We start from the raw sequence: 225754 nt of genomic DNA on the forward strand, positions 1-225754 counted from the left end.
CGAACGGAGCGCGCCTCTCTCGAGCGCTCGAGCAGTTGGATTTCATGGTCGGACTCGACATCTACATGAACGAGACGACGCGGCATGCGGACGTCCTGCTACCCAGCACCGTCCAACTCGAGTTCGAGAACTACGACTATCTCTTCGAGGGCACGACGACTCGAAACATGGCTCGGTGGTCGGGCGCGGCGTTCGCGCCCGAGCCCGGGTCGATGCATCAGTGGCAGATCTTTCTCGAGCTCGCCGCTCGAATGACCGGGCGTAGCTGCGACGATCTGGACGACGCGGCCTTCGACACGTTGCTCCGCAGACGCCTCGCCACGCGTCCCGACATCGAGCCGAGCTACGTTCGAGCCCGCTTGCCGGATCGTGGTCCGATGCGCCTTTTGGACGTGATGATCCGCTCCGGGCCCTACGGGGATGGATTCGACGACGACGCGGACGGCTTGAGTCTCTCGAAGCTCCACAAGCGCGAACACGCAACGGACTTGGGCCCACTCGAGCCCCGGTTCCCGGAACTCCTACGAACTCCGGGTCGACGAATCGTGCTCGCACCGGAACACATCACCCGGGACGTGGTGCGGCTCCGAAGCCGGCTCGAGACCACGGGGTCCGATACGCGTCTGCGCCTGGTCGGGCGTCGGCAGTTGCGGAACATGAACTCGTGGCTGCACAACGTGAAGGTATTCTCCGCCGGGCGCACCCGGTGCACTCTTCTCATGAATCCGGCAGACGCAGAGCGCTGCGGCGTAGAAGACGGTGGACGAGCCGAAGTGCGCTCGCGTGTCGGCGCGGTGACGGTCGACGTGCAGGTCTCCGACGAGATGATGGCCGGCGTCGTCAGTCTTCCGCACGGATTCGGTCATGCGGACCCGAAGACGAGGCTTGCGGTTGCGGCGAGTCAGCAGCCGGGCGTCAACTCGAACGAACTCACGGACGAGCGGGAGTTGGACGTTCCGTCCGGGACCAGTGTGGCCAACGGGATCCCGGTCGAGGTGCGGTCGGCCTAGAACAGGTCGTGCCCGGAGTCATCTTGGGCCTTTCCTTTGGAGATCTTGATGGTGATCCCGAACGACTTGTCGTGGAAGACCAGGTCGTTCCCTTGGATCGTGTACGTGGCCGACTCCTTGGCCTTCATCGCGGGGATCGAAAGCTCGATGTGGTCCCCGTCGATCTTGAAGACGCCCTTCTTCGTTTCCGTCTCGCCGTCCGTGAAGCGGATCCGGGCGGTGAACTGCCCGTCTTTGCTGAAGTCGAGCTCGGCTCCGTGGACGATGAAGAAGAGCGCATCTCCATCAACGCTGACGGTGTGCCACGCACCGACCAGGCGCGGGTCGCCGGCGGGAGCGGCTTGGATCGACCGCACAGCCGTCGTCAGCGGCACCGCAAGGAGTAAGGCCGCGATCGCCCAACGTCGAAGAATCATGAGATGACTGTATCAGGCCAGCTGAGTCGACCCGAGCGGCTGTCGCTAGAAGATTCCGATCGCCAGACCGGCCGCGAGCGTCTGTCCGAGTTCCGTACACTTCTGGAGGACGGCGTCGTCGACGTCGCCCTTGTGCACGATTGCCTCCGCCACCTGTCGCAGCGGATACCCCTTCGCGATTCGATCGATGTTGAAGAGTGCACCGCTGCCGTCGTTGCCGCACTTGATGAAGACCGCGTACGGCAGCTGGTCGACCTTCCCCTGCAGGGGATAGAATGTTCGGTCGAAGAAGTCCTTCAAGGCGCCGGACATATACCCGAAGTTCTCGGGCGTCCCGAAGATGACCGCGTTGGCCCAGAGGAGGTCGTCGGGGCCGCCTTGGAAGGCATCGACCATGCGGGTCTCTACCTCGGTTTCTTCTGAAGCGCCGGCGAGGACGGCGTCCGCCATCGCGCGGGTGCCGCCTCCCTGTGAGTGGAAGACGATGAGGAGATGCTTCATCGCGCCGGCTCTATGAGGTTCTCTCTCCGCCGACGTGCGCATTTACCTCGCGTATCGGCAAGATGTTGCCCCCTCCGCGGGCGCCTTGCCCCGCTCTCACTAGGAAATCTGATCACAGCGAACGGCATATTGCTTGCTCCGCTTCTGGGGCTCGTGCATCCGCAGAGATGCCACCCGACAACCGTACGGACAACCTGGAGGAATTGTTGGCTCTCGAAGCGCAGCCGATTCTGCTGGTTCGCCTGCGGTTTCTTCTGCTTCTGCATAACCCGAACACCAACCTGAACTGCGTTTTCGAAGTTTTCTACCATGGCCTGCTTGTCGTCGGCTCTCCTGCGGGCCGCTGCAGAGTTCGCCACGTCAGCGCCGGACCGTAGGGGTCGAAACCGCCCTTGTCCGCCGGTCCAACGTTGGCCTGTCGCTGAGCCGGCCGACTGCCGGGAGGTCTGAAACGGGTCCACACCGGAATCGACTCCGCTCTGCACGGAGGCGTGTCCGGCACCAGGTTGTTTCCTGCGAAAAAGAGTAAAGCCTCGGCGCCGTCGGGTCGATTCCTGACTCAGGAGTGGCTCGAGGCGGGTCAGGTTTGGGGAGCAGAACGGAATGACGGCGAAAAAGAAGAAGGCGGAGGGGCGACCCAGCGGGTCCACGGTGAGGTGCCCGGCGTTCTGCGTCGGCCTCGCGCTCTTCGAACAACGACATGAAGGGCTAGTGCGCAGTGGTGGGCATGGACGACTAGGTGACTAAGCCCGTCGACGCATATGAGGTGAACGAAGTGATCACGCGTCACGTAGCGACGTGGGAGGATAACATGAGCAATTCGCAGATGGGTACGGCGGGCCCGCGGCCCATGGATGAGGAGGCCGCTCTCGAGTGCGCCGGTGGTGAGTACTCGTTGCTGGTCGAGTTGGCGAGCATGTGCCTCGCGGACACGCCGGACGCTCTCGACAGCATTCGCTCGGCCGTTGCGGAGCTGGACGCCAAGGGTATCCAGCGTGCGGCACACAAGCTCAAGGGGTCGTTGCTGGTCCTCGCGGCGGATCCGGCTTCCGATGCCGCCTGTCGGCTCGAGGCCCTCGGTGCGGAGGGGACTCTCGACAGCGTCGCGGTAGCTCTGGCCACCCTTGAGCAAGAGCTCGAACGCCTGAAGCCGGCCCTCACAAAGCTCGCGGAGTCGGAGCCTCTCGAAACTGACTAGCCTTTGATCTGAACCTCGGCTGGTTTTCGCGCATCAGGCCTGCCCGAGCGTACTCCCATTCGGTCGATCCGACCGAGGTCGCAGAGCACTCAGAGCCTCGGTGAACGGGTCACCCCCGGTCCGCTCGGCCTGGCCCTGACCCCCCTTCTGGGAGGGTTAACCGGACTCTCGCGCCGGGCGTCTATTACTTCCCCCTCTTGGGTGGGGTCGGAACCGGGACGGGGGATGTGAAGATCGCCTCGCAGGGCGGAGTTCCGAAGAAGCGGTCACTGTGATGGCGCAGGCTGGGAGTAGCCCAGGAATCCCGGCGCAGGTGGGAAGCCCGGTCGATGCCGCGAACTTTCGGTGGATCGGCGCGGGTAGCTAACCCGCCATCAGCTTGACGCCGTGGGCGACCGCCGATACCGCAAGTCCACCAATGGCTTCGCCTGGCACTCCGACCTCGACGACCCGCTACACCTGGGCACAGCCGGGGGATGTGAGCGCGTTCCTCGGGCTGATGTTCGACAACGTCGCTCAGCTCATCGTCTTCAGCACGATCCTGATCCAGGTGTTCGGCTACCCCGCAGACCTGGTGCTGACGCGGATGTTGCCGGGTACGGCCTTCGGCGTCCTGGTCGGTGATCTGATCTACACGTGGCTGGCGTTCCGGCTCGCGCGGCGGACGGGTCGCGACGACGTCACCGCGATGCCTCTCGGCATCGATACCGTGTCCCTCTTTGGCTTGACGTTCGGCGCCCTCGGGCCGGTCTATCAGCAGACCGGCGACGCGGTTCTCGCGTGGCAAGTCGGCATGGCCCTCATGGTGATGATGGGCCTCTTCAAGATCGCGATTGCCTGGCTCGCCGCCCGGCTGCGCGACTTCGTTCCGCCGGCCGCCATGCTCGGTACCATCGGTGCGATCGGCGTCTGCCTCATCGCCTTCATGCCGATGCTGAAGCTGTTCGCGAATCCGCTGGTCGGTCTCCTCTCGTTGTTTCTCATCATGCTCGTCCTGCTCCGGGGGATGGAGCTTCCCGGCCGGGTTCCGCCCGTGCTCGGCGTCGTCATCTTGTCCACGATCGCCTTCTACTCCCTGCAGGGCATGGGACTCTCGGTTAACGAGGAGGGTGCTCTCGCGACGGCCTCGGTTTCGATGGGCGTCACCTGGCCCATCCCGACTCTCGGGTTCCTCGCCGGCATGGACATCGCGGTCGACTATCTCCCCCTCGCGATCCCACTTGCCTTCGCGACGGTCATCGGGGGAATCGACAACACAGAGTCCGCGAATGCTGCCGGTGACGCGTACGACACGCGTTCGATCCTCCTCACCGAGGGCGTGAGCACTCTGCTCGCTGGCCTCGTCGGTGGCGTCATTCAGACGACCCCATACATCGGTCACCCCGCGTACAAGCGCATGGGTGGCCGAGCCGGCTACACGCTCGCGACCGCTCTCTTCGTCGGGATCGGCGGAATCCTGGGGTACCTCTCGTGGCTCGTACATGCGCTGCCGGAGATCGTCGTCGTTCCGATCCTGGTTTTCATCGGCTTGGAGATCGGCGGGCACGCCTTCGTAGCGGTTCCCAAGCGCTACGCCGCCGCCGTGGCCGCTTGCTTTCTGCCCGTTCTGGCGAATGTCGTGGTCATCTTGGGGAATCAGTTTCTCGGTGGTGCGGGCGTCTCGGCGGCCGATCTGACCGGGCCGGCGGCGAGTTCCTGGAAGGCCCTCGAACTCCTTGCCGCGGGCTTCGTCTTCTCGGCAATGCTGATCGGGTCGGCACTGGCCTTCGTCATCGACGGGCGCCTGGCCGCCGCCGCCGCGACATTCGCGATCGCGGCGATCGCCTCCTTCTTCGGCGTGATCCACTCTCCCTTGCCCGGAGGAGCGACGTTCCTTCCCTGGCAAATCTCGGACCCCACGCCGTACGCGACCGCCGGCGGCTACGCGGTGGTGGCCCTCTTCGTCTGGGGGGCGGGGCTCCTGCCTACGGCCTCTTCTTCCGACCCGTCTTGATTGCATCCCCGAAGTTGGGCAGCGTCGACGGGTAGCTCGCAATACGGAGGTGGATTCGATGCGTTTTGGATGGATGAAGTTCTGGGTGATGGCGGCCGTCGCGGTGCTGGTGGTGACACCGGCGTCCGGCGCGAAGGTCAGCGAAGAGGCGCGCTGTACGATCGTCAAGCTGAAGTCCTCGGTGAAGGAAGTGAAGGACAAGGCGCAGTGCTACGAGCGCTCGCTGAAGGCCGGCGTCCCTGTTTCCGGGGCGTGTCTCAAGCGCGCCGAGGACAAGCGTGAGCGTCTTTTCGAACGCGCCGAGAAGCGCGGGGGCTGCAAGACGACGAAGGAGGGTGCGACGATCGGAGTCCGGGTCGACGCCTTCCTGCAGGACATCAACCGCACGCTCCATGGCGGTGCGTCTGCGTCCGCCAAAGCGTCCGCTTCGCCGCCCAAGGAAGACGCGAAGGCAGCCGAGGGGACCCGAAAGGCCGAAGCGCCGAACGCGACACCGGCGGCGGATTCGAAGGAAGCCGCTGAAGCGAAGAAGTCGGCAGGGAACGACTAGGTGGCAACGCCTCAGGGGGGCATCCTTCCGGAGCCCGGCTCGCACGCGCTGTTCCTCGTTCTGAAGGTGAGGAGCCCGCGGCACGCGCGGGCCGTTGCGAAGATCGCCGCGCGCGTCCCGGCGCTCGCGGCGCAGGTCGCGCGGCTCGACAAACGCTCCCGGTTGGTGGCGAACGTGGCGTTTGGGACGCGGTTGTGGAGCCGGATTTCGCGGACGAGCAAACCACGGGGCTTCCGACCGTTCAAGAAAACGGGCAAGCGAACCCTCGTCGCGCCGTCAACGGGAGGCGACATTCTCCTCCACGCCATCTCGAACCGGCAGGATCTGAACTTCGAGATTGCGCAGCGCCTCCGGTCCGAGCTGGGTGATCGCGTGCGCGTCCTCGAAGAGGTCCACGGCTTCCGGTACCTCGACGCACGCGACCTCACGGGCTTCATCGACGGCACCGAGAATCCCAAAGGGAAACGGGAGCGCGCGAACGTCGCGCTCATCGGCGACGAGGATCGCGCGTTCGCGGGAGGCAGCTTCGTCTTCACCCAACGCTACGTGCATGACCTCTCGAAGTGGAGCCGCCTGTCCGACGCGGCACAGGAGAAGCAGATTGGTCGTCGGAAGAAGAACAGCGTCGAGCTTCGCGGTAAAGCCAAGCCGCCCACGGCGCACATCAGCCGCGTCGTGATCGAAGAGAAGGGGGAAGAGCTCGAGATCGTACGGCACAGCTTCCCCTACGGAGATTCGTCCGAGGCCGGCTTGTTCTTCATCGCCTATACGAACGATCTCGCGATCCCGTTCAAGATGCTGGATCGGATGCTCGGCGCGAGCGGCGACGGCAAGCACGATCACCTCATGGACTACACCAAGGCCGTTTCGGGAGCGACGTTCTTCGCGCCATCGCTTTCCGTCTTGCGCTCGATCGCTCGTTGAGACGCGGTTAGGGGGAGCTCGTCGTGCAGACAAAGCGCCGCGTGCGAGCTTTTCTGCTCGTGATGATCGGAGTCCTCTTCGTCGCCTCGGTGCCGTGGTATCGGAGCACCGGTGAGCAGGTCACGTTGATCTTCGGGCTGCCTGATTGGGTCGCCGTCGCGCTCGGGTGTTATGTCGGCGTCGCCGTACTGAACTCGGTGGCTTGGCTGCTGAGTGATGTCGAAGATCCCAAGATGCCGGGTGACGGATCGGAGCCCAAGTCGTGACGTTCGGCCAAATGGGTCTCGTCGCCCTCGGGTTCTACCTAGTCGGTCTTGTCCTGGTTGCCGAGATCGCGCGCCGCGCGAGTAAGGACTCCACGCCGAGCGATCACTTCCTGGCCGGACGCGACCTCGGCGTGTTCGTCCTCTTCCTCACGCTCTACGCGACCGCCTACAGCGGGAACTCGCTGCTCGGGTACCCGGGGAAGGCTTATCGAAGCGGCTTCTCCTTCATCATGGCGACGGGCTTCATGATGTCGATCATCGTGGTGTTCCATGCGCTCGTTCCACGTCTGCGGCCCGTCGCGGTCGCGGAGGGCTTTGTGACCCCCGGCGATTGGGTCCGCCACCGGTTCGCCGGAGAGCCGGGCGCCCGCGCCCTCTCGCTCGCCGTCGGCATTCTCATGTGCACGGCACTCGCCAATTTTCTGTTGGCGCAGCTCCAGGCAATGGGTCACATGACCGGTCGCGTCACCGACGGGATGATCTCGTACGAGTTCGGAATCGTCGGCCTGGCGTTCGTGATCCTCTTCTACGAGAGCCGCGGCGGCATGCGCGCGGTGGCGTGGACCGACGCTGCGCAGGGGATCCTGATGTTGGGGGGCCTCGCGGCGCTTCTGTGGTGGCTGGTCGGCACCGCGGGAGGGCTCAGTGCAATCACCGAGCGTGTGGCCGAGGTTCGGCCTTCTGCCGTCGTCGTGCCCGATGCGACGGTCTGCGCGAACTGGTTTAGCTCGATCACGCTTTTGGGACTCGGCAGCGTTCTCTATCCGCAAGCGATCCAGCGCGTGTTCGCCGCGCGCAGCGGCAAGGTGCTGACGCGCTCGCTCGCGATCATGACGTTCATGCCGCTCACGACGACGCTCGTCGTAACCCTGATCGGCGTCGCTGCGATCACCCGTCTGAATCTCGACCTTGGTGTTGCCAGCGACGAAGTGACGCCGCTTCTTCTCGAACAGTGGGCGGCGGATGGCGGGGGCCACACCGCCGGCGCGATCCTCGTGTTCCTCGGCGCGTTGGCTGCGATCATGTCGACCGCGGATTCGTGCCTCCTGTCTCTCGGCTCGCTCGCGGCGGGTGATCTCTTGGGACGCTCCGGTCGAGATCCGGCCACGACGAAGCTCGGAAAGCGCCTGGCGGCCGGAATCCTGCTCCTCATGGTGCCCCTGGCGATGTGGGGACAGCTCACCCTGTGGAGACTCATCGAGCTCAAGATGGAGCTCCTCGTCCAGTGCGTCCCCGCCTTCCTCCTCGCGATGCACTGGACGCGCTTGCGCGCGTGGCCGACGTTCTGGGGAATCTGCGTCGGGACCGGTTACGCGACTGTGATGGCGCTACTCGGCACGAAGGCGCTCGGGGGTGTGCACGTCGGAGTCATCGGGCTCGCGTTGAACGTGACGGTCGCTTGGTTGGGCTCGCTTGCGACGTCTCCTCGCGCATCCGCTTCTTCGTAGCGGTCCACGAGCAGATCGGGCACGTCGATAAGTCGTGCCTGCGCGCGGGGCAGTGCTCCCGTCCGAAGTAGATGATTTGGAGGTGGAGCTTGTTCCAGCTCTCGGACGGAAAGAGGTTCTTCAGATCTCGTTCCGTCTGCTCGACGTTCTTCCCGTTGGATAGCCCCCAGCGAGCCGCGAGCCGGTGGATGTGGGTATCGACCGGGAACGCGTGCTGCCCGAAGGCCTGCGAGGCGACGACGCTCGCGGTTTTGTGGCCGACCCCCGGAAGCTCTTCCATCTTATCGAGCTCGCGGGGGACTTCGCCCGCATATTTCTCGACGAGGATCTTGGAGAGCCCGGCGATGTTCTTCGCTTTCGCGGGAGCGAGTCCACAGGTTCGGATGAACCCATGGATCTTCTGCTCCCCGAGCTTCATCATGTCCGCCGGTGTGTTCGCGGCGGCGAAAAGATCTGGAGTAACCTTGTTTACGCGCTCGTCCGTCGTCTGGGCCGAGAGCAGAACGGCGACGAGCAGCGTGTACGGGTCGGCGTGGTCGAGCGGGATCGGCGGTTTCGCGTAGAGCTCTTCTAGGAGCGCCTGGACGCGTTCCGCCTTCTCGGCGCGCGTCATGAACCCTTCGTGTAGTGGGGTCGGTAGAGTTCGAGAACGAGTCCGCCGGGCGTCTTGAAGTGGATGGCTGTGCCGTAGCCCTGATCCTTGGGCTCGTCGATGAACTCGACGTGCTTTTCGCGCAGCTCTCGCACCGTTGTGTCGAGGTCGTCGCAGTCCGAGGAGATGTGGTGGCTTCCGGCGGCTTCGCCCGCCGGGTGAGTCTCGTCCGCGGTATGACGCCCCATGTCGGTCTCGGTGAAGCTAAACTTGTCTCGTAGGAAAGCCCGGAGCTCTTCCGTTTCGGAAGAGTAGAACATGGTGTGCACGCTTCGGATCATGAGAGACCTCCTGTTGCTGTGCTTCGCTCGTAGCCCGTCGGATCCTCTCGGTGCAAGACGTTCAGATAGTCGCGCTCGGGAATTGCCCTGATATAGTTCGCGCTCGTGTGTGGCATCGCTGGCATCTTCCGGACGCAGAGTTCCGGCGACGACCGGTCTACCATCGAATCGATGCTGGCCGCGTTGGAACGTCGTGGGCCTGACGCCGACGGACTTCTCGAAGAAGGCCCGATCACGCTCGGCCATCGTCGACTTTCGATTCTCGACCTGAGTGACGCCGGGCGGCAACCGATGGTGAGCGCCAGTGGGCGCTACGTCGTGAGCTACAACGGCGAGGTCTACAATTTTCGCGATCTGCGCGACGAACTCGGCGTCGACCCTGCTGACCTTCGCTCGAGCTCCGATACCGAGATTCTCCTACTCGCGTGGGAGAAGTGGGGCCCGGCGGCACTCGACCGCATGGTCGGGCAGTGGGCCTTCGCGATCTACGACCGCGAGGAGCGAAAGCTCTGGCTCGCTCGGGATCGGTTCGGCGAGAAGCCGCTGTACTATCACGAGGGCGCAGGCGCGCTCACGTTCGCGTCGAGCATCGCAGCTCTGATTCAGGCGCCGTGGGTCCCTCGGGAGCTCGATGAGGACGCCCTCGTTGAGTACTTGACGCTCCGCTATGTCGTGGCGCCGCGCACCGTCCTGCGAGACGTGAAGAAGTTGCCCGGAGGCCACCTCCTCGAAGCCGGCGAAGACGGTACGCACGTCCGTTCCTGGTACGACCCCCGCTTCAAGCCGCGGCGCGAGCAGCTACGCGGGCGGAGCAAGGAGGATCTGGCAGACGAGTTCGGTTCGTTGTTGGTCCAGGCGTCGAAGCGCTGCCTCGTGAGCGATGTACCGGTGTCGCTGCTTCTGTCCGACGGCATCGACAGCAACTCGATTCGCTACGCGATGCGCGAGGGCGGTCGAGACGTCTCCACGTTTACCTATGTGATGGCGAAGGACGAGCCAGGCCTGGTGCCCATCGACAGCAAGGGGTTCGACGCGCCGAGCTGGGATCTCCGAGTTACGCCCCGCGGTCGGCTCGAGACGATGGACGAAGCGTTCTCGCGATTCACCGAGCCGATGGGCGACGGCGCCTCTCTGGCGACGTGGCTTCTCATCCGAAACGCGCGCGAGCATGCGACCGTCTTCGTATGCGGCCATGGGTCGGACGAAGTCCTCGGCGGTTATCGTCTCAGTCAGGACCGCTTTCGCCTCCAGGGCATGCGATGGATTTCCTACCTTCCGACGGTCACGCTCCGTGCCCTCTTCGGCAACAAGACGTTTGGACCCGAATCGCCCGACAGGAGGCAGCGCCGCTTTCGCCGGACGTCGCTGCGGAAGGTGCCCGAGGCCGCGCGGTATCTGATTCACCGCCCACTCCCGCACGAGGACGTCTCGCAAATCCTGAGTCAGGACGGCGTTCCCGATACCTACCTGGATACGGTCGCTCGCCTCTACGACGAGTGCAGCGACGAGGCGAGTGCACTCGACCGCATTCAGGAAGTGATGATGCGGACGTTTTTGGCGGAGGACATCCTCTCCTTCGCGGACTCCGTGGCGATGGATTCGTCGGCCGAGCTGCGGCTTCCGTTTCTCGATCGCGACCTGGTCGAGTTCGTGTGGGCGTTGCCGGATTCCGCACGTGTCCACTTCTGGCCGGGGCGGGCGAACACCAAGCAGATCCTCCGCTTCTGGGGCGAGAACCACATCCCTCGAGAAATCGTCGAGCTGCGGAAGCGGAACTTCAACTACGGCACCATTCGGGAGCTGCTCGCCGAGGATGAGGGACGAGTCCACGACCGGATGCTCGGTTGCGCGCCGCTGCGCCGTGCCCTTCCCGGCCTCGAGACGTGGCTACAGAACCCACATGAGTATTTCCGCGGTCCATGGGAAGGTACGGTATGGGCTCTACTGAGCCTCGGCATCTGGGCCGAGGCGAGCGGGGTTAGGTGAGCATGTCTTCTACGACTCGAAACGTACTGGTGAGCCTCGGGATCGCGGCCGCGTTCCTCTTTCTGGCGTTTCGCAGCGTCTCGCTCGACGAGCTCGGCGGCGCGCTCTCCAAGTTCGACCCGTGGTACCTGATCCCAGCCGTCGTGATCAGCTTCCTGCTGCAGATCTTTCGCTCCTGGCGATGGCAGCTCGAACTAAGCCCCCTCGAGCACGTTCCGCTCGGTCGCATCTGGGTCGTGACCAGCGTCGCCTACATGGCGATCAATCTCTTTCCGGCGCGCCTGGGCGAGTTCGTTCGCCCGTGGCTGATGTCGCGGCGTTCGTCGGTGAGCTTCTCCAACGTCGTGGGCAACCTCGTCGTAGAGAAGACGTTTGATTCGCTCGTCATCGTTTTCTACATCCTCCTGGGATTGCTCACCACGAGCGATCTTCCGGAGTGGGTGCGGCGTGGGGCCGTCGTCCCCGCGACCGCGGCCGCAGTTCTCGTCGTGCTGGTCATCCTTCTGTGGACGAAGGGCGAGCCGTTCTTCGACCGCTGGGTGATTCGTTACCTGCCGGAGCGGTTCGGCGACGGTCTCAAAAAGTTTGTGCGCGCGCTTCTCGACGGCATGCAGATCCTGCCGAATCCGCGCCTTGTCACGATGGTCTTCCTCGTCTCGCTCGCGTTGTGGTTCCTGCCGATCCTATCGAGTTGGGTCGCGATCCAGGCGTTCTCGTTCGACGTTCCCTTCAATGCGGCACTGATCGTCTTCATCTTCATCGGCTTCGGAACGGCCCTGCCGCAGGCGCCGGGGATGATCGGCACCTACCAGTACGCGTGCATCCTCGCGCTCGGGCTGTTCGGGGTCGAGCAGGCGGATGCGCTCGCATACGGGATCGTGCTGAACGGCATTCAGCTCATCACACTGGTTCTTCAAGGTGTAATCGCGCTGCCGCTCGCGGGGGTGACGCTTGCAGACTTTCGGCGCGCGCGGGAGGAAATCGGAACCGAGTCGGCCTAGTCGCCGGACCGAAGCTTCGCGAGGAATCGGCGGGCGACGCTCGCGGCGGATTCGCCATTCTCATCGACGTCGAAGTTCATTGCGCGCATCGAGCCGGCGTCGATCGTTCCGACCAGCTCCTGAAGAGCCTCGAGGACCTCGGGTTGTTCCTCGCGCAGGCGCCGGCTCGCAACCATTAGTGCGTCGTAGGGTGGGATTGCTCCCTTGTCGTCCTGGAGAACGAAGAGATCGAGTGCCGCGATCCGTCCATCCGTGGAATACGCGCTGATGACGTCCACCGCATCGCCCGCCACTGCTTGGTACATCAGGGCAGAATCCATCTGCCGCTCTTTTCCGAACCGTATACCGTAGTGATCGTGGATCGACTTCCATTCGGCTCGTGAGAAGAACTCGAAGTCGGCGCCTATCGACATCCGGGGCGCGAAGGGGACGAGGTCGCTGATCGTGGTGATGGACCGCGCCTCCGCTTCTTCCCGCCGCATTGCCAGTGCGTACGTGTTCTCGAAGCCGAGCGAGCCGATAACCGTCATGCCGTGTTCGGCGCGCAGGTACTCGGTGACGACCTCGATCGCCTCTTGGCGGTTCAGCGGTGGTTCCGGGCGCTTGAGGATCGTTGCCCAGAGCGTGCCGGAGTAGTCGACGTAGAGGTCGATGTTGCCGGTCGCGACCGCATCGAAGACCACGGTCGAGCCGAGGGATGCGACCTTCTCGGTCTCGAGGCCAGTCGTCGCCGTGACCTGGTCGGCGATGATGTCGGCGAGAATGTACTGCTCAGTGAAGGCCTTCGAACCGATTCGGATCGGCACGTCGCCTCCCTGTAGGAGCGGCGCCGCTAGGGTGATCGCGACGTAACCGAAGAGCAAGGCGAAGACGGTCCCCGACGCGAGTAGGTACTCTCGTCGCCGATCGCGCACGCCGATTTCGAGAAGGTGTACGAGCCCGTCGAGAATGAGGGCCAGAATGGCGGCTGCGACGGAGCCGACGACGACGGCGGTGAAGTTGCGCGTTTGAAGACCACTGAAGATGTAGTTGCCGAGACTCGTCGCTCCGACCGGCGTCGATAGCGTTGCGATGCCGACGGTCCAGACTGTGGCCGTGCGCACGCCACCGACGATCACCGGTAGGGCAAGCGGGAGGTCGACCCGCCACAGTTGTTGCGACTCGGTCATTCCCACACCGCGCGCCGCCTCGGTCAGCGCTGGGTCGACCCCCTGGATCCCGGTCACGGTGTTGCGGAGGATAGGAAGCAGTCCGTACAGCGTGAGGCCGATGAGCGCGGGTAGGAAGCCGATGCTTTGGAGCCCGAGGAACGCGAGCGCGGGGACCATCACCGCGAGCAGAGCGAGGCTCGGAATGGTCTGGATGATGCCCGCGGTTCCGAGCAGCGGCTGCTCGAGCCACTTCACGCGCGTGGCGATGATGCCGAGAGGAATGCTCGCCGCGACCGCGAAGAGCAACGCGAGCATCGTGAGCTGAAGATGCCCCGTTAGATACTCGGGCAGTAGCGCGAGTTGGTCGCTCACGAAGCTTTCCCATCGACGGGTTCGAGCAGGGCGTCGACCGCCTGCGCTTGCCTGCGGGGCGTGTCCATCAGCCGACGAACGAGTTCGCCTTCCGGCCGCTGCATGAGCTCTTGCGGAGTTCCGATTTGTACGAGTCGTCCCGCGTCCATGACGGCGATGCGGTCGCCCAGGATCAGAGCTTCGACCATGTCGTGTGTGACGAAGATCGCAGTCAGACCCAGCTTGCGGCGGATCTGCGTGAACGATTCCTGCAGCCGGTCGCGTGTCAGGGGGTCGAGCGCGCCGAACGGCTCGTCGAGCAGCATCACGCGAGGCTCGGCGGCGAGCGCTCGCGCCACACCGACCCGTTGCTGCTGGCCGCCCGAGAGCGCGTCGGGAAAGCGATCGCGCATCTCGCCCGGATCGAGCTCGACGAGTTCGAGAAGCTCGTCGACACGTCGAGCCATCCGGTCCGGGGCCCACTCGAGCAACTGCGGTGTCACGCTGATGTTCTCGGCGATCGTCATGTGTGGGAACAGGCCGATCCGTTGGAACACGTAGCCGATGTGTCTCCGAAGCTCGTGAACGGGGACACTCGTGGCGTCTTCGCCGTCGATCCGGATCCGGCCTCGCGTGGGCTCGATGAGCCGGTTGATCATCTTGAGTGTCGTCGTTTTGCCGCAGCCGGAGCCGCCGAGGAGGACGAGGAGCTCACCGGCCTGCACCTCGAGAGACAAGTCGTCGACCGCGGTGACGCCTTCGTATTGCTTGGTCAGTCCCTCGAGTTCGATCACGTCTGCTCGGAGTACGACGAGAAGGAGCTGGTCGCAAATGGCGGCGCGACAATGCCGCGCACGACCAAGTCTGCTAGCGGACGCCTCCATGGATCGCGCCGTCATTTTTGACATGGATGGAGTTCTGGTCGACTCGTTCGCCCCGCACCGCGACAGCTGGCTCCGCGCGGCGAGAGAGGCCGGTGTGGAGATGACCCCCGAACAGTTCGCGACCACCTTCGGTCGCACGAGCCGGGAGATCATCCGCAGATTCTGGGGAGACGGTCTCGATGATGACGCGATGCGCGCCATCGACGATCACAAAGAGGCGCTCTATCGCGACATGGTGCGCGACGACTTCCCGACGATGGACGGAGCCGTCGAGTTGATCGACGCGCTCCGTGACGCGGGCTTTCGTATCGCGATCGGTTCATCAGGGCCACCGGAGAACATCGAGCTCTCGGTCGAGTGCCTCGATCGCGCGGATTGCTTCGAGGCAGTCGTGACCGGTTACGACGTGACCCACGGGAAGCCGAACCCAGAGGTCTTCCGGCTCGCGGGAGAGCGCCTCGGTGTGCCGAAGGAGCGCTGCGTCGTCATTGAAGATGCGGTGGCGGGAGTCGCCGCCGCGAACGCGGCGGGCATGGCAAGCATCGCGTTGACCGGGACGACGACGCGCGACGCACTGGCCTCGGCGAGTCTCGTCGTGGACTCGCTGCGCGAGCTGTCCCCAGCCGCGATCTCGGCATTGCTCGGCGACGGCGCGCCGGCCTAGTTCGAGGTCTGATACCACGCGGTGAACAGTTCCGCGCTGAAGGCCGTGATCTCTTCCTGCGCGAAAAGCGGGGGCAGGCAATCCGCCTGCCCCCGCGTTCGAAGACGACGGCGCTCAGGAAATCCCGACGCGCTCGGCTAGCTGTTCGCGATGCTGGAGGGGGCCGCCGAAGAGTAGGCTCGAGCTCTTGGCGCGCTTGAAGTACAGGTGCGCGGGGTGCTCCCAGGTGAAGCCCATCCCACCGTGAATCTGAATGGTGTCGCCCGCTGCCTTGAAGAAGGCCTCGGAGCAGTAGGACTTGGCCATGTGGACTGCTTCCGCGAGGCCCTCGTTGCCTTCGGCGGCGGTGAAGCCGGCGTTGTAGGCCGCAGACTTCGAGAACTCGACCGACACGAGCATGTCGGCGCAGCGATGCTTGATCGCCTGGAATGAACCGATCGGGCGGCCGAACTGGAGCCGCTCCTTTGCGTACTGCGTCGACATCTCGAGGCAGCGCGATGTACCACCCACCTGCTCGGCGGTGATCCCGACGAGGGTGATGGCCAGTGCGCGCTCGAGAGCGGCAGACACATCACCCGCGGTGCTCACCCGTAGCGCGGGTGTGCCCGAGAACGAGAGGTTGGCAAGCTTCCGGGTCTGATCGAGGGTCGGAAGAGCCGATCGCTCGAGGCCAGCCGCGCCGGCATCGACGCGGAACAGCGCAAGGCCGTCGTCGGCACGAGCCACGACCAGAATGACGTTCGCGGTGTGACCGTCGAGTACGTACGTCTTCTTGCCGGTAAGCTTGAAACCGTCGCCGTCGACGGTCGCCGTCATCTTGACGTCACCCAGTCCCCAGCCGGCGCCTTCGTCGACCAGTGCGACCGTTGCGATGGTCGACCCGTCGGCGATACCCGGGAGGATAGTCTTCTTCGCTTCGTCCGTTCCGGACTCTGCGACCGCGGATGCGGCGAGAACGGCCGTCGACAGATACGGGGCGCATAGAAGTGCGCTACCCATCTCTTCCAAGACGATCATCATTTCGACGACGCCGAGACCGGCCCCGCCGTGTTCCGCGGGAACGATCAGGCCTTGCAGACCGAGTTGCTGCGCCATCTGCTTCCAGACGTCTTCGTCGTAGCCCTGCTCCGTATCCATGGCGCGGCGGACGGCCTGCTCATCGGAGCGGTCATCCAGAAAACGCTTCACGGTACGGCGAAGCTCTTCGTGTTCTTCGTTGAACGAAATGTCCATGATTCTCTTCCTCAGCTGCGGGGGATGTCTTTCCAGGCGACCGCTTTGTCGACGCGCGGCTCACCGGGAAGGCCCAGGACACGCTCACCGAGAATGTTGCGCATGACCTCGGAGGTGCCACCTTCGATTGAGTTCGCCCGCGAACGGAGGAACTGGTACTTCGCGAGTCGCTCGGGACTGCGCGGCTCACTCGCGGGGCGACGAAGCTCGTAGCCCTCTTCGAACATCAGCGAGTCCTTGCCGAGAACGTCGAGACACGTTTCCCAGGTCCGCTTGTAGATCTCGGACTGGGCGAGTTTGCCGACGGAGCCTTCGGGCCCGGGGTTGCCGCCCGTCGTCTGGGTTGCACGTGCGCGCAGTGCCGTGACGCGAAGGAGCTCCGACTCGATGTGGAGCTGCGTCACACGGTCGCGCATGATCGCGTCTGCTGCGACCGAGGTGTTCGTCTTGTCGCGGTCGTTCCAGAGGGTTTCGAGTGTCGCTGTTGGTCCGGCTTTGCGGTGACCGGAGCCACCACCGAGTGCGGAGCGCTCGTTCATGAGCGTCGTGATCGCGACCTTCCAGCCGTCGCCCTCTGCGCCGAACATGCGATCCGCAGGGATCCGAACGTCGGTCAGGAAGATCTCGTTGAACTCGGCCTCGCCGGTGATCTGGTAGAGCGGCCGAACGTCGACACCTTCGCTTTCCATGTCGAGCAGGAAGTACGAGAGGCCCTTGTGCTTGGGCACGTCGGGGTCGGTCCGAGTGACGAGCATGCCCCACTTTGAGATGTGCGCGAGCGTGGTCCAGACCTTCTGGCCGTTCACGACCCACTCGTCGCCGTCACGAACGGCGCGGGACGAGAGTCCGGCGACGTCGGAGCCCGCGCTCGGCTCGCTGAAGAGCTGGCACCAGATCTCCTCGCAGGTGAACATCGGGCGCAGCAGGCGCTTCTTCCACTCTTCGGAGGCGTAGGTGAGGACGACCGGGCCGCCCATGCCGATGCCGATTGGGTTGAGCTCGATGTCGTTGTAGAACGTGTCCGCGTTTTTGCGGATCTCGTCGTTGACGATCGCCTGGAGGTGCGGCGTGAGGCCGAGCCCGCCGTGTCCTTCGGGGAAATGGACCCAAGCCAGGCCGTGATCGAACTGCGTTCCGCGGAAGGTCACCCGATCCACCTTGTCGGGATGCACTTCCGCAAGCAGCGTTCGTGTGCGCTGGCGAAGCTCTTCTTCGCTCATCGTCTTTGCCATGTTCTCACCTTTCCTTCGTGATCGTGGTCACCTTGCCACCGAGCCCCGCCACCGAGAGGCGAACGAGACCGGCGAGGCGCCGACCGTACTGAGCCGTCGACGGCGCATTCGCCGGGGACGGGCCTTGGAGTCCGTGTGCGCAGAGGAGAAGAAAGCCGGCGGCGCTCTCCGGCGTGTTGCCGGAGACGCTGGCGTCGAGCCCTCCTTCGTCCTGTGCGGTTTGAAGAACACGGGTGAGGAGCTTCACCGAACGGCGGCTCCACGCACCCGTGATGTCGGCACAGAGCCGGTTGCTTTCGTCTACGATCTCGAGGCCGTGTCTCGAGCTGGCCAGCTGACGGAAGATCCAGCCGACCTGCGCTTCGAGGACGGCGAGGAGCTTGGCGTCGACCGGCTGCTGGGTCGCGGCGGCTTCTTCGGCTTTTTCGGTCGCCCGGACATAGATGCCGTCACACATCGCCCGGAAGATGTCTTCCTTATTCCGGAAGTGGTGATAGAGCGCCGTTCGCGAGATACCCGCCTCGCGCGCGATCTCCTCCAACGACGCACGGCGAAAGCCGTAGTGCGCAAAGATCGTCCGCGCGGCGCCGAGGATTTCCTCGCGTCGCCCGGGTTCTTCCAGAACGGGAGCGGACATCGTGGGGTGCTGATCCGGCAGAGCCAGCCAACGATTCGACGTTTTAGGTGTGAAACGTCGAATCATCAAGGTCGACCCGGGGCCCGGTTTCCTGGTCAAATCGCCGGACCCGGCCCCCAATGATAGGAGCGGGGCCGAGGAGCCCATCATGACAACGCCAACCCGCGCGACCGGTGCCTGCCTCTGCGGTGCCGTCCAATTCTCCGTCGGCTTTCCGAGCCTCCGGTCGTCTATCCCTCCTCGGATCACGGGAAGCGGATGTTCTGCGGTCGCTGTGGCAGCTCCCTCTTCTGTGAGCTGAGCGAATATCCCGATCAGGTCGATGTCGCGCTCGCGAACATGGCGGCTCCGATCGATCTCGCACCGCAAGCAAACGTTTTCTTCGACGACCGAGCCGCATGGATAACGGCGGAAGACGGCCTGCCGCGCCTCGGCGGGGTGACCGGCATAGAGCCCGTGACCTAGGAGTGACCCCGATGCGAGTTTGACCCCTCGACGAGTGCGGTACAGCAATGGCAGGGTGGTAAGCGGTGAGATCCCGACCTCGCCCCGTCGGCGCGCGGTTGTTCGATCCATCGCGCTGCTCGTCGTGAGCGCTGCGATTGTTGCTGTTGGTGTGGTGCTTTACGCGATCTACGCTCTGCCGCTTCCGCAGAGCCTCGGTGACGCCGCTCTCCGTCCGTCCCTCATCGCCGAACATGCGATCGGAATCGCGTTGGATGCCCTGCCATGTGGCTGAGCAGCCGATGCCGAAGAGAAGGAGTGCGAGGAGAACGGTCGTGCGCTGGAGCATCTGTCGATTCTCACGTTGGAAACCGTCGGCTCTCCAGAGCCGTGGCGAACACCTGATCAGTCCCCGTAGAGCAGGCGGCGCTTCCACCAGTCGGCACTCGCGTCGCGTTCCGACGGATTGGTGAATTGGTAGTCGTACAGCTTCCACCGGACGTGCCGTGGTGGGCTCTCGCCGAACGGATCGGGGCCGAGGAGGTCCAGCACCGCGGGTGAGCCTTCCTGCAGGCGCGCGAGGAGGGAGGGGGTGACGACGTTGGTTACCCGCCCCCCGGCCTCGAGGGCGCGCTGGAAGTAGAGCCCATCGAACCACATTTGCCAGTCCAGTCGGGGCATTCCCGGTCCGACAAAGGCGGGCGCGCGGTCCACGGCCCCCGGTTTCCAGAGGAAGACGTACGGCGTCCAGGTCGTGCCGTCGTCGCTTCCCTCGAGGACCACTTCCGGCCGTGTCTTTGTCATGACGGCGAACAGGCCGTAGCGGCTGGTGAGATGAAACGGGCGCACGACGCGCGCGAGCGGATCGGCGAAGGTCGTGCGGAGTCCACTGACCTGGGCGACCGCACCCGGTACAGTGAGGAGTAGGAGGATCGACGCGACGGCGGTGTGAAGAATCGCGCGGCCTCGGCTGGGGAGAAGGCCCGACGTCACGATGCGCTCGCGGTACCGCGGCGGAATCACGGCGCGGAGTTGGGAGTCGTCAAGCAGCGGGATGCAAAGCACCGCCGTCAGCAGGTTGAAGAACCCGTAGTTCCCGGTCGCTCCGATGAACGCCTGCAAACCGAGGAAGGTAGCGGCCGCGACGGCGCGCCCTCGCCTGCCGAGGACGATGAAGAAGGGAACGATGAGCTCAATCACGAACGTCCCCGCAACGGAGAGCTTATGGAACCAGGCAGGTAATTGGTTCACGTACCAGCTCGCCCAGGTGGGGAGGGGCTGCGTTTCGTAGTGATACTGCAGCGCCGTCAGGTCCCACCACGCCGAGTCCCCACTCGCGAGCTTCACCCACCCGGAGAAGAACATCAGTCGGAAGAGGAGCCACACGAGCAGCCAGCGCACGAGGGGAGACGGCGTCGTGGCGAGCGGTGATGCGAGGCGGAGCGTCATCGGCGCCCAGAAGATCGCCAGGAAGCCCGTCTCGAGAAGAAGCGCATCCCATTGATAGTTCAGGAAGGGCGCGCCGACGTTGACCAACGACAGGTAGAGTAGCCAGCAGCCGACGAGGCTCGGCAGCGGGAGTGTTCCCGAGACGATCAGAAGAGAGAGGGCCGCTCCGACCCAGCAGGCACCGAGCAGGATCGAGTCTCCCGAGGCGAGCCAGAAGAGGGTCGGGATCCGGGTGAGGTCGGCACCCGCCAGCGCTTCGCGGGCGCGCGAGAGAAACTCCGCCGCGGGCCGGAGCCCTTCGGCCCCGAGGAGGCCCGCGATCTGCCACTCGAGCGACAGGAAAGCGATCAGATACGTGAGGCCCAGAGCGCGGAGGAAAAGGCTTCGTTGCAGCATAGGGGTTGACCCGGCGAGATGATGGCGTCGCGCCCTGGCGCGATTAGAACCTGTAGCTCAGCTCCCCGCCGAACGTCCGGGGGGCTTGGTAGTATCGAGTGATCTGTCCGATGGTGTTGGTCTGATTCGCGACGGTGTCGAAGAACGTCGAGTCCGTCAGGTTCTTGCCCCACAGCGCGACCTGCGCGCGGTCGTCGAAGAAGTCGTACGAGAGACGCGCGTGCACGAGGCTGTAACCGTCCTGGCGTAGCTCGGCGAGTTCGGGCCCGCCCACGTGCATCGAACTCTGGTAGTACCACTCGAGTCGCGGCGTGATCCAACCCTTCAGCCACTCGCTCTGTCCGGCGTCGACCGGAAACGAGTATTGCGCGGAAAGATGCAGATTCGTCTTCGGCGTGCTCGGGAAGGTCTGGCCCGAGCGATCGATGGGGTCGCTGTTGATGTCGTTGATGCCGATGAAATCGTCGTAACGCGCATCGAGCAAGCCGAGTGTTCCGGTGAGACGAAGCCCGTCGATCGGGAGTGCGAGGACCTCGAGCTCGATTCCCTTCGTCGTTGCTTGCGCCGCGTTGAGAGTGAGGGCTTCGAGTCGCACGTCCTCGTTCTCGTCGACGAAGGTTCGCGTCGTGGTGACCTGGATGTTGTCGTAGAGCCCGAGGAAGAGCGAGAGGTTCGCGGTCAGTCGGGAATCGAACGCGATGGTCTTGAACCCGACCTCGAAGCTGTCGAGCGTCTCGGGGTCGAACGACGTGAGTTCGTCGGACGCCTGGACGCTGATCAGTGCGTTGAACCCGCCGCCGCGGAAGCCGCGTGAGTAGGTGAAGTACGCGAGCTGGTGGTCGAGGGAGAGGGCGTCCAGGATCGTGTCGGGCGCGAGGAATGAGAGGCTCGCTGCCGGGGTCCACGAGGTGAAGATCTCCGAGTCGCTCGCGTCCTGTTCGACGAGCGGCTCGTCGCCGGAGAGGTCGATCACGCGAAGGCCCGCACCCTTCTTGTCCTGGGTGTACCGAAAGCCGCCGGTGAGGCTCATCCAGTCGGTGATATCGACCGTGGCCTGGCCGTAGATTGCCCACGTCCAGTTGTCGATCGAGGTTTCTGATCGGCTGAGGACGTCGAGTTCGTTGGGTAGTGCTTCGACCGTCGTCGGTGCGAGGCCCTTCTCCCACATCGCGAAGACGCCACTTACGAAGTTGATCCGCCCCTCCCACGCCGAGCCGTTGGCCTGGACCTCCTGGCTGATCTGTTGCTGGAACCACGGGTCGCCGTCGCTGGGTTCGTCTCCACCGACGAAAGCGAGCTTCACGACCTTGAGCTCGGTCATGTCGAGGTCCGCGAGGTGGCGCGGGTTCTGCTGTCGCCACGATGTGATCGACTTGAGCGAGAGGTCTTCGAAGATCCACGCATCGCCGGCCGCCCAGTTGAACGTGCCCCACAGGCCGTAGCTCTCGGCGTCGGAGATCCCGTCGAGGTTGGCTGTGTTCCGATACGGCTTGCCGCGCTTGCAGGCGTCGAAGAAGCCTGGGACGAGGCCGCCGATTCCTCCCTCTTCGTTCGTCACGGCGCACTCTCCGCCGCGGCCCTTGTTGCTGTCGCGGGTCCACGTGCCGCTCAGGTCGAGGCTGAAGTCGTCGGTGAAGATCGTGCGGATCGTTCCGAGGAAGGCGAGCGCGTTGCGGTTGTTCGCGTACTCGTCCCGGAAGGTGTTGTAGGTGTAGCCCTGCGTGTTCTGAGTCCCGATGGCGAAGCGGGCGAGGACCCGGTTCTCCCAGATCGGGAGGTTGAGCGTGGCTCTCGTGTTCACCGTGCCGAAGTTGCCAGCGCGGACGAAGGCGAAGGCCTCCAACTCCTCGGTCGGCTTTATCGTGGTGATGTTGATCGCTCCGCCCACCGTGTTTTTGCCAAACAGAGTGCCCTGCGGTCCGCGCAGCACTTCGACCTGCGCGACGTCGACGACGTCGATGAGCTGGCCGATCATGCGCGGGAGGAAGACCCCATCGATGTAAACGCCGACGCCGGGGTCGAACACGAGCTGACCGTCGCCCGTGCCGACGCCGCGAATTCGGATGAAGCCCTCCTGGTTTTCGCGGCCGGGGGCGAACTGGAGGTTTGGGACCAGCTCCTGGATCTGGTCGAGCCGGGTGACGCCGGCTTCTCTCAGCGTGGCTTCGCTGAGGGCGGTGACCGAGACCGGAGTCTCCTCGAGGAACTCGTCCCGTTTGCGGGCCTGGACGACGATCTCCTCGACGCGGTTCGATCGGCGCGTGGACGTGCCATGCGCCGGCATGCGCGTTTTCTCGATCTGCTGCGCCTGAGCCGCGCCCGCGTCGACTTCGTCTTCCGGCCCGCCGACGGCGACCGGCGTTTCGATGTCTTCGACGTAGGCGGAAGGAGCCTCGATGTGATTCTGCGCGGCGGCCGGAGCGGCCAGCAGCGGTAGGAGAACGATGGAGAAGTGGCCCAGATTCGTCCAGCGGAGATCGGGCATAGGGGCTTGCCTATCATTGCCCCCGGCTGGATCGAAAGGGGGGCGGTCGTTGCTCTCAGATCTCCGCGTCTGGGATGTGTCGGGCGATCAGTGAGTGGAATGCGGCCCGTCCGGCGCCGAATCGTGTGAGGTCTGCCTTCGCGAAGCGTGCGCCTTCGGCCGAGATTGGCTTCGCATCGCGGGCTTTCATGTGGACCTCGGCGACCCGTTCCATGTGTACGAAACTCCCGACCGCTTCGTCGACACGGTTGGCGACCGTGAGAAGTCCATGGTTGCGCAAAATGATCGCGCGGTTTTTTCCTAGCGCCGCAGCGATGCGCCCGCCGGCTTCGGTGCTTTGCACCTGCACTTCCTCGTCGTCGAAGATGGCGTGGTCTTCGAAGAAGATGCACGACTCCTGCGAGATCGGCTCAATCGGCCGCACCTCGGCTGCGAACGGTGTCCCCCAACCGGTGTGCACGTGCACCGCGCTCACCGTATCGGGGCGAGCGGCGAGAATCGGGTGGTGGATGTAGTACGCCGCGGTGTTGATGAACCCTTCGCCGCCTGCCAGCTTGCCGTCGGGGCCGACCAGGACCAGGTCCGAGATCTTCGCGGCGTGGTACGAGACGCCGTAGCGGAGCATCCAGAAGCAATCGGTGCGCTCCGGGTCTCGCGCACTGATGTGACCGTCACCGAGATCTCCCCAACGTTGTGATGCGAGGATTCGGTATCCCAGCGCGACCTGACGCTTGCGGCTGTTGCGACTCTCTTCGGGGGAACGCGTTTCCTGCTCGTTTGGGACGGACGCCATGCTCTCTCTTGTAGAAGACGGCGTCCGTCCCGGCACGTGGCGTCGGCTGCACGGCTGCAGGGGGGTATCGGGGAAGCTTTCGACCTGATTTCTAGTAAATTCCGCGCTTTTCAGCGTGTGACACGCGACCCTATGGCATCACGCTTCCGAACGGCCGGGTGCACGTGTCTTCCCCAAACGCCTCGGCGAAGCTGTCTGCGAAGCCGGTAGCCGCATTCGCCCGGTAGAACGGCGCTGCGAGAAGGCCCACGGGAAGCAGAACGGCCCCGGCGAGGAGAGCGCTTCGCCAGGCACCGTTCATGCGAACCTCAGTAGGCGCTCGCTCGCCAGGTCGAAGGGGCGCGCCGCCTCACACGGCGTGGGGCAATGGGTGCATTCACTTTCGTCTACTTGCAGCCGTGCGTACTGCTGCATCGCCTGGTGAACGGGTCCCTCGATCACATGGTGAGCGGCGGATGCTTGAGCTTTCTCGCCGAATTCGAGCTGGCACTAGAGTTGGCGCGCGACCCAGAGCTTCGCGAAAGCAGCGAGGGCGACGTGAGCCAGACGTTCCGGATGGCCGCCGACCTTCTCGAAAAGACCGGGTCAACCGAGCCTCAAGCGGACGCGATGTCGGTGAGTTCGGCGATGATGGGGTTCATCTTGGAGCGTCTGGCGCGACCCGAGGACCCAGCGGTGAAGCGTCGCGTGAAACAGGCGGTGGGACGAATGGTCGAGTTGCTCTTCCCCTGAGATCGGTTCCCGAACGCACGAGGGGCGACTCTGAAGAGCCGCCCCTCGTTTCCGATCTGGCATGAGCCGGTGCGCTTAGGCTCGGCGGGGATGGATCAGGCCCCTGTGCTGGGTCGGATCATCTCCGCCGTCCTCACTCCGGCGCGGGGCAGGCGTCCACGCAGGCAGAGGCCGCATCGCCGCAGCCGTCCGCCAGGTCCGAGGCGTCGGCGCGGCAAGTACGCACGCAGGCCTTCGCTTCGGCGCGGGCATCGTGGCACTCATCCGAGCAACGGTCGTCTTCGCACGCCGCGCTCGCGGCATCGCGCAGCCCCGAGCAGCCTTCGCGACACTCGGCCGCCGCATCACGCGCGGGGCCGCGGCACTCGCGCATGTCGGCCTTGCAGCTACGCACGCAGGCACGGTCCTTCGGCTCGGCATCGGGGCAGGCTGCGACACAGCCGCGGGCTTCCTCTTTGCAGAGGCCAGCCGCGTCCGAGAGAGGATCCTTGCACGAAGCGACGCAGGCACGCTTGTCGTCGCGAGCGCTCTGGCAATTGTCGGATTCGCGATCGGCGGTGCAAGCCTCGCAGGATGCTTGCGCCTCGTCGCCGCACAGATCGGCGGCACATGTCTTTACGTCGTCGCGGATGTCGCCCGTGCAACTCTTGAGGTCGGCGCGACACGCACGCGCGCACTCCGCGTCCTTGGCCGCGCCACCGCCGCCTCCGGGCCCGCCCGGGCCGCCACCACCTCGGCGTCCCTGTGCCTCCGCCGTCACGGCAAACGTGAGGGCCGCTGCCAACATCACCGTACAAACCAACAAGCTCTTTCGATCGAACGTCATGTGTCTTTCCTCCGCAAAGTGGGAATTCATCCCGACAAGGGGCGCCCCCCCACCTCGAAGGAGCTTCGCTCCGCCGAAGTGGCGCCTGTTCATGTTGGGCTGCGATGTTTCGCAGCAGTGATTGGACATAAATGGGAAATATTCCCATTTTAAAGCCAAGACAAGTCCCCAAGACGAAAAAAAACCCGGACCGAGTAGATCCGGGGGCTTTTAGGGACTGCGAGCTTTCGACGGAGCGTCGCTAGGATTCAGTTCGCGCAGAGCGCTTCGGCAGCCTGGAAGGCAACGCCGAAGGCCGGGGCCGCGTCGTCGCAGTTCTGAAGAGCGCGATTGAACTCGCGGGAGAATTCCCGGGGGCGGTTGGAGGCAGTGTCCACCAGACAGTCGCACTTCGAATCTCCGACGAAGCAGAGCAGTCCGGCGAAGGCGTCCAGGGCGCCGAAGGAGTGGCCGATCACCGAATCCCCATCCTCGGCGGATTCGCCTAGGGAGCGGGCGTCGCCGCAGGTCATGAAGAATGCGTCGGCGGGGGCGGAGGTGAGAAGCAAAAGGGCAGCAACGATAGCCGGGGCGATGAAGCGAATCATGGCGTGATCTCCTCGAAAGCTCGAGCTCCCGCCACACCGTGTCCGGCGTGGCGGGAGCTCAAGGTTGGTTGGTTGGGTTGGGTTGGTTGGCTCGGGCTCAGCGGCAGCAGCGAGCGAAGCCGTGGAGATCGACCGTTCCGCGGACGTTGCCGTTGCGGTACCGCACGGCCCAGTCGCGGTTGTTGCTCTGGGAGGGGAAGTCCTGCAGATCGACGTCGAAGCTATCTGCGCCACCCTGGCTGTTACGGACGTGCGTGCCTTCGCCCATCGCCGTGTAGTCCTCGTCGCATCGGACGCTGAAGCCACCGGTCTGCCCCGGATCCACATCGGCCAGGACGAACTCTTCGACGTAGCACTCGAGCTCGTACGCCTCGGCCACCGGCTCCGGCTGCTCACCCGGATCACACACGTTCTCGATGTCGCCGCAGCAGTCGCCGTAGTTCGAACACTCGGAGTCGCACCAGCAACCCGAGGCCGCCTTGCCGCCGCAGTAGCTGCCGCCGCCGTTCGCCGAGCAGCTGCCGCCGTTTCCGGCGAAGGCCGCGGGGGCCATGAGAAGAAGGGCTGCGATGGCGGTGAGAGTGATCTTGCGGAGAGTCTTCATGGGTTCGTCCTCCAAGGTTTTGAGTTTGGATCCCGTCGAGCGGGAGTTGGAGGAGAGCTATTGCAGGCACGATGCCAAATCGGCTGGCGAGGCGAAGGGACCTGTTTTCCAGGGTTTTTTCGCGCCAACAGACCGCGGCGGGCTCCGGCCGCTACCCAGGCTTGGCGGCAGGGGCGCTAAGTCGGCGCGGAGGCGCTAATTGCCGGAGGCAAGGTGGATCGGCGCTAGCTGGGGTGCCGTCGATGGTTCGGCTTGGATCAGCCGAGGACCCGGGAGCTTCGACTGATTTCTGCCGGGCGCGGGAGTCGCAGTCGGGTCTGAGCGATCCTCGGCGAAGGGGTTGGATGCTTTCACCGGAGTAAGGCTTGCCGCCTGCGGGACTCGCTCCGACCCGACTGCGACTCCCGCGCCCTACGGTCGGTCTCCTGGGCCCGCGGGCGGTTCGGCTAGTCGGGGTGGTCCTGGCGGAGCGCGCGGACCTCATGCTCGAGGCCTCGGGCACGGCGGCCGAGCGACATCAGATAGATGAAGAAGCCGATCCACACCCCGGTGTAGGCAGCCGCGAGATAGTTCAGACCCTTCATTGGTGCTCCTTCTCTGCGGCGATGACCGCCAGCTCCTGGTCGACCGTGGCGAACCGGACGCGGAGCGATACGAGCCAGGTGAACAGGAAGGCGAGGCCGACGCCGGAGATGGCGAAGGCCCATCTCATCGTGGCGTTGCGTAGCCCGGCTTCCGGATCGTCCGAGATCATGACGGCGGGGTGGATGCCGCGCCACAGGCGCACGGCGAGGACGAGCAGGGGGATGTCGAGAACGCCGACGATCCCGAGTACCGCGGCGTAACGCATGATGGTCTCGTCGCCTTCGCCGAGGCGACGCAACATCAGGTACGCGGCGTAGATGACCCACAGGACGATGGTCATCGTGAGTCGCGGATCCCAGGTCCACCAGACGCCCCAGATGGGCCGTGCCCAGAGCGGGCCGGTCCAGAGCATCAGGGTGGTGAACAGGAGGCCCACTTCCGCGTTGGCTTCCGCGTAGCGGTCGGCGACGGGGCTGCCGGTTTTCAGGTACCAGGCGCTGGCGCAGGCGACGAAGACGAAACCGCCGAAGCACATCCAGGCGAGGTGGACGTGGAAGTAGAAGATCCGCTGGACGACGCCTTGAACCTTCTCGTTGGGGACGATCCAGAAGACCATCACCACGGCCGCGAGCATCGAGATTCCGGTCAGCGCTGGAAGCGCAACGTCGCTCCAGGGCTTGAGCGGCGCCGGTGCGGCGTCACTTCGCGAGGACATACGGACAAGCCAATCAGCCTCCCGGCGGGAACTCAAGCACGAAGACGTTTGCTGCCCGCGAGGAATCGTGTCCTCGAGCGGCCCGCGGGCTCAGTCCTCGAGCACGTAGTCGAACGCCATCCATCCCGCGGTGAGGAACACCACGTCGAACCCGCCGAGCAGAAGCATCCACGACCCGATCTGTTCGAGCTCCTCACCGGCGAGGCCGGCCGCCGTCGTGCGCGCGGCCCCGATGAGCAACGGCGCGAGGATCGGGAACGACAGCAGGGGCAGGAGGATCTCTCGGGCACGGGTGCGACTTGCCATGGCGGAGAAGAGAGTTCCGATTGCCGCGATCCCGAGGACTCCGAGGAAGATCGAGACCGGCAGGAGCGGGGTGGGAGCGATGCCCTTCGTTCCGAGCAGAAGGGCGATCAGGGGCAAGAGCAGCACCGCCGCGGTGAGGAGGAAGATCAGGTTCGCCATCGTCTTCCCGAGATAGATCGACCCGCGATCGACGGGAGCGAGGGCGAGGGCCGTCCACGCGCCGAGCTCCCGCTCGAGCACGAACGAGCGATTCAAGGTGAGCGTGCCCGCGAGGAGAAGGGTCGTCCACAGCAAGCCGGAGACAAACTCGGGGCCCCGCAGGCGGGCCGGCTCCAGGCTGAACGCGAACAGGAGGATCACGAGGAGTGCCAGCAGGAACAGCGAGGTGATCATCTCGCCGGTCCGCCGTTCGATCGAGAGGTCCTTACGAACGATCGCCCACATGGGGACCTCCGTCGTCGACGAGCGTGCGGTACCGGCTGTTCAGCTCGGCGAGCGCGGGTACGGGCGAGAGCTCGGCGGCGATCTTCCCGCCGCGAAGAACGATCGCCCGGGTGGCGAGCGCGGTGACCTCCGTGAAGTCGTGGCTAATCATGCCGATCGTCGTGCCGCCCTCGTGCAGCGTGGCGAGGGACTGGGTGAAGCGTTCCCGCCCCGGTGCGTCGAGGCCCGTGAACGGTTCGTCGAGCAAAAGGAGGTCGGGCTCGTGGAGGGTGGCGCGGGCGAGGGCGAGGCGCTGGAGCGTTCCGCGAGATAGCGTTCGCACGTCGCGGTCGGCATGGCGTTCGAGGCGGACGCTCTCGATGGCCTGATCGATCCGCTCCGCGCGCGCTGCGGCGGATCCACCGACCGAGTAGAGCTGTGCGAAGAAATCGAGGTTCTGTCGGGGGGAGAGGTCTCGGTAGACGAGTGGCTCGTGGCCCACGAAGCCGATCCGCGCGAGGACGTACGCCGGGGGCCGATCGGGATGGCAGCTCTCTCCGAACAGCTCGAGCGAACCCTTCGAGGGGCGAGACACACCCGCCAGAAGCCGCAGCAGCGTGCTCTTGCCGGCGCCGTTGGCCCCGAGGAGCGCGAGGCATTCGCCACGTGGTACCTCCAGGTCGATGCCGCGCAGGACCGGCATCAGTCCGAAGGACTTGGCCAAAGCGCGCGCGCGGATCGGGGTGCTGCCGGGGTCGCGCTCCATTGGAGTCGAGTCTTGCCTAGCCCCGGCGAAGTTTCCAGTGTAGGACGCGGAGCCGCAGTCGCGGAGCCGGGGAGTTTCATGCGCAGGGTGGTCTTGGGAGTGGTGGTTTTCGTGTTGTGCTCCGGCACGACCGCGTTCGCGGCCCCGGAACCCACGCCCGACGTAGGGGGGATTCAACCCTACCGTGGCGCGATCCTCGTAGAGATGGGTACCGGCAAGGTGCTCTTCGCCGAGAACGACGACCTGGTCTGGCCGCCGGCCTCGATGGTGAAGATCATGACAGTCCTCGTCGTGATGGACGCCGTGGCCGCCGGCGAGGTTTCTCTCGACGATCCGGTCACCGCCTCCAAGCACGCCGAAGGGATGGGCGGCACGCAGGTCTGGCTCGCCGCCGGGGAACGCTTCCCGCTGCGTGCACTCCTCGAAGCCGTTCTGGTGGGCTCTGCGAACGATGCCGCCGTCGCCGTCGCCGAACACGTAGCGGGCGATGTGCCCTCGTTTGTCGGTCGGATGAACGCGAAGGCCGCCGCGCTCGGGATGAACGAAACGGAACTTCAGAGCGTCCACGGGCTGCCGCCGAGCAAGGGGCAGACGGTCGACCTCACGAGCCCGCGAGACCTGGCGAAGGCCGCCACCGCGCTGCGCGCCTATCCCGAAATCTGGAAGTGGGCCTCGACGAAGGAAGCGCCGTTTCGTGACGGCAAGTTCACGCTTCGAACGACGAACTGGCTGCTGCACTGGTACCCCGGCATCACGGGTCTGAAGACCGGTTTCATCAACCTATCGGGTTTCGGGGTAACGGCGACGGCGGAACGAGATGGCCTGGCGCTCGTGGCCGTCGTCATGGGCGCGGCGGGCAAGCGATCGAGCTTGGGAGAAGCGTCGCGCCTACTGGACTACGGCTTCGCCGCGTTTCGGATCGTGGAGCCCGTGAAGCAGGGGGCCGACGTCGGCGCCGAGATCTCGGTCTCCGGCGGGACCGAGCCGTTCTTCCGGGGACGCGCCGCTGACGGCATTCGGATGCTGATCTCGCAGGAGGAGGCGCAGGGCCTCGCGGTCGAAGTTCGGGTGCCGGGGCAGCTGCCGGCGCCGATCACGCAGGGGCAGGTCGTCGGCGCCGTCGTTCTGAAACGCGGAGAGGAGGAGGTCGGCCGAGTCGACGTTCTCGCGCCGCGGAACATCGAAAGCGTTGGCCTGCTGGGCGGATTGTGGTGATCTCTTCGGAATGAGTGAGCTCCGAGATCGTATTCGCGGCGCGTGGCAGGGGCGGGTTTCCGGTTGCCAACTCGGCAAGCCGGTCGAAGTGATGTCGATGATGCAGGGCGCGGATGCGCTCCACGACTATCTGACCCGAGCAGAGGCCTTGCCGCTGCGAGACTACGTACCGCTTCTCGAGGGCACGCTGGTCGCCCAGTTGGGGCGGGCGTGCTGCCGCGAGAATCTCCGTCGTTCCGAACCCGATGACGACATCAACTACACCGTCCTCGCGTTGGTGCTCCTGGAAAAGCACGAGCGCGATCTCGCGACGGTCGACGTTGCGCGGGCGTGGCTCACATACTTGCCGGCGGGCTCGGTCTTCACCGCGGAGCGGGCGGCGTACAAGACCCTCCTCGACCGGGCCCACGAGCACTTCACGTTCGGCGTCGAACCGGGCTTCGATCTGTCGGAGTGCTCGGACAACGAATACAACGATTGGATCGGGGCGCAGATCCGGGCCGACATGTACGGCTGGGTTTGTCCGGGAAATCCGGAACTCGCTGCGGACCTCGCGCGCCGGGACGCAGAGCTCTCCCATCGGGGCGAGGGCGTCTACGGCGCGGCCTACGTCGCTGCCCTGGGTGCGGCACTGCCCGTGGCCGATTCGGTCGACGCCGCGCTGGATACGGCGCTCGAGCAGATCCCGCAGGACTCGGGCGCGTCGGCCGCCGTGGCTCTTGGACGGAAGCACGCTGGGGATCGCGGCGCTGCGGCGGCGATCCGATCGCACTTCGAGGGCATGAGTCCCGTGCATACGCTCAACAATCTGGCGCTCGTCGTCTGGGCCCTGCGGACGCACCCCGACGACTTCGGTGCAGCGATCGGGGATGTGGTCGCGGCTGGCCTCGACACGGATTGCAACGGAGCCACGGTGGGCGGCCTCTGGGGACTACGCGGCAAGCCGATCCCGGAGCGGTGGACCGCCCCCTGGCGCGGACGCGTCGCCGTGAGCCTCGCCGGGATGAGCGAGTTGAAACTCGAAGATCTCGTCGAGCGCACCGCTGTCGTCGCCGAACGAGTTTCCCGCGCCGGCTAGCGAGTAGGCGTTCTGGCGGGCACGGGAGTCGCTGTCGGGTCCTCGGTGTCCTCGGCGGAGACGGGTTGCTTGTCACGGACTGAGGCGGCACCCCTCACTGCGGGAGATCTAGCCGGTTCTTCTCGAGAAGGCGGGCGAGGGCGATCCGCAGGCCGCGCTCTCGATCGTGGAGCTCACCGTTCAGCAGCGCGAAGAGTACAAGGCTGCTGAACGAGGGCGGTCGCTCGCGGAAGGTTTCCGAAGGGGTGCGCGTCCATCAGAGACGGGGCGCACCCCTCGGAATCGCCCTCCGAGTTGGCGTTAGCTGTTGGCTTGCTGACCGGCAGGCGGCGAAGCGGGTTTGGCTTCGGCCTTCGGACCCGGCTTGGCGGCGGCCGGCTTGGCAGCGGCCGGCTTGGCAGCCGGTTTCGCCGCCCCGGCGGCGGCGCTGGGAGGCCGAGAGGAACCCGCAGGTGCTCCCGGCGGAAGCTTGAGCTTCTTCTGTCCCGGCGCCATCACGAGGTGCATCACGCGCCCTTCGGTGCGTGGCGTGACCTCGACCCAGCCGAACTCTTCGAGTTCTGCCGAGAGCTTTGTGAGCTTCTTGCGCCCGAGATCCTGATGCGCCATCTCCCGTCCGCGGAAGCGGAGGGTGAACTTGACGCGTTGGCCGTCCTCGAGGAACACCTGCGCCTTCTTCATCTGACGCTGAAGATCGTTGACGTCGGTTCCGGGGCGAACGCGCAGCTCCTTCACTTGCGTGATGTGCTGCTTCTTCTTCGCCTCGGCGTCCTTCTTCTGCTTCGAGTAGCGGAACTTCCCGTAATCGAGCAGACGACAAACCGGAGGGCTGGCACCCGGGGCGACTTCGACGAGGTCGAGGCCCTTATCCTGCGCCATCTTGATCGCATCGTCGGTGCCTATGACTCCGACTTGCTCTCCCTCGGCTCCGATCAGGCGAACCTGTGGAACTCGAATCTGGCGGTTTGTACGGTGTGTTTCTTCGGGCCTTGCTGGCATGAAACGCGGCCCACGCGGTCTGTGCATACTTCTCCTTGAGTCGGTCCTAGCCGAGAACTCACGAATTAGCACAGCGAACGGGGTGAACAAACACCAGTTTTCCGTGGAATATCAGGCCCTAATCGCTTTTGTCGCGGGTGACGAAAAGCGAGGGTGCCTGACACGCTCATAGCTCCGCCCGGCTCCTACCTCGTCCTGGGCGCGAGCGGCCTGGTCGGCTCGCATGCCCTGACCCGGCTCGCGGGTTGCCCCGGTGTTCGGGTCGGGGCGGTGAGCCATTCGCGGGCGACCTCCGTCGAATCCGAAAATATCGAGCATCGGCGGGCGGATCTCCGCGATCCGGTCGTGACGACGGCCCTGATGGAGGGGATCGACTACGCCCTACTTGGTGCCCACGGCGCCGGTTCTGGCGCGGGATCCGGTCGGGCCGGTCCAGGACCAGATGTCGGTCACGACGACCGTCTGTGATGCGGCGTTCCGGGCCGGGATCTCGAAGGTCGTCTTTCTGAGCAGTGCGACCGGCTACCCGGCCGGGGGCGGGGAACTCGCCGAGGATCAGATGTTCGCGGGTGAGCCTCCGCCCAACTGGATGTACCTGGGCTGGGCGACCCGGTTCCTCGAGATCCAGGCGCGCTACCTCGCCGAGCGGTCGGAGGGACGTACGTCCTTCGTCGCGCTGCGGCCGACGATGCTCTACGGCGCGCACGGTAATCTTTAGTTTGATGAGAGGCAATTCCTGCCGGCGCTTCTTCGCCGCGTCGTCGCGCGGCAGGATCCAATTGAAGTCTGGGGCAACGGCGAAGACGAGCGCGACCTCGTGCACGCCGCCGACGTCGTCGACGCGAGCCTACTCGCGTTGCGCGTGGACGGGTTCGACGCCTTCAACGTGGCGGCGAGTGAGGTGCACTCGGTGAACGGAACCCTCGACCGGCTCCTTCGCTTGGACGGCTGGTCCGACGCGCGCGTGGAGCACGTGGAGGGCCGCCCGCGCGAGCCTCTGGGATTCCAGGCCCGCGTATCGCGCGACGAAGGGCTCGAAGACACTCTGGATTGGTATCGACGGAACCGGGAGCATGCGCGGGGCTGAGCCGCGCAGCTCCGTCTCGTCTCGGCGCTCGTGGGCACGTTCCTGGCGGGATGCAGAGAGCGGGTTTCTGCGATGAGTGCCCAGAACGGCGGAACGGGCCTTTTCGAACAGGCTCGGCAAGAGCGACGGGACAGATATGCCGACCTCACGGCAATTCTGGACCAGGTGGCCGTGACCCAGGACACGGCCGCGGCGATCGAGCGGCAGGTCGATTCCTACTGCTTTCGCGGGGAGCATCTCCAACTGCCGGAGCGCGTTGCGGGGCTGGCGGACGAGGCTGACTACTGCGACGCCGCACGCCTGAATGCGACCGAGTTCGCTCGTGGGGTCGATCACTATCGTCACCTGACGAGCGTGGTGAACGTCGCCGATCCTCTCGTCGCGGTTCCCGGGCTGGTGGACGTCGCCCTCGATCTGCGGCTGCTGGAACTCGCCGGAGCCTACCTGCGCTGCCCGCCACTCCTGGGGTTCGTGAAGCTGACCCGAAGCCTGGCGAACGGGCTGCGGCCGCTCGGCACCGAGGAGTTTCACGTCGACGGGAACAGCACGAGCCTCGTGAAGGCCTTCGTGCATCTGCATGACACGGACATCGGTGCGGGACCTCATCAGTTGGTACGGGCCAGTCATCGCGAACGGATCGACGAGTGGGACGTTTCGGCGCGGGCGTCGGAGGGCCTCACCGTTCTCATTCTGAACTATGTCGTTCATGGGGAATACGGCGGTGGTGGAGCGCGGACGAAGGTCCGTGCGGCCGATCTCGCTCTACTCGATGCACGTCAGCGAAGCGCGGCCGAACTGCTCGAGCCCGTTGGAGACCGTTCCTGATGCCCAGTGTCTGGATCGTCGTGCCCTCGTGGGCGTATTGGAAAGATCCGCTGAAGCTCCAGCCCTTGCGGGAAATGTACTGCGCGACGTTTCTCCAGGATCGGATTGCTGGATTGACGGTCGAGTTGGCGAATCTTCGGGTTGCGGTCGACGGGGGCGGCGCGACCGAGATCCCCGAATCCGACGTCTACTTCTACTGGGTCATGAAGTCGGCCGATGCGTTGGGGGTCTACGATGTCGTTCGCGGCCTTCGCCCAAAGTACCCGAAGGCGCTGCATTTCGGCGGTGGAAATCACGTTGGCCGTTGCACCGAAAAGGCCTTCAGGGAGTTCGACGTCTCGTTCGTGGCGACGGCGGAGGAGCTGCTCGTGCGGGCACGGACTTGGGCAGCGGGCGGCTGCAGAGCGTCTATCGTTCGGCGGAGCGCTTTCACTTTTCGGACTACGGACACGCTCGACGCGAGTTCCTGCCCGCGGCGCGGATCGTGAACGACCAGCACTTCTCGCAGGGTTGCAGCTTCGGCTGCCGGTTCTGCGTCTACAACAACGCCGAAGCCTACGGCATCCAGTGGATCGACTACGACCTCTCGAAGCGGAGGTACTGGGGGGGGACGTTGGTTAGTCTCGCCCAAATTGTTTAGTCGTCGGTCTGACGCCAACCGATGTAGAAGCGCCAGCTGGACGACTAAACAATTTAGGCGAGACTAACCAACGTCCCCCCTCACCCCAGTAGGTCGGTGAAGAGGTCTTCGTTGAAGCCGACGATGACGGTTTTTCCGCTGCGGATCGTCGGAGCGCGTAAGTTGCCAGTCGGGCCCAGCATGGCGTCGACGACGTCCTTGGGCGCGGAGCCTCCGGCGAACTCGCTCACCTTCTTTCCCTTGGCGACGACGATCTTTTTCGCCGCCTTGGCCATCGCGGCGGCGTCCTTGCGACCGAGCTTTCGGCTCGCAGGAATCGCCTCCTTGGGTTCAATGTTCTGAGCGTCCAAAAACTTGGACGCGCGGGTGCAGGACATTCAACCCTTGCGGGAATAGTACCAGTCTACTTTGCCAGCCATGGAGCCCTCCGAAGTTGCTCGGAGATACTCGGTCCACGCTATCTGTGCAACGACGGAACCTCCCCATGAACAAAATCCTCCGATTCGCGCTCGTGGCCCTCTCGGGCGCCGAGGTCCTGATCCTTCACTGGGCGATCCTTGCTTATCGAGGCTTGGGGATCGGTGCTGCGCAGGCCCTCGTCGGCTTCATTGTGGCCTTCGCCACGAACCTGGTGCTGTTCCCGATGGCGCGCAGACGAATTCGCGCAGAGGGAATCGGCCTCGTGTTCAGTCGCGGCTGGATCATCGGCAGCATTGCCGCTCTGTGGGCGGGGATTCTCCTCGCCGTAGCGTTCCTGTTCTTCGGTACGTCGGTCTGGCTGCTCGGGTGGGCGATCGAGATCCCCGATGCCGCGCGCGCGCTCGTCCTGGCCGGCGGCGGGGGCCTAGCGATCGCACTGGGATTCGGGTCGATTCTTTGGGGCTATCTGATCGGGCAGCGATGGGTGTCGGTGAAGTCGGTCGAGCTCCCTCTTCGAGGCTCATCGAGTCCGGTGCCTTCGGTGCAGATCGCTCAGATCACGGACCTCCACATCGGTCCGATGCTGCGCGCACCGAAGCTGCGTGGCTACGTCGATCGGATCAATCGGCTCGAGCCCGACCTCATCGTCATCACCGGCGACATCTTCGACTTCGATCCCCAGTACATCGACGAAGGCTGCATCGAGCTCGGTCGGCTCCGCGCGAAGCACGGCGTCCTCGCGGTGCTGGGGAATCACGACGTGTACACGGGCGTCGAGGCCGTCGTCGCCGGTCTGGGTCAGCACACGGAGATCCGCGTCCTGAGGGACGAGTGGATCCAGCTCGACATCGATGGCAAGCCGCTCTGTATCGCGGGCATCGAGGACCCTGGCGAAGGCTGGAGGGAGAAGGAGTCGGAGCACCCCGCTCTCGAACTCTTGGGGCCGGACCTGCCGCCGCACCTCCCACGACTGCTCCTCGCTCACCGCCCGAGCTACTTCGCGCATGCGGCCCGGGTCGGCTTCCCGATCGTCCTCGCGGGCCACACCCACGGAGGCCAACTGCGCCTCCCGTTCGCCCGCAACTTCAACGTCGCCCGGATCATCGCCCACTGGACCAGCGGCCGTTTCGACATCGGCGACTCGACCCTCTACGTCAGCCAGGGCCTCGGCGTCGCCGGCCTTCCTGTCCGCCTCAACTGCCCCCGCGAAATCAGCCTGATCCGTCTGGTCGGGGAGCTCAGCTGAAGGAGATCGGGGCGAACTGGCTGGTGATCCAGGCGGCGAGAAGCATGAGGGCGAAGGTGCCGGCCATCCAGGCGATGGTCTGGCCCATCGGGAGTTCGCGCATCATCATCGAGTGATCGTGGTCGCCGCCGTGGCTCTCGTCGCCACCGCGCATCGCGTCGTCGTCGGTATCGTGGGAGCCATGTCCGCCGTGCATGTTCATCGGCGCCGGGGTCTCCGCGGAGCCGTGACCCATCTTGGGAGCGGGGAGGTCGCCCTCGGGCAGCGTCATGCACCCGTGCTTCAGGTGGTTCGTTACGAGCCACCAGTTCATCGGGTAGGCCGTGAGTCCGCCAACGATGGCGGCCATGCCCATCACGAACCAGAACTCCGGGAACCACGGCTCACGTGCATGCGGGACGTATCGCATCAGCAGCATCATCGTCGGGATCATTCCGACCATCACTGCGTTCATCGACACCGTTTCGGCAAAAAAGGTCTTCCGGACGGCGAGAAAGTAGTTCCCGTCGAACATGCTGATCATCATCAGCGCTTGGAACACGAAGAGGCCGACCAGGAACGCCGACGTGTATTCCAGAACCAGATCCCACCCGTTCGGTAGACCGAAGGCCGGCACGATTGCCGCGGCGATGACGATCCCCGTCGCGTCGCCGGCAAGGCAGTGGATCTCGCTGTTCACGCTCTGCTTCCACGTCGCGCTCGTGAAGGCTTCGTGCATGCCCGGACCCGGGCTCCGGCAGGTGAGGAAGTAGACGAAGAGTCCGATCGGACCCGTGTAGATCGTCACGAGAATCCACGCGAGCTTCTGTACCCAACTCGTCCGCGTGTTCGTCACCGAGTCGTAGACGACGAAAAAAACGCTTCCGGCAGTGAGGAAAAACCACAGCAGCAGAACGCCATCGATCATTCCCTAAAGATCTCCGAAATCTTAGAATGACACAAGGCCCGCCGTAGTGCCGGAAATCCCCCGGTGCTACCGAAGGCTCATCATGCAGGTGTTCACGACCGCCCCGCTCGAAGATCCCCGCGATGCCCGTAAGATCTTTCCCCACCTGGAGGAGGTCGGGTATGACGGCGGGTTCTCGTTCGAAGCAAAGCATGACCCCTTCCTGCCGCTCGTGTCGGCGTCCGAACACACGAAGAAGCTTCGCCTCGGTACGGCGATCGCGATCGCGTTCGCTCGGAATCCGATGAACATCGCGAATCTCGGGTACGACCTGCAGGTGATCTCCGGGGGCCGCTTTCTGCTTGGGCTCGGCTCGCAGGTTCGCCCGCACATCGAGAAGCGCTTCAGTTCGGTGTGGTCGAAGCCGGCGCGACGAATGCGTGAACTCATTCTCGCGGTTCGCGCGATCTGGGATGCGTGGGAAGGCAAGGCCGAACTCGACTTCCGCGGTGAGTTCTACCGCCACACCCTAATGATCCCGGCGTTCAATCCGGGGCCGAACCCGTTCGGTCCGCCGAAGATCTTCGCCGCGGGCTTTCGGCCGAAGATGCTGGAGGTCGCGGGTGAGGCGGCGGACGGCTTCATCGCGCATCCCTTCAACTCGCGGAAGTCGTTGCTGGAGAATCAGCTTCCCGCCGTCACGCGAGGGCTCGAAGCCGGTGGGCGGGAACGCTCCGACCTCGAGGTCATCTGCGCGACCCTCGTCGTCACGGCCGACGACGAAGAGTCGCTGACGCGCTCGAAGGCCGCAGCGAGAAAGCAACTGGCGTTCTACGGGTCGACGCCCGCCTACGCGAGCACGCTCGAGTGTCACGGTTGGGGAGACCTGCACCAGGAACTGAACCGTCTCTCGAAGATCGGCAAATGGGACGACATGACGGACCTCATCGACGACGAGGTCCTGAACGCGATCGCGGTCGTCGGCCCCCGCAACGAGATCGCCGCGGCTCTCCAGAAGCGTCTCGCCGGCATCGCCGACGGCGTGAGCCTCACACACAATCGAATGCCGGATCCGGAGCAATGGGCGGATGTCGTCCGGGATCTGAAGGCGCCTAGGGGGCCTCGGAGCGCATAGGGTGGGCGACCTGGAGGTGCAAGTTCGAGCGGGATGGCGCGGCCGGTGGGTCTTGCTAGAAATTGTGGTCAGGAGGCTTCACCATGCAGACCGACCTTTGTAAGAAACTCGGAATTGATCTTCCTATTTTCGCCTTTACGCACTGTCGCGATGTCGTCGTCGCCGTCAGCAAGGCGGGAGGGTTCGGTGTTCTCGGGGCCGTAGGATTCACCGCGGAGCAGCTCGAGGTCGAGCTCAAGTGGATCGATGAGCACATCGGTGACCGTCCCTACGGCGTCGATATCGTGATCCCGGGCAAGTACGAGGGCATGGGTGAGCTCGACCCGGAGAAGCTCGAAGAGCAGCTTCGTGGACTGATCCCGGAACAGCACCGGCAGTTCGCCGCCAAGCTCCTCTCGGACGCCGGTGTGCCTGAGATGCCCCCCGAGGAGAAGCACCACGAGCTCCTCGGTTGGACCGCCGCCACCGCCGCGCCGCAGGTCGACTGCGCTCTCAAGCACGATCGCGTGAAGCTCATTGCGAATGCGCTCGGAACGCCTCCCGAGGATGTCATCAAGCAGGTGCACGACGCTGGTCGGCTGGTGGCCGCTCTCTGCGGCAGCCCCCGCCAGGCGCTCAAGCACAAGGATGCGGATATCGACATCGTGATCGCCCAGGGCACCGAGGGCGGCGGTCATACCGGTGAAGTGGGCAGCCTCGTGCTCTGGCCGCAGGTCATAGACGCCGTAGCGCCGACGCCGGTATTGGCCGCTGGAGGGATTGGGTCGGGCCGGCAGATCGCAGCGGCACTCGCGGTCGGTGCGGCGGGCGTGTGGACAGGCTCCCTGTGGCTCGCCGTCGAGGAAGCGGAAGCGCTTCCGGCGCAGCGCCAATCTTACTTCGACGCGAGCAGCCGCGACACGGTTCGCTCGCGTTCGTTTACCGGCAAGCCCTGCCGCATGCTCAAGAACGAGTGGACCGAGGCGTGGGAGTCGGGCGAAACCCCTGACCCGCTCGGAATGCCTCTACAGGGCATGGTGACGATGGACGCCGTGCAGCGCACGCATCGCTACGCCGAGGCGGCGCAGCCGGTCGCGTTCAATCCGGTAGGGCAGGTAGTGGGAATGATTGAGCGGGAAGAGTCGGTCCGACAGGTGATGCAGCGACTGTCAGAGGAGTACTTGAACGCACTCGAACGTCTGGAGAGTCTGCAGCCGGAGACCTGACAGGCTCCGGGTGCCGGACGATCCACCGAGCGACCTCTTCGAGGTTCTCGTAGGCGGCGGGGCCTCGCTTTTCCAGATTCTCGACGATGTCGCGTGCGAGTTCGTGTCTGTAATTCCTACACTGCCCTGAACCGCCGCCCGGCGGGCCCGGGAGCTTCTGCTGATCTCGGCCGAGTTGCGGGGGCCTCCTCACCGTTCTGCAACTCTCAGGCAGCGGTCTTTTGAGAGCGGGATCGTAGTCGGTTTCGGCAGGGGCATCGCCCTCAGGAATCGTCTGGGAGATCGAATCTGGAGGAGGGAACGGCGGGGCCCCTCCGGGGTCGTCGCTTGACAAGACGGCGGCCCTCCCCGACAGGTCGAAGATCATGAGAGATACTGCTCGTCGTCTCCGCCCTCTGTCGTCCCTTTGCGCGGTGCTTCTTCTGGCCCAAGTCGGTTGTACGCCGGCGGTCACGGGGATCGTTTATGGGGTGTCGGACAAGGGTCCGAACGAGGCCCAGAAGGTCCTTCTGAACGAAGAACTCGCGCCGTATCGACAACGTGGCGAGAGCGCGATCACCGGGCGTATCTTCTTGGAGACGCCCAACGGCGAGGTCCCCGGCGCGAGTCGGCCGGTGCACCTCACTCCGGCCACGTCGTATGCGAAGCAGCTCGCTCAGACCGAGGTCATCGAGAAGAACGAGATGATCGATCGGAAGGCCGAGGGGGTCTGGTGGACGACGAAGGCCGGTCGTGACGGGCGCTTCGTTTTCTCGTGGCTGCCCGCCGGTGACTACCTCGTCCTCGCGGAAATCGCGTGGTCCCCTGAGGGCGGAACCTCGGCGCAGGAAGACGTCGCATACGCCCTGGTTCGGGTCGGCGAGCGCGAACACGTCGAAGTGATCGTCAAGCGCACCGTGACCGACTGACGCTGTTCGTCGCGCGTCGCTCAGACTTCTGTCTTCGGTGGCGGCCGATAGGGCCGGCTGCGCGTTCGGTATGGCGTCTCGCAAAGTGCTCGGCGCGGACGCTGCGTCTTTCGGCGAAAAATTTACCGGAGGCGACGAAAAGGCCGCCCCAATTGCGTTGTTTCACCCGAAATTGACCGACACTTCTCAAGAGATCGCCGGAAACGGGTTCCGGCCTTTGGTTCTGAGTGAGGGTGGGAAATGCGGTCGTTTCGGTTTGGTTTGTCGTCGCTGGCGTTCGTGAGTGTCCTCTTTGCGTTATCTCTCGTCTCGGTTCCTACGCGAGCGATGGCGGACCATGATGAGTGTCGCGCCACGTGCAAGGAGGCGATCCACACGTGCGTTGGGGCGGGGAAGGCCGCGTTCCGGAGTTGTAAGGAGTCCTGCACGGGCGCCGAGGACCGCCGTGAGTGCAAGCGCGACTGCCGGCCCGAGATGCGGGCGGCCAAGGACATCTGTCGCGGTGCGCGCGAGGACTGTCGCGAGGCCTGTGAGGTCGAGCCTCCGCCACCTGCGGAATGCGACCACTGCCGCGGAGAGTTGCGCGAATGTCTCCATGAAGTCGGTAGCAATGGCCGAATCTGTTCGGCGGATTGCATTGGCTCGCGTCTGCAGGCCGTCCGCGAGTGTCGCCGCGGCCCGAACCCGCTCGCCTGTATCCTCGACGTCACGCGCGGCGCGGCGAGCTGCCTGCGCGGCTGCTCTCAGGCAATGCACGGCGGTGCGCGGGCCTGCGACGCCGGCCACGCCGATTGTCGCGAGACCTGTGAGCCGGGCAGCCCCTACGGGTCGGCTGGCCAGGCGTTCCTGATTCCTTCACCGAATCTGCTCCAGTAGCGGCCGTGATTCGGACGGCGGCTCTCCTCTTTCGGGGGGGCCGTCGTCCGCGAGTCTTCCTTGCCAGGACAGGGTTCCACCGATACGCCGCTAGGCAGGCCCGTCGGAGGGACGGGCCTTCAATTGAGAGGACCCAAGTCATGGCAATTCGTCTGGGCGATACCGCACCGGATTTCACAGCGGAAACGACCGAAGGACCGATCAACTTTCACGATTGGGTCGGTGACGACTGGTGCGTGCTCTTCTCGCACCCGAAGGACTTCACCCCCGTCTGCACCACCGAGCTCGGCTACATGGCGAAGATCAAGCCGGAGTTCGAGAAGCGAGGTGTCAAGATTCTGGGCCTCAGCGTCGATTCGGCCGATTCGCACAAGGAATGGTCGAAGGACATCGAGGAGACCCAGGGGCACGCTCCAAATTACCCGCTCATCGCCGACCCCGAGCGGAAGGTCGCGGACCTCTACGACATGATTCACCCGAACGCGCTCAACACGCTGACGGTGCGCTCGGTGTTCGTGATCGGTCCAGACAAGACGGTGAAGCTCATGCTCACCTACCCGGCTAGCACCGGTAGGAACTTCGACGAGCTTCTTCGTACGATCGACTCGCTGCAGCTCACATCGAAGCACCAAGTCGCGACGCCGGTGAACTGGAAGCACGGCGAAGACGTGATCATCGTTCCGGCGTTGTCGGACGAGGACGCGAAGAAGAAGTTCCCGGGTGGTTGGGACACCCAGAAGCCGTATCTCCGGGTCGTCAAGCAACCCGGCTGAACCACTTCCATCTAGACGAGCGCGCCCTCTGACTTCACAAGAGCGGCGCGCTCGTCGTTTCGGCTCATTGCCAACGGGGTACTCGTGGACGCTGATCAGGGCTCGCCCGCCAATCCGCTTCTTTTCACCGGGGGGCTACCGCCCTTCGAATCCATCCAATCCGAGCACGTGGTTCCGGCCATGGCTGCGCTCCTGGCCGAGCTGAACGACGAGCTCGAGCGCGTAGAGCGCAGTGCGACTACGACGTGGGAGAGCACGGTCGAGCCGATCCAGGAGATCGGCGAACGCCTGAGTCGGGCGTGGGGAGTCGTCGGGCATCTGATGGGTGTTCGCAACAGCGACGAGCTCCGGGCCGCGCACGAGCAGGTCCAGCCCGACGTCGTTTCGTTCTCGCTGCGCATGGGCCAGAGCCGTCCGATCTACGAGGGACTACTCGGCCTCCGCGAGGGGCCCGGCTTCGATGCACTCGACGCGACTCGGAAGCGGATTGTAGAGTCCATGCTGCGCGACGCGCGGCACTCCGGCGTCGGTCTCGAGGACGACGAGCGCGACGTGTTCAATGAGATCCAGCGCGCGATGGCGGAGGCGGCGACGCAGTTCTCGAACAATGTCCTCGACGCGACCAAGGCGTTCTCGCTGACCCTGCGTGCGCCAGAGGAAGTCGACGGGCTTCCGCCGAGTCTTCTGCAGCTTGCCGCGCAAGCAGCCGTTGAAGCCGGGGAAGAGGGCGCGACGCCGGAGGCGGGTCCCTGGCGGATCACGCTCGACTTCCCGAGTTTCGGTCCGTTTGTCCAGCACAGCCGGCGGCGGGATCTGCGCCAGCAGGTCTACCGCGCGAGCGTTACCCGGGCGAGTGGTGAGGCGACCGACAACACGCCGCTCATCCGGAAGATCCTGGAGCTGCGCCACGACGAGGCCGTCTTGTTGGGATTCGAGGACTTCGCGGCGCTGAGTCTCGACAGCAAGATGGCTCCTGACGTTGCGGCGGTGGAGGGGATGCTCGAGGAGCTCCGCTCCGCTTCGTTCGCCGCGGCCGAGAGTGACCTCGCGGACCTCGCGGCTCTCGCGCGGGAACAGGGTGCGCCCGAAGCGGACACGCTCGCCCCGTGGGACGTTCCCTTCTGGGCGGAGCGTCTTCGAGAGCAGCGCTATTCCTACACCGACGAGGAGTTGCGACCGTACTTCCCGCTTCCCAAGGTTCTGGACGGGCTGTTCGCGCTCGCCGAGCGCCTCTTCGGTGTGACGATCGAGGCGGCCGACGGGGACGCGCCGGTTTGGCACTCGGACGTGCGGTTCTTCCGCGTGCACGAGGGAGGGAAGCCGATCGCGGCGTTCTATCTCGACCCGTTCAGTCGGCCGGCCGAGAAGCGCGGCGGTGCCTGGATGGACGAGTGCATCGGTCGCGCGCCGGGGCGGGCTCCCGTCGCGTATCTCGTGTGCAACCAGGCGCCGGCGGTCGGCGCGAAGGCGTCTCAGATGACCTTCCGCGAAGTCGAGACGCTGTTCCACGAATTCGGTCACGGCCTCCAGCACATGCTCACGACGATCGACCAGCCGATGGCGTCGGGCATCCGAAACGTCGAGTGGGATGCGGTCGAGTTGCCGAGTCAGTTCATGGAGAACTGGTGCTACCACCGAGAGACGCTGCTCGGACTCACGGCGCACGTCGATTCAGGTGCGCAGCTTCCCGAGGAGCTCTTTTCGAAGATCCTCGCGTCCCGTACATTTCGTTCGGGCTCCGATACGCTTCGGCAGTTGTACTTCAGTTTCGTCGACATGGCGTTGCACCACGGGTACGACCCGGAAGGAACCGAGTCACCGTTCGACGTGCAGCGAAAGATTGCGAAGCGCACCACGGTGCTTCCACCGATCCCCGAGGACCGGTTCCTCTGCGCGTTCGGACACATCTTCGCCGGTGGCTACGCTGCGGGGTACTACAGCTACAAATGGGCCGAGGTGTTGTCGGCCGATGCCTTCGGCGCGTTTGAAGAAGCCGGGCTCGACGATGAGGATGCCGTTCGAGCCACGGGCAAGCGGTACCGCGAGACGGTGTTGGCGCTCGGTGGCAGCCGGCCGCCGATGGAGGTGTTCGAGGCGTTCCGCGGTCGGGCTCCCAACACGGAGGCGCTGCTGCGGCACTCGGGGCTTGCGTCCTAGTGCGTTACTAGTCGTCTCCCCCGATTGCGCCTCGCTCTCGTAGATCGGCCACGTCCTGGTCTGAAAGCTCGAGTTCCGTTCGGAGGATTTCGGAAGTGTGCTGGCCGAGGGTCGGCCAGCGCCGAGGGGGTTCGTCGGAGTGCCCCGAGAGCTTGATCGGATTCCCGACCATCAGCAGGGGGTCTGGGGCATCCGGCCGGGGCACGCGCAGCAGCATGTTGTGGCTCCGGACGTGAGGGTCGTCCATGAGATCTTCGGTGTCGAAGCAAGGCCCCGCCGCAATTCCTTGTCCGGCGAGCTCGCTCGAAGCCTCGAGCTTCGTTCGGCTCGCGGCCCAGGCCTCGACGGCGGGACGGACCAACGCATCGAGCTGGTCTCGCCACCCCTGGCGGCTCTCGAAGCGCGGATCCTTCAGCCACTCTTCATGGCCGATCGCCTTTGCCAACAGCGCGAGGTGATGATCGCGGACGGCTTGCACGACGAAATAGCCATCGGTCGCCGCGAAGCTATCGAAGATGCCCGGCACCTTCCGGCGCCCTCGAACGCCCATGGACCAGAAGCAGGGTGGGATGTCGGCCATCGCGACCATTGCGTCGAACATCGCGACGTCCACGTGCTGTCCGCGTCCGGTTTGTTCCCGCTCGCGAAGCGCTGCGAGAAGGCCGATCGTCGCGAAGAGTGAAGTACCGATGTCTCCGAGCGCTCCGGCCGGGCCGATCCGTGGTGCTTCGTCGGCGGGGCGGCTGTACTCGTAGATCCCACCCATGGCTTCGGCGATCGGCGCGTAGGCGGCCCAGGCCCCGTAGGGAGAATCGAGGAGATTGCCGAACCCTGAGACGGACACGTACACGAGGCCCGGGTGAAGCGGGGCCAGGTCATCGTACGAGAGACCGAGCCGCTTCATTACGCCGGGTTTGAAATTCTCGCCGACGACGTCGAAGCGCGGAACGAGCCGCTTCACGAGCGCCACGCCGTCGGGGTTTTTCAGGTCGATCGCCAGGCTCTTCTTGTTGAGCGCGTTGCGCAGGTAGGTCGCGCCCACCTTGCGGCCGTCGACGTCGTCGAGCGCGGGAAGCGCGCCGCGGCCGGAATCCCCGGTCACCGGGTGCTCGACCTTCACGACCTCGGCACCCATGTGCCCGAGGAGCTGGGTGGCGAACGGGAGAGCCTGCATCTGCTCGATGGCGAGAATTCGCAGGCCCGCGAGCGGGCCTTTCCCGTGGGGGCCGGTTTCGGGCGCTTCCGTTTCTTCATTCGTCATGGGTGGGACTAGCCAGGCCGCCGGGCCCTTGTCCACTGGGCCCCGAGGACTTGTTCCGGGCGGCTCCGATTGCCAAGTTTCGCCTGGGCCGCCTGGCCCGCTCAACCCATCTGGACCCACCCGTGAGACGTGACCACCGACCGTATTGGATGATGCGGGCGACCCTCGCCCTTCAGCGCTTCTACGCGCGCCACTTCCTGTACCCGCAGGTCGATGCGTTGGGTGAAGGCTGCGAGATCAAGAAGCCGTGGTACGTGCGCATCGACGGGCCCGGAATCGAGTTCGGTCGGTTCGTTCATCTCTCGGCGTCTTGGGGTCGGCCAATCGAGCTGTGCACGTTCTCGACGGAGTCGGGCACCGGCGAGATGGTCATCGGGGATCACTGCCTGTTGTCTCCGGGCGTCCGCGTTTCCGCGGCGACGCGGGTCGAGGTCGGGGACGACTGCATGCTCGCCTCCGGTGTCTACTTGACCGACGCGGATTGGCACGACGTGCACGATCGCACGCGCGCGCCCGGGCGTTCGGCCCCGATCGTTCTAGGGAACAACGTATGGATCGGCGATGGAGCGATCGTCTGTAAGGGCGTTCATGTGGGCGAGAACACGGTGGTGGGAGCGGGGTCGGTCGTCGTTTCGGACCTTCCTGCGAACTCGATCGCGGCCGGGAATCCGGCGCGGGTCGTGCGCCCACTCGGCGAGGAAGAATGCTTGGTGACGCGAGCTTCCTTGTTCCAGCATTCGGCCACCGAGGCGGATCGTAAGAATGCTTTCTTGAGCTTTTACACCCTGTGCGGGAATACGTTCGGCGGATGGCTCCGCTCGCGACTCTTCCCGTCTGCTGCGGACTGACCTGGCTTACCGTTTCGTTCGCGAGGAAGCATTATACGGCCGATGCAGAAGCTCGAAGGAAAGGTGGCACTGGTAACCGGCGCGAGTCGGGGGATTGGGCAGGCGATCGCGGAGCTCTTCGCCGCGGAAGGGGCCCGCGTGGCCTGCGTGGCTCGGACCGCCGACGAGGGCGGGCACAGACTCTTTGATGGGTCGGTCGGCCGCACGGTCGAGAACATTCAGTCAGCGGGCGGCGAAGCGTTGGCCGTTCCGTGTGATGTGTCCGAGTACGACAACTGTGCGACGGCGGTCGGTCGTGTCCGCGACGAGCTCGGCCCGATCGATGTGCTCGTGAACAACGCGGCTCTCACGTACTTCATCCCCATTGCGGACTATCCCGTCGGGAAGTGGCTTCGCTCGTTCGCCGTGAACGTTCACGCGCCCTTCTATCTTTCGCAGCTCGCGCTCGCGGACATGCTCCCGCGGGGAAGCGGCTCGATCGTCAACATCTCGAGCGGCGCTGCGATCGGCCCGGGACGAGCCCCCTATCCCACGAGCGTGAGGAAATTTCGTGGCGGCACCCTGTACGGATCGGAGAAGGCGGCACTCGAGCGCCTGACCCAGGGGCTCGCGGCCGAGGTCTATGATCAGGGAATCTCGGTGTCGTGCGTCAGCCCGTCTCAGATCGTACCGACGCCTGGGACCGTGCATCACAAGCTTCTGAAGGACGAAGATGATCCACGCGCGGAGCCCCCGTTGTTGATGGCGAGGGCTGCGTTGCTCCTTGCGACGGAGCCGCAGGACGAGGTCACGGGGCGCGTTACGTACAGCCAAGAGATCCTCAAAGAGTACGGGTGGATAGACGAGGCGAAGGGGTTGGGCGTGGATGCACCAGGCTCTGGCTTTTCGAAGATTTAGCCGGCGGCGTCCGTACCGGTGAGTGCGACTCGCATGGCAGCGACTTCATCGATCCCGCAATGCGCATCATGGCGAACTACGTGTGCGGTGATCGAAGCAGCCCGGGCGGAAGTGAGAACGTCCACCAGACCCGTGCCCAGTTCGGGAAGTTCCCCGCGAAAAAGAGGTCCGGCCAGGTGTCGTTGTCGACATCGGCGCTCGAAGATCCCCAGGTTGAGGCGGACGCGGACGATCCTTTCGACCTACTTCCAATCCTCCGGAGCCGGATGGACCTTCATGTCCTCCGCCTCCCAGTAGGTGCGGAGTGCGGTGACCTTCCCCGCGTCGTTCACGCGATAGGTGAAGACGCCGAAGAGCTGGGTCACGAGGCCGTCCTTGAACTGGATGGTGAGCGTGCCGACGTTCGCGCATTCGTTTCCGGAGCAGATCGAGCTCTGGAGATTGAAGAGCGGTCGGCCCAGCGCGATGTTCGTGTCCCAGAATTTCTCGATCGCAGCTTTGCCCTTGTGGCCCTCGCCGGTCGGATCGATCACGGACTTGCCGATCGGGTCCTGCACGATTGCATCGTCGGCGAAATTGTCGACCCACGCCTGCTTGTCACCGTGCGCGACCGCATCGATCGAGCGCCAGGCGGCGAGGCGGGCGGGGTGTTTCGAATCGGGTCCCGGGAGTTCGGCCATGCGTCTCCTTCGCCTACTCCACGATCGCGAGCAAGAGAGGCTCCTGCAGGAACGCGTAGACCGGCACGGCTTCGTCCAGGGTTGAGGGCGGGAACAGGGGCGGCCCGAGCGCTGGTTCCAGCACGCCCTCGGGGACCACAAGGATGCCCAGCTGGAGTTCCTCGCCTGCGCCGTTCTGCTCGCGGAGGACGGAGAACTGCGTCTCGACGCCGCGTTGTCCACCGGTGGTAGGGCTCCCAACGCGTCGTACCTTCTTATGGGCCCGGGGCCCGTGATGTTCCCGGAGATCAGGCGGGTCGAACGGCGGGCGATTTTAGCGGCGCTGACCGAGGCACGGTGGCGGGTGTCTGGTCCGCAGGGGCCGCGGTCCTGCTGGAGGTGAAGCCGACGACTCTCGCTTCACGCATGAAGGCGATGGGCATCGAGCGCCCGCGCTAGCCTGTCCGAGTTGCAACCCGTGCGAGACATGTGACGAACGTCTCATGCATAGCGTTGTGCTGGCGGTGTTCTTCGTAGCGTTGGCCTGTGGGGACGGGCACGGTGCCATGTCCTGGGGGGCGCAAGAGGGCGATGTCGCCTCCGGCGAAGGAGGTGGCCTCTTCCCTCGCCCAGGCGGAGGCGGCTGCCCGGGAGCGGCGATACGAGGAGGCCCTTTGGCTCGTCCACCATGCGCTCTCAATCGATCCCACCGATGCGGACGCCTTCAACCTTCGTGGGTACTGCCTGCGAAAGACGGGCGCTCTCGACGGCGCTTTCCGGGCATACGGCACTGCTCTGAAGCTCCGCCCGGACTTTCCGGAGGCCCCGGGGTATCTGGCGGAGGCCCATATCGACGCGGCTCTCCGGCTCGCAGGGAAGCTCGTGAAGGACGGGCCCACCGACGCCGAGGTGCTCGGCGAGGTCGCCCAGGCACTCCGGCGGGCCGCGGCCACGGTCGGGACCGCGGCGGGTGGCCCCGTCTCGAGCGGGGATGCCGGCTGGTAGCCGCTTGGCCGGCCTTGACCGCTCCCGCGTTCTAGCTAGGAACAAGACGTTCCACTCGGAACTCCAACACGACCCGCAACCGACCAAGAGGGAGGAATCACCATGGCAACGACGTTTGGCCCGCCGGCCCACATGGCCGCGTTCACCGATGTAGACGAGCGCTGGGGACCCCTGGCCAAGCTCGCTGGACAATGGGCCGGCGACAAGGGCCGCGACTTCTCGTTCTCCTACGGCGAGAACAAGGACACCGAGAACCTCTACCGCGAAGAGATCACGTTCGATCCCTTCGGTCCGGTCGACAACGGGAAGCAGTCGATGTTCGCGCTCGACTACCGCATGAAGGCCTGGCGCATCGGCGCCGACGACTTCTTCCACATGGAAGTCGGCTACTGGCTGTGGGAGCCGAGCACGGGCACGCTGCATCGCTGCTTCATGGTCCCGCGTTCCACGACGATCGTCGCCGAGGGTAAGGCCGCCGCGGACGCGACGAGCTTCAAGCTTTCCGCGAAGCAGGGTTCGCCGACCAACGGTATCCTGTCGAATTCGTACCTCTACGATGGTGCGGCGAAGTGCACCGGGTACAACCTCGAAGTCGATCTCTCGGGTGGCAACTACTCGTACAAAGAGGACACGATCCTCGCGATGGCATCCCACGGTGGTGCCGAGATGCATCACACCGACGAGAACTCGCTGCAGAAGATCTGAGTCGACGACTCAGCGATATTGGGGACACGGGGCGTTCACGAAAGTGGGCGCCCCGTTTTCGTTCTGCACGGGGCTCTGTGCACCCATCCTTGCGACACGACAAAGTCGCGCACGGTCCGAGCTGCGATCCGATTCGCTCTCGGTGTGGAGTGATGCCAGCGGCCACCGGGCAGAGCGGTCTTCAGCGCGTTCGGTGCCCAGCGGTCGATCCCGTCTTGAACGTCGACCCACCGGAGGCCGGCCTCAGTGAGCCATTCCCTCAGCGCGAGGTAGCGCGAGGGCTTCCCGCGCCGACGGTTCTGCAGGTCGCGGCCGTTCGGGAAGAGCACGATCACCGGTTGCGCGCCGCTCGCAGCCACCTCCTCGTAGAAGGTCTGCAGAATGGGGCAGGTGACGGCGAAGGTCTCGCTCGTCGCGCCGTAGCTCCCGTCCGGCTGCAGAATCTCGGGCCGCGTCGAGTCCGACGCTGCGTACGCGAGGTGGCGGAGCAGGCACAGGCTCGGTGGTAGGCACTGTGTGGGGTCGAACCCACCGCGGAACCGTCCGCGGCGTCACCGAAGTGGGCGGTGACTTCTATGCGAGTCGCGACCCCACCGAGCGCGCCTTCTTCGGTGGACGTGACCTCAATACTGAAACGGCGGCGCATGAGAGTTCGCCTCCTGACGCCTAATTCGTTCCGTCGCTCGCGGCGCGAACAATTTGATCGCCGACCGGTGCCTCGGTCTCGATGCCGGACACTTCCATGATCCGCGCCATGAGCATGTAGAAACCAATCGCGATCGTGAGCTCCATGACTTCGCGGTCGGGGCAGTGTGCCTTGAGCGCGGTCAGAGCGTCGTCCGTTGGGCGGACGTCCTTCAGGACCTCGTCGGTGAAAGCGAGCACCGCGCGTTCCTTGTCTTCGAAGCAGGACGCCGTCGCGTCACCAATCTCGAGGGCGGCGATCTGCTCCTTCGTGCAGCCTACCATCTCGGCGATCGGAACGTGCTGCACCCATTCGTACTCGGCGCTCGAGAGCTGAGCCACGCGCAGGATCGCGAGCTCACGGAGGTTGCCGGCGAGTTGCTGGCGACTGAGGATCGTACCTCCGAGTCGCATCATGGGCTCGAAGTTGCGTTCGGCAAGCGTCGAGATTTTGAAGATGTTGAGCGGCTTCGGGAGCCCGTCGAGTGCCGCGCGGACTTTCGGGTGGAGTTCGTCGAGGTTGGGATAGTCGATGCGTGGCATGATGGTTCCTCCTGTCGTGCGAGTGGTTAGATGTGCTCAATGGGCTCGCTGCCGTCCCAGGTCTCGGCGTCCATCGTCTCCGTCCAGTAAGCCACGTGCTACAGGCCCTCGTTCCCGGCCATGAGGAAGTCGCTCCACAGAGACGGCGCCTCGTTGCGCGGCTGGATCCGCTCGATCTGCAATGGGCCGGAGCTCGAAAGGGCGATGCTGATGTCGACGTCGGACTGCGCGCCGCGATACCGGAAGTCCTCCACCGGGACGCGCTCGATGTAGAAGAAGGGCCCGCCGCCGAGCACTTCCGCCCAGTGCTTCATCGCGGCTTCGATGTAGCGGACGACGCAGTCGTTCTGTCGGATTTGGCCGAGATGGCGGCTCATTGTGGTTTCCCTGACCGGGTCCTAGCACGCCTTGCCCAGCCGGCCAGCCACCCTTTGCGCGCTTCGCCCCCTATGCTTTGCTCCGCCCGTTACCCACCGAACCTTCACGAGGAGCCACGATGAAAGCAGCAATTCTGACGGAGCTGAACAAGGATCTTGAGATCCGCGACGACGTCGAGCTGGGTGAGCTCGGCAAGGACGATGTCCACCTAAAGCTCGTTTCGAGCGGCGTGTGTCATTCTGATCTTTCCGCCCAGAACGGAACGATCCCTTCCGGCACGCCGTGCGTTCTCGGGCATGAGGGCGCGGGCATCGTGCAGGAGGTCGGCGACGGCGTAACGGACCTGAAGGCTGGTGATCACATCATCGTCTCATTCACTCCGGCCTGCCGGAAATGCCGCGCGTGTCTGCGCGGCGAGTCGAATCTCTGCGAGATGATGGGCGTGATGGCGAGCACGCCGCACTTCATCATCGACGGAAACCCGGTAGTGGGCTTCACGGGCTGCGGCACGTTCGCCGAAGAGATGATCATCCCCGAAGCCGCCGCCGTGAAGGTGGACGACGACATTCCGCTCGACGTCGTCTCTCTCGTCGGTTGTGGCGTCATGACGGGCGTCGGTGCGGCGATCAACACCGCGGACATCCGGCCGGGAACCTCGGTCGTTGTCTTCGGCGCCGGCGGCGTCGGTATCTCGGCGATTCAGGGTGCGCGCATCGCGGGCGCCGCGGAGATCGTTGCCGTCGACATGATCGACGCAAAGCTCGAGATGGCCAAGAAGTTCGGTGCGACGCACGCGGTAAAGCCGGAGGATCTCGAGGGCGCCAAGCAGGAGATCACGCGCGGTGAGGGATTCGACTACGCTCTGGAGTGCATCGGCAACCCGGCCACGATCCGTGGTAGCTTCGATTCGGTTCGTCGCGGCGGCACGGCCGTCATTGTCGGTGTCGGCAAGCTGACCGAGATGGTGCAGTTCAGCGCGTTCGAGCTCTTCTTCAATGAGAAGAACTTGAAGGGCTCGATGTACGGCAGCGCGAACGTCCGCACCGACTTCGATCGCCTCCTGCGCCTCTGGCGTCAGGGCAAGCTCGATCTCGAGGGCATGATTAGCCGGCGCATCAAGATCGACGACGTGAACGAAGCCTTCCGCGCCATGCAGGCCGGTGAGGTGATCCGGTCCGTCATCGAATTCTGAGGATCGTTCCTTGGGTGGGGCGGGCGGGAGGCCCGCCGCCCCACCCAAGGACCTCGGCCGCCGCTTCCAGCCGGCCGCTTTTGGTCGCCCTGCTCTTCGCTGCCGCGACGCTCTCCTTCAGTGCGCCTGGGGTCGCGACCTACACCGACATCGAGCCGTTCGTTTCCGTGGGCAAGGAGAGCTTCGATCGCCCCCTGGAGTTCGACGACGACCTGAGCCACTTCAAGTGGGCGTGGGCGACGGCCGAGAGCTATCGCCGGATCGGCGCGGGCTACGAACCGTCGCGCAAGGCGCTGCGGCGATTGGCCGGGTCCGGCGCGATCGACGATCTGGACACCGGGCTTGCTGCGAAGCCCTCTCGAAACACGAGCCTCGCGGCCCGCAAGGGACGCTACGACGAAGCGATGAAGCGATGAAGCTCCTCGATCAGGCGCAGCAGGCCGCTTCCGATTACAGCCCCGTCTATCAGTACCGCTCGAACGTGGCCTTTCTGATGGGCGATAGGGCTGCCGCGATGGTGGCCGTCGAGAAGACGCTCGCCCTCGAGCCGGACAACCCTCTGTTCAAACGAAACCTAAAGCACCTGAAGGCCGCTTCCGCGCCCAAGCCCGCGGCCGCGAAGTCTTGACGGTGTCGGGGTCTGCTCCACGGGTCGGCGCGTGCTAGAATGGGCCGCCATGAGTCCCGCCCCCGCTGCGTGTGATGCACGGCGCGCGGCCCGGCGCCGCCTGGGACTGGTCGCCATGGCCGCGGTTGCCTTCGTCGGCACGACCGTTGTTCTGCGCAGCATCCAGGGGCCTCTGAAAGCCCCCACGCTGCGCGCGCAAGTCGAGGCGTTCCTCGCGGAGAAGGACGACATCGACGCGGTCTTCGTGGGATCGAGCCGGGTGCAACGTGGCGTGTCCCCGAGTGTGATCGACGAGCGTGTGTCCACGGCGAAGCACCCGTTTCGTTCGTTCAACCTCGGCATCGCCGGGATGCGGAGCTTCGAGGCGGATTGGCTGATTCGGCAGGTCCTCGATTCGAAACCCGAGCGCCTTCGCTTTCTCGTGATCGAGGTCCCGGATTGGGAGCCGGAGTTGGCACCGCGCCATGACTTCACCGAGCGCTACGTCGAATGGCACGACGCCCGTGCGACGTGGCTCGAGCTGCGGGCGATCTGGCGTCAGGGCGTGTCGATCTGGAGAAGGCTGGAGCTCTCCTGGCGAGCACTCCGCTTCTTCCTCATGCGTTCGTCCAACTACGCGACAGTCTACCGGTTCAACTTCGGCGAGGACCCGGTCTGGGAGCGCTTGGTTCTGGGTTGGGGCCAGCTCCAGGGCTACCAGCCGCTGGATGAACATGTCGCGAAGGGCGCTCGGCGGCGCGCCAAGTTCCTGTCGAATCCGCAGTTGTTCGAAGCGGCCGTGGCGCGTTTGCGGAAGCTGGCTGAGGCCGGCCCGCCGGTCGCCGCAGCGGCGCTCGAACGCTACGATCGAGGTTCTCTGGAGGACCAGGTGCGCTACGTCGACTCCCGCGGGGTCACTCCGGTGTATCTCGTACCGCCGCTCCTGTATCCGGTCGCCGATTTTTCCGCACTCGCCCGCGAAGGAGTCATTCCCCATCTCATCGATCTGAAGAACCCGTTGCTTCACCCGGAGCTCTTCGACGCCGACAACCGATTCGATCGAGAGCACATGAACGAAGAAGGCGCGCGGATGATGAGCGAGAAGATCGCCGAGCAGCTCGCACCGCTGATTCTCCAGCCGACGAAGAAGCGCAACTAGCATGGTCTTCACCGAGTTCCGCTTCGCCGCTTTTTTCTTGGCGATCTTCGCCGTCCACTGGCTCCTGCCCGGCAATCGATCGCGCAAGCTCTGGTTGCTGGCCGCGAGCTACTCCTTCTACGCGGCTTGGAATTGGCGCTTCCTGTCGCTTATCGTCGCGTCGACCCTGATCGACTATAGCGTCGGCCGCGGACTCGAACGGAGCACCGAGCTCTCGAGACGCCGCGGGCTCCTCGCCGTCAGTCTCGTGGGGAACCTCGGGATTCTCGGGTTCTTCAAGTACTACAACTTCTTCGCGACCTCTGCGGCGGAGTTCACGTCCTGGCTCGGGCTAGGACTGCCGCTTCAGGCGCTCGAGGTCGTGTTGCCGCTCGGGATCAGCTTCTACACCTTCCAGACGCTGAGCTACACGGTGGACGTCTATCGGGGGCGGCTGCAGCCGACGCGATCCCTCGCGGACTTCGCGCTGTTCGTGTCCTTCTTCCCGCAACTCGTCGCCGGCCCGATCGTTCGCGCCATCGACTTTCTGCCGCAGCTCGCAAAGACGCGACGTCTCGCCGACGTCGGGTTCCGGACGCCACTGATGCGTTTCCTTCTCGGCTACGTGAAGAAGGCGTGCATTGCCGATCAGATCGCCGCGGCGATCGATCCCGTCTTTGCCAACCCGGCCGCCTACGACACGGTGAGCCTCTGGCTGTCATCGTTGCTCTACAGCCTGCAGATCTACTGTGACTTCTCGGGCTATTCAGACATGGCGATCGCGACGGCTGCGATGGTCGGGTACCACCTCCCCGAGAACTTTGGATTCCCGTACCTGGCGAAGACCATCCAGGAATTCTGGCGCCGCTGGCACATCACGCTTACGACGTGGTTCCGCGACTATCTGTACATCCCACTGGGTGGGAACCGTACGGGCTCGGTTCGCCTCGCGATCAATCTCTGCACGGTCTTCTTGCTGTGCGGCCTCTGGCACGGAGCTGCCTGGACGTTCGTCGTGTGGGGCATCTACCACGGGGTGTTCTTGACCCTCGAGCGCTTGGTTCCCCTGAAGCGTCTCCCGCCGTTGCTCGGGCACGTGTACGTGTTGCTCGTGGTGAGCTGCGGCTTCGTGATCTTCCGGTCTGCGGATTTGCCTGCAGCGGGCGTGTTTCTGTCCGGGCTGATCCCGGGAGGGGACGCGGGGCGCTTCGCGGTCTGGTCGGGGTGGTGGGTTGTGTTGCTCTCGTTTGGGCTGGTGCACGCAGCGTTGTCGCGGTGGCCGCTCGAAACCCCGGTTGCGCGCTTGCCGGCCGGTGTGTTTGCCCTGGGCTACGGAGTCTTGGTCGCAGTCCTGCTCCCCTGGGCCGCGAACGAGTATGAGCCCTTCATCTACTTTCAGTTCTGAGGACGATTGATGGACGCTACGCAGATCGGCGGACCGATTGTCCTCTTCCTGCTGATGAGCATCGTGGGCCTCGAACTCACGGTTGCCGACTTCCGTCGCGTTGCGCAGAATCCGGGCGCGGTCGTCGGGGGCACGCTCGCGCAGTTGATCCTGCTACCGCTCATGACGTGGGCCGTGGTCTCCGTCTTCGAACTGGATCCGGTCTTCGGTGCGGGCGCCGTCCTGGTCGCGGTGGCTCCGGGCGCCGGCATCTCGAACATCTTGACGGCCGTCGCGCGAGCGAACCCCGCGCTTTCGGTCACGCTGACGGCAATCGCCTCGGTGCTGGCCGTCGTCACTCTGCCGGCGATCGCCTCCCTGGGTATGCAGGTTTTTCTCGACTCGGGGACCGAGGTCGAGATCCCTGTCGTGACCTTGGTCGTCCAGCTCTTCTTCATGCTGCTCGCGCCCATCGCGCTGGGAATGTGGATCCGCGCGCGTCGTCCCGATTGGGCGGATTGGCTCGGCCCCCGGCTGCAACGGTTCGGCATGGCGGCAATCGTCATCACCGTTGCGGTCGGATTCGCGCTAGCGGAGGAAGAGCAGGTGCAGGTCTCCGCGAGCGCGACGGCGCTGGTCGCCGCTGCGGTGTGGACCCTCAGCGCGATGGCGATCGGATGGACGACCGCCCGGCTCCTGGGCCTGAATGCCGCCGATCGCTTCACGTTTCTGATCGAGTTCTCGGCGAGGAACATCGCGGTCTCGGCGATCGTCGCGATGTCAGGGCTCGGCCGCCTGGACCTGACGTTCTTCAGCGCGGCGTATATGACTGTCGGCTACCCACTGGCCGTTGGAGCGTCGCTGCTCCGGCGACGTCGCACGCGGGGCGACACCTAGGGGAACGGGACGGGGCTGTTCAGCTGACCCGTGTGCCGGGCAGGAGCCGCTTCCCGGGTGCAAGCACCGAGAGGCCCGTCTCGTCGCGTCCTGCGAGCAGCATTCCGCAGCTCTCGACGCCGCGTAGCTTCGCCGGCTTCAGATTCGCCACGACGACGATCTGCTGACCCACCAGAGTCCGCACGTCGTACGTGTCGCGGATGCCTGCGACGAGCTGGCGCTCTTCGGGTTCTCCGATGTCGACCTTCAGCACGAGCAGGCGGTCCGCATTGGGATGCGGTTCGGCGCTGCGGATTGTGCCGATGCGAAGATCGACCTTTCCGAAATCGTCGATTGAGATCTGCTCAGATTCGGTTTTCTCTTCGGTGTCGCTCATTGGTTCCTCAATCAGGAGTTGGCGCGGCGACGTCCACGGCCGCTCCCCGCCTTGGGGAACTTCTTGCCGCAGCTCACGCAGAAGCGTGCGTCGCGTTTGAATCGGTTACCGCACGAGGGGCAGAAGCAGCCGCCGTCGACGGCATGTATCGTCGAGTCGCCCTCTTGGGCGTCGTCGAGGGCGCTCATCGCGTCGAGGGCGCGTTTCTCGAGATCGGCTCGTAGCGATGCGTGGTCTTCCTGAGAGAGTTTGCCGACCCGCAGATCGAAGTCGAGTTCTTGAATGGCTTCGAGCGCCGCTTCCTTCTGTTTCTCGAGGGCTGTCGCTTCGGGCAGCGCATCCATCACGCCGGTAGGCGCCGCTTGCGAGAGAAGGGGCCAAGCGATGTAGATCGCCGAGAGCACCGCGATCAACAATCCGATGCTCGTGATGACCATCAGACGTCCCGGTCCCGGAGCTCGCGCTCGAGGCGCTCGCGAAGCTTGCTCTCGGCGTCGGATGGGGCGGGAGTGACGGGGGGCGTCTCGGAGCGGTCGGAGCGGGTCGCACCGCGCCAGCGCCACAACACGACACCGACCGTGAGGCCTCCCAGACCGAGGACCACGAACGGCATCACCCACGCGGCGAGGTTGAATCCCCGCATGGTAGGAGCCGACAGGACCACCTCGCCGTATTTCTCTTCGAAGTGGCTCAGGATCTCAGGAAGGTCGCGGCCCTCACCGATCTGTTCCCCGATCTCTTTCTTGAGCGGGATCGCAGAGCCACAATTCACGTGATTGCAGGAATGGACGGTGAGGCCGCAGCCGCACTGACAGGTGAGGCTCGACTCGACCGCGTTCTGGGTCGGCACCCCGGCGCGTACCGGTGCAACGAAGAACGTTCCGACCATCGCGGAGAGCAGGAGCGCCAGGACCCAGATTGGTGCGCAGGTTCTCAAGAAGCCGGTCGCGATCCTGCGGGAACCCGCGAGGTCGCCTCCGCGGTACGCTCGGCGTACGAGGGCCACATGCAGACGATGGTTCCGAGGAACAGCACGAAGCCGCCGATCCACATCCACGAGATCATCGGGTTCAGGAAGATCTGGAACACGCCCACCTTGGTTTCGGCGTCGTAGGTGCCGAGGACGGTGTAGAGGTCGCCTCCCAGAGTGGACCAGATCGCGACTTCCGTGGTCGGCTGCTGGGGCTTCTTGTAGAAGCGCTTCTCGGGGAAGACGAAGCCGAGCTGCTCGCCGTCATCGAACACCGCGAGTCGCGCCTTGCGAATCTCCACGTGTTCGCTGCTCTCGTCTTCGACGCCATCGAAGCGCACTTCGTATCCGCCGACCTCGACCGACTGGCCGATCTCGAGCCCGATCTGCTTCTCGATCTTGAAGACGGACGAGGCGACGATTCCGATGAAGACCATGACCATTGCGACGTGCACGATGTAGCCGCCGTAGCGGCGGTGGTTCTTGCCGATTAATCGCGAGAGCGCCGTCCAGGGTGCCTCGCCCATCATCGCCTGGCGGACGCGCATGCCCTTCCAGAACTCGATGGACACGGTGGCGAGTGCGAACGACGCGATCGAGAAGGCGACGATCGCGTAGAAGTTTCCGGCGCCCATCACGAGCGCGATCACGCCCGTCGCGACACCGGCGAATACGGGACCCGCGAAGGCTCGCTTGAGACTCGACCAACTCGCGCTCCGCCATGCGATGGCCGGGCCGACGCCCATGAGGAATATGAGAGCGAGTCCGAGCGGCGCGTTCACCTGGTTGAAGAACGGTGGCCCGACGGTGATCTTCACACCGCGCACCCACTCGGAAAGGACCGGGAAGACGGTACCCCAGAACACCGTGAACGCAATTCCCACGAACAGGAGGTTGTTCAAGAGGAAGGCGGCCTCACGCGAGAAGACCGACTCGAGTTCGTTCTTGCTCTTGAGCATCGGCAGCCGCCACAAGAGCAGCCCGAGCGACACGACGAGGATGAAGCCGAGGAAGATCAAGAAGAAGGGGCCCAGGCCCGATTGGGTGAAGGAGTGAACCGAGGAGATGACACCGGAGCGCGTGAGGAACGTGCCGAAGATGGTCAGGGAGAAGGTGAGGATCACCAACACCATGTTCCAGACCTTCAGCATGTCCTTCTTTTCCTGGATCATGACCGAGTGCAGGTAGGCGCTCGCCGTGAGCCAGGGCATCAAGGCCGCGTTCTCGACCGGATCCCACGCCCAGTAGCCGCCCCAGCCGAGGACGACGTATGCCCACGCCGCGCCGAACAGGTTCCCGAGGCTCAGGAAGAACCAGGAGAAGAGCGCCCAGCGGCGGGTCGTGCGGATCCAGGCGGCTCCGAGCTTGCCGGTGGCCAGGGCCGCGACGGCAAACGCGAACGGCACCGTGGTGGTGACGAACCCGATGTACAGCGCCGGGGGGTGGATCGTCATCCAGTAGTTCTGCAGGAGCGGGTTCAAGTCCGAACCTTCGCTCGGCGTAAACGGCAGCCGCTCGAACGGATCGGTGACGAACACGAGCAGAGACAGGAAGAAGCCGCCGGTCACCAGCATCGTGGCGGTGACGTAGGGCATCTGGTCGCGGTTCTTCCGCCGGTTTTGAACCTGCACGACGGCGTTGCAGACCGCGAGAATGAAGGTCCACCAGAGCAGCGAGCCCTTCATCCCGCCCCACAGCGCCGCTATGGTGTACCAAAGCGGCAAGGTGCTCGAGCTGTAGGAAGCGACGTATTCGACGTTGAAGTCGCGGGTCAGGAGAAGCTGGAGGAGGGCGATCACGGCGATGCCGGTCAGAGCCGAAAAGGCGTACGCCGCGTGAGTGCCACTGGCGATCAGCTTCTGGTCGCGGCGCAGGCCGCCCAGGATGCTTGCGGCCGTGCCCCAGATGGCCACGATGAAGCCCAGCACGATGGCCAGGCGTCCAATCTCACTCATGTTCGACCCGTCCCGGAGCCGGCGTTAGCCGCTCCTGAGTTGGCCGGATGCGTCGGCCTCGTCACCGTACCCGTCCGGGGTGACTTCCGCCTCGTACTTCGACGGGCACGTCGTGAGAAGAGTTTCGGCAACGAAGACCTCGTTCGTGACCTGTCCTTCGACGATGACGTCGCGGCCTTCGGCGAACATGTCGGGGAGGATTCCGTTGTACTTCACCACGAGCGTCGGCGGGATCTCGACCGGCTCGACCACCGCCACGGGCGTGGCCTCTTCTGCGTCCGCACGAGGCGGGATCGACTGGATCTCGAAAGCGAGATCCAGAGTGCGCGGATTCCATTCCACGCTGCCATCGGTGACTCGTCCCGCAAGGCGAAGCTGATGTCCCTCGTGGTCACGCGATTGAGCAGCGTACTCGTCCATGGTGAGGAAGTACGCCGACGTTTCACGCGCCGCGGTGTAGATGAGGGTGGCGACAGCAGCCACGATCACGAACGAGCCGAGTGCGAACTTCTGCTTTCGGTTCATACGCTTTCCCTGAACGCTACCCGATGCCATATGGGGACGCAATCGAGATCTGAGGCACCATGGACCACCTGATCGAACTCTGGAAACCGGCTCTGTTGGGCATTCTCGAAGGTCTGACGGAATTCGTTCCCGTCTCTTCGACGGGCCATCTGATCATTGCAGGTCACTTCCTTCACTACGGCTCCTCTGAGTTCGAGATCATCATCCAGCTTGGGGCCATGTTGGCGCTCACCTGGTGTACGAGCGACCGTATTCTCGCCCTATCGGGCAATCTGGGCCTGCGACCGGAGGGGCGCCCCTTCCTGTTCAAGGTGGGCCTCGCGTTTGTCCCGGCGGCTGCTGTGGGCTTCCTCTTCCACGACATGATCGAGGAGTACTTGTTCCACCCGCAGTTCGTGGCGGCCATGCTGGTGACCGGAGGGGCGCTGATCCTCCTGATCGACCGCCCGGGGGACCGGGGAGGGCTCGAGGAATTGGAGAAGATGACGTTCGCTCAGGCGCTCGCCATCGGGTTCGGCCAGTGTCTGGCCCTCATGCCGGGGGTGTCGCGCTCGGGCGCGACGATCGTGACCGGGCTGGTTGCGGGACTCTCGAGGGCGGCGTCGACCGAGTTCTCGTTCTTCCTGGCCCTACCGACCATGTACGCGGCCTGCTTCTACACGATCTTCAAGGCTCGAGATCACCTCGCCGACGAGCTCGGGCTCGGGATGGCAGTGGGTCTGACCACCGCCTACATCAGCTCCGTCTTCGTCATCCGGGCGTTCTTGAAGTTCGTTCAAACGAACTCGCTGCGTCCGTTCGGTTGGTACCGGATCGTGTTTGGGGTGGTGTTACTCGTGTTCTTCGCGCTCACCGGCGCCGGCACTACCCCGGAATGAGGGTGTCGACCATCCGGTCGAGCCCGATGCCGCGCGAGGCTTTCGCGAGAACCGTAGCCGGCCCACTGTCCGCCAGAACTTCGATCACGAGCTGAGTCGCTTCTGCGGCGTCATCGACGTGCCGCGCGTCGACGCCGTGGCCCGCGGCCACTTCGGCGATGCGTTTCGATTCCGGTCCGACGGCGATCAGGACGTCGACTTCTGTCGAGCGATTGCCGATGGCCCTACCGACTTCTTCGTGGGACGCGGTGGTCGCGTCGCCCAACTCGAGCATGTCGCCGACGACCAGGATCAGCCGCCCGGACCCCGTCGCGAGTGCGGCCGCGGTGTCGATCGCGGCGATGCAGGAAGCCGGGTTCGAGTTGTAGCAGTCGTCCAGAACGAGCAGCGGCTTGGAGGCGTGGCGCAGGGGTACGAGGCGATGGTCGGCGGGATGTACGTCTTCGAGCCCGGCTTGGATCACGTCGGGCGAGATGCCGAGCTCGGTGGCGATCGCGACCGCGAAGGCGCCCGCCCAGGCGGCGGGCTCGCCGAGAAGAGGCAGATGCCACTCGCGTTGCTCGTGGCCGGGCCCCGCGAGTCGGAACCGCGATCCGCTGCGTGAGGTGCGCAGATCGCTGAGGCGCCATGTGTCCTCGGGCCGCCGACCGAGCGGGCAGATGCGCAGACCCGCACGTTCCTGCGCGGCCTTCACCAGATCCGGCTCCGCCGATCCGATGAGCGCGAGGCTGTCCGGCGCAAGCGAGTCGAGGATCTCGGTCTCCGCGGAGATCACTCCGGCGACGCTTCCGAGCCACTCGAGGTGTTCGGCGAAGGCGGCGGTGATGATCGCGTGATGCGGTCGCGCCATGCGAGCGAGGCGGCCCAGCTCTCTGGGCTCGCTGGTCCCCAACTCGAGGATCACGAACTGCGTGTCGGGAGGCGTCGCGAGGAGGGCGAGGGGTGCGCCGACCTGACTATTCGCATTGCCGGGGGTGGCCCAGGTCGTTCCGGCGCGTGCGAAGACTGCGGCGAGCGTCTCTTTCGTAGTCGTCTTGCCGTTGCTGCCCGCGACGCCGATCACGGTGCCCGTAAGGCGGTCGCGCCACAACGCACCCAGGGCCTGCAGCGCTTTTGTCGTGTCTTCGACCTGGATCTGGACGGCGTCGTCCGGCGCACCCGCCGGTCGGTTGACCAGAGCTCCGCCCGCGCCGGTTTCGAAGACGCTGGGGACGAAGTCGTGGCCGTCGACCCGGGCGCCGGGAAGGGCCGCGAACAGGGAGTCGCGCGGGACGCGGCGCGAGTCGATGGAGATCTCGTGGAACCGTCGGTCGGGGTCGCCCGAAAGGAGGCGCCCGGCACATGCTTCCGCGATCTGGGCGGCGCTGAGATCCATGGCTGGGTCACGCTCCTAGCCCATGGAGGGAGGGCGGTCGAGGTGGGACGGCCGTTGGGCCTCTACCCCTCGGGACCACCATGGATCCGATCGCGAGCGATCCCGTCCGTTCGGCCCAGGTTGGGCCGCAGGCGGGTGCTCTGGGCTCAGTGGCAATGATAGGTACGAATTCTCCACCTTACTGCCACTCATCCAAATGGCCACGACCCCCGATCAACCCAGCAGCCGCATCGGCAGCCAAGCGAAGCTCGTCTTCGGCACCGCGCTCGCGGTGGGACTCCAGCTCGGATTACTGCAGTCGTACCTGCTCGGCTCCCGCTCTGCGCTGATCGTATCGGTCACCACCAGCTTGATGTTCGGGGTCGTATCGCTGGCCCTATGGCAGACCGTTTTCCCGAAGATCCGGATGCGATCCCCAGCGGCGCGGTTCGTTATGCAGGCCGTAATTGCTCTCATCGCGATGACCGCCACGTCCTTTCTGATCGTGAACGGGTTTCTGTTCTTGTCCGAGGGGAAGTCGATGTTCTCGCCGTACCTCGGTGGAGACGTCAGTCTCGTCATCCCGGCAGCGAGCATCGCCTGGAGCCCGTACATCTACTTTGCGTTCCCGATTGTTCCGGCGGCGCTCCTGGTCGTGGTCGGCTTCAACCAGAGCTGGTGGCAGATCTTCCTGCTCGAGAAGCGCGAGCATCAGGCGCGTGAATTGGCGGCTCTGGCCCAACTCGAGGCGCTGCGAGCCCAGATCAATCCGCACTTCTTGTTCAACAGTCTGAACTCGATCTCGCAGCTGATCTCGTCTGACCCCGATCGCGCTGAAGAATGTGTCGGGCGGCTGGCGGAGATCTTCCGGTACCTGCTGCGCAGTGAGAACCGGTCGTTCGTGACCTTGTCCGACGAGTTGGCCATCGTCGACGCGTATCTAGACATCGAGCGTGCGCGCTTCGGTGCGAAGCTCGTCGTCGACTTCTCCGTCGCCGACCAGGCGCGCCATCGTTTCGTTCCGACCCTGATCCTGCAGCCGCTGGTCGAGAATGCAGTTCGACACGGCGTTTCGCAGAAAGTGGGCGGCGGTCGCGTGAGCATCGAGGCAGATCTGCAGGGCGACGATCTTCGCGTCGTCGTTCGCGACACCGGTGTCGGCATGGTCGGTAAGGTCTCCCACGATTCGGCGGGAGGCGTTGGCCTGCGCAACGTGCACAACCGCCTCGTTCAACTCTTCGGCGACGACTACGCGCCGAGGATCGATAGCGAGTCGGGGAGTGGGACGGTGGTGACCCTCCGGGTTCCGCTCGTGTCGTCCGAGATTTCGAGTTCGACTGTGGTACACTGAGCCATGGTTCGGTTGATCGTCGTCGATGACGAGAAGCTTGCGCGCGACCGCGTGAAGGGCTTTCTCTCGAAGATGTCGGATGTCGAACTCGTCGCCGAGGCGGAAGACGGCGCGACAGCCATCGAGTTGATCGAGAAGGAGAATCCCGACCTCGTTCTGCTCGACGTGCAGATGCCCGGCGGTGATGGCTTCAGCGTTCTTCGTGGTTTGAAGGATCCGCCCCACGTCATCTTTGCCACTGCCTACGACGAGTATGCGATCAAGGCCTTCGAGGTCGAGGCGATTGATTATCTCCTGAAACCGTTCTCGCAATCGCGACTCGCCGATGCGATCGAACGGGTTCGGCAGCGTATCGACGAAGGCGCGGCCCGCGCCGACGCAGCTTCACTGGCGCGCCTCGCCGAGCCCCACAAGGTGTATGCGAAGCAGATCCCGGTGCACACCGCGCGCAAGATTCTCGTGCTGCCGGTGGACGAGATTCTCTGGTTCGCCGTCGAATCACGCCTCGTCTACGCGCACGTCGACGGTCGCGCGTACATGACCAACTTCACCTTGCGTGAACTCGAAGAGCGCCTCGATCCGGAGATCTTCTTTCGTGCTCACAAGTCGCGCCTCGTAAACCTTGAGCAGGTCAAGGAGATCGCGCGGTGGTTCGGCGGTCGCTACCGTCTCGTCATGAAGGACGAGCAGTCCAGTCAGGTAGAACTCTCTCGCGTGCAAGCCCGCGAGCTGCGCGCCCGCCTGGGCTGGTAGTCGTCCCGGTTCAGTCGCTCGCCGCCGCCTTCGGGAGCGCCCTCCCGAGGATCATCAGGCCGATCGTGGCGGACACCAGGGAGCCGGCGAAGATCCCGATCTTCGAGCCGGACACCAGGATGGGATCGGTGAACGCTAGGTTCGTCACGAACAGAGCCATCGTGAAACCGATCCCGGCGAGGAACCCGGTACCCGCGAGGGCGGCCCAATTGACTCCGGTCGGCAGCACGGCAAATCCGAGCCGGACCGAGAGCCAGGCGAAGAGCGTGATGCCGATCGGCTTGCCGACTAAGAGTCCCGTCCCGACAGCGAGCGCGACCATCATGCTCATCTCGTTGCCGAAGACGTTTGAGTCGAAGACGACACCGGCGTTGGCCAGCGCGAAGACCGGCATGATCACGATCGCGACGAAGCGCTCGAGCTGATGCAGCAGGTAGTCGAGGGGCGACTGGGCGGTCGTGTACATCACCATGACGTCGTCGACGACGTGCGCCTTCTTGTGGCCGCCGTAATCTTCCTCGTCCGGCATGTTCACCAGGCCGCGGAACTTGTCGACCACCGAGTCGATGCGCTCGGAGAAGGACTCGCCCGGCTCCGTACGTGACGTTGCCGGTGTGAGCATACCGAGAAGCACGCCGGCGATCGTTGCGTGCACGCCGGACTCGTGCATGAAGAACCAGACGAAGGCGCCGACGAGCCAGTAGGCCGGGAAGGCGCGGACGCCGAGAACGTTCATGAGGAACACGAGTCCGAGAAGGCCGAACGAAATGAACAGCGCGTTCATGTAAATGGTTTCCGTGTAGAAGACGGCGATGACGGTCACGGCTCCGAGGTCGTCGGCGATCGCGAGGGCGAGCAGGAAGACCTTGAGCGGCGGAGGGACGCGTTTCCCGAGCACGGCCAGAGCAGCGACCGCAAAGGCGATGTCCGTCGCCATCGGAACGCCCCAGCCGCTCGCGGCGGCCCCCCCCAGGTGAATCGAGGCGTAGATTCCCGCGGGAACGATCATCCCACCGAGCGCGCCCATGACCGGCAACATTGCGCGCGACAGCTTGGACAATTCGCCGAGCACCATTTCTCGCTTGATCTCGAGTCCGACGGTGAAGAAGAAGATCGCCATGAGCCCGTCGTTGACCCAGGCTTCGAGGGGGAGCGAGAGGACGGCTTCTCCGAAGCCGAAGGACACCGGGGTGCTCCACAGGTGATGATATGACTCGCCCCAGGGCGAGTTCGCCCAGACGAGCGCGAGCACTGTCATGAGGAGCAACAGGATCGCGCCGGCGCTCTCTAGCTGTGCGAACCGCAGGATGGGGTCCGCGACGATGCCGATCGGGCGGTTGCTCTTCAGTTGAGGGGCGTTGGACATGGTTGGTCTCCGGCTAAACGGTCGGGCTTACGGCTCAGCGCTGGTCGGGTCGACCGTCGCCATCACCTTTCCGGTGGGCTTGTCGACGAGCTCGACTTTGACGGGGCCTTCGACGTCGAAGCGTTCCTGGGCTGCCTTCACTCCGTCGGACATCTTCCCCATGTAGCCGATCTTCATGACTTCGGGCATCTGATCCATCGGGAAGTTCGCCATGAGGACCCGTACCGTGGTCGCGTCCGGCCATTCGATGTCGACGACCTTCGGCCCGGCGATCCGGTGTCCGCGGAAGAGCTGCTCGACGGCGTCTTCGAAGGTGTCGGCGGGTGCGGCCGCAGCTTGGCCCTGCGGCGGCGCCGTGCCGGGTGCAGCACCCGGCGCGGTGCCGCCGGCCCCAGCTTGGCTCCCGAGCGCCGCGGCGGCATCGGTGAGGGATAGGTTCTGGTCCTGCGCGATCTCGAGGAGGTCACCGATGCGCTGTTTCACGGCATCGTCGGTCGACCGATCGCGCGCATTCTCGAGCGCGGCGTGGGATGCCGCGCGGTCTCCGTTCGCGTCGTAGACGACCGCGAGGTTGAAGTGGGCCTGGTAGAACGTCGGGCTCGTTGCGATGACGCGCTCGTACTCGGCGATCGCGCGGTCGGGTTGCTCGCTCTGGTAGTAAATCGTCCCGAGGTCGGTCCGCACTTCGGAGTCCGCCGGGGAGGCGGCGAGATAGCGCTCGTAGTACTTGATGGCGCTTTCTCGGTCCTGGCGATCGTAGGCCAGGTTTCCGAGCCCGCGGAGGCCATCGAGGTCCTTCTCGTCGACGGAAATGAGGTGTTCGAACGCGTCGTTTGCCTTTGCGGTGTAGCTCTTGTCCAGGCGCGAGGCGCGGTAGTAGACGCCGGCCAGCGTCGTCCACTTCTCCTTGTCGTCGGGGGTCTTGTCGGCCTCACGCTGTAGGTCGGCCATGTAGGTCTTGATGTCGTCCGGGAGCTCGAGCGGTGGGTGATTCTGGCCGGGCACCCCGCCAGGTGCCCCGGCGGGAGCGTTCGCCATCACGCCGGGAGCCCGCTCGCCCGGCTTCAGGGGGCGGGCCTGTTCCGGTGCCAAACGGAAGTACAGCCAGAAGCCACCACCAAGCGCGAGCAGGGCCACCAAGGTGATGATCCCGGCGAGGGGGAGGGGATTCGAGCCGCCCGACGATTTTCCGACGGGCTGGCCGCACGAGCCGCAGAAGCCGGCGCCGGGTTCGACGGCGGTTCCGCATTCCGGACAGAACTTGATGGACATCTGCGCGAAAGTAGCAGGTTTGTCGCTTCGATCGAGAAGACGTAGGGGTCTTCCATGGCTCGCGGAGTCAGCGCCCCGGGCGCGCCCCGGTGCCCCGGAGACGGGTTCGATTCCCGGTCGGTTCTGCCCGACCTGCTGACCGGGTCGCGACTGGTGCTCGGGCCGCTGTTTGCGGTGCTCCTGTTCTGGGCACCCACGGGAGCCTTCGTGGTGTCCGGCCTCGCCGCCGCGACGGACTTCCTGGATGGGCGGCTCGCTCGGCGCCTCGGCCAGGGGTCGGACCGGGGCGCGGTCCTCGACGTCGTCTGCGACGCGGTTTTCGTCCTCACGGGGCTCACGGCGCTCGCGTGGGCCGGCGTGCTGTCTGTGGCGCTGCCGATTGCCGCGGCTCTCTCGCTCCTCGCATTGGCGCGCGTCTGGGGTGGGCGCCGGAGCTCCGGGGAGGCGCCGACCTCGTCGCGCGGTTGGGCCGATGCGACGGGGCACGTCGCGGGCGTGCTGAACTACGGCGCCGTCTTCGTCGGCGCGGGGTTCGTTGCGCTCGAAATCCCCCTCTCGTTGATTCGGGCGAGCGAGTTGGTCGCGCTGATCAACGTCGCCCCGATCGGCTTACGCTGGTTCGCTGGGCGCAACTAGCCTAGCGACGAACCAGTAGGAGGCGGGCGCGGCCGCGCGCGCCGGTGCCTTCGCTTCGCAACACGACCTGGCCGTCGGGTACCCGGCCATCGCGCCGCTCGAACGTGAGCAGATACGTCGCGTCTGCCCGGGACGCATCGTCGCGCGGGATTCGACGTTCGGCGTAGAACAGCGCTCCGTAGTCGAAGCTCCCTTGGTCGAAGGCGAGCAGCTCGTCTCCGACGATCTCGTTTACCCGGGGCAGAAACGGGGAGAGGGTCCGCACGTTCGCGATCGCGCGTTCGACGGGCGCGACGAGACCGCCGAATGTAAGAGCCAGCGCGACGACGAGCGGTACACTCGCGCGAAGCCAGTGCGCGCCGGGTGCGTTGGCCGCGGCCAACGCGCTCGTGATCAGGACCGTCCCGCTGACGATTGCGGTGAGGAGCGCCTGAGACCGGAGGACCGAGAAGGATGCGGCGACTTCGACGGCTTCGTGCGGTCGGAGCCGTGGCAGTACGAGGGAATCGATGGGTAGTCCGCTCGCAACGACGAGGCCCGTCACCCCGACGATGCCGAGCACGAGGCAGCCGATGAGCCAGCCCCACGACGCGAGTCTCCGTTGGGCATCACCCTCCGGCCCGGGGCCCAGCACCAGGCCGAACAGCAACGCGGCCGCAGGGTAGGCCGGGAGCAGATAAACCCCGCGCTTGGAATCCGGAAGGAGGAAAAACGCGAAGACGACGAGAAACCAGACGACGAGAAAGCGCTGCGTGTCGTCGAGCGGTTTTCCGCGCCAAAGCCACCAGGCGACGGCGGGCAGGCTAAGGCTCCACGGAAACGCGCCCAGGAAGAACTGGCCGAACAGGTAGAACGGCCCGTGCGAATGGCCTGAGCCGAACCGGTCTGCATCGAGGACCCGGAAGACGTTCTCGCGCAGCGCGTGCGTCTCGATGAACGCGTCGCCCCCGGTCGTCCATGCGGCGGCGTACCAGAGGCCTGTGACGACGAAGACGGCGCCGACACCAGGGATCATGTGCAGGTCACGCACCGTCTGCCGGACGTTGCCCACTCGCGTCGTCGTCTGTTCGGGATCGACCGACGTGGCCGACGTGGGGGACGTGGCAGCGTAAACGAGGATGATGAGGATGGGGAGAAGCAGGCCGATTGGTCCTTTGGTAAGCGTTGCGGCGGCAAGTGCCGCGTAGAACGCGACCGATCTCGTGCGTGTCACCCCGGATCGATCCATGACCGCGTAGAGGAGTAGCGCGCCGGCGAAGAAGACGGAGAACGTCATGTCGACGCGTGCCGTACGCGCGGCGCGGAGCCACTCGAAGCTGAACGTGAGCGCGATCGCGGCGAGCCATCCACAGCGAATACGGCTCGCGTTCGCGGCGAAGGCGAACACGGCGAGCGTCATCGCGACCGCGAGAACCACCGACGGGAGCCGGGTCGAGAGCTCGTTCACCTGGCCGAGTGCGCTCGAACTCGCGAGTCCGAGCCAGTGGAAGAGGGGCGGCTTCGAAGGCACTTCGTCGCCGTTGCGCATCGGGAGGACGAGCCCGCCGTCGTGCGCCATCTCCCAGACCACCACGGCCTCGCGGGGTTCACCCTTGGTGTAGAACGGGAGCTCGGCGATGCCGAGAAGATTCGTGAGGCCGGCGAGTACGAGGACCGCAGCCCCGCCCGCCAGCACGACCAGGGTGCGCTTCATTCAGGCGGCCTCAGCTCCGGCGATCTCGAATGCGAAAGCGTGCGCGGAGGCGCTCGTCCTGGTCCTGCACGGACCCGGGACGCCGGGTCTCGGAGAGGAACTGGAAGAGCTGATGCAGCGACACGTCGTCTTGTTCTTCCGCCGCGACGCTCCGAGGATCTCGCGCACGAGACGTTCGATCTCGTGTTCGGGGATGACGAGGTCTCCGCGCCCGAGCGAACCGCTGAAGCTCGCCCCGAACGGTTCGAGTACCTTCCGCAGTCGCTCTCCGAACCTGGGCTCGTCCAGGACCATCGCGGCGACGCTATCACGACCGCCACGCCAAGGGGAGAATCCGATGCGTCGGGGTGCCGCTCTGGATCAGCCGAACATGCCCCGGTCTCGCTGCGGCGCGCCGGCTAGCTCGGACCCGCCGCCGCCGCGCATCTCGGCTTTCAGCCCATCGAGCCCGGTCCGAAGCTTCTCTTCGAAGAGGTCTAGCTCGTCTTGGCGGCGCTTCCGGATCTTGCCGAGCTCGGCGGTCCACGCGTCGTAGAAGCGCGTCACGCGACCCGTGATTGCCTGATACATCGTCGTGTTCGGTACGAACGAACCGCCGCAATGTGGGCAGTGGAGAACGGTGCCGGGCTTGATGAACTGGAATGGAACCTCGAACTGCCCGCTGCAGCGAAAGCAGTCGAGCGGCACTTCCCAGTCCTGGAGTGCGGGGACGCTGGCGACGAGGGCATCCTCGGGGCTCATCGCGGCGAATACCGCACCCGCGGCCGGCGCGGTTGCTCCGGCTGCTGCTGCGCCCGGCGCATCCCCCGCGGGCTCCGCACCCTCGGGGGCCGGCGGGGCCTCCTTGAAGCGCGACGGGAAATCCTCGGGGAAGGTCTCCTCGGGATGGATCTGCTTGGCGCGCTCCAACAGGACGGCCTCGGTCTCGGGGATCTTCGGGTCGGGCACGCAGCAATCGACCGGGCAGACGGCCGCGCAGGCCTCCGCGGCGAAGAAGCCCACGCATTCCGTGCACTTGTCCGGGACGATGTAGAAAAAGTCGTCCGAAATCGCGCCGTATTTGGCCCCGTCCAGCCCGTCGAACTCGACGCCCCCCTGGTAGATCGCGGTGTTGGGGCACTCCGGCTCGCAGGCGCCGCAGTTGATGCATTCGTCGGTGATGAAGGTGGCCATTTGCGCGAGGTTACCGACGGGCCCGGGAGCATTCAATCGAGCATCTTCCCGGGGCCCTGGCCTCGAACCTGGTCCCCAAATCTGCAATTGAGGCCCACCCGCGGCCGGGAAGGCCGCCCTTGGAGGAGAATATGGAAGACTACACCAAGTATTTGAACGACGGCGCAGACACTCTGGTCACGCTCGTCACGAATTGGGGCGTCCAGGTGGTCGGCGCGATCGCCGTTCTCATCGTGGGCCGTTGGGTTGCCGGGCGTCTGCGAAAAGGGGTGGTGCGTGGCCTCGAGCGGGCCGCGATCGACGCAGCGCTCCAGCCGTTCCTCTCGGGTGTCGTCTACTACCTGGTCATCATCGTCACGCTGGTCGCGGTGCTCGGGTTGTTTGGCATCGAGACGACGTCTCTCATCGCAGTCCTCGGCGGCGCGAGCGTCGGTATCAGTCTCGCATGGCAGGGAACGCTCTCGAACTTCGCAGCCGGGATGATGCTGCTGATCTTCCGGCCGTTCCGGCCCGGGCACTACGTGGAGGTCGCCGGTACCGCGGGGTCGGTCCGGGAGATCGGGATATTCTCGACGGTCCTCGCGACGCCCGACAACGTGCAGATCACCGTTCCCAATTCGTCGATCTTCGGAACGATCATCAAGAACTACTCCGCCAACTCGACGCGTCGAAACGACATCGTGATGGGCATCGCGTACACGGACGACATCGGCGTTGCGATGAAGACCATTCAGACGGTGGTCGAGGCGGACCCGCGCGTTCTCAAGGAGCCGGCTCCCGTGATCGCCGTGAGCGAGCTCGCGGATTCTTCGGTAAACATCGTCGTCCGACCGTGGTGCAACGCGACGGACTACGCGGCGCTGCGATCCGATCTCTTGCGCAACCTGAAGGAGCAGCTCGAGGCGGCGGGTTGTTCGATCCCGTTCCCGCAGACCGACGTCCACCTCTTCCAGGAGAAGGGCGCCGCTGCGAGCTGACGCCCGTTCTTCAGCGCACGTATCCGAGCGAGCGAAGCTCCTCGATGATTTCACCGTCGAGGTCGCTTCGCGCGACCGGTTTCTTTTCGTCGTCGTTGGTCGCGTAGGTTTCGATCGTCTGCTTCGTGCGGCCGGCTGCGTACTCTTCGGTGAACAGCTCGGTGAGCGGCCGGCCCCGGTGGTCGCGGGCCTGCGGCAGGTCGAGCGCGTAGAGCAGGGTGGGGAGGATGTCGAAGTGGGTGATCTCCCGCTTGGGTTGGGCACCCTTGTCGACCTGCGGGCCGGACAGGATGAGCGTGGCATTCTTGCGGTGTCCACCCGAGAGAAAACGCGCCTCGACCGAGTAGTCGTCGGCGCTTCGCTTCTTCGCGGAGGCGCGGAACCCGTGGTCTGAGAGCAGGATTACGAGGGCGTCTTCATCGATCAGCGGGAGCAGCCGGCCCGCGATCTCATCGACGTGCCGGTAATACGCCGGGATTACGTCGCCGAGCGCCTCGATCTGTTCGGCGGGGATCTCCCAGCGGTTCTTCTGGAACGGTTCGGGTTCGAACCACTGCCAGAAGCCGTGCCCGACGTAATCGGTGCCCTGCAGATAGACGGCCAGGACGTCGAGGTCTCGCTTGCGCGCGATCTCGAGCGCGCTGCCCGAATAGATCGAGTCTCGCCGGAAGATGTTCAGCAGGCGGTTCTGGAGCAGGTAGTGAACGGAGTAGCGCGGGTCGTCCTCGTCCAGGCTCTTCCATTCCCTGTCGAACTCATAGGTGGTGAACTTGTCGAGGATCTCGTCCCGGCGGATGTGCGGCACGTGGCGGAGCGGCTTCAAGAGGCCCGGGGGCGTCACATCGTTCTTGAACTGCCCACGCCAGGCGCGGTCGGAGACCATGAGCCCCACGTCGTTCTCCGCGGGCCAGGTCACCATCCAGCCGACGGTCGCGAGGTCGATGTCTCGTTCGCTCAAGATGTTCCAGAACGTCGGTCGCTTCCGGTGGCTCGAGTTGACCGGGTCGTCGCCGATCCTGAAGCCGGTGATGCCGTGCACCGTGGGCGGGACGCCGGTTGCGACGGTGGTCCAGACGACCGGAGACGACGTGCCGACGACGCATTCGATCTCGGTCAAGGTGCCGCGGTCGATCAGCTTCGCCAGGTTCGGCATCGAGCCGTCGGCGGTCCACCTGCGGACGAGCTCGGGGTCGAGGCCGTCGATGCCGAGAAGCAGAACCTTGGCCTTGCGGGGTCCGTCTTCGCCGTCCGGTGTGGGCTCGGCGGCGATCGCTCGGGGAGCGACGGTGGCGAGCGCGGCGAGGACCAGGAATGTGAGAAGGGAGTGGAATCGTCGGTGCATCATTGCAGCGAACGAATGTACGCGACGATGTTGATGATCTCACCCTTCGTGAGTTTCTTGCCGTACTTCAGCATGATCTCGGACTTGCCCACGCCCTCGCCGCCTTTTTCAGTGATTTCGATCATGAACTCGTCGGTGACCCCGTCCATGGCGCCGGGCGCGGTCCAATCCCGGATCTCGGGCTTCTCTTTCAACATGGGCAGGAGGTAGCCGTCGCCCTTGCCCTGTATGCCGTGGCACTGCGCACAGCCGTGCTTGTTGTAGAGCGTCTTTCCGGCGGCGGCGTCGCCGGCGGCGTAGGCCGCCTGCGCGAGGAGGAGAGACGTCGCGCCGGCCACCAGGGCCTTGAACACGCTCTTGGATCCGAGGCGCTCTCGATTCTCAGCTTGTCGTTGGTTCATCACACTCTCCACGTTCACTCGTAGGTTGGGAAGGTAGGCGTAGAGCGTCGTGAAGTCGGCTCGCGCCATCACGATCGCATCGAGGTCGGTGCGGGCGCGGACGGTGGCGGTGCGCGGGGCGTCGCTCAGAAGCGCCATCTCTCCGAAGTACTCACCGGCGCCCATGGTTGCGAGAACCTGGTCTTCCCCGTCGGGATCTTCGCGGATGGCTTCGACCTCGCCGGTCACGATCACGTAAACGAGATCGCCCGTGTCCCCCTGGCGGAAGACGGTCTCCCCGGCGTCGAAGTGAACCTCCGAAGTGCCGCGCGTGCGCAGGAAGTCGGTCGCCGCCACGAAGAGGGCGAGCGAGGCGCCCGCGACGATCGCGGCCTGCCCGATGATGAGGAACAGCGAGAGGGTGAGAGCGGTACAGATGTTCACCGCGACCAGCGTCAGGATCGCAGCCAGCACGATCAGCACCTTGGAAAGGAGGAGCACGCGTCCGCGCAGGCGCTGGCCGGGGAGGCGTACGAGATCGGGCGCGTTCATCCCTCGCCCTTTTCGGGGACGACCTCGACGACGATGTCGGCGAGCTTCGGGTGCGCGGGGCCGTGGCAGACGAGGCACGAGGTCACGGGTGCGCCGGTGTCCTCGTCGAGCTGCAGGAGGTTGTCGGAAATGGTCCGGTGAACACCTTGGCCGGATTCCAGGAAGCTCTTTGCGCCCGAATGACACTCCAGGCACGGGCCGTTGGTGTACGGCTGGTAGGTCTCGATCTGCTCGAGTCCGAGCGCCGTCGGGGAGGCCAGGAGCCAGTGGTAGAGGTGGGCGAATCCGCGGAACTTCGCTTCCGCCTCGCCCCAGACTCCGTAATCGGCGTGGCAGCGGTAGCAGGGATCGCGAGGGATGTAGCGCTCCGACGAGTGGACCGCCGCCAGGGTCGTGCTGGAGGAATCCAACATGTCCGCGACGTAAGGGTTCATCGCCGTGTGGCAGGAGTGGCAGAACTCCACGGACTTGGCCTGCTCGATGCTCGCGAAGGCTCCGAAGAGCATCATGAAGATCGGCAGGATCGTGAGGCCCAGGAAAAGCATGGTGCTCGCGGTCGCAGAGACGCGTCTCGTACTTTCGAGAATGGAGCCGACGAGGACCAGGACGAGAACGGCGATCGCCAGCGCCGTCGCGACCCAAACGCCGAGGTCGGCGAACCCGCTGGCGCTCTGGAGCGGGACTTCGATCGTCAGGTCCATGGTCGTGAGTTCCTACCATGTGCGGTCGCCGGGCTGAACGGGCTTGGTCGCCATGCCCGTTGCGTGGTAGGCCGCGCCCATGAAGCTCCTGCGAGCGGCATCGATCGTCTTCGGGCTTTCTCTGATCGCGCCTTTCCCCTGCCAGGCGGAAGGCGGACCGCATGAGAGCCAGGCGATGTTCCTGCGCTACTGCGGCAACTGCCATGGACCCGAGGGGACCGGGAATGGTGTCATGTCCGGCTTCTTGAAGAAGAAGCCGGCCGACCTGACCCAGCTCGCGAAGGCGAACGGCGGTGAGTTCCCGTTCCACAAGACGATGCGCTTCATCGACGGCACGCAGGACGTGAGCGCCCACGGGGATCCGGCCATGCCGGTCTGGGGCGAGGTCTTCAAAGCGGAGACCCGAGGCTCTCCCACCCAGCAGGCCGAGATCCGCGGCAAGATCCTCCTGATCACCGAGTACGTTCGCTCGATCCAGGAGGACTAGCCTCGCGGGCCGCAGTGGCACCGCGCTCGGTCGGCTCTTAGAATGCCCCTCTGTGAGGCCTGGGGTCGACGTCGTTGTGCCCGTGTTCGAGGCGCGGGAACACGTGGGGCGCTGCATCGCGAGTGTTCTGCGGCACGCGGGAGGCGACTTTCGTCTCGTGATCGTAGACGACGCGAGCCCCACGCCGGAGCTGCGCGCCGACCTCGACCGGATTGCGAGCGAGCAGGACCGGGTCGTCCTGCTCCGCAATGACGTCAATCAAGGTTTCGTCGTCAGCGCGAACCGCGGCCTGCGCCACGCGGATGGCCGCGACGTCGTGCTGCTCAACAGCGACACCATCGTGACCCGCGGCTTTCTTTCGAAGCTGACCGCCTGCGCCTACGAGGACGACGTCACGGGCATCGTTTCCCCTCTCACGAACAACGGAACCGTTTGTAGTGTTCCGCGGTTCATGGAGGACAACGAGATCCCGGCTTCGCTCACCGTGGACCAGTTCGGAATCTTGATCGAGCGTGCGAGCCGCCGCCGCCGCCCCGACCTCGTGACCGCAGTTGGGTTCTGCATGTTCGTTCGTCACGACTTGATTGCGCGCATCGGATTTCTCGACGAGGAGAACTTTCCGCGTGGCTACGGTGAAGAGAACGACTACAGCGAGCGCGCGCGCGAGGCGGGGTATCGGATTCGACTCTGCGACGACCTGTTCGTCGCGCATAGCGGAAGCGCCTCCTTCGGCGGCGAGACGAGCGAGCGTCAGAAGGCGCACAACGACGTGATCGGCCAGATGTACCCCACGTATCATCAGCGGGTGCAGGAGTTCATCCGCGAAAACCCGCTCGCCGATCTGCATCGCGACATTCACTCCGAGTTGGACGGGTGGGAGCGAGCGGGCTTCTTCGGTCGGAAATTGCGCCTCCTCGGCCTCTGAGCGACCGATGCGAATCCTTCAGGTCTCCAACGGCTATCCGCATCGTGCCTACGGCGGGGTCGAGCTCCATACCTATCGCGTCGTGGGGGCGTTGCGTCAGCGCGGGCACGACGTGTCGGTCTTTACGCGCCTCAGTGACCTCGCGCAGGTGGACGGCTCGATCGTCGACGAAGAGGTGGACGGCACCCCGGTTCGAAGCGTGGTCAACGACTTCAAGGCCGGAGCGTTTCGCGATCACTACCTGAGTGCGGGCGTGGCGGAGCGGTTTGGGGAGTACCTGAAGGAAGTCGATCCGGAGATCGTCCACTTCCAGCATTTGATCGGGCTGTCGGCGGATCTGCCAGCGATCGCGCGAGCGCACGGGGCTCGGGTCGTCGCGAGCGTGTTGGACTACTGGTACGTCTGCCAGCGCGTCATGTTCCAGCATCGAGACGGGACGCGGTGCGGCGGGCCGGCGCACCAGAGCTGTGTCGACTGTGTCCTCGGCGGATCCGCTCCGGCGCGAGGGTGGTTCGAACGCACCCGCGACCGCCTCCGTACGACGTCGGCGGACGTCGCGGCGATGGGTCCCGAATCAAATCGTCATCGGTTTCGCGCGTTGCGCGACGCACTCGCGACGTTTGAGCGGATGGATACGTGTGCGGACTTCGTCGTCGAGGAGTTCGCGCGCCAGGGCATGCCGTTCCCGATCAATCGGACGCGGGTGATCGCCCTGTCGGTCGACCGGGAGGGTTTCCCGCCGCCGACGCCCCCCGCGGATCTGCCGGTTCGTGAGGAGCGTCCTCTCCGCGTGGGCTTCGTGGGTCACTCCCTTCATCACAAGGGCCCGCACGTTCTCCTCGAAGCGCTTCGCCTGCTGCCCGGGCGGCCGATCGAGGTGCAGTTTTGGGGGAAGCGCTGGCCGGATCATTCTTACGACGCGGGCTTTTCCGGGCTCCTAGAAAACGAGCCCCGCGCCGCCCATCGTGGCCGCTTCGCTGATGGTGAGCTTTCCCGGGTGCTGGGCGACGTCGACGTCCTGTGCGTGCCGTCGACTTGTCTGGAGACGTACGGTCTGGCGACGCGGGAGGCATTCGTTGCGGGGCGTCCCGTCGTCACCAGCGACCGCGGGGCCCTGCCCGAATCGGTGCGCGACGGTGTAGATGGTCTGATCTTCCCCGGGGAAGATCCATCCGCACTCGCCGCGGCCCTCGCGCGCCTGATCGACGAACCGGCGCTCCTTCCCGCCTTGGCGGCGGGCGCCACCGAGGCGTCGCAACGTGTGAAGTCCATGGACCAGTACGCCGCGGAGATCGAGGAGTTCCTCTACCGCTGACACAGGTCTTGCTGGACTTCTTGTCTTCGGCGGTGGCAGATTCCGACGATGCGTCGGATAGTCCTTCTCGTCGTGCTCGCTCTCGCGCCGGCGTGTTCTCGCACGACCGTGACGAGCGAGCCGTCGATTCTCGATTCCGTTGCGTGTGTGCGCAACGAAGTCGCAGATGAGCGAGCGGGCTTGGATGTGTGGAACGAGACGATGGATCGTTTCGAGCGGGGCGACGCGGAGAACCCAACGGCCTCGACCCCCGTTGTCTTCGTCGGCAGCTCGAGCATCGTCTTCTGGCAGACGGTGAAGGACGACATGGCACCGCTGCCGGTGCTGAACCGAGGCTTTGGTGGCTCGGCGACGCGCCAGGCGACGCACAACGTCGAACGGATCGTGCTTCCTTATGATCCCCGTGCGGTCGTTCTGTACGAGGGAGACAATGACCTCGCCTTTGGGATGAGCGCCGACTGCGTGCTGCTCGACATGCAAGCCTTCGTCGAGAAGGTCCATGCCGGGAAGCCCGGTGTGCCGATTTACATCCTCGCGGTGAAGCCCTCGATTGCGCGCGCGCATCTCTGGGAAGAGTCGGTCCGAGCCAACGCCCTCATCGCTGCGTTGGCGGAAGAGGATCCGGAGGTCACGTTTATCGACGTGGCAACGCCGATGTTCGATGAGGACGGGAAGTTGAACAAAGATCTCTTCGTTGCTGACGGGTTGCACATGAATGCCAAGGGCTACGCGATTTGGACCGAGGCGGTTCGACCGGTGCTTCTCGCCGATCTGAATTAGGAGCGAGCTGTGTCGGAATCGAAAGCGGGAGTCTGTGTCGTTACGGGTGTCGGGCCGGGGACGGGAGCGGCGTTGTGTCGTCGTTTCGCCAAAGGAGGGTACGCCGTTGCGATGCTCGCGCGGTCGGAGGAGCGGCTCCGGGAGCTCGAGTCCGAGGTCGCGGGCAGCCGGGCGTACCCTACCGACGTGACGGATCCCGATGCGATCCGCGCGACGTTCGAGAAGATCCGCAAGGAGATGGGACCGATCCAGGTTCTCCTCCACAACGCGGGCAACGCGAGCTTCGGTGACTTCTCGACGATCAGCGAGGACCAGTTCGAGGCGGCGTGGCGGATCAACAGCCTCGCTCTGCTCGTGTGTGGCCAAGAAGCGGCCCGGGACATGGTCGAGCAAGGAAGTGGTGCGATCCTAGTCACGGGTGCCACCGCGTCACTGCGCGGGGGTGAGATGTTCGCGGCCTTCGCGCCCGCCAAGGCCGCGCAGCGTTCTCTCGCACAGTCGATGGCGCGTCACCTCGGCGCGAAGGGAGTGCACGTCGCGTACGTGGTGGTCGACGGCGTCATCGACATGCCGACGACGCGCCAGTTCATGCCGGATCGTCCCGACGAGAAATTCCTCGCACCCGCCTCGATCGCCGAGACGTTCTTTCAGGTCGCTCACCAGGAGAAGTCGGCCTGGACGTTCGAGCTCGACGTCCGACCGTACGGCGAGAGCTGGTAAGCTGGGGGCTGCTAGCTCCCGATGCGCCGGAGCTGGTAGATGTTTTTCGTGATCGCCACGACCTCGCCGGTTTCGTCCTTGAGTTCGCACTCCCACTCGTAGTCGGCCTTGCCGTCGCGCTCGGCTCGTTCGGCAATTTCGGCGGCGTCCTTCGGATCGAGCCGGACCTCGACCGTAATGTCGGTCTTGGCTGGGCGACGGAAGCGGATGCTCATGTCCCTCACGATCGGGTAGAAGCGCGTTGCGTCGAAGGACGTCGCGAAGATCGCGCCCCCGGGCAGCTCGGCCAACGTGAACAGGGAGCCCGCGTACATGATCTGGACGTGGTTGATGTTCGGTTCGAAGGGCATCTTCATTTTCACGTAGCCCTTGTCGATCTCCACGACCTCGATGCCGGTGCGGGCGACGGCGGGGATGCCGGTGGCGAGGGACTTCTTGAGCTTGCCCTTCAATTCTTCGGTGAGTTCCATGGATGGATCTTCGCTTCTGGGAGGTTCGCTTTCCAGGGGTCGACGGGACGGGTACCCGCGTAGTACCTAGCTCTTCCTAAACCGCTCCCGTTCGGGACAGCCCATCGGATGGTTCTCATGAAGATCACGCACCACGCCCTGCTCGTTTCCCTCGCCGTACTGCTCGCTCCGCCCGCTCTGGCGCAAGAGGAGAAGGCGCCCGAGCCGATTGCCGGGGTTGCCGAGGCACTGCAGGAGGGCGAGGACGGCGCCGAGCCCGAGGCGGAACCGACGCCGGCCGTGAAGAGCTTCGATTGTGCCGTGGACATCGCCGGGGAGCGGTGCACGGTCCCTCTCAGCGAAGGGGATACGGTCGACGGGGCAGTCGCCTACAAGGCGCACACCGGCAAATGGGTAGATTTCGGCTGGGGCCCGTTCAACACGGAGGGGCAGGCCCACGGGTGTGACTGGGTTCTTTCCTTCCCCGATCGTCTCGTCGAAGAGCGTGGTTGCTTCGAAGCCGGCAAGCGGCACGGTCCGTGGGAGACGTGTCGACTTCGTTTGGATCCGAACGGCGGGGGTGTCGGCCCGGCGCCCGCGAAGTGCCCGACTACCGAGTACGAGATGGGTGTCATCGTCGTGAAGGCGAAGGAGCCCGACCCCGAGCTCGCCGAAGAGGATGCGGACGGCGACGAGGCGGTTGCGCCCCAGAAGGGTGTGAAGCCCGAGACCGACAAGCCCTCCGATTCGTAGTTCCTCATCCGTGTTCGCGAGGCGGTTGTGGGCGGCGGTGCTTCCCGCTTAGGCTCGCGCGATGGAAGCGTCCGAGCGGCCCGGGCGCGCGTCTCGCCGCCGAGGAAGTCCTGGAGCGCGCGCGAACGTTCTTCGCCGGCCACGCCGGGGCTGCACTGTCGTGCTGCGAGCCCACGCGGACGACGACCTCGCGGCAGCGGCTCGCACCTCGGATCTGAGCGAGCACGCTTCTGAGGGGACGTTGGTTAGTCTCGCGAATTTCGTTTAGTCGCGAGCGCCGAACCTCCCAAACCAAGCCGAAGTTCCACCGCGACTCACCAACCTCCCCTCGAGAGGAGCTAACGTCCCCTCGAGAGGAGCTCTGAAATGCAAAAGGTTTACGGGGCCCTGACCGGGCTCGTCTGTGTCTCCTGGGGTGCTTCGGGCATCATGGGTCTGACGGGAGCCGAGCAGATCATGGAGGGCCTGGCCGCCCTCGGATATCCGGCCTACGTCGCGACGATTCTGGGTGTCTGGAAGCTCCGGGCGGCGGTGGTGCTGCTCGCGCCCGGTCTCCCCCTGATCAAAGAATGGTGCTATTCTGGGCTGTTTTTCGACCTCACGGGGGCTCTCGCCTCCCACCTATCTGAACGGGGACGCGCCAGCGGATCTGCTGCCGCGGCTGATCGTTCTGGCGCTCGTGACCGGGTCCTATGCCCTCCGGCCGGCGGACCGCTGGCTGGTCTGGCGAGGGGCGGACTACCCGGTTGCTGAAGGTCGGGAGCCCGGGTAGGTTGCCTGGATCGGTGGCCTGCCGCTCGGCGGGCCGACTTCTGCCCAGCACCAGCATCAGGATTGGTGCCCGGGGCCCTGTTTGAGAGGAAAAAAGCACATGAAGCTCACGTTTCGTTCGACGGCTATCGCCGCGTGCGCTGGCCTGATGGTCGCTGCGCTGTCGTTTACTCCGGCTGCTGCCCAGGGGGATCGCAACGCGAAGATCCTCGGAAATCTGAAACTCAACATGCCTCAGCTGGGGGACATGACCCCGGAGATGGGCGCCATCACCCCGAGTGGGATCGAAGGCCTCGACCAGGGTTCGTTCACCGTGCGTGGCCGCCCGTACACCTTCCTCGTCACCTCCGACGACAAGAAGCTGTGGCTCCTCCAAGGCGACGCCATGGACGTGAGTAAGGGTGAGGCAGAGATCAAGGTCGCGCTCGCAAAGCGCGAGGAGGAGAAGAAGAAGGAAGCCGCCGAGCGCACCCAGAAGCTCGCTGCTTCGCTCGAGGGCCGTCCGTTCCGGGGCAAGGCCGACGCGGAGGTCACGATCGTCGAGTTCTCCGACTTCCAATGCCCGTACTGTACGCGCGGTGCCAACACGGTCGACCAGATCCTCGAGAAGTACCCGGACGACGTGAAGTTCGTCTTCCAGCACTTCCCGCTGAACTTCCACCCGTGGGCCAAGCCCGCCGCAATCGCTGCGAACTGCGCGGGCAACCAGGACCAGGAAGCGTTCTGGGTTCTGCACGACGCCTACTTCAAGAACCAGAAGGCGCTCAAGCCCGAGAACGTCGTGGCCAACAGCAAGGATTACTTGAAGGGCAGCAAGGTCGACGTTGCTGTCTGGGAGAAGTGCGCGGGCGACACGAACTCGGCCGAGTACAAAGCCGAGGCCGCCAAGGTCGATGCGGACATGAAGTTCGGCCAGTCCATGGGCGTCTCCGGGACGCCGGGCTTCTTTGTGAACGGCGAGTTCCTGAACGGGGCGCAGCCGATCACCGCGTTCGTTCCGCTGATCGAGAAGGCGAAGCAGTCCGGCTCCTGATCGGACGCATCTGAAGAAAATGGGGGACGCACTTCGGTGCGTCCCCCATTTTTGTTTCTGGATCCCGCGGCTCGTGACGCTAGCGGTTCGACCGTAGTCCGCGGGTCACCGTGGAGAGCACGCGCAGCCACACGTCGATGGCTTCTTCGCGCTCGACCTCGCCGGCGCGCACGCGCGCGTGGAGGGTGTTGAGGAGATACAGACCGGCTTCCATTGCCACGTCCGCCTCGAGTTTCGTCATGCCGATGGCTCGCAGGGGCTGGTGCCAGCGCACGTCGTACTCCTGACGAAACGTCTTTGCGTGGTCTTTGATCTCGCGGCCGAGGTTCGGAGTCGACCGAAGGATGAGGCCCGCTGGACCCATCAGGTCGAGGCCCTCCCAGATCAAAGCCGTCAGCGCCCGCGAGGCAGGCGGGATCTTGCCTTCCGGAGTTTCGACGAACCCTCGTATGCCCTCGTCGATCAGCTCAGCCGAGAGGGCTCCCATCTGCCGGTAGTACTCGGTGAGAACCGCCATGAGGAGATCCTCGCGACGCGGGAAGTACCGGTAGAAGAGCGTCCGTCCGCAGCCCGCCATCTCGGCGACGCGGGGGACACGGACCGCCTCGACACCTCCCTCGACGATCAGTTGTTGCGCGATCTCGATGAATTGCCTCCGTCGGCGTTCGCCGGCGGTCCCAGTTGCGCTTGTCGCTGCGGTGGATTCGTCGGTCATGGCGCGTCTCTTCCGATGCTTGACGAATTGTAAGTCGTCCCCATTCTCTGTCTCGAGGAAAAAGGTTCGATGTCTGGTCTATACCTCCGCGGCCTCCGCGAATAGGCAATCAGCGTCGAGCCAGCCCTGCCAGGTCCAGGGGCGCGTCCGGATCACCCTCTCACAGGTCTGTAGAACGTCCGCCAAGAGAGCTTCCGGTTCCGAGCCGCGAGCGCGGGCATGGAATTCCAGTACGCGCCGATCGTCTTCGATCCGGCCGTCGTACGGAATCACCGGCGCGTCGTGCTTCGCCGCGAGCCGTAGAAGGCCTACCGGAAGCTGAAGAGGCCGGCCGAGGAGCGTGGCCGACGTGTGATCGCGAAGCTCGAACGCGGCGGGAGAGACATCGAGGAGGGCTACGACGACTCCACCGTCGCCCAGATGGCGGTCGAGCGCACCGCGAGTGCGCGGGCCGGGCTTGATGAACGGTGGGCTCAGGTGCCGCTCGAGGTAGCGCATTCGCATGTTCTGCATCGCCGCGTCGTAACCCTTCAAACGCTCGCGCGGAGGAACGTGAAGGAACGTCGGCGTGAACCCCCGCGCGCGAAGGACGTCGAAGACGCGGAAGCCGCCGGAGAAATGGAAGGACGTCACCACTGCCGGCCCTGAGGCCGGGAGGTTCTCGGCTCCGACGACCCGCGTCGAAGCCAGGCGGCGGGAGTCGCTCCAGGCCACCGAAGTCACTGCGTCGAGATCGTCGCAGGCCATCTCGGCCACGAAGGCGTCGCCGGCCGCTGCGGCGAGGTGTTCGTCGCCGAGGAGGTCGCGGGCCTTCTGCGTGACGACGCTGCCGAGCCATCGCCGACGGTCCCCGCCGAGCACGGGAGTCAGGCGCCGGGTGAGCGCGTACCCGGCCTGACTTGGGAGTATGGCCGCCGCGCGCCGTAGGAGCAGGTCGGACGATTCAAACATCAGGACACCGGTGTGACGACGGTATCGCCGGAGGGCACACGGATTTCGAACACGGTACCGGACTGAGAGAAGCCGCTTCGAGCGAGAGGTTCGCCGTCTGCCCGAGGTCGCAGCGCGGTGAGGAGGTGGACCGCCGCACCCGAGGCGGACACGCGGAGGGGCGCAAGCGTATCTTCGGTCCCCCAGGCTACGTCGACCGCGAGGTGAGCCGTCGAGGTTGCCGCGTCCGGGTTCTGATGCCGTGCGAGCGACGTATCGTTCTGGCGCCAACCGTCGTCGCCGCCGCCGCGCGGTCCCGCGGGAATGGAGAAGCGGCCGTGTGCCTCGCCCCGTTCGATGTCGACCGTGGCCGAGATCTCGCCGAGGTCGATCCCGCTCCCCTTCGTGACTTCGGCCCCCCTGGCGACGAGGGCGACCTTGTCCTTCCCGCCCAGATCACCGTCGAGAATCACGAGCTTCCGGCCCGCGACCCTGAGATCTGCCGCGCGGGCCGGGGGCGAGAAGAAAAGGAGGGCGGCTGCGACGTCGACGCGGAGAAACGACATTCCACACAGACTGTAGAACGATCGCCACGGCCGACGGAAGCCATCGCTGCCGCACCGAAATTTCTATGGCATCCAGGCCGGCTCCTGCGGGCCCCAGAATTAGGGATGGATATGGTGGGCTCGAAACGCAATCGTCTGGAGCGTGAAGACGATATTTGTCTGGACGCTCCAGGTGCTTCTTTCTCTCGTTTTCGCGTCTTCGGCCGAAGCGGATCCCGAGGGTTGTCGTCGCGGTGTCGCGAAAGCCGCGGCCGTTCATGCGCAGGCGCGGCTGTATGCTCTCGCCCGCTACCCGCGCGGCCGCCTCGCGGAGCTGCTGCGTCACCCAGGCGCTTGAGGGCGAGCGGGTCATCGACGTGAACGACTCGCCGCGAGCCGAGTTCGATCAAGGAGACGACAAAGCTCGGTCCGAAGAGCACGTCGTGCGCTCGGTCGCAGGGGCGACCGAGACCCCCTGCGGAGTGAAGTGAAACCTGGCGCCGCAGGCTCTGTCGGACAACTCTCCTCGGTCACCTGGGCCTGTTCGCAAAACGGTTCTGACACACGACCCGACGAGCCAGAGGAGCGCATCCGATCGGGTCTCCGCGGCCGGAGGGCGATCCCCGACGGCTGATATCCGGGGCATCTCTCGAAAGGCGCCCCGCCATGCGCCACTCTCCAAAAACGAGGACCGAGCTCCAGCCGGAGACGAGGCGCCCCGCCCCCGCAGCCTGTCCCGGCCCTTTTGCCCCTCTGGGACCACGCAGAACACTTACAAGCGGAGTTGTCATCGGAACTGCCCGACCTCTACAAGGTCTGCCATGAGTCATTCTGGTGAAACCAAGTTCAAGGGAGCCGACTTCGCGGACGCGCTCCAGAGCTCTGGCTTCGATTTCTTCACCGGCGTTCCCTGCTCGCTCATCGGTTCGGTCCTGATCGCGTTGGAAGATCAGGGCTACGTTCCGGAGACGCGCGAAGACGCGGCCCTCGGCCTCGCGGCGGGTGCTTTCATGGCAGGACGGCGTCCGGTCGTCCTGATGCAGAACTCGGGCCTCGGCGTCTCGTTGAACGCGATCGGTTCGTTGCAGCAGATATACGAGTTGCCGTGCCTGCTCGTCGTGACGTGGCGCGGGCTCGGAGGGAAGGACGCTCCGGAGCATCTGGTGATGGGCAAGGTGATGCCGAATCTCCTCGACGCCTACGAGATCGAATGGCGTTCTCTCGGCGAGCGTTCCCTCGCACAAGACGCGACCTGGGCGCGCGAGCGCTTCGATGCGAATCAGAAGCCGGTCGCGCTGGTGGTTCCGCCGGGAGTTCTGGGATGACCATTCTCACCACGAAAGACGCAGTCGAGGCCGCCATGCCGGCTCTGGACGGGTATGCCGTCGTTTGCGCGAACGGGTTCATCTCGCGCTGGGCGTGTTCGGTGAAAGATCGGCCCTCTCACTTCTACATGATCGGGTCGATGGGCCTCGCGTCTTCGATCGGTCTCGGAATCGCCCTGGCGCAGCCGGAGCAGCCGGTGGCTGTGTTGGATGGCGACGGGAACGTCCTGATGAATCTCGGCCAGCTTCCGATGATCGCTGCGTCGAAGCCGAAGCGGTTCTTCCACTTCGTCATCGACAACGGAGTCTACGCGAGCACCGGAAACCAGCCGACGATCTCCCGGAGCGTCGCCCTCGAGAAGATCGCGGCCGCGTCCGGCTACGCCCGTGCGGCCCGCGTGAGCGACCGCGCTTCACTTGATCAGAAGGTGGCGGAGTTCGTCGGCGCCGACGGGCCGAGTTTGCTCCTGGTCGAGACGGTCCCCGAGTCCGGTCCGCCCGCCCCGCGAATCCCGTACACGCCCGAGGAGATGACGGCTCGGATGCGCGGCGCCCTCGGAGGGGGCGCGTGATCCTTCTCAACCCCGGGCCGGTGAACGTGAGCCCGCGGGTCACGCAGGCCATGTCGCGGGGCGATCTGTGCCACCGCGAGCCCGAATTCAGCGATCTGCTCGAGGCCGTTCGCTCGAAGCTCATTCGGGCCTTCGCTCCGAAGGGAGACTGGGTGGCCGTGCCGCTCACCGGCTCGGGAACGCTGGCGCTGGAGGCGGCCGTGAGTTCCTCGGTGGCGGTCGGGCGGAAGATGCTCGTCGTGGTGAACGGCGTCTACGGCGCCCGAATTCGCGAAATGGCGGAGACGCACGGCGTGGAAACGGTGGTCTTGGAGTCGGCCTGGACCGAGCGGCCGGACCCCGCGGCCGTCGCGGAAGCGCTTCGGGCCGACTCGGCGATCGAGGTCGTAGCCGTCGTGCATCATGAGACGACGACTGGCCTGCGGAATCCGATCGAGGAGATGGGTCGTGTCGTGCGCGACGCCGGGCGCGTTTTCCTGGTCGATTCGATCAGCGGGCTCGCCGGGGATCCGATCGACGTGGACGCGTGGGGCGTCGACATCTGTGTCGGGGTTGCGAACAAGTGCATCCAAGGCGTCCCCGGCATTGGTTTCGTTCTGGCTCGACGCCCGGAGTTGCTCCGGATGGACACGATTCCGCAGCGAACGGTCTACCTCCATTTGCCGAGGCACTACGCGGCCCACGAGAAGCGAACGGTTCCTTTCACCGCGGCCGTGCAGGCGCTCTACGCGCTCGATGAGGCTCTCGATGAGCTGCTCGAAGAGACGGTCGCCGGTCGCATCGAACGGTACGAAGCGGCTGCGCGCCAGCTGCGCGCCGGGTTCACCGGGCTCGGATTGGAGATTCTGCTTCCTGAGGAGTGGCGGTCGAACTCGATCACAACCTTGGGGCTCCCTCCCGGGGTCACCTACGCCGCCCTCCATCGCAGTCTCAAGAACGATGGCTTCGTGATCTACGAAGGGCAGGGGCATCTGGGCGCGACCGCGTTTCGCGTGGCGAACATGGGCGCCCTCACTCGTGACGATTTCGCGCGGTTTCTCACCGCGCTCGAGAGGGCGGTCGCGTGAAGCCTGCGGCGATCATATTGGCGGCCGGTGTCGGGAAGCGGTTCGGTGGTGCTCTGGCAGATCAACCGAAGGGTCTGCTGGACGTGGGTGGTGAAACACTTCTGGGGCGCCTCGTTCGCCAACTTCGCGCCGCCGGGGTCCGGGAGATCGTGATCGTGGTCGGGTTCGGCGGCGAGCATGTGGTGGCCGCCTTCGGCGACCAGCCCGGCGTGCGTATTCTGCAGAACCCCGATTTTCGCCGGGGGGCGATCTTGTCGCTCTACACGGCGCGGGATTGGTTGGAACGCTCGGTCCTCGTCATGGACGCCGACGTCTTCGGGCCCGACGCACTCGTCGCTCGCCTCGTCGATTCCCGTCACGAAAGCTGCTTTCTGCTCGATTCGCGTTCGGAAGCCAGCGGGGAAGAGCAGATGCTGATGGTGAAGGGCGACCGGGTTCAAGACATCGCCCGGATTCCGCGCGGCGCGTTCGATCGCATGGGAGAGTCGGTTGGCTTCTTGAAGCTCGGCCCCGCGGCCGCGGCGCGGCTGCGCGAACTGCTGGCCGAGCGGATCGACCGGGGCGAAATCGATCTCGAGCACGAAGAGGTCTATCCGACGCTCCTCGTGGAGGTGGAGGTGGGGTTCGAACTGGTCGACGACCTGTCGTGGACCGAGGTCGATTTCCCCGATGACCTGGAACGGGCTCGGAAGATCGCAGCCGACATCGAGTCCTGAGGCTTCAGGCCGTCCAGGCGACGGAGCGTCCGTCGAGCCATTTTCGTGGCACGAGGTACGGCCCCTTCAGCGCGCCTCGGTCCCACGTGCCGAATCCGAGCTGGGTTCCGGGCAGGCCCAGCGCGGCCGGCAAGGCCTTCACTTGCTCGAGGCCGTCCCGCAGGCCGCGTCGTGAGAGCTCGGGCGCGTGCGCGAGCCCTTCGACGACGAGTGTTGCCAAGTCTGCGTAGAGGACGCCCGTCGGGCCGGCGTCGTCGGCCAGGCCGAGTGCCCTGCGGGCGTCGCGGAACCCCGGGTTCTCCTCGCTGAAGACGTCGATGTAACACCAGCCCTCGACGGCGGCGTCGTAGGGTGGGCCCGCCCATCCGAACATCCCGCACGAGTTGCAGGCGCGCGTGCCCGCAAAATTCCCGGAGCCGAGCGCCGCGGAAACTGCGGGGAGGTCGAGTCCGAGTCCGAGGTAGACGAGGGCATCCGGGGAAGCCCGGAGCGCGGTGTGCACTGCGTCGGCGGGGTCGCTGCCCGGATCGAGACCGACGGAGTTGGCGACGGGCAGGCCCACCGCCGAACACGCGGATTCGAAGAAGGTGGCGTAGCGCAAGCCGATCGTCGCTCGTTCGAAGAGCACCGAGACGCGCGCGTGGCCGCCGCGCGAGAGCTGGCGCGCGAGGAGGACGGGCTCCTCTTCGTGCGATCCGATCTGCAGGTGGAACATGTGCTCGCCGCGCGCCCGTTCGGTTCCGGCGAAGTTCACGGTGGGAAGCGCGTGCGTTTCGGCGAGGGGGGTCGCGATCAGAGCGTTGTCGCCGATGGCGGGGCCGAGCACTCCGAGGACGTCGCGAGCGGCGAGCTCCGCGAAGGCGTCTTCCACGTCGCGCGCGGTCCCGCGGGGGAGCCCATCCGCGGTCGCGATGTGAAGCTGGATCGGCTCGTGGAACCGGCCGGTCCGCTTGGTGCGCGACCCGGCGAGTTCGAGCGCACGTTCCAGGAGTGGCCGATCGACCCCGTGCGGGGTGTCGTCGAGAACGCCGAGATGAATCACGGCGCAAGCCTATCAGATTGGGCCCGCGCCTCGCGGCCCAGGGCAGGGTGACGGCGGCTGAGACGCAGAGATTCGCGATCTTCTTCGTCTGCAGCTCGTGGAAATTGATCGAGTCGAAGCTCGAGAGGATCCGGCTCCTGAAGCAGGTGTAGTCGTTGGCTCCGCAGGTGAGAGTGCCGTCACCGGTTTCGCACGCACCGCTCTCGTACTGGTCGCCAGCCGTGCAGATCTCGCCGTCTTCGCATGCGGTACCGTCCGCGAGGGCGGGATGGGCGCAGGTGCCCTCGGAGCAGACGTCGTCTGTGCAGTCATCCGCGTCGTCGGGACACGAGCCTCCTTCGTTGGCGAGCTGAGGGATCTCGACCTCCCCACTCGTTCCTAACGTCGAGTCGAGGACGCCGGCCGTGTCGAGTCGCTGGAGGTTGGCCGGACCGCTGCCGAACGCGGCGCCGGCGATGACGATGAAGCCGTCGGGCTGAAGCGAGACGGTCTTGAAGTCGTCCGTGGTAAAGTCCGTTCGGCCGCCGATCCCGAACGTTGTGTCCAGCGCGCCCACTGAGTCGTGACGACACCCGTCCCGCCCCACATGGTGTCGAGAACCCCGCTGGGACTGAAGCCCCCCCTGATGGCTCGCCCTCCACGCTCCTTTCTGTCAATCTCAAAGCGGGTGCCGCTGCGTGGATGCACGGCACGGATCGCGATCTCGAGGGAGTAAATGGCGTTCACCGGACTCACGGTCATCGACATCGCCACACTCGCTGCTGCGCCGCAGATCGCGGCGTTTTTCGGGGACTTCGGAGCGCACGTCATCAAGGTGGAGTCCCCGCGCGGGGACCCGCTTCGTCGCCTCGTCGACGAGGACGGCGTTGCCCTGCAATGGAAGCTTGTCAATCGAAACAAGGAGTGCGTCAGCCTCGATCTGACCAAGCCGGGTGGGCGCGTACTGCTCGATCGAATGCTCGCTCGCGCCGACGTTCTGGTCTGCGCACATACGGCGCAGCGGCTAAAGCGCTTCGGCCTCGAAGCGGAAGCGTTGCGCGTGCGCTTCCCACAACTCGTGATGGTGAATCTCACCGCGTACGGGACGACCGGCCCGTGGGCCACGCGGCCGGGTTCCGGAACCCTTGCAGAAGCGACGGCTGGGTTGGCGGCGCTCACAGGTCCGGAAGGCGCACCGCCCGGCCTCTCGCCGGTCGGCCTCGGCGATACGCTCGGCGTGATGCAGGGAATCATCGCCGCCCTACTGGGGCTCTACGCGCGGGGGACGACGAGCACCGGGGAGGTGTTCGACGTTGCGATGTACGAGCCTATTCTCGCACTGCTCGGCGGCCGGATCTCGGCGGCGCAGCGAGCCGGGGCGGACCCGGGTCGGCACGGGAACCGGTTTCCGACCATGGCGCCCCGGAACACCTACGCGACGGGCGACGAGCGATGGGTCGCGCTGACGGCTGGCACGGATGAGTTGGTGCGACGCGTCTTCACGGTCATCGGGCGGGACGAGTTGATGGAGGATGCACGATTCGCGACGAACCGTGCTCGCGTCGAGAACGTCGACGCGTTGGACGAAATCATCGGCGCCTGGATCGGCGCCCGGCCGTGTCGCGAAGTCGTCGAGGCGTTCGCCGAGACGAACGTGTCCCTTGCGGCGGTGGACGGTCCTCTGGGCGTGATCGAGAACCCGCACTTCCAGGCGCGAGAGAGCCTCGCGTCCGTCGAGGATCCCGAGATCGGTAGGGTCGTGACGCCCGCGCCGTTGCCGCGCCGTATCGAGTCGCCGGGCCAGGTGCGTCATCTCGGCCGCGCCATCGGCGAAGACAACGATGCCGTTTACGGCGACTGGCTCGGACTTTCGCGAGACGAGCGGGCCGCCCTCGCAGCCGCCGAACTCATCTAGTAGGAAAAGAGTCTCATGCTCGTCCTGCGAGGCGGTCCCGCCCAATCCGAGTCGAGACTCGAGAGGACCCTCGCCCGGGTTCAGCGCGACGTCCCCGATTTACAGCGCTTCGACGCCGAGTTCGTGCACTTCGCGGACACCGACGGGCCCTTGGACGAACGCGAAACCGAGGTTCTTGAGCAGCTCCTGCGGTACGGGCCCGCCGTCGCGGCGCAACGGCCGGAAGCACCCGGGGGACTGCTCGTCGTGGTCCCGCGCATCGGCACGATCTCTCCCTGGTCGTCCAAAGCGACCGACATCGCTCGGTCGTGCGGCCTCGCGAAGGTGCGCCGGCTCGAGCGTGGGATCTCCTACCGGCTCGTCGGCTCCGGTTCGGAGAGCGCCTTGCGAGACATGGTTTCTCCGGCCCTTCACGACCGGATGACCCAATCCGTTCTTCCTTCCCACGCCGAGGCTGAACGGCTCTTCGACGTGGCCGAGCCGCGGACGTTCGAGAGCGTTCCGCTGCTGACGGTAGGACGAGATGCACTGGTGGCGGCGAACGCCGAACTCGGCCTCGCGCTCGTCGAAGACGAGATCGACTACCTCGAGAAGAGCTTCCGCGCGCTGGGCCGCGATCCTCACGACGTCGAGCTGATGATGTTCGCACAGGCGAACTCCGAGCACTGCCGACACAAGATCTTCAATGCGAACTGGGTAATCGATGGAAGGGTCGAGGAGGGTTCCCTCTTCGCGATGATCCGGAACACGACGGAGAGATCGCCCGACGGCGTACTCTCGGCCTACGTCGACAACTCCTCGGTCGCGGAGGGTAGTACCGCGCGTCGCTTCTTCCCCGATCCGCAAACCGGCGAATACGGTGCGCACGAAGAGCCGGTGCACTACCTCATGAAGGTCGAGACGCACAATCACCCGACGGCGATCTCGCCCTTTCCTGGTGCGGCCACAGGTTCCGGCGGCGAGATTCGCGACGAGGGTGCGACCGGGCGCGGTGCGAAACCGAAAGCCGGCCTGACCGGGTTCTCGGTTTCGAACCTTCGTATCCCGGGCGCGGAGCAGCCCTGGGAGCAGGACTTCGGCCGACCGGCCCGCATCTCGTCGGCGCTCGACATCATGCTCGAGGGGCCGATCGGTGGTGCGGCGTTCAACAACGAGTTCGGGCGTCCGAACATCTGCGGCTACTTCCGCACGTTCGAAGAGCGGGTCCCCGGTCCGAACGGCGAGGAAGTTCGCGGATATCACAAACCCATCATGCTCGCGGGGGGGCTTGGCAACATTCGCGAGGGGGACGTGCACAAGCAGCAGATCCCCGCCGGCTCGCCGCTGGTCGTCCTGGGCGGTCCGGCGCTTCGCATCGGCCTCGGCGGCGGCGCCGCGTCGTCGATGGCCTCGGGTTCCAGTCGTCAGGATCTCGATTTCGCCTCGGTGCAGCGTGAGAACCCGGAGATGGAGCGGCGTTGTCAGGAAGTGATCGACCGTTGCTGGGAACTGGGTGAGGAAAACCCGATCCTCTCGGTGCACGACGTCGGGGCGGGAGGCCTCTCGAACGCGCTGCCGGAGTTGGTGCACGGCAGCGACCGTGGGGGCGTCTTCGAGTTGCGTTACATTCCGAACGACGAACCCGGGATGTCGCCGCTGGAGATCTGGTGCAACGAAGCGCAGGAGCGATACACCATCGCGCTGTCACGCGACCGGCTCGACGTGTTCGTCAACCTCTGCCGGCGCGAACGGGCGCCGTTCGCGGTGCTCGGCGAGGCCGTCGACGACGATCTTCTTCGCGTCACCGACCGTCAGTTCGAGAATGCACCGATTGATTTGCCGCTCTCGGTGATTCTCGGGAAGCCGCCGAAGATGCAGCGCCGGGCGGATCACGTTCCGTTCGACGCGGCTCGATTTACGACCGAAGGGGTCGACGTCCGAGACGCGGCGTTCCGAGTGCTGCGGCTCCCGACGGTCGGGGACAAGACGTTCTTGATCAGCATCGGCGACCGCACCGTGTCGGGGCAGATCGTGCGCGATCAGATGGTCGGCCCCTGGCAGGTTCCCGTGGCGGATTCTGCTGTGACAGTGAGTGACTTCGACGGCTATCGCGGCGAGGCGATGGCGGTGGGCGAGCGCACGCCGGTCGCGCTGCTCGCACCGGCGGCGTCGGCGCGGCTGGCTGTCGGCGAGGCCATCACGAACCTCGTCTCCGCGGGAATCGAGCGGCTGATCGACGTGAACCTCTCGGCGAACTGGATGGCCCCCGCGGGTCACCCCGGCGAGGACGCGGGACTCTACGACGCCGTGCAGAGCGTGGGACTCGATCTCTGCCCGAAGCTGGGAATTGCGATCCCGGTCGGGAAGGACTCGATGTCGATGCGCACGGTTTGGCGCGATGGCGATGAAGAGCGAAGCGTCACGGCGCCGCTCTCGTTGATCGTCACCGCCTTCTCGCGTGTGCCCGATGTCCGCCGCGCGGTCACCCCGGAACTCCGGACCGATTTGGGAGAGACCGATCTTCTCCTGATCGATCTGGGTGCGACCCAGAACCGGCTTGGGGGATCGGCGCTCGCGCAGGTCTTCGGGACGGTCGGGGCGGACTCTCCGGATGTGGACGATCCGCTGACCTTGAAGTCGTTCGCCGCTGCGGTCCTCAATTTGATCGCCGCACGAGACGTGCTCGCGTACCACGACCGCTCCGACGGGGGGCTCCTTGCGACCGTCGTCGAAATGGCATTCGCGGCGCGCACTGGGCTGGATGTCGATCTCGCCGGCCTCGGGTCCGATCCGGTCGCCGTGCTCTTTGCAGAAGAACTCGGCGCCGTCCTGCAGGTGAAGAGCGGCGACGCGCCGCGGGTCCTCGCCACGTTGGAAGCTCGCGGGCTCGCAGGCTTGTGTCATCGAATCGGGACGCTTCGCAGCGACGATCGGGTGATCTTCCACGCGGGCTCCCGTGTCTTGTTGGATGAGAAGCGCACGGATCTGCGCGACGCGTGGTCCGAGACGACGCGCCGCATGCAGGCGCTCCGCGACGATCCCGACTGCGCCGAGGAGGAGCACGCGTCGAGGCTGGACGTGGACGATCCGGGCCTCAACGTGCGCGTTCCGTTCGACCCTGCAGACGCGCCGGCCAACCTGATGAGTACTCGTCCGAAGGTGGCGATTCTCCGCGAGCAGGGCGTGAACGGTCACCTGGAAATGGCGGCTGCGTTCGACCGGGCCGGCTTCGCAGCGATCGACGTTCACATGAGCGATCTCGTCGCCGGACGCACGACGCTGAACGACTTCCGTGGGCTGGTCGCGTGCGGTGGGTTCTCGTACGGCGACGTTCTCGGCGCTGGCGAGGGTTGGGCGAAGTCGATTCTCTTCCGCGAAGAGCTTCGCGCGCAGTTCGCATCCTTCTTCGAACGGCCGGACACCTTCTCGCTCGGAGTCTGTAACGGCTGTCAGGCGCTGTCGGCGCTACGCGAGCTGATCCCCGGGGCGGAACTCTGGCCGCGCTTCGTGCGCAATCGCTCCGAACAGTTCGAAGCGCGACTCGCCCTCGTCCGAGTGGAGGAGAGCCCCTCGATCTTGTTGCGGGACATGGCCGGCGCACGGCTTCCGATCGCAGTGGCTCACGGCGAGGGGCGCGTCGAGTTCGCTTCCGCGGCGGCACAGTCGAACGTGGCAGACGGTGGGTTGGTCGCCGCCCGGTTCGTCGACAATCGCGGGATGATCGCCGAGAGCTATCCCGCGAACCCCAACGGCTCTGTCGACGGGATCACCGGCCTCACCACCCACGACGGACGCGCGACGATCCTCATGCCGCACCCCGAGCGCGTCTTCCGTACGGTCCAACATTCCTGGCACCCTGCGGAGTGGGGCGAGGACGGGCCGTGGATGAAGCTCTTTCGCAACGCCCGGACCTGGGTGGGCTAGCGCCGCGCCTGTCGTTCGCTCTACGCTTCGGCGGGCTGCATTGCTTCGGTGCCGACCAGCTTTCGGGATTCGTCCCTGTCGCGCGCGCGGGAAGACCGACAGAAGTCGAGCCGCCGAGAGCGTTTGGATGCACGGAGCCGAGAGCCTCCTGAGGGCCTCCTTCATCCCCGGCATCGAGGCGACGAGGGATGACCCACTCGCCCCTCATGATGAGAGCGAGCACGAATCGAGCGCGGGACGGGGCCTGTTCGTCGCGTTCAATGACATTGGGACGCCGAGCAAGTGGGGAAGCTGGGGGGCGCGTGAGTATCTCTCACAGCCGCTCGCCGAAGCTCCCAAGGAACGTGCTCTGGTCGAGAAAGCAGGTGACTCTAGCGCATCGTCCGGAAGCCGTGTCGGGGTTCGCTGACGCGTCAGAGTTGGGATGAGTTGGACGTTCTCCGCGGCTTTGCCGCGCTCCTGATGATCTTCAATCACGCCGGAGTCGACTGGTACGGCGACAAGCCGTCACGAACGACGATCGAGGGCCTTCTCACGTACCTCGGCAGCTTTGCTCCGGGCGCCTTCTTCCTGCTCACCGGTCTCGGCGTCACCATCGCCTGCGCGCGCTCCTGGTGGTTCGGAAGCCGGCGCCGATCCAGGCTCTCCGTCCGGCGGCTCGGACCTGACCCGGCGATGCAGAAACAGGTGGGCTCGCGGCCCCACGGGGCCTTGAGCTAAAAGGAAGGCATGGACCTTTCTTCGCTCACGGCGATCTCGCCGATCGACGGTCGCTACGCCCAGAAGGTGGCTCCTTTGCGGGCGGTGGCGAGCGAGTACGGCCTCATTCGGCAGCGTGTGCTGGTGGAGGTGCGGTGGCTCCAGCGCCTCGCAGCCGAGCCCGGTCTCACCGAAGTCGGACCCTTTTCGGCCGAGGCGGAGGCTCTTCTCGACGGGATCGTGAGCGGCTTCGGCGTGGCGGATGCCCGTCGCGTGAAGGAGATCGAGTCCGAGATCAATCACGACGTGAAGGCGGTTGAATACTACCTGAAGGAGCGCATCCAGGGATCCGCGGAGCTCGAGAGGGTCTCGGAGTTCCTTCACTTTGCGTGTACCTCCGAAGACGTGAACAACCTGGCCTACGGCCTGATCCTCCTCGAAGCACGTCGGGACTGTTTGTTGCCTTCCGCCGACGGCGTCCTCGATGCGATCCAGGGGCTGGCGCTCGAGCACGCCGATCGCCCGATGCTCGCGCGCACGCACGGCCAGCCGGCGTCACCGACCACCCTCGGCAAGGAGATGGCAAACGTCGCTGCGCGACTTCTCCGTCAGCGCCGGAGCATCGCTTCGGTCGAGATTCTCGGGAAGATGAACGGTGCGGTAGGCAACTACAACGCGCACTACTCGGCGTACCCCGAGGTCGATTGGGAAGCGACGGCAAAGGGCTTCGTGGAATCCCTCGGCCTCGCGTGGAACTCGTACACCACGCAGATCGAGCCACACGACTACATCGCCGAGCTCTTTGATGCGCTCCGGCGATTCAACACTGTGCTTCTCGATTTTGATCGCGACATGTGGGGCTATGTGTCGCTCGGGTACTTTCGCCAGAAGGTCGTCGCCGGCGAGGTCGGATCGTCGACCATGCCTCACAAGGTGAATCCGATCGACTTCGAAAACTCCGAGGGCAACCTCGGCGTCGCGAACGCATTGCTCGGACATCTCGCCGAGAAGCTGCCGGTCTCGCGTTGGCAGCGTGACCTCACCGATTCGACCGTCTTGCGCAACGTCGGTGTGGCCGCGGCGCATTGCCTCGTGGCCTACGAGTCGACGAAGAAGGGGATCGGACGTCTCGCGCTCGACGCAGAGCGCCTTGCTGCCGACGTGGAGAACGCTTGGGAAGTGCTCGCAGAGCCGATTCAGACAGTCATGCGTCGGTACGGTGTCGACCGCCCGTACGAGCGTCTGAAGGAACTCACGCGTGGCAAGCGCATCGACGCCGAAGCGCTCCGCACGTTTGTCGAAGCGTTGCCCATCCCTGAGGAGGCCAAGGCCGGTCTCCTCGCTCTGCGGCCCGAGACCTACATCGGGAACGCGACCGCCCAGGCGCGCCGCATCGGCGACCTGTAGAGGCCTGACCCACGATGGCTCATGACGACCTGACGCCGACCCAACTTGGGACAGGCTCCCAGCCGGACGACGTCTGAGCCGGTCCCGTTGGCGTATCTCTCCCCTCTGACGGCGGACCAGCGCACCACGTTTCTGGTGGTGTCGCTGCCGCAGCGCACTCTCAAGCGACTCGTCGGTGCCCTCGGGACCGCCCCGAAAGGGACACGGTTGGAGAAGCTGTCGGCGTGGGAGCTCGCCTGGACGCTGACAGACTTCTACGAGGCGGATGCCGAGGTGGCGGCAGAAGTGGATCGCTCGCTTCTGCGCACCGTTGGGCCGTCCCCTCTCGCGTCGGCAGTGGCGACGCAGGGGGGAGGAGTCGCTCTCGCGGATCTCGTGCTTCGAGCCGAGGATCCGTTGCGGGATCTCGCGTGGGCCGTCTTGTCGTCCGCCCCGGAAAGCGCGGCGTCACTTGCGAACGAGCTCGTTGCGATGATCGTGGCAGAGTTCGACGACGCGGAGGAGCGGGCCAAGAAGGACGAAGAAGCGAGCACCGCGCCCCAAGAGGAAGCCGCAACACCCGACCCCGAAGGCGTGGCGCGTGAGATCGACAAGCAGACCAAGAGCGCGAAGCGAGGGCGTCAACGCGCGCTGAAGCGGGCCGACGGCATGAAGGGCCGCGTGGCGGAAATCGAGACATCGCTCGCCGACGCGAATCGCGCGCTGAAGGCCGAACGATCTGCTCGGGGCGTGGCCGAGTCCGACCGAAGACGGGCGGAGAGCGAGCGGGACGAGGCGCGATCTCGCGCCGAGAAGGGAACCGCCGGCGAAGTAGAGCGATTGGCCGCGGAGCTCGCGGGCGGGGCGCGGCGGCAACGAAGCCTCGAAGAGGATCTTGCTGCCGCCCGTGCGGAAACCGAGGCCTTGTCCGCACGCATTCGCGACTTAGGGGAGCGGAAGCCGGTCGCCGCCTCGAGCGATGTCGTCTCGTCCCGGCCGGATCCGGCGAATTGGAGCCTGCCAATCTTCACGGGGGAGTTCTACGACTCGATCAAGGCGTGGGACCGCAGGGTGTTGCGGATTGCGTTCGAGAAGATCGTGAGACTTGCCGAGGACTGGCGCCATCCGAGTCTGCGGGCGATCCCCCTGGAAGGCCTTCCAGGCCACTACCGGATCCGCATCGCGTCCGACGTCCGGCTGATCTACCGACGGCCCGACGGCGGGCGGCTCGAAATTCTCTCCCTGATCGATCGAGAAGATCTCACGCGGTACATCCGGACGGCGAAGAGGTAGAGGAACGCATGGCCGATCGGATCGTCGTGCGCGGCGCGCGCGAGCACAACCTCGACAACATCGACGTCGAGATCCCGCGCGACGAGCTCGTCGTGATCACGGGACTCTCGGGGTCGGGAAAGTCGTCGCTTGCGTTCGACACGATCTACGCGGAGGGGCAGCGCCGCTACGTCGAGTCGCTCTCGGCCTACGCGCGGCAGTTTCTCGAGCAGATGCAGAAGCCGGATGTCGACTCGATCGACGGGCTCTCGCCGTCGATCTCGATCGAGCAAAAGACGACCTCTCGAAACCCACGTTCGACGGTCGGGACCGTCACGGAGACTTACGACTACCTGCGACTCCTCTACGCTCGAGTCGGGACGCCGCACTGCCATCAATGTGGGAACCCGATCACGTCGCAGACCGTCCAGCAGATCGTCGATCGCGTGCTGTCCTGGGACGAAGGCACGCGCCTGCACATCCTGGCGCCCCTCGTTCGCGATAGGAAGGGGGAGTATAAGAAGGAGCTCCTCGATCTGCGAAAAGCCGGGTTCGCGCGCGTCCGCGTGGATGGGGAAATGCGCGACCTTGGAGAGGACATCGTCCTCAAGAAGACTCTGAAGCACACGATCGACGTCGTCGTGGATCGGTTGATCGTCAAGGCGGGCATTGCGAAGCGCCTTGCCGATTCCCTCGAGACCGCCTTCCGGTACGGCGGCGACCTGGTGAAGGTCGAGCATCAAGCGGACAAGTCGGTGCCGCTCGCGGAGCAGCTCTTCTCGCAGAAGCTCGCGTGCGCGGACTGCGGGGTCTCCTACCCGGAGATCGCGCCACGTTCGTTCTCGTTCAATAGTCCACACGGGGCCTGCGAGCGCTGTAGTGGGCTCGGTGTTCGGCGGGTGTTCGATTCGGACAAGGTGATCGCGGACGATACGAAGTCCCTCGAGGGTGGTGCGATCGCACCGTGGGGGCGCCGCCTCGACACGTATCGTCCTCTCTTGCGCGCGCTCGCAAAGCACTTCGCGATCGATCTCGACACCCCGTGGAAGGATCTTCCGGCCAAGGTACAGGACCAGCTGCTGCACGGAACCGGCAAGACGAAGATCGAGATCGCGGCGGCGCGCGGGCGAAAGGTCTCGAGAGCCTTCGACGGGATCCTGAAGGTTCTCGACAAGCGCTATCGCGAGACGGAGTCGAACCTGCGCCGCGAAGAGCTCGAGTCCTACCAGAGCGCGCTCGCTTGCGAGGCGTGCAACGGGCGTCGACTACGGCCGCAGGCGGAGTACGTTCGACTCGGGGGTAAGTCGATCACCGAACTCACCGCGCTCTCGATCGCGGAGGCACACGATTTCGTCCTCGGTCTCGAGCTGGCACCGCAGCAGGAAGTCGTCGCGCGGCTGATCCTGAAAGAGATCGTCGAGCGCCTCGGCTTCCTGCGAGACGTCGGCCTCACGTACCTCAGCCTCGATCGTAGTGCGGGGACACTTTCTGGAGGCGAGGGGCAGCGGATCCGCCTGGCGACGCAGATCGGGTCGTCGCTCGTCGGCGTGGTCTACGTGCTGGACGAGCCGTCCATTGGCCTCCACCAGCGCGACAACGAGCGCCTCCTGACCACGCTTGCTCGCCTTCGCGATCTCGGAAACTCGGTTCTCGTCGTCGAGCACGACCGCGACACGATGGTCGCGGCCGACCATCTAATCGACATGGGGCCCGGCGCGGGGAGACTCGGGGGGCGCATCGTGGCCCAGGGGACGCCCGCGGAGGTTCGGGCGACGGAAGGGTCCCTCACGGGGAGCTACCTCGCGGGTCGTCTCGAGATTCCGCTTCCGGCGCAGCGCTTGCAAGGAAACGGCTGGAACCTCGAGGTGCGCGGTGCGCGGCACAACAACCTGAAGAATCTCGACGTCGACTTCCCGCTCGGCACGATGACGTGCGTGACGGGCGTCTCGGGATCGGGCAAGTCGTCACTCGTCGTCGACACGCTGTGGAAGGGTCTCGCGAAGCAGCTCTACCGCGCGAAGGACGCACCCGGAGACTGTGATGGCATCGAGGGGTGGCAGTTGCTCGACAAGGTCGTCGACATCGATCAGGCACCCATCGGCCGGACCCCCCGCTCGAATCCCGCTACGTACACGGGACTGTTCCAGCCGATTCGGGATCTCTTCGCACAGCTGCCGGAGTCGCGGGTCCGTGGCTACGAAGCGGGGCGGTTCTCGTTCAACGTGAAAGGCGGACGGTGCGAAGCCTGCACCGGGGATGGACTCCTCAAGATCGAGATGCACTTCCTCCCCGACGTCTACGTGACGTGCGAAGTGTGCGGCGGCCGACGCTACAACCGTGAGACGCTCGAAGTTCTCTACAAGGGAAAGTCGATAGCCGACGTGCTCGAGATGACCGTGGTCGAAGCATTGGAGTTTCTTTCTGCGGTTCCCGCCTGTCGCACGCGGCTCGAGACGCTGCGTGACGTCGGCTTGGACTACGTTCACCTGGGACAATCCGCGACGACGTTGTCGGGGGGCGAAGCGCAGCGGATCAAGCTCTCGAAGGAGCTGAGCCGCCGCGCGACGGGGAAGACTCTGTACATCCTCGACGAGCCGACGACCGGAATGCACTTCGAGGACGTACGTCGCCTCCTCGAGGTCCTCCGCCGCCTGGTCGACGGCGGGAACACCGTGCTCGTGATCGAGCACAACCTCGACGTGATCAAGGTTGCCGATCACGTGCTCGACCTGGGGCCGGAAGGGGGACAGGCGGGAGGCGAAATCGTCGTGCAGGGCACCCCCGAAACGGTGGCGGCGTGTGAACGCTCTTATACCGGCCGCTTTTTGCGGAAAGCGCTTGCAGAACGGTCGTCCGATCTTCGCCGCGGGGCGGGCGCTCCCTGATTTCCTTCCGTTTCGAGGACCTGTTAGATCAGAGGTCGTGGGGAGCAACGGACTGCAGACTTGGGCGGGCCGAATCATCGTTGCTGCGATGATCATCGCAGGCGCGTGTTCGCAGAATCGGTCCGACGACCCGTTCTCGAACTACGACCCGAGCGATCCGTTCAGCGATCCTTTCTTCGACTCGAGCTTTAAGTCGCCCGGTTCTCTCGACGAGATTTGGGACGAGCCGTCGCCGAGCGTCGGCTGGCTCTACGACGGCGATGGCGGCCCCGAGCAAGCGTTGGGAGACCACTCGGATCCGTTCTGGGACGACGAGCCTGGTTCGGGCGACTTCGCCTCGCCCGGCGAGAAGACGTTCTCTGAGAAAGCCCAGGAAGCGAGCATGGCAACGCTCAGCATTCTGGTCGGCGCGGGGATGACCGCGCTCCCGTTCCTTCTCGGAACGTGAGCGCCCGTCCGACGCTGCTGCACTAGATCCGCGCGACGTAGGCGTCGGTTTCTGCTCGCACGTGGCGAGCGAGGAACAGCATTCCGATCACGTTCGGGAAGGCCATCGACAGCAGCATGATGTCGGAGAAGTCGAGCACATCGTCCACCCGCAGGACTGGCCCCAGCGCGACGAAGAACACATAGACGATTCGGTACGGTAGGATCCCCGCGCGCCCGAAGAGGAACTCCGTCGCGCGCTCTCCGTAGTAGCTCCACGAGATCATCGTCGAATAGGCGAACACGAGGACCACGACGACCAGGAGGTACTGCGCGGACGCGTGGAGAGTCCCGAACGCGCGCGCCGTGAGGATCGCGCCTTCGGCCCAGCTCATTTGCGTACCGGGGTCGTGCACGCCCGTAATCAGAATCGCGAGTGCCGTCATCGTGCAGACGACGATCGTGTCGATGAAGGGGCCGAGCATCGCGACGGATCCTTCGCGAATGGGCTCGTCGGTCCGAGCCGCGGCGTGGGCGATCGCGGCGGAGCCGAGGCCGGCCTCGTTCGAAAACGCGGCGCGCCGCGTTCCCTGAACGAGGACGCCGAGGAATCCACCAGAGGCCGCTTCGGGCGCGAAGGCTTGCCTGAAGATGTCCAAGAACAGCGCGGGTACACGATCTACGTTCACGAGGATGATCACGAGGCAGATCGTCAAGTAGAAAGCACACATGGTTGGAACCATGCGGCCGGTGACTTCGCCGATGCGACGGATGCCGCCGAGGATGACGGCCCCGACCAGGACGGCGAAAGTCAAGCCGACGATCCACGCGGCACCGGGAATCGTATCGAGGACCGGCACGACGGACCGCGTGATTTCGAACGACATCTTGCCCTGGAACATGTTTCCGGCGCCGAACGACGCAAGCAAGGTGAGCACGGCGAAGAGGATCCCGAGGAAGCTCCCAAGCCAGGCGAGTTCGGGCCGCTGCTCTCGGATCCCGTCGCGGAGGTACACCATCGGTCCTCCGAGTACGTGCCCGTCGGGTCCGATCTGGCGGTACATCTGCGCAAGAGAACAGGAGGAAAACTTCAGGCTCATCCCGAAGAACGCGACGAGCCACATCCAGAAGATGGCACCGGGCCCACCTGCGGCGATTGCGACTGCGACGCCGGCGATGTTGCCGAGTCCTACGGTCGCCGAGAGCGCGGAGGTGAGAGCGCGGAAGTGGGAGATCTCTCCGGGGTCATCGGGATTGTCGAACTTACCGCGCACGCAATCGATCCCGTGTCGGAAGAGCCGAAGATTGACGAAGCCGAAACGGAACGTGAAGAAGATGCCGCCCGTCACGAGGAGGATGATGATGAAGGGCACTCCGATTCCAAAATCGAAGAAGAGGATCGGAGTGATCCATGCCACGATGACGCCGAAAAGGTCGTCGATGGTGTCCTGCAAAGTTTTCACCGAGCGTGAGCTAGGGCTATTTCAGCGCGGCTGCAACCCGTCGGCGGAACGCGCGTTGCAAAAGAGTCGTCACCGGCCCGGGGGCCCCCGTTCCGACGGGGGAATCATCGAGGCGCACGACGGGCATGACTTCGATCACGCTGCCGGTCAGAACGATCTCGTCCGCATCCTCGAGAGGTCCGGCTTGGAGGACTTGTTCGCGGGTCGGGAGGCCCTCTTTCTCCGCGATCTGCAGCACGACTTCTCGCGTGATGCCGGGGAGGCATCCGGCCGTGACCGGGGGCGTGAGCAAGCGGCCGCGTTTGACGACAAAGACGTTGCTCGTCGTCGCTTCGCTCAGCGAGCCGTCTTCTTCCACGTACAGTGCTTCGAAGGCGTCGGCGCGTGCCGCGAGGATTCGGCCCTGAACGGCCGCTGCGTAGTCGGTGGTCTTGTGCCCGGTCGTGAACCCGTGGCGTCCCTGGCCGAACGGGAGACGGATTACGGAGACACCGTTGATTCGGGCGTCCTCGAGGCCGGCGGGAACCGGCCGCGGGATGAGAAGGAGTGTAGGGTCGAGCTTGGCGCTCGGTGCGAGTCCTTCGCCTACGCCGCGAGTGATCGTGAGTCGTACGGCAGCCTCCGTCAGTCGTGCGGCTTCCAGGACCTCGTCGATGGCGCGCCGGAGATCGGTGCGCGGGAACGGGATCGCCAGTCGCTTGAGCGTCGTCGCGAGGCGTTTCCGATGTTCCCGCCAGCGGAACGGTTTGCCGCGGTAGACCCGAACGGTCTCGAATGCGGCGTCGCCGTAGAGCAGGCCCCGGTCGAAGACCGACACCCGGGCACGGGACGCCGGGAGCACCCGGCCGTCCAGCCACACGACCCGTCTTGGGCGCGGGCGACTCACTCCGACGCCTCAGCCGGCGCGGCGGGAGGTGCTTCTTCTTCGGACCGGCATCGAGCCTGCGCCTCGAAGAGAGCGGCCGCGACGCCGTGGCCGAGCAGTGCGGTCAGGAACGCGTGCGCCTTCAACCAGCACTCGTCGTACTCACGCTGCGCGTCCGAGTCGGCGACGATCCCGCCGCCCGCGTGATAGGAATACGTCCCGTCTCGCGCGATCGCGGTGCGAATGGCGATCGAGGAGTCGAAGTCGTCTTCCGCCCGAAACCACACGAGGGCGCCGGTGTAGAGTCCACGTCCGTGCGGTTCGAGTTCGTGGATGACCTCGCTCGCGCGGATCTTCGGCGCTCCTGTGATGGAACCGCCGGGAAACGTGGCTCGCAGAATCGCGGAAAGATCCGTTCCCGCGCGGAGTCGACCTTCTACGGTCGACACGAGGTGATGGAGCGTCTTGAAGGGCTCGAGCCGTAGGAGCGACGTCACGTGGACACTGGCGCGCTCGCAAAGCCGGCCGAGGTCGTTACGCTCGAGATCGACGATCATGACGTGCTCGGCTCGCTCCTTCGGATCGGCGCGGAGCTCGGCGCGCAGCGTGTGATCGACGTCGGCCTTCGGGTCGCGACGGCACGTTCCCTTGATTGGTTCCGTTGCGATGCTGTCGCCGTGTACACGGAGAAAGCGCTCAGGCGAGTTCGAGAGGACGGAGAACCCCTCGCATTCGAGAAACGCGCCGAACGGAACCGGCTGGGCGGCGCGCAGCGCCAGGTACGCGTCCGCGGCCGGAGCGGAGCTCTCGACCTGGAAGCGTCGCGCCAGATTGACCTGATAGACATCCCCGGCGGCGATGTAATCGAGCGCCGTGGCGACCGCACGCTGGTATTCCGGCCAATCTGGGGACTCGATCAGCCGTGCGTTCGCATGGGTCGGCGTTCGGATGGGCTGTCGGGTGCCTTCGGTGACGGCGGAGAGGAGAGCTTGCCCGGCGGCTTCACTCGCGGCTTCGATGTGAAGCCGGCAAGGGGCGTCGGGCTCCTCATGCTGCGGGACGCACGCGAGAACGGCGTCGTATCGGGCCAGGTAAGCGCGCGGGACGTCGTCATCACTCGGTCGCGCTGCGAAATGTGGTTCGAGCTCGGGGCCGAGCTCGTAGCCGAGGAAGCCCACGGTGCGCGGCGCGCCCGATCCACCGCCGAAGGGGGCAGCTTCCCGCACGAAGTCCGTGAGCGCTTGGATGGGGTCTCCATCGACCACCGACGCGCCGTTCGCGTCGGTGCGGTAGGCGCGCCCATCGGCGCCGATCCGTAGTTGCGCCACCGGAGCGTAGCTCATAAAGGAGGCGCGCTCGCCGAACGCACAATCCAACCAGAAGGATCCTGCCCGTTGGCAGAGGCTTCGGAAGACCTCCGAGGCCGGGGCCGAATTCTTGAGCTCGACTGACCACATGCGGAGCGCCCCGCTCGTGCCGGAGTATGGCACCTCCGTGGGAGACTAGCTCCTTGAACGCTTCTGTTCACCTCTTAAACAAGGCTGTCCGGACGACGATGCGCGTCCGCTCGGAGATCCCCTCGGGCCACTCGTCCGCGGGCATTCTCGGCACGGAGCGCATGGGGGCCGGGACCGTGGTCGAGCCCTCCGGCCTGGTCCTGACCGCACACTACCTGGTGATCGGGGCCCAGTCGGTCGAAGTCACCCCGCCCGACGGACAGAGCCTCCCGGGGCGCGTCGTGGGCGTTGACCATTCCAGTGGCCTCGCGGCGGTCGAGGTCGTGGGGGGACGGCTTCCGGGGCTTCCGGTCCGCCAGACGACCGAGTCCGTGGTCGGGGAGGAAGCATTCCTGGTCGCGGCGCACGAAGAAGGCCGGCGGGTGAGCAACGGTGTCGTCACGTCGTACGCACCCTTCGAGGCATTCTGGGAGTACATGGTCGATCGCGCCCTCACGTGTAGCGCTGCAAGCCCGGGACTCGGCGGCGGTCCGCTGGTCGATGCGCGCGGCGAGATGCTCGGGGTAGTTTCGCTCTCCCTTGCCGAGGTCGGCAAGTTCACTCTGGCCGTACCGGCATGCAGCGCGATGCAGATGATCGAGAGCATCGAGAAGAGCGGCGGCTACACGAATGCGACGCCCCATGCGTGGATCGGCGTGACGAGTTACCCGGTAGGCGGCAATGTGATCGTTGCGGGCGTCCTGCCCGATAGTCCTGCGGAAGCCGGCGGTGTCGCGCCCGGCGACATCGTCGTCGCGGTGAGCGGTGACGCGGTCAAAGATCGCCGCACTTTGTATCAGGCGATCTGGAAGACGTCACCGGGTGGGACCGTGCACGTCTCGGTTCGTCGCGGAGACGAATTCCTCGAACTCGATATCGAGTCGAGCAGCATCGAGAAGTACTTCGGCCCCTAGCGCGTCGTCGTTACCCGTGGATCAGGAGACGTTGCCCGAGCCGCAAGTGCGCGGAGCGGGAAAGCATGTTGGCGCGCCGGATCGCTTCAATCGAGACGCCGTAGCGTCGCGCGAGGTCCCATAGGGTATCACCCTTGCACACGACGTGCTCGATGCCGTCGTCGTGGACGAGCTCGGGGAAGTACAGGCCCGCGTTCTCCGCGACGTGCGCGGCCGCGAGGAACTGCGCGTAGAAGTTCCGCACCGCGAATCCGAAATTCCCGCCTTCATGTCGATCGATGATGTCTGGGAGATGACGCGAACCGACCGCTTCGACGGCACGCATCGTTCCGGAGAGGCCGTAGTTGTAGGCGGTGATCGCGAGCGGCCAGTTTCCGAGCTTCTCGTGTGCGTGGCGCAGGTACTCCCCGGCGACCTTCGTGGCCTTGTAGGGGTGGGTGCGTTCATCGACGCGGCGGTCGACTCTCAGCGCCGGTCGGGCCGTCGCCGGCATGAGCTGCCACAGCCCGACGGCCCCGGCGCGTGAACGCGCGCGGGAGTTGAACGAGGACTCGACGTGGGGCAGGTACGCGAGCCTCTCGGGAAGGTCCAGGCGCTGCAGCTCTTGGCGAATCCGCTTCATGTAGCGGCGCGAGCGCACGATGCTCTTGCCCATGACCTCGCGTTGGCCTCGTTGGACGCGAACGCGGTCCGTCGCTGCGGCGATGCGTCGCGGATCGATCGGGACCTGGAACAAATGCAGGAACGGGCTGATCCCCCACGCCGGGTTCCCGGCGACTTGCTGAATCAGTTCCTGGTAGCGCTCTTTGATCTGCGCGAGCTCGGTGCCGCGGCCGTTCTTGAGAGGAACGACGGCGAGCACGTACTCGGGGTGAAGACGGTCGTGCACGACCGCTTCGGTCAGCGAGTACCGCGAGAAGATGTCGACCCAATGCTGCACGCGGGCTTCGAGGCCCGTGGGGGAGTCGAATTCTGTGTCGTTCTCGAACCGCGCAATCTCACGCGCCCCAGCCGGGCACGCCACCACCAACCACAGTCCCACCCACAACCAGCTGAGAGAGCGCCGGCTCCGGGGGCCAAAGGACATGGTGTGTCACTCCTCCGAAGGTCGGTGTCTCGCATGCAGGATTGCCACAGTCCGAGCCGGGGCTCAACACGGGCCTCCCGCCGTCAGAAAAAGACGTGTAGTTCCAGCACCAGTCGGTTCTGGTTCGTATCGGCGACGTCCTTCGGGCCGTTCGCGATCGAGTAAAAGAGCCTCGCTTGGAGGAAGCGGCCGAGGAAGGGCTCGATGCCGAAGCCGAAACGGTTCTGCGCGGTGCCCGTGCGTTTGACGTCGTCAGTGCTCAGCATGCCGTCGTTGTCCGCGTACTCGCCGAAGGCCTTGGTGTTGATCCAGTCCAGCAGCAAGTAGTTGATCTCGCCGTAGGCCAGGAAGGTTCCGACGGATTCGCGGCCATCGAAACTCTGATGGATGAAGTCGATCTCGGCCTGGTACTCCAAGGGGCCGAGGTTTGAGCCGCCGTAGAACCCGTAGATGTACTGGTCGGATCCGGTGGGTGAATTGTGCAGGAACGACGCCCCCAGCATCGCGTTGTCGATCACCGGCAGGTCGCGCCACATGCCGTAGCCGTTCGAGGTTACCCGCACGCCGGTGTCCCCAGACGAGGGGTCGGTCACCGAGGCCGTGATGTGCCAGGGGCCGGGCTGGAAGCCGACTTCCAGGCCCGAATCGAAGCCGGTGAACCCGGTTCCCGTGCGGCCGCGCACGAACAGGTCCTGGGAGGGGGCATTTGTGCTGAAGAGGTTGTCGGTCTCCATTTTCAGGCCGTAATCCAGGTAGAATCGGCCCGCTTTGACGTATCCCCGTCCGGGCAGGACCCCTCGGAGGAGCCCGAAGACCTCGCGTGCGACCGGGCTACCGGGGGCCAGGTTCAGGTCGGTGTAGATGGACAGGAAGTCTTCGACCAGCTGGACGTCGAAGTACAGCGCCCCTTCCCGAACGTCGAGGACGTTCTCGTCCACGTTCCCGCGCAGAAACTTGTGCGGAACCAGCCCGTTTTGGTCCGGGTCGTCCTGGAAGACGATCGAATCGGTCACCCGGAGGTCGCCGCCGATCGAGAAGAAGCTCGTGATCTGGCCGTTGAAGACCTCGGCCGCCTCATCCAGTTCCGGGAAGATGTCCCGGTAGTGGGTGATCTCCTTCATGTGGGTGTTCGCGAGGAGCGTTCGCATGCCTCCGCCGGTCTGGTTCACGTGGCAGGTTCCGCACTTACGCCCTTCGCGGAGCGCCATGTACGGTTCTGCCCCGGCACTTATCGGCCAAAGGACCGTCAGTGCGGCCAAAACCAAGCCCCAGCGGTCCATGGTCTGAGATCGTCGCGATTGCGCCCCCATCATTCCAAGCTCCTCTCAATCAGGGGGCTACACTCTGGGGCGCTCCATAGTCAAAACCCGCGTTCGAAACGGTCGGATGACGGGCCAAGTCCCCTGGAAATAGGTCGGAATCGTTGACAGGCCCGAGGTGCAAAGCGTAGAACCGCGCCAACTCCACGGCAGATGGCGCTGCATCTGCGCGTGGGTGGCACATGCCGGCTGCAACGGTCGGCCTGAGGAGGGGGTCTCATGTTTCCTGTACGGGCAAGGTGGCTGCTCGCAGTCGTGATTGCTGGCTCGATGATCGCCGGACTCGCCGGCCGGGCCGATGCGGTTCCGCTGAACGAAGAAGGCACGATTAACGTCAGCGTGCGCGCTTACGTGAACGCTCGTATCGGCACCAACTCGAAGCAGTCGACCCGGACGGGATGCTCCGGGGCTGAGTGCGCTACGCCCCTCGCGTCGCCGCCGTCCTCGTTCGGTGGCACGTTCGTCTACTCGGGCGCCGGCCACCTCATGCAAAATCGCTACTTTCTCGACGTCGAGTGGGATCACGACATCCTCCCTATGTTCGACGACATTCTGCCCGATTGGGTGAGCTCTCTAGAGTACACCCTCGGGTACCGGGGTGAGTACGAGGGCATCTACGACTTCGGTCCCAGCGAGTTCAGCAAGTCGGAGGAAACCTACAACGAGTTGCAGAGCTTCCTGCGGCAGGGCCCCACCTTCCAGCCCGGCCAGATCGATCAGCTGGGCGACATGACCTACTTCGTGCGGCATCGCCTCCGCCAGGTCGCGACGTACCGCAACCGGCTCTTCCAGGCCTTCGTCGATGTCGAGTTGGGTGACCTCTTCATCCGCGCCGGTCGTCAGAACCTGGTGTGGGGTGAGACCGACGTCTTCCGCCTCCTCGACAACATCAACCCGATCGACAACAGCTTCGGCGGGTTCTTCATCGATCTCGATGAGCGGCGTGTGCCGCTCAACATGATCCGAAGCAGCTACTACCTCGGATCGATCGGTGGCGTTCTCGATCAGGCGTTCATCGAGGGCTACGTAGCCTACGACAACACGGTCGCCTTCATTCCGGGTGCACCGGCCGGCTCGCCTTGGTCGACGCCTCTCGGCCCCTTCACGGGCCGGACGCTGCAAGAGATGAAGGCCCCGTCGCCGGGCGACGTGCGCGGCGGTGGACGAGCGGTCTTCAACGTCTCCGACTTCACGTTCACGCTCGCGAGTTACTTCACGAGCATGGACATCCAGGCGGTTCGGTTCCGTGCAGCCTGCGGTGGTAATGAGACCGTGGGGACCTGCGAAGGGCGCCCTCGCGACATCGGCTTCCAGAACGGCGTCAGCATCATCACCGCCGAGCAGACCGCACCCCGTGTATGGGTGAACGGTGCCGCGATGACGACCGCGCTTCCCGATCTCATGGCCGTTCTGCGGTCGGAGGTCGCGTGGTTCCGCGACGAGGCGTTCTTCAGCGGTCCCGGCCGCGACTCCTTCCCGGGGACCGCTTCGACGACCGACCCGAACTATCTCACGAACTTCCTCGGCCCCGTCCTCGCGGGCACGCACGACACGTTGGCTCGCAAGGATACGATCAAGGCCGTCCTCGGCTGGGACATGAACCAGTACATCTCGATGTTGAACCCGTCCCAGTCGTTCTTCTTCTCGACCCAGTTCTTCTACCGTCACATGTTCGACCACGAACCGTGTGGCGTCGACGAGCAGGGAATGGGCAAGCCCTGCTCCACGGTGTCGGTGCCGACTCCGAACAACTCCACCCGCGTCGTCCAGGTCCCGGAGGATCAGTTCCTTCACACTCTGTTGATCAACACGACGTACAATATGAGGATCCCGTTCACGGAGAGCACGGTTCAGGCGACTCCCGGATTCGGGATGTTCTACGACTGGCAGGGCATGATGGTCTTCCAGCCGAGCCTGCGCTTCGTGCGTGACCCGTGGCGCGTCATCGTCGACTACACGAACATCAACTCTGGCGTCTTCAAGCAGACCTTCGGCATCGTTCGCGACCGCGACAACGTCCGGCTGCAGCTCGAGTACGTTCTGTAATTTCCGAAGTTTTCACTGGCCTGATTTAAGGCTAACCTGTTAGGCGCAAGCGAGCTTGGCGGATCCTCCGCCAGGCTCGCCTGCATTCTGAATGAACAAACAATCCGTCTTTACTGTTTTCCTGGGATCTAAAGGGAGCCCGGCAATGATGCCACCTCGTCTTCGATCGTTCCTGGTGGGGGCTTCTGCGTCCCTGCTGCTCCTCGCTCCGGCGGCCGCGCATGCGTCGTCGCCCGGAGATATCGTGCTGCCCCGAGATCTCCGCGTGAATCTCTTCGGCGCGTGCTTCACCACTCCCGATACCGGTTGGGTTGCGGGTGACCTCGGCCGCATCTTCCGCACGGAAGACGGCGGCAAGACGTGGTTGCGGCAGGACACCGGCGGTCTTCGTCCCTTCTTCAGCATCGCCTGTGTCGACGATCAGCATGTCTGGCTGTCGACCACCGACGGCGCGGTCTACGCGACCACCGACGGTGGCGCGACCTGGACGAAGCAGCAGACCCCGGTCGAGCGGAACCTCCTGCAGGTTCGCTTCGCGAATACCAAGCGCGGGACGGCGGTCGGCGATTTCGGCCAGGTGGTCCATACCGAAGACGGTGGGGTGACCTGGCAGGACGTAGGCCTTCCCAAAGACTTCAAGCTTCCCGACATGGCCCTCGACATGGGCGTGGCCCCGAATGACGCACTTCTCTACGGCATGTCCTACGCCGACGAGAACAACGTCTGGGTGTCGGGTGAGTTCGGGACGATCATCATGAGCAGCGATGGCGGCCAGACGTGGACGCAGCAGAAGACCGGCCTCGAGAGCACGCTCTTCGGCATCCATATGCGCGACGCGCAGAACGGGATGGCGGTCGGCATCGATAGCGTGATTCTCACCACGACCGACGGTGGCGAGAACTGGAAGCCGATTCGCGGCCCATTCCAGGAGCGGCCCTACTACGACGTAGTGATCTCCGGGCAGATCGGTTGGATCGTCGGCGGGCAGGGCACGTTGCTCACCACCTCCGACGGCGGCGCGACCTGGGGGGTCTTCGAGACTCCGATCGAGATGGCGTCTGAGTGGTTCCGCGGTTTGAGCCTGAGTGGTGAGACCGGTTATCTGGTCGGTGGCGCAGGGTTGGTTTATCGGAGCGACGGCACGGAAGCGACGCTCCTGGGCGCCGAGACCGAGACCAAGCGCATCATCGAGCACGGCGGCTGACCGGAGTAGATCGGAGCAAACATGATCCCGCAGAGCATCGTACAGGCCTACCTCCGCGTTCTTCTGAAGTACGGAAAGATCATCAGCGTTATCGTCGCTGCGTTGACCCTGTTTTTCATGTGGTCACTGCGCGATATGCGCCTGAATACCGACTTCTTCGATTTCTACCCGCAGAAGCACCCGTACATCAAAATCTACAACGAGTTCCGCCAGATGTTCGGTTCCGCGAACGTTCTGCAGATCATCGTCAAGAAGAAGGACGGCAGCACGATTTACAACCCGGAGACCCTTCAGAAGGTCGATCGGGTCACGAAGTTCATCATCGAGACGAAGGGCGTCGTTCCCTACCAGATCCTCTCGATCGCTTCGCCGAAGATGAAGTCGATCAGCAACTATCGCGGACAGATTCAGGTGCGCGAGGTTTACTACCCAGGAGTGCCCAGTACCCAGGAAGACGCCGACCGCGTCAAATTCGCGGTCTACGCTACGAAGGGTATTCACGGTGTCTACACGGCCGAGGATGACTCGGCGGCGCTGGTGACCGCCGGGTTCTGGGAAGAAGATCTCGACTTCAACTATCTGTTCGAACGATTACAGGAGTTGAAGGCGCAGGAGGTCGACGGCGAGCACGAGATCATGATCACGGGCTTCCCCTACCTGTTCACCTCGATCATGAGGTACGCATACCAGGTCGGCGTGGTCTTTGGCTTGACGTTTGTCACCCTGGGCGTGTTGCTTTGGGTGTATTTCCGAACGTGGACGGGCATCTGGGTGCCCCTATTTTCGGGAATTCTATCGAGTATCTGGGGACTCGCGTTCGGGGCCTTGATGGGCTTCAACCTCGATCCGCTGGTGCTCGTCATCCCGATTTTCTTGACGGCGAGAGCGCTCAGTCACTCTGTCCAATCGATGGATCGCTACCACGACGAGTACCACAAGTCGGGTGACAAAATGCAGGCGATCGTCGACTCTTACAGTGCTCTGTTCCCGCCGGCGATCGCATCGATCATCACCGACGGCATGGGCATTCTGCTCGTCGCCTTCGCACCGATCCCGCTGATCATGAAGGTCGCTCTGTTCGCGTCCTTCTGGATCATTTCGATCTTCATCAGCGTCGTGACGCTCCACCCGATCATCCTGCTCTACATCAACCCGCCGGCGACTCCGACGGCGGAGGAGGAGGCGGCGACCGAGAGGCTTTGGTCGGAGCGCTTCTACAAGTGGATTACGCTCAAGGTCGTCTTTGCCTCCGAGGGCAACAAGCGTTGGTACATGGTCGTGACGACGGGGGTCGTTGGCCTCATCTGCTTCTTCGTCGGGACGACGTACTTGAAGGTCGGTGACATGTCGCCGGGTGCAGCACTTCTGTTCCCCGATCATCCCTACAATCAGGCCTACGACGAGCTGAACTCGAGCTTCCTCGGGGCGAGTCAGTTGATCGCGATCGCGGATGCGAAAGAGCCGGATCTCATCAAGAGCAAAGAGCCGCTCGAGTTGATGGAAGAGTACGGCATGGAGATGGAAGAGGTGGAAGGCGCCGCCATCTCCGTTTCCGTCGTGAACATCATCAAACAGCTGGCGAGGACCTATCGGGAGGGTGACCCCAAATGGGGCTACATTCCCGAGACGCCGCAGGAGATCGGCCAGCTCTTCTACGCATTCACGCAGTCGGGCCAGGCCGGAGATCTCGATCGCTTTGTCGACTCAGCCTACCAGTTCGGAACGGTGGTGACGCTGTTCCGCGGCCACTCGAACGCGATCATCTCGAACTCGATCGAGAAGGCCAAGGAGTTCGCACACCAAAACGAGACCGAGAACGTTCGGTTCCGTCTCGCGGGCGGCATGTTCGGCATCCTGGCCGCGGTCAACGAGAAGGTTGAAGAGAGCTACTGGGTCACGCTCATCACGGTGTGGTGTGTCGTCGCGATCTGCCTCTTCATGACCTACGGATCGGTCGTCTGTACGCTGATTCTGCTCGTGCCCGTCATCTTCGCGCAGTTCTTGTGCGAGACGGTGATGGTGATCTTCCGAATCGATCTGAATGTGAACTCGTTACCCGTTGCCGCGGCAGGTGCGGGGGTGGGCGTCGACTACGGCATCTATCATTTCAGTAGAATGTTGGACTGCTTCGACGAGGGGCGCGATATCGACGACGCCGTCGATTACGCGACCGCGACCACCGGGAAGGCCATCATCTTCACGGCGACCACGATGTTCGCTGGGACGGTCTTCTGGTTCTTCTCGAGCCTCAAGTTCCAGGCGGAGATGGGGATTCTCCTCGCACTGCTGATGTCACTGAACACGTTCGGTGGCCTCGTCGTGGTTCCGTCGCTCGTGAAGATCATCCGCCCGAGCTTCCTGCTCAAACGGCGTGATGCAGCCCTCGAGCGGCTGGCGGCTGAAGGAAAGCCGCCGCCCGAGCCGTTCGATCCAACCAAGGAGTTTAGCTTCGTCCACTGACCGGAAGCCCCCTTCGGTGGGCCGATCCGACCTTTCGACCCGAATGGTTTGCGAAGAACCGCTTAAGGCAGGAGGCTTGGCTCGACCGTGAGTTCCAGAGCTACAGAAGCCGGCACTGGGTCCGCTGAAATCTGCGCCGAGCATCTGCACAAGAGCTTCGGCGGCACGGTTGCGGTCCGCGACGTGTCGTTCGAGGTCGCTCGAGGCGAGGTGATCGGTTTTCTCGGCCCCAACGGTGCGGGCAAGAGCACGACACTGCGGATGGTGACGGGCGTTTTCCCGCCCACCGCGGGGCGTGCGTCGATCGCCGGTCACGATGTTGTGAACGAGGCCATCCAAGCCCGGCGCTCGCTGGGCTACCTGCCGGAGCGCACGTCGCTCTACCAGGACATGGCCGTCTTGGATTACCTGCGTTTCGTCGCCGACATGAAGCAGATTCCGGCCCGGGAAACCGGGAAGGCGGTCACGTGGGCAATGGGCAACACGGGGACCGAGCACGTTTCCCACCGTCTGATCGGGAACCTCTCGAAGGGGTACCGCCAGAGGGTCGGAATCGCGCAGGCGATCCTCGGCGATCCCTCGGTCCTCATCCTCGATGAGCCGACCTCCGGGCTCGACCCGGAGCAGGTGAGCGACATTCGGACGCTCATCCGCGGGCTGGGGGACGATAAGCGCACCGTCGTGTTGTCGACGCACATCCTGCCCGAGGTCGAAATGATCTGCTCGCGCGTGATCATCCTCGCGCGTGGACGCATCCTCGCGGTGGATGAGCCGAGCCGACTCGAGCGACGGCTCCGCCCCTACAGGGAGTTGGCCGCGCGTGTCGTCGAAGCGACCGATGGCATGATGACCGCCCTGCGCAGCCTCGAGCACGTGTCCGAAGTCGTCGTGGAAGCGGCGAAGGGCGACGAAGAGGGCGGCGCTTCGGGGACGCGCGTCGTCGTGCGATTGGACCACGGCTTCGACAGACGCCGCGAGATCGCTTCGAAGATCGTGGACAGCGGAGCTGGGCTTCTCGAGCTCACGCCGGTCGTGATGACGCTCGAGGAGATCTTCTTGAAGCTCGTCGGGGACAGCGAGGCCGACGTCGCATGAACGCGATTCTCACCATCGCCAAGCGCGAGTTCTTCGCGTACTTCGGCTCGCCGACGGCGTACATCCTCTTGGCCGTCTATCTCGGCCTCACCGGATACTTCTTCTACAGCGATGTCGCCTTCTTCGTGACGTTCGGCGCGCAGTACCTCGCAACCGGTCTCTGGCGGTACGTCTTCATCGATTACCGGCTCGTCACGCTTCTCGTGATGCCGCTCGTCACGATGAGGTTGTTCGCCGAGGAGCGGAAGCTCGGCACGATCGAGCTTCTCTGGACGCTTCCCGTTCGCGACTACCAGATCATCCTCGGCAAGTTCCTCGCCGCCTGGGGCTTCTTCGGGGTCCTGGTGATGCTCGCACTGATTCCGTTCGGGGTGTTCTACGCATTCCATCCGTTCGAGTTGGGCCCGCCCGCGGCAGGCCTGCTGGGCCTGGTGTTGCTGGGCACGGCTTTCATTGCGTGTGGTCTCGCGGCATCGACGTTGAGTGAGAACCAGGTCGTTTCCGCGATGGTGACCTACGGGATCCTGGTTTTCTTCTGGTTCATGACCTGGAACGAAGCCGTCGGGAACGAGGAACTCATCCGCGTACTCACGCTGCTCTCCCTGTTCGATCACTATTACAGCTTCGCGACCGGCAAGATTCAGACGGTCGACATCATCTACTTCCTCTTCTTCATCTTCTTCTTCTTGTACGCTGGCCTCCGTTCGCTCCAGAGCCGTTCATGGCGGGGGGTCGCTTGATCCCGAAGGGCGCACGGTGGCATCTCGCCGCGCTGGCGGTCGAACTCGGTCTGCTCGGCTTGATCGGCCTGTTCCTCATCGCGGTGGGGTACGCGCACAACGTGACCTTCGATCTCACGCCGACGAAGGAGCACACCCTCTCCGACCAGGCGCAGCGGACCGCGAAGCGCCTGGATCGCGACGTGATGGTTACCGCGTTCTACAACAGCCAGGATCAGGGTCGGGTTCGCTACTTGAAGGACCTGCTCCAAAAGTTCGAGCAGCTCAACTCGCACTTCAGTTTCAAGATGTACGATCTCGACCGGAGCCCGCTTCTCGCGAATCGCTACGGGATCGTGAGCTACAACTCCGGCGTCGTCGAAGATGCCGATCGCAAGCTCGTGGTTCGCGATCTCGCGGAACCGTCGCTGACGACCCACCTCATCAAGATCATCGAGGGGCTCGAGAGGACGGCGTTGTTCTCGACGGGCCACGGCGAGCGCGATCCCGGCAATCCGGACGAGCGCGTCGGGCTCTCGCTCGTTGCGAAGGCGCTCGAGGCCGACAACTACCGGATCGAGCGCAGTAGCGACCTGCGCGGGGGGATCCCCCAAGGCGTTGCCCTACTCGTCATCGCCGGTCCGAAGACCGATTTCACGGAAACCGAGATCACCGTGGTTCGTTCGTACATCGAACGGGGCGGGGGCGCGCTGATCCTGCTCGAGGCGGGTGCGCCCAAGCGGATTCAGGCGCTGGTAGAAGAGTACGGGGTCTTCCCCGGGAACGACCTGATCGTCGATGAGCGCAATCGGCTCTTCTTCGCCGATAGCTTTGCGCCGCAGGTCGCGTTCTTCAACGAGCAGATCCTGCCCTACACCGGTGCACCGCCCGCGGTACTGCCGCTGGCGCAGTCCGTCACGGTCGCGGCGCCGAAGGTGGAGGGGATCAGCAACGCACCGCTCGCGTTCACGGGCGCCGACACCTGGGCGGATGCCGAGCGTATCAGCGTAGAGAACGAGCAGCCGAAGTTCCGGGAAGGGATCGATCGAGTCGGCCCCGTCCCGGTCGCGGCCATCGCCCATGTCGCTGCAGCCTCGGATGCCCCGGTGGCGCCGGGGCGCGCGGACGCGAACGGCTCGGTGATCGTCGTGGGCGACGTGAGCTTCGCGACGAACCTGTACTCCGGCTCCCTCGGCAACAAGGATCTCTTCCTCAACTTCTCGCACCTGGCTGCGCGGGCCGAAGCGCTCATCGCCGTGCGTGACAACGAGACCCCTGGAGGCACCTTCTCCCGGATCTATCTCACCGCCGCCCAGGGACGAACCCTCTTCTGGTGCTCGGTGATCCTGCTGCCGGGAGCCGTTCTTCTCCTCGGCGGCTTCGTCGGATGGCGCCGGCGGCTCAGGACGGCCGGGTGACCGCCGTGCAGGAGATTCACGACACCCCGTTCGGGGCCCGCCGTGGGTTCTTCCTGGGGCTTGTCGCGCTCGCGACTCTGCTCGGGATCGTGGTCGTGGTGGACGTGCTGCCGCGGGTAAATCCACCCCCGCCGAAAGTAGAAGGGGAACCGTTCCTTCCGGCGGGAATCGGGCCGATCCAAGCGATCGACGTCGTCCGGGGGCGAAAGGATTTTCGCCTCGAGAATGCAGGCGGCACCTGGGAAATGCTCGACCAGGGAGAGCGCTCGGACATCGGCAACGAGCGGGTCGCCGAGTTCATGGCCGAGATCACAGATCTCGTGGAAATCATCGATATCGGTCCTGTTTCGGAGCTCTCCCCGGCCGACTTCGGGCTCGACCATCCCCGTGAGCGAGTGGTCCTCCACCCGGAGGACGGGCGAGAGATCCAGATCCTACTCGGAGACCGTAATCCCCCATTGACGGGGATCTACATTGAGGTATTGCCAGGGGAGCACGTGGTTCTGGTCGGAGCGGTGCTCCTGCTGGAAATCGACCAACTCGCCGCCCTGGCGAGTGCCCAGGCACCATGAAACCCCGACCACAGCGGTCTCCCTCTTGACGGCGGACCGCGCGCAGCACGACTCGTACAATCTCAGATGGAGGTATCTGCACATGCTCGATAGTCGTTGGTTCGTAGCGCTGACCGCAGCCGCGGTCCTCGCCTCCCCTGCTCTCGCCCTCGCTGAAGGACAACCATTGCCTGAGGGCGCATGGAAGCTCTCGAAGGACAACTGGCAGAAGGCCGAGAATCTCCTGCCGGACCCGGTACTCAAGCGGGTCAAAGCGGGTGATTACACCTTCACCGTCGTTCCTCTCGACGACCAGAAGTTCAAGGAAAACTACACCGCGAACTACTGGGCCGCGTCCGAGGCCAACGAAGGCAAGTACGAGCTCGACGCCGAGACGTGTGCAATCAGCAACAAGGAGACCGGCGAGACCCCCGATCACATCTGGGGCAAGCCGTTCCCGCGCATCGACCCGAAGGATCCCACAGCGGCCTGTAAGGTTGCGTGGAACTTCTACCTGGCCAACCAGATGGGTGAGGGTGTCGGCGCGACATTTACGCTGAATGGCATCGACCGCAACGGTGAGTTCCGCCGCATCAAGATGTGGCTGCACGCGAACTCGTACATGGGCCGTACGGTGAAGGACGAAGAAAACCCGGAGAAGCTTCGCGTCACGACGATGTCGCACGCGATGGAGCCGGCGGACGCCGAGGGCGTGAACATCCTCTCGCAGCAGCTCAACGAGTGGGATGCGCAGGACAACATCTGGGCGTACCTCCCGCAGATGCGTCGCGCGCGTCGCGTGAACGCGGCAACGCGTTCCGACCCCATCGCCGGCCTGGACATCTTCTCCGATGACCTGAACTGCTACGCGGGCAAAGTCGAGTACTATAAGTGGAAGATCGTCGGCGAACAGAAGATCTTCGCCCCGGTGATCGGCCCCTACGCGCTGAAGCAGATCAAGACGAAGGAAGAGGGCAAGATGGATGTGCCCATTCCGTACCTGCGCGGCGGCTACGAGACGCCTGGCAACGAGGGCGCGCCCTGGCAGATCACCGAGAACCTCGTGCTCGTCGAGCGCCCGGTCTGGAAGATCGAGGGTGAGTCGACCGACCCGTACTACAACTTCGGTAAGGTCATCATGTACATCGACAAGGACATGAGCCGCATCTACTGGAAGAACGTGCACAACCGTGCGGGTGAGTATTTCTACACCGCCATGTGCTCGTACCACTTCTCGAAGAGCGACGACGGCGAATTCGGCACCACCACACCGAACATGGTGATGGGCGTGAACGACAAGACCGATCGCGCGGCTCTGGGCGGGCGCTACGCCTCGCAGTTCATTGACCGCAACATGGATCCGTCGCAGTTCTCGCTGCGAGCCCTGTCGCGCTTGAGCGACTAGGACTCACCGCAGGAATGCAAAAAGGGCGCGTGGGCCATCCGGCTCGCGCGCCCTTTTTCGTTTCCGGATCTCGTTCAGGCCGCGCGCGAGATTTCAGAGGCGATCTGACGGAACTGCTGCGTGACCGGGCTGTCCGGCTGAGCTTCGACGATCGGCACGCCAGCGTCTCCCTGCGCGCCGACTCCGGCGACGAGGCCGATGCGCCCGAGGAAGGGGATCGCCAGTTCGCTCGCCAGCTTCTCGCCGCCGTCGCGGCCGAAGACGTCGGTTTCATGTCCGCACGCCGTGCAGGTGTGTCCGCTCATGTTCTCGACCAGCCCGATGACGGGTACGTTAACCTGGTTGAACATCTTCACGCCGCGGCGGACGTCGGCGAGGGCGACTTCCTGCGGAGTCGTGACGATCACACCGCCGTTCATCGCGAGCTGCTGCGCGAGTGTCAGCTGGACGTCGCCGGTCCCCGGCGGCAAGTCGAGAACGAGATAGTCGAGCTCGCCCCATTCGACGTTCTTGATGAACTCGGCAACGAGCTTGGTCACCATCGGTCCGCGCCAGATGACGGGCTTATCCTTCTCGATGAAGAAGCCCATCGAGATCATCCGCAGGCCGTGGGCCTCCACGGGGGTGATCCGGCGCTCCTCGGTGACGACGGGCTGGGCAGTCTCGGTTCCCATCAGGAGGGGGGCGCTGGGGCCGTAGACATCCGCATCCAGGAGGCCCACCTGTCCGTATTTTCGCAGGGCGAGAGCCAGATTGGCCGCCACGGTCGATTTCCCAACGCCGCCCTTCCCACTGGCGACGGCGATGATGTTCTTCACGCCGGGGATGGGCTGCGGGCCCCGCGGGCCGGATGTGACGGGGTTCTGGTCGCCGTGGGAATGACCGGCGTGGCTCTCGGCGGGCTGCTGGGGCGTCCCTCCCTGCGGCTGAGCTGCCTGGGGGGCGAGTTCGCTCACGATCTCCAGGGCGCCGGCACCCGGCAAATTTGCGACGGTCGCTTCGATGTCGGGGCGTATTTTGCCGACCAGGTCGGGATCACCGGCCGGGGGCGCCACGACGATGCGGATGCCCCCCTCGTCGACCTGGATGTCGCGAATGATGCCGAATGAGACGATATCCCTGGAAAAACCAGGGTATCTCACCCCTTTCAGGGCCTCGAGAACCTCTTCCGACGACAGCGCCATGGCTCTTAACGGTAGCCGACCCCCCCCCTGCAGCAACCCCCATCGGGCCGCTAACCCGGCAAAGTGCGCCGCATTGATAACGCTATAGTTCATTTCGTGACGGTCCGCGGGAGACCGATTTGCCGTGAATGCAGGGTTTTTGCGATGGCATCTACGTTGCAGAGAGCCACATCGACAACGAGGTCACGGATGGCCTTTCAGAATCTGGTTCGGGGGTGGCGGTAGTACCCGCCACTCTGAAGCGAATACCAGGGCACGGAACATGGGGCGGCAGGGAGCCGTCCTAGTCGCAGATACCAAGGAGTGAATCGATGATGGAAGCTGCATACATGGAGGACCAAGGCATGTTGGAAGAACTCACGGGCGGGGAAATCCGCGAGCTTAGAAAGCGCCTGGGTCTCACCCAGGAAGAGTTCGCTCACGCAGTCGCCGTGACCTTTTCAACGGTCAACCGTTGGGAGAACGGTCACGCCAAGCCGAGCAAGCTGGCTCGTCGCGCCATCGGGGCGTTGGCGGCCCGCAAGCCAAGCGCACCTTCGGAGAGTCAGACCATCGATGAGATGGCTGGCCAACGTAGCTTCGGCAACGGCGAGTAGCAGGAGCGCATTCCCAACGTAGCTTCGATTCGCTAATGGCTGGTCCGGATGGATTCATCCGGACCGGCCATGCGGATTGCCGGCTGCAACACGATGGTTGCGCTCGGATCAGCGCAGTCGGGCGGAGTGGCCGCGCGTCGACGCCGTTAACCGTTATGCGCTAGCGGCTGTCGCCTAGAAAGAGGACGCGATCGTTCGAGCGGTCTCGCTCGGCGATGAGGAGAGCCTGGCCGGCGTTGTTGAAGCCCACGGACGTGAGGTTGGTGATCGTTCCGAGAGCCTCGGTATCGAGGCTCGAGACTATCGTGACGAACTCGCCGTTCGCGCGCCGCACCGAGGCGCGGGTTTCCTCGACCCGGGTCGTTCCCTCGATGCGCGTCCCAAGGGTCGTGACGAAGAGAACGTCGCCTGCCTCATTTATCCGCGTGCCCCCGGTGGAGAACACTTCCAGTTCCTCGCCGGGGAACAGGTCGCCTTCGCAGACGATATTCTGAGTCGAACGCGAGTCGCCCAGCCTCAGGCAGGCGGTTTCCTCGCCCGTGGCTTCGTTCCGCAGGGTTGCCTGGAAGAGTGCGCGCCCCCCGCCGAGCCCGGTTCCGCGGAGGGACGCCACGACACGGTCGGCCTCGATGCTCCCTTCGGCGGCGATGTCCGTGAACTGATCGCCATCGAGAAGGCCGATATGATCTCGAACCGGATCGTCGGGGTTCTGGCCGGCGAAACCGAGTTCGACCAGGAGCCGTCCCTCGGTGTCGAGGTCGACGATGTCGATTCGCGCCACCACTCCTTCGGGAAGCTCTCCGTTTTTGCGCAGGGTGGGCAGGGTGTCCTCGCCGTCGAACTGAACGACGACGGGCGACCTGCGCCGGCCCGGTACCGAGAAGAAGAGCTCACCGTCCTCGTTCATCCCGATCTGGGCGTCGTTGGCCTGGCGCCGGTCCAGCTCGAAGTCCTCGTGCTCGATCTGAACGACCTCCGACTCGTTTGCCAGGAAGAGGGCAACGGTGCAGAGGTCGCGGGGTGTATCGCCCGTGGAGTCGACCTCGCAGTCCCCGCCTCCGCCCACGAACGCGACCCGGCCGTTCCGTACGATCCGGAAGTTTCCGAGGATCCGGAACTCGGGGCCGCCGGCGCCGGTGATGGTCTCGGGATCGTTCGCGATCCCGGCGATGGTCTCGACCTCGTCATCGAGAGCTCGGTGAAGCTGGTCGGTGTCCAGTCCGTTCCCGCTCTGAAAAGCGAGCTCGCCGGTCGAAGCCATCCTAAGCCGGGAAAGCGTGGAGAGGTCGACTTCGGCCGGTGCGTTGCTCTCGTCGAAGATCGTTCGCAAGGTGCCGTTCGCGGCCATGCGGAGGACCGCGCGTGCGTCGCCCTGGTTCGCTGCGGCGATGAGCGCCAGGCTGCCGTCGGCGGCGAGCGCGGCATCTTCGATGTTGCCGATCACGAAGCCGTTGGTTGCCGCGTCACCGTTCTGCAGGGCGATGCGGGCGTTGCTGGGCTGGCGCGGGTCTACTTCCGGCGGGTCTACGGGAATGGGCGAGGGCGCCGGGGCCGGGTTGTTCGAGGTGCTTCCGCCGTCATTTCCACCGCCGCCACCACAGGCGAACGTGGTCAGAAGAGTCAGGACCACAAGGCTCGAGCGAATCGGGTGGACATGGTGCGAAGTGTAAATGTGCGGCAACAAGCAAGGACCTCCTTACGGGTTCGAAGACGCGCGCAGGAGGGGGGTCTGGAAGAAGCAGGGGGGCCGGCGCGTCTGCCCGTCAGACTAACCTTCCGAGTACTATCCCGGAAAGCGGGTATTTGTCCGCACGCCGGGCCGGACCTTTCGGGGCCCCCGCGATCGTGGCCGTGCTCGACCGCGGGGACCCAGGCTACAGGATCTTGGTTCAGGCTGCGACAGACGTGTGCTGCGCATCCAGGGATTCTTCCCCCAGGAACCACTCCATGGGGTATCCCGTGTACTTCGCAATGCGGAACAGCACGTCCGTCGTTGGGATTCGACCGTTCATGTAGTTGTAAACGGCCGACAGGCTGAGCCCCAGGTCGTATGCGAATGCCTTGGGCTCGTCCCGCACGACGAATCGAATGCGGTCCGAAAGGACTCTCGGATCAATGCTGATCGTGTTGTCCATGGCTCCTTGCTCTCCTTCCCGCTCCGCCCGTTTCCGGGTCGAGGCTTGGTTGTTCCTCGATCGGCCAAAAAAAAGGCCGCTGGGTTTTCACCCAGCGGCCTTTCCTTCGAGGAATCGTTCAGTTCGGTTACTGATCACCTCTTGGGGGGCTGCTGGGCCTGAAGTCGCAAATCGTAGCGACCGGCGTGCGCTTGGCCTGCGCACAGAGCGACGAGACGACTACGACATGAGCGGCGGAACGCACCGAGACTGCGCGTACACGCCCGGCGTCGTTTCCGCGCCAGCTGTGATTTGCAGTCATAATGATCATTCGGTTGCGTTCCCTTTCTCGACCCAACTTGCCTTGCAAGATGTTGTACCCATGGCCTGATGGGGGATTCAAGCCCCCCTTCTCCACACCTGTGGAACGCCATGGCGTCCGGGCTACGTTTCCGCCGACGCTTCGGCGGCCTCCAGCGCGTCCTGAACCTCCACCCAGCGGTCCATTTTCGCCGTCAGGTCTCGGTCGACCTCGGCGTGGCGACGCTGCGCTCCGCCGACGTCGAAATCCGAATCCTCATACGTTTCCGGGTCGGCGAGGCGACTCTCGAGTTCGCCCTTTTCGGTCTCCAGGGCCTCGATCCCGGTTTCCAATGAGGTCAGCTCTCGGCGCAGGGGCTGTGTACGACGGGCCAGGTCGTTTCGGGCCTCTGCCGCCGCGCGCCGCTCTGCTCGTTTGCCGCGGCCGGACCGCTCTCCGTCGGCACCCTCGTCTGCGGGTCCGCCCCCCGCGCTGGTGCCGGCGGCCAGGAGTTCGGCCTCCTGGGCGTGCTTCCACGTATAGTAGTCCCAATCGCCGGGGTATTCGTTGACGGTTCCCGGCTCGATCCGGACGACTCTCCTCGCCAGGCGGCGGATGAAGTGGACGTCGTGGCTAACGAAGCAGAGGGAGCCCTCGTACTCGCGGAGCGCGTCGATTAGGGCGTCTACCGAAGGGATGTCCAGGTGGGTGGTCGGCTCGTCCATCAAGAGGACGCTCGGCGGTGCCAGCAGAATCCGTGCGAGGGCGAGACGGCTCTTCTCGCCGCCACTCAGAACGGAGGCGTTCTTGAAGACGTCGTCGCCGCTGAAAAGGAAGGAGCCGAGAAGGGTGCGGATGAAGGTCTCGGTCTGGTCCGGGGCGGCGGAGCGCGCGTTCTCTAGGACCGTCTGCCCGAGGTCCAGCAGGTCGTGCCGATGCTGCGCGTAGTAGCCGATCGTGGCTCGGAGGCCGAGTTTTCGTTCTCCTTTGCTCGGCTCGAGCACACCACCCAGGAGCTTCAATAGCGTCGACTTTCCGGCACCGTTCGGACCGACGAGGACCGTCTTCTCTCCGCGTTCGAGCCGGAAATCGATGCCGTCGTAGATGGTCTCGGTGCCGTAACCGAAGCGGACCTTCTCGAGTTCGAGCGCGATGTCCGACGTGCGTTCCGGTTGCGGGAAGCGCAGGTGAACGCGTGCGCTCTCCGAGGCGATCTCGATGCGGTCTTCCTTCTCGAGGGCCTTGATCCGACTCTGGACCTGGGTTGCCTTCGTGCTCTTGGCGCGGAAGCGCTCGATGAAGCGTTCCGTCTGTTTGATGCGGCGGTCCTGTGCTTTGGCCGACGCCTCGAGTTGGGCGCGGCGGGCGGCGCGTTCCCGAACGTAGTCGCCGTACGAGCCGACGTACCGCGTGAGCTGCATCCGGTCGACTTCGAGAATCGACTGGATCGTCGCGTCGAGAAACGCGCGATCGTGCGAGATGATGATGAGGATCGAGCGTGTCTGAGCGAGGAATCCCTGGAGCCACAGCACAGACTCGAGGTCGAGATGGTTCGTCGGCTCGTCGAGCAGAAGGACGTCGGGCAAGTCCAGGAGGAGTCGCGCCAGCTCGGCACGCATCACGTAGCCACCGGAAAACGTTCCCAGCCGTCGTTCCGGTTCACCCGTGCGAAACCCCAGACCAGCGAGGATGCGTCGGGCCCGCGCTTCCCGGTCGTGGCCTCCGACTTCCGCGAACACGGCGTGGGCCTCGGCAAGGTGGGTGCTCAGCGTTTCCCGCTCGGTATCGGTGGTGGCTGCTTCAATCGCGCTTGGAAGCCGCTCCAGGTCCTCCAGGATCCCGGCGAGCCTGCCGGAGGGGCGGGTTGCCGTCTCCAGGACCGTTTCCTCGGGCGCGGTCAGGATCTCCTGCGGAAGGTGGCCGAGCGTGAGCCCCTTGGATCGTCGGATGGCACCGTCGTCGGGCAGCTCATGTCCGAGCAGCAGGGCCAGGAGCGTAGACTTTCCGGCGCCGTTCGGACCGACGATGCCGATCCGATCCCCGGGACCCAGCGTGAGCGTCGCGTCCTGGATGAGGGTGCGGGCGCCGAAGCCCTTGGTGACGTTCTCGAGACTTATCATCGGCTGGGCCGCAGGAACGGAGGATAGCATCGGCGGGTTGACCGATGCATGGCCGCGACGGAAGGTCCGGTATGCGCAAACTGATGTTCCTCTGCCGTCGCCGACCGGACATCGGCCACGACGACTACGCAAGTAAGGTACTCGTCGGGCACGTCCCGCTCGCGCTGCTCCACCATCCCACGATGCGCCACTATGTCGTCAACATCGTCGATCGGGCGCTGATCCCCGGATCGCCCGATATCGACTCGGTCGCAGAGCTCAGCTTCGACACGCTCGAGGACTACCGCGAGCGGCTCTACGACTCCGCGGAAGGCGAGAAGATCATTCACGGAGACGTGGTGGGCTTCATGGGCGCCGCGGACGCATACGAATGTACGGCGCACGTCCACAAGAAGCCCGAGGACTGGGAAGTCGGCCGAACGACACCGGGTGTGAAGATGATTTCGGGTCTGAAGCGGAAGCCGGGCGTCTCGCACGACGAGTTCGTCGACCATTGGCTCCATCGACACGTCCCCCTGGCTCTCGAAGATGCGGCGGGCATACCGCACTACGTGACCAACGTCGTCGACTCGAAGCTCTCCGATGGGGGCGAGGAGTTCGATGGTTTCGCGGAGCTGGGCTTCCCGAGCGAGGCTGCGATGATCGCGGAGTTCACCGGAAAACCCGAGCGCGCGAAGGTGATCGCCGCGGATAATGACAAGTTCATCGGGTCCATGCAGGCGTGGGTCGGGGTGGAGCACCCGCAGAAGTAGGTCGGACTCCCTGAGGCTTCAGCGCAGGTCGAATCCGAGGAGCTGCTGGAGCTCGGCGAGTGCCGGCTCTGGGTGGTCCACCTTGATGGTCGACATCCCGAGCTCGCGGGCGGTCTTAAGGTTCCGGCCGATGTCGTCCAGGAAGATCGCATGGCCTGGCTCGACGGAGAGCCGCTCGCACACGATCTGGTAGATCCGCGGGTCCGGTTTCCGGACGCCCTCGACGGCGGACTCGACGTAGACGTCGAAGAAATCGACGAGGAGGTTTGCCTGCGCCTGGTCACTTTTCCAGTTGTTCGTGAGAGCTGCGGTGGCGATGCCTTGCTTGCGGATACGGCCGATCGCTTCGAGCATCTCGGGTCGCGGTCCGGTGACGAGGGCGATCCGTTCCATCATCTCGCGCGCGGAGAACACGGAACCGGCCTCGGCGCAGTCGGCGTCGAACGCTGGGTAGAATTCTTCGAGTTCGAGCTCGCCGCGTTCGAGGCGCGACCACGCTCCGGTGGCTCCCGTCGAGACCACGATGCCGTTGATGAAGCCCGAAGGGATCCCCTTCTCTTTCTCGTAGTCGCGAATGACGTGAAGAGGTGACCCCAACACGACTCCACCCAGGTCGAAGATGACGGCGCGGTAGCTCATGGTTCAGCGGTAGCCTAGGGCAAGACCGCATGCCAAGGTGCCGCCCGTGCATCGGAAGGCCATCCTCGGACTCCTCGAGCGTTACCTCGATCGTCATCCGAATGAACTGATCATGGTGGATCACATCCGTCAGTTCGTTCGCGTTCACGACGACTGCTTCGAGCGAACCTGCCTCGAAGGCCACATCACGGCCTCCGCGTGGGTGGTCTCGGAGGATCACCAGAACGCTCTCTTCACGCATCACGCGAAGCTGCAGCGTTGGCTGCAACTCGGCGGGCATTCCGACGGGCAGACGGATCCGTTCCAGGTGGCGCTGCGCGAGGCGCGCGAAGAGTCCGGCATGCAGCGGTTTCGCGAGGCCTCGGGCGCAGACGTTCCCCTTCCTCTGGATGTCGATGTTCATCGAATTCCAGAGCGTCGCGCGGAGCCGGCGCACCTGCATCTGGACATTCGCTACCTCTTGATCGCCGAGGTCGGCCAGCCGCTCGTCCTGACGGAGGAATCGAATGATCTCCGCTGGATACCGGTCTCGGAAATCGCGCAGTGGTTCGATGAGGAGAGCCTTCTTCGCATGGCAAGAAAGGTGCCGGCACTTCTCGGCGAGGGGTCGGCTCCGCCGCCGGGCTGAAGGACGATGCCGGGCCGGACGGACTGGGACGCGGCTCGCGTCCGACGCGAGCGAGACCGGTTTCGCGCAGAGATTCGCGTACGCCCGTCTAAGATCGACGTGCCGGGCCACGGACAGGAGTCGGTCTGGGGGTATTCTCGGCCGCCGCGGATCGAACGAGAGTCGCGGCCGGTCCGTGTGGAACTCGCAGGGGTCGTTCTCGCACAGAGCGTGCAGGCGGTTCGGGTTCTGGAGACCTCGAGCCCGCCGACGGTCTACCTGCCGCCGTCGGACGTTCGGTTTTCTTCCGTGCGGAAGATGCCCGAGCGGACGCTCTGCGAGTGGAAGGGACTCGCCGTCTACTGGGAAGCGAAGGTCGGCGTTCGTGTCGCCCGGGCGATCGCGTGGAGCTACCCGGAGCCGTTCCCAGAGTACGCTGCTCTGCAGGATTGGATTGCGTTCTTTCCGGGTCGTGTCGACGGGTGTTGGCTCGGAGAAGAACGCGTTCGACCGCAACCAGGAGAGTACTACGGCGGATGGGTGACCGACGACGTCGTCGGTCCGTTCAAGGGAGAGCCGGGAAGCGAACGTTGGTAGTTAGATCAGGCACTATGGGGTTGTACATCTCGCCTGCGTCATGCCAAAAAAATACGTTGACTCGCATTGTGAGACGCAAGTAGCGTCGACCGTGGACGAGCCTTGCGGTCTTGGATCGCGGCTCTCTTCTGCCTGTTCGCTACGGTCTTTAAATCCAACTTGTCGACTCGACGGGGCTCGCTGCGCTCCGCTCGCCTTGGAGGTTCTCATGTCCTCAATCCTACGCCCGTTCCCACTTCTGTTCACCGGGGTCGGGGTTCTGAGCTTGATCGTCACCGGATCGGCACTGGGCTACGTTAAAATCGCCACGGCCAAGCTCGTCACGAACACGAAGAACGGCAGCAACGAGATGGTGGCGCTCGACAAGAAGGGACAGGTCGCCGTGTTCGTTTCGAACTCCGATCACCTTGCGGGTGTTGCGCCGCCCGCGACGGGAGCCTTCGATTACGACGGTGCCGGGAACGGGTTCGCCTCCGGCGCCGCGCCCAGTCCGTCGTGCACCAATTGCCTGCCGGTCGATGAAAACGCGGGCAATCTCTACCTCTGGCGTCTGAAGAAGAAAGGTGACCAGCCCGCGAACTCGATTCGTCAGCTGACGTCCTCGGCGACGGGTGGGTTCGACGCGAACTCGCATCCGGATATGGATTCGAAGGCGCAGTGGGTTGCGTGGACGTCGGATCAGGATCACCTGGGTTCCAACAATGATGGCAACAGCGAAATCTTCTTGGTGGAACTCGACACCGACACGATCATGCAGGTGACCCATACGATGGGGGGTGGCGACAAGGCGAACCGAACGGCGACCATCAGCGATAAAGGTCGGTTCATCGCGTTCGACTCGACTCGCGACTATGCGGAGGCCGGCAATTGCAAGCGGCCGGATGGCACCACGGCCTGCAGCAACCCCGACCACAACTCCGAGGTGATGTTCTACGACCGCGAGGCCGGGACCTTCACGCAGGTGACGGATACAAGCGGCGACGGCAACGACGCACACGAGTATCCCCGCATCAGCATCGATGCGAGCCACATCGTATTCAAGTCGACTCGGAGCTTCGCGGGCGTCCTCGGCGGCGGCGTGACGTGTGTCGGGAGCACCGGTGGGTGCGCGAACGATTCGAACGGTGAGATCATGCTCTACGAAATCGGAGAGCGGATTCTGACCCAGGTGACAGACACAATCAATCAGGCCGGATGCAACGACAAGACGTCGAACGAGCGCCCCGAGGTGAGCAAGAAGGGCAAGTATGTCGTCTTCCAGTCCGAGTGTGAGGAGCAGCTCAACGCGGCCGGTTGTGGCCGCTGCAACGGGAACGACGAGGTCTTCTACTTCGAGACGAAGAAGGGCGAAATCTCGCAGGTCACGATCTCCGATGCCGGGTGGAATCGCGTGCCGCGCATTGCACCGACGGGTAGCTACATCGCCTGGGACACGAACCGCAGCTACTTCGGTCTCAACGCGAGCCACAACGAAAAGCTCTTCATCATGAAGCGCGGAAGCACGAAGCCGCGTGCCGGGCTCACCGCCAAGATGCAGGTCGTGGAAGATGAGGAGCTCGCGGATTTAAACGTCGTGCAGCACCCGAGGAGCCAGGCCACCACGATCCAGTTCGATGGCGGCTTTCCGGGCAGCGAACGGATCGGCATAAGCGGTAACGGACGCCACGTTGCCTTCGAGAGTTCGAAAAATGTCGGCAATCAGGAGATCTGGCTGGTCGATCGGAACAGGTGCGACCACGCCTACCCCGACTGCCTTTAGACCAGCGTTCCGGGCCTCGGGGTCGTCCCGGCTTCGGCCTCTGCTACTCTGAAAGCGCCGCCTCTCCTCGAGAGGCGGCGCTTTTGCTTATGGCCTCTTCGCAACGAAACGCGCCCCTTCCGGTGGGCTTGATCGGGCTCGGCAAGCACGGTGTCCGGTACCTCGATCACATCCGGCGGGATGTTCCCGCGCTGCGCGTCGTCGCGGTTTCTCGCCGGGATGACGCGATGGGGACGGCTCAAGCGCAGGATCTAGGTGTGCGTTTTCACGCTGACGCCACGGATCTCGTGCGGGATCCCGAAGTGCGCGGCGTGATCTCCGTCGTGCCGCCGACGCTCAACGACGACATCGTCGAGGCCTGTGCGAGCACGGGGCGTCCCCTGCTGATCGAGAAGCCCTTCGCGATCGACGCTGCGTCGGCGTTTCGTCTCGCGGCTCGCGTCGAGTCCTCCGGGATCCCGTGTTTGGTTGCGCAGACGCTGCGGTTCTCGCCAGTCGTCGCGACCGTTCGCGAGTGGCTCGCCGATCTCGGGCGGATCAGTCAGATCCTCCTCACCCAGAGCTTCGAGCCCAGTCGCCTCGGCTGGTTGGATGACCCGACGAGGTCGGGTGGCGGCAACGTGCTTCATACCGGCGTGCACATGTTCGATCTGCTGCGGCATCTTCTGGGCGGGGAGGTCGTCGACGCCTCCTGCTTCGTCGACCGGGTCGTCACGACCGAAACAGAGGACAACTTCTCCGCGACGTTCCGCATGCAGGCTCCCGAAGGTCCGTGCCTTGGTGCCGCGGCGGGCTCGAGGGCGACCACGAGTCGCGCCGGCCAGATCCGGATTGTGGCCGAGGCAGGCCAGATTCTGGCCGACCACGTTCACGGTACGGCGACCCTTTTCGAGGGGCGGGGCGCGGTTCGCACGGTCGAGCCGGCAGAGGTGCCCACGGTGCGCGCGGTTCTCGAGGAATTCAGCCGTGTGGCGACCGGCGACCGGCCCTCGTCGGTCACGGCCGGCGATGGCGCGGCGGCGGTAGCTATCGCCGACGCGTGCTATCGATCCGCGGAGACCGGGGCTCAGGTGCGGGTCCCCACGAGAGAGGACTGATTAACATGCCGCTGTTCGCCATGGTCGGAAAGAACGGAGAGGACGCCATCGCGAAGCGCGGTGCCGTGCGGCCTCGACACCTGGAGCACCTGAAGGCGCTCGATCGTGACGGCCGCATCAAGCTCGCGGGCCCGTTGCTCGAGGCCGATGGCACGATGCCGTGTGGGAGCCTCATCGTCTTCGAGGCCGAGAGCTTCGACGCGGCGCGGGCCATCGCGGAGCGCGACCCGTACGTCGTCGACGGGGTCTTCGAATCCTACGACTTGCAGGCGTTCACCCTCGTGCTTTCGGAGACCCACGGATGAGTCTTCGCCCGGTCGAATCGAGCGAGGAAGGCCCGCACGCCGCATCGGATGAACTGGGGTGGGGCGAGTCCTACTCGTTTCATTTCGTGGATCCGAAGGATCGGCTGGCCTTACTTTCCCGGATCGGTGTCCGGCCCAACGAGGGCATCATGGATGTCGGTCTCGACGTTTACGTCGCGGACGGCGGCCTGCTCGCCGCGCGCCATGTTCGCTCGCAGAGCGAAAACACCGCCGATCTCGAGGTCGAAGGCGTTCGGTACGAGATGGTCCGGCCGCTCGAAGAGTGGAAGCTGTCGTACGATGGCCCGGCGCACTCTCTGCGTTCTTCGCGAGACGCGGCGAGCCACGACGCGTGGCACAAGTCTCGACTCGAGCGTCTCTCGATCGATCTCACGTTCCGCGCCGAGGCACCGGCGGCGGCTTCGGATGCGGCGCCGGGCAAGTTCGGGCAGGCCGGGCGGTTCACGGGTGAGGTGTGGGTCTCGGGGGACGAGTATCGAGTCGACGTGCCCGGCGTGCGGGAAAAGACCTGGGGCGCGTTGGGCAACACGATCCCGCGAATGCGGCGCCGCTTCTGGGTTCGGTTCGACGACGGCAGCGCGTTGGTCGTCGACCGGCGGGTGGAAGAGGAGGCGGACGTTCACTCCGGATGGATTCTCGAGGGCGGCGTCCTGCGGGCTCTGACCGAGGTGCGCGTCGAGACCGAGACGGAGCCCGACTCGTTCTGGCAGAAGAGCGTGAAGCTCACGTTCGTCGACGACGCCGGGGCGGAGGGTTCGGTGTCGGGAGAGATCCTTCAACTCGCGCCGCTACCGAGTGTTCGGGGAACGGTGCACGCAGTGGTTTGTTCGAGCGTCGCGCGGTTCCAGTGGGGCGACCGCTCCGGAATGGGTATCGCGGACTACCTCCACCAACTCGATGCGTCGGGCCAGCCCGTGCTGCCCATTGCGGAGTGGGGCTGAGCGGCCGCCTCAGGCTGCCTCGACCGGTTCGCCGGCACCCGCGCGTAGGGTGATCTCGAGGATTTCCGCGGGTGCGCGCAGGCGCATGGGTGGGCCCCAGTAGCCGGTCCCGCGACTCACGAGGAGCTGCGAGGACCCGCGGCGATAGTAACCGGCGACGAATCCGATGGCCGCGCGAACGAGCGCGTTGAAGGGCCATATCTGGCCGCCGTGGGTATGGCCCGAGAGCTGTAGGTCGACGTCGGCTTTGATGGCGGCCTTGAAGGTCGAGGGGTCGTGCGCGAGCAGCACGACGGCTTCGGCGGGGTCCCGCCCGGCAAGAGCGGTGGGAACGTCTTCTCCGTGGCCGGGGCCGAAGAGATCGCCGCGGTGGTCATCGACCCCGGCAAGCTCGAAGTGAGCGCCGTCTCGCGAGATCGTCACGCGTTCGTTTCGCAGGGCTCGCATCCCGAGTTCCCCGACGTGCTCGAGCCATGGGTCGGCGCCTGAGTAGTAGTCGTGGTTGCCCGTGACGAAGTAGACACCATGCTCCGCGCGGAGATCGGCGAAGGGCGCGACGTGCTCCCGGAGATGCTTCACCGGGCCGTCGACGAGGTCGCCGGTGACGGCGATGAGGTCTGGCCGCAGCTCATTCACGCGGTCGACGATCGCTCGAGCGAACTTCACGTCGAGCATCGAGCCGATGTGGATGTCGCTGATCTGAACGATCCGAAACCCGTCGAGCGCGGTGGGCCATCGTTCGAGCTGGATGTCCCAGCGGCTGGTCTTCGGTGGTGTGAGGGCGGAGAACATCCCGGCGATCGACGCGATCGTCGCAAACGAGACGACCGCAAGCGCGCGAGACCGCACGACGATGAGCCCGCTCGGATCGACGCCGAAGGCGGCACCGGCGAGGAGAAGCGAGAGGTCGACCGCGAAGAGCCCGATCAGAAGATAGAACGCGAAACCGAGGAATAGGTTCGCGGGCCAGGCGACGAGGCGGCTGAGTTGCGGCGGTGCGACGCGCTCAGTCAGCGCCTGCAAGCCCGGCGTGATGGCCAGGACGACGAAGAACCCGAATAGAACTGAGGTCCACGGCTCCCCGAGCGCCGGCTCGAAGATCAGCCTTCCGGCGAGGTAGCGGCTGCCGCCGACGTAGACCGTCAGGATGACCGCCGCGAACGCGGTGATGGCGAGTGCTTTGCGCAACATCCGTCCGTTCGGGTGTAGGGGAGCCATGCTGCCGTGACAAGGATTCGGATCGCACCGGCGACTTCTCGGCGGCCGTGTCCTATGCCCGGGCGTCGGATTCGGGATGTCGATCAAGTACGCGGTTCTTGGGTTGCTCGCCGAGCGTCCGTGCCACGGGTACGGAGTGCGCGCGCGGTTCGAGGAGCACGCCGGGGACCTGCTCGACATCGGTTCCGGACGTGTCTACGACGTCCTTGCTCGTCTCGAGGTGGACGGACTGGTCCTCCGCGCGACGGAGCGCCGAGGCCGGCGGACCCGCAAGGTCTATTCGATCAGCGTCGCCGGTCGATGCGAGTTGGTGGCCTGGGCCCATCGCGAACCGCCGCCCCTCGCCGGTCCACGGGATCTCCTACTTCGTCTGCTCGCCGTAGCGTCGGACGATCACGCGGTGTCGTCGATCGTGCGGACCTGGGAACGCCGGGAGCGTCGAATGCTCGAAGCGCTGGAGCGGCACACCCCTGGGACACCTGTCCTGGAGGTTCTACGTCGTCTCGCAGGCGCGGACTGACTGAGGGAGAACAGGTAGCTCGCGCAAGACAGCGGACACGTGCCGTACCCTGGGGTCGTCTGCCCTGGGACCGGCTGCACTCACGTGCAGGCGAGGTCCTGAGGGCTCGGCCCGACTTCATGGGGGCATCATCGGACGCTGGGGGGGATAGCGCTAGTGCAGGGCGCCGGGTTGCTGTAGCGCAAACCGTGGGATCTGGGCCTGAAAGACGCGCCCGCCGGTATCGTGCATCTCGTAGGTACCTTCCATCGTGCCGACGGGAGTCGTGAGGACGGCACCGCTCTGGTACTGATGCTCCTGGCCGGGATCGAGGACGGGCTCCTTCCCGACGACGCCCGGGCCCTCGACGTCCTGCACTTTTCCGTTCCCGTCGGTGATGATCCAATGCCGCCGCTTGAGTTGGACGCGCGCGTCACCCTCGTTGGCGATGCTCACCCGGTACCCGAACGTGAATCGGTTCTCGTTGGGCGCGGAGTGCTCTTCGAGGTAGCGCACTTCAACTGTCACGCGGATTCCTTCGGTGACGGCGCTCGGCATGGGTTTCTCATAGCAATCGGGCCCCGGGCAGCCAATCGGGATGCTTGCGCGCTGCCACGAGGAGGCGGTACCGATCCCCTCATGGCCGACCGATACGAGGCGCCCCTCCCCAAGCCGACACCCGACACGCAGCTTTACTGGAAGGCGCTCCGGGGGCACGAATTGCACATCCAGCGCTGCGGCGATTGTAACGAGGCGTACTTCTACCCGCGCAGCGTCTGTCCGCACTGCCTGTCCGGCAATGTGGCCTGGTTTCGGGCGAGCGGACGCGGGCGCCTTCACACGTTCACGATCGTGTACGCGGCCGGCCCGAAGCCTCCGCTGCCGACGCCGTACATCATTGCGGTGGTCGAGCTCGAGGAGGGGCCGCGGATGCTGACGAACCTCGTCGGCGTCGATCCGGACCCGGCGAAGCTTTCGTGTGACCTGCCGGTCGAGATCGAGTTCGCCGACGTCACCGACGAGTGCACGTTGCCGCACTTCCGACTTGCGGGAGGCGAATAGCGTGGCGACGTCTAAGTTCCAGGCGGGTCGGGGCACCGTCGCGATCGTAGGTGCGTCCGAGTCGGACGAAGTCGGCAAGCAGCCGAACAAGTCGGCCCTGATGCTGCACGCGGAAGGAGCGAGGAACGCTCTTGCCGACGCGGGCCTTCGCGCCTCGGACGTCGACGCGGTCCTGTCCACGGGGCGACCGATGGCGGGTGAGATCCCCGAGTACCTGGGGATCCGACCGCGCTACCTCGACAACACCCACATGGGAGGCTGTTCGTTCATCGCTCATCTCCAGCACGCGATCGCGATCGTGAATGCCGGGCTCGCGGAGGTGGTGCTGATTACCCACGGGGAGAGCGGGCGCTCGCGTGTCGGCATGCCGCCACGAGTGATTGGAAGCGATTCACCGGGCGGGCAGTTCGAGTCTCCGTTCGGGGTCGGCGGTCCGGCGACTCGCTACACGCTCGCGGCAACGAGGCACATGCACGAGTACGGTACGACCAAGGACCAACTCGCGGAGGTCGCCGTAGCGACACGTAAGTGGGCGAGCCTGAACCCGCGGGCGGCGATGCGCGATCCCATCACCATCGAGGACGTGAAGTCGTCGAGGATGATCGCGTCGCCCTTCAATCTACTCGATTGCTGCTTGGTCACGGACGGCGGTGGCGCCCTCGTCGTCACCTCCGCCGAGCGGGCGAAGGATAGCAAGCACGCGCCGGTCTACGTCCTCGGGACGGGGGAAGCGACGCACCACAACCTGATCAGCCAGATGCCGCGCTTCCATGTGTGGGATGCGGCCGTTCAGTCGGGGAAGAGCGCGTGGGAGATGTCGGGCGCCGGGCCCGCCGACATCGATTTCGCCATGTTCTACGACGCGTTCACGATCGTGCCGATTCTCGCACTCGAGGCGCTGGGCTTCTGCGGGCTCGGGGAGGGAGGTGGGTTCGTGGAGGGCCAGCGCACGGCGCCGGGAGGGGACTTCCCGATGAACACCAATGGCGGCGGCCTCTCCTACACGCACTCGGGGATGTACGGGATGTACCTTCTGGTCGAGGCGGTGAAGCAGCTCCGTGGGGAGTGTGGCGCGCGCCAGGTCGCTGGCGCGAAGACGGCGATCTGCCATGGTACCGGCGGGATCCTCTCGGCCGCGGCGACCGCGATTCTGTCGACGGAACGGTGAGAGTCGTGTCGGGCGGACAGACGGGCGTCGACCGCGCGGCGCTCGATGTCGCAGCGGAGCTCGGGTTGGAGCGCGGGGGTTGGTGTCCGCGGGGTCGGCTGGCCGAGGACGGAACCCTGGGGGCCGACTACCCCCTGCAAGAGACACCGTCGTCGCGCTATTCGGAACGTACGCGCTGGAACGTGCGGGACTCGGACGCGACTCTGATCTTGGTCGCCGGCCCTCTCACCGGCGGAACCGCTCTGACGGCGCGCGCGGCGAAGCAGGCGGCCAAGCCGCTCCTCGTCGTGGATCTGGATGAGGGGGAAGATGCGGCGCCGACGCTTGCGTGGCTCGTCGCACAGAAGGTCGGGGTTTTGAACGTCGCCGGTCCACGCGAGAGCAGGTCATCCGGCATCTACGAGCGCACCGCTGCGTTTCTTCGGACTCTCCTCAGCGACCCTTCGGGACCAGGCCCTCGGTGAGCGCACGAGCGGTTCGCGGGCCGTGCCAGAACGCCAGGGTTCCGTCCACGAGGTGGATGCGTCCGTTGCGAGCGGCGGCTGCCGTCGCGAGTTCGGTTCGGAGGGCCCCGGCATCGGCTTCGGTAAAGGCGTAGGGCTCGTCGGGCAGGAGTATGATCTCAGGGTCGCGCTCACGGATTTGTTCGATCGTCACGCGGGGGTAGCGTCCGGGTTCGTCTGCGAATACGTTTTGGAGGCCGAGACGGGAGAGGAGATCATGCGCGTAGGTGGAGGCGGAGATCGTCATCCAGGGGTCCTTCCAGACCGGAAGGAAACATCGCCTGGCGTCGCCGTGGCGCCCATCGACTTCTCGCGCGGCGGTTTCGATCGCGCGCAGCAGGGCGGCTCGGGCGTCGTCCGGCGCACCGAGCCCGGCCAGCCACCGGACGTGCTCGATCACTTCGGGCACGGTGCAGGGGAAGTCGACCCAGACGAGGAGCCCGCCCTCGCGCAGGCGCCGCACGTCGACCTCACGGTTCTCTTCCAGGTTTGCGATGACCAGATCCGGTTCGAGAGCAGCGATCGCCGCGAGATCCGGGTTCTTGGTGCCCTTCACGCGGGGGAGGGAGCGGAGCGCCTCTGCCGGGTGGATGCACCAGTCGGTCACCCCGACGACCCGGTGCCCGAGACCGAGCGCGAACAACGTCTCCGTGACGCTCGGCACGAGCGACACGATCCGCGTCGGCCTGTTGGGAACCGAAACGACGACTCCGGAGGCATCCTTCGAAAAGACGGCCATGCGGGCTCTGTCCTACCATGGGGGCCGGGGGAGTGGTCGTGAGAGATGTCGATCTGAAGGAGGCCTTCCGCGCTCGATTCGGCGCGGATCCGCGGTCGTCGTCGGCGCCGGGCCGAGTGAACCTCATAGGCGAGCACACCGACTACAACGAGGGCTGGGTTCTGCCGGTTGCGATCGGCCTCGGGACCCGCGTCGCCTTCGGCCCGGCGAGCGGCGGTGGCTTGACGGTCGTCTCGACGGCGTTTCCCGACGAGTCGGTGGAGATCCCGCTGGGTGTGGCGCCCGCTCGGCGTAATCACTGGAGCGACTACGTTCACGGTGTTCTCCGAGAGTTGGAGGCCGCGTCCGTGACGGTGCCGCCCGCTGCGCTATTGGTCGATAGCGACGTGCCCCTGGGCGCCGGCCTCAGCTCGTCGGCTTCGCTCGAGGTCGCGACCGCATGGGCGCTGCTGGCTCTTGCCGATCATGGGATGGCACCGACCGAAGTCGCGCTTCTCTGTCAGCGGGCCGAGAACGACTTCGTTGGAACCCGGTGTGGGATCATGGACATGTTCATCTCGTGCCTCGGTCGGGAGGGCCAAGCGCTGTTGCTCGACTGCCGCTCGCGCGAGGTGTCGTACGTCGGCATCCCGGACTCTACCGAGATCGTCATCGTGAACAGCGGGGTTCGCCACTCCCTGGCGGCGGGGGAGTACAACCGGCGTCGAGCGCAATGTGAGTCGGCCGTCGCGACGCTGGCTCGGGCCAACCCGGCGATCGGATCCCTGCGCGACGTCGCGGCGGGCGATCTGGACCGGGTCGATTCTCTGCTGGGCGGCGTGGAACGCCGGCGAGCGCGTCACGTCGTGACGGAGAATGCGCGAGTCCAAGGATTCGTCACAGCGCTGCTCGCGGGTGACCTCACGACGGCGGGCGGGCTTCTCGACGAATCCCACCGGAGCCTCCGCGACGACTATGAGGTCAGCTGCCCGGAGCTCGATTCGCTGGTCGATCTCGCCCATCGCCGGCCCGCCCTGCTCGGTGCTCGGATGACCGGCGGTGGATTCGGCGGCTGTACCGTGAATCTCGTGAGAGCCGGCCAGGGCCGCCTCTTCCTCGACGGCCTGACGTCCGATTACAGGGAACAGACGGGGCGAGCCCTCGAGGGCTGGATCACCCGGCCGGCGCCCGGAGCCTATGTGCTCTGAACTGGGCTTCGCCCGGGCATGATCTCGCACGCCAGCGTCGCACTGGCAATATTTTGCCGGCAATCGTCAATAGTTTGCCGACCCTGGTCTCCGCAGCCTGAAAACCACCGTAGGTTAAAGCGAATTCTGTCCATTAGAGATGGCTCGCCATTTGCTTCGTCCTAGGTCACCCAGTCAGCAAGGCGTTCCTCTGAGCGTCAGGGACCGGGGGCGGAGGCAATTCATGAAACGGTTGGCGAGAGAGCAAAAGAAATTTCTTCGGCGCTGGTACCGGAATTCAGGTTCCTGGTTCGGCCGAGCGGCTCTCCTCGGGACCGCATTCCTCTTCGGAATGGTGGCGGCATGAGGTGAAGGGGGGGTCTTCTCCCCTCAGGTCAAAGGGAAGCACGAGGGTGGGACCTCCGCTTCCTTCGCAGCAGCTGTGAGAAGCCCGGACCCTTCCCAGGGGGCCCGGGTTTTTTGCGTCTGAAGCCCTCGGAGCTCTCGTCACCGGACTCTCCGACCGGCCGGAGCCGGTTCAGCAGAACGCGTGTTTGTTGACGAAACAAATTTGGCTGTGCATATTCCGGCGGCGGATCTGCTGTCCGCGTGCTGGACTCGACGCCATGACGAGTGAGACGACGCGCACGCGCAAATTGAGCCGTCGCCACCGACGAGAACGTGGGCTTCTGACGGCCCTGGTTTTCGGCCTTGCGGCCATGGTGTGGCTCGTGCCCGCGACCAGCGGCGCCGAAGAGTCACCGATTGAGTTCAACCAGGTCTCGAGCATCTTCGAGCCTGTCTCAGTCCCGGCGCAGAAGATTCACGATCTCGCCGAGTTCGTCATCGCGATCTGCGCGGGGATTCTTCTCGTGGTCGGCGGCCTGCTGACGTATGTGATCATCCGCTTCCGGGCGCGTGCGGGCGATGAGAAGCGAGAGCCGCCACAAGTCTACGGGAGCAACAACCTCGAGGCGGCATGGACGATCATCCCGGTGATCATCGTCGTCGTACTCTTCCTCGCGACGGCTCGAACGATCAATGAAGTCGAGATGAAGGAGCCGATGCCCGGCGCGCTCGAGGTCACGGTCGTCGGTCATCGCTGGTGGTGGGAGTTCGAGTACCCCGAGTATGGGATCATCACTGCGAACGAGCTCCACATCCCCGTGAGTACGGCCGACGAGCCGCGCCCGACGTTCCTGTGGCTCGAATCCCAAGACGTCGTGCACAGCTTCTGGGTTCCGCGTCTCGCCGGCAAGACCGACGTCGTCCCCAATCGGCGGAACACCCTGTGGATCGACACGGCGCGCCCCGGCCTCTACCTCGGCCAATGCGCCGAGTACTGTGGGACCCAGCACGCGCACATGTTGTTGCGCGTCTACGTCCATTCGAAAGAGGACTTCGCGTCGTGGGTGGAGGCCCAGCAGGCGCCGGAGGTCGTGGATCCTTCCGTCCAGGCGGGCCGCGAACTCTTCCAGCGAACCGCGTGCATTAATTGCCACACGCTCGACGGTACCGTGGCGGACGGCACGTACGGCCCGACGCTTTCGCATCTCATGAGCCGCGTGACGATCGGGGCGGGGGCCGCGTTCAATAACGAGGAGAACCTGCGCAAATGGGTGCAGGATCCGGCGCTCTTCAAGCCTGGCGTTCGCATGCCGGACATGAAGCTATCGAGCGAAGAGGTCGACCAGTTGGTCGCCTTCCTCGTGACGTTGAAGTAGGAGGCCGGACCCCTATGACCGCGATCGACGGAAGCATCGTCCAGGAGCCGGAAGGTTCGAAGCTGAGCATTTGGCTCTGGCTTCACGAGTGGGCGACGACCGCCGATCACAAGAAGCTCGGTCTGATGTACATCGGCTCGGGCCTGCTGTTCTTCGTCATCGCGGGTCTCGAAGCGTCGATGATGCGCATGCAGCTCGCGCTTCCGAACAACGACTTCCTCACTCCGGAGACGTTCAACCGGCTGATGACCGTGCATGGCACGACGATGGTGTTCTTCGTCGGGATGCCGGTCTTCTTCGGCTTTGGAAATTATCTCGTGCCGCTCATGATCGGCGCACGGGACCTCGCGTTCCCCCGCCTGAACGCGTTCGGCTTCTGGTTGTTCCTCTTCGGTGGGCTGCTGTTCTACTTCAGCTGGATCGGTGGCGACGGACTGTACGGGATGGGGACCGCACCCGATGTGGGTTGGTTCGCCTACTCACCGCTGACGTCCCCTGCGTTCGCGCCTGGGAATTCGACGGACTACTGGATCCTGGGGATCATGGTCGCTGGGTTCGGGAGCACCGCTACGGCGCTGAACTTCGTCGCAACCATCATCTGCATGCGCTGCCCCGGCATGACCCTCATGAAGATGCCGCTGTTCGTGTGGCTCATGCTGGTGAACGGCTTCCTCGTTCTGGTGGCGCTGACGCCTCTCACCGCGGCTCAGGTCATGTTGCTCTTCGACCGGTTCCTGGGATCACACTTCTTCGACACTCAGGCCGGCGGCGACGCCGTGCTCTGGCAGCATTTCTTCTGGGTGTTCGGACATCCGGAGGTCTACATCCTCATCATTCCGGCGTTTGCGATCGCGTCGGAGGTCACGCCCGTATTTTCGCGAAAGCCGATCTTTGGTTATGAAATCATGGTCGCCGCGACGGTCGGAATCGGCTTCATCAGCCTCGGGGTCTGGGCGCACCACATGTTCACGGTGGGGCTCTCGTCCGGCATCAATACGTTCTTCGCGGCAAGTACCATGGCGATCGCCGTTCCGACGGGGATCAAGATCTTCAACTGGCTCGGGACGATGTGGGGCGGTCGAATACGATTCGAGATGCCGATGCTGTGGGTCACGGCGTTTCTCTTCGAGTTCGTGATCGCCGGTCTCACCGGCGTAATGCTCGCGGTGGTTCCCTTCGATTGGCAGCTGTCCGACTCCTACTTCGTCGTCGCGCACTTCCATTTCGTTCTGATCGGTGGGCTGCTCTACAACATCTTTGCCGGAATCTACTACTGGTTCCCGAAGGCGACCGGGAAGATGCTCTCGAAGAAGTGGGGCCGCTGGCACTTCTGGGCCTTCGTGTTCGGCTTCAATCTGACGTTCGGCACGATGCACTTTCAGGGCCTGCTCGGCATGCCTAGGCGCATCTACACCTTCGATCCCGGCCGAGGCTGGGACATGCTGAACCTCATCACCTCCATCGGCGTGATCTTCCAGGCGCTCGGGGTCCTGTTCTTCCTGTGGAACGTGCTCTCGTCTCTCGCCTGGGGTGAAGAGGCCGGCGACGACCCTTGGGACGGTTGGACTCTGGAGTGGGCCACCACCTCACCGCCGCCCGCGTACAACTTCGAGAAGATTCCGACCGTGCGGAGTCGTCGGCCGCTGTGGGATCTGAAACACCCGGACGATCCGGATTGGCACCACGAATGAGTAGCGCAGACCAAACGGTTTCGGCGGAGGAGTGGACACTCCCGTCGCGCGGGCATGTCGGAATGGCGTGTTTGATTCTGACGGAGTGCGCCTTCTTTTCGATCTTCATCGTCGCGCACCTGTTCTACCTCGGGAAGAGCCTCGTCGGACCGTACGCGGCCGACGTTCTCTCTCTCCCCGTCGTCGGAACGATCTTCCTTCTCTCGAGCAGCATCACGATCACGCTCGCGATTCGCGCGCTCCGCCAGGGGCATCAGGCGGCGTTCAACGCGTTCTGGCTCGTCACGATCATCTTCGGCCTGATCTTTCTGATCGGTACCGGTTTTGAATGGTACGGCCTGATCTACGACGACGGCCTCACGATTCGTACGAACCTGCTCGGGACGACCTTCTACTCGCTGGTCGGATTCCACGCGGCCCACGTGACGATCGGGCTGATCATGCTGACCGGCGTTCTGATATTCAGCTTCGCTGGCTTCATCCGCGCCGGCGAGGCGGAGCGGGTCGAGGTGCTCTCCTGGTACTGGCACTTCGTCGACGCGGTTTGGATCGTCGTCCTCACCGTCGTCTATCTAATCGTCTGATTGAGCTGCGGAAATGTCGAACGAAAAACACGAAGAAGGCATCGAGCTCCCGGCCCCCACGCTCTTCCCGTTGATGGCGGCGTTCGGGATGACGCTGGGGTTCGCCGGATTGGTGACCCACCCGATCGTGTCGATGACGGGAATCGTATGCTTCTTCGTCGGCGGCTTCGGCTGGTGGCGGGAGGTGTTGCCGCATCAGCACGAGGAGCTTGTGCCGCTCGCCGCGCCAGAGCTCCGAGCGAAGCCCATCGTTCCGGCCGCCGAGACTGCGGAGACGCTGGAGCTGGGGAAGGAGGGCCATCGGATGCGCCTTCCGACCCACGTGTTCCCTCTCTCGGCCGGCATTCGCGGTGGAATCGCGGGCGGCATCGCGATGGCAGTTCTCGCGGAAATCTTCGGTGTGCTCGCGTTCGGAAGCCTCTGGTACCCCGTCAACCTGCTCGCGGCCGCGGCGATGCCGACGCTGGCGCAAGCGGATACGTCCGTTCTGATTGAGTTCAATGGCACCGCGCTCGGGCTCGCGATCCTGATCCATGGGCTTCTCTCGCTGCTGATGGGGCTGCTTTACGCGGTCATGCTGCCGATCTTCCCGAAGTACCCGGTGATCGCAGGCGGGATCATTGCGCCGCTTCTGTGGACCGGGCTTCTGACGACGAGCCTTGGGATCATCAACCCCGCGCTGAGCGATCGGATCGCGTGGGAGTGGTTCGCGGCTTCTCAGATCGCCTTCGGCCTGACCGCCGGCTTCGTCATCGCGCGGATGGAGAGAATCGAGACGTTGCAGTCTGCGCCGCTAGCGGTCCGCGCCGGTCTCGAGACCATAGACTCCAGTGGAAAGGCGGACGGATGAAGAAGTCTGCCCAAGTGTTCGCGTTCCTCGCGCTGTCTTTTGCGCTCGGTTGCGATTCGATGCCGGGGCGGCCGCAGGAAGCGGATCGTCCGATTCGCCCGAAGAACGTGAAAAGCTTCGACGTGCTCTGGTCGATCAACTGTGCCGGCTGTCACGGCGCCGACGGAACGATGGGCGCGGCACGTCCGCTGAACGATCCGATGTACCTTGCGTTCGCGAGTGATTCGAACATGCGGTTGGTCATCCAGCAGGGTGTGCCTCGTACGTTGATGCCCGCATTCGCCGATGGCCACGGGGGCGCGCTCACCGATGCGCAGATCGACATCGTCGTCGATGAGATGCGCCACCGATGGAGCAAGGCGGACAAGGTGCGCGACGTGACGTTCCCGCCGTATGCGGCGCAACTCGGCAATGCCGGTCGCGGCGCACAGGTCTATCAGGAGTTCTGTTCGAGTTGTCACGGGACAGACGGAACGGGTGGGACGGCGCACGGCTCGATCGTCGACCCGGCGTATCTCGCTCTCGTGAGTAACCAGGCGCTGCGCTCGACTGTGGTTGCGGGTCGGTCGGACCTCGGGATGCCGGGTTTCACGACCGTCGCGCCCGGGAAGACGATGAGCGAGCAGCAGATCGCCGACGTCCTGGCGTGGCTCGCCGGGCACCGGGTGGAATTCCCCGGGCAGCCCTACACGGACAAGGAGAAGAAAAATGGCTGACGGGGACGACCCCAAGCACGAAACGCCGCCGGAACTCCCACCGATCAATCGACGGGGGTTTCTGATGGGGCTCGGGGTCACTCTGAACGTGGTCGGAGCCGCGATGATCGGAGTCCCGGTCGTCGGCTACATCGCCGGTGCTCTCCGACAGCGCTCCTATCAGGCTTGGATTCCGCTCGGAGAAGTCGTGGACTTCCCCGAGGGCGAGTGTCGACTCGCCAGCTACGAGAACCCGTTTACCGTGCCTTGGGACGGCTTCACCGCGAAGGTGCCCTGCTGGGTTCGCCGAAAAGGACCGAGCGAGTTCCAGGTCTTCGCGATCAACTGCGCGCATCTCGGTTGCCCGGTACGCTGGTTCCCCGAGTCGCAGCTCTTCATGTGTCCGTGTCACGGCGGCGTTTACTATGCCGACGGCTCGCGCGCGTCGGGTCCGCCGCCACGGGGCCTCTATGAGTACGAGTACGAGCTGCGTGGCAAGGAACTCTGGGTACGCGGCGGCAATATCCCCACGCTGTCGGGCCCGGTCTGAGGCGTGTCGATGAGTTCCCCCACGCCACCGCCGGAGCACAAGAGCAAGCTCGCGCAGATTGGCGACTGGTTCGACATGCGCCTGTCGTTCCGCGAGTCGATCCTCCCGCCGATCGTACACGAGATCCCCAGCAGCTCAGGAAGCTGGTGGTACGTCTTCGGCAGCGCGACGCTTCTGTGCTTCGTCATGCAGATCGTCACGGGCGTGTGCCTCGCGCTGGTGTACGTCCCCGCGGCTGATCAGGCCTGGAATAGCCTCGACTATCTGAACTACCAGCAGCCGCTCGGTTGGTTCCTGCGAGGGCTACACTTCTGGGGCTCGAACTTCATGGTCACGCTCATGACCATCCACCTCGTGCAGGTCTTCCTGTTCGGGGCGTTCAAGTACCCGCGTGAGCTCACATGGGTCGTCGGGTGCGTTCTGTTTCTCTGTACGATCGGCATGGCGTTCACCGGGCAGGTCATGCGCTTTGACCAAGACGCGTACTGGGGGCTCGGGATCGGCATCGCGATCATGGGGCGCTTTCCCGTCGTCGGGGAGTCGCTCGTGCATCTGGTCCTCGGCGGACCAATCATCGGTGCGGAGGCGCTGTCCCGTTTCTTTACGCTGCACGTGTTCGTGATCCCGGGCGTCCTTCTCATGCTGATCGGCCTTCACCTCTGGTTGGTGATCAAGGTCGGGATCAACGAGTGGCCGATGCCGGGGCGCCTCGTTACGCGCGAAAAGTACATGGACGAGTATCACGCCGAGATCGCACGGGACGGCGAACCTTTCGTGCCGCAGGGCGTGCGCAAGGACCTCGTCTTCTCCGGGATCGTCCTTATCGCGTTGTTCGCGGCGGCGGCGATTCTCGGCCCGGATGGTCCCAACGGCCAGCCGGACCCGACGCTTATCAACACCGTGCCGCGTCCGGATTTCTTCTTCCTATGGCTCTTCGCGGCTCTCGCGCTCCTGCCTCCGTATTTGGAGACACCACTGATTCTCACGGCGCCCCTGGTGCTGATCGCAGCGGCGTTTCTTCTGCCGTTCTACTCGAATGTCGGAGAAAAGAGCTGGAAGCGTCGTCCGGGCGCGTGGATCCTCGTGATCACCGTGTTCCTGATGCTCGGCACGCTTGCGTATCTCGGGCTGTCGTCGCCGTGGTCGCCGCACATGGATGCATGGAGCTCGGTGCCCACGCCGATTCAGTACGTGAAAGGCAGGACGCCTCTCGAACTCCAAGGAGCGCTTCTCCTGCAACAGAAGCAATGTCGGAACTGTCACAGCCTCGGAGGACAGGGCGGGTTGCGCGGTCCGGCGCTCGACGACATCGCGACGATTCAGACAAAGGACGAGATGATTCGTCAGGTGCTCCAGGGTGACGGCAATATGCCGGCGTACGGTAAGCACCTGAAGCCCGAAGAAGTCACGGCTTTGATCGCGTTCCTCGAGACGATGCACCCGGGGTACGAGCCGGTGCAAAGGAACTCGACGGTTCCGTCGGTCCCCGGCGAGCCGGGGTGACGCATCTGCGGCGGTCGCGGTGAACCCGGTCGCGTCCGCTGCAATTGCTTCCTGGCGGTTCGAGCCGTGGCTCCTGCTCGCCCTCGTCGCGACGGCGTGGATCTATCTGCGCGGCCGGCGACGGTTGGTGCGGGATCTTCCGGAGCGCCTCCCGCCGTGGCGCGGGGTCTGCTTCGTTTCCGGGCTCGCGGTGTTCTTCGTTGCGGTCGCGTCGCCCCTCGATGCGTTTGCGGACCTGTTGCTCCAGGTTCACATGACGCAGCACTTTCTCCTCATGATGGTGGCTCCCCCGCTTCTGTGGCTCGGCCGGCCGGAGCTGCCGCTCCTCCACGGACTGCCGCACGTCGCGCGCCGAGACGGACTCGGTCCGTTTCTCGGTTGGCGGGTGTTGCACCGGGTGCGGGCCTTCTTGACGCACCCCGTCGTCTGTTGGCTCGCCTTCGCGGGGGCCATGTGGATCTGGCACCTGCCTGCGCTGTATGAGACCGCGCTGCGCGATCCGTTCTGGCACGAGGCCGAGCACGCGAGCTTCTTCTTTGCCTCTCTCTTGTTCTGGTTCCCCGTGATTCAGCCGTGGCCCAGTCGGCCGCGCTGGTCTCGGTGGATGATGGTGCCGTACCTCTTTCTGGCCTCGCTACAGGCGACCGCCTTCTCCGCACTCTTCGTGTTCTCCGGGCGGGTGATCTACCCCGTGTACGCGAACGCTCCGAGGCTCGGTGGGATGTCCGCGTTGGAGGATCAGAAGATTGCCGGCGCGGTGATGTGGGTCCCCGGCTCGTTCGTTCTCCTGGCGTCGACGATGCTCCTCGTCGTGTCCCTACTCGCGCCGAAGTTGGTACGGCCCGGGGCTCCTGCGGTTGCGGCGCCGATCCCGAACGCCCCGCGCAGGGGGACCGACGTCCTGCGCTGGCCCGGTATCGGCGCGGTTCTACGTGCCCGTTCGGGACGGGCGGTGATGCAGGTGGTTCTCCTGTTGATCGCGGCCGTCGTCATCGTCGACGGCTTCTTTGGGCCGCAGATGGGCGCGATGAGCCTCGCGGGTGTTGTGCCGTGGACCTACGCTCGTGCCGGCATCGTCATCGGTCTGCTCCTCGCTGGGAACCTGTTCTGCATGGCGTGCCCCTTCCTGTTGCCGCGAACGGTGGGTCGAAAATTCTTCGCGCCGTCGCGAGCGTGGCCGGCGGTGCTGCGGTCGAAGTGGTTCGCGGTGGCGCTCTTCGTGCTCTATCTCTGGGGCTACGAGGTCTTCGCTCTGTGGGACAGCCCGCTGTGGACGGCGTGGATCCTGCTCGGGTACTTCGTCACGGCGTTCGTGGTCGACGGACTGTTCAAGGGCGCGAGCTTCTGCAAGTACGTTTGCCCGATCGGGCAGTTCAACTTCGTAGGCAGCCTCATCTCACCGCTCGAGGTCACCGTCCGCTCTGCGGACGCTTGTGGGACGTGCACGACGCAGGACTGCATTCGTGGCCGTGAGGGTGCGCCTGGATGTGAGCTCGACCTGTTCCTTCCGGCGAAGGTCGGAAATCTGGACTGCACGTTCTGCATGGACTGCGTACGCGCGTGCCCTCACGACAACGTAGGCCTCCTGCCTCGCTTGCCCGCGAGCGAGCTGATCGTGGACCCGCCTCGGGCGGGGCTCGGCCGCCTTGGCGCGCGTCCGGATGTCGCAGCGCTCGCGTTGGTCGTAGTTTTCGGTGCGTTCGTGAACGCAGCCGGGATGGTCGAGCCCGTCGTCGCCGGTCTCCAGAGCGTGTCGAGTTCGTTGGGGTTCTCGTCGACAGCTCCGGCCTTCACGGTCTTTTTACTGATGACGCTGATCGTGCTTCCTCTAGCCCTTGCGGCGACCGGGCGCTGGTGGGGCCGGCTGCTGATACCGGAGCTCGGCGGCCGCACACTACTCTGCCGCCTCGCGCTCGCGCTCGTACCGCTCGGTATGGCGATGTGGGCCGATCACTTCCTGTTCCATCTCGTGACCGGCGCCGGGGCGGCTCTGCCCACGTCCGTGCGCGCGCTGGGTGACGTCGGGATGTCCACGGGCCCGCCCGACTGGTCGGCGGCTCACTCGATGGCGGCCCCCGGCGACGGCTTTCGGTCGGTGCAGATCCTTCTCCTCGATCTCGGCCTGCTCGCGAGCCTGTACCTGGGTTGGCGCGTCGTCCGGCCCGGCGCGGAACGGCTCTCTTCGGCTCTGGCCGCGCTTGCTCCCTGGGCGACGGTAGCGAGCCTACTCTTCGTTGCAGGCGTCTGGATCCTCTTCCAGCCGATGGAGATGCGCGGCATGATCATGCCTTGATGGGACTCGGACGCGTCTTCGCCGTGCTCGCAGTGTGGGCCGGGCTCCTCACGGCGCCTTACGCGCACGCCGACGGGGGTGCGGTCGTCGCGCGCGGGGAACAGGGCGGCTTGCTCGTCACCGTCTTCGCATCCCCCGTGCCCCTACGGGCCGGGCCGGTCGACGTGAGCGTGTTGGTGCAGGAGCCCGATGAGGAGAGCGCGGTGCTCGATGCCGATGTCGTGATCTCCTTGTACGGGGGCGGCAAGGCGATCTCCGAGGCGACTGCCGACCACACGCTCGCGACGAACCAGCTCTTGTACGCCGCGCGAATCGAGGTTCCGGCGCCGGGCCCGTGGGGCCTGCGAGTCGTCGTCGAACGTGGAGAAGACCGAAGTGCCGTGGACGCCACGCTGAGCGCGGCCCCTGCGTTGGCCCCCGCCGCGCGCTTTTGGCCGTGGCTCTTGATGCCGATCCTGGTTGTCGGGGTCTTCCTGCTCCAGCAGTGGCTTCGCGAACGTTAGGAGGGCGCGTGCGTCAGGCTCCGCCCGTGGACTCGGGCGGACTGGAAGGCGCGGGCGCCGCAGCGAGGTAGGGCAGGAGCGCCGCTCCGATGTCGACGTGTGAGCCCAGCTGCTTGCCGATTCCCGAGAGGAGGCCGGATACGCGTCCTACGAGCAGGATGTCGCTGGGGACTTCGACGAGAGGGTTGTCCTTCATCGCCTCGGGGAGCGCTTCGTTGAAGTGCTGGAGCATCGAGGGCTCGGCGTATGACTTCTGATTCCGGAGGGCCCAGCCGAGGAAGGCTTCGCCGAGAAGGGCGAGGCTCGCGTCGTCTTCTCGTTTCGTCTTGAAGCCGAGCTCGCGGAAGGCGAGCCCGATCTGGACCTTGTCGTTCGTCATGATCGAGAGCACGAGCTTCGTGATTCCCTCGCGGAAGCCCGGTTCGAAGTCCTTCGCGAGGCCGAAGTCGAGCACGACGAGGCGTCCGTCGGGTTGGACGAGAAGATTCCCCGGGTGCGGGTCGGCGTGGAAGAAGCCGTGTACCAGAACCATCTCGCTGAACAGGTCGATCAGGAGGTCGGCCATGGCCTGCGGCTCGACCCCGGCTGCGCGAAGGCCGTCGAGGTCGGTCACGCGGACGCCGGGTGCGTACTCCGTCAGCAACACGCGTCGCGCGCTGAACTCCCGAATGACGCCGGGGACAAACACGTCCGTGCGCTTGGCGAGACAGGCTTTCATCTTTTCGGCGTTCTTCGCCTCGTGCAGGAAGTCCAGTTCGAGCGGGACGTACTTCTCGACCTCACGAATGACGACTGTGAAATCGAAGTTGCGTTCGATCTTGGACAGGACCTTTACGAAGAACTTGAAGTTCTCGAGATCGTTCATGACGACCTCTTCGATCTCCGGGTACTGGACCTTGACGGCGACCTCGCGGCCGTCGTGCAGGCGCGCGCGGTGAACCTGGGCGAGGGACGCGGACGCGATCGGTTCGCGATCGAGCTCGGCGAAGACCTCGTCAAGCGGCTTGCCGATCTCCGCACGGATGAACGGCTCGATCTCGTCCATCGACCGTGGCGGCACCCGGTCCTGCAGGAGCGACAGCACCTCGACGTACGGTTTGGGGAGCACATCGGCTCGCGCTCCCAGGAACTGACAGACCTTGATGGGCAGGCCTTCCAGCCGGACCGAGAGTTCGTAGATCGCTTCGGCACTTCGCTGATGCCGGCGATCCAGCGCCGCATCGGTGTTGCGGCCGAGCTTCCCGAGGAGTTGGACCCACTTGTAGCCCACGTAGACCCGGGCCACGAGCCAGCCCTGGGCGATGAACCGGCGTGGACGAGAGCGCATTCAGGGGAGTGTCGCGGACGGGGGACCGCCCGGCAACGTGTATTGCCGGGTTCTGGTCTCCTGGGCTATCACCCTGGCCCGATGTCCATCTCGGGGTGGATCCCCAGGAGCGCCGCGCTCCTCACGATCACGGTGCCCTTGTTTGCTGCAGGCTGTGGCAACGATGCCAGTGACGGAGGAACGGTGACTCAGAGAAGCGCGACCGTTTCCATCGGCGATGCGACCGTCGCCTACGAGGTTCTGGGAAAGGCCGAGACCTCTCGGGTCGTCGTCATGGTGCCCAGCTTTGCTCGGGCCCCCGAGGACTTCACTGAGGACTTCGGCTCCGACCTCGCGGCGCGGGTTGCGGAGGCTGGGTACACGGTGGTCCTGCCAACCCCCGAGCCCGCCGCAGTGGCCGCCGCCGTCCTGGGATTCCTCGGCCGATAGCGCCCGTCAGTCCATCAACTGCCTGAGGACGTAAGGCAGGATGCCGCCGTTTAGGTAGTAGTCGACCTCGATCGGGGTATCGATGCGCAGGGTAACCGGGTGTTGCTCGGTCTTGCCGTCGGCCCGCGTGATCGTGAGCGTGAGGCTCATGCGCGGCTGGATGCCGCCTGCGAGGCCGGTGAGGTCGTACGACTCCGTGCCGTCGAGGTCGAGCGTCTCGGGGCCGGTGCCGTCGGCGAACTGACACGGGAGCACGCCCATGAACACCAGGTTCGAGCGGTGGATGCGCTCGAAGCTCTGCGCCACGACCGCCTTCGCGCCGAGGATCTGCGTTCCCTTTGCCGCCCAGTCGCGTGAGCTTCCCGTGCCGTATTCTTGTCCGGCGAGCACGACCAGCGGCGTGCCTTCCTCTTTGTACTTCATCGCTGCGTCGTAGATGTCCATCTGCTCGCCGTCGGGCTGGTGCTTCGTCACGCCGCCCTCGACACCCGGGACCATCCGATTCTTGATGCGGACGTTGGCGAACGTGCCGCGGGTCATGATGCGGTCGTTGCCTCGTCGCGAGCCGTAGCTGTTGAAATCCTTGATGCCGACGCCGTTCTCCTGGAGATAGCGGCCGGCCGGCGAATCTGGCTTGATCGCTCCGGCGGGGCTGATGTGGTCGGTCGTGACGGAGTCGCCGAAGACGGCCAGGGCACGAGCGCCGACGACGTCCGCCGCGGTGCCGGGCTCGGGGCCGAAGCTGTCGAAGAACGGCGGGTTCTGAATGTAGGTCGAGTCGGCGTCCCAGGCGTAGACGTCGCCGGCGCTCGACGGGATGTCGTTCCACAGCGGGTTCTGGTCGCTGAAGTCCGAGTAGAGGCGGCGGTACGTCTCCGGGTCGGTCGCCGAGAACAGGCAGTCGCGGATCTCGTCCTGCGAAGGCCAGATGTCCTTCATGAGAACGTCGTTGCCCTCGGTGTCCTTGCCCAGCGGCTCCTTTGACAAGTCGATGTCGACAGTGCCGGCCAGCGCGTATGCGACGACGAGGGGCGGGCTCGCGAGGAAGTTCGCGCGGACCTTCTGATGAACGCGTGCCTCGAAGTTCCGGTTTCCGGAAAGAACGCTCGCCGCGACGACGTCATGCCCGTCGATGGCTTCCTCGATCTTCGGATCGAGCGGGCCGGAGTTCCCGATGCACGTCGTGCACCCGTAGCCGACGAGGTCGAAGCCGAGAGTGTCGAGGTGTTGCTGCAGGCCGGTCTTCTCGAGGTAGTCGGAGACGACGCGGGAGCCGGGAGCGAGGGATGCCTTCACGGTGGGCCGTACCGTGAGCCCCTTCGCCGTGGCCTTCTTCGCCACCAGGCCGGCGGCGAGCATCACGCTCGGGTTGGAGGTGTTCGTACACGAGGTGATCGCAGCGATGACGACGTCGCCGTCGCTGAGCGTCTCCTTATGCCCATTGAGTTGCACGGGGGCGCTCTTTCCGAGGTCGTCTGCGCTCTTGTTCCAGCCGCCGTCGGTCAGAGGGGCGCCCAGCAGCTCGTCGAAGCGTTCCTTCAGGTTGGTGACCTCGATCCGATCCTGGGGGCGGCGCGGTCCAGCGACGGCGGGAACGATCGTGGAGAGATCGATCTCGACGATCTGGCTGTATTCGCAGTCGCCCGCGGCGGGCATGCCAAACATGCCCTGTGCGGTGAAGTAGTTTCGCACGTTCTCGACCTGTTCGGCCGACCGGCCCGTCGCCTCGAGGTACGTGCACGTCTGCTCGTCGACGGGGAAGAAGCCCATCGTCGCACCGTATTCGGGAGACATGTTCGAGATTGTCGCGCGATCCTGAACGGGGAGATTGGCCGCTCCCTCGCCGAAGTACTCGACGAACTTGCCGACGACCTTCGTCTGTCGCAGAAGCTCGGTGACGCGCAGGACCATGTCGGTTGCCGTCGCGCCTTCGGGAAGGCTGCCGGTGAGGTGGACACCGACCACGTCCGGCGTGAGGAAGTAGATCGGTTGCCCTAGCATTCCGGCCTCGGCCTCGATGCCGCCGACGCCCCAACCGACGATGCCGAGTCCGTTGATCATCGTGGTGTGCGAGTCTGTGCCGACGAGGGTGTCTGGGTAGTAGACGTCGTTCTTCGAGAGGACGCCTGGTGCGAGGTGCTCGAGGTTCACCTGGTGACAAATGCCGATGCCCGGCGGGATGACCTTGAACGTGTCGAATGCCTGCATGCCCCACTTGAGGAACTGGTACCGCTCGCGGTTGCGCTGGAACTCGATCTCCATGTTGCGCGTGAGTGCGTGCGAGACGCCCGCGACGTCGACCTGGATGGAGTGATCGACGACGAGGTCGACCGGGACGAGGGGCTCGATCAGGTTCGGGTCCTTGCCGAGCTCGGCGACCTTCGAGCGCATCGCCGCGAGGTCGACCAGAAGAGGAACGCCAGTGAGGTCCTGGAGAAGAACGCGCGCGACGACGAACGGGATCTCGTCCGTGCGCTCGCCGGTTGGCGCCCAGTTGGCCAGGGCGCGAACATCGTCCTCGGTGATCTGCTGCCCGTCGTAGTTACGCAGAACGGACTCGAGAACGATCCGGATCGACACCGGCAGGCGCGAAATCTCGGCGATCCCCGCCTTCTCGAGCTGCGGCAGGGAGTAGTACTTCCCGCCCGCGGGGGCCGAGAGATCCGTGAGGGTATCGAAGAGCGAGTGCTGCGTTGTGTTCTGCGTCATGCGTGCGATTTAGCCGTCACCCGGAATGCCTGCAATTCAAGGGCTTTCACCGCCTGTGGACCCCGGGATTGCGGGTCTTGGGAGCGTGGCTCGAAGGCGGTACTCAACATGTCATGCGTTGGGTTGCGAATCTGGGTCGCCTGGTCGTTGCGGGGTGGCTCGCGATGGGTCTCGGAGGCTGCGCCACCGAGTCGGTCGGGGAGATTCCGCCCGTCGCCGTGTCGGACGCCGCCGAGGATTGGGGGCAGGTCGCGACGGTGCCGAGCGGTCGTCCGGATCACCGGGTCTGGGTCCAGGATAGGGTACTGCAGCACTCTCTTCTGTTCGACGGAGACACCGGTGAGATGTTGGGCGCGGTGGACACGGCGAGCGGTGTCGGTGCGCGGCCGGTCTACGCCGCCCAGGGCCGCGGCGAGGTCTACTCGATCGAGACGTACTATTCGCGTGGCTTGCGCGGAGCGCGCACCGACCAGGTCGTCGTCTACGATGCGAAAGATCTCGCCGTGCAGGCGGAGATCGAGATCCCTCCCACGGCCGCCGACACCGGGCAGGGGATCGCGCTGGGTGCGGTTCTCGACGGCGAGCGCTTCTTCGTGGCGCTGAACCAATCGCCCGGCTCCTCGGTCTCCATCATCGATCTCGAGGAGCGGCGGCTCGTGACGGAGATCGTGACGGGTGGCTGTTCGATGGTCTACGCGGTCGGGCCCCAGCGCTTCGGCATGCTCTGTGGCGATGGGACCGCGCTCCTGGTCGAGTTGGATGCGCAGGGAAACGAGGTTCGGACGACTTCGAGCGATACTTTTTTTGACGTGGTGGCCGACCCGGTCACGGTCTCAGGCGTGCGCGACGGCACCACGTGGTCGTTCGCTTCATTCGACGGCATGCTCCACCAGATCGATTTCTCGGGTGAGAAGCCCGTCGCGCGCAAGCCCTGGTCGCTCTTCACCGAAGCCGAACGAAAGGCCGAGTGGAAGGTCGGTGGCTTCCAGCATCTGGCCCTGCATTGGGCTTCGGGTCGGCTCTACTCGGTCGTCCATCAGACGGACAAAACGGGAACTCACAAGGATCCCGGTCTGGCGATCTGGGTTTACGATTCCAAAACGCACGAGCGCGTGATGGAGATCGAAGCGCCGAACGTGCTGATACCGTTTGTCCGGCCCTTCCTCGAAATCGAGAAGGACAGCTTCGCCGTAAGGGTTCTGGGTTACCTCTTGCCTCCACCGGGGGTCCACACGATCGCGGTCACGCAGGACGACGCGCCATTGCTGTTCGCCCGCAACGTCGATTTGGGCGCGGTCGGCGTGTTGGATGCGATGTCCGGCGAGCACCTGCGCGACCTCGAGCAGGTCGGTCTTTCGGGCGCGACCCTGGTGGTGCCGTGACGCTCGACCCATTGCTCGATGGGACGCTTCGCGGTTCCCTCGCACTGCTGTTCGCCTGGTCGGCGAGTCACAAGTGGCGGGATCTGCCTCGCTTCGCCGCGGTGGTGCGTGAGTACGAGGTGTTGCCGGTGGGTCTGGAACGTCCGGCGGCCTTGGTTCTCGGTGCTTTTGAGGTCGTGATTGCGATTGCGCTTCTGGTGCCGGCCGCACATGGATCGTCGAGTGTTGCGGCGGCCGCTCTGCTGGCGATCTACACGGCGGGCATCATTCTCAATCTGGCGCGCGGCCGGCGTGATCTCGATTGTGGGTGCTTCGGTCCCGCCCAGCGCCAGCCGCTCAGCGAATGGCTCGTGCTCCGCAACGTTCTGCTTCTCTTGGCGGCACTCGTCGTCGGGTTGCCGGCCGGGGCTCGGTCGCTATCCGCCCTCGACGCCTTCGCGGGCATAGCAGGGTGCACGACGCTCGCGATGCTCTGGACCTCGGCCAATCAGCTCGTATCGCAGTGGCCGCGCATGCAGGCTGTCCGGAGGTCGCCATGATCGAGGCTCTCGTGATTTCCAACGTGCTGCTCTGGGTCGTGGTGCTCGTGCTCGCCGCGATCGTCGTGGCGCTCGCGCGGCAAGTCGGAGTTCTGCACGAGCGCGTCGCGCCGGTGGGCGCGCTCGCGACCGCGGAGGGGCCGGCCGTCGGCGACGCCGCGCCCCAGTTCGATCTGGTGGACGTCGAGGGGCGCGAATGGAGTCTCGGAGGCGCGCGTGAAGCCGCGACGCTTCTGTTTTTCGTGTCGCCGACCTGTCCGGTCTGCAAGACGCTCCTGCCGACAGTCGAACGGGTGGTCGGCCGCGAGGGTGCGGTATCCCTGATGCTCGCGAGCGACGGGCCGATCGAGGAGCATCGCTCGTTCGTCCAAAAGCACGCGCTCGACCGGTTCCCGTACATCCTCTCGACTGAACTCGGACGAGCCTTTCAGGTGGCGAAGCTCCCGTACGCCGTCCTCATCGACGAGGCCGGGGTGGTTCGAGCCAAGGGCATCGTGAACACCCGGGAGCACGTGGAGAGCCTCTTCGCGGCAAGTGGTCTCGGGGTGGCGTCGATCCAGGAATATCTCGACCAGCGCACGTCTCGCGCGGAAGCGGTGTAGGAGTAAGGCGCGATGAGTGTGCTCGATCGTTGGTTTGAAGGGATGACGCGCGGCCTCGCGCGGCGCTCGGGTCGCAGGAGCTTTCTTGCTCGTGTGGGCCTGGGGCTGGTCGGGGGCGCTGCGGTGCCTCTCCTGCCGGTCGCGCGAGCGGCGAAGGGTCCAGCGCGTGTGTCGGCCGCACCCGAAGACATCGAGGGTCCCGAGGGCGACTCGCAGGATTGCGAGTATTGGCGGTACTGCGCGATCGACGGTCTGCTCTGCGGCTGTTGCGGGGGATCGACTACCGCGTGCCCGCCGGGGACGGAGATGGCGCCGGTCACATGGGTCGGTACTTGTCGCAATCCGGCCGACGGGAAAGATTACATCATCTCGTACAACGACTGTTGCGGGAAGAAGGTGTGCGGGCGTTGCTTCTGCAACCGCAACGAGGGGGAGCGGCCCGCTTATCATTGGTATCGTAACAACGACATCAACTGGTGTTACGGGACGAAGTCGCAGGTATATCACTGCTCCGTCGCCATCGTGCTCGGTGTCGCCGTCGAAGGCCAACCGGAGAAATGACCCGATGAAGATCTCGATCGAATACTGCGGCCGTTGAAACTACCTGCCCCAGGCCTCCAGTTTGGCGGCCACATTGACAGCGAAGTTCCAGGTCGAGCCCGAACTCATCAAGGGGGACAACGGCGTCTTCGACGTCGTCGTCGACGGGAAGAAGATCTTCTCAAAGCACGAGACCGGTCGGTTCCCCGAGGAGAGGGAGATCGTAGACGCGCTCGGCGACGGATGAGATCGGGAGCCGCGATCACCGCCGCACTCTGCGTGGAGCTTTGGGCGATGCCCGTCGTCGCTCAGGTCCCGCCAGAACAAGACTACGTTCTGCACTGCTCGGGCTGTCATCGCCCCGATGGTTCGGGCGCCCCCGATGAGGTCCCCAGCCTCGTGGGTCTCGACCGCTTTCTGCGGCTCCCCGAGGGGCGGGCGTACCTGATTCGGGCTCCTGGAGTCGCGCAGGCCCCGGTGACCGACGAACGCCTCGCGGCGCTGATGAACTGGGTGCTCGTCGAGTTCGGCGGGGCCGGAGTTTCTCCCGCGTACACCGCAGCAGAGGTGAAAAAATGGCGTGCCCTGCCGCTCCGCGACCCGACGGAGCTTCGCGCGCGACTTCTCGCCGGCCCCGAGGTGGCCGCCGAGGTTCGTTGAAAGATCAGCGTCCGAGATCTGCCGCTACCACGGCTCGGCCCGTAGTACAGTGGCGGTACGGATAAACGACAGCGCTTGCGCGAACTGCACGCCGGGTCCTTCCTGATGCCGAACTCGTGGGATGTCGGGTCGACCCGGATCCTCGGCTCTCTGGGGCTCGAGGCACTCGCGACGACCAGCGCGGGCTTGCCTCCACGCGTGGCCAAAGGACGGTGACGTGACCCGCGATGAGGCGATCGGGCACGCCGATGTTCTCTACGCACCTGGCTTGAGCGATATCGGGGACATCCGGAGCGTCGTCGCGGCCGTCGATCGACCGCTCAACGCACTCGTGTTGCCCGGTGCGTCCACCGTCGCCGAGATCTTCGAAACCGGCGTGGCTCGAATCTCGTTTAAGAGCGCGTTCAACCTGGCGACGAACGCAGCGCTCGTCGAAGCCGCGAACGAAATCCTCGGTCCCGGCGCGACCGCGTTCTGGACGAAGACACTCGAATCGGCGGGGGCGATCAACGAGGCGTTCAAGGGCTCCTAGCGGACCGTCATCGTGATCGTCCGCAGGGCGGGTCGGCGGTCAGTTCTCGTCCAACGCCTTGATCGCCCGCTTCGGCGCGACCAGTCTCCAGCCGTCCTCGAGCAGATCACGGATCACGCTCTAGTCGACCGTCGACTTGATCCAGACCGAGACGCGGTTGTCGCCATAGAGGTTGTCGTGGAAGCTCGCGAACGTCTTCTTGCCGCCCCAGAAGGTGGGGCTGCCGTGCGAGATCTTCTCGGAGGTCTCCGGAAGTTCGGCGATCAGTTTGCGCAGCGTTGCGAGTGCGGGGTGATCCTTTGCCATGTCAGCCTCCGACGCCGTGGGCGCGAGCGAGGAGCTCGATGGGGTGAGCGATCTCGACGGGCATGTCGCCCAAGATCGTTCCCGCCCGGATCTGAAGGATACAGCCGGGATTCGCGGCGGCCACTACGTCCGCACCGCTCTTTCGGATGTCGGCGAGCTTCCGCTCGAGGAGGCGTCCGGCGATCTCCGGTTCCGTCAGGTTGTACGTGCCGGCGCTCCCGCAACAGAACTCGGCTTCGGAGAGCTCGACCAACTGCACGCCGGGGATCTCGCGCAGAAGCTGTCGCGGCGCGTCTTTCACGCCCTGGCCGTGCAGCAGGTGACACGGGTCGTGCATCGCGACCTTCAGGTCGAGCGTATTGCGGGGTGGGGGTAGCCCCAGTTCGGCGAGAAGGTCGAGCGGGTCTCGTGCGCCCGCCGCGATGCGAGCGGCACCGGAGTCGTTGGGCAGCAGCTCGTGGTATTCGCGCAGGTGGGCGCCGCAACCCGCGGCGGTCGAAACGTACCACTGCGCATCGTCGTCGACGACGCGTCGGATGAGATGAAGTGCGCGATCGCGGGCTCGAACGTCGCTACCCAGGTGAAGGGAAAGCGCGCCGCAGCATCCTTGGCCCGCGGGGATCTTCACGCGGACTCCCGCTCGGGCGAGGAGGCGCGCGATGGCGACGGTCGTGTCGGGGAACGACGAGTGCGCGACGCAGCCCGTGAGGAGTACCGCGGTCCCGCGCTCCGGCCCCTCGGGCTCGATCTCCGTGGGCAGAGTGGTGGCGCCGCGCCAGGCCGGGAGGGCGGCCGCGTAGCCGATCAGGGAGGAGGACGTCGCGCGCGCGAGATACGCGGTCCACGGCTTTCCTGCGAGGAGGCGAAGGGGCGCCGTCGCCGCGCCGCGGAGGGTGGGGTACGTGAGGAACGCGTCCAGCACCCAGCGGGCGAACCTCGTCAGCAGAGAACGGTGTTGCTCGACGAACGGCCGCGCTGCTTCGATCAGGGCGCCGTACGGAACGCCGGACGGACACGCCGTCTCGCACGCCCGGCACCCGAGGCAGCTGTCGAGGTGGCTCGTGACCTCCGGCGTGGGTTGAAGGCGTCCCTCTTCCAGCGCGCGCATGAGGAGGATTCGTCCTCGCGGGGAGTCGGCCTCGGTGCCGAGTTCCACATACGTTGGGCACGACGAAAGACATAGTCCGCAGTGCACGCACGACAGCAATTTGTCGGTCTCGACGAAGCGCATTTCCGGGGCGGCCATCAGATTCCTCCCACGAAGCGGCCGGGGGACAAGAGCGCAGTGGGATCGAAGGCTTCCTTTAGGCCGCGCATGAGTGGCAGACCCGAACCGGCGTCGCCCCAGACACCGCCGATCTCTGACAGCGTCTGTTTGTCGGCCGCGTTTGCGCGCTCGACGACGAGGCATCCGCCGTCTCGTTCGATGGTGGGCCGGGCTTCGGCCACGAGGTCTGCGAGGTGGGCGGCGGCGTCGATGCTCATTCGGATGATCCCGCAGGCGATGTCGCAGTGGAACGCGGGCGCCGCTCCGAGCCGCGTCGCGGCGGCCTCGAGAGAGACCAGGCGGGCGCCGACGCGCGTCGGGAGCGTGGAGATTCGAAGCACGTTGCGGTCGGCCTCCGCGCTAGAATCCGCGAGGTGATGCCGCGTCTCGGCTGCGTTTGAGACGTCGCGCATGGTAGCGCCGCGCGCTTCCGCGATTCGACGGTAGCTCGCAAGAGCGGCGGTGACTTCCTCGGATCGTCCACCGGCACCGGCGACGATCGTCCAGGCCGCGTCGCCCTGATTTCCGAGATGAAGCCAGAACGGTTCGCAGGCGTCCCGCATCTCGAGAGCCATCGTCGCCGCCTCCGCCGGATCCTTGCAGGTGATCTCGAGGGCGCGCTCTTCGTGGGGGCGGGGCCGAACTTTGAACGTGGCCTCCACGATGATCCCGAGCGTGCCGAGCGCGCCGATGTGCATCTTGGGGAGATCGTATCCCGCGACGTTCTTCACCACCCGACCACCCCCGGCGACGATGGTCCCGTCGGGAGCGACCGTTCGGATTCCGATCAGAAGGTCGCGGGCCGAGCCCTGCGATGCCCGCAACGGACCCGTCAGATTCGTCGCGAGGAGTCCGCCGACGGTCGTCTGCGGGACGAACGGCGGGTCGAGGGGCAGCCACTGGCTCGACTCGAACAGGACCACTCCGAGAGCGAGCAGCGAACAGCCCGCTTCCACCTGTACCGTCATGTCGGCCGGCTCGTACGAGAGCACCCGGTTCATGCGGGAGAGCGACAGGACCACGTCGACGGTGCGCGGCGCGTTGCCGAGAGTGAGGTGCCGGCCGAGCCCGCGGGCGACCACCGAGAGCCCGTGGTCATGCGCGATCTTCATAACCACGGCGACTTCAGCCGCGGTGGCCGTCTCGACGACCCATCGCGGCATCACGCCGTCGATCGCGTCGGTTGGTGCTGCTTCGGTGACATGCGCCGCGCCGACGGCGTCTTCGAACGGACTGGTGCCCGTCGAGCCGCTCACATCGCCGCCTGTCGTCTGGGGGCGCGTGCCTCGACGCAGACCTTCGAGTCGGGCAGCAGCTTGTGCGGATTGGCGCGCCGCTCGGGATCGAAGACGGAGCGCAGCGTCGTCATGGCGTGGAGGTCGTCGGGCGAGAAGAGGAGGGGCATCTGCGCGATCTTCTCGACGCCGATGCCGTGCTCGCCCGTGACGCTGCCGCCGAGCTCCACGCAAGCCTCCAGGATCTCCTTGCCGGCCGCGAGGACGCGCTGCACTTCGTCCGTGTCGCGCTCGTCGAAGAGGATGATCGGATGGATGTTGCCATCACCGGCGTGGAACACGTTGCCGATCCGTAGAGAGTACTTCTCGGCGGTGGCCGAGATGCGCCGGAGGATCTCCGGGACCTGGGTGCGCGGAACGACACCGTCCTGCGTGCAGTAGTTGGGCGCGAGCCTTCCAACGGCTCCAAACGCGCGCTTCCGCGCTTTCCAGAGCAGAGCCCGCTGGGCATCGTCGGCTGCGCTGCGGACCTCGACGGCGCCGTGCCGTGTGCACAGGGCGCGAACTTCCTCGGCTTGGGAGGAGAGGCCGGCCTCGGGCCCGTCGAGCTCGATCAATAGAACGGCGCCCGCATCCACCGGCAGACCGGCGTGGAACGCCTCTTCGACGGCGCGTAGAATTAGTCCGTCCATCATCTCGAGCGCGGCGGGAATGATTCCGTCGGCGATGATGCTGGAGACGGCCTCGCTCGCCTCGGCGACCGAGTCGAAGACGGCGAGGAACGTTCGATACGACTCGGGGGTTCGCGAGAGCCGCAAGGTGGCACGCGTCACGAGACCCATCGTGCCTTCGGACCCGACGACGAGACCGGTCAGGTCGTAGCCGATGTGGTCTTCGACGGGACCTCCGAGTTCGACGATTTCGCCGGTGGGGAGAACGAGCTCGACGCCGAGCACGTGGTTCGTCGTCACGCCGTACTTCAGCGTGTGTGGGCCCCCCGAGTTCTCGGCGACGTTTCCGCCGATCGTGCATGCGGTCTGGCTCGACGGGTCCGGCGCGAAGTGGAGCCCCGCTTCGCTGACGGCTCGTGTCACCCAGAGGTTCACGACGCCGGCTTGGGCGACGACCCGCCGGTTGGCGACGTCGACGGATTCGATCTCTTGCAGGCGGCTCGTACACACCATGACCGGTGCCTCGACCGGAAGCGTCCCGCCGGACAGTCCGGTGCCGGCGCCACGCGGAACGAACGGGATGCCCTCGGCCCACAGCAGTCGGAGCACCTCGGCGACTTCGGCCGGGGTGCGGGGCAGTACGACCATATCGGGCGCCCCGCGCTCCAGCGTATACCCGTCGCATTCATAGACGAGGAGCGACTCGGGTTGGTCGACGACGCCATCGCCGCCCACGAGACCTCGCAGACGCTGAGCGAATCCCGGAGGCAGCATCAAGGTGTTTCTAGACCCCCCTCGAGCGACTGTACAGCGCGCCGCGAGCAACCGGCTGGGAGTTCGTCGGGTGGCTCATGCGCGCGACGCGGGAAGCACGCGGATGGAGCTGCCGGACCCGAGGCCCAGCTGGTCGGCCGCGCTCCCGTCTCGGACGGCGATCTCGACGAAGCCATCGCTCCCCACGAGCGCGCAGACGGCACCCGAAGTGACGGCGGCATACGTCGCCACGAGATCGACGGCCTCGCCGCCCGCCGATGCCTGGTAGGCGGCCTTTGGAAATCCGGGGAGGTGGGTGGCGGAGATGTTGGTAACGGCGTTGCCGAACCGATCCACGTGGGTCACCGAGCCTTCGAACCCGCCCGCCTCCGGCGTGGGCGCGGGTTGGGAGAGGCGGACCGGCTCGTGGACCGGGCCGACCTCTGTCGACGGGAGGTGCCCCGAAGCCAGGGCAGCCCCGGTCGGCGCAAAGACGTCGCGTCCGTGGAAGGTCGCCGACATCGACTCGGGCAACACCGACGCGAGCGCTCCGGTGGGATCGATTCTGCGGGCTTCAGTCGCGCCTCCGAGCGCGTCCGCGGCGAGGGTGAGCAGCCCGTTGTCGGGGCCGACGAAGATGTGCCCGCCCGCGAGGAGCACGAGCGCAGATCGCTCGGTGCCGACCCCCGGATCGACCACGGCCACGTGGACGGTTCCGGTCGGAAACCAGGGGCACGCCGTCCGTAGGACGGCCGCGCCATGGGCCACGTTCTGTGGTCCGATCTCGTGGGCGACGTCGAGGACGGTGAGTCCGGCCGCGTGAGAGAGGAGGACGCCCTTCATCGCGCCGACGTAGCCGTCGCTCGTCCCGAAGTCGGTCGTGAGTGTCACGATTCCGTTCGGCGTGAAGCGACTGTCGGCAGACATGGCAGCAGGATCGGTGCTGTCGGGGGTTCTGGCAAGCCAGGGAGCCCAACACGGATGTCGGAATTCGACTCCGGAAGTGTGGCGATTCACCCTGTGAGACGGGCCGATTCAATTCTGACGCAGTGCAGCGAAAATCTGTAAGAGGGTGTCGTTTTGGGGCGTCAGTGTGTCGCGCGGTCGACAATATATTGCCGCGTGTGGCCAAGCCCCGAGACCGGAAAATGCGCACTCCTCAAGGATCTATCCCTGCGGCCCCATCATCGAATGAGTGGCATAGGGATTGCGTCACAGAGGAGACGAGAGAGGCGAACGTCATGAACCGCAACACTACGCTACTGGATCTGGTCTGCGAGGTTTCGCGCGATGCGCGAACTGAGGCTGAGGTGGTGGAGCGGGTGACGTCTCTCGTGAATTCCGGTCGCGTCCGGCTGAGCGGATCTTTCCGCGACAGGTGGTTCGACAAGGGAACCTCGGTTCCCGGCCGCGCGCGTTCCGAGAGGAGATTCCGATGATGAACCTGAACACCAGCGTCGACGAACACTCCACCGCGGACTTCCAATCCGGCGAGACCTGCAGGGTGATCATCGAGGGCGAGCCCTTTGAGGTCTGGGAGAACCCGGCGGTCCCTTTTGGGAACGATCGGCAGGATCTGGACGCCTACGCCTCCTGCGGCCAATGGGAGTTCCTCTGGAACGCCCTGGTGCTGGGGGCGGAGTCGCCGCCAGAATCCGGCACCGCCAACCTCTTCTGAGGCGCGACTCCCACTGACGGCGCGTTCCGGCTAAGACTGACGGAATGGGTCTGTTCGACTTCTTTCGCAATCGTCGCCGCCGCCGGCTCCGCAACGAGCCGTTTCCCGAGGAGTGGCGGCCGGTCGTCGAGCAGAATTTCGAGATGTTCCACCGCCTCTCGGCGGAGGACCAGACGGAGCTGCTCCAACACATGAACGTCTTTCTCGCCGAGAAGACGTTCGAGGGCTGCGGCGATCTCGAGATGACGGACGAGATACGCATCACCATCGCCGCCCAGGCATGTGTCCTTTTGCTTCATCAGGACGACCCGCACTACTACCCCGATCTGTCCACCATCCTCGTCTATCCCCACGCGTACGTGGCCAAGGCCAAGGAGATCCTGCCCGGAGGCATCGTGATCGAGGGCACCTCGGCCCGCCTCGGTGAGTCCTGGGTCCGAGGCTGTGTCGTGCTCTCCTGGGACGACGTCCGTTCTGGCGCTGCCGATGCGGCCGACGGGCACAACGTCGTGCTGCACGAGTTCGCCCACCAACTCGACCAGGAGGACGGCGCTTCGGACGGCGCTCCGATTCTCGACCAGCGGTCCCAGTACGTCACGTGGGCTCGCGTTCTCGGGGACGAGTTCGCGGAACTACAGCGCGCCGCCGAGCGTGGGAAGCGCACCGACATCGACAAGTACGGTGCGACGAACGCGGCGGAGTTCTTCGCCGTCATCACGGAGTCGTTCTTCGAACGCCCCCGTTCTCTTCACAAGAAGCATCCTGAGCTCTACGAGGAGCTCAAGATGTTCTACAAGCAGGACCCGCTGAGCTTCGAAGACTCGCGCTGAGTCCGGCCTACTTCGGAAGGCTTCCCGGCGCCGGTGGCTCGGCGTTCGTCACGGGGCCGGTGAGCGCGAACATGAAGGCGACGAGGGCGTCGATTTCGGTGTCGCTCAGATTGAGCGCCTTCATCTTCGCGTCGAGGCCGGGGTTGGCGTTCCCGCCGCGATTGTAGAGCACCATTACGTCGCGCAGCGTCGCTTCCGAGCCGTCGTGCATGTAGGGCGCGGTGTCGGTCACGTTGCGTAGGGTGGGGGTCTTGAACTTGCCCTTGTCAGCGTCCTTTTCGGTCATGTCGAAGCGGCCCGGGTCGGCGAACTTCTTTCCCTTGGCGTCCCAGCCGACGCCCAAGTTGTGGTACATCTCGTCACTGAAGTTGAACGAGACGTGGCAGGTTGCGCAGTCGGCCTTGCCCTCGAAGAGCTCGAGCCCCTTCACCTGCTCCGCGCTCATCGCGCCCTTGTTCCCCGCGCGGTAGCGGTCGTACGGGGCGTTGCCGGCCAGAACCGTACGCTCGTAGGACGCGATCGCCTGCGCGATCCGGGGCATCGTGATCTCGCCCTTCCCGAACGCCTTCTCGAACAGGGGCGCGTAGCCCTGAAGTCGCGCCACCTCCTTCACCACGTCGTCGTGGGACGCCATCGCCATCTCGACCGGGTTCGTGAGCGGGCCGTGGGATTGCTCTTCGAGATCCTTCGCGCGTCCGTCCCAAAACTGCTCGGCGGAGAACAGGCGGTTTATCGAAGTGGGGCTGTTGCGCAGGCCGGTCAGGAACCCGACCCCGGAGGACGTCGGATCCGTATCGGCGAACCCGTGAAACGGGTTGTGGCAGGACGCGCACGAGATGTTGCCGTCTTTGGACAGCCGCTTGTCGAAGAAGAGCAGCTTGCCGAGCGAGACCTTCTCCGCGCTGAGCGGGTTGTCTTCAGGGATGTACGCGGAGTCCGCCTGCAGGCCGAGAGGTAGAACCAACTCGTAGTCTCCCGACTTCACGATCTCGCGTTTGGGTTTGGCGTCTTCGGCAACCGCGGAGTTCGCGGTGAAGGTCGTCGCGACGATGGCAGCTATCAGTACGAGGGCATTCATGGTGCGCAGATAGCACGGCCTCTTCGTCTGCACATGGGTACGAGAAACGTGGATGCACGGCTCGTGTCTATCGGTGATGCTGTCGATTCCACGTTCTCACCCCAACCCTGAACGCGCGCTGGTCTCGTCTCCCCCGAATCCTCCGCACCAAAAGCGCGTCTCGAAAGGAAGGCACCGATGCAGTCGTTGATGCGGAATGCGGTTTGCGCCGCCGTTCTCTGTTCGTTTGCGCTCACCCCGCCGGCCGCTTGGGCCGTGTGCGAGAGCCAGTCGGGTACGCCGGTCGTACTCCGGCCCGTCCGTGACTCGCGAATCATGCAGGCCCATTCGAGCGCGAACGATGGCGCCGCCGGATTGATTTGGCTCAAGCGGTCGTCGCACGTTCGCGGCATGATCGGGTTCGATCTCTCTTGTCACGCCGCAGCTACACCGGATCTCGAGTGTGCCGGTCTCGAAGTCTCGATCTACGAGGGGCTGCCTACGATCAGCGGGAGCACGTTCTCGGCCCACCAGATGACGGTGCCGTGGGTGGAGGGCAATCAGTCCTTCAACGAGTTCAGCCACGGCGGCGAGAAACTCGGCACGTTTAGTGGAACGGGCGCAGGCATGACGTGGGACTGTCGCGTCGATGCGGACGTTTCCGATGCGACTAGCGATCAATGCTCCGGGTTGGATCGGTGGGACGGTGCGGACAACTGCGGAGGAGGCATTCCCTGCTACGAGCTGCCGGGCACGACGGCGTTCTTCGCGAGTGATGAGCAAGAGACTCTCTCGTGGGACGTGACCAGCGGCGTCGTCGATACGTCGAGCGAGACGAGCTGGCTCCTGAAGGTGGCGGATGAGTCCGGCCAGTCCGGCTCGGTCAAGTTCTACACCCGGAACGGCGCGGAGTTCATGGCGGTCAACGAGCCCCTGCCGGGGGGCGGGGCCCGCTTCGATCACGCCCCGCGGCTCCTGCTCTGGGGCTCGGGCCTCGAGGCACCAACAGTGGCACTCGTCGCTCCGCAGGCCCTCTATGAGAGCAGCCCGGCGGATCTCCGGATCTCGCAGGGCGGCGCGGCCGTCGGCTCGACCGCGCGATGGCAGAATCTCACGACGGGCGACTGGGGTTGGATGACGGCGGAGGGTGGGTCGGACTGGATCGCGTCGGTTCCGCTCGAAATCGGTTCGAATGACATCGAGTTCACCGTCTACGACGGGTGCGGCACCGAAGGCAGGATCGTCGAGTCGATCGTTCATCAGCTCGGCGAGTTCTGCGGAAACGGTGTTGTCGAAGCGGGGGAGGAGTGCGACGACGGCAACACGTTGGACGGCGACTGTTGCTCCGCCGCGTGCGGTCGGGAATCGAATGATTCGTCCTGCCAGGATGGGGACGTCTGCACTGTGGGTGATTCCTGCAAGGCCGGCGTGTGCGAGAGCGGCCCCGTCCAACCAGAGGCCTGTGGCGGCGCGTTTCTCTGTTACGGCGCGAAGATCACGCGGAAGACGGCCGGCTTCGAGTCGGTCGAGGACGTGGCCCTGTCGGATTCGATCGAGACTGGGCTTTTCGACGTGAAGAAGGTCTCGAAACTCTGTGTGCCCGGAGACGTGGATGGGGAGGGCTACGCCGACACGAACGTCTTCGGCGTCGGGTACGTGACGAAGAAGGCGCCGTCACAGCCGGCCCATGTGTCGATCAAGGGCATCGTCGCGACGGACCGCTTCGGCACTCTCACGCTCGACACTGTGAAGGTCGATCACATGATCGTCCCGGCGAGCCTAGGGATCGGATCCGCGGCGGCTGCGCTGCCGAGCGGCAAGGCCGACTCGCGCAAGTGCTACCGAGTCGGGACGGCCCAGGGCAGCGATTTTCCCACGGGCGTCCAGGTCCGCGTGGAGGATCCCTTCGAGGAGCGGCTCTACAGCGTAAAGCGGCCGTACCGTCTCTGCACGCCCGTCGACGTTGTCGGTGCAGGAGTGACGAACTCCGCGGCACATCTTCTCTGCTACAGGATCGGCCGCCTCACCGGCGAGCCCAAGCACGACAAGGTTCAGAGCCTAATACACGTCACCGACGACTTCGGGACGCTTCAGCTCGACACGAAGCCGGAATCCGAGCTCTGTGTGACGGCGGAAGTGCGGTGAAGACGGTGGACTACGACGGCGGTGCGTCGCGCGTGCCGTCGGGGGCCAGGAGGTCCGCGACCAGGTCGTAGTCGGCCGCCTGGGTGACGATAGCGCGGCGCACCTCTCCGGGGTGCGCCGTGCCGTTTGCCAGCACGATCTTGCCGTCGACTTCGGGCGCCTGGCCCCACCAGCGCCCGTCGAGCAGGAACTCGCTCTCGTCGCTCTGGCCGTCGACGAGGACGTCGAGTTCCCGACCGATCAGAGCGTGCGCGCGTTTTCGGCTGATCGTCCGCTGCAGCGTCATCAGTTTCCGCTGGCGGGCCTTGGCGACTTCTTCATCGACGAGGTCGTCCATCTCTCCGGAGTGGGTGTCTTCCTCGTGCGAGTAGAGGAAGACGCCGACGTGATCGAACTCGGCCCACCGGACGAGGTCGCACAGCTCTTCGAAGTCCTGTTCGGTCTCGCCGGGGTGACCCACGATGAAGGTGGTGCGGAAGACCATGTCGGGGAGGGCTTCGCGCAGGCGCTCGATCACATCGTAGACCCGGCGGCCGCCGTGCCCGCGCCGCATCCGCTTCAACATCGAATCGCTCGCGTGCTGAAGTGGCATGTCGATGTACGGGAGCACGTTGGGGTTCGATCGGAGCGCTTCGATCAACTCGGGAGTGAGCGTTTCGGGATAGAGGTAGTGCAGGCGCAGCCAGCGCAGTCCGTCGACCGCGGCGACCGCGTTCACGAGTTCGGCGAGGGTCGGGCGCTCGGCGCGATCGCGGCCGTACGCGATCGTGTCCTGGCTAACGAGGTTCGCTTCGACGACCCCCTGCGCGACAAGCGACCGGACCTCGGCGACGACGTCGTCGACGGGCCGTGAGCGCTGCTTGCCGCGGATGCCGGGAATTGCGCAGAAGCTGCACGTTCGATTGCAGCCTTCGGCGATCTTCACGTAGGCGCTGTGGCCGCTCTGCGTGAGACGGCGCGGGTCGGTGGCGCGGATCGTGTAGTTGGCCGGGTTTCCGACCATGAGTCGCTCGCCCTTGTCGTCGAGGATTTCGCGAAGGCGCAGCATGTCGCTGGAGCCGAGGAAATGATCGACCTCGGGCATGTCGCCCGCGAGCTGCCCGACATACCGCTGCGAGAGGCAGCCCGACACCACGAGTCGCTCGCAGGCGCCTTCGTCCTTGTAGCGGGCCATCTCGAGGATGGTCTCGACGGACTCCTCCTTGGCGGGTCCAATGAAGCCGCATGTGTTGACGACGATCACTTCCGCGGCGGAGGGATCTTCGACGACTTCGAAGCCCGAGGAATCGCTCACCCCGAGCATGATCTCGGTGTCGACCCGGTTCTTGGCGCAACCGAGCGAGATGAAATGGATCCTGCGAGTCACCACGTTTTATTACCCGTTGGGTGGGGCGCCCGCCACGAGAGCAGTGGATCGTGTGCCTGGCCTGGGCTAAGCGGCGGTAGGGAGGACGCCATGGCAGAATCGAAACCGCAGCCCATCTCGGCAAGCCAAGAAAAAGTCGCAAGCGTGTTCATCCGGTGGATGACCGCGGCCAACACCTGGGTCTACCGGGCGACTGGCGGGAAGCTCGGGAACAAGTTCATGCGGGGCGCGCCCGTGTGCCTGATCAGCACGACGGGTCGGAAGTCCGGGCAGAAGAGAACCGTCGCGTTGATCTTCCTGCAAGACGGGGAGGATGTGATCCTGGTCGCGTCGAAGGGCGGCATGGAGCACCATCCGCAGTGGTACCTCAACATGGAGGCGAACTCGGATGTGGAAGTCGAGATGGGTACGACGGTCACGCCGATGAAGGCGCGTCGCGCTTCGGACGACGAGAAGGCGGCGTACTGGCCGAAGCTCGTGGAGGTCTATCCGGACTACGCGGACTACCAGGCACGGACGACGCGCAATATTCCGGTGATGGTGTTGTCGCCCTCGTGAGCGGCCGGGTCGAATGCTGATCGTCTGCGTTGCGGCCTTTCTTTCGGCCGGCCTGACCCTGTTCTCGGGCTTCGGCTTGGGCTCGCTGCTCCTGCCGGTGTTCGCGATCTTCTTTCCGATCGAGACGGCCGTCGTCGCGACGGCCCTCGTCCATCTCGCGAACAACCTCTTCAAGGGGGCCCTGCTCGGCCGATTTGCGAACATGGGTGTCGTGCTCCGGTTCGGGGTGCCCGCCCTTCTCGCCGCTGTCGTCGGAGCGTATCTGCTCGATGCTCTCGCCGGTGCCGAGCCCCTCACTACGTGGCAGCTCGGCAGCCGTACGTGCGCGATCACGCCGGTGGGGATCGTGATCGGACTTCTCGTCGTCGGGTTCTCCGCGTTCGAGTTGCATCCGGTCAGTCGTTCGATGGGATTCGAGGTGCGCTGGATGCCGGCTGGCGGCGCTCTCTCGGGATTTCTTGGAGGGTTGTCGGGCCACCAGGGAGCGATGCGCACCGCCTTTCTGATTCGGCTCGGAATGAGCAAGGAAGCGTTCCTCGGCACGGGGATTCTGTGCGCGATTCTCGTCGATCTGGCCCGCCTCTCGACCTACGCGGCGCTCTCGGGTGGGCCGCGCTTCGGCGAGGTCGCGGGGCAGACGTCGCTCGTCGTAGGCGCGACGGTGAGCGCGTTTGCGGGAAGCTGGGTCGGGCGCCGGCTCCTGCCGAAGGTCGAAATGCAATCGATCCACCTCCTGGTGGGGGTGTTGCTCGCCGTACTTGGGCTCGCGATCGCCGTCGGGATCGTCTGAGGGTTGTTTTGGGCCGCCCGGTCCGTTGGAGAGTGGGTATGTCGGGTCCTTTAGTCACGACTCCTTCGGGGAAGATCGAGGGCACCGATCTCGGGCACTGCCTCGAGTTCAGAGGCGTCCCCTTCGCGGCGCCACCGATCGGACCCCTTCGGTTCCGGGCACCCCAGAAGCCCGAATCATGGACCGGGGTCCGAAAGGCGACCGCATTCGGGGCCGTCGCGCCCCAGAACGACGCGATGTCGGTGGTGGTTCGTCGCTTCCTCGGCGGTGCGACCGTCCAGAGCGAAGACTGTCTCTGTCTAAACGTGTGGACGCCCGCGGCAGACGCCGGCCGCCGACCCGTTCTCGTCTGGATCCACGGGGGCGCGTTCACGCTCGGCTCCGGTGGGAACGAGCTGTACTCCGGCTCACGGCTCGCTCGGCGTGGCGACGTGGTCGTCGTGACGATCAACTACCGGCTCGGCGCCGTCGGCTTTCTGAACGCGGATGGGTCGTTCGGGAAGGACAACGGCATCGTGCCGAACGTCGGGTTGCACGATCAGATTGCCGCGCTGGAGTGGGTACGCGATCACATCGGCGCGTTCGGTGGTGATCCCGAGCGGGTTACCGTCTTCGGCGAGTCGGCGGGGGGCATGAGCGTCGGGACGCTCCTCGGCATTCCGGCGGCGCAGGGTCTCTTCGAGCGCGCGATTCTTCAGAGCGGCGCAGCGCACAATGTGTCAACGGAGGCGAAGGCTGCCGAAGTCTCCCGGCTCTTCCTCGAGGAGCTCGGCGCGAACGGCGCGACCCCGGAGGCGGTGCAGAGCGCGCCCGTCGCAGCGCTCCTCGCGGCGCAGGGTGCGATCGCGGATCGCCTCGGAGTGATGCTCGGAGTCCTGCCGTGGCAGCCGAGTGTCGACGGTACGCTGGTCCCGGAGTCGCCCTACACCGCAATCGCGTCCGGGCGGGTCCGGCCTGTGCCGACGCTCATCGGAACGAACAAGGATGAGTGGCGGCTGTTCTTGATGGGGGATCCACGCCTTCGCACGCTCGACGAACCGGCCTTCGAGCGCCGGGTTCGCCGTACGCTGGAAGCGGTCGTCGGGTCGAACGACGAGCGGCTCGCGTTGAAGGCGGTGGCGCGGTACGGGCCCGCGCTGGGCACGCCGCTCCAGCGATGGTGTGCATTCCAATCCGATCGGGTGTTTCACGCGCCGGCCGCGATGTTGGCCGAGCGGTGCGCGGCGTCCGGCGCACCGGCCTATACGTACCGATTCGACTGGGTGCCGCCGATGGTCGGGGCGTACACCGGATCCTTCCACGCACTCGAGATTCCGTTCGTGTTCGGTACTCTTCGCGGCGGCTTCCTGCGCGCAGTCCTCGGCGCGACGGTGGACGCGCGCAGCCTGTCGAATCGGATGCAGCAGTCTTGGCTGTCCTTCGCTCGCGACGGCCGGCCGGCAGCCGACAACCTGCCGGCGTGGGAGTCCTTCACGACCGAGAATCCCCGCACGATGATTCTCGCGCCGGGGTGTGGGGTTCGCGAAGATGTGCACGCGCCGGCGGTTCGGTTCTTCGGCCCCCTCCTCGACGGCTGAGCTCGCCTACTCGGCGGTGCTGACGAACAACAGCGGAGGCGTCACGGCCCAGCGCATCGCTCCCGAAATCGTCAGCGGTTTGCCGGGAGGATTCGACTCGATCGCCTCGGCTCTACCTTCGGTGAGGATCGCGGCTCGGTTCACCTTCAGCTGACGGATGACCCCCGCGTTGGCCGCGGGCCCGCTCCAGACAACGAACGCGAATGCGAGGAGGACGACGCTCCGTTCGGCGGGAACGAAGGCTCGTTTCGTCATGGGAATCTCCTACGTGCAGTTTGGGAATCGGCTCAAACCCGAAGGACATCGAGGTACTCGCGCACGACTTTCTCGAGCCCGACGAACAGAGCACGGCTCATGAGGGCGTGGCCGATCGAGACCTCGTCGAGGTGCGGCAAGTTGCGGAACAACACGAGGTTCTCCAGGTCGAGATCGTGCCCGGCGTTCACGCCGAGCCCCAGTTCATGGGCGCGCTGCGCGGACTCGACGTAGCGTGCGAAGCTCCGTCCGCCGGCGTCGCTACTCTCGGCCGCAGCGTGCGCGTGCGGCTCCGTGAAGAGTTCTACCCGATCTCCACCGGCGTCCTTTGCCCAGGCGATGGCTTGGGGGGTCGGGTCGACAAAGAGACTCACGCGCATTCCGGCGGCCTTGAGGTCGGCCACGACATCGTGAAGCGCGGTGTCGGCGGGCCAGCCCGCCTCGCTCGTGACCTCGCCGGGCTTCACGGGGACGAGCGTGACCTGGTGGGGCTTCACTTCGTGCGCGAGTTCCAGGAAGTCGGGCCGCGGGTCACCTTCGAGATTGTACTCAATTTCGTCGCGCCTCGGGGCGAGAAGAGCCGCGATCTCGCGAACGTCGGTCGGCGTTACGTGGCGCTCGTCGGCACGCGGGTGGACGGTGATCCCCCGTGCGCCGGCGGTCAGGCACGTGCGAACCGCCTCGAGGATGTCCGGGACGCTGCCGCCTCGCGAATTGCGGAGCGTCGCGACCTTGTTCACGTTGACGCTCAGTCGAACCACGCTTCGAGAGGTACACGGAGTTCGGCGCGCGTTGCAACTTTCGAAGCGCGTTCCCGGCGCTCCGCGCGGCTAGGAAGCGACCTGCTGAGCCTCCTCGCGCGTTTTTGGAATCCGGCCCGTGCCCAAAATCGCGACGAGGACCACCACGACCATCACCACGTTGACCAGCGCGATTCCCGTCGACAAGTCGCGTCCGAGACGTGTGGCGAGCGCGACGATGCCCCCGCCGACACCAGTGCCGAGTGCGATGCAGAGCGTGTATGAGAGCTGTAGCGCGGCGGAGGCGCGGCCCTCTTCTCCTTCGCGCGCGCATTCGAGGATCACGAGAGCCAGCGTGGAATAGGTGATGCCCATGCCCAGAGCGGTTACTCCCCAGGCGAGCCCGGCCGCCCACAGGGGAATGCTTGGTACGAGGATCGCGCTGGTTCCGGCCACACCGGCGCCGATCAAGAGGAATCCGAGGACCACGAGGCTGCGGCGGCTGCGTCGATCCGTCTCTCGAGCCTGGATCCAGGCGCCGGCGGTCCACGTCAAAGTACCGATCGTCAGGGGCAGGCCCGCGATCGTCGCGGGCTGGTCGCGTACGCCGCTGATCGCGAGTGGCAGAAACGCTTCCGCGCCGAAGAATGCGAATCCGGTCAGGCCGATCAGGGCGACGGCGGCGCCGAGATCGGTTCTTGCGAGCAGAGTGCCGGGAGGGAGGAGCCGCCGAGCGGCGGGGACGCCGAGGAGAAGACCGCCGAGGGCCAGTGCGGCGGCTGCCGCTCCGTTGCTTCCTTCGAGGCCGCCCATGAGGAGCCCGGCGCCCAGAGTCAGAAGGAACGCATCTCGCGTTCGGTGCTCGCCCGTTGCGACGGGCTCCGCCGTCGTGTCTGCGCCCCTGGCGAGGCGCTGCATCGCCGGTGCGGCAATCGCCGCTCCGACGGCGGTGGCGGGTGCGAGCCCGAAGAACACCCAACGCCATCCGAACACGTCGGTCACGAGACCGGCGAGGGCGGGGCCGACCAGTCCGGGGATGACCCACGCACTCGAAAGCAATGCGATCATGCGGGGCCGCGCTTCCGGAGAGTAGCCTCGACCCACGGCGACGTAGCTGACCGAGCCGATCGCGCCGGACCCGAGTCCCTGCACGAAACGCGCGGCGACGAGAAGGGGCATCGTGGGCGAGGCGCCCGCGCCGATCAGGCCGCCGACGAACACGGCCGCGCCGGCGAGGAAGGGAAGGGCGGGGCCGCGACGATCGGCGAGAGATCCGCCGGCCGTGATGCCGATCAGGCTCGACAGCATGAACGCACTGAAGGCCCATCCGTAAAGCGCGAGCCCGCCAATCTCATCGACGGTCGTCGGGAGGACGGTCGCGACGGCCAGTGCCTCGAAAGCGGTGAACGCCACGGTCGAGAGCAACCCGATCGTGAGGCCACGATGGGCGCGGTCCCACACCTCTCCCGCCGCAGCCACCAGGATTCCCTACATCCGGAGACGCCGGATTGCTCACTCCGCGCAGCCGAGAACCGACTCCGTCATCGCCTCGCTCAGATCGGCGATGAACGATCCGCGGTACCGGGGGCTCGAGTCGATGAAGACGACGACCACCAGTTCCTTGCCGGCGCGCTCCCGTACGATGCCGGCGTCGGCGATGATGCGCCCGAACGTTCCGGTCTTCGATTCGACGGTCATCGATTCCGCACAGCGCTTCGCGCCGCCCGCGATTCGGTGCGCGAGATAGCGCTGCTTAGCCGGATCCCGGTCCATCCGGCGACGGACCTCGGCGGAACTCCCCACAGAGAGCGCGCGATTGGTTGCGAGGAGCCCCAGGAGCTTCGCGGTCTCGACTGCGGTCATTGCCTGGCGGTTCGAGAATTCACCGGAGCCGGAGGGCAGGCCGCCTTCGATGCTGGAGTCGGTCAGGAGTTGGCGGTCGCGCCCGTGGAGATCGCCCCCGCCGTCGTACGTCGGGTGCATGCAGTGCAGGTCGTCGATGCCGATCTCCGCGAGCCACCGGTTCACCGAGAGCCGCTTGTCGCGGAACTCGCGGTACGCCTCCGGACTCAACGCCGGACCGGCTTTCGTGTCGGTCAGGCGGCGCACGACGGTCTGCGTCGCCTTGTTGCTGCTCGCGTAGATCATTCCGCGCAGGGCACGGTCGAAGTCGGGATCGATCTCGAGCCGCCCCTGGTCCACCCAGGCGTAGGCGGCCATGAGGTAGACGAACTTCACGACGCTGGCTGGATAGACAGGGGTATTTCCGTGTCGGTGCGCGATACGCGGCCCGCCCTGGGCGTCGAGGTCGATCACAGCGACGCGGAGGCTGGCCTCAGATAGGGACGAATCCGCCGCCACGAGACGGTCGATGGCGCGATCCAGGTCGGCCTGGAGGGTCGCCTCGGGCCGGATCGACTCGAGCCACGCCTGGTTTTCGGCGGCGCCGGCCGAGACGGCCGTCAGGATCAGGAGCCCCGCGAGCGATCGCACGGCACGCGGACTGCACGGTCGCCTTCCCACGTCCGTAGTTTTCGCCGGAACCGTAGAACGGTCAAGCCAAGCGACGTTGTTCCGCTCCCCCTGTGCGGATAGAAGGCTAAATCGTGGCCATTAAAAGAAATCGGTTCGTCGTCGCCCTATGGGCGGGTGTGCTCTCCATCCTCGTTTTGTTTGCTCAGCCGCATGCCGTCGGCGCAGCGGTCGGACACGGGGCGCAGCTCGATACGGCGACGCAGAAGGAGCTGAAGCGGAGTTTTGCGCTCTGCTTGAGCAAGAAGAAGGGGCCGTACTCCCCCAACTTCTGCGTCTGCCAGGACGGGGCGAAGAAGCCGGTCCAGTTGCCGGGCGGCCGGATCGTCAGCCCCTGCGGCACGACGGCGAAGTTCTGCGCGGCCTATCGTACGGATTGGGCGCAGGCGCTCGCGAAGCACCGGATGTACATCGCGAACATCTTTTCTCGGGATCTGGAGGAGTGGGACAAGTTCCCCGATCACCACGATTTGGTCCGCGGCTACATCCTCGAGAAGTTCTTCATCGACACTCATCCTGAACACAAGCTCGCCGAAATGCGTGCGTACGGTGGCCTCTCGGGTGCGGAGTACGAGGCACGCGACGCGCCGTTGTTCGCCGAGCGCTACCTGTCTGCCCCCTCGTTCGACGATGACCGACATCACCTGCTCGCCTACGAGTTGCAGCGTCGTTTCTTTGTGCGCGACGATCAGGGGCAGATCCAGACGATCCGAAACCTCGCGAGTCGTACGTACGCGGCCGACCGGAAGTTCAAGCCGCTGCGCGACGCCACGCACAACCAGGTCTCAGCCGCTTTGCTGCCTCGCCTCGAGGCCTACCGAAAGAAGATGCCGGCAGGCGCGGCCCGCAACGACGTCGATACGCTGATAAAGGAAATTCGGAAGCTCACCTCGCTAGACGAGTCCGTGCTGATCCCGCAGATCAAGGGCATTCAGGATGGCTCGGTACGGGAGACTCTCCAGGAGACGCTCCCCGGGAAGGACTCGGGCCCGGTCGCTCAGATCAGTGGGCTCGCCAAGATCATGGTGGAGGCGCGCGAGGCTGTGCGCGCGGCCGAGGTGACGCCGGCGGATCGGCGCCGGCTGCTCGACATCTCTGTCACCGCGTCTGCGGTCATTCAGCGACGTGGTTCCGATCTTCTCGGCGCGAACGTGCCGCTCACGGTCCGGCAGGATCTCGAACTCCTCGCGGCTCTCACGGATGCAGCATACGGCGCCGGGCTCCTCACGGGTCGGGAATGGAAAGCCGCGATTGAAAATCTGCGCGGCGCGGCCGACGAGAGCAGTCTCTCCCGCGAGGAACTGCAGCAAGTGGTTCGCCGGGCGAAGCGCGTCGTGGAGTGGGCCCAGACGGGTGTAATGCTCGCGTTTGAAGAGGTGCTCGGGCCCTGGACGTTCCTCCTGCCCTCGACGGCGTTCATCGCCGATGACGTTCTTCGCGGCTCGCCGCTGTTGCTTTACGCGGGCTTCCTGGATCGGCTGGAGACTCATGCTTCGGGTACGGAGCCGATCCGACACCGGGTGTTCGGTGAGAACGTGAGCTCCGACATCCGTGCTCTGAACCCGGGACTGGCCGTCGGCACACTTCGCATCAACCCCAAGGCCGGGACCTACTCGCGTGAGGAGATCGTCGCGCTTCCCGAGACGCCGCCGGATCTGCAGCCCGCGGCGGGCATCCTCACGCAGGGCGAAGGCAATGTCGTCTCCCATGTTCAGTTGCTCGCGCGTGCACTCGGCATTCCGAACGTGGTGCTCGGCGCGGGGCAGTTCAAACAGCTTGCGCAGTATGAGGGGGAAGAAATCGTCCTGATCGCGACGCCGGGCGGGCGCGTGCACATCGAGAAGCTCGCTGAGATCGACTCGGCCGAGCAGGCGGTGGTCGCGGAGTTCGGCAAGAGCGCGGAGCGCTCGTCCGATGGTTCGCTCGGCGCCGAGTCGAAGAAGCTTCACATTGATCGCGAACGACTCGACATTTCCTCGGCCGCTCCGCTGCCTCTTTCGGACATGCGCCGGAAGGACTCGGGCGTTCGTGCAGGCCCCAAGGCGTCGTTCCTGGGCGAGCTGCGCTATTTGTTCCCGGACAACGTCGCCCGGGGTGTCGTCGTTCCCTTCGGCGCCTACTACGCACACTTTCAGGCGGCGCAGGTCTCCGTGCCGAAGTCGCTCGCCGGGAAGGGCATTGCGCAGGCGGGTGAGCCGCTGCCGACGTTCGTCGAGGCGACCTACGCGAAGTTCTTCGGCGAGATGATTCCCGCCGGTGCGTCGGAGAAGGATCTCTCGGCCTGGATTCGTCCGCGACTCGAAGTGATGCAGTACTCGTTGCAGGAGTCGCCGCTTGCGCCGGACCTGAAGACGGCCATTCGGGATCGGCTGAAGGAGCAGGGGCTCCTCGATCCCGCCGACCCGTCGCAGACGGTTGGCTGCTTCGTCCGAAGCGATACCAACGTCGAGGATCTCGACGACTTCAACGGGGCGGGCCTGAACCTGACTCTCTTCAACCTCCATTCGCTCGACGCGGTTTACGCCGGCATCAAGGAAGTCTGGGCGTCGCCGTTCTCGTACCGCTCCTTCTCCTGGCGTCAGACTCTGATCGACGAGCCGATGTGGGTCCTGCCGTCGATCGTCATCCTCGAGTCCATTCCTTCGGAGAAGTCTGGCGTGCTCGTGACGGCCGATATCGAGACCGGCGACCAGACGAAGATGCTCGTGGCGACGTCCGAGGGCGTCGGCGGGGCCGTCGACGGGACTCCGGCCGAGACTCTGCTCTGGTCCGACGACGGGATCGAGTTGATCACGATGTTCAAGTCGCCGTGGCGTCGCCTGCTGCAACCGGGAGGGGGCAGCAAGGTCGTACCGGCGACCGGCAGCTCCTACGTCCTCTCAGAAGACGAGCTGGAGGATCTGATCGATGCCGCGCAGAAGATAACCGAAGAGCTCGAGCCGGCGTTGGACTCCGGCGGCAAGCCCATGCCGTGGGACGTCGAGTTCGGATTCGCCGACGGACATCTCTGGCTCTTCCAGACGCGCCCGTTCGTCGGAAACGAGGAGTTGAAGAACATGCCGGCCCTGGCCGCCCTCGACGGTGAGAAGCCGGGTGGCTCGGACACGATCTCGCTCGAGGAGACGCTTCGATGAAGAGAGTCACATTCGGAATCGGGGCGGGGGCCCTCCTGGCACTCCTCCTCGCGCCGGCCCCGTCGCGTGCCGATGGGGTGGGGGGCGACGAGATCGATCTCTATCCGGTGCGCAAGAAGGGGCAGCTGGAGGAACCTCCGGCCTACGGGGTGCCGTACGACAAGTATGAGCCTTCGTTCTACACGGGCTTTGCGCCCCGTTCGCTCGAGCCTTCGCGCGTCCACTTGCACCTCGGGCGGGGCAACCAGCTCCGCGTGACGGAGGTCCTCTCGGAAGAGGTGATCGACGATTACGTCCGTGACCTCGCGCATCGGCGCACGACGTACGGGTCGCTCGCAGAGAAGAAGCGCATCGTGCTCACCCAGAACACGTCCTTTGACGAGTTCGAGACCCGGCTGGGCCAGGTCGACATCGGCGGTCTCGTCGCACAGGAGGCGAGTCTCTCTGCGGAGGCGATCCGCGCGCGCAATCTCGCGCTCATGGCGAAGCTGAACCCGGGGCGGGTCTTCCGGATCGACATGCCCACGTCGGATCTGGTCCGGCGCTGGATGAAGCGAGTGCGGCCGGAAGACGCGAAGGGCATGAAGGAACGCCGCCGCCTCCAACTGCTGAACGGTCTCTTACCAACGCGTCTGTGGCACGCGAAGATCGACGGCACCACGACGAAGGAACTGAGGGCGCTCGTGAAGAGGGCGGTGAGCGACGGCGACACGCCTTCCGCCGACGTGACGACCGCGTACCTGAAGCTCCTCGCGCGTGTGAGCGGCGGCATGTACCCGCAGGTGGGCGATTCCCTTCAGTTCGTCGAGTTCACCGCGATCTACCCGGTAGGGAGCTTCAACGAGTTCACGGAATACCGCGGGCGGAAGATTCCGATGTATCCGACTCCGGGTCGCCGCGCGCTCACGACCCATCAGCGGACGAAAACGGTCGACCACATCCCTGACAAGGCCGTCTACGGCTACTTCCCGTGGATCCCTTACATGCACGTAGGCGACAAGCTCCACAATTCCTTCCACACGCTGTGGTGGAAGATGGAGCCGCCGAAGACGGACTTCTTACCGTCGGATTGGCATGACATCGACCGCGGCCGTCGCGGCGACGGCGACTATCGCTACCTTTGGCTTCTTTCGCGCGGCCCAATGTCTCACGGTTGTACGCACGTGAACGCCGGTCACATCTCGGAACTTCGTCAGGTGATGCCCTCGGAGGCCAAGCGGCTCTACGAGATCGACACGTTCCTCAACAAGTCACACCTCTATGACGTCTTCGACATCGATGGCGATGGAACGCCCGAGGTCATGGGAGTTCGGTACTTCATCGCGTTCTCGCTAAAGAACAAGAAGGCGCACAAGCTTCGCGTGAGGAACGAGCGCAAGGCGTTCTACGATTGGCTGTATGGTGGCGAACTTCTCTACCGCGAAGATGGGACGCCGTACTTCAAGTCGGCTCGGGACGGCCAATTCGTCGGCCGTACGGCGATCGATGGCTTCGAGTACGACGACATCAATCTCTACGAGGCGGAGTACGAGGCGGAGCGAATCCAGTTCTATCGGATGATCGACATTGGCTTCGCCCGTGAACTTCGGAAGGTTGGAGTGCGCTACCCGTTTCCCGAGAACAAGGCCGGCTGAACCGCGCCTCGATGCTGCAAACGGCAACGAATCTCTTCCCGGTCTGGGTCGTAATCGGGGGAGGGCTGGCGCTCGTCCATCCTCCCCTCTTCACCTGGTTCCGAGGCCCCCTGATCGTCTGGGGGCTCGCGGTGATCATGCTGGGGATGGGAATCACCCTCTCGTTCGCGGACTTCCGCCAGGTTCTGAAGGTTCCTCGGCCGGTCGCACTCGGCTTCGTGAGCCAGTTCCTCGTGATGCCGTATCTCGCGTGGGCGATCGCGCAGGCTCTATCTCTCGACACGCCGTTTGCGGTTGGATTGATCCTGACCGGCGCGTGTCCCGGTGGTACCGCGTCGAACGTTGTGACCTACATCGCGCGTGCGAACCTGCCGCTGTCGGTTCTCATGACGATGTGTTCGACCATGGGCGCGATCGTCCTGACGCCGCTCCTCACGAAATGGCTCGCTGGAACGATGGTGCCGGTTGACGCCTGGGGGCTGTTCCAGAGCACGGTGCAGGTCGTCCTCCTGCCCGTTCTTCTCGGGATTACGCTGAACCATTTCGCCCCGAAGCTCGTACGGGTCGTGCAGCCAGCGTCGCCGCTGATCGCCGTGGTTGCGATCGTCCTGATCGTCGCGAGTGTCATCGGGCAGAGCGCAGACGCGATCCTCGGATCGGGATTCAGCCTGGTCTCCGCGGTGCTTCTGCTCCACAGCGGCGGCTTCGTGCTGGGGTACATGCTCGCGAAGTTCTTTGGCTACGAAGAGACGATCCGCCGGACTGTTTCGATCGAAGTGGGCATGCAGAACTCTGGCCTCGCGGTCGTACTGGCGCGATCGCACTTCGCGAACCCGCTTACGGCCGTACCCGGTGCGATTTCGAGCGTCGTGCACTCGGTCCTGGGGAGCTATCTCGCTGCGCGGTGGCGACGCTCCGAGTGAGTCGATCGCGTCGGTGTTCGGCTACTGCCGCAGGAGCCCACTGAACAGCGCCGCACGCATCGTCTTGCACGTGTTCGTACAGTGCACCGTCTCGCCGGGAGGCATCTCGATTCCCTTGGGGTGCTCGACGCATCTTGCCGTCCCCGCCTGGAACGCCTTCCGGCCGAGCGTCGCTCCCTCGCACTGAATGCAGCCGCCGCCGCAGAAGCGCGTGAGTACGACGTGCGCGTCACTGGGAACGGTGTACGCCGTCACCGATCCCGCCGCGGGGACCAGCGTCGTCTGCTCGAGGACGCGGTGGTCGAGGGGGGAGAACATCTTGGTTCCCGCGAAGGCCGGAAGCGCGGTGAGAGAAACGGCGGCGCAGAGAACGAGGCGAGAGAGCGGGGATCGCACGAATGAAGACTCCTTTTGTGGGGGGTGCTGTGTGTTCGAGCTACGCCGAATGGCGAAGTTCCAGGCGGGAAGCGCACACTCTGGGGGCGGTCCTGGGTTCAGTCAACGGGGCTTGGCCCCGATTCCTGAAGACTTTCCGAAGGTACGACCTTTCGACGGGACCGCATTGATCGCTTGGGGCTGCGTATCCTATGCTCCCGACTGTGACTTGCTCTCGGTACATGGTGTTGGCGTTGGCACTCGGGATCGCGGCATGCGGCGATTCCGCTTCGACCGGGAACTCTCCCGCGGCGCCGCCGTCCGAGCCGGTACCGACCGCGGAACCCGCACCGGTTCCCACGCCCGCACCCGCTCCGCCGTCTTCGGCGAGCCTCACGCACGACTTTGGCGACTACGTGCTCGGACCGGGGCAGGAAGTCGGGTCGCAGTGCGTGTCGTGGACTCTCGACAACGCAGAGTCTCTGTGGGTGAGCGCCGTGACTGTGAGCAACTCAGGCGCCTACCACCACTCGAACTGGTTCGTGGTCCCCGAGACGACGTTCCCCGGGGAGGATGGCTACTTCCGTTGCCGCGATCGCGAGTTCAGCGAGCTTGGCGCGGCCGTCGAGGGCACGGTGCTGTTCGCGCAGTCCACGCAGTCGCAGCTCGAAACTCAGAGCTTCGTTCCGGGCGCGGTGATCAAGGTGCCGCCGCACCACAAAGTCGTAGCCGGTATCCACATGCTGAACCCGTCTGCGCGCGAGATCACGACACAGTTTCGGATGACTCTCGAGCTCGCCCATCCGCGTGATGTCGAAGTCCTGCTGAAGCCCTTCCGTATCAGCTATTACGCGCTCGACATTCCGGCGAACAGCGAGGCGCGGTACACTGCGGAGTGTGATCTCGAAGCCCTCGCGGAGACGGTCACCGGGCGCCCGCTGGATATCAAGCTCTACTGGGTGCTTCCGCATTACCACTACAGCGGGAACTACTTCCGTGCGGAGTTGATCGGTGGCGAGCGTGACGGGGAGCTTCTGCACACGATCGATCGCTTCAATGCGGAGGCGAACGGCAAGATGTTCGACCCACCCGTCGACCTGACGGGTGCGACCGGTATTCGCATGACTTGTGGTTTCCGCAACCCCACCGACGAGGAAATCGGCTGGGGCATCGGCGACCAGGAGATGTGCGTCATGCTCGGCTTGGCCTCGGGTGACGTGCTCATGGACGCCTGGGTCGACGAGGACACGCACGGTGACGACGGCGTGGACGACGGAATTTTCCGCCGAAGCGGGAACTGCGAAGGGCTCGCCGTTCCGTCGAACGCGGCCCAGGTGCCGCCGACAGACGCTGAGATGCAGAGAGCGCTCTACGTTCCCGAGTCGAAACCCTCGGATGTAGACCTACCGCCGGTGCTTCTGTGCATCGATGCCTCGCTGGGCGCGTCAGCGGAAGCGCCGGTCACGTTCCAGAGTATCCGCGACACGGTCCTCACGCCGAGTTGCGCCTTCTCTGCTTGCCACGGCGCCGAGTCACCCGTTGCGGGGCTCGATCTCGAGACGGATCCGCACGAGGCCCTCCTCACGCGCAGTGTGACCTCGGCCCAGACTGAGATGCCGCTGGTGATGCCGGGTGATCCGTCGAACAGCTGGCTGTATCGACTGCTCTCGCAGTGTGAGCCCACGGATGATGCGGGTAACGTGGTCGCGTCGATGCCCCGGAACGCTCCGAATCTTCTCGACGACGCGGTCATCGCCAAGGTGCGCGCGTGGATCGAAGCCGGCGCTCCCAACGACTGAGGTTAGACCGATGGATCTGAAGACGCTTCATCTGCTCATCCGCCCGGACGCGTCCGGTACCGAACATCGCGTCGGCCGGTTCTGGGAAGACCAGTCGGTCGCCCTCGTGTTCCTCAGGCACTTCGGTTGACTGCACTGTCGTGAACATGCCGCGCAGTTGCGCGAGCGCTACGAGGAATTCCGCGGCAAGGGGAGCGAGGTCGTTGCGATCGGAACGGGCGACGTCCGCTACGCAGAGGACTTCGTCGCGAGCGAGAACATTCCGTTCCCGGTTCTCGTGGACGATGATGGTGCGGCGGCCCGAGCGGCGGCGGTGAAGGTCTCCTCGTTCATCGGGTTATTCCATCCTCGGACCTGGGGCCCGACGCGCGAGACGATGCGGCGTGGCTACGGGGTCCACAAGGTGGGCCAGCGCGTGACGCAGTTGGGGGCCAGCTTCGTGATCTCGCCCGGGCCGGCGCTCCAGTACGAGCACATCGACCGCGACAGCACGGATCACGCTCCCATCGACGAGTTGCTCGCTGCGATTCCTCAGCGGGGCTGATCCTCCGAATTCCGGTTGCCCCGAAGCTCGCGACATACGAGGATCCCTGGGCCCAATGTCCTCTGAACCCGCTCTGTTCTCCCTCCGTGTTCTGACGCAGTTCGCGAACGACGTCCGCCAAGACGAGTGGGACGCCCTCGTGGGGGACGAGTCGCCTTTCCTCGAATGGGGATGGCTCGCCTCTCTGGAGGACGCCGGGTGCGTGGGTGGCGACACCGGTTGGAGCCCCCAGCACCTCACGCTCTATCAGGCCGACCGGCTCGTCGGCGCGTGCCCGCTGTACTTGAAGACCAATAGCGAGGGGGAGTTCGTCTTCGACTACGCGTGGGCGAACGCCGCGCACCGGGGCGGGATCGAGTACTACCCGAAGATGCTCGTCGCGGTGCCGTTCACGCCGGCCACCGGGATTCGGTTTCTCGTTGCGCCCGACCTCGACCGCGCGGGGATCATCCGGGCCTTGGGCAAGGCGCTGCGCGATCTGTGTCACGAGAACGAGATTTCCTCGATCCATGTGAACTTCTGCAACGAGGACGAAGCCGCCGTTCTGGCCGACGTCGGCTTCATCGAGCGCAGAGGGTTTCAGTACAAGTGGCGGAACCACGGTTACGAGTCCTTCGAGGACTACCTCGGTGCGCTTCGGCACAAGCGTCGGAAAGAGATCAAGCGCGAGCGACGCATCCTCGGCGATCAGAAGATCGAGATCCAAGCGCTCGTCGGAGACGATATTCCCGACGAGATGTTTGCCGAGATGTATCGTCTCTATCTCACCACCGTCGACAAGTACGCCTGGGGACGACGCTATCTGTCTTCGTCCTTCTTCGACATGTTGCGCGAGCGGTTTCGCAAGAACCTGTGCTTCCTCGTCGCCCGGCAGAACGATGAGGTGATTGCGGGCACGTTCAACGTCCAGAAGAGCGGAGCGCTCTACGGGCGTTACTGGGGCACGTACGAGGAGGTGCGGCATCTCCATTTCAATGTCTGCTACTACGCGACGATCGAGCACTGCATCGCGTCCGGCCTCGAACGATTCGAGCCGGGGGCCGGTGGCGAGTTCAAATGGCTGCGCGGCTTCGACGCGGAGGAAACGCGCAGCATGCATTATCTACGCGACCCGAGGCTGGGTGAGGCCGTCGGTCGCTTCCTCGAGGAGGAGCGCGAAGAGGTTTCGCGAGTGATCGATGCGATGGGCGAGCGCAGCCAGCTCAAGCCGCGACCGAACTCCTAGGGCAGGGCTCAGAAACCGCCGTCGAAGCCCCCGCCGTCGAAGCCTCCACCGTCGAAGCCTCCGCCGTAACCCCCGCCGTAACCCCCCGCGTCGGGCATGCCCATCGAGGGCAGCGTAACCGCTTCGGGCGGTGGGCTGGGGAGGTTCTCCGGCGGGAGGTCGATGTCGGGGTTGCCGCCGTCGCCGACGTAAACCGGGTAGCCGTACCCGTACCCGGGATAGCCATACCAGGGGCTCCCAACGCGGACCCCGCCGTACATGTTCGGCCCGCGCCGGTATCCGGAGCACGCGGAGACGACGGTCGCGATCAACAACATCGACAAACAAACACGAAACGTAATCATCGCGGATCTCCCTTCGGTGCTTTGGATTGAATTCCGATCGCGCCGCCCTCGGGATCCTGAATCACCGCTGTGTTTTTTGACTGGAGCAGAACTTTGCCGCCGAGTTGCACGGCCTTCCGCGCCGTCGCGGCGACGTCCGCTGTTTTCACGTACGGAAGCCAATTCGCCTGGACTTCCTTCCACGGGAGTTTCACGAGGCCAGCGGTCGCCACGCCATCCTTCACGAGCAAGTGCTGGGTCGAACCGTCACGCTTTTTCACGGTCTTCACCTCGAGCCCGGCAACCTTCTTGTAGAAGCGCGCCGCGCCTTTGAGGTCGTGGGTCCAGAGGTCGGCCCAGAGGAACTCGCCGTCTCGCACGGGAGATGCGGCCGGGTCACCGCCCGAGGCCCGTAGGAGGACGACGATCGCGTGGTCGCTGTCGGCAACGACGGAGACGCGACCGCGCTCGGGAGCTTCCTGAGGTTTCATGAGCACCCGCCCCAGCGAGCTCTTGGCTTCTTGGGAGGCGCGGTTGACGTTGGGCACGGAGAGGTAGGTGAGCCAGATCGCTTCCGCCTCGTTGTCCTGCTCGTCTCGCTCGATCATTCCGGCCACCGGCTCGTCACCGAGAGAGATCGACCGATAGTCGGGGTCCGTCGTCTTCTGAAACGTCCATCCGAACAGCGGGCCGTAGAAGGCTTCGGCTTCTTCGAAGTCGGCGGTCAGCAGGTCGATCCAGACGATCCGGCCCGGCGTGTGCGCGCCGCTCGCCGAGGGGAGCGCGGGCATCGTGGGCGGTTGAATGTCGCTGCAGCTCGCGACGAGGACGAGCGCCAAGACAGCGAAGGTGGCTTGTAGGCGCGGCGGACGTTCTGTGCGGATGGGCTCTCCCATCCGTCGACAACTAGTGGGCAAAGCCGCTCGCCACAACCTTAGAATTCTCTCGGGGGGCTGATTCGAGCCAATTGTAGGCCCCGGCGGGGAGGAGGAGATCAGGACCGGTAGCTCTGATGAAGCGCCTCCGCCTCGGCCCTCTCGAGTTTGCCGAAGTACAGGATCGCCTCGTGGCACGTGACCACCACGTGGGTCCACTCGTTCGACGAAATCGGGGTCGGGCTGAACATCGTCACCATCGTTCCGTCTCGACCCAGTTGGTAGTCGAAGCGCGCGTACCCGTCGCCGCTGAGCTCCAGGTTGTACGAGAACTGGAAGGGTGTTCGTTCGTGATGGAGGGAGAGGTCTTCCTCCTCCGGCGAAGAAGATCCCGCGGGCCTTGTTGAGCGTGTTTTTCGCCGCGTTGGACCGAGCGAGCGCGAGGAGAGCGAGAACGGCGGAGCTCATGCTGCAGCCGCCGAGCCGTCGCGGGTCCACTCGATCAACCGGGCCACGGTTCATGCGGGCGGCGGGATCGCCCGGAATCGGTCACGACGCGGCGCGGTCCCGTGAACTCCTTCGGCGTTCATTTCCGGTGCACCGCCGCACATTGGGGCGATTTCGGGACTTTTTTCAGCCCAGATAGGCGCAGAGGTCGGCCTCGATCAGGTCGACCGACTCGTTCCAGAAGTCGGGCCTCTCGAGGTCCACGCCGAGGTGATCGCGGGCCACCTTTTCGGCGGGCGCGCTGCCGGTCGACCGTAGGATCGCCTCGTACGTCGGGAGGAAGCCCGGCCCCTCCCGCTTGGCCCGCGCGAAGATCCCCAGGCTGAACAGGTACCCGAAGGTATAGGGGAAATTGTAGAAGCTCAGACCCGTGATGTAGAAGTGCAGCTTCGACGCCCAGAACCAGGGGTCGAGCTCGTCTTCGGCGAGCGCGTCGCCGTACCAGCTTCGTTGGGCGTCGAGCATGAGTTCGCACAGGCGGTTCGCGCTGAGTTCCCCGTGCGCCCGTTCTTCGTAGAGTGCGCTCTCGAACTCGAAGCGCATCGGGATATTGAGAAGGAACGCAGCCGCGTCCTGGAGGCGCCCGTCAAGGACCGCACGCTTGTCGCTTTCGCTCGCGGCATCGTCGCTCAGCACGGCGTCGATCACGAGCTGTTCGGCGAACGTCGAGGCGGTTTCCGCGAGCGTCATCGGATAGACGCGAGACCAGGGCTTCATGTCGCGCATGACCCAGGAGTGCCACGCATGTCCGAGCTCGTGGGCGAGAGTGGAGACGTCGCCCAAGGCACCGTCGTACGTCATGAAGACACGCGATTGACCGATCACGGAAGACGACGAACAGAAGCCACCCGGGCGTTTGCCGACGCGCGGTTCCCAGTCGATCCACTTTTCGTCGAACGCCTTCACTGCGAACCTTGCGAGCTCCGGGTAGACGCGGTCGAAGGAAGCCACGATCCGCTCGCGGGCTTCGTCGAAGGCGACCCGGGTCGCGGGTTCTCCCGGCGCGGGCGCCTCGAGATCCTGGAATCCGAGGCGTTCTCGCCCCGCGCGGCGCGCCTTCTCGCGTAGGAAGCGGCGCGGGATTTCTGCCCGTTCGCGCGCGACTCCGAGCATCGCTTCGAGGGTTCGTTTCGACACCGAAGAGTCGAACAGAGCCGGGGAAAGAAAGTGCTCGATTCCGCGGCGCCGGTAGAGCGTGAGTCGGGTGCCGGAGATCGCGTTGAGACAGGCCGCCGTCGTGCTCGAGACGCTCTCCCACGCGGTGTTGGCGCCGCGGAGAGCGGCGCGCCTCACGTCGGGGTCGCCGTTGCCGAGGAGACTCCGGGCGCGGGACACCGGCAGACGCTCCGTCGGTCGGCCGGGAACCTCGAGGTCGAACTCGAGGGTGCCCGAAACCTGGTCGTAGAGACGCCCCCAGGCGGACAGGCCGGTGACGTCGAGGTCGGCGGCCAGCGTTTCCAGGTCCGCATCCATACTGAAGCGCGCGCGGTCCCGTGTTCGCCCAAGGAAGTGCGCGATCGGGGTGAGGCGCTCCGTCTCGAGGAGGGCATCGAAGTCCGCGTCGGCCGTGTCTCGGAAGACCGCGCGAAGCCGCACGAAGATCTTCTCGAGTTCGGCGCGCGAGGCGGCGAGGGCCGCGGTGGCGCGCTTCACGTTGTCGTCGCGGGCGTCTGCGGCGCCGAGACAGCCGAGGTACGAACCGAGATGGCGGTGCCGAGCGAACACGTCCTCGAGGCGCTCGAGGATCTCCGTCCAGGCCTCGTGGGTCGCCGGGCTGATCGCATCGGCACGGCCGACGTCGGATTGCAGGGTGTCGACGTCGATCGCGAGGTGATCTCGGAAGGCGGTGTACTCCGCTCCGCCGAACGAGGCGAAGTACGGCGTCATGTCCCAGTTCGGTTGGACGGTCACTGGGGCACGTCGGCAGGTTGTTCGAGGTTCGCGCGATCGAGCAGGGTCTGCACTGCGGTCCCGAAGCCGTGGGCGATCTGGTCGATCTCGGGGACGAGTTCGGTGTAGCCGAGGGCGCCGAAGTCGATGAGGTTGCGGTAGGTGATGACGGTGAGGTTCAAAGCGCCTCCGTCCATGATCGGGCCCATGGGATACATGGCCTCTGCGGTCGCTCCGTTTGCGTAGAGCGCAAAGGGCGGTCCCAGAACGTTCGAGGCGACGAGGTTCAGGGCGGGAGGGTGGTGGTCGGCGAGATTCATGTCGGAGTATACGAGCATGCCGCTTTCGACGAGGCGAGGTCGCGGCGGAGGCTTTGGGCGCAGGCTGCGACCCCGGCGAGACCTCCGGGACGTCCCCCGCTCCGACTCGGCTCGATGAAGACCACGGCCCGCGTGCGAAGAGGCCGGCGACGCCGTCCATGATCGAGTGATGGACTTTGGTGACGACCGAGACTTTGCCGCCCTCGAGTCCGTCGATCACCCAGACTTCCCAGAGGGGCTTCCGTCGATCGAGCGACGATGAGTTCGAAGTCGTAGCCGTTCGCTGCGGTCGATGGGTCGACGACCAGGGCGCCGACGACGTGCATGTGAAAGCCCGGAGTCTCGACGTAGAAGAACGGGGCACCGAGCCCACTCAATCTTTCCACTCACGCTTCCATTCAGTCGGTCGGGGTGGTTTCCGCGGGCCTCTCCGTTTCGGACTCCGCTTCGGACTCCGGGAAGTATCGACGCGCGACCACCAATGACGTGACGACGAACGCGAGTACGAGCGACCCGAGCACGAGCACGTCAGGGGTGAGCAGCTGATCGACCGAAGTCAGCTTCGCAAGCGACTGTGAGAAGGCCACAGTCAGCACCAGGCCCGGAATGAGGCCGATGGCCGACCCGAGAAGGTAGTCGCGAAACCGGATCCGCGTGGCCGAGACCGCCCAGTTCATCGGCGGGGCGAGAAACAACACGAACCGCAGGAGCATCACCGTGCGCACGCCGTATTTCTCGAACTGTGAATCGAGTTGCCGGAGGGCTTTGAAGCGTTCGATCAGTGCTGTGCGAAATGCGTCCCGGAAGACGTAGCGGCCGATGAGGAAGCACGTCGACCCCGCGAGCATCGCGCCGATCCAGCCGTAGACGACGCCCATGACGCCGCCGAAAATGATCCCGCCCAGCGCGACGGTGATGAGTTCGGGCGCGTGGATCAGGGCGCCGACGACGAAGAGGGCGAGAAATGGGAAGGGCGCCCACGGCCCGAGCTGATGAAAGTAGTTCTTCGCCGCCTCGACGTTCTGCATCCAGGAGAGATCCACGTTCTTCGACAAGATGTAGACCAGCACGGCGAACGCCGCGATCTTGAAAAAGCTCTTCAGCATGATGGTGCGCCCGCCCTCGGAGGCTCGGGCGTGAGACGAAATCCTTCATACCGCCGTCGGCAGTTGCGATCCACCTCGATCAGCGAGAAATAGGAGAGGATGCCCGACCGCAAGGGCAAACACGGAGAGGTCAATGGGCGTACGAGACGATGGTGGTTCCAAGCCGGCCAGTGCGGCGACCCGTCAGGCCAACGAGGCGGTTGCTGCGAGCCTCCCGCTGGACGATCCGGTGGACTTCGAGTTCGCCGATCGAGGATTCTTGGCGACCTCCGACAAGCCACGCATCGAAATGGACGACGGTCGTGTCCTCTGGGACTTCGAGCGTTTCTCGTTCCTGTCGAGCCCAGCCCCGGATACGGTGAATCCGAGCCTCTGGCGTCAAGCAAATCTCAATGCCCGCCACGGCCTCTTCGAAGTCGCGGAGGGAATCTACCAGGTTCGCGGTTTCGATCTGGCGAACGTCACGTTCATTCGGGGCAAGACGGGCTGGATCGTGATCGATCCGCTCACGTGCGCCGAAACGGCCCGGGCTGCGTTGGAACTCGTCGACCGAGAGCTCGGGAAGCGGCCGATTCACACGGTCATCTACACGCACAGCCACATCGACCATTTCGGAGGCGTGCGCGGTGTGGTCACCGATGAGGATGTCGCAGCAGGGCGAACGGCGGTCGTCGCGCCCGAAGGATTCCTCGAGGCGGCGGTGAGCGAGAACGTGATCGCCGGCGCCGTGATGGGGCGTCGCGCGACCTACATGTACGGGAACCTTCTTCCGACGGGGCCCCAGGGGCACGTGGATGCAGGGCTCGGGAAGGGCACGGCGCTCGGATCCGTGGGGCTCATAGCGCCGACGGAGTCGATCACGGCGACCGGTGCGGAGCGCGTGTACGATGGCGTCGAGATCGTCTTCCAAATGACGCCGAACACCGAAGCCCCGGCTGAGATGAACTTCTATTTTCCGCAGCACAAGTCGTTGTGCATGGCTGAGAACTGCACTGCGACCCTCCACAATCTCTACACGCCGCGCGGGGCACAGGTGCGCGACTCACTCTCCTGGAGCAAGTACATCGACGAGTCGATCGAGCTGTTCGCCGACTCGTCGGACTCCGTCTTCGCGAGTCACCATTGGCCGCGCTGGGGACGGGATACGGTGCGAGGTTTTCTGACGAAGCAGCGCGATCTGTACCGCTACATCCACGATCAGAGCATGCGGATGGCGAACCAGGGCGAGACGATGCTGGAGATCGCCGAACAGCTCGAAGTCCCGGACAGCTTGGGCACCGAGATGCACGCTCGGGGCTACTACGGCACTCTGAATCACAACGCGAAGGCCGTGTACCAACGCTACCTCGGCTGGTTCGACGGAAACCCGGCGCATCTCCACGGCCTGCCGCCGGTTGCTGCCGGCAAGAAGTACGTCGAGTTCATGGGCGGCGCGGCGGCGACGCTCGAGAAGGCGCGGGCCGCCTTTGAGGCGGGGGAGTACCGATGGGTCGCCGAGGTCGTGAACCACGTCGTGTTTGCCGACCCCGACGACGAAGAGGCGAAGGGGATGCAAGCTGACGCCCTCGAGCAGATGGGCTACCAGGCAGAATCCGGCCCTTGGCGCAGCTTCTATCTCTCGGCGGCCCAGGAACTGCGGCACGGGATCGATCGCGCGTCCGCGCCGAACATCACCGACAACGCCGGCGGGGTTCTACCCTCGATGTCCGTCGGGATGATCTTCGACAGCATGGCCGTGCGTCTGAACGGTCCGAAGGCTGCGGACCAGAGAATTTCTGTGAATTTTGATTTCACGGACACCGGGGAGAAGTTCGTCTTGCGGGTGGAGAACGGTGCGCTGTCTCACACGCCGAACAAACAGCTCGGAGGGGCAGACGCGACGATGCGCCTAAAGCGCACGGCCCTCGATGCTCTGATTCTCGGGCGCACGCCGTTCGATCAGCTTCTGGCGTCGGGCGATCTGACGATCGAAGGGAAGGCCGAGTCGCTACTCGGCCTATTCGGTCTGCTCGACAACTTCGATTCGGCGTTCCCGATCGTGACGCCCTGACGAGGCACGCCCGCGTCTGGAGAGTCGCTTGATGAAGTCGGCGAAGTGGGTCGCCGCCTTCGCGTGGCCGCGTTCATTCCAGTGGCCGTCGCCCTCGAAGTAGTGGCCCGAGCCGAAATGCATCCTCGCGAGATTGACGGCGGGAAGGTTTCGCTCGCGGAGCGACCGCATGAGCGGACGATCGAACGGGGAGCCCCGGCTGCCGGGAGGAATCAGGACGACGCCGTACTCGATCTGCGAGGCGTTCGAGGCCTCGCTCAGTCGATCGATCGCTGCGAGGCTCGGTTGAATGACGGTGTTGCGATCGGCCTTCGCCGCACTGGCGAACGCCTCGAGCCCGGCCCTTCCGCGTCGTTGCGCCAGTTGTCGCTCTGCGAGCACCCACCCGACGGAGTTCGTGCGAATCCAATCCACCCACGGGGTCGCGAGGAGTCGATCGCGATAGAGGCGATAGCCCCCGACGACTTCGACCCGTTCGTGACGCCGGTTGAAGTCGGCCTCGATGTCGTTGAGGGGGAACAGCGCGGTGACGACGAGGTCGGGCTCGAACTTTCGGATGAGCTCGAGGCCGAGAAGGGTCTCCTGCTCGGCCCCGTAGCCGGTCTGCGCGCCGTTGATGACGCCGATCCCGACGGGGTTCAGATCGGCTTGGATCCGCGAGGCGAAGGAATCCTCTTCGGCGACGCCGAGGCCGAAGGCGAACGAGTCGCCGAGGAGCAGCACCCGTCGGGGATACCGAAGCTGGGCTTCCAGGTTCGACTGGCGGAGGCCGTTCTCGTCGATTCGCACTTCGACGTCGAAGACCCCCTGCCGAATCGCGCGGCCCTCGTACCCCGGATGGTGGATGTACCCCGCCGCCTCGTGCGGCGAGAACGCTCCGCGGGCCCAGTAGTTCCCGTTGATCTCGTGGCTGCTGAGCGAGAATCTGAGGAAAAGCTCTGAGATCAGGAGTGCGGCGCCGATGATGCCGACGACGAGCAATCCCGCAGAGAGTGGGCGCCGACTCATGAGGGCAGCAAGCTATCCCATCTCGCAGCCGCTGACACGCGGAATATTGCGGGATACAACGGGCTGGCATGACTTCTTCCCTCGCCTGGCTTCTCGCACCCGCGGTCCTGACGGCGGGGTTTTCTCTGCCCCTGGTCGACCGCCTCGTGTTCTTTCCGGATCGCGCGATGCCCGACACCCCTGCGGGGGTAGAGGACCGCTGGATCACCACGGAGGACGGCATCCGAATCCACGCCTGGTACCTGGCGGCGCCGGAGCCGGATGCGCCCACGGTTCTGTGGGCGCACGGCAACGGTGGGAACATCGGAGGGCGCTATGAGGTGCAGGCGACGCTCGCGCGGCGGGGTCTGAACGTGCTCGCGTATGACTACCGCGGGTACGGAAGAAGCGAAGGGAGCCCGAGTGAGGCCGGGGCCTATCTCGACTCCCATGCCGTCTTCGATTCGCTGACGGCATCGGGTGTGCCGGCATCGGAGATCGTTTGTCTGGGCGAGTCGCTCGGCGGCGCGGTCACCATCGAACTCGCGATGGCGCGGCCGTGCGCCGGTGTCGCCGTGGTCTCGACCTTTACGACGATCGCCGACGTGGCGCGCAGCCACTATGGCCCGCTCGCGTTTCTCGCGGCGGGTATCTTCGATTCGAAGGCGCGGGTAGGAGGCCTTAGGGTGCCGTACTTCGGCGCCCACGGGGATCGCGATGAAATCGTCGACTTTGCGCTGGGTGAAGCCCTGTTCGTGGCGGCCCCGGAGCCAAAGGAGTTTCTCCGGATCGACGGGGCGGGGCATAACGACATCTTCCAGTACCCGCAAGTCGCCGATGGAATCGCGGCGTTCGCCCGTCGGGTCTCCCATATTGCCCGGGAAGAGCCGAGCCCGTAGGTTTCAGGGGAAGGAGATTCCTATGGCCGGTACTGCCGTCAATACCCTCGAGGGGCTCGATCGCGAGCTCGAAACCATTCTTACGTCATTCGACACGAACTACACCTGGAACTACGCGAGCGTGAAGGATGGCCTCGGCCAGCTCTACGAGAAGGCGAAGCGCGAGCAGTGGAACAGCACGACGCAGCTCGCGTGGGATACGAACGTCGATCCCGAGAGCGAGATCGTTCCGGATGTCGTAAACCCGCTCAGCGACTACGGTCCGTACAAGAAGCTGAATGTGAAGGAGAAGGGGCGCCTTCGTCACGCGCAGATCGCATTGCAGCTCTCGCAATTCTTGCACGGGGAGCAGGGCGCGCTGATCGTGGCGTCGCAGCTCGTCGGTGGCGTGCCGTGGATCGAGGCGAAGTACTATGCGGGCTCCCAGACGATGGACGAAGCGCGCCACGTCGAGGTGTTCAGTCGGTACGTTCGCACGAAGCTCGAGTGGGAATGGCCGATCAACGACAGCTTGAAGGAACTTCTCGACGCGACGATTCAGGACAGTCGGTGGGACTTCAAGTATCTCGGCATGCAGATCATGATCGAAGGGCTCGCGATGGCGGCCTTCGGGAACCTGTTTCAGTTGACTCAGGAGCCGCTCCTGAAAGAGCTCCTGCGCTACGTGATGCGGGACGAGGCGCGCCACGTCGCGTTCGGCGTGCTCTCCCTGCGCAACTACTACGACGACATGCCGGCGAACGAGTTGAAGGACCGTGAGGACTTCATCATCTACTCGTCGGAACTCATGCGTGATCGCCTGGTCGGGAAAGAGATCGCGAACGCGATGGGCTGGCCCGTGGATGAGGTGCAGGAACTCGTCTTGAATTCTCCATCCGGCGTGATGTTCCGCAGCATGCTCTTTCAGCGGATCGTTCCGAACCTGAAGAAGCTCGGGCTTCTCACGCCACGTGTGCGTGAGGCGTACACGCGTATGGGTCTGATCCAGTTCGAGGATTTCGATTCGGATCAGGCCGACCGCGAGCTCGGCTTCCAGTAGGCTTAGGAGCTCAGTAGGTGACGCCGGTCTGGGTTGGGTCGTAGTAGACACCTAGCGCCGTCGTTCCGCCGGAGCTGTCCAGCGAGAATACAACCTGGCCTAAGCCGTCGTAGACGCACACCGTTCGGTGCGGCGTCCGGGTCGAGGTCGGGGGCCTTGTGCGCGCAGTAGCCGAGCCCGAAGACGACGGCGCACCCAAGCGTGAGCCCAAGGTAGAAGCGTCGCATCCCGTTCTTCTAGCGGGCTTCCGATCGATTGGGATACGGAAGGGGCATGGACGTATTCGAAGCGATGGAGACGTGCCGCGCCATGCGGTACCTGAAGCCGGATCCGGTTCCCGAGGATTCGATTCGCAAGGTGATCCACGCGGCGACACGCGCCTCGAATCCTGGCAACAGCCAGGGGTGGGAGTTCGTCATTCTCCGAGACCCCGATGCGAAGGCGCGGATCGCAACGGCCCTGCGCGACGTCATGCATCCGATCATCGACGAGATGGCGGCAGGCGACCCGAGCGCCGGCGGGCGCCGCATGTACGGCAGCGTGAAGCACCTGATGGACAGCTTCGAGATGGTTCCGGTCTGGATCTTCGTTTGTGGGCGGGTGGTCTACCCGCGTGAGAACCCCCTCCCGGAACTGGTCCCGGCCGCGGTCTACCCCGCGTCCCAGAACCTCATCGTCGCGGCGCGGGCTCTGGGGCTGGGCACGACGTTTACGACCTTCCACACGATGGTCGAACCCGTTGTTCGCGAGGTCCTGGAACTGCCCGACGAACTGAGGCTGGGCGTGATGATCGCGCTGGGGTGGCCTGAGCGGCCCTTCGGCCCCGTCCGCCGGAAGCCGCTCGACGAGGTCCTCCACTGGGATCGCTGGTAGCCCCGCGCCCGGTAGTGGCTCGCGTGCCCCTATCGTGCACATCACAAGCCCACGCCTCGGAGTCGGGCCTGCCCAGCGGGGGGTGGCTCGACACGGGGGTCGGTCCTGATTAGACCACGGGCATGAGTTTACGAGGCACCGGTCAGGGCGGCCCCATCATCAGGGCGGCTGAAGTCGTAACGGTTCTAAGCGGAGCGGGTTTCTTCAGCCCGAGCTTCCTGCGCGGCGTCGCCGCCGGTTCGAAGAAATTCGGGACGACGACGGCCGGCGGGTTCTACGGCAGTGCCCTGCGGAATCCCGACGGGATCGGTCTCATCGACGATGCCGGTTCGCTCACGTTCGGGGAGGTCGATCAGCAGTCCAACGCGATTGCACGTGCGCTGCGAGAGGTGGGGGTGAAGCCCGGCGACGGGGTCGGCCTCTTCGCTCGGAATCATCGTGGTTTCGTTCGGGCGCAGGGCGCTCTCGAGAAGCTCGGTGCCAACACGCTTTTGCTGAACACGGGTTTCGCCGCACCCCAGCTTCGCGAAGTCTGCGAACGCGAAGGCACTCGGGTCATTCTTTACGACGAGGAGTTCCGTTCGGTCGTCGAAGAAGGGACGCCCGATGTCACTCGCTTCGTCACGTACAATGACTCGGAGTCGCCCGAGACCACGCTGGATCAGCTCATCGCCTCGCACGACGGCTCGGAGATCGACGCTCCGCCGAAGCCGGGTCGCACGACGATCCTCACGTCCGGCACGACGGGCACGCCGAAGGGGGCTCGGCGTGAGGCGAAGGCCCAGAGCCTGGATGCCCTGATCGGGCTCATGGGGCGCATCCCGATGTGGGTCGGAATGCGGACGCTCGTTGCGGCACCTACGTTCCACTCCTGGGGCGGCGTGCATCTCCTGACGGGCTCGAACATCGGCGCGACGATCTGCTTGCGTCGACGCTTTGACCCGGAAGACACCCTGAAGACGATCTCGGAGCTCAAACCCGAAGGTCTGATCGTCGTCCCGGTGATGATGCAGCGAATCCTCGAGCTCGGCCCGGATGTCATCAAGAAGTACGACACGTCGTCGTTGAAGATCGTCGCTGCGAGCGGCTCGGCCCTGCCGGGCGAGCTCGCGCTCCGCTGGATGGACACGTTCGGGGACAACGTTTTCAACCTCTACGGCTCGACCGAGGTTGCGCACGCTTCGATCGCGATGCCGGACGAGCTCCGCTCGGCGCCGGGCACCGCGGGTCGCCCGCCGCGAGGCGTCGTCGTGCGGCTCTTCGACGAGAACGGCAAGGAAGTGCCTCAGGGCTCGACCGGGAGGATCTTCGTCGGCAACGACAACCAGTTCGACGGCTACACTGGCGGTGGGAACAAGGAGTTCATCGACGGGCTGATGTCGAGCGGCGACGTCGGTCACTTCGATGAGAACGGCCTCTTGTTCGTCGATGGTCGCGATGACGACATGATCATCTCCGGCGGTGAGAACGTCTTCCCGCGTGAGGTCGAAGATCTCCTCGCCAATCACGATGCGGTCGTCGAGGCTGCGGTCATTGGTGTCCCGGATCCCGAATTCGGTCAGCGCCTCAAAGGCTTTGTGGTTCTGAAGGATGGCGGCGGCGCGGACGAATCGATCCTTAAGGACTACGTGAAGACGAACCTGGCCCGGTACAAGGTGCCGCGCGAGATCGTCTTCCTCGACGCGCTCCCGCGAAATCCGACGGGCAAGGTCCTGAAGCGGCAGCTGATCGAGGAGTGAAGCACATTTCAGAGCCGCGGCTCGGCCAACTGGAGCCACTGTTGGTTGCACTTCGGAAGGTTGATGGCCTCACCGAGAAGAAGCGGGGCGTCTTCTATCGGAAGTCTCATGCGTTCCTCCATTTCCATGAAGATCCGGCCGGCTTGTTCGCGGACGTGCGGCTCGACGCAGCGGAGTTCGCCCGCTTCGACGTGCCCAAGCGCCGGGGGCAGAATCGGCTCGTCTCGAGGGTCCGTGCGGCGCTCCCCTGAGGTTTCCGAGCGCGGCTTTCGCACCGCCTTTGGGAAACACGTGTTTCGGAGGAGAATGGGAACCGTGGGGGAGGCGGGCGGTCTGAGGCGGGGGGCGTGGCATGCGCTCGTGGTCGTTGCGTTCGGGCTTTGCACGACCCCGGCGTACGCCCATTTCCTCGACCGGTTCCTGCCGTTTTCTCCCGAGCAGTCCGACCAGTGTGCGTCGGGTGATTGGGCCGGGCACCGAAATCGTCTCTACGACGCCGGCGTCAATCTGACGGGCGACTACGCCGCGTCGTTCCTCGGGAATCCCGTCGGCGGGCAGGCTCGTGGGTTCGCCTACGCGGGCATGTTCACGCTCGGGGTCGACTTCGACCTCGAGAAGCTCGTCGGTTTCACTGGTTCGAGCGTCTACACGTCGCTTGCGTGGGCGACGGGGCGAAGTCTGTCGACCGAGTACATCGGCAACGACTTCGCGGCATCGACGATCTTCGGGGGAGACTCGTTGCGGCTCTACCGGATGTACGTGCAGCAGAAGGTGTTCGACGGCGACGTCGTCTTCCGCGCCGGCCGGATCGTGACCGGAAACGACTTCGCGGTTTCGCCCCTCTACAACGTGTTCCTGAGTCTCTCGATGAACGGGAATCCGGTCAGCCTTCTCTTGAACGACTCGGCGTTTCAGGCGATCCCGCTCGCGGCGTGGGGAGCGCGGGTGGCTTACGCGCACGGCGACTCCGGCTGGTACGCACGCTTCGGAGCCTACAATGGCTCCGCCCGAGAACTCGGTCTCGGTTCGGCGCACGGGGTTGATTTCGGTTTCGATCCCGCCGTCAGCACACTGCTCATCGGGGAGAGCGGCGTGAAGGTTCCGGCGGCGACGGGCGCGCTCGCGGGCCAGTACCGAATCGGCGGTTACTTCGACACCGGTGCGCTGCCGACGCTGGCCGATCCCGATGAGACTGGGCACGGGCTGTACACGGTCTACGCGCTCGTCGATCAGCAGCTCACGCAACACGAGAATTGCGATGATCCCGCGCGGGGCCTTTCGGCCTTCGCCGCCTTCGCCGCTGCACCACGGCAGGAGCTGAGTCTGATCTCGTACTTCGGTGCGGCCGGGCTCGTCTACAAGGGCCTGATCGACGGGCGAGGCGACGACCAACTCGGGATCAATCTCGCGTACGGGGCGATTAGCTCCGCCTCCGAGGGCAGCTACGAGATGGCGACCGAACTCACCTACGTCGTCGCGGTCACCCCTTGGATGACCGTGCAGCCCGACGTCCAGGTAATCGTGCACCCCGGGATCCCCACGACCCTCGTCGTGGGGGGCGCGATCAACATGGGTTTCTAGACGGCCCCTGATCGCGCAGGGTGTCGGAGATCGTGAGCCCCGCGGGGTCGTCCGCTGTGTGCTGGATTCGACGGCCAGACGAGATCCTGCGCGTCGCCCGGTTCAGATCGATTTGGCCCGCTTCGAGGACAACTCGCTCGAGACGCTGTTCACCAGCCCGTTCGTACCAACCGTGGTAAGCGATCTCGACGGGGTTCACTCCCTGTTGAAGGAAGGCCCGTGGGGCTTCAGCGGAACCAGGCTCGAATAGTCGTCTCTCCCTCGCGTCTCACTCAATGAAGGCAGTGAGAAAGAGGAAAGAGAGGACAGAGTCATGGCAGATGCAGCAACACTGGTGGCGCAGGTGCGCCGGGAAGTCGAACCGACCGAGGTCGGAATCACGCAGCACCCGTACATCGAAACCGTCTCCTCGGGTCGTGCGACCATCGAGGGGCTGAGAGCGCTGCCCGGCCACCAGTATCACGTCATGCAGAGCATGATCCGCTCGTCCGAGCGGCTGGTCGAACGGTTCGGCGACACGGAGAACGGCCCCTTCTTCCGGCGACGTCTCGAAGGTGCGAAAGCCGCCGCCGAAGAACTGCCGGACTTCGCCAAGGCGCTCGGAATGTCGGAGGCCGACCTTCGAAGCTTTGAGCCGCGCCGCGGCGGGTTCACCTACGCCACTTACTTTGCCTGGCTGGCGGAGCAGGGCACCGCCGCCGAGGTCGCGATCGTGTCGCTCGTGAACCTCCCCGTGTGGGGCGCAGCGTGCGGTCGATTGAGCCGCGGGCTCTACGCCTTCTACGGCCTCGGCCCGAAGGACACGCGGGTGCTGAGTCGGTTCGCAGCGATGCCGACCTCGTCCGATGAGATGCAACGCATCGTCCAGGACGGATTGGATGAGGGCGTCGCACCAAAAGCTCTCGCCCGCGCCGCTCGTCTCGTGGAAGAGTACGAGAAGGAGTTCTGGGACGCCCTGGCCGAAGTGGACGATGCCTACCGAGCCTGGCCGCCGGCAGCCCAGGCCGCGCAGGTCGAACACGCGGCCGCCTGATCGCGGCGCCGGGGTGCTCGGGTCGACCGGGGCTTCAGCTCAGGTCGACCCGCACGATCGTCCCACCGCCGGGTCTCTCGAGGCAGAGCGCGTCGCCTCCGTGGTGGCGAGCGATCTCCCGCACGAGGGCGAGGCCCAGGCCGACGCCTCCGTCGCGTCCCTCGGAGTGATCCGCGCTTCGGTAGAACGCTTCGAAGATTCGTTCGCGATCTTCGGGGCGGACCCCCGGGCCGCGGTCGGCGATTTCGATGCGTCCACCGCGTTGTCCGAGAGTGTGAACGGACGCCTCGATCTTCGAACCGCCGCCGTGTCGCTGTGCATTCTGTAGGAGGTTGCGAATCAGCCGCCGCAACAGCCGGGGGTCGCCCTGGACGACGGTGGTCTCCCCGCTCGTGTTCGCATCGAGGTGCGCGCCCTCCTCGGCGAGGATGCCGAGAAGTTCGACGGGTTCGCGTGGCTTCGCCGGGGCGCCTTCGAGCTGCGCCGTTTGCAGAAGATCTTCGATGACCTCGTCGAGCTCCCCGATGTCGGCTGCGGCCTCGTCGCGGAGCCCGGGTGAGGCCCTGGCCGATAGTAGTTCGACGGCGACGCGCAGTCGGGCCAGGGGTGTGCGCAGTTCGTGGGAGGCGCTCGCGAGCATCCGTCGCTGTGTCCCAACGAGGCTATCGATCCGCTCGGCAGCGTTGTTGAAGCTCGTTGCGAGTTCGGCGACTTCGTCGCGTCCTTCGACGGCCACGCGGGCGGATAGGTCGCCTGCGCCCAGTTTCTCGACCCCGGCGCGCAGTCGTTCCAGCCGCCGGGTGATCCGGCGCGAGAGGGGAAGGGCCCCGAGCGCGACGATACCCGCGAAGACCAGGAGGCCGACCGGCCAACGGTAGGAGCTGCGAAAGTCGTCGTGGCGCAGGGAGAGCGCGAGCCAACGTCCGTCCTCGAGCCGCACGGCGAGCCCTGGTGGCCCGGGGCGGCGGATCCAGTGGGCGGGCCCGCGGTCCGTCACGGGGGGGCCGACCTGTTCGCCTGTGGAGGCGAGGGCCGTGCCATCGGCGGTCCAGATCGTCGCATCGAGTCCCAGCCGGTCTGCCTGCTGGTCGAGGCTCTGCTGCAGTTCGGGGCCGGTCGCCGGCAGCTCGCCGGCTACCATCCGGGCGGCCGCGGTGATCGGACGCGGGGGCGGTCGGCGAGACCGGTAGACCCAATCGGGAATCACCGCCACGGCGATCAGGAGCAGGGTGATCGCGACGAACGCGAAGTAGATCTGGTGGTAGAGGCGCCTCATTTGGTCAGTCCTGCGCTCGCCCCGATCCCCGCCCTTGTGCCGCGGCGGGCGAGGTCCAGTCTGCCCGCCGCTTCGCCGCGCCGTTCGACTTCGAGGCCATTCTCCCCGAGGCACGTTTGGAGCATTCCGGCGAGACGCAAGTCTTCCTCGATCAGCAGGATTCGCTCGGTCACCGGTTGCTCATGCCACGGACGCCTAGTGGTGCCAACGCTCGGCCATCTGCGCGAGCTCGACCCGTCGCTCGGGGGTGAGGCCGCCGGCGACGTCAGCCAACGACGTGAGGATCTGCTCGGAGGCGACCGTCATGTCCGCGAGCTTCTCCGCCCGCACTGTTTCGAGCGCGGCGCGGTCGGCGTCGGCGCCTGTGATCGCCGCGACGAATTGCTCGGCCGGGACCCGGCCGATGAGGCTCAGGACGAGCCACTTCGGGCCGCCCGATGCGCCGAGGAGAGTGGAGTACGTGTTCGGGTCGAAGCCACCGTCTCGCAATCGGGAAAGGGCCCCGCGTGCAGCACGGATCGTCAGCTTGGAAGGCGTCGGAGGTCCGAGACAACACGAAGCGCGCCTCGTGTTCCCCTCGCCGCCCTCGATCGACCTCAGAGGTCGTGAGTGGGGTGCTTCAGAGTGAGTCCGAGGCGTTCTTTCATACGAGTGTTCACCACCCGCTTTCCGCGCGCGGTTCGAGAGTCGGCAGGTTCTGCCCACTTGGGCTCGGGGGCGCCGGTGGCGGCCGCGATTGCGGCGACGACCTCGCGGCGGGTCCGGTGGTCGTCGTCGCAGACGTGGATCACTCCACGGTCCGATGCCGGGAGACCCATGGCAGCCAGGACCGCGCCCGCGGCATCATCGAGATGGATGAGATTCGTGGCCTCGAGTCCGTCGCCCGGGCGTACGAGGTCCGGGTCGCGTACTCGGTAGATCCGTTCGAGTTCGCGACCGGGCCCATATAGCCCGGCGAGCCGCAGCAGGGTCCAAGGAGTGTCCGAGTCGGAGAGGCCGTCTCGAAGCGCAGCTTCGGCCTCACGTTGCACGCGCCCCCGGGGGTTCTCCGGCCAATCCTCGGAGGTTTCGTCGATCCATCCGTCGTGCGCTGAGAGCGCGGACGTCGACGAGGTGTAGATCACGCGCTCGAGTGGCAGCGCGCTGCAGGCGCGAGCGATCGACTTCGCACCTTCGACGTAGAGGCGTCCTCGATCTTGGTCGCCGGACGGGGCGTAGCAGAACACGGCGACGTCGATGTCGCGCAGAAGCGATTGAAGACGAGACGCGCTGTCACTTACAATGTCGAATCCGACTACCTCGACACCATCCGGGTGGGGTCCAGCGGCGCGCCACTCGCCCGAGCGCGTCGTCGCGATCGCGGAGAAGCCGGCGTCGGCGGCTCTTCGGGCGATTTCGGCGCCGAGCCAGCCCGCGCCGACCACTGCCATTTTTTTGTTGGACTTCGTCACCTCGGGTTCGCCTCTCGTCGAACCGTACCCGAGATCATCTTCGGAACGCACGTGCACACTCCGGTGGGTATCGGGCGCAGACGAGGGGGGGGTGGTGCATCGACGACCGGCTTGGCACGGGGAACGCCGATGATTTTGAACAGATCGCACTGGTCCTTGGTTCGGACCGGCCGAACATGGGCCCGACCGCGCCAGAGCTCGCTGACGAGAGGCCCCACGGGTCATGGGCCATGACGAGTACTTCGACAGAGAACCGGTGAGGAATCGCTGCCGCCGTCAGCTCGTCGGGAGCCATCTTGAGTCAAGCTCCTAGATCGCTTCGACTTGGATAGGGATCCCGTTCAGTACCGCGTTGCCGGAGTGCGCGTCTACCTGTGCCTCGTCGGTGAGGTCGTTTGAAGAGACACCGGCATTCGCACGGGCGACGCCCAATCGAGTCTTCGTGTCGTCATGCCCCCAGCCGTGGGGGAGGCTCATCACGCCCGGCATCACGCTGTCGGTGACCTCGACCGGCGCGTCGACGCTGCCGGTTCGAGAGGAGACGCGTGCGTTCTTTCCGTCGGCGAGGCCGAGCCGCGCGGCATCTTCGGGATGGACGTGCAGGGTGCAGCGCGCGCGACCGGACACGAGCCCGGGGATGTTGTGCATCCACGAGTTGTTGGAGCGCAGGTCGCGCCGACCGACGAGGACGAGACTGGCCGAGGTTTTCTCGGCGTCGAGTCGCGCACGAACCCGGTCGAGATCGGCGACCAACGGCTCGGGGGTGAGCTCAATCTTCCCGGACGGCGTCTGCAGGGCCTCCGGAAGTCGCTGGCCGAGCGGGCCCAGATCGACCGCGTGGCCAGAGACCGCGAGCGTCGCAAGGTTGAGTCCGCCGGGATTCGAGCCGAAGGCGTCGCCGTAGACTCCGGTGCGCAATTGGAGGTCCAGCATGCGCTCAGGACCGCGGTAGCGAGACGTCTGTCGGCGGATGTCGTCGGCGTCGCGTCCGTGGATCGGAGAGTACTCGTTGGCGACGGCTTTCTGGAGAATCTGTTCGAAGACGAAGTCGTCGAGCGCGTCGATGTCCGCGTTCGGTCCCTGTCCGGTCACGATGCCGGCGAGGCGCAGAAGGATGCGCCACTCCTCCATCTGGCCCTCGGGCACGTCGAAGATCGGTGGCGAGAAGCGCGCGAAGTTCCGCACGGCGAGCTGCGTGAACGCGAGAGGGTAGTGGGGTTGTTCAAGAGGCGACAGTCCCGGAAGAACGACGTCGGCGTGGCGCGTCGTCTCGTTCAGATAAATATCGACACTCACCATGAACTCGAGGCTCTCGAGGGCCTTCTTCAGGCGTGCGCCGTTCGGCGTGCTCAGAACCGGGTTGCCGCAGATGGTGATCAGGGCGCGGATTTGGCCGTCCCCGGGTGTTTCGATTTCCTCGGAGAGGCACGCAACCGGCAGCTCGCCGCAGGCCTCGGGAAGGTTGCGCACGCGACTGCGAAAACGGCCGAGGCGCATTCCGCGCCCGGTTCCCGGCTTGCTCTGCGCGTTTGCGGCACCGATCGCCGCCTTCGTGAACAGCGCGCCTCCCGCGCGATCGAGATTGCCCGTGAGTACGTTCACGACATCGACGAGCCAACTGGTGGTCGTACCGAATTCCTGGGTGCACGTGCCGATCCGCGCATACACCGACGAGGTTTGTGCCTCGGAAAGCTCGCGTGCGAGTCGTCGAATCTCGTCGGCCTCGATGCCGCAGACGTCGGCCACCGTCTCCGGCGAATAGTCGCGGACGAGCCCGCCGATCTGGTCGAGGCCGTTGCACATCTCGGCGAGGCGACCCGGTGCCGCACGTTCTTCGGTGAGCAGGGTGTGAATCACACCGAGCAGGAAGAAGACATCGCGCCCGGGTCGAATGAAGTGGTGCTCGTCGGCGGCTTCGGCGGTTCGCGTGCGGCGCGGGTCGAAGACCACGATCTTGCCGCCCCGTTCTCGGATCTTCCGTAGGCGCCCCTTCATGTCCGGAGCGGTCATCAGACTGCCGTTGGATACGAGCGGGTTTCCCCCGAGGATCCACAGGTGGTCGGTGTGGTCGACGTCGGGGATGGGGACCGAGAGGCTCCCACCGAACATCAGGCCCGACGAAACCTGCTTCGGCATCTGGTCGACGGTACTCGCGCTGTAGAGGTTGTGTGTCGCGAGCCCCTTCAGAAGCACGCGTCCGTAAAGCCCGTGGCCGACGTGGTGTGCGGACGGATTGCCCAGATAAGCCGCGACCGCGTCACGGCCGTGCTCGTCCGCGATTCGAGGCAGGTTGCGATCGATCTCGGCGAAAGCTTCGTCCCACGTCGCTTCGACGTGCTGGCCGTCTCGTTTTATGAGGGGACTACGGAGTCGGTCCGGGTCGGCATCGAGTGCGCCGATGGCCGCGCCCTTGGGGCAGATGAAGCCGTTGCTGAACGGGTCGCCTTCGTCTCCGCGAACCGAGACGACTGCGCGTCCACGTGTCTTGATCTCGAGATTGCAGCAGGCCTCGCAGAGCGGGCACGTGTGGAAGTGGGTGGACTCCGTGTCGGTGGTGCTCACTGGGTCTTCTCCTTGGCGGCGTTCGCTCGTGCGACCATCTTGCGTGCTCGGTTGATGTGCGGTGCGTCGACCATCGCACCCTTGTAGACGAAGGCCGCTTGGCCGCGCGCGAAGGCTTCGGTCGCGGCATCGAGAAGCGCGTTCGCTTCCGTGACCTCTTCTTCGCTCGGAACGAAGACCCGGTTGATCGTCGCGATCTGGTTGGGGTGGATCGCTCCTTTGCCCGTGAAGCCGAGCTCGGCGGCTTCACGCGCCTCGCGCTCGAGTCCTTCGTCGTCGTGGAAGTCGAAGAACGGCATGTCGAGTGGGTCCATGCCGGTCGCGGCCGCGGCGAGGAGACAGGCGGATCGTGCGAACGAGAAGACATCGGGTAGGGACCCGTCGTCGTTGCGGCTTCGACGAGCGCCGATCGCGTTGGAGAGATCCTCGCTGGCCCACATCATTCCGCAGGAGCGCAGGCTCGCTTGCGCGATGCGGCGAATGTTCAGGATCGCTTCGGGCGTCTCGGTTGCGAGCAGGATGAGGCGCACGGAGCCCCGTGGGCGGCCGACCATGGCTTCCAGATTGGTGAGAGCCCCGTCGATGAAGCGAATGTCGTCTTCGCTCCGCACCTTCGGGATCATGTAGCCGTCCGGTGCGCCCCGCATGGTGACGGTCAGGTCGTCGAGTGCGAGCCCGGTCTCGAGCGGGTTGATGCGCACGAGCTTCTCAGCGCCGCAGAAGTCCATCTCGAGAAGGGTCTCGCGGACGATCTCTCGTGCCTTCGCCTTGTGCGCGGGGACCACGGCATCTTCGAGGTCGAGGACGAGGGAGTCGGCACCTGCGGTCGGTCCCTTGGCGAGTTTCCTCTCGTCGTCGCCCGGTACCCAGAGGAGCGAGCGGCGAAGCTGCGGTGCGGCGGGTGTCGATTCTTGTGTCGCCATCAGCGAAGGACCTCCTGCGGGTGGATGAGACGAGGGGTATCGTGGTGCCCATCCCCAGGCAAGCTTGCGCCGCCGGGACCCTTCGGCAAAGCTCCCCCGCGTGCCGCGGCGCTCTCCGCGGCGTTTTCCAGTGTATTTCGGAGGTGGTGGTTTGGAGTATCGGACGATCCAGTACGCCGTCGACGACGCGGTCGCGACGATCACGTTGCACCGCCCCGACAAGATGAACGCCTTTACGTCGAGGATGTGTCACGAGTTGCTCGATGCGCTGGATCAGGTCGACGGAGACGATGCCGTCCGCGCGGTGATCGTGACCGGTTCTGGGCGCGCCTTCTGTGCCGGAGCGGATCTGGGATCGGGCGGCGGTAGCTTCGACAACACCGATCGCGCGAGCAAGCCGACGATCGACACGCACCGTGACGAGGGCGGCCTTCTCACCCTGCGTATCTATGACTGCAAGAAGCCGATCATCGCGGCGATGAACGGCGCCGCCGTCGGGGTCGGGGTCACCATGACCCTGCCCATGGACATTCGGATTGGTGTCCCGGGATCCAAGATGGGTTTCGTCTTCGCTCGGCGTGGGATCGTGCCGGAGGCGGCGTCGAGCTGGTTCCTGACGCGAGCGGTGGGAATCCAAACCGCGGCGGAGTGGGCTTACACGGGGCGGATTTTTCGCAGTGAGGAGGCGCTCGAAGCAGGCTTGCTCTACAAGGTGGTCCCGCCCGAGGAGCTGCTGCCGACGGCACGGGGCATCGCCCGGGAGATCGCCGACAACACCGCCCCGGTCTCCGTCGCTCTCACCCGGCAGATGTTCTGGAAGATGCTCGGTGCGTCGAGTCCGCACGAAGCGCACCTGCTCGACTCGAAGGCCGTGTTCTGGACCGGCCGCCAGCCCGACGCCTACGAGGGCGTTCAGTCGTTTCTCGAGAAACGTCCGGCCAAGTTCTCGATGAAGCCGAGCACAGGCATGCCGCCGTTCTACCCGTGGTGGAAGGAGTGAGAGTCGCCGCCGGCTTCTTCCTGGCGGTGATTGTTCTCGCGCCGTCATCGGACGTGTGGGCGCTCGACGCCTCGAAGGTGGTCGACCTCTCGCACACCTACGACGCGGATACGGTCTATTGGCCCACGGACAAAGAAGGCTTCGAGTTCGAGGAGCTGAGCAAGGGCGTCACGCCGGGCGGCTGGTACTACACGGCGAACCGGTTCGCGACGGCTGAGCACGGGGGCACGCACATCGATGCGCCGGTCCACTTCGCGAAAGGAAAGAAGAGCGTTGACGAGATCGATCTTTCGTCGCTGATCGGACCGCTCGTCGTTCTCGACGTGACGGACGCCGTGCAGGAGAACGTCGACTACCGGGTGACCATCGCCGACGTCGAGGCGTGGGAGAAGCGCCACGGCGCGATCCCGGACGGCGCGATCGTCGTCATGCGAAGCGGTTGGGCGAAGCGTTGGCCCGACCGCGCGCAGGTGCTCGGTACTGCGGTCGCCGGCGATACGGAGAACCTGCACTTCCCGGCGTTCTCGAAGGAGGCCGCTACGTTCCTCATGGAGAAGCGCCGCGTGGGAGCGATCGGAGTGGACACGCCGAGCATCGACTACGGCCCATCGAAGGACTTCATCGTTCATCAGATCGTGAACGGCTCCGACAAGGCTGGCCTCGAGAATATCGCGAACCTCGAAGCCGTGCCCGATTCCGGCGCGACGATCATTGCATTGCCCATGAAGATCGGGGGCGGTTCGGGCGCGCCGGTGCGCGTCATTGCGGTTCTCCCCTGATCCCTGAACTTAGGAGCTACGAAGATGCGTATTGGAATCGGAATCGGTGAAATCGGCGGAACGCCCGCGACTGTGGACGGTCTGATCGGCCAGGCGAAGCAGGCGGAGGCGGACGGCTTCGCGAGCGGATGGTTCGCGAACATCTTCGGATTCGACGCGATACTCGCGTGCGCGCTCGCGGGCCGTGAAACCAGCACGATCGAGCTGGGGACGGCGGTTACGCCGAGCTATCCGCGCCATCCCACGGCGATGGCGCAGCAGGCGATCTCGGCGAATGCCGCGTGCAGCGGCCGGTTCGCGCTCGGCATCGGTCTCTCACACCAGATCGTGATCGAGAACATGCTCGGCCTCTCGTACGCGAAGCCATACAGCCACATGAAGGAGTACGTCGAAGTTCTGAACCCGCTGTTGCGCGGCGAGGCCGTCGGGCATCAGGGCGACGAGTTCAAGATCATGGCGCAGATTCAGGTCGCCGGTGCGCCGGCCCCGTCTTTGTTGATCGCGGCGCTCGCGCCGAAGATGCTCGCGCTCGCCGGCCGGGAGACGGCAGGCACGATTACGTGGATGACGGCGACCAAGACGCTGAAGGATTACACGGTCCCGCGGATCACTGAAGCTGCGGCGGCCGCGGGCCGACCGGCGCCTCGCGTCGTCTGCGGTCTGCCGATCGCCGTCTGCAACGACCCCAAGGGCGCGAGAGAGAAGGCGGGCAAGGCCTTCGAGATCTACGGCACGTTGCCGTCCTACCGCGCGATGCTCGACCGCGAGGGGGCTGCAGGGCCGGGCGACGTTGCGATCGTCGGCGACGAAAGCGACGTTGGCGAGCAGCTCGACCGGCTCGCGGAGGCGGGCGTGACCGACTACCTCGCCGCGCCGTTCTCGGCCGACGGCGCTGGTCCCGAGTCGCTCGAGCGTACGCGTGCGTTCCTGATCAAGCGCGCGAAGGGGTAGGGAGGGCGGGCGTCGCCTACTTCTTCTTCGCGGGAAGCGACGAAGTGTAGGCGCCGCCTTCGTCGACCCACTGCTTCAGGGCTGCGCGGTTCTGAAGCCGGGCGGGGCGATGAGGACCATGAGTCCCCCGTCCTTCATCGTCCCGCAGCACATGTTTTGGCGCTCTCGGTCACGCGGCACGGGCGCTCGGGATCGACCGCACGACGCTGTACCGCACGATGAAGCGCCTCGGCCTCGAGTAGGAGCCTGACCCGAGATGGATCGGTGGCAGGTCGTCGTGAGTCATCTTGGGTCAGGCTCCTAGTGCACGCGTGCGCGGGAGCTAGTAGAGTCCCCGTGTATGAAGACGCTGTTGTGCAAGGAGTTCGGTCCGCCCGAGAGCTTGGTGCTGGAAGATGTCGAGTCGCCGGAGGCGGGCCCCGGGCAGGTTGCCGTCGACGTCCGCGCCTGCGGGGTCAACTTTCCCGACGTCCTCATCATCCAGAACAAGTATCAGTTCAAACCTCCTCTCCCGTTCGCGCCCGGAGGCGAGATTTCGGGCGTGGTGAAGGAAGTCGGCGAGGGGGTCACCGGCTTGGTGGTCGGCGATCGGATCCTCGCGTCGACCGGCTTCGGTGGGTTCGCAGAAGAGCTCGTGATCCCGGCGAGCCATGCGGTGCCGATTCCCGACTCGATGGACTTCCCGACGGCGGCCGCGTTCCTGATGACGTACGGCACGTCGTACTACGCGCTCAAGGATCGAGGTCAGATCCAGCCGGGCGAGAATCTCGTCGTTCTCGGCGCGGCCGGGGGCGTCGGCCTCTCGGCGTGTGAGCTTGGTAAGGCGATGGGCGCGCGCGTGATCGCGGCGGCGTCGAGCGATGAGAAGCTCGCGGTCTGTCGCGAGCATGGTGCGGACGAGACGATCAACTACTCGACCGAGAAGCTGAAGGATCGGATTCGTGAACTCACCGGCGGCCAGGGAGCCGATGTCATCTACGATCCCGTCGGAGGCGACTACTCCGAGTCGGCGTTGCGCGCGATCGCCTGGGAAGGACGTTTTCTCGTGATCGGCTTCGCCGCCGGGGACATCCCGAAGATCCCGCTGAACCTCACGCTCTTGAAGAGCTGTCAGATCGTCGGTGTCTTCTGGGGGGCGTTCGTCGGCCGCGAGCCCGAGCGAAACAAGCAGAACACGCGCGAACTCTTTGAGATGTTCGCGGCCGGCAAGGTGAAGCCCTACGTGTCGTCCTCGTATCCGCTGGCCGAGGCGGCCGGGGCGCTGGACGAGATCGGCGGGCGCCGGGCGAAGGGCAAGATCGTCGTCATCCCGTGACGACCGCGTGAGGTCGCGTATCCCTGGAAGGGCTGGCTCGGCTGGGATTTCGTGGGCAAGGCGATGAAGGGTGCATCGGGTCGATCTTCGGTCGCGATTCGAGTTGAGCGGTCCGAACCGAGAGGCGACCGTTCGGAACTACGTGGAGTGGTTGGTCGACAAGAAGATCGACGCCGTTCTGTTCCCCGCGCAGGAAGAGCTCATGCACGTTCGCGAGGGTTTCGACGGCCCGCAGGGAGCGTTTCTGGAAGCGCTGAACCTCGGTAGGCCAGGCTTTCGGGAGGTCGCGGCCTACCGGGCCCCTCTTCGCCGAGTCTCTCTACCTCTGGTCGGATCCGGGGCTCGATCACGAGCTGCCGGTCTGGATCAACGGCTACCGGCTGTTTGCGCCCGCCTCGTAGCTAGCGGGGGTTCGGGCCGACGAGCTTGAATTCCACGGTTCGGCCGTCGGGGTCGTTGGCGTAGACGGAGATTCCGGGTCCCGTCGCGCCGTAGCGGTCGGCCGGGTCTCCGTGCGGGATCCCGCGTCGGTCCAGCTCTGCCACGAGCCCGCCTGCATCGCTCGACGCGATCTGCAGGCAGAAGTGATCGTAGAGGCTCTCGCCCGGGCCCGCCTCGGTTTTCCAGATTTTGCCGTCGACGATGTCGATGAGCGCCGACCCGGCCCGCAACTGGTAGAGCCCGATTTCCTTCTGGATCTTTTCCACGGCACACCCGAGCCCGTCTCGGTAGAACACGAGAAGCTCTTCGAGTCGGTCGGTGCGCAGAACGATGTGGTCCAGCCCGCGAATGGGTATCGGCAACATGAGGATCCCATTACACCCATTGATCTATGCGTCCAGACACCGCTAGCCTGCGCGGGTCATGCCGAAGGCGCACGCAAATGGGATCGAGGTCCAATACGAGACGTTCGGAGATCGTGGCGCAGAGCCGCTTCTGATCCTCCGGGGGCTGTCGACTCAGCTCATCCACTGGGACCCCGACTTCTGCCGCGGTCTCGCGGACCGTGGGCACTTCGTAGTGATCTTCGACAATCGGGACGTCGGCGAGACGACCTGGTTCGATGAGGCCGGCGTCCCGGATCTCGGTGCGCTGATCGCGGGGGAGGAGATCGAACTCGCGTATCGCCTGGATGACATGGCCGACGACACAGTGGGCCTGATGGACGCCCTCGAGATCCAGACGGCCCACATCGCGGGAATCTCGATGGGTGGCATGATCGTTCAGACCGCCGCGGTGCGACACCCGTCGCGCGTCCGGAGCCTGACCTCGGTCATGTCGAGCACCGGCGGACCAGAGTTGCCGCCACCGTCGCCCGAGGCCATGCACGCGCTGATCGCGCCGGCGCCTGAAGAACGCGAGGCTTACGTGGCACACACGGTGCAGACCCAGCGGGTGATCGGAAGTCCGGGCTTCCCGTTTGACGCGGCGAGAGAGGCCGACGTCGCGGGCCGGGCGTTCGATCGTGCTTTCCATCCGGCGGGGGCCGCCCGGCAGCTCGCCGCGGTGCAGGCGCAAGGAGACCGGCGCGAGAAGCTCCGCGCGCTCGATGTTCCGACGCTGGTGATCCACGGATCCGGCGATCCTCTGATCCCTCTCGCCCACGGTCAGGACACCGCCTCCGTGATCCCGGGGGCCGAGCTTCGGGTGATCGAAGGGATGGGGCACGATATTCCCCGCGGGGCCCACGGCGAACTCATCGGTGCGATCGGTTCGCTCACCGCGCGGGTGGACGGCAGGTGAATCCGGTGGGCAGGATGGTCTTGCCTGATATCGGGGTGCCCGGCAGACTGCGAAATCCTCGACCGCGGGTGCAAGAGTCGAGTTCACCACGAGGGAGAAGCGTATGAAGCTCGGATTGTTCCTGCCGATGATCGGGGAGGCTGAAAAGCTCCGGGATTTGCTGATCACCGGCGCGACCACGGCAGAAAAGGTCGGCTTTCATTCCTTGTGGTTCCCCGAGCACGTCGTTCTCGTGGACGAGGCGCGCTCGAGGTACCCCTACTCGGCCGATGGATCCCTCGGTCTCGGCGTACAAGCCGGGATGCTCGAGCCGTTCGCCGCGATTGCCACCGCGGCGGCGGTGACAGAGCGAATCCGGCTCGGAACGGGCATCTGCCTAGTCCCGCAGAGGTCGCCGATCTACACCGCAAAGCAAGTCGCGGACTGCGATGTGTTGTCCGGTGGGCGGATCGATTTCGGTGTCGGAATTGGCTGGCTCCGGGAGGAGTTCGATGCCCTTGGCGCCGACTTCGACGAGCGGGCCCACCTTTGCCGCGAGTATCTCGCCGCCATGAACTCGCTGTGGACCGACGAGGTGTCGCAGCATCAGGGCAATCTGCTCGTCATTCCGCCCGTGCGGATGTATCCGAAGCCGATCCAGAAGCCGCATCCGCCGATCATCTTCGGGGGCGAGAGCATGAACGCGCTGCGACGTGTCGCGGATCTCGGCCAGGGCTGGTTCGGGTTCCACCTGGACCCGAAGGAGGCGGCGGAGCGTGTCCACGTTCTGAACGGCGTTCTCTCACAGCGCGGTAGACGGCCCGATTCGATCGAAGTGAGCGTCTCGCCGTACCTGAAGCCGAACCGGGACGCGGAGTCGCTCGAGGCGTACGCCGCCGCGGGCGTCGACCAGGTGATCCTCATGGCCTTCGCTTCGGAGGTCGATGCGCTGCGCGACGAGATCGAGCAACTCGCGGGGAACCTGATGGACACCGCGACTCGCCTGCAGACGACGCCCCGTCCGCACCACTAGTCAGCGACCAGACGCGGCCGTTAGGCCGACGGGTCGATGATGAGCTTCACGGTGTCGGTCTGGTTCGAGAAGCTCTCGAAGACGTTCTGAACTTCGTCGAGCTTGTGCGGGCGGTGAACCAGCGGACCGACATTGATTCTGCGTGACGCGATCGCGTCGAGAGCTTCCTCGAAGTCGTGCTGAGTGTAGGCAATCGACGGTAGGAGGGAGATGCCCCGGTTGAACCAGTGGCCGGGCGTCATCTCGGCGGGTGAGTGGTACGACGCGACCAACACGACGCGTCCTCCGACGCGGGCGAGATGCGCGGCGCGCTCGATCGACTCCGGTCGTCCGCTTGCCTCGAAGACCACCTCGGGGCCGCCGCGGGTGAGATCGCGGATTCGGTCGTCGGCTTGATCGTCCGAGGTGAACGCACCGAGCCCGAGAGCATGGGCGCCCGCGACGCGATGAGGGCGTGAGTCCGTGCCGAACACGAGTGCGCCCTTCTGGCGTGCGATGAGACCGGCGAAGAGGCCGAGCGGTCCGAGGCCGAGAACGCCGACCCGCGTCCCGGGCTTTACATCGGCGAGTTCGACCGCATGCCATGCGACGGCCAGTGGCTCGACGAGGGCGCCGAGCTGCGCTTCGAGCATTCCGGGCAAGCGTCGGAGCGAGCTCGCCGGCGCGGTGACGAGTTCTGCGAGTCCGCCCGCGCCGCCGCCACAGCCCATCATCGCAGAGAGCCCGGGCCCGCAGAGGTTCGCCTTCCCACTCGTGCAGAGCTCGCAGCGGCCGCAGTACGGGATTGGAAGCACGGCGGCTCGGTCCCCGGCGGTCCATTCGCGGACGCCTCGCCCGACTTCGACCACGGTACCGGCGAGCTCATGCCCCAGGATTGCGCCGTCTGGGAGGAGGCGACTGCTGTAGATACTGTGGTCGGTTCCGCAGAGTCCGCATGCGGACACCGACAAAACGACCGTATTCGGCTCGGGAACCGGGTCGGGGACCGTCTCGACGGAGAATCGCCCGCCGCTGAGAATAGCTGCTCGCATGGGAAGGTCGGTTCGTCCATACTCTCCTGCCACTCACTCTTCCAGCGCCTCGCCCAACGACTGCTCCAACAACCCCCGAGAAACGAACGATGCCCAGGCCCCGCGTCCGTCTCATCAGCCGACGGTTTTCTTTTTTGCCATTGACGTCCCGGATCCTTAGAATCTGAGTCTCCTGATGCGGAATGTCATGAAGCTCGGGCTCCTGGCCCTGTTGGGGGTGGCGTTCGTGTTCGGGGCGCGATTGCTGGGGCTGGACGAGTTGCTGACTCTGGATGGGATGCGCAGCTGGGTGGACTCCTGGGGCAACCTCGGGCCGGTTGCATTCATCGGGATCTGTACCCTCGGGATCGTGCTCTATCTCCCCGAGAGCTTGCTGCTCACCTTCGGCGGCGCCTTGTTCGGCGGCTGGCCTGCCTTCGTCTACGGGTGGATTGCGACCGTCATCGGCACGACCGCGACATTTCTCATCGCGCGGTATCTGGCGCGAGACTACGTCCAGCGCACGTTCGTCGAGAAGAGCGACTGGTTCGGGCGACTGGACGCGCGGTTCTCGCAGAACGGGTTTATCTGGGTCTTTCTGCTCCGCACCGTTCTCGGCCTGGCGCCCCCTCTGAATTGGGCGGTCGGCGCGACCAGCGTCCCCTTCGGCAGCTACGCCGCGGGGACCGCTCTCGGCGTGATTCCGAACGTGGCCGTCTTCGTCTACTTCGGGGGCTCCGTAGCCGTGGCGATCGAGAACGGAGACTGGCTGACCCCGCAGGTCCTGATACCTGCCGGCCTGGTGGCAGGTTTCCTCGTCGTGGGTGTGCTCGTGGGCCGACGACTCCTCAGCGAAGACGAGGCGTCGTAGCAGGTTGTTGAAGAGCTCCGGACCGAGTGAGGTCCGCCGGTTGCCCATCGGGGCGGTCGGGCGTGCCGCATCGATCCATTTCCGCGTACGGCTCTCGATTTGGGCAGTCGGAACGGGCCCGGTAGGGAGCTCCAGCCGCGCGCGCTCACAGCCGTATGTGCCGAGCAGGGCTGCGGCCACCAGCGCTCTGCCGGCGGAGGGGAAGGACCGGATTCGCCTGGATGCCATGCCAAAGGGAGGGTCATCAATTCGACGGTGTGGCATGATTCTGACAGGGGGCGGAAAGGTTTGCCGCCTGGTCCTTCGGTATCGCCTCCAAGTTCTTTAGCGATTTCGGGCTCTGACCCTCCTGTTCCAAGTTGGAACGGATCTGGCTTTGTGTGCCGGTGGGGACCGCATGGGGACGGTCCTATGACCATTGAGGCGCCAGAGCCCGGACGGAGTCCGCCACCCAGGCTCGGCGCAGGATAGGAGAGGACGATGCGGGCAACGGCTTCGGCACGAGGAATGACGGCGATGGCGACCACGAGTGAGGCGGTCATCGGCTCGATTGCGGCTTCGACACACGCGGAGCGAACGGGCAGCAACGCCCGCAAGGCCCACGCTGGCACGCGAGGGAGTACCCGCTCGAATGCCACGGCCACCCGCGGCGAGCCCAAGCGCGCCTCCACGCGAGCGACGTCCGCGAAGGCGAAAACCGCCATTCACTACCCGGAAGAAGAAGTGAAGAACCACCTGCCGCTGGTCCGCCAGGTCGTCCAGCGCATGCTTGCTCGTAAGCCCCCCGAGATCCCGACCGAGGACCTCATAAGCTGGGGTACCATCGGCCTTCTTGACGCAATGCGTAAGTACGATTCGAAGCGCGAAGCCTCCTTCGCCACGTATGCGCAGTACCGGATCCGCGGCTCGATTCTGGACTTCCTCCGCCGCTGCGACTGGTTGCCGCGGAGCATCCGTCAGAAGTCGCACGACATGGAGGCCGCGACCCTGCGCCTCGAGCGCCGCTTCGGACGCCCCCCGGGCGACGAGGAAATCGCCAAGGAGATGGACCTCTCCCTCGGCGAGTACGCGAGCACGGTCGCGGCGCTCGGATCGTCCACGATGATCGCCCCCGGCGATCTGGCCTTCGGCCGCGGGGAGGAAGTTCTGACCGATGACCACGAGTTCTCGGACTCGGGCGATCACGGTCCCATGAAGAACGTACTCCAAAAGGAGCGCGTCGTGATCCTCGGCCGGGCCATCGAAGCCCTGCCCGAGAAGGAACGGATCGTCGTCTCGTTGTACTACTCCGAGGGCCTTACGATGAGGGAGATGGCGGATGCCATGCACCTGACCGAGGGCCGGATTTCGCAGCTCCACAGCCAGGCCATGGGCCGTCTGCGCAAGGTTCTGGCCGACACTCGGCCGGAGATCGCCTTCGATAACTGAGAATTCGGACTGCCTGGGCCAGATATGGCCCAGGCGTCTCTCCAAATAGAGCGTCGCCGCGCTAAACTTGTCTCGGTTTCCGACCGATGAAGCTTGAGATGCGCACGCGGCGTACAGAATTGTCCGGCTGGCAAGACCCTGAAAACGAGAGCTGCGAGTCCGCCACGGACCGGCCCCCGGAGAACGCCCTGGAGGCTGCCGCGGCCCGTGCCGTTCGGGTCGGAGAGCTCCGCCGTGCCCTGGCTGCCGGGACCTATCGCCCCGATGCCGGGAAGGTCGCTCAGGCCCTCCTGAAGTCCCTCACGCGTCTCGCCCTCTTCGGCGACGACCACTGAATCTCCCCGCCTTGCGTGGCGGGTAAGGCGACGGTAGCCGGAGAGGAATGGCCGGTTCCGATAGATTTCTCGTGGGTTGCGCGCAGATGTGCGTCTCCGACGACAAGAACCGGAACCTGAGCGCCGCCGAACGGCTCGTCTCTGATGCGGCTCGTCGCGGCGCCCGGCTGGTCGTACTGCCCGAGATGTTTCTGTGGCGGGGCCCGGAGAACGACATTCCGGCAGCAGCGGAGACCCTCGACGGTCCGTCGGTCGCTCGCCTGGCCGCCCTCGCCCAGAGTACGAGTGTCACCCTGGTCGCCGGCTCGTTCTACGAGCGCTGCGCGAGTGGTGGCCTGCCGTTCAACACGACGGTGGTGTTCGGCCCCGACGGGGGCCGGCTCGGAGTCTATCGCAAGATTCATCTCTTCGACGTTTCGATTCCGGGCCGGGTCGAGGCTCGTGAATCGGACCGGATGCGCGCGGGGGACGACGTCACCTGCGTCGACACGCCGCTCGGTCGGCTCGGCCTCAGCATCTGTTACGACCTGCGGTTCCCGGAGCTCTACCGCCGGCTCGCCGGCGACGGTGCGACGATGGTCTGCGTACCGTCTGCATTCACGCACGCGACGGGCGCGGCGCACTGGGAAGTTCTGCTCCGCGCCCGCGCGATCGAAAATCAGATCTACGTGATCGCGCCCAATCAGGTCGGACCGACGAAGGACGGCCCCCAGGTGTGGGGAGGATCGTCCATCATCGATCCCTGGGGTGCAGTGCTCGCGCGCGCGTCCGACGTCGAGACCGTCATCACCGCGGAGATCGACCCGCAGCACCAGGCCGACGTTCGCGCCGGGCTCCCGTGCGCGCAGCACGCCCGACTCACGTCGGGTGGAGAATTGAAAAATCGTGTCGCTTCGTGATCCGAAAGCACCGGTGAAGCCGTTCTTCCGCGTGGTCACGCCTGCGGAAGCGCGGGAGTCGTTCGGGCGGGTGGGCAGTGTCGGCCGTGAGACCGTTCGGGTCGAGGAGTGCGCTGGACGAGTGCTGGCGGAGACGCTCTACGTGCCCGAGGATCAGCCGAGCTTCGACCGCGCGCACATGGACGGCTACGCCGTGCGCGCGCGAGACACATTCGGCGCGTCCTCCTCGATCCCGACGTACTTGAAGCTCTCCGGTGCGGTGGAGATGGGTAAGGCGCCGGAAGCCGCGTTGCGCCGTGGATGCGCGATGCGCATCGCGACCGGCGGGATGCTCCCCGAAGGCGCCGATTCTGTCGTGATGATCGAGTACACCGAGGAAGTCGCGGGCGGTCAGGTCGAGGTCCAGAAGTCGGTATCGCCCTGGGAGCACGTGATCCGGATCGGCGAGGACATCGCGGCAGGTGCGGAGGTCTTTCCGGTCGGTCGGCGTCTGCGTCCGCGCGACGTCGGTGCCCTCACGGGAATCGGCGTGACGTCCGTGCCGGTTTACGCGCGGCCTCGCGTCGCGCTGATCGGGACCGGCGACGAGGTCGTCGATCCCGCGACGACGCCGAAGCCGGGTCAGGTGCGCAACGTAAATCAGTACTCGCTCTGCGCGATGGCGTCCGACGCCGGCGCCGACGTGCACGACCTCGGGGTCTGCCCCGATGAGCCGGAGACCTTCGAGCGGCTCCTCCATCAGGGCTTGGCGGAAGCGGACGCGGTCTGGGTCTCCGGTGGAAGCTCGGTCGGTACGAAGGACATGACTCTCGACGTCATCGCCCGCGTTCCCGGCAGTGAGATCGTGTTTCACGGGATCTCGGTCGCGCCGGGGAAGCCGACGATTCTGGCGCTGGTCGAACGCGCGGATGGCGGGGTTCTCCCGATTCTCGGTCTCCCCGGACACCCGGTGAGTGCACTGGTGATCGGGGATGTCTTCGGGGTGCCGCTCCTGCGTTGCCAAGGGGGTGAGCCCGCGTCCATCGCGTTCTCGCCGCGGAGCACGAAGAGAGCTCGCCTCGCGCGAAATATCGATTCGTCGCCGGGGCGTGAAGACTACGTTCGCGTGCGCTTGCGCGGCGAGGCGGGGGAGAGTCTGGCGGAGCCGCTGCCCGGCAAGTCCGGCGCCGTCTTTTCGCTGGTACACGCCGACGGGTACGTCGTGGTCGACTTGAACCGCGAGGGCATTGAAGCCGGCGAAGAGATCGAGGTCGTTCTCTTCTGAAGGAGGGTCGCCATGGGGCGTAAGCGCTATCTCAACAAGCAGCCGCTCGAAACGGCCCGGTCGGCGCTCCTCGCGGCGACGCGGCGGCTCACCACGAGTGAAGTGGTGCCCGTCGACAACGCACTCGGCCGGATTACGGCGGAGGCGATCTTCGCGAAGAGCAGCGTGCCGCACTACCATGGCGCCGCGATGGACGGGATCGCGCTTCGGGCCGAGGATACGTTCGGTGCGAGCGAAGGGCGGCCCATCACGTTCGAGCACGGCACGCCGGAATCGGCTGAGCGGCCGTTCACGTACGTTGATACGGGCAACGCGCTCCCGCCATGGGCGAACGCGGTCGTGATGATCGAGCGTGTTTTTTCGGGCGACGCGCCCGAGGGAAGCGCCGCGCCCATGGGCAGCGCTCCGGCCGTGAGCGCGGACGATGGATGCTGCGACACCGAGACTCCCGAAGAACACGCCGGACACAGCCACGGCGATGCCGCGTTCGCTTCGGAGCCGGTGGATGGGACGAGCGCGCAGACGATTCATCTGCGCGGCGCTTCGGGGCCCTGGCAGCACGTGCGTCTCGTGGGCGAGGACGTCGTGGCCAGCGAGCCTCTCCTGCCGCGAGGGCACCGCGTGCGGCCGTACGACATCGGCGCTCTTCTTGCGGCGGGCGTGCACGAGGCCGCGGTTCGTCCGCGGCCGGTCGTTGCGATTCTGCCTACTGGCGATGAGCTGATTCAGCCTGGGGACGAGCTCCAGGCGGGTCGGGTGATCGAGTTCAACTCGCGGATGATCGCCGCCTTCGTCCGGGAATGGGGCGGCGAGCCTCTGCGCCTGGACCCGGTACGAGACGATCTCGACGAGATCCGGGCTCGGATCGGCGCCGGCCTCGCTGAAGCGGATGTGCTCTGCATCATTGCGGGCTCGTCGGCGGGCCAACACGATTTCACCGTCGAGGCGTTGTCCGGGTTCGGAGAGATCCTGGCCCACGGGATCGACGTGATGCCCGGCAAGCCCGCGAGCATCATGGCCGCGAAGGACTCACCGCGTGCGAGCGTCGCGATCGGCGTTCCCGGGTACCCGGTGTCGGCGGCCGTCATCTGCCGCGAACTGCTCGAGCCGCTGCTCTCCCACCTCGTCGGTACCGGGGTTCCCGATCGGCCCACTGTGAGGGCGATCGTTCCGCGGAAGTTGCCGTCCCGGCTCGGTCAGGAAGAGTTCGTGCGGGTGACGGTCGGCAAGGTCGCCGACCGTTTGATCGTGAGCCCGCTCGCGCGCGGCGCCGGTGCGATCACGACGATGGTGAAGGCGGACGGATTCGTGCGCGTTCCGCCGCTCGTGGAAGGTCTCAACGCGGGCGAGGACGTCGACGTCGAGCTTCTGCGTCCCTTGCAAGACGTTCTGGGCACGATCGTCGTGACCGGCAGCCACGATCTCACGCTTGGTGTGCTCGAGGACGTGCTGAAGTCGGAGCATCCCAACTACAAGCTCGCGACCAGTTCGGTCGGGAGCCTCTCAGGCTTGCTCACGCTCGGCCGCGGAGAGGCGCACCTCGCGGCAACGCATCTGCTCGATCCGGACACCGGCGTCTACAACCTGCCCGACATCGAACGGCTTCTCGAAGACGTACCCGTCGTGACGGTGAACCTGGTCGTACGAGAGCAGGGGCTCATCGTTCCGCCCGGCAATCCGCTGGGGCTCGAGAAGATCTCGGATCTCGCGCGGGAACGTGTGCGCTTCGTGAACCGGCAGTCCGGCGCGGGCACTCGCGTACTGCTCGACTATCTTCTCGAGCGGGACGACATCGACCCCGACGCGATCGTCGGGTACGAGCGCGAGGAGTTCACGCACATGTCGGTGGCGGTCGCGGTTCGCAGCGGCCTCGTCGACGTGGGGCTCGGAGTGCAGTCGGCGGCGGTCGCTCTCGGCCTGGACTTCGTTCCGGTCGAGCGGGAGGACTACGATCTCGTTCTGCGCGCCGACTTCGCGGAGAGCGCCGCCGGCAAGGCTCTTCTGAGCGTGATCGGCGGAGCGGCCTTCCGGGCCGCAGTGGAGAAGCTCTCGGGCTACGACACCTCGCGAACCGGCCAACAAAAGTAGATTTTCTCCCGGCTCCGAAAGTTCTCGCCAACGCACTCACTCCAAAAGCCGGAGGGCAGGAAGGATGGAGACGCACGGCTTCTTCTCGATCTTTGCCGTCGACATTCCGATTCCGGCGAAGAGCCACTCGATCAAGCGGGACCAGAACAACGGCTACGTTGCGCACCTCGCGAAGCTGACGGCGCGCCCGGCCTCGAAGACGGTGCCCGTTGCGCTTCCCGCCGCCCGCGGGACGGCGGACCCGACGATCACTGGGGCGACGCTTCGCTTTTGCAGGCTCGCGGACGGTTCTTCCTGGTCGAGCGTCTCGCTTCCTGCAGCGAACTGGCGTGGCCTGGGCTTCCCCGCCGGGAGCAAGGGCTACCGGTACAGGGGCGATGGAACCCTCGCCGACCCGTGCCGGTCGGTGACCCTGCGGGGCCGGGTCATCAAAGTGACCTGCAAGGGGGCGGGCGCCTCCGATGCGCCGGCGCCCTAAAGCCTTCCGGTCAGCTCGGCCGGCGCCGGGTTCGAACTGGTCGTCGGTACCGATCGATACTGCGCCGAGTCGTCGGCGAATACGGCCGCGCTCATCAAGAAGAACAGCGCCGTGACGGGACTCTTCAAAGCGACTCGGGCGAACGCGCCAGCGAGTTGCCCGAGACGCCCGCCCCGCCCCCTTCCCCGACGCCGCCCTACGGTTCGACGTCGAAGGCGTTCGTCGCGGGGCGGGTGACGTTGTTGCGCTGATCCGAGCGCGATAGGGAGAGCAGTGGCACCCGGACGGCCGGTGCCGTACCAGCTCTCCTTGGACGAAACGACGCAGACACGTGCCGCGCGGGCGATCGCGCTGCTCGTCATCGGAATCGGAGTTCTCGTGGCCTGCTCCGGCCTCGAGCGGCTGAATACGTGGTATCTGGCGAGCGATCAGTACGCGTTCCTTACGCTCGCCGAAGACCTTCGCGACGGTCGTCTCACCCGCACGGATCCCCTGTACGACTTCATGCCGGAGTGGAAGAAGGGCTCGTTCGACGCCCTCTCGCAGACCTACCATTTCCGCCAAGGGACTCTGCACTCGCGATACCCTCCCGGCTTCTCGGCGATGCTGGCTGTCGCGGGAGCAGCGTTCGGAGAACGGGGGCAGCATGGGCTCAATCCCCTGCTCTATTTGATCGTCTTCGCGGTCCTGGCGCGGCTCAGCTACGTCGTGCTGAAGGAGGTGGACGTCGTCGTGGCGTACGGCGCGTCGGCGGCAGTGGTCTGGCTTCTTCTCCTCCTCCCGACCGACGTTCATCTGTGGGGCATTACCGTTGCGCGCGATCTGCCGGCGCATCTGTTCGGGCTCCTCGCGCTTTGGGCAGCCGTGGGTAGGCGCTTCGGGCTTGCGGGATTCGCGCTCGGTGTGTCGTGCATCGTGCGCCCGGACTCGGCGCTGTATGTCGTTTCCCTGGGTGCGGTCGCACTCGTGCGCGGCGGTGTCTTGGCCGCCGCGGCGTGGGGCGCCGTCGGATTTGTTCTCGGGTCGTGGCCGTTGTTCGCCTACAACTGGGCGGTGTTGGGCCATCCGTTCTCGTTCACCCAGGGGTCGGAGTTCACGTGGTTCTTCGCCGCGTTGTCTCCGTTCGCATCCGTCGCGCATGCGGCGAACTTCGTCGTGCCCGCCGGGGGCGGGTTTCGAGCGGTGCACTTCTCGCGGACGATGGCCGGCAACCTCGAGCTGCTCGCGGGCTCGTTCGGGTGGTTCGCGTTGCCTGCGCTCGTGGCGGTGGGCTGGGGTCTCGTCCGCGCCCGAGTGCTGGTCGCGGCTTTTGTGCCGTACGCGATCGTCGCGACGATCTTCTACGGATTCTGGGGTCATCCGGATCCGCGCTACCTCGCGGGCGTCTCGCTCTGCTTGATGTCCCTCGTCGTCGCCGGGGTGGTCGTAGCGTGTCGCCGGGCGGCGGATCCGGCCTCGTCGACGCTGTGGCGAGTCGGGGCTCTCCTGGTTCTCGCTGCAGTCGTCCTGCGGACGTCCTTCGACGTGACGCTTCTGGACCTCCCGATGCCCACGCGGAGCGTGGTCGCGCTCTCGATTCTGACGGGCCTGTGCGCGTTGTTGGCGCTTCGGAACTCGCTGACGGACCGCCTTCGGCTCCTCGCTCCCATGGGAGTGCCGGTGCTGCTGATGGTTCTGGCGCTCGTTGAGGTCTTGGGGGGGACGGGAAGGCGGGACCCGTATTCGCGCGAGCAGGTCGCGCGAGCGAAGGGTGCCGTCGAAGCAGTCATGCCGGCAGGTTCGATCGTGATCACATCGCCGGCGCTCGGGCGCCCGGCCGAGAACATCACGCACTACACGGGCGTCCGAGCGGTCTACGCGACCGAGCTCGCGATGTTCGGGGTGCACCCAGGGCACGCCCCGTTGTTCCACAAGCTTCGTGGGCGGCGGGTGTTCTTCCTCCTGCCACCGCGAGTCACGAGCGCGGTGGCCGCAATGCCGCCGACCCTCCGCACGAAGGTCGTCCGCCGGATCCCCCCGAACGCCGGCCTCGACTGGTTTCTCAATCCGAGGAAGGCGCGCGGTGGCGCGGTCCTCCATGAGGTGGAGTTCGCCGACTCGTTCCTGCCGTTCGTCGAGGCGTACCGAAGTCGGGAAGACGCGTCTCCGCCGCAGGAGTGAGTCGGCTCAGTCCTCGACGTAGCCGAGAGCGCGCAGACTTTCGCGCAGCTTGCCTTTGGCCTCGAGCATCGGGTCGGGCGAGGTCGCCGCGACCAGAGACGACGGCCCGGCGGCGAGGAGTCGGTCACGCACGGTGATTGCGCTCGCGCCGCCGCTCGCCAGAAGGTTTCGGTTCTCGCCTGGGTCGACCGAGACGTCGAAGAGGAAGTCGCCGTCCGGGGCTGGCAGGAGATACTTCTTCTTGCTGGTGTTGCGGTGTTGGTAGAGCACGAAGCGCCCGTCGCGGTAGACGCGGGTCCCGCCGGGGCCTTCGGTGTACGCAACCTCGCGGTTCGGGCTCGCGGCAAACAAGTCCGCGACCTGCGGGAGCGCCGGCCCGTCACCTGCCTTGGCGCCGAAGTGCGTGAGTAGGGTGTGGTAGATGTCGGTCGTCGTCACCGGGAACGCCGCGCGTTCCGGCTCGTGCGTGCCGGGAGGGAAGAGGACGATCAGCGGGATGTGCTGCTCTTCGGATCGCGAGAGATAGCCGTGCCCCCAGAATCCGCGCTCGAAGAGGCCCTCGCCGTGATCCGAAGTCAGGATGACGATGGTGTCGTCGCGGAGTCCGGTGCGGTCGAGCTCGGCGAACAACTCGCCCATCGCGCGGTCGAACCGGCGGATCTGGCCGTCGTAGTGCGCGACGAGCTCGTCCACGTCCTCCTCGCCGAACCAATCCTCGAGGTCTTCGGTGCGCCACTTGAGCCACTTCCCGTCCGGCTTGAGGGCGGCGCCTTGCTTGACGCGATCCTTACGGTCGTAGTCGGGGTCGCCGAACTTCGCGAGGTCGCGGGGCTTCGCACGATAGGCCATGTGCGTGTCCATGTAGTGCAGGTACAGGAGCCAGGGCTGGCGCTTGGGTGCGCTGAGTTCGCGTAGGAAGTCCGTCGCGATGGCGTTGACCTCGCCTGCGGGGACGTACGGTGGCCGTCTCCGTTGTCGCAAGCGCTTCCAGTCGTCCCAGCTGAAGAACCGGCGGAACCCCTGGTCGAAGCCGGTCCGTTTGCTGACGT

The 225754-nt window shown here is 65.2% G+C and carries 222 protein-coding genes and 3 pseudogenes (2 of these 225 only partly in view); 137 read left to right on the forward strand and 88 right to left on the reverse strand.

Features of this window, described 5'->3' with window-relative positions:
* Window positions 1–1010, forward strand: the final stretch of a protein-coding gene (locus P8R42_27150; protein ID MDG2308272.1) for a molybdopterin-dependent oxidoreductase. 1210 nt of this gene lie to the left of the window's left edge; the window shows 1010 of its 2220 coding nt (coding positions 1211–2220); its start codon lies beyond the left edge, outside the window; it ends in the stop codon at window positions 1008–1010.
* Here the strand turns inward: P8R42_27150 and P8R42_27155 are convergent.
* Window positions 1007–1426, reverse strand: coding sequence for a hypothetical protein (locus tag P8R42_27155; GenBank protein MDG2308273.1), 420 nt, complete (start codon window positions 1424–1426; stop codon window positions 1007–1009). The two genes, P8R42_27150 and P8R42_27155, sit on opposite strands and share 4 nt — an antisense overlap.
* Window positions 1427–1471: 45 nt before the next feature.
* Window positions 1472–1927 (reverse strand): NAD(P)H-dependent oxidoreductase, encoded by a 456-nt coding sequence (locus P8R42_27160; GenBank protein ID MDG2308274.1) that lies wholly within the window; start codon window positions 1925–1927, stop codon window positions 1472–1474.
* A gap of 167 nt (window positions 1928–2094) precedes the next feature.
* On the opposite strand from P8R42_27160, the gene P8R42_27165 reads away from it, so the two are divergent.
* From P8R42_27165 to P8R42_27195, 7 genes are all read left to right on the forward strand, one after another.
* On the forward strand, window positions 2095–2304 hold the full coding sequence (locus tag P8R42_27165; protein MDG2308275.1) for a hypothetical protein: 210 nt from the start codon (window positions 2095–2097) through the stop codon (window positions 2302–2304).
* 362 nt (window positions 2305–2666) lie between these two features.
* Window positions 2667–3125 carry an Hpt domain-containing protein gene (locus tag P8R42_27170; GenBank protein ID MDG2308276.1) on the forward strand — a complete coding sequence of 153 codons (459 nt, stop codon included), beginning with the start codon at window positions 2667–2669 and terminating at the stop codon, window positions 3123–3125.
* A gap of 418 nt (window positions 3126–3543) precedes the next feature.
* Window positions 3544–5118, forward strand: coding sequence for an MFS transporter (locus P8R42_27175; protein MDG2308277.1), 1575 nt, complete (start codon window positions 3544–3546; stop codon window positions 5116–5118).
* Window positions 5119–5176: 58 nt separating this feature from the next.
* Window positions 5177–5668 (forward strand): hypothetical protein, encoded by a 492-nt coding sequence (locus P8R42_27180; GenBank protein ID MDG2308278.1) that lies wholly within the window; start codon window positions 5177–5179, stop codon window positions 5666–5668.
* Window positions 5669–6592 carry a Dyp-type peroxidase gene (locus P8R42_27185; protein ID MDG2308279.1) on the forward strand — a complete coding sequence of 308 codons (924 nt, stop codon included), beginning with the start codon at window positions 5669–5671 and terminating at the stop codon, window positions 6590–6592.
* Window positions 6593–6615: 23 nt separating this feature from the next.
* Entirely contained in the window at window positions 6616–6858 is a 243-nt protein-coding gene (locus P8R42_27190; protein MDG2308280.1) for a hypothetical protein, read from the forward strand.
* Window positions 6855–8306, forward strand: a complete 1452-nt coding sequence (locus tag P8R42_27195; protein ID MDG2308281.1) for a sodium:solute symporter family protein — start codon at window positions 6855–6857, stop codon at window positions 8304–8306. Before P8R42_27190 ends, P8R42_27195 begins: the two co-directional genes overlap by 4 nt.
* Here P8R42_27195 and nth read toward each other — a convergent pair.
* Both nth and P8R42_27205 read right to left on the reverse strand, forming a co-directional pair.
* Window positions 8227–8919, reverse strand: coding sequence for an endonuclease III (gene nth, locus P8R42_27200; GenBank protein MDG2308282.1), 693 nt, complete (start codon window positions 8917–8919; stop codon window positions 8227–8229). The two genes, P8R42_27195 and nth, sit on opposite strands and share 80 nt — an antisense overlap.
* A complete protein-coding gene (locus P8R42_27205; GenBank protein ID MDG2308283.1) occupies window positions 8916–9377 on the reverse strand; it encodes a VOC family protein in 462 nt (153 codons plus the stop codon). Before P8R42_27205 ends, nth begins: the two co-directional genes overlap by 4 nt.
* Between P8R42_27205 and asnB the strand changes: the two genes are divergently transcribed.
* Both asnB and P8R42_27215 read left to right on the forward strand, forming a co-directional pair.
* Window positions 9345–11225 (forward strand): asparagine synthase (glutamine-hydrolyzing), encoded by a 1881-nt coding sequence (asnB, locus tag P8R42_27210; protein ID MDG2308284.1) that lies wholly within the window; start codon window positions 9345–9347, stop codon window positions 11223–11225. The genes P8R42_27205 and asnB overlap by 33 nt on opposite strands.
* A 2-nt stretch (window positions 11226–11227) precedes the next feature.
* Complete coding sequence (locus tag P8R42_27215) at window positions 11228–12226, forward strand: lysylphosphatidylglycerol synthase transmembrane domain-containing protein (GenBank protein MDG2308285.1); 999 nt, start codon at window positions 11228–11230, stop codon at window positions 12224–12226.
* Here the strand turns inward: P8R42_27215 and P8R42_27220 are convergent.
* Window positions 12223–13749, reverse strand: a complete 1527-nt coding sequence (locus tag P8R42_27220; protein ID MDG2308286.1) for an ABC transporter permease/substrate-binding protein — start codon at window positions 13747–13749, stop codon at window positions 12223–12225. The two genes, P8R42_27215 and P8R42_27220, sit on opposite strands and share 4 nt — an antisense overlap.
* Window positions 13746–14522, reverse strand: coding sequence for an ATP-binding cassette domain-containing protein (locus tag P8R42_27225; GenBank protein MDG2308287.1), 777 nt, complete (start codon window positions 14520–14522; stop codon window positions 13746–13748). The genes P8R42_27220 and P8R42_27225 overlap by 4 nt, the downstream gene beginning before the upstream one ends.
* An 88-nt stretch (window positions 14523–14610) precedes the next feature.
* Between P8R42_27225 and P8R42_27230 the strand changes: the two genes are divergently transcribed.
* The gene (locus tag P8R42_27230; GenBank protein MDG2308288.1) at window positions 14611–15276 is read left to right on the forward strand and encodes an HAD family phosphatase; all 666 of its coding nucleotides are present in this window, start codon (window positions 14611–14613) and stop codon (window positions 15274–15276) included.
* 114 nt (window positions 15277–15390) lie between these two features.
* Here the strand turns inward: P8R42_27230 and P8R42_27235 are convergent, their stop codons facing one another.
* The 3 genes from P8R42_27235 to P8R42_27245 are packed head-to-tail and all read right to left on the reverse strand — an operon-like array spanning window position 15391 to window position 18378.
* Window positions 15391–16509, reverse strand: coding sequence for an acyl-CoA/acyl-ACP dehydrogenase (locus tag P8R42_27235; GenBank protein MDG2308289.1), 1119 nt, complete (start codon window positions 16507–16509; stop codon window positions 15391–15393).
* An 11-nt stretch (window positions 16510–16520) separates the two neighbouring features.
* On the reverse strand, window positions 16521–17741 hold the full coding sequence (locus P8R42_27240) for an acyl-CoA dehydrogenase family protein (protein ID MDG2308290.1): 1221 nt from the start codon (window positions 17739–17741) through the stop codon (window positions 16521–16523).
* A gap of 4 nt (window positions 17742–17745) precedes the next feature.
* The gene (locus tag P8R42_27245; GenBank protein ID MDG2308291.1) at window positions 17746–18378 is read right to left on the reverse strand and encodes a TetR/AcrR family transcriptional regulator; all 633 of its coding nucleotides are present in this window, start codon (window positions 18376–18378) and stop codon (window positions 17746–17748) included.
* Between the two features lie 198 nt (window positions 18379–18576).
* On the opposite strand from P8R42_27245, the gene P8R42_27250 reads away from it, so the two are divergent.
* Together P8R42_27250 and P8R42_27255 are read left to right on the forward strand one after the other, a co-directional pair.
* The gene (locus P8R42_27250; GenBank protein MDG2308292.1) at window positions 18577–18843 is read left to right on the forward strand and encodes a GFA family protein; all 267 of its coding nucleotides are present in this window, start codon (window positions 18577–18579) and stop codon (window positions 18841–18843) included.
* 124 nt (window positions 18844–18967) lie between these two features.
* Window positions 18968–19117, forward strand: coding sequence for a hypothetical protein (locus P8R42_27255; GenBank protein MDG2308293.1), 150 nt, complete (start codon window positions 18968–18970; stop codon window positions 19115–19117).
* Window positions 19118–19227: 110 nt separating this feature from the next.
* Here P8R42_27255 and P8R42_27260 read toward each other — a convergent pair whose 3' ends face one another.
* The 4 genes from P8R42_27260 to P8R42_27275 all read right to left on the reverse strand — a co-directional run bounded on the left by P8R42_27260 (window position 19228) and on the right by P8R42_27275 (window position 24246).
* Entirely contained in the window at window positions 19228–20667 is a 1440-nt protein-coding gene (locus P8R42_27260; GenBank protein MDG2308294.1) for a lipase maturation factor family protein, read from the reverse strand.
* A gap of 43 nt (window positions 20668–20710) precedes the next feature.
* The gene (locus tag P8R42_27265; GenBank protein ID MDG2308295.1) at window positions 20711–23152 is read right to left on the reverse strand and encodes a TonB-dependent receptor; all 2442 of its coding nucleotides are present in this window, start codon (window positions 23150–23152) and stop codon (window positions 20711–20713) included.
* 55 nt (window positions 23153–23207) lie between these two features.
* Entirely contained in the window at window positions 23208–23945 is a 738-nt protein-coding gene (locus P8R42_27270; protein MDG2308296.1) for a class II aldolase/adducin family protein, read from the reverse strand.
* A 130-nt stretch (window positions 23946–24075) separates the two neighbouring features.
* Window positions 24076–24246, reverse strand: coding sequence for a hypothetical protein (locus tag P8R42_27275; GenBank protein MDG2308297.1), 171 nt, complete (start codon window positions 24244–24246; stop codon window positions 24076–24078).
* Window positions 24247–24311: 65 nt separating this feature from the next.
* On the opposite strand from P8R42_27275, the gene P8R42_27280 reads away from it, so the two are divergent.
* Window positions 24312–24677, forward strand: a complete 366-nt coding sequence (locus P8R42_27280) for a hypothetical protein (protein MDG2308298.1) — start codon at window positions 24312–24314, stop codon at window positions 24675–24677.
* 133 nt (window positions 24678–24810) lie between these two features.
* Here the strand turns inward: P8R42_27280 and P8R42_27285 are convergent, their stop codons facing one another.
* The 7 genes from P8R42_27285 to P8R42_27315 all read right to left on the reverse strand — a co-directional run bounded on the left by P8R42_27285 (window position 24811) and on the right by P8R42_27315 (window position 29489).
* Entirely contained in the window at window positions 24811–25503 is a 693-nt protein-coding gene (locus P8R42_27285; GenBank protein MDG2308299.1) for a hypothetical protein, read from the reverse strand.
* Window positions 25504–25751: 248 nt separating this feature from the next.
* Complete coding sequence (locus tag P8R42_27290) at window positions 25752–26090, reverse strand: hypothetical protein (protein ID MDG2308300.1); 339 nt, start codon at window positions 26088–26090, stop codon at window positions 25752–25754.
* 97 nt (window positions 26091–26187) lie between these two features.
* Window positions 26188–26694, reverse strand: coding sequence for a hypothetical protein (locus P8R42_27295; GenBank protein MDG2308301.1), 507 nt, complete (start codon window positions 26692–26694; stop codon window positions 26188–26190).
* A 446-nt stretch (window positions 26695–27140) separates the two neighbouring features.
* Window positions 27141–27278, reverse strand: coding sequence for a CcmD family protein (locus P8R42_27300; GenBank protein MDG2308302.1), 138 nt, complete (start codon window positions 27276–27278; stop codon window positions 27141–27143).
* Entirely contained in the window at window positions 27275–27994 is a 720-nt protein-coding gene (gene ccsA, locus P8R42_27305) for a cytochrome c biogenesis protein CcsA (protein ID MDG2308303.1), read from the reverse strand. The genes P8R42_27300 and ccsA overlap by 4 nt, the downstream gene beginning before the upstream one ends.
* Before the next feature lie 90 nt (window positions 27995–28084).
* Entirely contained in the window at window positions 28085–28744 is a 660-nt protein-coding gene (locus P8R42_27310; protein MDG2308304.1) for a heme exporter protein CcmB, read from the reverse strand.
* Window positions 28725–29489 carry an ABC transporter ATP-binding protein gene (locus P8R42_27315; protein MDG2308305.1) on the reverse strand — a complete coding sequence of 255 codons (765 nt, stop codon included), beginning with the start codon at window positions 29487–29489 and terminating at the stop codon, window positions 28725–28727. The genes P8R42_27310 and P8R42_27315 overlap by 20 nt, the downstream gene beginning before the upstream one ends.
* A gap of 78 nt (window positions 29490–29567) precedes the next feature.
* On the opposite strand from P8R42_27315, the gene P8R42_27320 reads away from it, so the two are divergent.
* Both P8R42_27320 and P8R42_27325 read left to right on the forward strand, forming a co-directional pair.
* Window positions 29568–30704: a D-alanyl-D-alanine carboxypeptidase gene (locus tag P8R42_27320; protein MDG2308306.1), complete on the forward strand. Its 1137-nt coding sequence runs from the start codon at window positions 29568–29570 to the stop codon at window positions 30702–30704.
* A 10-nt stretch (window positions 30705–30714) separates the two neighbouring features.
* Complete coding sequence (locus P8R42_27325) at window positions 30715–31782, forward strand: ADP-ribosylglycohydrolase family protein (GenBank protein ID MDG2308307.1); 1068 nt, start codon at window positions 30715–30717, stop codon at window positions 31780–31782.
* 300 nt (window positions 31783–32082) lie between these two features.
* On the opposite strand, the gene infC is transcribed toward P8R42_27325, so the two are convergent.
* The gene (gene infC, locus P8R42_27330; GenBank protein MDG2308308.1) at window positions 32083–32781 is read right to left on the reverse strand and encodes a translation initiation factor IF-3; all 699 of its coding nucleotides are present in this window, start codon (window positions 32779–32781) and stop codon (window positions 32083–32085) included.
* Between the two features lie 388 nt (window positions 32782–33169).
* Between infC and P8R42_27335 the strand changes: the two are divergent.
* The 4 genes and pseudogenes from P8R42_27335 (at window position 33170) to P8R42_27350 (ending at window position 35333) form a co-directional block, all read left to right on the forward strand.
* A pseudogene (locus P8R42_27335) lies at window positions 33170–33868 on the forward strand (NAD-dependent epimerase/dehydratase family protein).
* Window positions 33869–33940: 72 nt separating this feature from the next.
* Window positions 33941–34693 (forward strand): hypothetical protein, encoded by a 753-nt coding sequence (locus tag P8R42_27340; GenBank protein MDG2308309.1) that lies wholly within the window; start codon window positions 33941–33943, stop codon window positions 34691–34693.
* The gene (locus P8R42_27345) at window positions 34693–35181 is read left to right on the forward strand and encodes a hypothetical protein (GenBank protein ID MDG2308310.1); all 489 of its coding nucleotides are present in this window, start codon (window positions 34693–34695) and stop codon (window positions 35179–35181) included. The genes P8R42_27340 and P8R42_27345 overlap by 1 nt, the downstream gene beginning before the upstream one ends.
* Entirely contained in the window at window positions 35178–35333 is a 156-nt protein-coding gene (locus P8R42_27350; GenBank protein ID MDG2308311.1) for a hypothetical protein, read from the forward strand. The genes P8R42_27345 and P8R42_27350 overlap by 4 nt, the downstream gene beginning before the upstream one ends.
* Window positions 35334–35413: 80 nt before the next feature.
* Here P8R42_27350 and P8R42_27355 read toward each other — a convergent pair whose 3' ends face one another.
* On the reverse strand, window positions 35414–35608 hold the full coding sequence (locus P8R42_27355) for a hypothetical protein (protein MDG2308312.1): 195 nt from the start codon (window positions 35606–35608) through the stop codon (window positions 35414–35416).
* 209 nt (window positions 35609–35817) lie between these two features.
* On the opposite strand from P8R42_27355, the gene P8R42_27360 reads away from it, so the two are divergent.
* On the forward strand, window positions 35818–36999 hold the full coding sequence (locus P8R42_27360) for a metallophosphoesterase (protein MDG2308313.1): 1182 nt from the start codon (window positions 35818–35820) through the stop codon (window positions 36997–36999).
* Here the strand turns inward: P8R42_27360 and P8R42_27365 are convergent.
* Complete coding sequence (locus P8R42_27365) at window positions 36992–37906, reverse strand: DUF4396 domain-containing protein (GenBank protein MDG2308314.1); 915 nt, start codon at window positions 37904–37906, stop codon at window positions 36992–36994. The genes P8R42_27360 and P8R42_27365 overlap by 8 nt on opposite strands.
* A gap of 82 nt (window positions 37907–37988) precedes the next feature.
* Here P8R42_27365 and P8R42_27370 point away from each other — a divergent pair, with 82 nt between their 5' ends.
* From P8R42_27370 to P8R42_27395, 6 genes are all read left to right on the forward strand, one after another.
* A complete protein-coding gene (locus tag P8R42_27370; GenBank protein MDG2308315.1) occupies window positions 37989–39020 on the forward strand; it encodes a TIGR03617 family F420-dependent LLM class oxidoreductase in 1032 nt (343 codons plus the stop codon).
* Between the two features lie 83 nt (window positions 39021–39103).
* The gene (locus tag P8R42_27375; protein ID MDG2308316.1) at window positions 39104–40225 is read left to right on the forward strand and encodes a nitronate monooxygenase family protein; all 1122 of its coding nucleotides are present in this window, start codon (window positions 39104–39106) and stop codon (window positions 40223–40225) included.
* A 365-nt stretch (window positions 40226–40590) separates the two neighbouring features.
* Window positions 40591–41133, forward strand: coding sequence for a hypothetical protein (locus P8R42_27380; protein MDG2308317.1), 543 nt, complete (start codon window positions 40591–40593; stop codon window positions 41131–41133).
* A 240-nt stretch (window positions 41134–41373) separates the two neighbouring features.
* Entirely contained in the window at window positions 41374–42009 is a 636-nt protein-coding gene (locus P8R42_27385; GenBank protein MDG2308318.1) for a hypothetical protein, read from the forward strand.
* A 140-nt stretch (window positions 42010–42149) separates the two neighbouring features.
* Window positions 42150–42782, forward strand: coding sequence for a peroxiredoxin (locus P8R42_27390; protein MDG2308319.1), 633 nt, complete (start codon window positions 42150–42152; stop codon window positions 42780–42782).
* An 84-nt stretch (window positions 42783–42866) separates the two neighbouring features.
* Window positions 42867–44939, forward strand: coding sequence for a M3 family metallopeptidase (locus tag P8R42_27395; GenBank protein ID MDG2308320.1), 2073 nt, complete (start codon window positions 42867–42869; stop codon window positions 44937–44939).
* A 7-nt stretch (window positions 44940–44946) separates the two neighbouring features.
* Here the strand turns inward: P8R42_27395 and P8R42_27400 are convergent, their stop codons facing one another.
* Window positions 44947–46200: a CoA transferase gene (locus P8R42_27400; GenBank protein ID MDG2308321.1), complete on the reverse strand. Its 1254-nt coding sequence runs from the start codon at window positions 46198–46200 to the stop codon at window positions 44947–44949.
* A gap of 122 nt (window positions 46201–46322) precedes the next feature.
* Between P8R42_27400 and P8R42_27405 the strand changes: the two genes are divergently transcribed.
* Together P8R42_27405 and P8R42_27410 are read left to right on the forward strand one after the other, a co-directional pair.
* Entirely contained in the window at window positions 46323–47048 is a 726-nt protein-coding gene (locus P8R42_27405; GenBank protein ID MDG2308322.1) for an acyltransferase, read from the forward strand.
* Window positions 47049–47090: 42 nt separating this feature from the next.
* Window positions 47091–47945 carry an SDR family NAD(P)-dependent oxidoreductase gene (locus tag P8R42_27410; protein MDG2308323.1) on the forward strand — a complete coding sequence of 285 codons (855 nt, stop codon included), beginning with the start codon at window positions 47091–47093 and terminating at the stop codon, window positions 47943–47945.
* A 242-nt stretch (window positions 47946–48187) separates the two neighbouring features.
* Here the strand turns inward: P8R42_27410 and P8R42_27415 are convergent, their stop codons facing one another.
* A complete protein-coding gene (locus tag P8R42_27415) occupies window positions 48188–48625 on the reverse strand; it encodes a nuclear transport factor 2 family protein (GenBank protein ID MDG2308324.1) in 438 nt (145 codons plus the stop codon).
* Between the two features lie 591 nt (window positions 48626–49216).
* On the opposite strand from P8R42_27415, the gene P8R42_27420 reads away from it, so the two are divergent.
* From P8R42_27420 to P8R42_27430, 3 genes are all read left to right on the forward strand, one after another.
* Complete coding sequence (locus P8R42_27420) at window positions 49217–49609, forward strand: hypothetical protein (GenBank protein MDG2308325.1); 393 nt, start codon at window positions 49217–49219, stop codon at window positions 49607–49609.
* A 102-nt stretch (window positions 49610–49711) separates the two neighbouring features.
* Window positions 49712–50314, forward strand: coding sequence for a heme-binding beta-barrel domain-containing protein (locus P8R42_27425; GenBank protein ID MDG2308326.1), 603 nt, complete (start codon window positions 49712–49714; stop codon window positions 50312–50314).
* 152 nt (window positions 50315–50466) lie between these two features.
* Window positions 50467–50823, forward strand: a complete 357-nt coding sequence (locus tag P8R42_27430) for a hypothetical protein (protein MDG2308327.1) — start codon at window positions 50467–50469, stop codon at window positions 50821–50823.
* Window positions 50824–50980: 157 nt separating this feature from the next.
* Here the strand turns inward: P8R42_27430 and P8R42_27435 are convergent, their stop codons facing one another.
* Together P8R42_27435 and P8R42_27440 are read right to left on the reverse strand one after the other, a co-directional pair.
* Entirely contained in the window at window positions 50981–51541 is a 561-nt protein-coding gene (locus P8R42_27435; GenBank protein ID MDG2308328.1) for a carboxymuconolactone decarboxylase family protein, read from the reverse strand.
* A 98-nt stretch (window positions 51542–51639) separates the two neighbouring features.
* Complete coding sequence (locus P8R42_27440) at window positions 51640–51918, reverse strand: VOC family protein (GenBank protein MDG2308329.1); 279 nt, start codon at window positions 51916–51918, stop codon at window positions 51640–51642.
* Window positions 51919–52037: 119 nt separating this feature from the next.
* Here P8R42_27440 and P8R42_27445 point away from each other — a divergent pair, with 119 nt between their 5' ends.
* From P8R42_27445 to P8R42_27470, 6 genes are read left to right on the forward strand one after another with little or no spacing between them, the layout of a single operon-like run.
* The gene (locus tag P8R42_27445; protein MDG2308330.1) at window positions 52038–53111 is read left to right on the forward strand and encodes a Zn-dependent alcohol dehydrogenase; all 1074 of its coding nucleotides are present in this window, start codon (window positions 52038–52040) and stop codon (window positions 53109–53111) included.
* A gap of 14 nt (window positions 53112–53125) precedes the next feature.
* The gene (locus P8R42_27450) at window positions 53126–53527 is read left to right on the forward strand and encodes a hypothetical protein (GenBank protein ID MDG2308331.1); all 402 of its coding nucleotides are present in this window, start codon (window positions 53126–53128) and stop codon (window positions 53525–53527) included.
* On the forward strand, window positions 53524–53739 hold the full coding sequence (locus P8R42_27455) for a hypothetical protein (GenBank protein MDG2308332.1): 216 nt from the start codon (window positions 53524–53526) through the stop codon (window positions 53737–53739). The genes P8R42_27450 and P8R42_27455 overlap by 4 nt, the downstream gene beginning before the upstream one ends.
* Window positions 53740–53788: 49 nt before the next feature.
* Window positions 53789–54877, forward strand: coding sequence for a hypothetical protein (locus tag P8R42_27460; protein ID MDG2308333.1), 1089 nt, complete (start codon window positions 53789–53791; stop codon window positions 54875–54877).
* A 1-nt stretch (window position 54878) separates the two neighbouring features.
* A complete protein-coding gene (locus P8R42_27465; GenBank protein ID MDG2308334.1) occupies window positions 54879–56261 on the forward strand; it encodes an MBOAT family O-acyltransferase in 1383 nt (460 codons plus the stop codon).
* 9 nt (window positions 56262–56270) lie between these two features.
* Window positions 56271–57137 (forward strand): bile acid:sodium symporter, encoded by an 867-nt coding sequence (locus P8R42_27470; protein ID MDG2308335.1) that lies wholly within the window; start codon window positions 56271–56273, stop codon window positions 57135–57137.
* A 19-nt stretch (window positions 57138–57156) separates the two neighbouring features.
* On the opposite strand, the gene metG is transcribed toward P8R42_27470, so the two are convergent.
* The 5 genes from metG to P8R42_27495 are packed head-to-tail and all read right to left on the reverse strand — an operon-like array spanning window position 57157 to window position 60963.
* On the reverse strand, window positions 57157–57513 hold the full coding sequence (gene metG / locus P8R42_27475) for a methionine--tRNA ligase subunit beta (protein MDG2308336.1): 357 nt from the start codon (window positions 57511–57513) through the stop codon (window positions 57157–57159).
* An 11-nt stretch (window positions 57514–57524) separates the two neighbouring features.
* A complete protein-coding gene (locus P8R42_27480; protein MDG2308337.1) occupies window positions 57525–57950 on the reverse strand; it encodes a hypothetical protein in 426 nt (141 codons plus the stop codon).
* Window positions 57950–58450, reverse strand: coding sequence for a cytochrome c-type biogenesis protein CcmH (locus P8R42_27485; GenBank protein ID MDG2308338.1), 501 nt, complete (start codon window positions 58448–58450; stop codon window positions 57950–57952). Before P8R42_27485 ends, P8R42_27480 begins: the two co-directional genes overlap by 1 nt.
* Window positions 58447–60438 (reverse strand): heme lyase CcmF/NrfE family subunit, encoded by a 1992-nt coding sequence (locus tag P8R42_27490; protein MDG2308339.1) that lies wholly within the window; start codon window positions 60436–60438, stop codon window positions 58447–58449. The genes P8R42_27485 and P8R42_27490 overlap by 4 nt, the downstream gene beginning before the upstream one ends.
* A gap of 24 nt (window positions 60439–60462) precedes the next feature.
* Window positions 60463–60963, reverse strand: a complete 501-nt coding sequence (locus P8R42_27495) for a cytochrome c maturation protein CcmE (protein ID MDG2308340.1) — start codon at window positions 60961–60963, stop codon at window positions 60463–60465.
* A gap of 59 nt (window positions 60964–61022) precedes the next feature.
* Here P8R42_27495 and P8R42_27500 point away from each other — a divergent pair, with 59 nt between their 5' ends.
* Window positions 61023–61841 carry an undecaprenyl-diphosphate phosphatase gene (locus tag P8R42_27500; GenBank protein ID MDG2308341.1) on the forward strand — a complete coding sequence of 273 codons (819 nt, stop codon included), beginning with the start codon at window positions 61023–61025 and terminating at the stop codon, window positions 61839–61841.
* On the opposite strand, the gene murF is transcribed toward P8R42_27500, so the two are convergent.
* Entirely contained in the window at window positions 61828–63216 is a 1389-nt protein-coding gene (gene murF, locus P8R42_27505; GenBank protein ID MDG2308342.1) for a UDP-N-acetylmuramoyl-tripeptide--D-alanyl-D-alanine ligase, read from the reverse strand. The two genes, P8R42_27500 and murF, sit on opposite strands and share 14 nt — an antisense overlap.
* A gap of 196 nt (window positions 63217–63412) precedes the next feature.
* Here murF and P8R42_27510 point away from each other — a divergent pair, with 196 nt between their 5' ends.
* Both P8R42_27510 and P8R42_27515 read left to right on the forward strand, forming a co-directional pair.
* Window positions 63413–64546, forward strand: coding sequence for a histidine kinase (locus P8R42_27510; protein ID MDG2308343.1), 1134 nt, complete (start codon window positions 63413–63415; stop codon window positions 64544–64546).
* A 3-nt stretch (window positions 64547–64549) separates the two neighbouring features.
* Window positions 64550–65299: a LytTR family DNA-binding domain-containing protein gene (locus tag P8R42_27515; protein ID MDG2308344.1), complete on the forward strand. Its 750-nt coding sequence runs from the start codon at window positions 64550–64552 to the stop codon at window positions 65297–65299.
* 10 nt (window positions 65300–65309) lie between these two features.
* On the opposite strand, the gene nhaA is transcribed toward P8R42_27515, so the two are convergent.
* Together nhaA and P8R42_27525 are read right to left on the reverse strand one after the other, a co-directional pair.
* Window positions 65310–66665, reverse strand: coding sequence for a Na+/H+ antiporter NhaA (gene nhaA, locus P8R42_27520; protein MDG2308345.1), 1356 nt, complete (start codon window positions 66663–66665; stop codon window positions 65310–65312).
* Window positions 66666–66692: 27 nt separating this feature from the next.
* Window positions 66693–67937, reverse strand: a complete 1245-nt coding sequence (locus tag P8R42_27525; GenBank protein MDG2308346.1) for a tetratricopeptide repeat protein — start codon at window positions 67935–67937, stop codon at window positions 66693–66695.
* A gap of 54 nt (window positions 67938–67991) precedes the next feature.
* Between P8R42_27525 and P8R42_27530 the strand changes: the two genes are divergently transcribed.
* Entirely contained in the window at window positions 67992–68573 is a 582-nt protein-coding gene (locus tag P8R42_27530) for a CDP-alcohol phosphatidyltransferase family protein (protein ID MDG2308347.1), read from the forward strand.
* A 1-nt stretch (window position 68574) separates the two neighbouring features.
* On the opposite strand, the gene P8R42_27535 is transcribed toward P8R42_27530, so the two are convergent.
* On the reverse strand, window positions 68575–70266 hold the full coding sequence (locus P8R42_27535; GenBank protein MDG2308348.1) for a glycosyltransferase family 39 protein: 1692 nt from the start codon (window positions 70264–70266) through the stop codon (window positions 68575–68577).
* 900 nt (window positions 70267–71166) lie between these two features.
* Window positions 71167–71439, reverse strand: a pseudogene (locus P8R42_27540) (4Fe-4S dicluster domain-containing protein).
* A gap of 131 nt (window positions 71440–71570) precedes the next feature.
* Here P8R42_27540 and P8R42_27545 point away from each other — a divergent pair.
* Window positions 71571–72416 carry a mechanosensitive ion channel gene (locus P8R42_27545; GenBank protein MDG2308349.1) on the forward strand — a complete coding sequence of 282 codons (846 nt, stop codon included), beginning with the start codon at window positions 71571–71573 and terminating at the stop codon, window positions 72414–72416.
* Window positions 72417–72426: 10 nt separating this feature from the next.
* Here the strand turns inward: P8R42_27545 and P8R42_27550 are convergent, their stop codons facing one another.
* The 3 genes from P8R42_27550 to P8R42_27560 are packed head-to-tail and all read right to left on the reverse strand — an operon-like array spanning window position 72427 to window position 75391.
* Entirely contained in the window at window positions 72427–73761 is a 1335-nt protein-coding gene (locus P8R42_27550; protein ID MDG2308350.1) for an alkaline phosphatase family protein, read from the reverse strand.
* Window positions 73758–74690, reverse strand: coding sequence for a cyclic nucleotide-binding domain-containing protein (locus P8R42_27555; GenBank protein ID MDG2308351.1), 933 nt, complete (start codon window positions 74688–74690; stop codon window positions 73758–73760). The genes P8R42_27550 and P8R42_27555 overlap by 4 nt, the downstream gene beginning before the upstream one ends.
* Window positions 74687–75391 carry a NapC/NirT family cytochrome c gene (locus tag P8R42_27560; protein ID MDG2308352.1) on the reverse strand — a complete coding sequence of 235 codons (705 nt, stop codon included), beginning with the start codon at window positions 75389–75391 and terminating at the stop codon, window positions 74687–74689. The genes P8R42_27555 and P8R42_27560 overlap by 4 nt, the downstream gene beginning before the upstream one ends.
* A 79-nt stretch (window positions 75392–75470) precedes the next feature.
* Between P8R42_27560 and P8R42_27565 the strand changes: the two genes are divergently transcribed.
* From P8R42_27565 to P8R42_27585, 5 genes are read left to right on the forward strand one after another with little or no spacing between them, the layout of a single operon-like run.
* Window positions 75471–75878, forward strand: a complete 408-nt coding sequence (locus P8R42_27565; protein ID MDG2308353.1) for a cytochrome c — start codon at window positions 75471–75473, stop codon at window positions 75876–75878.
* Window positions 75879–75930: 52 nt separating this feature from the next.
* Entirely contained in the window at window positions 75931–76803 is an 873-nt protein-coding gene (locus P8R42_27570; GenBank protein MDG2308354.1) for a glycosyltransferase, read from the forward strand.
* Between the two features lie 7 nt (window positions 76804–76810).
* On the forward strand, window positions 76811–78118 hold the full coding sequence (locus tag P8R42_27575) for a glycosyltransferase (GenBank protein MDG2308355.1): 1308 nt from the start codon (window positions 76811–76813) through the stop codon (window positions 78116–78118).
* Window positions 78119–78166: 48 nt separating this feature from the next.
* Window positions 78167–78898 carry an SGNH/GDSL hydrolase family protein gene (locus tag P8R42_27580; GenBank protein ID MDG2308356.1) on the forward strand — a complete coding sequence of 244 codons (732 nt, stop codon included), beginning with the start codon at window positions 78167–78169 and terminating at the stop codon, window positions 78896–78898.
* A gap of 9 nt (window positions 78899–78907) precedes the next feature.
* Window positions 78908–79618 carry an SDR family NAD(P)-dependent oxidoreductase gene (locus P8R42_27585; GenBank protein ID MDG2308357.1) on the forward strand — a complete coding sequence of 237 codons (711 nt, stop codon included), beginning with the start codon at window positions 78908–78910 and terminating at the stop codon, window positions 79616–79618.
* A gap of 11 nt (window positions 79619–79629) precedes the next feature.
* On the opposite strand, the gene P8R42_27590 is transcribed toward P8R42_27585, so the two are convergent.
* Entirely contained in the window at window positions 79630–80088 is a 459-nt protein-coding gene (locus P8R42_27590; protein ID MDG2308358.1) for a PaaI family thioesterase, read from the reverse strand.
* A gap of 117 nt (window positions 80089–80205) precedes the next feature.
* Here P8R42_27590 and P8R42_27595 point away from each other — a divergent pair, with 117 nt between their 5' ends.
* From P8R42_27595 to P8R42_27605, 3 genes are all read left to right on the forward strand, one after another.
* On the forward strand, window positions 80206–80820 hold the full coding sequence (locus P8R42_27595) for a hypothetical protein (GenBank protein ID MDG2308359.1): 615 nt from the start codon (window positions 80206–80208) through the stop codon (window positions 80818–80820).
* A gap of 366 nt (window positions 80821–81186) precedes the next feature.
* On the forward strand, window positions 81187–81573 hold the full coding sequence (locus tag P8R42_27600) for a DoxX family protein (protein ID MDG2308360.1): 387 nt from the start codon (window positions 81187–81189) through the stop codon (window positions 81571–81573).
* Between the two features lie 118 nt (window positions 81574–81691).
* Window positions 81692–82624 (forward strand): thioredoxin domain-containing protein, encoded by a 933-nt coding sequence (locus P8R42_27605; protein ID MDG2308361.1) that lies wholly within the window; start codon window positions 81692–81694, stop codon window positions 82622–82624.
* 79 nt (window positions 82625–82703) lie between these two features.
* Here P8R42_27605 and P8R42_27610 read toward each other — a convergent pair whose 3' ends face one another.
* The 3 genes from P8R42_27610 to P8R42_27620 all read right to left on the reverse strand — a co-directional run bounded on the left by P8R42_27610 (window position 82704) and on the right by P8R42_27620 (window position 84835).
* Entirely contained in the window at window positions 82704–83339 is a 636-nt protein-coding gene (locus P8R42_27610) for a TetR/AcrR family transcriptional regulator (protein MDG2308362.1), read from the reverse strand.
* Between the two features lie 78 nt (window positions 83340–83417).
* Window positions 83418–84290, reverse strand: a complete 873-nt coding sequence (locus P8R42_27615) for a hypothetical protein (protein ID MDG2308363.1) — start codon at window positions 84288–84290, stop codon at window positions 83418–83420.
* Entirely contained in the window at window positions 84290–84835 is a 546-nt protein-coding gene (locus P8R42_27620) for a hypothetical protein (GenBank protein MDG2308364.1), read from the reverse strand. Before P8R42_27620 ends, P8R42_27615 begins: the two co-directional genes overlap by 1 nt.
* 275 nt (window positions 84836–85110) lie before the next feature.
* Between P8R42_27620 and P8R42_27625 the strand changes: the two genes are divergently transcribed.
* From P8R42_27625 to P8R42_27645, 5 genes are all read left to right on the forward strand, one after another.
* The gene (locus P8R42_27625; GenBank protein ID MDG2308365.1) at window positions 85111–85305 is read left to right on the forward strand and encodes a hypothetical protein; all 195 of its coding nucleotides are present in this window, start codon (window positions 85111–85113) and stop codon (window positions 85303–85305) included.
* Window positions 85306–85635: 330 nt separating this feature from the next.
* A complete protein-coding gene (locus P8R42_27630) occupies window positions 85636–86139 on the forward strand; it encodes a thiamine pyrophosphate-binding protein (GenBank protein MDG2308366.1) in 504 nt (167 codons plus the stop codon).
* Entirely contained in the window at window positions 86136–86711 is a 576-nt protein-coding gene (locus tag P8R42_27635; protein ID MDG2308367.1) for a thiamine pyrophosphate-dependent enzyme, read from the forward strand. Before P8R42_27630 ends, P8R42_27635 begins: the two co-directional genes overlap by 4 nt.
* Entirely contained in the window at window positions 86708–87778 is a 1071-nt protein-coding gene (locus P8R42_27640) for an alanine--glyoxylate aminotransferase family protein (GenBank protein ID MDG2308368.1), read from the forward strand. The genes P8R42_27635 and P8R42_27640 overlap by 4 nt, the downstream gene beginning before the upstream one ends.
* Window positions 87775–88494: a phosphocholine cytidylyltransferase family protein gene (locus P8R42_27645; protein MDG2308369.1), complete on the forward strand. Its 720-nt coding sequence runs from the start codon at window positions 87775–87777 to the stop codon at window positions 88492–88494. Before P8R42_27640 ends, P8R42_27645 begins: the two co-directional genes overlap by 4 nt.
* A 4-nt stretch (window positions 88495–88498) precedes the next feature.
* Here the strand turns inward: P8R42_27645 and P8R42_27650 are convergent, their stop codons facing one another.
* Window positions 88499–89536, reverse strand: coding sequence for an ABC transporter substrate-binding protein (locus P8R42_27650; GenBank protein ID MDG2308370.1), 1038 nt, complete (start codon window positions 89534–89536; stop codon window positions 88499–88501).
* 715 nt (window positions 89537–90251) lie between these two features.
* Here P8R42_27650 and P8R42_27655 point away from each other — a divergent pair.
* The 7 genes from P8R42_27655 (at window position 90252) to P8R42_27685 (ending at window position 102023) form a co-directional block, all read left to right on the forward strand.
* Window positions 90252–91430 (forward strand): CoA transferase, encoded by a 1179-nt coding sequence (locus P8R42_27655; protein ID MDG2308371.1) that lies wholly within the window; start codon window positions 90252–90254, stop codon window positions 91428–91430.
* Window positions 91431–91445: 15 nt separating this feature from the next.
* Entirely contained in the window at window positions 91446–95333 is a 3888-nt protein-coding gene (gene purL / locus P8R42_27660; GenBank protein MDG2308372.1) for a phosphoribosylformylglycinamidine synthase, read from the forward strand.
* 429 nt (window positions 95334–95762) lie between these two features.
* A complete protein-coding gene (locus tag P8R42_27665; protein ID MDG2308373.1) occupies window positions 95763–96053 on the forward strand; it encodes a heparan-alpha-glucosaminide N-acetyltransferase domain-containing protein in 291 nt (96 codons plus the stop codon).
* 9 nt (window positions 96054–96062) lie between these two features.
* Window positions 96063–97439: an adenylosuccinate lyase gene (gene purB, locus P8R42_27670; protein MDG2308374.1), complete on the forward strand. Its 1377-nt coding sequence runs from the start codon at window positions 96063–96065 to the stop codon at window positions 97437–97439.
* 87 nt (window positions 97440–97526) lie between these two features.
* On the forward strand, window positions 97527–98711 hold the full coding sequence (locus tag P8R42_27675) for a hypothetical protein (GenBank protein ID MDG2308375.1): 1185 nt from the start codon (window positions 97527–97529) through the stop codon (window positions 98709–98711).
* Between the two features lie 8 nt (window positions 98712–98719).
* A complete protein-coding gene (gene uvrA / locus P8R42_27680; GenBank protein ID MDG2308376.1) occupies window positions 98720–101575 on the forward strand; it encodes an excinuclease ABC subunit UvrA in 2856 nt (951 codons plus the stop codon).
* 37 nt (window positions 101576–101612) lie between these two features.
* Window positions 101613–102023, forward strand: a complete 411-nt coding sequence (locus P8R42_27685) for a hypothetical protein (GenBank protein ID MDG2308377.1) — start codon at window positions 101613–101615, stop codon at window positions 102021–102023.
* A 22-nt stretch (window positions 102024–102045) separates the two neighbouring features.
* Here P8R42_27685 and P8R42_27690 read toward each other — a convergent pair whose 3' ends face one another.
* From P8R42_27690 to P8R42_27700, 3 genes are read right to left on the reverse strand one after another with little or no spacing between them, the layout of a single operon-like run.
* A complete protein-coding gene (locus tag P8R42_27690; GenBank protein MDG2308378.1) occupies window positions 102046–103464 on the reverse strand; it encodes an amino acid carrier protein in 1419 nt (472 codons plus the stop codon).
* Between the two features lie 16 nt (window positions 103465–103480).
* Window positions 103481–104350, reverse strand: coding sequence for an aminotransferase class IV (locus P8R42_27695; GenBank protein ID MDG2308379.1), 870 nt, complete (start codon window positions 104348–104350; stop codon window positions 103481–103483).
* The gene (locus P8R42_27700; protein MDG2308380.1) at window positions 104347–105786 is read right to left on the reverse strand and encodes an anthranilate synthase component I family protein; all 1440 of its coding nucleotides are present in this window, start codon (window positions 105784–105786) and stop codon (window positions 104347–104349) included. Before P8R42_27700 ends, P8R42_27695 begins: the two co-directional genes overlap by 4 nt.
* A gap of 53 nt (window positions 105787–105839) precedes the next feature.
* Here P8R42_27700 and P8R42_27705 point away from each other — a divergent pair, with 53 nt between their 5' ends.
* Window positions 105840–106739, forward strand: coding sequence for a S1C family serine protease (locus P8R42_27705; GenBank protein MDG2308381.1), 900 nt, complete (start codon window positions 105840–105842; stop codon window positions 106737–106739).
* A gap of 10 nt (window positions 106740–106749) precedes the next feature.
* Here the strand turns inward: P8R42_27705 and P8R42_27710 are convergent, their stop codons facing one another.
* On the reverse strand, window positions 106750–107826 hold the full coding sequence (locus P8R42_27710) for a transglycosylase SLT domain-containing protein (protein MDG2308382.1): 1077 nt from the start codon (window positions 107824–107826) through the stop codon (window positions 106750–106752).
* An 83-nt stretch (window positions 107827–107909) separates the two neighbouring features.
* Window positions 107910–109106, reverse strand: coding sequence for a hypothetical protein (locus P8R42_27715; protein ID MDG2308383.1), 1197 nt, complete (start codon window positions 109104–109106; stop codon window positions 107910–107912).
* Between the two features lie 258 nt (window positions 109107–109364).
* Between P8R42_27715 and P8R42_27720 the strand changes: the two genes are divergently transcribed.
* From P8R42_27720 to P8R42_27755, 8 genes are all read left to right on the forward strand, one after another.
* A complete protein-coding gene (locus P8R42_27720) occupies window positions 109365–111191 on the forward strand; it encodes a hypothetical protein (GenBank protein ID MDG2308384.1) in 1827 nt (608 codons plus the stop codon).
* A 145-nt stretch (window positions 111192–111336) separates the two neighbouring features.
* Window positions 111337–112395, forward strand: a complete 1059-nt coding sequence (locus P8R42_27725) for a YCF48-related protein (protein ID MDG2308385.1) — start codon at window positions 111337–111339, stop codon at window positions 112393–112395.
* Window positions 112396–112416: 21 nt separating this feature from the next.
* Window positions 112417–114855 carry an MMPL family transporter gene (locus tag P8R42_27730; protein MDG2308386.1) on the forward strand — a complete coding sequence of 813 codons (2439 nt, stop codon included), beginning with the start codon at window positions 112417–112419 and terminating at the stop codon, window positions 114853–114855.
* Between the two features lie 87 nt (window positions 114856–114942).
* Window positions 114943–115950 carry an ABC transporter ATP-binding protein gene (locus P8R42_27735; protein ID MDG2308387.1) on the forward strand — a complete coding sequence of 336 codons (1008 nt, stop codon included), beginning with the start codon at window positions 114943–114945 and terminating at the stop codon, window positions 115948–115950.
* The gene (locus tag P8R42_27740) at window positions 115947–116690 is read left to right on the forward strand and encodes an ABC transporter permease (GenBank protein MDG2308388.1); all 744 of its coding nucleotides are present in this window, start codon (window positions 115947–115949) and stop codon (window positions 116688–116690) included. The genes P8R42_27735 and P8R42_27740 overlap by 4 nt, the downstream gene beginning before the upstream one ends.
* Window positions 116672–118087 carry a Gldg family protein gene (locus P8R42_27745; GenBank protein MDG2308389.1) on the forward strand — a complete coding sequence of 472 codons (1416 nt, stop codon included), beginning with the start codon at window positions 116672–116674 and terminating at the stop codon, window positions 118085–118087. Before P8R42_27740 ends, P8R42_27745 begins: the two co-directional genes overlap by 19 nt.
* On the forward strand, window positions 118084–118659 hold the full coding sequence (locus tag P8R42_27750) for a hypothetical protein (protein ID MDG2308390.1): 576 nt from the start codon (window positions 118084–118086) through the stop codon (window positions 118657–118659). Before P8R42_27745 ends, P8R42_27750 begins: the two co-directional genes overlap by 4 nt.
* Before the next feature lie 82 nt (window positions 118660–118741).
* Window positions 118742–120043: a DUF1329 domain-containing protein gene (locus tag P8R42_27755; GenBank protein MDG2308391.1), complete on the forward strand. Its 1302-nt coding sequence runs from the start codon at window positions 118742–118744 to the stop codon at window positions 120041–120043.
* A 74-nt stretch (window positions 120044–120117) separates the two neighbouring features.
* On the opposite strand, the gene P8R42_27760 is transcribed toward P8R42_27755, so the two are convergent.
* Window positions 120118–121227 carry an Mrp/NBP35 family ATP-binding protein gene (locus P8R42_27760; GenBank protein MDG2308392.1) on the reverse strand — a complete coding sequence of 370 codons (1110 nt, stop codon included), beginning with the start codon at window positions 121225–121227 and terminating at the stop codon, window positions 120118–120120.
* A gap of 329 nt (window positions 121228–121556) precedes the next feature.
* Between P8R42_27760 and P8R42_27765 the strand changes: the two genes are divergently transcribed.
* Entirely contained in the window at window positions 121557–121823 is a 267-nt protein-coding gene (locus P8R42_27765) for a helix-turn-helix domain-containing protein (GenBank protein MDG2308393.1), read from the forward strand.
* Between the two features lie 160 nt (window positions 121824–121983).
* On the opposite strand, the gene P8R42_27770 is transcribed toward P8R42_27765, so the two are convergent.
* From P8R42_27770 to P8R42_27780, 3 genes are all read right to left on the reverse strand, one after another.
* A complete protein-coding gene (locus P8R42_27770) occupies window positions 121984–123507 on the reverse strand; it encodes a hypothetical protein (protein ID MDG2308394.1) in 1524 nt (507 codons plus the stop codon).
* A 205-nt stretch (window positions 123508–123712) separates the two neighbouring features.
* Window positions 123713–123958 (reverse strand): helix-turn-helix transcriptional regulator, encoded by a 246-nt coding sequence (locus tag P8R42_27775; protein MDG2308395.1) that lies wholly within the window; start codon window positions 123956–123958, stop codon window positions 123713–123715.
* Between the two features lie 423 nt (window positions 123959–124381).
* Entirely contained in the window at window positions 124382–126358 is a 1977-nt protein-coding gene (locus P8R42_27780) for an ABC-F family ATP-binding cassette domain-containing protein (GenBank protein MDG2308396.1), read from the reverse strand.
* A gap of 71 nt (window positions 126359–126429) precedes the next feature.
* Between P8R42_27780 and P8R42_27785 the strand changes: the two genes are divergently transcribed.
* Window positions 126430–127110 carry an EthD family reductase gene (locus P8R42_27785; GenBank protein ID MDG2308397.1) on the forward strand — a complete coding sequence of 227 codons (681 nt, stop codon included), beginning with the start codon at window positions 126430–126432 and terminating at the stop codon, window positions 127108–127110.
* Between the two features lie 18 nt (window positions 127111–127128).
* Here P8R42_27785 and P8R42_27790 read toward each other — a convergent pair whose 3' ends face one another.
* Window positions 127129–127749: an HAD family phosphatase gene (locus tag P8R42_27790; GenBank protein ID MDG2308398.1), complete on the reverse strand. Its 621-nt coding sequence runs from the start codon at window positions 127747–127749 to the stop codon at window positions 127129–127131.
* Window positions 127750–127795: 46 nt separating this feature from the next.
* Here P8R42_27790 and P8R42_27795 point away from each other — a divergent pair, with 46 nt between their 5' ends.
* The 6 genes from P8R42_27795 (at window position 127796) to P8R42_27820 (ending at window position 133076) form a co-directional block, all read left to right on the forward strand.
* Window positions 127796–128377 (forward strand): NUDIX hydrolase, encoded by a 582-nt coding sequence (locus P8R42_27795; protein ID MDG2308399.1) that lies wholly within the window; start codon window positions 127796–127798, stop codon window positions 128375–128377.
* Between the two features lie 6 nt (window positions 128378–128383).
* Complete coding sequence (locus P8R42_27800) at window positions 128384–128953, forward strand: DUF427 domain-containing protein (GenBank protein MDG2308400.1); 570 nt, start codon at window positions 128384–128386, stop codon at window positions 128951–128953.
* A gap of 208 nt (window positions 128954–129161) precedes the next feature.
* A complete protein-coding gene (locus P8R42_27805) occupies window positions 129162–130712 on the forward strand; it encodes a hypothetical protein (GenBank protein ID MDG2308401.1) in 1551 nt (516 codons plus the stop codon).
* Between the two features lie 89 nt (window positions 130713–130801).
* On the forward strand, window positions 130802–131809 hold the full coding sequence (locus P8R42_27810; GenBank protein MDG2308402.1) for a Gfo/Idh/MocA family oxidoreductase: 1008 nt from the start codon (window positions 130802–130804) through the stop codon (window positions 131807–131809).
* Window positions 131810–131814: 5 nt separating this feature from the next.
* Entirely contained in the window at window positions 131815–132114 is a 300-nt protein-coding gene (locus tag P8R42_27815; GenBank protein MDG2308403.1) for a YciI family protein, read from the forward strand.
* Window positions 132111–133076 carry a hypothetical protein gene (locus P8R42_27820; GenBank protein ID MDG2308404.1) on the forward strand — a complete coding sequence of 322 codons (966 nt, stop codon included), beginning with the start codon at window positions 132111–132113 and terminating at the stop codon, window positions 133074–133076. The genes P8R42_27815 and P8R42_27820 overlap by 4 nt, the downstream gene beginning before the upstream one ends.
* Before the next feature lie 9 nt (window positions 133077–133085).
* Here P8R42_27820 and P8R42_27825 read toward each other — a convergent pair whose 3' ends face one another.
* On the reverse strand, window positions 133086–134294 hold the full coding sequence (locus P8R42_27825) for a metallophosphoesterase (protein ID MDG2308405.1): 1209 nt from the start codon (window positions 134292–134294) through the stop codon (window positions 133086–133088).
* Between the two features lie 76 nt (window positions 134295–134370).
* On the opposite strand from P8R42_27825, the gene P8R42_27830 reads away from it, so the two are divergent.
* Window positions 134371–134814 carry a PadR family transcriptional regulator gene (locus P8R42_27830; protein MDG2308406.1) on the forward strand — a complete coding sequence of 148 codons (444 nt, stop codon included), beginning with the start codon at window positions 134371–134373 and terminating at the stop codon, window positions 134812–134814.
* Between the two features lie 153 nt (window positions 134815–134967).
* Here P8R42_27830 and apaG read toward each other — a convergent pair whose 3' ends face one another.
* Window positions 134968–135351 (reverse strand): Co2+/Mg2+ efflux protein ApaG, encoded by a 384-nt coding sequence (gene apaG / locus P8R42_27835; GenBank protein MDG2308407.1) that lies wholly within the window; start codon window positions 135349–135351, stop codon window positions 134968–134970.
* An 81-nt stretch (window positions 135352–135432) separates the two neighbouring features.
* On the opposite strand from apaG, the gene P8R42_27840 reads away from it, so the two are divergent.
* The 3 genes from P8R42_27840 to P8R42_27850 are packed head-to-tail and all read left to right on the forward strand — an operon-like array spanning window position 135433 to window position 137487.
* Window positions 135433–135855, forward strand: a complete 423-nt coding sequence (locus P8R42_27840; protein ID MDG2308408.1) for a Zn-ribbon domain-containing OB-fold protein — start codon at window positions 135433–135435, stop codon at window positions 135853–135855.
* Window position 135856: 1 nt separating this feature from the next.
* Window positions 135857–137023 (forward strand): acetyl-CoA acetyltransferase, encoded by a 1167-nt coding sequence (locus P8R42_27845; protein ID MDG2308409.1) that lies wholly within the window; start codon window positions 135857–135859, stop codon window positions 137021–137023.
* A 5-nt stretch (window positions 137024–137028) separates the two neighbouring features.
* Complete coding sequence (locus P8R42_27850) at window positions 137029–137487, forward strand: putative molybdenum carrier protein (protein ID MDG2308410.1); 459 nt, start codon at window positions 137029–137031, stop codon at window positions 137485–137487.
* On the opposite strand, the gene P8R42_27855 is transcribed toward P8R42_27850, so the two are convergent.
* Entirely contained in the window at window positions 137456–138265 is an 810-nt protein-coding gene (locus P8R42_27855) for a helical backbone metal receptor (GenBank protein MDG2308411.1), read from the reverse strand. The genes P8R42_27850 and P8R42_27855 overlap by 32 nt on opposite strands.
* Before the next feature lie 38 nt (window positions 138266–138303).
* Here P8R42_27855 and galK point away from each other — a divergent pair, with 38 nt between their 5' ends.
* The 10 genes from galK (at window position 138304) to P8R42_27905 (ending at window position 149824) form a co-directional block, all read left to right on the forward strand.
* Window positions 138304–139452 carry a galactokinase gene (galK, locus tag P8R42_27860; protein MDG2308412.1) on the forward strand — a complete coding sequence of 383 codons (1149 nt, stop codon included), beginning with the start codon at window positions 138304–138306 and terminating at the stop codon, window positions 139450–139452.
* Window positions 139453–140057: 605 nt separating this feature from the next.
* The gene (gene coxB, locus P8R42_27865) at window positions 140058–141155 is read left to right on the forward strand and encodes a cytochrome c oxidase subunit II (protein ID MDG2308413.1); all 1098 of its coding nucleotides are present in this window, start codon (window positions 140058–140060) and stop codon (window positions 141153–141155) included.
* Between the two features lie 14 nt (window positions 141156–141169).
* On the forward strand, window positions 141170–142846 hold the full coding sequence (gene ctaD, locus P8R42_27870) for a cytochrome c oxidase subunit I (protein MDG2308414.1): 1677 nt from the start codon (window positions 141170–141172) through the stop codon (window positions 142844–142846).
* The gene (locus P8R42_27875) at window positions 142843–143430 is read left to right on the forward strand and encodes a heme-copper oxidase subunit III (protein ID MDG2308415.1); all 588 of its coding nucleotides are present in this window, start codon (window positions 142843–142845) and stop codon (window positions 143428–143430) included. The genes ctaD and P8R42_27875 overlap by 4 nt, the downstream gene beginning before the upstream one ends.
* Before the next feature lie 13 nt (window positions 143431–143443).
* Window positions 143444–144280 carry a hypothetical protein gene (locus tag P8R42_27880; GenBank protein MDG2308416.1) on the forward strand — a complete coding sequence of 279 codons (837 nt, stop codon included), beginning with the start codon at window positions 143444–143446 and terminating at the stop codon, window positions 144278–144280.
* A complete protein-coding gene (locus tag P8R42_27885) occupies window positions 144277–144996 on the forward strand; it encodes a c-type cytochrome (GenBank protein ID MDG2308417.1) in 720 nt (239 codons plus the stop codon). Before P8R42_27880 ends, P8R42_27885 begins: the two co-directional genes overlap by 4 nt.
* Complete coding sequence (locus P8R42_27890) at window positions 144989–145525, forward strand: Rieske 2Fe-2S domain-containing protein (GenBank protein ID MDG2308418.1); 537 nt, start codon at window positions 144989–144991, stop codon at window positions 145523–145525. The genes P8R42_27885 and P8R42_27890 overlap by 8 nt, the downstream gene beginning before the upstream one ends.
* Window positions 145526–145534: 9 nt before the next feature.
* Window positions 145535–147028 carry a cytochrome b N-terminal domain-containing protein gene (locus P8R42_27895; protein ID MDG2308419.1) on the forward strand — a complete coding sequence of 498 codons (1494 nt, stop codon included), beginning with the start codon at window positions 145535–145537 and terminating at the stop codon, window positions 147026–147028.
* A gap of 19 nt (window positions 147029–147047) precedes the next feature.
* Complete coding sequence (locus P8R42_27900; protein ID MDG2308420.1) at window positions 147048–149321, forward strand: cytochrome c oxidase assembly protein; 2274 nt, start codon at window positions 147048–147050, stop codon at window positions 149319–149321.
* Window positions 149321–149824, forward strand: coding sequence for a hypothetical protein (locus tag P8R42_27905; protein MDG2308421.1), 504 nt, complete (start codon window positions 149321–149323; stop codon window positions 149822–149824). Before P8R42_27900 ends, P8R42_27905 begins: the two co-directional genes overlap by 1 nt.
* 13 nt (window positions 149825–149837) lie before the next feature.
* Here P8R42_27905 and P8R42_27910 read toward each other — a convergent pair whose 3' ends face one another.
* The gene (locus P8R42_27910; protein ID MDG2308422.1) at window positions 149838–151151 is read right to left on the reverse strand and encodes an AarF/UbiB family protein; all 1314 of its coding nucleotides are present in this window, start codon (window positions 151149–151151) and stop codon (window positions 149838–149840) included.
* Window positions 151152–151232: 81 nt separating this feature from the next.
* On the opposite strand from P8R42_27910, the gene P8R42_27915 reads away from it, so the two are divergent.
* Window positions 151233–151580: a hypothetical protein gene (locus P8R42_27915; GenBank protein ID MDG2308423.1), complete on the forward strand. Its 348-nt coding sequence runs from the start codon at window positions 151233–151235 to the stop codon at window positions 151578–151580.
* 6 nt (window positions 151581–151586) lie between these two features.
* Here P8R42_27915 and acnA read toward each other — a convergent pair whose 3' ends face one another.
* Window positions 151587–154289: an aconitate hydratase AcnA gene (gene acnA / locus P8R42_27920; GenBank protein MDG2308424.1), complete on the reverse strand. Its 2703-nt coding sequence runs from the start codon at window positions 154287–154289 to the stop codon at window positions 151587–151589.
* A gap of 113 nt (window positions 154290–154402) precedes the next feature.
* On the opposite strand from acnA, the gene P8R42_27925 reads away from it, so the two are divergent.
* The 8 genes from P8R42_27925 to P8R42_27960 all read left to right on the forward strand — a co-directional run bounded on the left by P8R42_27925 (window position 154403) and on the right by P8R42_27960 (window position 158544).
* Window positions 154403–155671: an amine dehydrogenase large subunit gene (locus P8R42_27925; protein ID MDG2308425.1), complete on the forward strand. Its 1269-nt coding sequence runs from the start codon at window positions 154403–154405 to the stop codon at window positions 155669–155671.
* On the forward strand, window positions 155668–156210 hold the full coding sequence (locus tag P8R42_27930) for a MauE/DoxX family redox-associated membrane protein (protein MDG2308426.1): 543 nt from the start codon (window positions 155668–155670) through the stop codon (window positions 156208–156210). Before P8R42_27925 ends, P8R42_27930 begins: the two co-directional genes overlap by 4 nt.
* The gene (gene mauD, locus P8R42_27935; GenBank protein MDG2308427.1) at window positions 156207–156812 is read left to right on the forward strand and encodes a methylamine dehydrogenase accessory protein MauD; all 606 of its coding nucleotides are present in this window, start codon (window positions 156207–156209) and stop codon (window positions 156810–156812) included. The genes P8R42_27930 and mauD overlap by 4 nt, the downstream gene beginning before the upstream one ends.
* A gap of 12 nt (window positions 156813–156824) precedes the next feature.
* The gene (locus P8R42_27940) at window positions 156825–157373 is read left to right on the forward strand and encodes a methylamine dehydrogenase light chain (GenBank protein ID MDG2308428.1); all 549 of its coding nucleotides are present in this window, start codon (window positions 156825–156827) and stop codon (window positions 157371–157373) included.
* 4 nt (window positions 157374–157377) lie between these two features.
* Window positions 157378–157599 (forward strand): SelT/SelW/SelH family (seleno)protein, encoded by a 222-nt coding sequence (locus P8R42_27945; protein MDG2308429.1) that lies wholly within the window; start codon window positions 157378–157380, stop codon window positions 157597–157599.
* Window positions 157596–158012 carry a hypothetical protein gene (locus P8R42_27950; GenBank protein MDG2308430.1) on the forward strand — a complete coding sequence of 139 codons (417 nt, stop codon included), beginning with the start codon at window positions 157596–157598 and terminating at the stop codon, window positions 158010–158012. Before P8R42_27945 ends, P8R42_27950 begins: the two co-directional genes overlap by 4 nt.
* Window positions 158013–158087: 75 nt before the next feature.
* Window positions 158088–158228 (forward strand): hypothetical protein, encoded by a 141-nt coding sequence (locus tag P8R42_27955; protein ID MDG2308431.1) that lies wholly within the window; start codon window positions 158088–158090, stop codon window positions 158226–158228.
* Between the two features lies 1 nt (window position 158229).
* Complete coding sequence (locus tag P8R42_27960) at window positions 158230–158544, forward strand: isocitrate lyase/phosphoenolpyruvate mutase family protein (protein MDG2308432.1); 315 nt, start codon at window positions 158230–158232, stop codon at window positions 158542–158544.
* A gap of 120 nt (window positions 158545–158664) precedes the next feature.
* Here the strand turns inward: P8R42_27960 and P8R42_27965 are convergent, their stop codons facing one another.
* The 5 genes from P8R42_27965 to P8R42_27985 all read right to left on the reverse strand — a co-directional run bounded on the left by P8R42_27965 (window position 158665) and on the right by P8R42_27985 (window position 163703).
* The gene (locus P8R42_27965) at window positions 158665–158850 is read right to left on the reverse strand and encodes a hypothetical protein (GenBank protein ID MDG2308433.1); all 186 of its coding nucleotides are present in this window, start codon (window positions 158848–158850) and stop codon (window positions 158665–158667) included.
* Window position 158851: 1 nt separating this feature from the next.
* A complete protein-coding gene (locus P8R42_27970; GenBank protein MDG2308434.1) occupies window positions 158852–160096 on the reverse strand; it encodes a heterodisulfide reductase-related iron-sulfur binding cluster in 1245 nt (414 codons plus the stop codon).
* Entirely contained in the window at window positions 160096–161373 is a 1278-nt protein-coding gene (locus P8R42_27975; GenBank protein ID MDG2308435.1) for an FAD-binding oxidoreductase, read from the reverse strand. The genes P8R42_27970 and P8R42_27975 overlap by 1 nt, the downstream gene beginning before the upstream one ends.
* Window positions 161370–162797 carry an FAD-linked oxidase C-terminal domain-containing protein gene (locus P8R42_27980; GenBank protein ID MDG2308436.1) on the reverse strand — a complete coding sequence of 476 codons (1428 nt, stop codon included), beginning with the start codon at window positions 162795–162797 and terminating at the stop codon, window positions 161370–161372. Before P8R42_27980 ends, P8R42_27975 begins: the two co-directional genes overlap by 4 nt.
* A gap of 75 nt (window positions 162798–162872) precedes the next feature.
* On the reverse strand, window positions 162873–163703 hold the full coding sequence (locus tag P8R42_27985; protein MDG2308437.1) for an SAM-dependent chlorinase/fluorinase: 831 nt from the start codon (window positions 163701–163703) through the stop codon (window positions 162873–162875).
* A 508-nt stretch (window positions 163704–164211) separates the two neighbouring features.
* Between P8R42_27985 and P8R42_27990 the strand changes: the two genes are divergently transcribed.
* Window positions 164212–164454: a hypothetical protein gene (locus P8R42_27990; GenBank protein ID MDG2308438.1), complete on the forward strand. Its 243-nt coding sequence runs from the start codon at window positions 164212–164214 to the stop codon at window positions 164452–164454.
* Between the two features lie 44 nt (window positions 164455–164498).
* Complete coding sequence (locus P8R42_27995; protein MDG2308439.1) at window positions 164499–165284, forward strand: zinc-dependent peptidase; 786 nt, start codon at window positions 164499–164501, stop codon at window positions 165282–165284.
* Between the two features lie 7 nt (window positions 165285–165291).
* On the opposite strand, the gene P8R42_28000 is transcribed toward P8R42_27995, so the two are convergent.
* Window positions 165292–166362 carry a cytochrome c peroxidase gene (locus tag P8R42_28000; protein MDG2308440.1) on the reverse strand — a complete coding sequence of 357 codons (1071 nt, stop codon included), beginning with the start codon at window positions 166360–166362 and terminating at the stop codon, window positions 165292–165294.
* Between the two features lie 177 nt (window positions 166363–166539).
* Here P8R42_28000 and P8R42_28005 point away from each other — a divergent pair, with 177 nt between their 5' ends.
* Window positions 166540–168486, forward strand: a complete 1947-nt coding sequence (locus tag P8R42_28005; GenBank protein ID MDG2308441.1) for a hypothetical protein — start codon at window positions 166540–166542, stop codon at window positions 168484–168486.
* A gap of 46 nt (window positions 168487–168532) precedes the next feature.
* Here P8R42_28005 and rimO read toward each other — a convergent pair.
* Window positions 168533–169855: pseudogene (rimO, locus tag P8R42_28010) on the reverse strand (30S ribosomal protein S12 methylthiotransferase RimO).
* A gap of 87 nt (window positions 169856–169942) precedes the next feature.
* Between rimO and P8R42_28015 the strand changes: the two are divergent.
* From P8R42_28015 to P8R42_28025, 3 genes are read left to right on the forward strand one after another with little or no spacing between them, the layout of a single operon-like run.
* A complete protein-coding gene (locus P8R42_28015; GenBank protein ID MDG2308442.1) occupies window positions 169943–170410 on the forward strand; it encodes a nitroreductase family deazaflavin-dependent oxidoreductase in 468 nt (155 codons plus the stop codon).
* 13 nt (window positions 170411–170423) lie between these two features.
* Complete coding sequence (locus P8R42_28020; GenBank protein ID MDG2308443.1) at window positions 170424–171200, forward strand: TSUP family transporter; 777 nt, start codon at window positions 170424–170426, stop codon at window positions 171198–171200.
* A 38-nt stretch (window positions 171201–171238) separates the two neighbouring features.
* A complete protein-coding gene (locus tag P8R42_28025) occupies window positions 171239–172777 on the forward strand; it encodes a carboxylesterase/lipase family protein (GenBank protein ID MDG2308444.1) in 1539 nt (512 codons plus the stop codon).
* 6 nt (window positions 172778–172783) lie between these two features.
* Here the strand turns inward: P8R42_28025 and P8R42_28030 are convergent, their stop codons facing one another.
* From P8R42_28030 to P8R42_28045, 4 genes are all read right to left on the reverse strand, one after another.
* Entirely contained in the window at window positions 172784–173032 is a 249-nt protein-coding gene (locus P8R42_28030) for a hypothetical protein (protein ID MDG2308445.1), read from the reverse strand.
* 32 nt (window positions 173033–173064) lie between these two features.
* Window positions 173065–173793 (reverse strand): pyridoxine 5'-phosphate synthase, encoded by a 729-nt coding sequence (locus P8R42_28035; protein ID MDG2308446.1) that lies wholly within the window; start codon window positions 173791–173793, stop codon window positions 173065–173067.
* A gap of 69 nt (window positions 173794–173862) precedes the next feature.
* Window positions 173863–175251: an MFS transporter gene (locus P8R42_28040; GenBank protein MDG2308447.1), complete on the reverse strand. Its 1389-nt coding sequence runs from the start codon at window positions 175249–175251 to the stop codon at window positions 173863–173865.
* 33 nt (window positions 175252–175284) lie between these two features.
* Window positions 175285–176265 carry a serine hydrolase gene (locus P8R42_28045; protein ID MDG2308448.1) on the reverse strand — a complete coding sequence of 327 codons (981 nt, stop codon included), beginning with the start codon at window positions 176263–176265 and terminating at the stop codon, window positions 175285–175287.
* 113 nt (window positions 176266–176378) lie between these two features.
* Here P8R42_28045 and P8R42_28050 point away from each other — a divergent pair, with 113 nt between their 5' ends.
* Genes P8R42_28050 through P8R42_28060 form a run of 3 tightly spaced genes read left to right on the forward strand, consistent with a single transcriptional unit; the run spans window position 176379 to window position 181995 of the window.
* Window positions 176379–179438: a PEP/pyruvate-binding domain-containing protein gene (locus P8R42_28050; GenBank protein ID MDG2308449.1), complete on the forward strand. Its 3060-nt coding sequence runs from the start codon at window positions 176379–176381 to the stop codon at window positions 179436–179438.
* The gene (locus tag P8R42_28055; protein ID MDG2308450.1) at window positions 179435–181072 is read left to right on the forward strand and encodes a hypothetical protein; all 1638 of its coding nucleotides are present in this window, start codon (window positions 179435–179437) and stop codon (window positions 181070–181072) included. The genes P8R42_28050 and P8R42_28055 overlap by 4 nt, the downstream gene beginning before the upstream one ends.
* An 11-nt stretch (window positions 181073–181083) precedes the next feature.
* Entirely contained in the window at window positions 181084–181995 is a 912-nt protein-coding gene (locus P8R42_28060; protein ID MDG2308451.1) for a bile acid:sodium symporter family protein, read from the forward strand.
* A 21-nt stretch (window positions 181996–182016) separates the two neighbouring features.
* On the opposite strand, the gene P8R42_28065 is transcribed toward P8R42_28060, so the two are convergent.
* Window positions 182017–182391 carry a hypothetical protein gene (locus P8R42_28065; protein MDG2308452.1) on the reverse strand — a complete coding sequence of 125 codons (375 nt, stop codon included), beginning with the start codon at window positions 182389–182391 and terminating at the stop codon, window positions 182017–182019.
* A 203-nt stretch (window positions 182392–182594) separates the two neighbouring features.
* On the opposite strand from P8R42_28065, the gene P8R42_28070 reads away from it, so the two are divergent.
* The 3 genes from P8R42_28070 (at window position 182595) to P8R42_28080 (ending at window position 185938) form a co-directional block, all read left to right on the forward strand.
* Window positions 182595–184169: a hypothetical protein gene (locus tag P8R42_28070; GenBank protein ID MDG2308453.1), complete on the forward strand. Its 1575-nt coding sequence runs from the start codon at window positions 182595–182597 to the stop codon at window positions 184167–184169.
* Between the two features lie 130 nt (window positions 184170–184299).
* Complete coding sequence (locus P8R42_28075) at window positions 184300–184713, forward strand: peroxiredoxin-like family protein (protein MDG2308454.1); 414 nt, start codon at window positions 184300–184302, stop codon at window positions 184711–184713.
* Between the two features lie 55 nt (window positions 184714–184768).
* A complete protein-coding gene (locus P8R42_28080) occupies window positions 184769–185938 on the forward strand; it encodes a GNAT family N-acetyltransferase (protein MDG2308455.1) in 1170 nt (389 codons plus the stop codon).
* An 8-nt stretch (window positions 185939–185946) separates the two neighbouring features.
* Here P8R42_28080 and P8R42_28085 read toward each other — a convergent pair whose 3' ends face one another.
* The 6 genes from P8R42_28085 to P8R42_28110 all read right to left on the reverse strand — a co-directional run bounded on the left by P8R42_28085 (window position 185947) and on the right by P8R42_28110 (window position 190959).
* Window positions 185947–186282, reverse strand: coding sequence for a hypothetical protein (locus tag P8R42_28085; protein MDG2308456.1), 336 nt, complete (start codon window positions 186280–186282; stop codon window positions 185947–185949).
* Entirely contained in the window at window positions 186279–187157 is an 879-nt protein-coding gene (locus tag P8R42_28090) for a VOC family protein (protein ID MDG2308457.1), read from the reverse strand. The genes P8R42_28085 and P8R42_28090 overlap by 4 nt, the downstream gene beginning before the upstream one ends.
* Before the next feature lie 98 nt (window positions 187158–187255).
* Window positions 187256–187396, reverse strand: a complete 141-nt coding sequence (locus P8R42_28095) for a hypothetical protein (protein MDG2308458.1) — start codon at window positions 187394–187396, stop codon at window positions 187256–187258.
* A 373-nt stretch (window positions 187397–187769) separates the two neighbouring features.
* A complete protein-coding gene (locus P8R42_28100) occupies window positions 187770–189554 on the reverse strand; it encodes a M3 family oligoendopeptidase (protein ID MDG2308459.1) in 1785 nt (594 codons plus the stop codon).
* Window positions 189551–189871 carry a WS/DGAT domain-containing protein gene (locus P8R42_28105; protein ID MDG2308460.1) on the reverse strand — a complete coding sequence of 107 codons (321 nt, stop codon included), beginning with the start codon at window positions 189869–189871 and terminating at the stop codon, window positions 189551–189553. The genes P8R42_28100 and P8R42_28105 overlap by 4 nt, the downstream gene beginning before the upstream one ends.
* A 380-nt stretch (window positions 189872–190251) precedes the next feature.
* Window positions 190252–190959 (reverse strand): VTT domain-containing protein, encoded by a 708-nt coding sequence (locus P8R42_28110; GenBank protein ID MDG2308461.1) that lies wholly within the window; start codon window positions 190957–190959, stop codon window positions 190252–190254.
* A 133-nt stretch (window positions 190960–191092) separates the two neighbouring features.
* On the opposite strand from P8R42_28110, the gene P8R42_28115 reads away from it, so the two are divergent.
* The gene (locus tag P8R42_28115; GenBank protein ID MDG2308462.1) at window positions 191093–193009 is read left to right on the forward strand and encodes an alkyl sulfatase dimerization domain-containing protein; all 1917 of its coding nucleotides are present in this window, start codon (window positions 191093–191095) and stop codon (window positions 193007–193009) included.
* Here the strand turns inward: P8R42_28115 and P8R42_28120 are convergent.
* Entirely contained in the window at window positions 192956–194017 is a 1062-nt protein-coding gene (locus tag P8R42_28120) for a hypothetical protein (protein ID MDG2308463.1), read from the reverse strand. The two genes, P8R42_28115 and P8R42_28120, sit on opposite strands and share 54 nt — an antisense overlap.
* A 68-nt stretch (window positions 194018–194085) precedes the next feature.
* Here P8R42_28120 and P8R42_28125 point away from each other — a divergent pair, with 68 nt between their 5' ends.
* The 7 genes from P8R42_28125 (at window position 194086) to P8R42_28155 (ending at window position 201160) form a co-directional block, all read left to right on the forward strand.
* Entirely contained in the window at window positions 194086–194895 is an 810-nt protein-coding gene (locus P8R42_28125) for an alpha/beta hydrolase (GenBank protein ID MDG2308464.1), read from the forward strand.
* 22 nt (window positions 194896–194917) lie between these two features.
* Window positions 194918–195934, forward strand: a complete 1017-nt coding sequence (locus P8R42_28130; GenBank protein ID MDG2308465.1) for a ferritin-like domain-containing protein — start codon at window positions 194918–194920, stop codon at window positions 195932–195934.
* A gap of 273 nt (window positions 195935–196207) precedes the next feature.
* On the forward strand, window positions 196208–196807 hold the full coding sequence (locus P8R42_28135) for a nitroreductase family protein (protein MDG2308466.1): 600 nt from the start codon (window positions 196208–196210) through the stop codon (window positions 196805–196807).
* Between the two features lie 122 nt (window positions 196808–196929).
* Window positions 196930–198546 (forward strand): AMP-binding protein, encoded by a 1617-nt coding sequence (locus P8R42_28140; protein MDG2308467.1) that lies wholly within the window; start codon window positions 196930–196932, stop codon window positions 198544–198546.
* Window positions 198543–198797 (forward strand): hypothetical protein, encoded by a 255-nt coding sequence (locus P8R42_28145; GenBank protein MDG2308468.1) that lies wholly within the window; start codon window positions 198543–198545, stop codon window positions 198795–198797. The genes P8R42_28140 and P8R42_28145 overlap by 4 nt, the downstream gene beginning before the upstream one ends.
* A 55-nt stretch (window positions 198798–198852) precedes the next feature.
* A complete protein-coding gene (locus tag P8R42_28150; protein MDG2308469.1) occupies window positions 198853–200127 on the forward strand; it encodes a carbohydrate porin in 1275 nt (424 codons plus the stop codon).
* A gap of 313 nt (window positions 200128–200440) precedes the next feature.
* Entirely contained in the window at window positions 200441–201160 is a 720-nt protein-coding gene (locus tag P8R42_28155; protein MDG2308470.1) for a hypothetical protein, read from the forward strand.
* Between the two features lie 34 nt (window positions 201161–201194).
* Here the strand turns inward: P8R42_28155 and P8R42_28160 are convergent, their stop codons facing one another.
* The 6 genes from P8R42_28160 to P8R42_28185 form a co-directional block, all read right to left on the reverse strand.
* Window positions 201195–202436 carry a HAMP domain-containing sensor histidine kinase gene (locus P8R42_28160; GenBank protein MDG2308471.1) on the reverse strand — a complete coding sequence of 414 codons (1242 nt, stop codon included), beginning with the start codon at window positions 202434–202436 and terminating at the stop codon, window positions 201195–201197.
* Window positions 202433–202609, reverse strand: a complete 177-nt coding sequence (locus tag P8R42_28165; GenBank protein MDG2308472.1) for a hypothetical protein — start codon at window positions 202607–202609, stop codon at window positions 202433–202435. The genes P8R42_28160 and P8R42_28165 overlap by 4 nt, the downstream gene beginning before the upstream one ends.
* 22 nt (window positions 202610–202631) lie before the next feature.
* Complete coding sequence (locus P8R42_28170) at window positions 202632–202925, reverse strand: hypothetical protein (protein ID MDG2308473.1); 294 nt, start codon at window positions 202923–202925, stop codon at window positions 202632–202634.
* 107 nt (window positions 202926–203032) lie between these two features.
* Complete coding sequence (locus P8R42_28175) at window positions 203033–203887, reverse strand: NAD(P)H-binding protein (protein MDG2308474.1); 855 nt, start codon at window positions 203885–203887, stop codon at window positions 203033–203035.
* Window positions 203888–204196: 309 nt separating this feature from the next.
* Window positions 204197–206449: a molybdopterin oxidoreductase family protein gene (locus P8R42_28180; GenBank protein MDG2308475.1), complete on the reverse strand. Its 2253-nt coding sequence runs from the start codon at window positions 206447–206449 to the stop codon at window positions 204197–204199.
* Entirely contained in the window at window positions 206446–207372 is a 927-nt protein-coding gene (locus P8R42_28185; GenBank protein MDG2308476.1) for a CoA ester lyase, read from the reverse strand. Before P8R42_28185 ends, P8R42_28180 begins: the two co-directional genes overlap by 4 nt.
* Window positions 207373–207523: 151 nt before the next feature.
* Here P8R42_28185 and P8R42_28190 point away from each other — a divergent pair, with 151 nt between their 5' ends.
* From P8R42_28190 to P8R42_28205, 4 genes are all read left to right on the forward strand, one after another.
* Complete coding sequence (locus P8R42_28190; protein MDG2308477.1) at window positions 207524–208372, forward strand: crotonase/enoyl-CoA hydratase family protein; 849 nt, start codon at window positions 207524–207526, stop codon at window positions 208370–208372.
* Complete coding sequence (locus tag P8R42_28195; protein MDG2308478.1) at window positions 208369–209151, forward strand: cyclase family protein; 783 nt, start codon at window positions 208369–208371, stop codon at window positions 209149–209151. Before P8R42_28190 ends, P8R42_28195 begins: the two co-directional genes overlap by 4 nt.
* Before the next feature lie 24 nt (window positions 209152–209175).
* Window positions 209176–210102 (forward strand): TIGR03564 family F420-dependent LLM class oxidoreductase, encoded by a 927-nt coding sequence (locus P8R42_28200; GenBank protein MDG2308479.1) that lies wholly within the window; start codon window positions 209176–209178, stop codon window positions 210100–210102.
* Between the two features lie 340 nt (window positions 210103–210442).
* A complete protein-coding gene (locus P8R42_28205) occupies window positions 210443–211417 on the forward strand; it encodes an NADPH:quinone oxidoreductase family protein (protein MDG2308480.1) in 975 nt (324 codons plus the stop codon).
* A gap of 401 nt (window positions 211418–211818) precedes the next feature.
* On the opposite strand, the gene P8R42_28210 is transcribed toward P8R42_28205, so the two are convergent.
* Window positions 211819–212223, reverse strand: coding sequence for a VOC family protein (locus P8R42_28210; GenBank protein ID MDG2308481.1), 405 nt, complete (start codon window positions 212221–212223; stop codon window positions 211819–211821).
* A 58-nt stretch (window positions 212224–212281) separates the two neighbouring features.
* Between P8R42_28210 and P8R42_28215 the strand changes: the two genes are divergently transcribed.
* Both P8R42_28215 and P8R42_28220 read left to right on the forward strand, forming a co-directional pair.
* Window positions 212282–213160 carry an alpha/beta fold hydrolase gene (locus P8R42_28215; GenBank protein ID MDG2308482.1) on the forward strand — a complete coding sequence of 293 codons (879 nt, stop codon included), beginning with the start codon at window positions 212282–212284 and terminating at the stop codon, window positions 213158–213160.
* A gap of 103 nt (window positions 213161–213263) precedes the next feature.
* Entirely contained in the window at window positions 213264–214172 is a 909-nt protein-coding gene (locus P8R42_28220; protein MDG2308483.1) for an LLM class F420-dependent oxidoreductase, read from the forward strand.
* A 20-nt stretch (window positions 214173–214192) separates the two neighbouring features.
* Here the strand turns inward: P8R42_28220 and P8R42_28225 are convergent, their stop codons facing one another.
* The gene (locus tag P8R42_28225) at window positions 214193–215203 is read right to left on the reverse strand and encodes an alcohol dehydrogenase catalytic domain-containing protein (protein MDG2308484.1); all 1011 of its coding nucleotides are present in this window, start codon (window positions 215201–215203) and stop codon (window positions 214193–214195) included.
* A 187-nt stretch (window positions 215204–215390) separates the two neighbouring features.
* On the opposite strand from P8R42_28225, the gene P8R42_28230 reads away from it, so the two are divergent.
* The 8 genes from P8R42_28230 to P8R42_28265 all read left to right on the forward strand — a co-directional run bounded on the left by P8R42_28230 (window position 215391) and on the right by P8R42_28265 (window position 224705).
* On the forward strand, window positions 215391–216053 hold the full coding sequence (locus P8R42_28230; protein ID MDG2308485.1) for a VTT domain-containing protein: 663 nt from the start codon (window positions 215391–215393) through the stop codon (window positions 216051–216053).
* A gap of 516 nt (window positions 216054–216569) precedes the next feature.
* Window positions 216570–217481 (forward strand): FliA/WhiG family RNA polymerase sigma factor, encoded by a 912-nt coding sequence (locus P8R42_28235; GenBank protein MDG2308486.1) that lies wholly within the window; start codon window positions 216570–216572, stop codon window positions 217479–217481.
* A gap of 98 nt (window positions 217482–217579) precedes the next feature.
* The gene (locus tag P8R42_28240) at window positions 217580–217816 is read left to right on the forward strand and encodes a flagellar biosynthesis anti-sigma factor FlgM (GenBank protein MDG2308487.1); all 237 of its coding nucleotides are present in this window, start codon (window positions 217580–217582) and stop codon (window positions 217814–217816) included.
* A gap of 47 nt (window positions 217817–217863) precedes the next feature.
* Entirely contained in the window at window positions 217864–218715 is an 852-nt protein-coding gene (locus P8R42_28245) for a carbon-nitrogen hydrolase family protein (GenBank protein ID MDG2308488.1), read from the forward strand.
* Complete coding sequence (locus P8R42_28250) at window positions 218702–219979, forward strand: molybdopterin molybdotransferase MoeA (protein ID MDG2308489.1); 1278 nt, start codon at window positions 218702–218704, stop codon at window positions 219977–219979. The genes P8R42_28245 and P8R42_28250 overlap by 14 nt, the downstream gene beginning before the upstream one ends.
* A 12-nt stretch (window positions 219980–219991) precedes the next feature.
* A complete protein-coding gene (locus P8R42_28255) occupies window positions 219992–222067 on the forward strand; it encodes a molybdopterin biosynthesis protein (protein ID MDG2308490.1) in 2076 nt (691 codons plus the stop codon).
* A gap of 64 nt (window positions 222068–222131) precedes the next feature.
* Window positions 222132–222545, forward strand: coding sequence for a hypothetical protein (locus P8R42_28260; protein MDG2308491.1), 414 nt, complete (start codon window positions 222132–222134; stop codon window positions 222543–222545).
* 273 nt (window positions 222546–222818) lie between these two features.
* On the forward strand, window positions 222819–224705 hold the full coding sequence (locus P8R42_28265; protein MDG2308492.1) for a hypothetical protein: 1887 nt from the start codon (window positions 222819–222821) through the stop codon (window positions 224703–224705).
* A 6-nt stretch (window positions 224706–224711) separates the two neighbouring features.
* Here the strand turns inward: P8R42_28265 and P8R42_28270 are convergent, their stop codons facing one another.
* Window positions 224712–225754, reverse strand: partial view of a sulfatase gene (locus tag P8R42_28270; protein MDG2308493.1) — the 3' portion only. Its footprint extends 436 nt past the window's final position; 1043 of the gene's 1479 nt are visible here — the last part of the coding sequence; its start codon lies beyond the right edge, outside the window; it ends in the stop codon at window positions 224712–224714.

The sequence above is a fragment of the Candidatus Binatia bacterium genome (assembly GCA_029243485.1).
Taxonomy (GTDB): Bacteria; Desulfobacterota; Binatia; order UBA12015; family UBA12015; genus VGTG01.

Excerpts from the sequence above, each read along its gene's own strand:
- P8R42_27155 (MDG2308273.1), bottom strand. The coding sequence starts at position 1,426 with ATGATTCTTCGACGTTGGGCGATCGCGGCCTTACTCCTTGCGGTGCCG.
- P8R42_27160 (MDG2308274.1), bottom strand. The coding sequence starts at position 1,927 with ATGAAGCATCTCCTCATCGTCTTCCACTCACAGGGAGGCGGCACCCGC.
- P8R42_27165 (MDG2308275.1), top strand. The coding sequence starts at position 2,095 with ATGCCACCCGACAACCGTACGGACAACCTGGAGGAATTGTTGGCTCTC.
- P8R42_27175 (MDG2308277.1), top strand. The coding sequence starts at position 3,544 with ATGGCTTCGCCTGGCACTCCGACCTCGACGACCCGCTACACCTGGGCA.
- P8R42_27180 (MDG2308278.1), top strand. The coding sequence starts at position 5,177 with ATGCGTTTTGGATGGATGAAGTTCTGGGTGATGGCGGCCGTCGCGGTG.
- nth (MDG2308282.1), bottom strand. The coding sequence starts at position 8,919 with ATGACGCGCGCCGAGAAGGCGGAACGCGTCCAGGCGCTCCTAGAAGAG.
- P8R42_27215 (MDG2308285.1), top strand. The coding sequence starts at position 11,228 with ATGTCTTCTACGACTCGAAACGTACTGGTGAGCCTCGGGATCGCGGCC.
- P8R42_27230 (MDG2308288.1), top strand. The coding sequence starts at position 14,611 with ATGGATCGCGCCGTCATTTTTGACATGGATGGAGTTCTGGTCGACTCG.
- P8R42_27235 (MDG2308289.1), bottom strand. The coding sequence starts at position 16,509 with ATGGACATTTCGTTCAACGAAGAACACGAAGAGCTTCGCCGTACCGTG.
- P8R42_27240 (MDG2308290.1), bottom strand. The coding sequence starts at position 17,741 with ATGGCAAAGACGATGAGCGAAGAAGAGCTTCGCCAGCGCACACGAACG.
- P8R42_27245 (MDG2308291.1), bottom strand. The coding sequence starts at position 18,378 with ATGTCCGCTCCCGTTCTGGAAGAACCCGGGCGACGCGAGGAAATCCTC.
- P8R42_27260 (MDG2308294.1), bottom strand. The coding sequence starts at position 20,667 with ATGCTGCAACGAAGCCTTTTCCTCCGCGCTCTGGGCCTCACGTATCTG.
- P8R42_27265 (MDG2308295.1), bottom strand. The coding sequence starts at position 23,152 with ATGCCCGATCTCCGCTGGACGAATCTGGGCCACTTCTCCATCGTTCTC.
- P8R42_27270 (MDG2308296.1), bottom strand. The coding sequence starts at position 23,945 with ATGGCGTCCGTCCCAAACGAGCAGGAAACGCGTTCCCCCGAAGAGAGT.
- P8R42_27275 (MDG2308297.1), bottom strand. The coding sequence starts at position 24,246 with ATGAACGGTGCCTGGCGAAGCGCTCTCCTCGCCGGGGCCGTTCTGCTT.
- P8R42_27280 (MDG2308298.1), top strand. The coding sequence starts at position 24,312 with ATGGGTGCATTCACTTTCGTCTACTTGCAGCCGTGCGTACTGCTGCAT.
- P8R42_27285 (MDG2308299.1), bottom strand. The coding sequence starts at position 25,503 with ATGACGTTCGATCGAAAGAGCTTGTTGGTTTGTACGGTGATGTTGGCA.
- P8R42_27290 (MDG2308300.1), bottom strand. The coding sequence starts at position 26,090 with ATGATTCGCTTCATCGCCCCGGCTATCGTTGCTGCCCTTTTGCTTCTC.
- P8R42_27295 (MDG2308301.1), bottom strand. The coding sequence starts at position 26,694 with ATGAAGACTCTCCGCAAGATCACTCTCACCGCCATCGCAGCCCTTCTT.
- P8R42_27300 (MDG2308302.1), bottom strand. The coding sequence starts at position 27,278 with ATGAAGGGTCTGAACTATCTCGCGGCTGCCTACACCGGGGTGTGGATC.
- ccsA (MDG2308303.1), bottom strand. The coding sequence starts at position 27,994 with ATGTCCTCGCGAAGTGACGCCGCACCGGCGCCGCTCAAGCCCTGGAGC.
- P8R42_27310 (MDG2308304.1), bottom strand. The coding sequence starts at position 28,744 with ATGTGGGCGATCGTTCGTAAGGACCTCTCGATCGAACGGCGGACCGGC.
- P8R42_27315 (MDG2308305.1), bottom strand. The coding sequence starts at position 29,489 with ATGGAGCGCGACCCCGGCAGCACCCCGATCCGCGCGCGCGCTTTGGCC.
- P8R42_27320 (MDG2308306.1), top strand. The coding sequence starts at position 29,568 with ATGCGCAGGGTGGTCTTGGGAGTGGTGGTTTTCGTGTTGTGCTCCGGC.
- P8R42_27325 (MDG2308307.1), top strand. The coding sequence starts at position 30,715 with ATGAGTGAGCTCCGAGATCGTATTCGCGGCGCGTGGCAGGGGCGGGTT.
- infC (MDG2308308.1), bottom strand. The coding sequence starts at position 32,781 with ATGCCAGCAAGGCCCGAAGAAACACACCGTACAAACCGCCAGATTCGA.
- P8R42_27340 (MDG2308309.1), top strand. The coding sequence starts at position 33,941 with ATGAGTGCCCAGAACGGCGGAACGGGCCTTTTCGAACAGGCTCGGCAA.
- P8R42_27345 (MDG2308310.1), top strand. The coding sequence starts at position 34,693 with ATGCCCAGTGTCTGGATCGTCGTGCCCTCGTGGGCGTATTGGAAAGAT.
- P8R42_27355 (MDG2308312.1), bottom strand. The coding sequence starts at position 35,608 with ATGGCCAAGGCGGCGAAAAAGATCGTCGTCGCCAAGGGAAAGAAGGTG.
- P8R42_27360 (MDG2308313.1), top strand. The coding sequence starts at position 35,818 with ATGAACAAAATCCTCCGATTCGCGCTCGTGGCCCTCTCGGGCGCCGAG.
- P8R42_27365 (MDG2308314.1), bottom strand. The coding sequence starts at position 37,906 with ATGATCGATGGCGTTCTGCTGCTGTGGTTTTTCCTCACTGCCGGAAGC.
- P8R42_27370 (MDG2308315.1), top strand. The coding sequence starts at position 37,989 with ATGCAGGTGTTCACGACCGCCCCGCTCGAAGATCCCCGCGATGCCCGT.
- P8R42_27375 (MDG2308316.1), top strand. The coding sequence starts at position 39,104 with ATGCAGACCGACCTTTGTAAGAAACTCGGAATTGATCTTCCTATTTTC.
- P8R42_27380 (MDG2308317.1), top strand. The coding sequence starts at position 40,591 with ATGAGAGATACTGCTCGTCGTCTCCGCCCTCTGTCGTCCCTTTGCGCG.
- P8R42_27385 (MDG2308318.1), top strand. The coding sequence starts at position 41,374 with ATGCGGTCGTTTCGGTTTGGTTTGTCGTCGCTGGCGTTCGTGAGTGTC.
- P8R42_27390 (MDG2308319.1), top strand. The coding sequence starts at position 42,150 with ATGGCAATTCGTCTGGGCGATACCGCACCGGATTTCACAGCGGAAACG.
- P8R42_27400 (MDG2308321.1), bottom strand. The coding sequence starts at position 46,200 with ATGACGAATGAAGAAACGGAAGCGCCCGAAACCGGCCCCCACGGGAAA.
- P8R42_27410 (MDG2308323.1), top strand. The coding sequence starts at position 47,091 with ATGCAGAAGCTCGAAGGAAAGGTGGCACTGGTAACCGGCGCGAGTCGG.
- P8R42_27415 (MDG2308324.1), bottom strand. The coding sequence starts at position 48,625 with ATGGCCGAACTCCCGGGACCCGATTCGAAACACCCCGCCCGCCTCGCC.
- P8R42_27425 (MDG2308326.1), top strand. The coding sequence starts at position 49,712 with ATGGCAACGACGTTTGGCCCGCCGGCCCACATGGCCGCGTTCACCGAT.
- P8R42_27430 (MDG2308327.1), top strand. The coding sequence starts at position 50,467 with ATGCCAGCGGCCACCGGGCAGAGCGGTCTTCAGCGCGTTCGGTGCCCA.
- P8R42_27435 (MDG2308328.1), bottom strand. The coding sequence starts at position 51,541 with ATGCCACGCATCGACTATCCCAACCTCGACGAACTCCACCCGAAAGTC.
- P8R42_27440 (MDG2308329.1), bottom strand. The coding sequence starts at position 51,918 with ATGAGCCGCCATCTCGGCCAAATCCGACAGAACGACTGCGTCGTCCGC.
- P8R42_27445 (MDG2308330.1), top strand. The coding sequence starts at position 52,038 with ATGAAAGCAGCAATTCTGACGGAGCTGAACAAGGATCTTGAGATCCGC.
- P8R42_27455 (MDG2308332.1), top strand. The coding sequence starts at position 53,524 with ATGAAGCTCCTCGATCAGGCGCAGCAGGCCGCTTCCGATTACAGCCCC.
- P8R42_27460 (MDG2308333.1), top strand. The coding sequence starts at position 53,789 with ATGAGTCCCGCCCCCGCTGCGTGTGATGCACGGCGCGCGGCCCGGCGC.
- P8R42_27465 (MDG2308334.1), top strand. The coding sequence starts at position 54,879 with ATGGTCTTCACCGAGTTCCGCTTCGCCGCTTTTTTCTTGGCGATCTTC.
- P8R42_27470 (MDG2308335.1), top strand. The coding sequence starts at position 56,271 with ATGGACGCTACGCAGATCGGCGGACCGATTGTCCTCTTCCTGCTGATG.
- metG (MDG2308336.1), bottom strand. The coding sequence starts at position 57,513 with ATGAGCGACACCGAAGAGAAAACCGAATCTGAGCAGATCTCAATCGAC.
- P8R42_27480 (MDG2308337.1), bottom strand. The coding sequence starts at position 57,950 with ATGGTCATCACGAGCATCGGATTGTTGATCGCGGTGCTCTCGGCGATC.
- P8R42_27490 (MDG2308339.1), bottom strand. The coding sequence starts at position 60,438 with ATGAGTGAGATTGGACGCCTGGCCATCGTGCTGGGCTTCATCGTGGCC.
- P8R42_27495 (MDG2308340.1), bottom strand. The coding sequence starts at position 60,963 with ATGAACCGAAAGCAGAAGTTCGCACTCGGCTCGTTCGTGATCGTGGCT.
- P8R42_27500 (MDG2308341.1), top strand. The coding sequence starts at position 61,023 with ATGGACCACCTGATCGAACTCTGGAAACCGGCTCTGTTGGGCATTCTC.
- murF (MDG2308342.1), bottom strand. The coding sequence starts at position 63,216 with ATGGATCTCAGCGCCGCCCAGATCGCGGAAGCATGTGCCGGGCGCCTC.
- P8R42_27510 (MDG2308343.1), top strand. The coding sequence starts at position 63,413 with ATGGCCACGACCCCCGATCAACCCAGCAGCCGCATCGGCAGCCAAGCG.
- P8R42_27515 (MDG2308344.1), top strand. The coding sequence starts at position 64,550 with ATGGTTCGGTTGATCGTCGTCGATGACGAGAAGCTTGCGCGCGACCGC.
- nhaA (MDG2308345.1), bottom strand. The coding sequence starts at position 66,665 with ATGTCCAACGCCCCTCAACTGAAGAGCAACCGCCCGATCGGCATCGTC.
- P8R42_27525 (MDG2308346.1), bottom strand. The coding sequence starts at position 67,937 with ATGTCCATCAAGTTCTGTCCGGAATGCGGAACCGCCGTCGAACCCGGC.
- P8R42_27530 (MDG2308347.1), top strand. The coding sequence starts at position 67,992 with ATGGCTCGCGGAGTCAGCGCCCCGGGCGCGCCCCGGTGCCCCGGAGAC.
- P8R42_27535 (MDG2308348.1), bottom strand. The coding sequence starts at position 70,266 with ATGAAGCGCACCCTGGTCGTGCTGGCGGGCGGGGCTGCGGTCCTCGTA.
- P8R42_27545 (MDG2308349.1), top strand. The coding sequence starts at position 71,571 with ATGGAAGACTACACCAAGTATTTGAACGACGGCGCAGACACTCTGGTC.
- P8R42_27550 (MDG2308350.1), bottom strand. The coding sequence starts at position 73,761 with ATGATGCACCGACGATTCCACTCCCTTCTCACATTCCTGGTCCTCGCC.
- P8R42_27555 (MDG2308351.1), bottom strand. The coding sequence starts at position 74,690 with ATGAACGCGCCCGATCTCGTACGCCTCCCCGGCCAGCGCCTGCGCGGA.
- P8R42_27560 (MDG2308352.1), bottom strand. The coding sequence starts at position 75,391 with ATGGACCTGACGATCGAAGTCCCGCTCCAGAGCGCCAGCGGGTTCGCC.
- P8R42_27565 (MDG2308353.1), top strand. The coding sequence starts at position 75,471 with ATGAAGCTCCTGCGAGCGGCATCGATCGTCTTCGGGCTTTCTCTGATC.
- P8R42_27575 (MDG2308355.1), top strand. The coding sequence starts at position 76,811 with ATGCGAATCCTTCAGGTCTCCAACGGCTATCCGCATCGTGCCTACGGC.
- P8R42_27580 (MDG2308356.1), top strand. The coding sequence starts at position 78,167 with ATGCGTCGGATAGTCCTTCTCGTCGTGCTCGCTCTCGCGCCGGCGTGT.
- P8R42_27590 (MDG2308358.1), bottom strand. The coding sequence starts at position 80,088 with ATGGAACTCACCGAAGAATTGAAGGGCAAGCTCAAGAAGTCCCTCGCC.
- P8R42_27595 (MDG2308359.1), top strand. The coding sequence starts at position 80,206 with ATGAAGATCACGCACCACGCCCTGCTCGTTTCCCTCGCCGTACTGCTC.
- P8R42_27600 (MDG2308360.1), top strand. The coding sequence starts at position 81,187 with ATGCAAAAGGTTTACGGGGCCCTGACCGGGCTCGTCTGTGTCTCCTGG.
- P8R42_27605 (MDG2308361.1), top strand. The coding sequence starts at position 81,692 with ATGAAGCTCACGTTTCGTTCGACGGCTATCGCCGCGTGCGCTGGCCTG.
- P8R42_27610 (MDG2308362.1), bottom strand. The coding sequence starts at position 83,339 with ATGACCGACGAATCCACCGCAGCGACAAGCGCAACTGGGACCGCCGGC.
- P8R42_27615 (MDG2308363.1), bottom strand. The coding sequence starts at position 84,290 with ATGTTTGAATCGTCCGACCTGCTCCTACGGCGCGCGGCGGCCATACTC.
- P8R42_27620 (MDG2308364.1), bottom strand. The coding sequence starts at position 84,835 with ATGTCGTTTCTCCGCGTCGACGTCGCAGCCGCCCTCCTTTTCTTCTCG.
- P8R42_27625 (MDG2308365.1), top strand. The coding sequence starts at position 85,111 with ATGCTCTCGCCCGCTACCCGCGCGGCCGCCTCGCGGAGCTGCTGCGTC.
- P8R42_27630 (MDG2308366.1), top strand. The coding sequence starts at position 85,636 with ATGAGTCATTCTGGTGAAACCAAGTTCAAGGGAGCCGACTTCGCGGAC.
- P8R42_27635 (MDG2308367.1), top strand. The coding sequence starts at position 86,136 with ATGACCATTCTCACCACGAAAGACGCAGTCGAGGCCGCCATGCCGGCT.
- P8R42_27655 (MDG2308371.1), top strand. The coding sequence starts at position 90,252 with ATGGCGTTCACCGGACTCACGGTCATCGACATCGCCACACTCGCTGCT.
- purL (MDG2308372.1), top strand. The coding sequence starts at position 91,446 with ATGCTCGTCCTGCGAGGCGGTCCCGCCCAATCCGAGTCGAGACTCGAG.
- purB (MDG2308374.1), top strand. The coding sequence starts at position 96,063 with ATGGACCTTTCTTCGCTCACGGCGATCTCGCCGATCGACGGTCGCTAC.
- uvrA (MDG2308376.1), top strand. The coding sequence starts at position 98,720 with ATGGCCGATCGGATCGTCGTGCGCGGCGCGCGCGAGCACAACCTCGAC.
- P8R42_27700 (MDG2308380.1), bottom strand. The coding sequence starts at position 105,786 with ATGTGGTCAGTCGAGCTCAAGAATTCGGCCCCGGCCTCGGAGGTCTTC.
- P8R42_27710 (MDG2308382.1), bottom strand. The coding sequence starts at position 107,826 with ATGTCCTTTGGCCCCCGGAGCCGGCGCTCTCTCAGCTGGTTGTGGGTG.
- P8R42_27715 (MDG2308383.1), bottom strand. The coding sequence starts at position 109,106 with ATGGACCGCTGGGGCTTGGTTTTGGCCGCACTGACGGTCCTTTGGCCG.
- P8R42_27720 (MDG2308384.1), top strand. The coding sequence starts at position 109,365 with ATGTTTCCTGTACGGGCAAGGTGGCTGCTCGCAGTCGTGATTGCTGGC.
- P8R42_27725 (MDG2308385.1), top strand. The coding sequence starts at position 111,337 with ATGATGCCACCTCGTCTTCGATCGTTCCTGGTGGGGGCTTCTGCGTCC.
- P8R42_27730 (MDG2308386.1), top strand. The coding sequence starts at position 112,417 with ATGATCCCGCAGAGCATCGTACAGGCCTACCTCCGCGTTCTTCTGAAG.
- P8R42_27740 (MDG2308388.1), top strand. The coding sequence starts at position 115,947 with ATGAACGCGATTCTCACCATCGCCAAGCGCGAGTTCTTCGCGTACTTC.
- P8R42_27745 (MDG2308389.1), top strand. The coding sequence starts at position 116,672 with ATGGCGGGGGGTCGCTTGATCCCGAAGGGCGCACGGTGGCATCTCGCC.
- P8R42_27755 (MDG2308391.1), top strand. The coding sequence starts at position 118,742 with ATGCTCGATAGTCGTTGGTTCGTAGCGCTGACCGCAGCCGCGGTCCTC.
- P8R42_27760 (MDG2308392.1), bottom strand. The coding sequence starts at position 121,227 with ATGGCGCTGTCGTCGGAAGAGGTTCTCGAGGCCCTGAAAGGGGTGAGA.
- P8R42_27765 (MDG2308393.1), top strand. The coding sequence starts at position 121,557 with ATGGAGGACCAAGGCATGTTGGAAGAACTCACGGGCGGGGAAATCCGC.
- P8R42_27775 (MDG2308395.1), bottom strand. The coding sequence starts at position 123,958 with ATGGACAACACGATCAGCATTGATCCGAGAGTCCTTTCGGACCGCATT.
- P8R42_27780 (MDG2308396.1), bottom strand. The coding sequence starts at position 126,358 with ATGATAAGTCTCGAGAACGTCACCAAGGGCTTCGGCGCCCGCACCCTC.
- P8R42_27785 (MDG2308397.1), top strand. The coding sequence starts at position 126,430 with ATGCGCAAACTGATGTTCCTCTGCCGTCGCCGACCGGACATCGGCCAC.
- P8R42_27790 (MDG2308398.1), bottom strand. The coding sequence starts at position 127,749 with ATGAGCTACCGCGCCGTCATCTTCGACCTGGGTGGAGTCGTGTTGGGG.
- P8R42_27800 (MDG2308400.1), top strand. The coding sequence starts at position 128,384 with ATGCCGGGCCGGACGGACTGGGACGCGGCTCGCGTCCGACGCGAGCGA.
- P8R42_27805 (MDG2308401.1), top strand. The coding sequence starts at position 129,162 with ATGTCCTCAATCCTACGCCCGTTCCCACTTCTGTTCACCGGGGTCGGG.
- P8R42_27810 (MDG2308402.1), top strand. The coding sequence starts at position 130,802 with ATGGCCTCTTCGCAACGAAACGCGCCCCTTCCGGTGGGCTTGATCGGG.
- P8R42_27815 (MDG2308403.1), top strand. The coding sequence starts at position 131,815 with ATGCCGCTGTTCGCCATGGTCGGAAAGAACGGAGAGGACGCCATCGCG.
- P8R42_27820 (MDG2308404.1), top strand. The coding sequence starts at position 132,111 with ATGAGTCTTCGCCCGGTCGAATCGAGCGAGGAAGGCCCGCACGCCGCA.
- P8R42_27825 (MDG2308405.1), bottom strand. The coding sequence starts at position 134,294 with ATGGCTCCCCTACACCCGAACGGACGGATGTTGCGCAAAGCACTCGCC.
- P8R42_27830 (MDG2308406.1), top strand. The coding sequence starts at position 134,371 with ATGTCGATCAAGTACGCGGTTCTTGGGTTGCTCGCCGAGCGTCCGTGC.
- apaG (MDG2308407.1), bottom strand. The coding sequence starts at position 135,351 with ATGCCGAGCGCCGTCACCGAAGGAATCCGCGTGACAGTTGAAGTGCGC.
- P8R42_27840 (MDG2308408.1), top strand. The coding sequence starts at position 135,433 with ATGGCCGACCGATACGAGGCGCCCCTCCCCAAGCCGACACCCGACACG.
- P8R42_27855 (MDG2308411.1), bottom strand. The coding sequence starts at position 138,265 with ATGGCCGTCTTTTCGAAGGATGCCTCCGGAGTCGTCGTTTCGGTTCCC.
- coxB (MDG2308413.1), top strand. The coding sequence starts at position 140,058 with ATGACGAGTGAGACGACGCGCACGCGCAAATTGAGCCGTCGCCACCGA.
- ctaD (MDG2308414.1), top strand. The coding sequence starts at position 141,170 with ATGACCGCGATCGACGGAAGCATCGTCCAGGAGCCGGAAGGTTCGAAG.
- P8R42_27875 (MDG2308415.1), top strand. The coding sequence starts at position 142,843 with ATGAGTAGCGCAGACCAAACGGTTTCGGCGGAGGAGTGGACACTCCCG.
- P8R42_27880 (MDG2308416.1), top strand. The coding sequence starts at position 143,444 with ATGTCGAACGAAAAACACGAAGAAGGCATCGAGCTCCCGGCCCCCACG.
- P8R42_27885 (MDG2308417.1), top strand. The coding sequence starts at position 144,277 with ATGAAGAAGTCTGCCCAAGTGTTCGCGTTCCTCGCGCTGTCTTTTGCG.
- P8R42_27890 (MDG2308418.1), top strand. The coding sequence starts at position 144,989 with ATGGCTGACGGGGACGACCCCAAGCACGAAACGCCGCCGGAACTCCCA.
- P8R42_27895 (MDG2308419.1), top strand. The coding sequence starts at position 145,535 with ATGAGTTCCCCCACGCCACCGCCGGAGCACAAGAGCAAGCTCGCGCAG.
- P8R42_27905 (MDG2308421.1), top strand. The coding sequence starts at position 149,321 with ATGGGACTCGGACGCGTCTTCGCCGTGCTCGCAGTGTGGGCCGGGCTC.
- P8R42_27910 (MDG2308422.1), bottom strand. The coding sequence starts at position 151,151 with ATGCGCTCTCGTCCACGCCGGTTCATCGCCCAGGGCTGGCTCGTGGCC.
- P8R42_27915 (MDG2308423.1), top strand. The coding sequence starts at position 151,233 with ATGTCCATCTCGGGGTGGATCCCCAGGAGCGCCGCGCTCCTCACGATC.
- acnA (MDG2308424.1), bottom strand. The coding sequence starts at position 154,289 with ATGACGCAGAACACAACGCAGCACTCGCTCTTCGATACCCTCACGGAT.
- P8R42_27925 (MDG2308425.1), top strand. The coding sequence starts at position 154,403 with ATGCGTTGGGTTGCGAATCTGGGTCGCCTGGTCGTTGCGGGGTGGCTC.
- mauD (MDG2308427.1), top strand. The coding sequence starts at position 156,207 with ATGATCGAGGCTCTCGTGATTTCCAACGTGCTGCTCTGGGTCGTGGTG.
- P8R42_27940 (MDG2308428.1), top strand. The coding sequence starts at position 156,825 with ATGAGTGTGCTCGATCGTTGGTTTGAAGGGATGACGCGCGGCCTCGCG.
- P8R42_27950 (MDG2308430.1), top strand. The coding sequence starts at position 157,596 with ATGAGATCGGGAGCCGCGATCACCGCCGCACTCTGCGTGGAGCTTTGG.
- P8R42_27965 (MDG2308433.1), bottom strand. The coding sequence starts at position 158,850 with ATGGCAAAGGATCACCCCGCACTCGCAACGCTGCGCAAACTGATCGCC.
- P8R42_27970 (MDG2308434.1), bottom strand. The coding sequence starts at position 160,096 with ATGGCCGCCCCGGAAATGCGCTTCGTCGAGACCGACAAATTGCTGTCG.
- P8R42_27980 (MDG2308436.1), bottom strand. The coding sequence starts at position 162,797 with ATGCTGCCTCCGGGATTCGCTCAGCGTCTGCGAGGTCTCGTGGGCGGC.
- P8R42_27985 (MDG2308437.1), bottom strand. The coding sequence starts at position 163,703 with ATGTCTGCCGACAGTCGCTTCACGCCGAACGGAATCGTGACACTCACG.
- P8R42_27990 (MDG2308438.1), top strand. The coding sequence starts at position 164,212 with ATGATGAACCTGAACACCAGCGTCGACGAACACTCCACCGCGGACTTC.
- P8R42_27995 (MDG2308439.1), top strand. The coding sequence starts at position 164,499 with ATGGGTCTGTTCGACTTCTTTCGCAATCGTCGCCGCCGCCGGCTCCGC.
- P8R42_28000 (MDG2308440.1), bottom strand. The coding sequence starts at position 166,362 with ATGAATGCCCTCGTACTGATAGCTGCCATCGTCGCGACGACCTTCACC.
- P8R42_28005 (MDG2308441.1), top strand. The coding sequence starts at position 166,540 with ATGCAGTCGTTGATGCGGAATGCGGTTTGCGCCGCCGTTCTCTGTTCG.
- P8R42_28015 (MDG2308442.1), top strand. The coding sequence starts at position 169,943 with ATGGCAGAATCGAAACCGCAGCCCATCTCGGCAAGCCAAGAAAAAGTC.
- P8R42_28020 (MDG2308443.1), top strand. The coding sequence starts at position 170,424 with ATGCTGATCGTCTGCGTTGCGGCCTTTCTTTCGGCCGGCCTGACCCTG.
- P8R42_28025 (MDG2308444.1), top strand. The coding sequence starts at position 171,239 with ATGTCGGGTCCTTTAGTCACGACTCCTTCGGGGAAGATCGAGGGCACC.
- P8R42_28030 (MDG2308445.1), bottom strand. The coding sequence starts at position 173,032 with ATGACGAAACGAGCCTTCGTTCCCGCCGAACGGAGCGTCGTCCTCCTC.
- P8R42_28055 (MDG2308450.1), top strand. The coding sequence starts at position 179,435 with ATGAAGAGAGTCACATTCGGAATCGGGGCGGGGGCCCTCCTGGCACTC.
- P8R42_28060 (MDG2308451.1), top strand. The coding sequence starts at position 181,084 with ATGCTGCAAACGGCAACGAATCTCTTCCCGGTCTGGGTCGTAATCGGG.
- P8R42_28080 (MDG2308455.1), top strand. The coding sequence starts at position 184,769 with ATGTCCTCTGAACCCGCTCTGTTCTCCCTCCGTGTTCTGACGCAGTTC.
- P8R42_28085 (MDG2308456.1), bottom strand. The coding sequence starts at position 186,282 with ATGATTACGTTTCGTGTTTGTTTGTCGATGTTGTTGATCGCGACCGTC.
- P8R42_28090 (MDG2308457.1), bottom strand. The coding sequence starts at position 187,157 with ATGGGAGAGCCCATCCGCACAGAACGTCCGCCGCGCCTACAAGCCACC.
- P8R42_28095 (MDG2308458.1), bottom strand. The coding sequence starts at position 187,396 with ATGGTGACGATGTTCAGCCCGACCCCGATTTCGTCGAACGAGTGGACC.
- P8R42_28105 (MDG2308460.1), bottom strand. The coding sequence starts at position 189,871 with ATGCTCGTATACTCCGACATGAATCTCGCCGACCACCACCCTCCCGCC.
- P8R42_28110 (MDG2308461.1), bottom strand. The coding sequence starts at position 190,959 with ATGCTGAAGAGCTTTTTCAAGATCGCGGCGTTCGCCGTGCTGGTCTAC.
- P8R42_28115 (MDG2308462.1), top strand. The coding sequence starts at position 191,093 with ATGGGCGTACGAGACGATGGTGGTTCCAAGCCGGCCAGTGCGGCGACC.
- P8R42_28120 (MDG2308463.1), bottom strand. The coding sequence starts at position 194,017 with ATGAGTCGGCGCCCACTCTCTGCGGGATTGCTCGTCGTCGGCATCATC.
- P8R42_28125 (MDG2308464.1), top strand. The coding sequence starts at position 194,086 with ATGACTTCTTCCCTCGCCTGGCTTCTCGCACCCGCGGTCCTGACGGCG.
- P8R42_28130 (MDG2308465.1), top strand. The coding sequence starts at position 194,918 with ATGGCCGGTACTGCCGTCAATACCCTCGAGGGGCTCGATCGCGAGCTC.
- P8R42_28135 (MDG2308466.1), top strand. The coding sequence starts at position 196,208 with ATGGACGTATTCGAAGCGATGGAGACGTGCCGCGCCATGCGGTACCTG.
- P8R42_28140 (MDG2308467.1), top strand. The coding sequence starts at position 196,930 with ATGAGTTTACGAGGCACCGGTCAGGGCGGCCCCATCATCAGGGCGGCT.
- P8R42_28150 (MDG2308469.1), top strand. The coding sequence starts at position 198,853 with ATGGGAACCGTGGGGGAGGCGGGCGGTCTGAGGCGGGGGGCGTGGCAT.
- P8R42_28155 (MDG2308470.1), top strand. The coding sequence starts at position 200,441 with ATGGCAGATGCAGCAACACTGGTGGCGCAGGTGCGCCGGGAAGTCGAA.
- P8R42_28160 (MDG2308471.1), bottom strand. The coding sequence starts at position 202,436 with ATGAGGCGCCTCTACCACCAGATCTACTTCGCGTTCGTCGCGATCACC.
- P8R42_28185 (MDG2308476.1), bottom strand. The coding sequence starts at position 207,372 with ATGGCGACACAAGAATCGACACCCGCCGCACCGCAGCTTCGCCGCTCG.
- P8R42_28200 (MDG2308479.1), top strand. The coding sequence starts at position 209,176 with ATGCGTATTGGAATCGGAATCGGTGAAATCGGCGGAACGCCCGCGACT.
- P8R42_28205 (MDG2308480.1), top strand. The coding sequence starts at position 210,443 with ATGAAGACGCTGTTGTGCAAGGAGTTCGGTCCGCCCGAGAGCTTGGTG.
- P8R42_28210 (MDG2308481.1), bottom strand. The coding sequence starts at position 212,223 with ATGTTGCCGATACCCATTCGCGGGCTGGACCACATCGTTCTGCGCACC.
- P8R42_28215 (MDG2308482.1), top strand. The coding sequence starts at position 212,282 with ATGCCGAAGGCGCACGCAAATGGGATCGAGGTCCAATACGAGACGTTC.
- P8R42_28220 (MDG2308483.1), top strand. The coding sequence starts at position 213,264 with ATGAAGCTCGGATTGTTCCTGCCGATGATCGGGGAGGCTGAAAAGCTC.
- P8R42_28225 (MDG2308484.1), bottom strand. The coding sequence starts at position 215,203 with ATGCGAGCAGCTATTCTCAGCGGCGGGCGATTCTCCGTCGAGACGGTC.
- P8R42_28230 (MDG2308485.1), top strand. The coding sequence starts at position 215,391 with ATGAAGCTCGGGCTCCTGGCCCTGTTGGGGGTGGCGTTCGTGTTCGGG.
- P8R42_28235 (MDG2308486.1), top strand. The coding sequence starts at position 216,570 with ATGGCGACCACGAGTGAGGCGGTCATCGGCTCGATTGCGGCTTCGACA.
- P8R42_28240 (MDG2308487.1), top strand. The coding sequence starts at position 217,580 with ATGCGCACGCGGCGTACAGAATTGTCCGGCTGGCAAGACCCTGAAAAC.
- P8R42_28245 (MDG2308488.1), top strand. The coding sequence starts at position 217,864 with ATGGCCGGTTCCGATAGATTTCTCGTGGGTTGCGCGCAGATGTGCGTC.
- P8R42_28255 (MDG2308490.1), top strand. The coding sequence starts at position 219,992 with ATGGGGCGTAAGCGCTATCTCAACAAGCAGCCGCTCGAAACGGCCCGG.
- P8R42_28260 (MDG2308491.1), top strand. The coding sequence starts at position 222,132 with ATGGAGACGCACGGCTTCTTCTCGATCTTTGCCGTCGACATTCCGATT.